Origin of the sequence: Phytopseudomonas argentinensis, from assembly GCF_900113905.1 — a bacterium.
Classification (GTDB): domain Bacteria; phylum Pseudomonadota; class Gammaproteobacteria; order Pseudomonadales; family Pseudomonadaceae; genus Aquipseudomonas; species Aquipseudomonas argentinensis.
The window spans coordinates 286,684-508,475 of the sequence record NZ_FORC01000001.1 but is presented as its reverse complement, the minus strand read 5'-3'; the positions used below and the strand labels follow the sequence as shown (position 1 = coordinate 508,475).

The window sequence follows — 221,792 nt, the reverse complement described above, 5'->3', positions numbered from 1 at the left end:
GATCTGGTGATCAACTTCGACATGCCGCGCTCCGGTGACGAATACGTGCACCGCGTCGGGCGTACCGGTCGGGCCGGCGCCGAAGGCCTGGCCATCTCGCTGATCACCCACAGCGACTGGAACCTGATGTCGAGCATCGAGCGCTACCTCAAGCAGCGTTTCGAGAAACGTACCGTCAAGGAGCTCAAGGGCAGCTACCAGGGGCCGAAGAACCTCAAGGCGTCCGGCAAGGCTGCCGGCACCAAGAAGAAAAAGGTCGACCCGAAAACCGGCAAGAAGATCGCCAAGAAGCCCGCGGCGAAAACCCCGGCCAAGCGCAACACGGTGAACAAGCCGAAGGGCGATGCAGGCCTGGTCAGCCAGGACGGCCTGGCGCCGCTCAAGCGCAAGGCACCGTCGACCGACGCCTAGGGTCTGTACGAAAAGTCTCCGAGCGAAGGCCAGGCGAGGCAAAAATCGATGAGGAACGGACTGGGCTCGCATCCGAGTTTACGAGCTGTAAATGGGCATTACTCGCTTCACTCGCCCTTCGGGTCGCGCTAAAGCGCGTTAGCCCCAAGCGGCTTGCCGAAGCGATTTTTAACGAAGCACCGCCGAGCGCAGGTACTTTTATACAGAGCCTAGTGCCTGCTCCGGTCACCGGCAGCAACTGCCGGTGACCATTACTGCACCTATTCCTCGACCTCGCCGCCGATTTCTTCAAGCTCCTGCAGACGCTGGTCATAAGCGTCGCAATCGGTGGCGTGCTGGCCGCTACTTTCGGGCTGCGCCTGCTTGAGCTCCTGGCGCAGCACCGCGGCCCGCTCTGGATCGCGCTGGGTAATTTCTTCGATCTTGGCCGCCAGCTCCTGGGCCTTGGCGGTCGCCTCGTCGGCCGTGCAGGCCTGCGCCTGGCCCATGCCGTAGAGCATGAGGGCCAGGCCGCAAAGCGGTGCGATATGTTTGATCATGCTCCAATCCTCACGCCGTCCCGTACGAACGGTTGAGTGCCCACCAGCCGTCAAGGTTCAGGGTTACTGCTTGTTGTTCAGGCTTCTAACGGTCAGATCCAGGGCCTTCTGCATGTCCAGCCGGGCGGAGCGACCGATGTCCTTGTCGTTCAGGTCGAAGCCGCGCTCCGAGGGCAGGATCGGCGCGGTCAGGTCGTCGGCATCGGTGGGCTCGAAGTCGAATTCCTCGCCTATGGTCATGGCGCTGCGGCGTAGCAGCATGCGCAACTGATCGGGGTGCAGCTCCGGGTTGATCGACATCAGCGCGGCCACCACGCCGGCTACCAGCGGCGTGGCGTAGGAGGTGCCGCAATGCACGCTGCCCTGCTGGTTCTCTTCGGCGGTGGAGGCGCGTACGCAGGCCGCCGCGGTGATGTCCACGCGAGTGTCGACGTTGGAAGAACTGCGCCGTTTGACGTAGGCCGGATCGTCCACGGCGACGTCCTGGCGCTCGCTGCGCTGATGGCCGCCGACCACGAACAGCTGCTCGGTGACGAACGAGGAGGGCAGGCGGTAATCGTCGGCGCCGGAGAACGAAGCGCCGTTGCCGGCGGAGTTGACGACCACCACATCCGGGTGCTCGCGGCGCAGCCACAGGAAGAACTCCTCCAGCAGCTCTTCGTAGCCGCTCATGGCCACGCCCGAGCGCACCAGCGAGTCGATCTCGTCGCCGTGAATGTTCTTCGCGCCGATGCGGTGAATGCCCCAGCTCCAGTTCAGCACCCGCACGCCGTCCTCGACCAGATTGACCGAGGCGGCGATGTTGGCGGTGATGCCGGCGTCGGAGTTGCGGTCGACGATTACCTCAAAGCCCGGGCCGGCGCCGTCCAGGCCGCGCAGGAACCCGGTGTTGCCGCCGTCGTCCCAGCGTGCGGCGAGGATGCCGGCCACGGTCGAGCCGTGGCCGTCCGGTTTGTCGGCGTCGCGGCTGTACAGGCGGGTATGCGGCGTGTGGCCCTGGCGTTCGGCGGCGCCCAGGTAGTCCTTGAAGTCCGGCGCGTCGAAATCCACGTTGCGCTCGATCAGACCGATGCGCACCGGCTTGGTGTCGATGGGCGAGCGTTTGGAGGTGATCCGTCGCTGGTAATAGTTAACCGCATCGACGAAGCGGTTGGCGGCCCATTCCTCTTCGCCCAGCTGCTCGTCCCTGGAGGCGCCTGCTGGCGCTTCCTGTTCCTCGGCGGAGGACTCCTCGATCACCACGGCATCGACGCTCAACTCGCTGCCCAGGCGCAGCACCATGGCGTCGCGCTGGACCAGATCCTTGGCCGGCAGGCGCAACTGATAGGTGTTGAGCGGGGCAATCGCGCCGACCACCTCGGCGCCGTATTTCTTGGCCAGTGCCCGGGCGGTGTCCAGGCCCTCGGCATCTTCCTCGATCACCACGCTGACCAGATCGACGTAGGTGTTCAGGCCATCCATGTTCTTTGCTACTTCACCCGGCCTGGCGGCCACCACGTGGCTGCCGGCCATCGACAGCCACACGGGGTTACTTTCCTGCTCGCCCTGTTTCAGCCATAGCGGGCCGCTCTTGTAGCCCTTGCTGTCGAGGGTGATGCGCAGCCCGTCCTCACGTTTCACGGCGTTGGCTGGCAGCGGCTTGCCATCGAGCAGTACCTGCAACTGGCCGTCGGACACCCCGCTGGCCGTGAGGCAGAAGGTCTGGCGCTGGGTGTCGAGCACGTCTTCGCAGCGATACAGGTGCTTGAGCCGCAGCGGATCGGCTGCCAGTGCCGTGGGCACGATGCTCGCCACGAGCAGAGCGCTGAAGACGGGGCGCAGCAGAGGCCGGCGGAGCATGGCAGAGATCCTTTGTGCAGGGGGATGCGCCTCAGACTGGTGGCGCAGACCTTGGTTCAGGCTGCGTTCGGCAGATAGCCCGAACCTTGCTCAGGGTACAGACGTCACAGCTTCACAGGCGCGCGAAGCGCCGAAAATAAGAGGAAATCAGGCTATGACGACTTACCAGCAAACCCATAACTGGGATCTTGTCGAGCGCATGCTGCACGAGGTGCAGAACGGTGCAGGCCAGCCATTCGTGCCGCGCCGCTGTGCCGAGGAGCTTGCAGAGGCCCTGCAGCAGGCCGGCAAGCCGGTGGCCAACCTCGATTCGCTCAAGGCGCAGGCCGATGACTACGAGGCCACCTTGCTCAAGGGCGGCTTTATTGCGCCGCGCCCCGAAGATGAAGGCGGTAATGGCGAAAACTTCGTGCTCACCCCGCGCGGCGCACAGCTGTTGAGCATGATCGACAGCACCTTCCCGGGCGAGGAACATCCCCGTGAAGTGCTCGACCGCCATGGCCAGGCAGCGCTGACCCCCGAGGTATTCGACGGGCTGGCGCCACGGGCGACGCTGGTCTGATCGCCAGCCAGGCGGCCGCGGCCGAGCTTGCCCATGACCGGCCAAGGCATGCAGCGAGGCGGCCGGTCATTGGGTCAGCTCTTCGCTTTCTTCTTCCTGAACCGCCAGCATTTCGGTTTCGATCGGCCGGGTCTCGACACTGAAGTCGGTGATCTCGATGGATCCCTTGCCTTCGCCCATCAGGTGGAAGGAAAACGCCTTGCGGGTATCCAGGTTGTCGAAAGCAAAGTTCAGCTCAACCGGCTGGTCCTTCTTCAGGCGCGGTATTTCAGGCACGTTGATCAGAACGTCGCGATCGAACTCCTTGGTCTTCAGGCGTAGCGTAGCGCCGGCCTCATCCACGTTCAGCGCATTGACCTTCAGAGTGACGCGGGTCTGAGTGCCCTTGGGCAGCTCCAGATACTGGGCGCCGATCAGGTTGTCCGCCCAGTCGTCGCCGGGAGTGGGGCGCAGGCGAATACGCTCGTTGCTGGCGAACTGCAGCAGCTGATTGCCCTGGCCATCGCTCAGCGAACGATCCAGTAGTTCGGCGCGCAGGCTCACCTGGCGCGCCGGCTTGCCGCTGACCCGGCCCAGGTACTCGGCGTGCTCGGCGATGAACCCTGGACTGGCGTAGCGCCGGCAGACCTGCTGGAAGTTGCATTCGGTCAACGTACCCTGGCCGTCGTGCTCGCGTAGCAGGCCATTGGTATAGGAGATGATCTGGCGGCCATGGGCGTAGTCACGCAGCATGGAGCGCCCGGCGATGTGCGCCGGCAACGGCAGGGCCAGGTAGTCGAGAATCGAGGCGGTCAGGTCGACGTGCCCGTAGACGCCGCGCTTGAGCGCCGGCAGCTGCGCCTGCTCCGGCGCCAGTATCAGGTTGAAGCCCCAGGCCGAAGCCAGGCGCAGGTTCTCGATACCGTGGGATTCGTCCGAGGTGACCACCACCAGGGTGTCGTCGAGCACGCCGCGTTTGTGCAGGCCATCGAGGAAGTCGCCCACCGCGTCGTCCAGGTAGGCGATGGCCGCCTGCTTGGCACTGGCATGACGCTCCAGGTAGTCGGCTGGCGCGGAGTAGGGCTGGTGGGTACCGACGGTCAGCAGGGTCAGCATCCACGGCGTCTTCTGTTTGCGCAGGCCGTCGACGTAGGTCAGTGCCCCTTCGAAGTAGGCCTTGTCGTCCATGCCCCAGGCGAAGTCCAGGTACGGCGTATTGCGAAACCAGTCGCGGCCCAGGGTCTTGTCGAAACCCATGCGCGGCATGATCTGGTCCTTGGCCATGAAACGCAGCCCCGCGCCCTGCAGGAAGTGGGTGCTGAAACCGTTGTCGCGCAGCTGGGCCGGCAGGCACTGCGCGGCGCGCTCGGCATTGCCCAGCAGCTCGATGCCCTTGGGCGTACCCGAGGCCAGCTTGTCATAGTCGCCACAGAGCATCGCATACAGGCCGCGGATGGTCTGGTGGGCGTGCAGCACGTAATCGCTGGTGAGCATGCTGCGCTCGGCCCAGGCGCTCAGACGTGGCATCGGCTCATCGCGGTAGCTGCTGCCGATGGCCCGCTGGCTGGCGCCGATGTAGGCACCGGGAATGCCTTCCAGGGTAATGATCAACACGTTACGCGCGCGACCGGGTTCGTTCAGCAGCGGTGTGCCGTCCATGTCCAGGCGGGTCAGCCCGGTGACATCCGGCGGGCTGCTGGGTTGGCCGCGGGTCATCCAGTCCTCGACCTCCAGCTGAGCAAGGCTGATGCCTTCGGCCAACCATTTGTGCGGCAGGTTGAACTGCACCCACTGGTCGGCTTCGCTGGGGTTGCGGTATTGGTAAATGGCGTGGGTGGCGAGCAGAGCGGCGGGCACCAGCAACCAAGCCACCGGCGCCTTGCGCGGAGCGCCGGCGGCCAGCAGCATCAGAGACGCCAGGGCAGCGAGGATGGCTGCGCTCGCCAACCCCGGATGGGTAAGGCCGCCACCTTGGGTCGAGTGGCTGAGAAACTGTGTGTCGGTCAGGTAATGCAGGTCAGCGGGCTCGGGCATGCGGCCGACGGCGCTGACCAGCTCGACGGTACCCAGGCTGAGCACCACCCAGGCCAGGGCCAGCGGGATGCCCAGCAGCAAGCGGTGACGCAGGGAGAGCCAGAGTGCCAGGCTGCCGATGGCCAGGTCAGACAGATAGCCGAAGGCATGCGACCACCCCAGCCAATAGCGGCTGATCATTGGCAGGAAGATAAACAGGACGACCAGTACCAAGGTGGTGCAGGCAGGGCGTTGCAGCCAGGGGCCGAGAAAACGCACGTATTTTCCTTAACGATGAGCGACAGACGATGGCTTCGGCAGGCAGGCGGACGAACAGTGCCAGTGCGGAAAAGCCCATGTCATCATTTTGAAATATGCGTGTGCTCACCGCTAGCGACAAGCGATCAAGACAGCAAATAAGTCATTCAAATCATTGCCCGGGCGGGCGGGGAGAGGGTACAGGCTGCCGACCTGGCGCCCGGCATCAGGCGCTGCAGGTCGATACAGACAGAAATTACTTCTTGGCGATGGTGATATGGCGGCTGGCGGGACCATTGGTCTGGCCACTCACGCCTTTGGCGATTTCCTGAATCTTACCGCCAGATTTGAGAAACGCCGCTACCTGGGCGTCGATCGATTCGCTGGTTTCCACTGCGGGGGCGGGCTTGGCTTTGCTCTGGGATGCTTTAACGCGCATGACGGCCATGTTACCTACTCGAGTCATCAAGATGGCCGCCTATTGTAACACCGACCGGGCCTTCGCTGTTCGTTCAATGACCAATGGGCGAGACCCGCTGCTGCCCGGCGGAGCGCAGGCGAGTTTCGCCGCGCAGTCGGGTACACTGCCGGCCTGAAAACGAGGGTAGGTACCATGGCTGTTATCGGACGTATGAATTCCTTGCAGGTCGTCAAGCACACCGACTTCGGTCTGTATCTGGACGGCGGGGCGGATGGCGAAATCCTCCTGCCCAAGCGTTACATTCCCAAGGATACGCCGAGCGAGGTGGACGACTGGCTCAACGTGTTCGTCTACCTGGACAGTGAAGACAAGCTGATCGCCACCACCGAGAAACCCAAGGTTCAGGTCGGCGAGTTCGCCAGCCTCAAGGTCGTCGACATCAACCGGGTTGGCTTGTTTCTGGACTGGGGCCTGCCCAAGGACCTGCTGCTGCCGCACTCGGAGGAAAAGCGCCCGTTGCAGATCGGCGACTACTGCGTGGTGCACGTGTTCGTCGACAAGCGCAGCCGACGCATCACCGCCACTGCACGGCTGGACCGCTACCTGGACAAGGTACCGGCCACCTACAGGGCCGGTGAAGAGGTCGACCTGCTGGTCGTCGAGCCGACCGACATGGGCTTCAAGGCAATCATCAACGGCAAGCACTGGGGGCTGATCCACAAGAACGAAGTGATCGGTTTCATGCGCGGCGGTATCCGTCAGCCAGGCTTCATCAAGGAAATGCGCAGCGACGGCAAGATCAGCCTCAGCCTGCAGCCAGTCGGCCAGCAAGCCGCCGATGGCCTCGGCGAGCAGATCCTGCAATGCCTGCGTGACAACGGTGGGGTACTGGAACTGAGCGACAAGAGCACGCCGGAGCGCATCAGTGCGATGTTCCGGGTCAGCAAGGGCAACTTCAAGAAAGCCATCGGCGGCCTGTACAAGCAGGGGCTGATCCATATCCATGAAGAGCGTATCGAGCTGGTGGAGCAAGCCCGCACCGGCAGCCGGTAGAAAGCACTTGAGCGACTTGCCGTAGTTGCCAATAATGCGCGCACCCGCCGGTGTAGCTCAGTCGGTAGAGCAGCGCACTCGTAACGCGAAGGTCGCAGGTTCGATTCCTGTCTCCGGCACCATTTTCGACACAAGCATGTCGCCTCAAGAAAACCGCCCAAGGGCGGTTTTTTTCGTTGGTGTATGCGGCATGCCAGTAGCCGTGAGGGGGGCGTGGGTCAGGCCAGTTGCCTCACCAGGGCGGCAGCCACTATGCCCGCAGTGATGGCGACCAGCGGCTTTTTCACCAGCAGCATGACGATGGCCGTGCTCAGCAGTGCCAGCCTGGCGCCGTTGTCGCCTTCGAGCGCCAGGGGGGCCAGCAGTGCTACCAGGACCGACCCGGACATGGCGCTGATGAATTGCTGGGTTCTGGCGTTGATCGGCACGAAGGACATGACGAATACGCCGCCCCAGCGGGTCGCCAGGGTTACCACCGCCATGACCAGGACGATGACCAGGGCACCTGAGCCCGCGGTTTCCAGCATCATGCCTTTTTCTCCAGCCACAGCGCGCCGAGCAGGCCGCCGGCCAACGCGCCGACCACCACATGGCTGTTGCTGGGCAGGTACCAGTAGGCGACCAGCGAAGCCGCGGCGGCGAGTGCCCAGATGACCAGCATGCGTAGGTTTTTCTGCCCGCCAACGACCATGGCCAGCAGGAAGCAGCCCATCACCATGTCGAGGCCGAAGCTCACCGGGTCCTCGATGGCGCTGCCGAAGTAGATGCCCAGCCAGGTACCCAGCACCCAGGCCAGCCACAGCGCCAGGCCACCGCCAAGCATCAGCCCGAGGCCTGGCTTGCCGCTATCGAAGGCCTGCATCGCCATGGCCCAGTTGGCGTCGGAGGCCACGAACATCACGCCATAGCGTTTGGCGGGCGGCAGGGTACTGAGCCAGGGGTAGAGCGTGGCGCCCATCAGCAGGTGGCGGGCGTTGATGGCGAATACCGTCAGCGCCAGAGGCAGCAGCGGCACCTGGGTGCCCCACAGATCCAGGGCGGCGAACTGCGACGCGCCCGCGAAGACCAGTGCGCTCATGGCCAGGCTGGTTTCGGTACTCAGCCCGGTTTGCGTGGCTGCAAGGCCAAACGCCAGGCCGAACAACACCACGAAGGCCGAGATCGGCAGAAACTGCCGGAAGCCCTCCCAGGTAAGTGCGGCGTCGAGCCTTTGCAGAGGTTGGTTTTGGACGGGCATGGGGTTCCTGATGGTTGCGTGCGAACGGCGCTGTTCAGCGCGTCGAAGTTGCCGAGAACGATCGGGAGCGGCCGATTTGGCACGCCGCTCCCGTCTCGCTGTTACCGGCCTTGCAGTGGCGGCGTGCGCGGCGGAATCTGCCGTTTGTTGCCGGTCGCCTCGAAGGCCGAGGCCAGGCGCAGCAGGGCGTTGTCGTCGTAGGCGCGGCCAGCGAAGGTCAGGCCGACCGGCATGCCGATATCGGCCATCACGCCCATGGGTACGGTAACCGTGGGTACGCCCAGGTGGCGGATGGCGAGGTTGCCATTGGCGACCCAGACGCCATTGCTCCAGGCGATATCCGCAGACTCGGGATTGACGTCGGCATCCGCCGGGCCCACATCGGCGACGGTAGGGAACAGCACGGCGTCGAGTTTCTGTTCGTCCATCCACTGCTCGAGGTCGAGTCGGCGGGTCTTTTCCAGGCCGCGCAGGCCATCCGGCAGGCTGGCGATATCGTTCCAGGGCGTGATGCCGCGCTGGGCCATGCGCACGTATTCGTCCATGCCGGCGGCCAGGTCGTCCTCACGGTTGGGCAGGGTGCCGGGGTCGTGGGGGAAGATCTGCGGGCCGTCAACATCGGCCAGGCGATTGAGCTTGGGGTCATCATTGGCGCGCAGGAAATCATCGAAGGCCCAGCCCGACAGCTCCCACAGCTCGTCATGCAAAAACTGCCGGGAGACCAGGCCGCGGTTGTACACCGTCGGTGCACCGGGACGGTCGCCCTCGCAGTTGGAAACCAGTGGAAAATCCACCTCGACCACCGTGGCGCCCGCATTTTCGAGTGCCGCTCGGGCCTGCTCCCACAGTTCGATCACCGAGGCACGGGTATGGATGCGTTGCCCGGTCGGGCCGCCGATGCCGGGTTTTTCGCTGGTGCCGGCCAGCTCGTCCTTGTTGATGTACATGCGTGGCACGCCAAAGCGCTTGCCCTTGAGCGCATCGGCCTGTGCGGCTAGCTCGAGGTAGGAGGCGGGGCGTACGTCGGACGCTTTCGGGATTGGCACCCAGGGCTGCAGGCGCCACAGGTCGCCACGGGTATCTGGATCGTCGGCGACCACCGTTTCGAGAATTTCCAGCAGATCCGCCATGGTGCGGGCGAAGGGCACCACTACGTCCATGGTCGGGGTCAGCGGCCAGTTGCCACGCACCGAGATCACCCCGCGCGATGGCGTGTAGGCGCACAGGCCGTTGTTGGACGCCGGGCCACGGCCGCTCGACCAGGTTTCCTCGGCCAGGCCAAAGGCGCAGAAGCTTGCCGCCGTCGCCGTGCCGGCGCCATTGGAAGAGCCCGAGGCGAATGGTGCGGTGAGGTAATCAGCGTTGTAGGGGCTCTCCGCGCGCCCGTAGACACCGCGCTGCATGCCGCCATTGGCCATGGGCGGCATATTGGTCTTGCCCAGGCAGATGGCACCGGCGGCGCGCAGGCGCTCGATGGTGAAGGCATCACGCTGGGCGACCAGATCTTTGAACGCTGGGCTGCCCGAGGCGGCCGTCAGACCTTTGACCAGGTAGCTGTCCTTGGCGGTATAGGGAATGCCGTCCAGTGGGCTCAGGGTCTCGCCCCGGCCGCGGCGGGCATCGGAGGCTCTGGCCTCCTCCAGGGCATCGGGGTTGCGCACCACCACGGCGTTGAGTTGGGTGGCTGTATCGGCGCCATCGTAGGCCTCGATCCGCGCAAGATAAGCCTCGACCAGTTCGACCGCCGTAGTGCGGCCGGCCTCGAGCGCAGCGCGCAGCTCGGCGATGGAGACTTCGGTTACCTCGAACATGCTGTCACCCCTGATGGCTCGCGGGCCGGCGACGTTCTTCGCGCGCCTGTTGCCCGGTGGAATGGCGGCTCATGCGGAGCCGGTCGAGCTTCGATTCTAGTGCCACCGGTGCATAAGAAGCAGCCCCAGGCGTTCAATTTTTTGCACAGTACTTGGCTGCCAACGCGATGCTGTACATTGACGCTTGGATTCTAGGGAGGTGTCGCCGTGCACGATTCGATCAAACCCGTGAGCCTGGACAAGGCCTACCGATTGCTCAGCCACGGCCCGACCGTGCTGGTTTCCGCGCGCCATGAGGGTGTCGATGGGGTGATGGCTGCAGCCTGGGCCTGTGCGCTGGATTTCGACCCACCCAAACTCACCGTGGTGCTGGATAAAATCACCGCTACACGCGTGCTGGTCGAAGGCAGCGGGCAATTCGTCATTCAGGTGCCCACCGCCGCGCAGCTGGAGCTGACCTATCAGGTCGGCTCGCGCAGCCTTAATGATGAACCCGGCAAACTGGCCAGTAGTGGTGTCGAGCTACTTACCCTTGGAGACCTGGACCTGCCGTTCGTTGCCGGCTGCTCGGCGTGGCTGGCCTGCCGCCTGATCGAGGAGCTGCACAACCAGCAGGCATACGATCTATTCATCGGCGAAGTCATCGCGGCCTGGGCCGATGAGCGGGTGTTTCGCGACGGGCGCTGGCACTTCGAGGATGCCGACCCAAGCTGGCGCAGCCTTCATCATGTAGCCGGCGGTCACTTCTATGGTATCGGCGAGGCGCTAACCCGCAAATGATCCGCGCCTGGCGTTGTCTCAGTCAGACAGGCAACCCAGGCGCATTGGCGCCGTGACCGGAGCTCGCGATGAAAGCATTGATCAGTCTTACCCTGACGCTGGCCGTTCTGGCGGGCACCGCGGTGGTTGCCGACGAACGTGCGCCGCAGACCATCCGTGTGATTCCCAAGGCCTACGTCAGCCCGGGGGCCAGCGGTAGCGTCGACACTTATGAGCGTCAGGAACGCTACAACCTTTATGGCGGTCAGCGCATACCGCAAGGCATCGATTCGCGCCGCTATGAGAGTGGCCAGCGCAGCTCGACCTTCGAGACCCGTGGCGGCATTCGCCAGAGCACCGAGTACCCCAATGGCTACGAAGTGCAGCGTTATCCGGAGCAGGGCACCCAGCAGTACCAACAGCGTCGCTAAGTCGCATTAGACTTTGGTCTAAAAATCAGAGGGCTTCGACTAAGGTCGTCTGTCGCAAGTCGAATGCTGGCATACAGTTATCCGTACCAGCATCCTGCTGTGGAGGATAACAATAAAATGAACGACAGCATCTACCGGCGGATCGAGCAGAGTCCGCGCTTCAGGGAGCTAGTAGCCAAGCGCGAGCGATTCGCCTGGATACTCTCCGCCATCATGCTCGGCATTTATGTCGGCTTCATTCTGCTCATCGCTTTCGTGCCTGGCTGGCTGGGTACCCGCATCACTGCCGACTCGCCGATTACCTGGGGCATCCCCGTCGGTGTCGGGGTGATCCTCTCGGCCTTCGTGCTGACCGGTATCTACGTGCGCCGCGCCAACAACGAATTCGACAACCTGAACCAGTCGATTCTGGACGAGGTGGGCAAATGATCGGTCGTATTCTCTACACCCTGGTCCTGATGGCCGTGGCACCAGCCCTCTGGGCTGACGCGCTGACCGGTGACGTACAGCGCCAAGCGGTCAACACGCCGGCCATCGTGATGTTCCTGGCCTTTGTCGGTGGCACCCTGTGCATCACCTACTGGGCGTCCAAGCGCAGCAAGTCGACCTCGGACTTCTATACCGCGGGGGGCGGTATCACGGGCTTTCAGAACGGCCTGGCGATCGCCGGTGACTACATGTCGGCGGCCTCCTTCCTGGGTATTTCCGCGCTGGTGTTCACCTCTGGCTACGACGGGCTGATCTACTCCATCGGCTTTCTGGTCGGCTGGCCGGTAATCCTGTTCCTGATCGCCGAGCGCCTGCGCAACTTGGGCAAATACACCTTTGCCGACGTCGCCTCCTATCGCCTCAAGCAAAAGGAAATCCGCACCCTGTCGGCCAGCGGCTCGCTGGTGGTGGTGGCCTTCTACCTGATCGCGCAGATGGTCGGCGCCGGCAAGCTGATCCAGCTGTTGTTTGGCCTCGATTACCATGTCGCGGTGGTGCTGGTCGGTATCCTGATGGTGCTGTACGTGCTGTTCGGCGGCATGCTGGCCACCACTTGGGTACAGATCATCAAGGCGGTATTGCTGCTATCCGGTGCCTCGTTCATGGCGCTGATGGTCATGAAACACGTTGGCTTCAACTTCAACACCCTGTTCACCGAAGCCATCAAGGTGCATGCCAACGGTGAGGCGATCATGAGCCCGGGCGGCCTGGTGAAGGATCCGATTTCGGCGATCTCCCTTGGCCTGGCACTGATGTTCGGCACCGCCGGTCTGCCACATATCCTGATGCGCTTCTTCACCGTCGGCGATGCCAAGGAAGCCCGTAAATCGGTGTTCTATGCTACCGGTTTCATCGGCTACTTCTACATCCTGACCTTTATCATCGGCTTTGGCGCGATCCTGCTGGTCAGCACCAACCCGGCATTCAAGGACGCCGCTGGCGCGCTGCTGGGCGGCAACAACATGGCAGCGGTGCACCTGGCCAACGCCGTGGGCGGCAGTATCTTCCTGGGCTTCATCTCGGCGGTGGCCTTCGCCACCATCCTCGCGGTAGTTGCCGGCCTGACCCTGGCAGGCGCCTCGGCGGTGTCCCACGACCTGTACGCCAGCGTGATCAAGAAGGGCAACGTCAACGAGAAGGATGAACTGCGCGTCTCGAAAATCACCACCGTGTGCCTGGGGGTCCTGGCCATCGGCCTGGGCATCCTGTTCGAGAAGCAGAACATCGCCTTCATGGTGGGCCTGGCGTTCTCCATTGCAGCGAGCTGCAACTTCCCGGTGCTGTTCCTCAGCATGTACTGGAAGAACCTGACCACCCGCGGCGCGATGATCGGCGGCTGGCTGGGCCTGATCACCGCGGTGGTGCTGATGGTGCTCGGCCCGACCATCTGGGTCTCGGTACTCGGCCACGCGAAGGCGATCTTCCCGTACGAATACCCGGCGCTGTTCTCCATCATCGTCGCCTTCGTCGGCATCTGGTTCTTCTCGATTACCGACAAGTCGGAATCGGCTGCAGAGGAACGCGCGCTGTTCCTGCCGCAGTTCGTGCGTTCGCACACCGGTCTGGGGGCCAGTGGCGCTTCGGCTCACTGATCGAGCAGCGGGTAAACAAAGGGGCGGCCTGCGGGCCGCCCCTTTTGTTTTGCGCCATGGCTGCGGCCCATGTTTGAAGGTCGGCACGAGGGCGTTCGCTCTTGCCTGGCTACATGGGCTTATGGCGCGGCAGAGCTGGGTTCGGGGGCTTATGAAGTGGCCGCATAGGCGGACGCAGCTTGTGGCCGGCGTGACGGCCGGCGAGAGGAGCGCATGCAGGTCTGCAGTGCACTCGGCGCAGCACGGCGTGAAGAACCTGGTGCGGTGGCCGTCAGGCCATTTCTACAACCTGATAAGTGTCGATATGGATGCGGTTGCGCCCGGCGCGCTTGGCTTCATAAAGCTGGTGGTCGGCGCGCTGCAGCCAGTCCTGCCAGCGTTCGTTGCCGTACAGCACGGCGCCGCCCATCGAGACCGTTACCGGCCCGCCAGGGCTCTTCAGATGCTCGGCGATTTGCGCCTGCAACTGCAGGGCAGCCGCGCGCAGCCCCTTTTCGCTGGTATTGCACAGCAATAGCAGAAACTCTTCACCGCCAAAGCGGAACAGCCGGTCTTCATGGCGGAAACAACGATTGGTCAGCTCGACGAAACTCACCAGCACCTGGTCGCCCACCGCATGGCCGAAGCGGTCGTTGACCTGCTTGAAGTGGTCCATGTCGATGACCAGCACCGCGCTACTGATATGGTGGCGACGCTTGTTGGCCACGGCAATCTTCAGCTCCTGATCCATCACCCGGCGGTTGCGGGCGCCGGTGAGCGCGTCGCGAGTCGCCCAGGACTGCAGCTGCTTGCGCTGGTAGCTGGCGCGCTGGGCGAAGATGAAGCTGAGGGTGCTGGACAGCATCGCGGTGACGATGAACGACAGCATCTGGTAATCGCTTTCGAATACCGTGCCCGGTATCAGCCTCGAATAGGCTACCAGCGCAACCAGCACCGCCACGGTGGCCAACAGCGCCAGCAGCGGCGGCACCATGAAGAAGTTGAGCAGGATCAGCGGGTAGATCCAGAATAGGCCGTTGATGCCCAGCTTGATGACGATCAGGGTGGCGCACAGGGAGGCGACGACCATCAGGCAGAGCCCAGGCTTGCGGGTGTCGCCGGTGCGCCAGGCATAGCCCATGGCGAAGAGGGTCGAGAGCACGATGATGGCGTCGGCGATTCCCACCGCGTAGTTGCCTTGCGACAGGCGATAGACGGCGTAAGGCGAGATACCGAGTACCCCGAAGAACCCCATCAGGCAGATGATGGAGAGTTGGAAATCCTTGCGCAGCCGCGCCAGTACACGATTGAAACGTCTGCCCATGGCTTGTTGTTCTCATTGGTCGCGCGTTCGCCGGCAGCAGTGCCCATCTTGTCGCTAGCGCTTTGCTGCATGGCGGCAGAGCGGGTAACCGGCAAGGTTGGCCAGGGGACCGGCGTCACGTCAGCTCTTATGAGATATCAACGTGCCATGACGTTCAATGTCTTTTTCATTTGGTAACGCCGCAGGCGCTCTGCTAGCGGCTCGGGTGGTCGATCACAGGATTCGAAACCCAGGCGCTGGTAGAAAGGCTGCAGATCCGGATGGCAGAACAGCCAGACCGGCGTGTCGACGGCTTGCAGGGCGCGCTCGATCAACGCGCTGGCCACGCCTTGCTGGCGATGGGCGGCGTCGACCAGAAGACTGGTCAGCCACTGCCCATGGGCCATCGGCTGCAGGCACAGGGCGGCGATGATCCCGTGATGCTCGGCTACCCACACCTGATGGGCAGCCCGGGTGCGCATGGCCGACTGCTGGCCGCGATAGAACTTGTCGGCCAGGGGGCGCAGGTGGTCGGGCAGGCAGCGAAACGAGGGCATTGATGTGGGTGGCGGTCGCGGGCGGGGCCGCCAGTCTACGTTCCGGTCACTCGCGCCACCAGTGCGGCGCTTCAGCCGCTGCGTTGCAACTGGCGCACGGCGGCGATTTCCGGCAGGTCTTCACGGCGCAGGTAGACACGCAAGGGCTCGCTGATGGCCAGGCGCTCGTCGATACGCAGCTCGACCAGCATGCGCAGGCGGTCGCGCTTGAGGGTCATCAGCTCGGCGCTGGCAGCTTCCCAGACGAATTCACTGGTAGGGGTGATGCTGTCTTCGGTGATGTCCAGGCCGAACGAATCCTCGCTGAAGCGAACGATATGCTGGCCGGTCTTGAGGTTGAAACCGACGAAGCCTTGTAATTGGTCGGCTGCGGCGCAGATACCGGCAGAGGTGATGGCCATGGTGAACCCTCGTGATCGCTGAGTAGGATCCCCTAGGCTAGGTTGCGCATCCTGTCAGGCGTTGCCGTGGATCAACGAATCGGCGTGAGGAGCACGGCGTCGGCGTGGACGCTTTGCCGCAGGCGCTCGAGGCTGCCAGGTTGCCGGTCGTGCATCGGATCGAGGACGTCCGCTGCCAGGCATTCAGCCTTCGGGCTGCACCCGCGGCTGCGGGCCGATATCGCGGATCGAGTTCGACACCCGGTAGCTGGGCGCCTGCAGGGCGCTGCGGATCTTTTCATAGTCCTCGTATTGCAGGCCGCTGCGGCTGAGCATTTCCAGCGCGAACTGCTTGATCTCGGCGTCGCTGTAGGGGCGTTCGGCAGCCGACTGCGGGCTCGCGCAGCCGGCAAGCAAGAGGGTAACGAGGGTGAGTACAAGAACCAGTGAGCGTTGCATGGTGGGCACCTGTGAGCGAGGCCGTTGGGATAGCGCATAGGCTATTGGCTGGCCGCTTGGTGCAGAAATCATTCACTTCGATAGTGGCTATCGGTGCCCCAGAGGCTGAGGTGTGCTCAGTCGTGGGGCCAGAGCAGCGGCAGTACGTGCAGGCGCAGCAGCGGCGCCAGGTCGTCACCCCGCGGGTCTTGAGGCGCCAGCCAGCGCAGCTCCTCGAGCTCGGCCGCCGGTGCAACCGGATGGCAAAGGGCGGCGCGAAAGATATCGGCGGCGATGCGGGTATCGGCTTCGTTGGCGGCCACTTCGTTGAAGTGGCCCAGCAGCGTGAATGCCGGGTCAGGCAACTGCAGGTTCAGCTCTTCGTCGAGTTCGCGAACCAGGGCCTGCAGGGCGCTTTCAGTGCTTTCGCGCTTGCCGCCTGGCAGCATGAACATACGCGTGCCCCGTTTGCGCACCAGCAGCAGCCGGCCGGCGTCATCGATCAGGCAGGCGGCTGCGATATGCAGGGTGCGTGGCGGCATGCTCAGCGCAGGTGGCGAGGCGTGGTTTCGAGCTGGCCGACCTTGACCGCCATCAGTGGGGAGTTGTTGATCCACACGTCGTCGATGACGATGGTGCGGCCAATGTCTTCCCCGTCGGCGGCGACCAGCAGGTAGTAGGTGCCGTCTTCCGGCGCTTCACCGTCCCAGCCCATGCTGGTCATGCCGATCACCGTGGAGGGGCGGGTCGGCTGGTTGGGAATCACCGTACCGTAGGCGTCCATCAGCACGGCGCGCGGCTTCAGGGCAAACTTGTTGATGCCCATGCAGGTGTGGTCGCACAGCGAGTTGACGTTCAGGCGGTAGCGCTCGCCCTGCTTGAGCTTCAGGGAGTAGACGCGGTAGTTGGACAGCGAGCTGCCGAACTGCATGCTGGCATCGCTTGCCAGGCCATGAGGCACCTTGCTGTTCGGGTCGAGGGGCAGTGGCACGACCTGGGCGTTGTGGATCGCCTCCAGGTTGCTGCGCACGATGCTGTCCTGGCCGACCGCGGCGGGCGCCACGGACGAATGAGGCGCGCTGCTGCAAGCTCCGAGCATAAGGCAGGCGGCGAGAATGAGGGATTTGTGCACGATGAAGCTCCTGTAAGGCTGCGTTCCGCTGGGCCCGAAATCGGCGCAGAAGGAAGCCGGACAGTATACCGGGTTATTGCGGCAATACCGTGATGGATTGCCGCAATTCGCCGCTTCGGCTCAATCAGCCGGCAAGGCCCACATAGACGTTCTGCACGTCATCGTGGTTGTCGATGGCCTCCAGGAACGCCTCGACTTCTTCGCGCTGCTCGGGCGTCAGGCTAGTCACCGGGTTCTTCGGGCGGTAGCCCAGGTTGGCCGAGTTGACGGTAAAACCCTGCTCGGGCAGGGCGCGGCTGACCATGTCGAGGTCGGTCGGCTCGGTGATGAACAGGGTGTTGCCTTCGTCGGCCTCGTCGAAATCCTGGGCACCGGCTTCGATGGCGGCCAGCTCCGGGTCGGCGCCGCTGTCACTGGAGGCTTCGATCAGCCCGACATGGTCGAAATCCCAGGCCACCGAGCCGCTACCGCCCAGTTGCCCCTTGCGAAACAGCACGCGGATCTCCGCCACCGTGCGGTTGACGTTGTCGGTCAGGCATTCGACGATCAGGGGGACCTGGTGAGGCGCGAAGCCTTCGTAGGTGGTGCGTTCGAAGTTGACCGTCTCGCCGCTCAGGCCGGCACCCTTCTTGATCGCGCGGTCAAGGGTGTCCTTGGGCATCGAGGCTTTCTTGGCCTGATGGATAGCCAGCCGCAGCTTGGGGTTCATGTCCGGGTCGGCGCCATTGCGCGCGGCGACCATGATCTCCTTGACCAGTCGGCCGAAGATCTTGCCCCTGGCGTTGGCGGCGGCTTCTTTAGGTTTGGCTTTCCACTGGGCGCCCATGTCTGTTCTCTCGGCTATGCGGGTGATGGCGTAGCGCAGCCTCGAATGACCGGAAAAGGCTGTGCGACGAATTTGGGTGGCAGATTTTAATCGCTCGGCGTCGCTCTGGCACCCGGCAAATCGCATTTAGGTGACCGGGAGCCGGCTGGCACGGCAAGGGCACCCGCCCCGCTGCCTTGCTGCTCAGGGCGTGCGCACCAGTTGGTCGACCAGCTGCAGGGCTTTCTCGAAGGACGGATAGCCACTCTTGGCGACATCCAGCTCGGCGTAGTCGGCGCGGTATTCCTCGGCACGGATAGGGTCGGCCTCATCGACCAGGTAGGGCTGCGACCAGATCCGGTACAGCAGGGCCACGGCATAAGGCTGCTGCTTATCGGCGGCAGCCTCCAGCTTGCTGAGCACTTCCTCGGTCTGCGGGCCCTCGCGGATCATCAGGATCGCCTGATAGAACTCCACCTCGCCACGCTCATCCTCGCTCGCGGCGCGGCGCAGCAGGGCGTTGGCCAGCTCATGGCTTTCCATGTCGCCGGACATCACCAGCATCTTGGCCTGCAGCATGTCGTTCTGGTAGAGCAGTTGGCGGTCCCGGCAACTGTCGCCGCTCAGCGGCTCGTCGCAGGTGGTCGGTGAGGCACAGCCCGCGAGCAGCAGGCTCAGTAGCAGGCAGCCAATGCCGTGTCGGCAGTCAATCATAGGTATCCCTCAGGCAAATCTGATGTATCGACCCGTGCGCCGCCCTCAGGTTCGGCTCGTCGATATCATTGCTGATTGAGCGCGTCGATCGCTGCGCCGATAAAGGCGTAGGTCTCCCGTTCGCGCTCATCCATCTCGGGCTTTGGCCAGGTGCTCCACACCACCGCAACGACCTTCTCCCTGGGGTTGATATACAGGAACTGGCCGAAGATGCCCTGGGCCTCGAACGCGCCGCCGTCATGGTTCGGCAGCGCCGCCGCGCCTGCGGGAAACAGCCACCACTGGTAACCATAACCCAGGGCGTACTCGCCGTCGTACAGCTTGCCGGGCTCCAGGTGCGAGCCCGGCGCGGCGCGGGTAGCACGCTGCAGCCAGCCGGCCGGCAGGATGCGTTCACCGTCGATTACCCCGTCATCGAGGATGAACTGGCCGAAACGGCCGTAATCGCGCAGCGTCGCCGACAGGCCACTGCTGCCGATCTCCTGGCCGGCACGGCTATCGAGCTGCCAGAAGGCGTCGCGCTCCATGCCCAGGCGCGCCCAGATGCGCTCGGACAGGTAATCGCTGGCGGTCATACCGGTTGCCGCGCGCACCAGTTCGCTCTGCAGGTGCGATTCGCCGGTGCTGTAGTTGAAGGCCGTGCCCGGCGCTTGTGCCTTCTTCAGGCCGGACATCTGCTTGAGCAGAGCGCCGGGATTGTTGGCCAACTGCAGCTCGAACATGCGGCGCCGGTCGGAGTGCGGGTCGCGGTAGGTTTCATCCCAGGCGACCCCGGAACTCATCTGCAGCACCTGCTCCACGCTCACACCATCGTAGGCACCGCCCTTGAGCTGCGGCAGGTAGCGGGTGACAGGGTCGTTCACGCTGGCGATCCTGCCCTGCTGCACGGCGGCGCCGATCAGGGTCGAGGAAATCGACTTGACGACACTGAAGGAGGTCCAGCGGGTGCTCGCGTCATTACCCATGGCGTACCTTTCCAGCGCCACCTTGCCGTCCTTGAGAATCAGCAGGCCGCTGACCTGGTTGCGCTGCATGAAGGCGTCGACGCCAAGGCGCTGACCGCCTGCGTTGTAGTGCACGGCCACTTCGCTGCGCGCCGGCAACGGATGGACCTTGGGGCCGCGATGCACGGTGCGCGTGTAGAACAGCTCGTCCATATGCCGGTAGGTGCCGGCTTGATAGGCCGGCGCCAGCTCGTAGAGATCCTGGGCGCGGCCAATGCGCTCGGGAGTGGCCACAGGTGGCGTCTGCGAACTGGCGCAGGCACCGAGCAGCAGGGCGATGGTCGCTGGAAGAACGGCGGCGCGGTAGCGTTGCAAGGTGGTCACGAGGCGTCCCTCAAGGCATGGTCGATGGCTCAACCATAGCCGATAACGGCCGCGAGTTGCGGGTTGTTGCATGGCCGAGAGGTTGAACTGTCTTTTGCGGGTGCGGCTCTACTCACCACATAGCCATAACCTGATGGAGACCACCATGGAACTGCCCAACAAAGACCTCGGTACCCTGTTCGAACAACTGGGGCTGCCGTCCGATCCCGCCAGTATCGATGCCTTCATCGCCAAGCATTACCCGCTGCCCGATGACATGAAGGTCTCCGAGGCACCCTTCTGGAACCAGGCCCAGGCCACCTTCCTCAAGGACGAACTGCTGGAAGATGCCGAATGGGCACCGGTGGTCGACGAACTCAACGTGCGCCTGCACGAGAACAAGCCGGCCTGATCGCGGGTCAGCCCGAACTCAGGCGCTGCAGCTCGCGCCTGACCATTGCCGCATACTCGGGCGGCGAAAGCTGGTAAAGCTCACCGGCGACCCAGGTCAGCCAGCTGGTACCCAGGCTGGCCTGCCGGGCCAGCAGACGCTGGGCTTCAGCGCTGGCCTGGGCGGCACGTTGCTGGTGGAAGTCGGCGCGGCTCATGATTGCCTCCCGTCTGGCGGATCGAAGCGCCCATTGTCCCTGGCGTCGGGCGCTTGGTAAACCGGGCGCTGCGCGTTAGGCTCGCGGCTTGAGTGCCAGATCGAGAATCGAGCGATGCCAGCAGCCGTGAATTTCAAACAGCGCATCTGCGCGTTGCGCCCCGGCGATAACGCCGGTGGCGACGTCGATCTGCTCTACGCCTTCGAAAGCGATCGCGGGCGGATCATCAATTCCGCGGCCATCCGCCGCCTGCAGCAGCGCACCCAGGTGTTTCCCCTCGAGCGCAATGCTGCGGTGCGCAGCCGCCTGACCCATTCCATGGAGGTACAACAGACCGGGCGTTTTATCGTTCGTACCTTGTACGCCCAGCTTGGTGCGCGTGCCGCGGACTATGGTCTGGATGATCTGCAGGGTGCGCTGGAAAGCCTGGTGGAAATGACCTGCCTGATGCACGACATCGGCAACCCGCCGTTCGGGCACTTTGGCGAATTCGCCATTGGCGAGTGGTTCGAGCGGGCCCTGGACGGGCTGTTTGCCGTGGCCGTGCCGCAGCACCTGAGCAACCCAGAACTGCAGGCACGCATGCGCGCCGATCTGCGCAATTTCGAAGGCAATGCCCAGGCGGTGCGCCTGGTGGTGAACCTGCAACGCCTGCGCCTGACCTATACCCAGACCGCCGGCCTGCTCAAGTACCTGCGCCCGGCCTATCAGCCCCGGCCCGGCAAGGGCGTGGCGGGCGCCTACCTGAACAAGAAGCCCGGCTTCTATCTCTCCGAAGAGCACTTCGTCACCGAGCTGCAGCAGGCCCTTGGCCAGGCACCGGGAACCCGCCATCCGGTGGCGTACATCATGGAGGCGGCCGACGACATCTCCTACTGCCTGGCCGATATCGAAGACTCGGTGGAGAAGGGCATTCTCACCGTGACCGAGCTGGCGCCGCTGCTGGTGTCGACCTTCGAGAAGCTGAAGTCCCCGGACACGCCGATTCCCGGCTCGCAGCAATCGTTTCGCGGCCTGGTCGACCAGGCGCTGCAGCGCTATGAAAACGAGGAGATCAACAAGGCGGGCGAGTTCTTCGTCAAGCTGCGCGTGAGCATGATCCACCCGCTGGTGCAGCATGCGGCGCGGCAGTTCATCGACAATATCGACGCGGTGCATGCCGGCACCCTGGATCGCGCCTTGATCGAGGACGACAGCCTGCCCCATGCCATCGTGCAGACCTTCAAGGATGTGGCCATGGCCCGGGTGTTCTGCCACCGTGAGGTGGAAACCCTGCAGCTGCAGGGCCACCGCATCATCCAGGGGCTGCTGGACAGCTACGGCGCCTTGCTACGGGTGGATGCCCAGACGTTCGTGGAACTGACCGAAGGCAACTGCCGCCGTGAAGCCTACCTGCAGATGCTGGTACGCCGCCTGCCGGGCCAGTTGATCAAGGCCTATCGCCAGGCCGTGCGTGAGTGCGGCGAAGCGGATCGTGCCGCCTGGGAGTTCTATCACCGTTGCCGGCTGGTGCAGGATTTCATCAGCGGCATGACCGATCAGCATGCCCACGATGAGTACCGCACGCTGTTCGCGCTGTAGGTGCGTCAGAGGTTCTTCCAGATCAGTTGTAGCCCAGCCAGCAGCATGCCCAGCCGGGCGATGCGGTAGAACCAGGTGTGGTTGATCCGCGACTGCAGCCACAGGCCCGTCCAGACGCCCAGTGGCACGATGGGAGCGAGCATCAGGCTGAGCAGCAGGTTTTCCCGGCTGAACTGGCCAAGCCAGGTATAGGGAATCAGCTTCATGGCATTGGTCAGCAGAAAGAACAGATTGATGGTCGCCACGTAACGCAGCTTGTCCAGTTGCTGGGGCAGCAGGTGCATCATCACTGGCGGCCCGCCGGCGTGGGCGACGAAGCTGGTGAAGCCCGCCACCGAGGAGAGCGCCAGGCCGCGCCCGGGCCGCAAGGGGCGAGGCGCCGGGTCGCTCCTGAGCAGGCCCAGCAGTACGAAGGCAATGGCGATAAGGCCGATCAGCAGGCCGATCAGCTTTTCGTTGAGTAGTTCGAAGGTCAGCGAGCCGATGACGATGCCGATCAGCGCGCCGGGCAGCATGACCCTGAGGTTGGCGATGTCCCATTTGCCCCAGTAGGCCTTGAGCCCTACCACATCGGCCAGGCAGAGAATCGGCAGCATCACCGCCACCGCCTGCATCGGCGAGGTGGCCAGGGCCAGTAGCGGCACGGCGATGCCGCCCAGCGCGCCGCCGAAGCCGCCCTTGGACAGCCCGGTGAGAAACACAGCAGGAATGGCGAACAACAACAGGTCGGCGAGGGTCATTGCAGGAGAGCTCATTGCGCGAGTGCGCAGGGTAGGGGCTGTGGCCGCAGCCTCGCAAGCCAGCCGATCACCTCACCTGATTCAGGAGTAACTACCCCATGCCCGATTTCCAGCAGCCCCGTCTCGAGGGTGAGCAGCTTGAGGCCCGTTATGCATTCGCCAAACGTGTGGCGCTGGAGGCGGCGCAGCGGGCCATGGAATTCTATACGCGGCGCAGCAGCCTGATCGTCGAACACAAGGGCAGCGACCTGCAGGATGTGGTGAGCATCGCCGATCAGGAGGTGGAGGCGTTCATTCGTGGCGAGCTGGCCCGCCACTTTCCAGACGACGGTATCGTCGGCGAGGAGGGTGGAAGTGATGGCTTGCAGGCGCGTTGCATCTGGGTGATCGACCCCATCGACGGCACCGCATGTTTTCTCAATGGCCTGCACAACTGGTGCGTATCCATCGGACTGCTGGTCGATGGGGAGCCGCTGCTCGGCGCGGTCGCCGACCCCAACCACGATGAGCTGTTCCACGGCTTCATCGGCCGCGGCGCGTTCGTCAACGATACGCCGTTGCAGGCCCACGGGGCGAGCCATGTAGGTGAAGGGCTGGTCGGCGTCGGTACCACCCATCGCCCTGGCCATGAGCACTTTCTGCCCTTTCTGCACGCCTTGCTCGACGGGGGCGGGCAGTTCGTGCGCAACGGCTCGGGCGCATTGATGACCGCCTATGTCGCGGCAGGTCGCCTGATCGGCTATTACGAGACCCACCTGAAAAGCTGGGACTGCCTGGCCGGCCTGGTGCTGGTGCGGGAGGCCGGCGGGCGCGGCAATGACTTCCTGCGCGGTGACGGCCTGCTGGGCGGCAATCCCTATCTGGTCGCCGCGCCTGGGGTCTATGACCAACTGGCAGCGATGATCGGGGCATCGCTGGACGCGCCGTGAGTCAGCCCTGGTCGAATTCGGCGAATACCTGTTCCCCGGTCAGCTCGCGGGTCTGGTTGGCGAAGCAGTAGTAGGCAGGCCGGGACTCGATGAAGATCTGGCTGTCGAACTGCCAGTCATGGTCGCCGTCGAGCAGGCCGACCGGCACCGCGTGGTGGCCCGTGCTTTTCAGGCGATAGAACAGGTGGCTGCCGCACTGGCTGCAGAAGCCGCGTTCGGCCCAGTCCGATGAATCGTGGATGCGTACCTGCTGCTCGCCCCCGAGTTGCACCAATTCGCCTTCCGCCACCAGCAGCGGGCCGCCGCCCCATTTGCGGCACGTCGCGCAGTGGCAGGCGCTGATGCTGGGGTTGGCGATGCGCAAGGTCAGGGTGACCGCGCCACACAGGCAACTGCCGTGTCTGTCGAGTTGAGTCATGGAAAAACTCCTTCAGCTCGGCCGGCGCTGACCTGCCAGCCCTAATTGACGGGAGAGGCCGCCTCGACGACCCGGTGGATGAATTGCAGCTTGCCGACCACGGCGGCCGAGAGCACGAAGGGGTAGAGATCCTTGTGGCCCATGCTGCGCGCCAACTCGTTGAGCATAGCGGCCAGTTCGATCCAGGCATTGATGAATTGCAGGAAGTGCTCGGCCTGGGGATCGTCGGGGTCGTACAGTGCGGCCCGAGTGAAGGGCCGGAACTCCAGTTCCACATCGCCTGCGCGCATGCCAAAGCTCAATGCGGTATCCAGGGTGTCCATCATGTGCAGGTAGTGGGCCCAGGTCTCCGCCCAGTCCTCCCACGGGTGCATGGTGGCGTAGGCACTGACGAAGCCGTTCTGCCAGTCTGCCGGTGGGCCCTGTTCATAGTGGCGCTGCAGCGCGGCGCCGTAGTCGATGCGCTCGTCACCGAACAGGCGACGGTAGTCGTCCAGCCAGGGGCTGCCGGCGATCAGCCGATCCCAGTAGTAGTGGCCGACTTCATGGCGGAAATGACCCAGGAGGGTGCGATAGGGTTCGCGCAACTGGATGCGCGTCTGCTCGCGCACGTCATCGTCGGCTTCGGCTATGTTCAGGGTGATCAGGCCGCTGGCATGTCCGGTCACCGGCGCCTGGCCATCGAGGTCGGGGCCGAGGAAGTCGAAGGCCAGGCCGCGGCTGGCATCCTCGTACTTGCTGAGCAGCGGCAGGCCCAGGTTGAGCAGTTGCGCGACCAGCCGGCGCTTGGCTATCTCCAGACGCGACCAGCGTTGTGGGTTGCCGGGTATCGACAGGTCGGGAATGGTGCGGTTCAGCTGGCAGGCAATGCAGCGCTGCGCTTCGCTGGCATGTGGCAGCAGCCAATTGCAGCCGGCTGCGGTATGCAGGTTGGCACAGCGCCGATAACGCTGCGCCTCGCCGTCGATCCGCCAGGTGTGTGCATCTTCACCGGCAATCAGGGTGATCACCTGGCCCCGTTCGGGCTCGTAGCCCAGCGGCGACTGGCATGCCAGGCACTGGCTGTTGCGAAAGAAGATGGGCTGGCCACAGGTGCATTTACCCAGGGCTTTCTGGCTGGGCATGCGAGTTTGCTTGGCCGAGTCGCCAATACGCAGGCCAAGGGCCTGGAAGAACCGGTTCATGTGATGGCCTCGCCCACGCTGACTACCGCAGCGATAGAGTGGTGCGCAGGGGCGGCGGTTCAGGGCTTTTCGGCGGGCGGGGAAAGCAGCGGGCGTAGCGGGCACAACGCCCGGCGCCGTTGCGGCACCGGGCATCCCATGAATCAGTCCTGGCGGCTGGTCACTTCGAGCAGGTGATAACCGAACTGGGTCTTCACCGGACCCTGCACCACGTTGACCGGGGCGCTGAACACCACGGTGTCGAACTCCTTGACCATCTGGCCAGGGCCGAACGAGCCCAGGTTGCCGCCGTCACGGCTGGACGGGCAGCTGGAGTTGTCTTTGGCGACCTGGGCGAAATCGGCACCGCCTTCGATGGCAGCTTTCAGTTCGTTGCACTTCTCTTCGGTGGCAACCAGGATGTGGCGGGCAGTGGCTTTGGCCATGGGGAAACACTCCATTCAAATGAGCTGCCGAGCCTACCGGATTCGCCCCATGAGTCAAATTGCTTGAGCGCCTGCTCAAGCCTCGCGAGCCGAGTGCAGGCGACGCGCAGTAGATCCTAAAGGCGCTAAGGCCGCCAGTCGTCGCGAAGACTCTGGGTTACGTGGTCGATGAAGGCGCGTACCTTGGGCGTCAGCTCGTGGCGGTCGCGCACGCACAGGTAGTAGTCGAGTGGCTCGATAATCGCCTGGTTGGCGGCCCCCTGCGAGGGCGCGAACAGCTGCTGCAGCTGCCCGCTCTCGAGCAGTGGTTCGGCGACGAAAGCGGCCAGGCGGGTGATGCCGCCACCGCTTACGGCTGCCCTGGCCAGCACGTCGATATCGTCGCTGACCAGGGCAACGCGAATCGGCGCCTCGAAGCGGACGCCATCGCGCACGAAGCGCCAGGGCATCAGGCGGCCATCCACGGCGACCTTGAAGGCCAGGCAGTCATGCTCGCGCAGTGCTTCGGGTGTATCCGGCACGCCGGCTTTGTGCAGGTAGGCGGGCGAGGCGCAGTACAGCGACGGCACTCTGGCGATATGCCGCGCCACCAGGCCGTCCTCGAGCTGCTGGGGAATGCGGATGCTGACGTCCACCGATTCCTGAATGTGGTTGACGCTGCGGTCCGTGGTGCTGAGTTCGCAGGCGATGCGCGGGTAACGGGCGCTGAAGGCGGGCAGCATCGGCGCCAGCACATAGCGGCCGAAGGCGGCACTAGAGGCGATGCGCAGCCGGCCCTGGGGATGGTCGTGCTGCAGGGTGGCGTTGCTGCGCGCCAGCTCGAGGTCACGCAGCACGGTGCGAACCTGGGCGAAGTAGCGCTCGCCGCTTTCGGTCAGCGCCAGGCTACGGGTGGTACGGGTGAGCAGGCGGATGCCCAGGGATGCTTCCAGGCGGGCGATATTCTGGCTCGCCGCTGCGGCGCTGATGCCCAGCAGGCGCGCACCTGAGGCGATGCTGCCGCTTTCCACCGCCTTCACAAAGCTCTCGATGCCGCGCAGGGTATCCATAGCCAAGCTTTCTACTGTCTGTCTGATTGATAAGGTTTGCTTGGTACTGACCTTACCTGTGGTGCGCTACACGGGACAATGGGCGATAACCATAATGGCCCCGCCTGCTGCAGGCAGAACCCCTCAACCATCAAGGATCCGCTATGCCTGATTCCGTACTGAACCCCGTCCGCTCCACCTGGAAACTGCCCGCCAAGTTGTCGCCGGTGGCCTTCGCCTTCTTCATGTCCGGCATCATGGCGTTTCTCATGTGCTTGGTGATCACCGCCACCAACCGCGGGCTGGCCGAAGGTTATCTAGGGGCAGTGCTGGAAGCCTATCGGCTGGCCATGCCGGTGGCGTTCGTCTGCGTGATGGGCGTGCGGCCGGTGGTGATACGCCTGGTCAGGCTGACGGTCAGAAGCTAATGTGAGATGTATCCAAAAATGACAAGATATTACCAAATGATTCCTTGATCGATGGTAGGCTGGCGTCCGAAATTCAGTCGATCCCATGGAGTTGCAGATGTTCTACAAGGAGTTGTTGTTCGCCGGCCTGCTGGCGGCCGTTCCATTGACCTGGGCAGACCAGGCGCCGACCCAGGAAGGGCAGGAGACCACGGCCACGCAAGCGGCTGAAGGCGAGTACCTCAGCGAGGAGCAGTTTCTCGACAGCCTCAACTTCCGCTCCGGCAAGGTAGTGGTGGGCAGCAACCTGGCGACCCTGAATCTGCCGGACAACATGGTGTTTCTCGATGGAGACGACGCCGAGCGCGTGCTGGTCGAAGCCTGGGGCAACCCGCCGGACGAAAAGCCGCCGTTGGGCATGATCCTGCCCAAGGGCGTTTCGCCCCTGGCTGACGAATCCTGGGCAGTGACCGTCGAGTACGAGGAAAGCGGCTATGTGTCCGACGAGGACGCCGCTGATATCGACTACGACGACATGCTCAAGGACCTGCAGGACGGTGCCAAGGCCGACAACAAGTGGCGCGCGGAAAACGGTTACGAGCCCATCGCCATCGTCGGCTGGGCCTCGGCGCCACACTACGATGCGCAGGGCAAGAAGCTGCACTGGGCCAAGGAAGTTAAATTTGGCGACAGTGACGAGCACATCCTCAACTACAACATCCGCGTACTGGGCCGCAAAGGCGTGCTGGTGCTGAACTTCATCGCCGGCATGCACCAGCTGCCGCAGATCGAGGAGAACCTGCCAGCGGTACTGGCCATGACCGACTTCAACGATGGCAATCGCTACGCCGACTTCAATCCCGACCTCGACGAAGTGGCCGCCTACGGCCTCGGTGCGCTGATTGCCGGCAAGGCAGCCGCCAAGGTCGGTCTGTTCGCCGCCGCTCTGGTGCTGCTGAAAAAGCTGTGGATTTTGCCCGTGCTGCTGATCGGCTGGGTATGGCGGCGCGTTACCGGCAAGAAGCAGGAACCGCAGCCGGCGCCGGTCGAGCCGCACATGCAGCCTGAAGCCAAGCCAGAACCTGCCCCCAGTGAAGCGCCGCCGCGGGTGTCCAGCGTGATGGATCTGAACAACCCGCCTGACGACAAGCGCTAGTCTTGACTGCAAGGAAAAAGCCCCGGCATCGACCGGGGTTTTTTTATGTCACTCGGGTAGGAACATCGCGATGACGATAAACAGCCAGAGCAGCAAGCCGGGCAGCATGCACAGCCAGTTGGCCAGGCTGAGCCGACTGTTCTGCTCGCCTGCCGGGTCGCCGCTGGCCAGGTTGGCCTGCTGCTGGATGGTTGCCAGCGGCCAGGCGGTCACCAGGGTTGTTGCTACCAGCAGGAGGATCTCCAGCAGCGGGTTGCCGAAGCTTTCGACGCGCGAAAGACCATTGCCGACAAAGACCAGTGCGATATACGCCCAGGCGATGGCGCTGTATTTCCACGCGCCGAGCCCCTTGGCCTGCAGCCGGCCTTGAATCAGTCGGCACAGCGAGTGAATGAAGAAGATATGAAAGATCGAGCGCGCGGCCGGGCTGATCTTCTTCGGCAGCATGCTGGTTCGCTGGCGATCCCAGTGCTTGTAGGCCCAGTAGATCGAATAGAAGCCGAGCGTGAAGAAGTACACGAGATACAGCTTGCGGGTGGAGGTGACGAAGAAGGAACCGTCGGCGCGTTCCTGTGGCAGGAGATCGGCGCTTGGGGTCTGATAGATATTGTCCATTCTGGTGTCTCGCAGGCACTTTCTGAGTGCTATGGCTAGGCGTTCGCCAGGCGAACGGCTCCTCCAGGAGCGCGAGAGATTTTACCGGCTATTTCCAGAATATGGCGCGAGCGTTCAGGAAGGTGGGCCATGGCGGCCCACCGGTGAGGGGCTCAACAGTAGGTGTCGAGCAGTTCCTGCTTCTGGGCGCGAGGGCGTGCCCAGTCGTGTTGCAGGGTGCGCAGCACGTTGCCGATGAAATCCCGGTCGGCAGCGGCGCGGCGGCCAACGTAGCCCTGGCCGCGACGGTAGGTGCGCAGGCGGGTGCGCATGTTCGGTCGCTGGCTGACGAACTCCTGTTCCGGCTGGTCCGCCGGCAGGCGGTCGAGGCGTACTTCACCCGACTCGCAAACCCACAGGATGTGGTTGTGCAGGCTGTCCTTGTGCTGGGAGAACAGCTGGGCGAGGTCTTCGATGGTCGGTTGCTTGTTCAGGTTCATGGCGTTACCCCTTCATTCTCTGATCTGTCTAGGGCGACCGCTGCAGTGCGGCCGTCATTGCCCGTGGCGTTTGAGTGCTGCCAGCTGCTGTGTAGTGATGCGTCAATATCGCTACGCAACAGCGGCCAACCGAGGTCGAGGTTGCCGGAAAGAGATCAGCGAAAAGGGTGCCGGATGCAGGTGATCCGCAGGATCAGCCACAGGCATCATGACAATGTCTCGCTAACGCTCTCGTCCTCGCAGGACGCTCGACTTCATCAATCTGCCTTGTGGGCAGTACATATCGTGGAACGCTCGGCTGGTATTACCGAGCTTGCCCAAGTGCCCTTGTCAGGGCTCCCGTCAGGGGAGGCGAGTCCATCATGCAAAAGCGCAAAGGGGTCGTCAACAGTTTTGTAGTGATTTTTTATAGGCGCTACATAGATTTTTCCGGGCCTTGCGAAAGCGTCTGGCGCGCCGAAAAATGACCGCAAAGTCAGCTGGCGAAGCTGCGCCCGTCACGCTCGCGCTGGGCATCGCGCTGCATCGACTCGAGGTTCTTTTCGATGGTTTCGCACAGCGCGTCCATCTGGATCTGGTGCTCGCTGGCCTGGAACGGGCTCTGCAGGTCACTGCCCACCCGCTCGATCGCCAGCAGCATGAAGCCGACCACCGTCGAGGCCAGCGGCGTGAACCACTCCAGGGTCTCCACCAGGCCGATGGGTACGATCACGCAGAACAGGGTGATGAACAGGCGTGGGAAATATACGTAGGGGTAGGGCAGCGGCGTATTGGCGATACGTTCCAGGCCGCCCTGACAGTTGGACACGTCGACCAGGGTACTTTCCAATCGGGCCAGGCGAATGCTGTCCAGGCGGCCCGCCTTGTATTCGCTGGCCAGCATGGCCGCGGAGCCGTTGAGAATGTCATTGGGAAAATTGTTGGTGGTATGGCGCCGCTCGAACTCATCGGCCGCCACGAAGGCGCGAACTTCCTCGTCGCAGGGCTCGTTACGCAGGCTCGCCGAGAGGCTTCTGATGTAGGCGACATGGCGGCGCAACAGCACCACCTTCACGGGGTTGCCGCCGTCATGGTCATCGATGAGCGTCAGCACCTGGCGGGCGAGGCTGCGCGAGCTGTTGATCAGCGCCCCCCAGATGGTGCGCGCCTCCCACCAGCGGTTATAGGCGCTGCTGTTGCGAAAGCTGATCAGCACCACCAGCGCCGAGCCGAGCAGGGTCAGCGGCATGGAGGGCAGGCTGATCTTGCGTTCCAGAAACAGCATGTAGTCGACGGTGACGACGATGTCCCATATCAGCAGCCAGAACAGCGACCAGCCGACATAGCCGAAGGTCTTCAGAAGATAGCGATAACCACTGGTGAAGGATCGCGTCACGTGGAGTTCTCCGCGAGCAAGGAAGGCGAAAGCGCAGAGATTGGGACGTGGGGGCGGATGAAAGGTTCGCCAGGGCGCGCGATTCAGCGCTGCCGGCGCGCCTTGGCCGGTGCCTCGAAGAACTCGACTTACGGGCGTGGCCCGCCGGCGAAGATGAGGTTCAGCCGCGCGATCATCGGCCCGGCCGCAGTGCTCAGGGTATCGCCTATCCCCACCAGGGGCGACATGTGCCGTGGCTCGAAGCATTAGACCGCCAGCTGCAGCAGCACCTCCAGCGATTGGCTGAGGCGCTGGTGTCGCGGCGAGGCTGTCGAGCAGAGCGACGGGGGTCGAGCGAGCAGGCGGTTTGGGTCACAATCATGGGCCAGGTCTTACGCGGTTTCAGCCGCTGGGGCGATTGGCTGAAGCATTTGGCCCAAGTGGTTGTCCATCATCAGATTGGCAGAGTGGATTGAGAGGAAGCACGGATGAGTGATTCACCCAAGCGGGTTCGGCAGATCGTTACGGCAGCTTTGCTGCTTTGCGCGAGTGCCGCAGGTACTGCAAGGGGCGATGAAGCCGCGCAATTGACCAAGCTGATCAACAGCTATCGCGAGGCCGGGCAGGGCTGTGGCGGGCAATCCAGCCCGGCGGCCGGCCCCTTGGCGCCTGACCGGCGCCTGGCCGGGCAACAGGTCAGTTCCTCTGAACAACTACAGCAGGCCCTGCAGCAGGCCGGCTACCAAGCTGAAGCCGTGCAGCTGATCCGTGTCACCGGTCCGAATACGCCGGAAGCGGCCATGGCCATGCTGCAGCAGTCGTACTGCAAGCAGCTGCAGGATGCGCAGTTCGCCGATATTGGCGTGCGCCACGAGGGAAATAGCTGGCAGGTGGTACTCGGGCGGGCGCTGTTGCCGGCGCGCCTGGGCGATTGGCAGGAAGAGGGCAAGGCGATTCTGGCCGCGGTCAACAAGGCCCGTGGCACGGCCCGCCAATGTGGTGATCAGCCTTTCGACGCTGCCGAGCCATTGACCTGGAGCGACGCGCTGGGTCAGGCCGCTCTAGCCCATAGCCGCGATATGGCGATGAACAGCCTGTTCAGCCATCAGGGCAGCGATCGCAGCCTGGTCGGCGCCCGTGCAACCGCCGCAGGCTACACCTGGACGGTGATCGGCGAAAACATTGCTGCCGGCCAGGGGCGTGCCGAGCAGGTGGTCGAGGGCTGGCTGGCCAGCCCCTCGCACTGCTACAACCTGATGAACCCGGACTTCCATGAAATGGGCGCGGCCTATGCCAGCAACCCGCAAAGCCAGGCGACCATCTATTGGACCCAGGTATTCGGCGCGGCGGGGCGTTCGGGGCTCTAGGCGGGTTTTATTTTGTGGTGTTGATGGAGGCTGGCGTAGATATCCGCCCAGCCACATCAGCTTTGGAAGCGCGCCATGCGCGCGAATCGCGGGCATGGACTAGGCGTCCCGCCCGCTCCCACAGAAGCAAAAGTTGCTGCAAATAGCAGAGTCTTCCTGAGTCTCAGGCCTGCCGATCACTCAATAGCGGCGGCATCGGGCAGTCCAGTGTATCGGCGACGGCGCGCATCAACTCTGCTTCACCGGCGCTGATGCGCCCGTCGTGCTCGATGCAGCGGGCCATGGCCTTGAGCAACTGGGGCTTTTGCAGCGGGCGCATCTGATTGAGGCGATTGAGCGCATCGTTCAGTTCGCTGATCCCGGCGCGGCGCTGGTCGGCGAACTCCCTGGCGGTGAACGGCAAGGTGCTCCAGGCCGCCTGGAACGCCTGATCGGCTGCCTGCTCGCTGGGGTTGCCGGCGCGCGCCAGGGCCACCAGCAGCACGCAGCTTTCATTGCCCAGCGCCGCCAGCGGCAGGCGGCCTTGCACCGGGCGCTGCATGCCCAGGTTGCGTTCGACGATGCGCAGCAGCGCCCACTCCATGAAACCCAGTTGCCCGGTGCTGATCAGCAGGGTGCCGATATCGCGCTTGAGGCTGACGAAATCCTGGGGCTCGAGTTGCTTGAGTGCGGGAATGGCCAGTTCCAGCAGCGGCAGGCGGCGCCCGGCCGGCAACTGCTGTAGCGGCGCGGCAAGCTCCAGCAGGCGGTCGGCCAGCAGGGGTGGCAGGTTGGCCTGCATCCAGGTCATGCGCTGCTGGCGAGTGGCGTCGTCGGGGCCCAGCAGCAGACCATAGAGAATCGTCAGTGCGCCGTGTGGGTCGTGAGCGGCGTCACGCAGGGGCTCGTCGATCTGCGCCAGGCTCTCGCGGGCTTCCTCCAGATGCAGCGGTTGTGGCTCGCCGATGCTGGCAATGGCGGCACTCGCCGCGGCAGCGCTGAAGCCTGCGGTAGCCGCCTGTTGCGGCGCGGCGGGCTGCGCCGGTGATTCGAACACCTCGTCACCGAGCACCACGCCTTTCCAGTCTGGGTCGATGCGGCGGATGCGCTCTTCCAGCGGCGGGTGAGTGGCCATCATCTTGCTCAGTGCCAGGCCCTGGCCGAAGTACATATGGCTGTACTCGGCGGCATGGCTGGCTTCCAGGCGAGAGCCGGCGCCCAGCTTCTTCAGCGCGCCGGCGATGCCAGCGGGGTTGCGGGTGTACTGCACGGCCGAGGCGTCGGCGAGAAATTCGCGCTGGCGGCTGACCGCGGCCTTGATCAGGTTGCCGAAGAAGGTGCCGGCGTAGCCGATCACCAGCAACGCCAGGCCGACCACCATCACCAGCGCGACGGCATTGCCACGGCCCTTGTCATCCGAGCGGCTGGACGAGCGGCCCGCACCGCCGTGGCCGACGCCGCGCATCAGCAGCTCGCCGATCAGACCGAGCAGCAGGATGCCGTGCAGCACCGCCACCAGGCGGGTATTGAGGCGCATGTCGCCATGCAGGATATGGCTGAATTCGTGGGCGATCACGCCCTGCAGCTCGTCGCGACTGAGCTTTTCGATGGCACCGCGGGTTACCCCAATCACCGCGTTCTGTGGACGCAAGCCCGCTGCGAAGGCGTTGATCGCGGGCTCTTCGAGCAGGTAAACCGGCGGCACCGGCACGCCCGCAGCCAGGGCCATTTCTTCCACCACATTGAGCAGCCGTTGCTCGTGCAGGCCTTCGGGCTTGAGGTTGAGCAGGCGCCCGCCAAGGCGCTCGGCCACCACCTTGCCGCCGCCGCGCAGTTGCGAGGTCTTGAACGCCCAGCCGAGAAACACCACGCCGACCACCACGGTTGCCACGCTGAGCAACAGTTCCTGGCTCAGCGACTGCAGGCTGTAGTTACCGTATTGGTATACCTGCCAGGCGACGGCGATCACCAGGGTGGTACTGACCACCAGGGTCACCACTGCCAGAATCAGCAGGATCACCAGGCGTGAGGTATTACGCCGGGCCCGGTCCTGATGCTCGAAGAAATCCATCTAAATACGCCCCGTGCTCAGAAGGAGACTTTGGGTGCGTCCTGAATCGCCGCGCTGTCGGCGAATTCCAGCAGGGCCGCGTCGGTACCATGGCCGAAGGCACCTGCCAGCACTACCGGCGGGAAGCTCTGGCGGTAGGCGTTGTAGGCGGTGACCGCGTCGTTGTAGGCCTGGCGGGCAAAGGCCACCTTGTTCTCGGTGCTGGAAAGCTCTTCGCTGAGCTGCTGCATGTTCTGCGAGGCCTTCAGATCCGGGTAGGCCTCGACGGTCACGTTGAGGCGGCCCATGGCATTCTTCAGCATGCCCTCGGCGTTGGCCAGCAGGTTCATGCTCTGGGCATCGCCCGGATTCTGCGAGGCCTGCTTGAGACCCTCGACCGCACCGTTACGAGCGGCAATCACCGCCTCGAGGGTTTCCCGCTCGTGGGCCAGGTAGGCCTTGGCGATTTCCACCAGGTTGGGAATCAGGTCGTAGCGGCGCTTGAGCTGCACCTCGATCTGCGCGAAGCCGTTCTGGTAGCGGTTGCGCAGGCTGACCAGGCGGTTGTAGACACTGATCACGTAGAAGACCACCACGACCAGTACGGCGATGATGATAAGGGTGGAGATATCCATGAGATGTCCCTATCGGTTGTGTAGAAGTGGCCGCATGGTAGCGGAAACTGCAGGCTATCGGGCACGCCATGGCCGTGCAGTCGGCGTGGATGTGCGGTGGTTCCTGTTACTGCTCGTCTGGCTTGTTCGGGCTTAGCGCGGTCATCTGCACGGTCAGGCGCGGCGTCGCCAGGCTCAGGCCGGACTCGTCCAGGTGGCGCTTGAGCCCCAGGTTGAAGGCGCGCGACACCTCCCACTGCTTGATCGGCGCAGTCTTGAAGCGCGCACGCAGCACCGCGTTGCCTGACTCGAAACTTTCCACGCCCTGGATCTCCAGGGGAGACCAGATGTTGCGGCGCATCAGCACGTCGTTGCGCAACTCGGTGGCCACCTCGCGCAGCAGTTTGATGGCTTCGTCGATGTTCATGTCATGGGGCACCGCGACGCGAAAGATGGCGTAGCCGAATTCGCGCGAGTAGTTCTTGATGCTCTTGATTTCGCTGAACGGGATGGTGTGCACGATGCCGTCGATGTCGCGCAGGCGCACGGTGCGGATGGTCAGGCCTTCGACGGTACCGAGGTGGCCGCCGACGTCGACGTAGTCGTCGATGGCCAGGGAGTCTTCGATGATGATGAACAGGCCGGTGATCAGGTCCGCCACCAGCGATTGGGCGCCAAAGCCGATGGCCAGGCCGATTACCCCGGCACCGGCGAGCAGCGGGGTGACGTTCATGCCCATGTTGGCCAGGGCGACGATGGCCGCGATGATGAAGATGCTGATGAACAGCACGTTGCGGATCAGCGGCATCATGGTCTGTGCGCGGGCGTTGGTCTGGCCCTTGCGTGAGCGCGTCAGGGCGTGGTGCACCGCGGTGTCGGCGAGAATCCACACCAGCCAGCCGCAGGCCAGGGTCGCACCCAGGCCGATCAGCTTGAGGCTGATCTCGTGGCCGTCGCCCTGGGCGAAGCGGATCAGCGACAGCCCCCACACGCGCAGGCCCAGCTCGATGAACAGCAGCCAGACGGCGAGGCTGAGCATGGTGTGGAAGAAGTTCTGGAAGCGCTCGAAATAGGCGGCATGGCGGCGGTGGCGCGAGCGGCTGCGGAACAGCCGCCGCCTGATCAGGCCGTTGATGACCATGCAGGTGACCAGCAGCACGGTGCACACCAGCGACTGGCGGAAGGCGGTGCTGGTGTCGCCGGCCGACACGAAGGTGGCCGACAGGGAAATCGCCACCAGGGCCAGGGCCGGCAGGTACCAGAAGCTGCCCAGCAGCTCTACGGTCTCGCTGATGCCGCGCTGGCGCAGACGCCGCGCCAGGGGCTGGTTGCGGATCAGGTGGGCGATCGGGCGACGGAAACGCAGGATGAACAGGCCGGTGCACAGCGCCGCCAGCACGTTGGTCAGGGTGGCGGTGGTGTGCGCCAGGTTGCCACCCAGGCTGGCGACCAGGCGTGGGTCGTTGAGGGCCTCGCCAAAGGCGGCGAAACTGCCGATCAGCCACAGCGGGCGAAAGGCGCGGCGGCGCAGGATGTTCAGGGCGGTACGCCGGTGCGGGCCGTCGAGCAGCGAGAAGGCGATCACGCAGATCGCCGAGAAGCAGGTGCCGACCACCAGCGCGTAGGCCAGCACCATGGCCAGGTCGCGGCCCAGGGAGGCGGGCAGTACATAGCTCAGGTAGCCGGTGATCAGCAGGGCGGCGAACCAGGGGCCGAGTTTGCGCAGGGCGAAGCGCAGCAGGTCGGTGGGGCGCGGGTTCTGGGGCAGCTCCTCGGCGAGGCCGAAACGCAGGCGCACCTGGTGGCTGAGCGCGCGCAGCCCGAAGGCCAGCAGGCTCCAGATGCCGATGATCAAGGCGAAATTACTGACCAGCGCCAGGCGCTCGCCGGCCTCGGGCAGCAGCGCCGCCAGTTCGCTGCGGCTGCGCGACAGCTCCAGCTGCCAGCGCGCCAGGGGGCTGTGCTCGCCGGAGAACTGGCTTTCGATCTCGGTCAGCGTGCTGCCGATCAAGCCCAGCACGCCATCGCGGCTCTCGGGCTGGGCTTGCTGGGTGGTATCGCGCAGGGTTTTCAGGTCATTGAGCAACTGTGCCCGTTGCTTGTCGTTCTCCAGCGACTGGATCACTTCGTCGAGGGAGCGATCCAGCGGTTGGTCCGCCTGGGGCTGGGCGCTGGACTCACCGCTGCTGCCGAACAGGGTCGGGATGCCCGCTGCCTGTGCCAGCGGACAGGCAAGGATCAACAACGTCAGCAACAGCAGGCGGCGTAGCAGGGCGTTGAAGCGGATCACGCGCGAACTCTCCATCACGCGGGTGAGTGTCGTGGCGGCACCAGCCGACGCCGCCCCGGGCTCAGGCGTAGTTTTCCGGGCTGAGACGGCGCTCGACCAGTTCGATAAGGATATGGATGACCTTGATATGCAGCTCCTGGGTACGGTCGGCGAAGTCGCCGCCCGGCGCGCAGATGCACACGTCGGCCAGGCTCTCCAGCAACGAGCCGGGCTTGCCGGTCAGGGCAATGACCTTGATTCCCAGTGCCTTGGCAGCTTCGGCGGCCTTGACCACGTTGGGGCTCTTGCCACTGGTGCTGATGGCCAGCAGCACATCGCCTTCGCGGCCGTGGGATTCCACGTAGCGCGAGAAGATGTGGTCGTAACCGAAGTCGTTGGCCACGCAGCTGATATGGCTGGCGTCGCTGATCGACACCGCGGCGATGCCTGGGCGGTTCTTGCGATAGCGCCCGGTCAGTTCCTCGGCGAAGTGCATGGCATCGCACATCGAGCCGCCGTTGCCGCAGGAAAACACCTTGCCCCTGGCTTCGAAGCTGCTCACCAGCAGGTCGCCGGCGCGTTCGATATTGGCCAGCGTCTGCTCGCTGCCGATAAAGGCTTCGAGGGCGCGTTGGGCTTCGAGCAGGCTGTTGCGGATATGTTCGATCATGGTCGCCTCAGGGCAGGTCATGGCTGTTGTAGAAGGCGCCCAGCACTTTCACCAAGTGCGCCAGATCCTGGCTGCCGGCCAGTTCGCGAATCGAGTGCATGGCGAAGGTCGGCAGGCCGATGTCCACGGTGCGCACGCCGAGCTGGCTGGCGGTGATCGGGCCGATGGTCGAGCCGCAACCCATGTCGCTGCGGGTCACGAAGCTCTGTACCGGCACCTCGTTTTCCAGGCACAGGTGGCGGAAGAAACCGGCGGTTTCGCTGTTGGTGGCGTAGCGCTGGTTGCTGTTGATCTTGATCACCGGGCCGGCGTTGAGCTTGGGCCCGTGGTTGCCGTCGTGCTTGGCTTCGTAGTTGGGGTGCACGCCGTGGGCGTTGTCCGCCGAGACCAGCAGCGAGCGCTGGATGGTGCGCACGAAGTCGTCACCCTGGGGCAGCACGCGGCGCAGCACCTGCTCGAGCATCGGGCCATCGGCGCCGCACGCCGAGCTGGAGCCGACCTCTTCGTGGTCGGTGCAGACCAGCACGCAGGTTTCCTCGTCGCCGGCATCGAGCAGCGCCTGCAGGCCGGCGTAGCAGGACAGCAGGTTGTCCAGGCGCGCACTGGCGATGAAGTCCTGATTCAGGCCCACCACCGCGGCGCTTTGGGTGTCGTAGAAACTCAGCTCGTAGTCGAGCACCGCATCGGCGTTGAAATCGTGCTCCATGGCCAACTGCTCGCTGAGCAGGGCGCGGAAGTCGGCACCTTCTGCGCCAGCTAGCTGGGCGAGGATCGGCGGCAACTCGTTCTGGGCGTTGATTGCCCAGCCCTGGTTGGCTTCACGGTTGAGGTGGATGGCCAGGCTGGGGATCACGGCGATGGGCTGGTAGAAGTCGATCAGCGCGCTTTCCACCTTGCCGTCGCGGCGGTAGGTCACCCGGCCGGCCAGGGACAGGTCGCGGTCGAACCAGGGGGCCAGCAGCGCGCCACCGTAAACCTCGACGCCGAGCTGGAAGTAACCCTGACGCTCCAGCTCGGGGTTGGGCTTGACGCGCAGGCACGGGCTGTCGGTATGGGCACCGACCAGGCGCACGCCACCTTCGACCGGCGAGCGAGTGCCGAGCTTGAAGGCGATGATCGAGGAATCGTTACGGGTCACGTAATAGCGGCCACCGGCTTCTGTGTACCAGGGCGCGCGCTCGTCGAGCTGGCGATAGCCGGCGGCTTCGAGGCGCATGGCCAGGCTGCTGGTGGCATGGAAGGGGGTAGGGGAGGCGTTGAGAAAGTCGAGCAGGCCTTGATTCAATTCTTCGCGCATGGGGCACTCCGGACGGCAATGTGCCGAGTTTATCGGATTTGCCGGCGGCGCTGTTGGCGTTTCCTTGTGGGGCGGCATCCGCCCTGCGGCCGCTGTGCGTGATCTCGCGCGCATGGAGCGTTCCCACAGGCGCGCGCGGGTGGCCTTTCTCGGTATTCGTTTGATCAGTCCCGTAGGGTGGGCGTAGCCCACCATCGACTACGCGGCGATGGCCACCAGGCTGAGTATCTGTTCGTCCAGTTCGGCGTAATGGCCGTTCAGTTCGCTGCCGGCTGGCCAGGCGTCGCTCAAATCGACAAGCAGGCGCAGGCGCGCGGTTTGCTGCGCCGGGTCGATGCTGAGCAGTTCGGCCTCCTGAAAATAGAAGCGCGTCAGCACCAGCGGGTAGAGCGCCTTGAACAGGCTTTCCTTGAGGGAAAAGGTCAGGCTGATCCGCCAGGCACGTTGCGCGGGGCTCAGATCGGCAATCAGCGCCAGTTCGTCGTTGGTGAGAATCTCGCCCACCAGCCGTTCGGCGCGTTCGCTCGACAGAATGCCCTCGACATCCAGACCCAGGCCGCGCCACTGGCGAGCAGGCGCGACGATGGCGGCAGCCCAGCCCTGGCCGTGGGTGATCGAGCCGCTGACCTGCGCCGGCCACTGCGGCGCGCGATCTTCGCCGACCGCCGGCACGCTGGCCACCCCGGTTACCCGGCGCAGTGCTTCTCGCGCACACAGGCGCCCGGCCAGATGCTCGGCCTGGCGCTTGGCCACACCGCGAACCGCCGGGACGCCTGCGGCCCTGTAGTCATCATCAGCTAGCCGGGTCGGGTCGAAGTGGGTGCTGATCAGCTGCGCGCCGGCCAATGGCCGGGCGAACGGCCAATGATCGTCGAGAGGCGTGCAGCAGCGGGGCAGAGGGGGTATGGTCATGGCCGGCATTCTGCCGCGCCGGCCGGCTGCTTACCAGCCAGGCACGCCGTGCATGTCCGGCAACTTGTGGGCAATGCCCTTGTGGCAGTCGATGCAGGTGGCCTCACCATTGGCCAAGGCGGTGGAGTGCATCTGCGCCGCACGCTTGCTCTGGCGGGTGAAGTCCATGAAGTCGAAGTTGTGGCAGTTGCGGCATTCCAGTGAGTCGTTGGCCTTGAGGCGTGCCCATTCGTGTTCGGCCAGTTCGCGGCGCTTGTCGAGAAACTTCTCGCGGGTGTTGATGGTGCCGAAGATCTTGCCCCACACCTCCTTGGAAGCCTGCATCTTGCGGGCGATCTTGTCCGTCCACTGGTGCGGCACGTGACAATCCGGGCAGGTGGCGCGCACCCCGGAACGGTTGTTGTAGTGGATGGTGTCCTGCAGCTCGACGAATACGTTGTCGTGCATCTCGTGGCAGGAGGTGCAGAACTGTTCGGTATTGGTGGCCTCCAGCGCGGTGTTGAAACCACCCCAGAAGATGATCCCGGCGATGAAACCGCCCAGGGTCAGAAAGCCCAGGCTGTAATGCACGCTAGGGCGGCGCAGGACCTTCCAGTAGGTGCCGAGCAGGGCGAGCAGCGATTTCATGGTGCCTCCTCAGGGGTGCCCGGCAGGTTGGTTTTCTTCCTGCAGAATCTGGTCGATAGTCTTGAAGCCGTTGTCCACCAGCGGCTTCACCTCGGCCTGGGTAACGTGGCACTGGGTACAGAAGTAGCGGCGCGGCGACATGGCCGCCAGGGCCTGGCCGTCACGGTCCATGTAATGGCTGATGCTGATCATCGGCGCCTGGCTACGCGCGCTGTTGGCTCGGCTGTGGCAGGCCAGGCAGCGATTGCCGAAGCGATCCACCTGGTAGCCGACGATGGTGTGCGGGATGGTCGGTGGCTGCTCGGGGTAGTTGCGCTCGCGGCGCATGTCCTTGTTCTCTTCGGGGGCGATGCGCGGCGCCGGGAATTCCTGGGTCAGGGTGCCGCCAGGGCGCCGCCCGTCCGGAGCCGGCGCATCGAGTGGGTAGCCGAGGTCGGCGGCCACCGCCACGCCGAACACGGCGAGCAGCAGCAGGGGCAGATAACGCAGTTTCATCGTTGTTCTCCTCAGGCTGCGCTGATCAGCTGGATCTTCACCGCGCACTTCTTGTAGTCGGTCTGCTTGGAGATCGGGTCGGTGGCGTCCAGGGTCACCTTGTTGACCAGCTTGTTGGCGTCGAAGAAGGGCACGAACACCAGGCCGCGGGGCGGCTTGTTGCGCCCGCGGGTCTCGATGCGCGCGCGGATCTCGCCGCGCCGGCTGATCACCTTCACCTCGCTGCCACGGCGGGCGTTGAGCGCGCGGGCGTCATCGGGGTGCATGTACACCAGGGCATCGGGCACGGCGCGGTGCAGCTCGTCGACGCGCTGGGTCATGCTGCCGGTGTGCCAGTGTTCGAGCACGCGGCCGGTGCTGAGCCAGAACGGGTAGTCGTCGTCCGGCGCCTCGGCTGGCGGCTCGTAGGGCAGGGCGAATATGATCGCGCGGTTGTCCGGGTAGCCGTAGAATTGCACCTCGCTGCCCTTGGCCACGTAGGGGTCGTGGCCCTCGCGGTAGCGCCAGCGGGTTTCCGCGCCTTCGACCACCGGCCAGCGCAGACCGCGTTCGCTGTGGTAGCGGTCGAACGGCGCCAGGTCGTGCCCGTGGCCGCGGCCGAACTGTGCATACTCCTCGAACAGGCCCTTCTGCAGGTAGTAGCCGAAGGCCTTGGCCTCGTCGTTGCGAAAGCCCTTTTCCAGCTGTTCGGCCGGGAAGGCATCGACCTGACCGTTCTTGTACAGCACCTCATAGAGCGTCTTGCCCTTGAGCTCTGGCGCCTTGGCGAGCAGCTCGGCCGGCCAGACCTCATCGGTGGTAAAGCGCTTGGAGAACTCCACCAGCTGCCACAGGTCGGATTTCGCCTCGCCCGGTGCGCCGACCAGCTGATGCCAGAACTGCGTGCGGCGCTCGGCGTTGCCGTAGGCCCCTTCCTTCTCGACCCACATGGCACTGGGCAGAATCAGGTCGGCGGCCTGGGCCGAGACGGTCGGGTACACATCGGAGACGATCACGAAGTTGTCCGGCTTGCGCCAACCGGGCAGCACCTCCTGCATGATGTTGGGGCCGGCCTGCATGTTGTTGCTGACCTGGGTCCAGTACACCTTGAGCACGCCATCCTTGAGCATGCGGCTCTGCTCCACGGCGTGGAAGCCGGGTTTTTCCTGGATGGTGCCGGCGGGCAGCTTCCAGATCTTCTCGGCGGTGGCGCGGTGTTTCGGGTTGGTCACCACCAGGTCGGCGGGCAGGCGATGGGAGAAGGTGCCGACTTCGCGGGCGGTGCCGCAGGCCGACGGCTGGCCGGTCAGGGAGAAGGGGCTGTTGCCCGGCTCACTGATCTTGCCGGTCAGCAAGTGGATGTTGTAGATCAGGTTATTGGCCCACACGCCTCGGGTGTGCTGGTTGAAGCCCATGGTCCAGAACGACACTACCTTGCGCTGCGGGTCGGCGTACAGCTCGGCCAGCGCCTTGAGGCGCTCGGCGGGCACGCCCGACTCCTTGGCGGCGCGCTCCAGGGTGTAGGGTTTGACGAAGGCGGCGAACTGCTCGAAGGACATGTCGCTCCAGGTGTTGGCATTCTTCGCGTTCCTGGCCTTCACCTCCAGCGGGTTGTCCGGACGCAGGCCGTAGCCGATGTCGTCGGCGCCAAGGGCGAAGCGGGTGTGGCGTTTGACGAAATCCTGGTTCACCGCGCCGCTCTGGATGATGTGGTTGGCGATGTAGTTGAGGATCAGCAGGTCGGTCTGCGGTTTGAACACCATGGGGATGTCGGCCAGGTCGAAGCTGCGGTGCTCGAAGGTCGACAGCACGGCGACCTTGACGCCCGGCTTGCTCAGGCGCCGGTCGGTGACCCGGCTCCACAACACCGGGTGCATCTCGGCCATGTTCGAGCCCCACAGCACGAAGCTGTCGGTGGCCTCGATGTCGTCGTAGCAGCCCATCGGCTCGTCCATGCCGAAAGTGCGCATGAAGCCCATCACCGCCGAGGCCATGCAGTGGCGCGCGTTGGGGTCGATGTTGTTGCTGCGAAAGCCGGCCTTCATCAGCTTGTTGGCGGCGTAGCCTTCCCAGATCGTCCACTGCCCCGAACCGAACATGCCCACGGCCTGGGGGCCGTGCTCGCGCAGGGCAGCCTTGAATTTCTCCTCCATGATGTCGAAGGCCTGCTGCCAGCTGATCGGCTGGAATTCGCCCTGCTTGTCGTAGTTGCCGTCTTTCATGCGCAGCAGCGGCGTGGTCAGGCGGTCGACGCCGTACATGATCTTCGACAAGAAGTAGCCCTTGACGCAGTTCAGGCCGCGGTTGACCTCGGCCTTGATGTCGCCGTGGGTGGCCACCACGCGGTTGTCGCGGGTGGCGACCATCACACTGCAGCCGGTGCCGCAGAAGCTGCAGGGCGCCTTGTTCCAGTCCAGGCGGGTGTTCTCCGCATCGGCAATCAGGTTGCTGGCGGTTGAGGCGAGCGGCAGGCCGGCCGCCGCGGCAGCGATGGCTGCGGCCTGGGCCTTGGTGAATTCGCGGCGGGTCATGGTCATTGAGTGGCTCCTTGCGGGCTGAGGCATTCGTGGTAGATCAGCGCGGCATTGAGCACCCCGGGCAGGGCGTTGACCTGCTCGATGCGCTGCATGATCAGGCGTTCGTCGACCGCCTCGATCACCACCACGGCCTTGCCTTCCGGGCTGTGCTGGTGCACTTCCAGATCATCGAGCAGGCGCAGGTTGGCGAGCACCGCGTCGAGCTGCTCGGGGCGGGCATGCACGACGAAGCTGGCAATGTGCAGGGGGGCGTCCATGACGGGCTCCTGTAAGCCGAGGGGTCAGTTGAGCGGGCCGGGCGGGCCGAAGAGCATCTGCAGGAACCACACCGCGAAGCCGTAGGCGCCGACGAGGGCCACGGAAAGCAGCGGGAAGAGAAATATCACCAGGAACACAAACAACCGGCGTTCGCGGCGTTTGCCCTCGGTGTCTTCGGATGGGCTGGGCATGGGCAGTTCTTCATCGGTCAGGCTGATTGGACATGCCGTCATTGACGAAGGCGGCGCCTTTGGCGCTCGCAATCTGACGGTCTATGGTCGTTAAGCCGACCTTAGTCGTACTGGCTAGCGGGGTATTGATCCGGGTCAATGACTGGGCCGTTACCCCATGGCAGCCGGTGAATGGCTGTTCGGCCCGTCGTTCAGGTGAGGTTCAGCGAGGGTTCAGGAGGGGTTCAGTCGCCAGCGGGCAAGATGACTCTCGAGTTTTTCATTAACCCACTGCCATTCGAGAGGCATCTCCATGAAAGCGACTCTGACCAAACTGGCTCTGGCGACTTCCCTGGTATTCGGCGCTGCGACCAGCGCCCATGCCGACAACAACTTTGCCGGCTTCACCTGGGGCCAGACCAGCAACAACATCCAGAAGTCCTCGGCGCTGAACGCCAACCAGGGCAACCCCAACTTCGACAGCGTGATCAATAACGAAGGTACCTGGGGCGTGCGCGCCGGTCAGCAGAACGAGGTCGGCCGTTACTACGCCACCTACGAATACATCTCCGGCAGCAACGACGGCCTCAAGCTGCGCCAGCAGAACCTGCTCGGCAGCTACGACGCCTTCCTGCCGCTGAACGAGAACGGCACCAAGCTGTTCGGCGGTGGCACCCTGGGCCTGGTCAAGCTGGAGCAGAACAGCCCGGGTGTCTCGCGTGACACCAATGTCGGGTATGCTGCCGGCTTGCAGGCAGGCCTGCTGCAGGAAGTCAACGAGAACGCCTCCATCGAAGGCGGCTACCGTTACCTGCGCACCAACGCCAGCACCGAGTTCGCGCCGCACGGCGAAGGCAAGGTCGGCTCCCTGGATCTGCATAGCAGCGGTCAGTGGTACCTGGGTGCCAACTACAAGTTCTAAATCACCATAATCAGCTGCGCGTCGGCCCTGCGACGTTAAAGAACAGGCGTGAAGTGCTCGGGTACGCAAGTACAGTCGCCCGCGACGCCGGCCGCTTTTCGCCTGTTTTTGCGGAGCCGCCCAGGCCTTGCGAGGCTCTAGCTCGCAAGATCATTGAATTGATGGCTCGAGCTTGTTGCCGTTTCATAACGAAGAGGGCATGCAACGATGAAATTGCTGGTCGTGGAGGATGAGGCGCTGCTGCGTCACCATCTGTATACCCGACTCGGCGAACAAGGCCACGTGGTGGACGCGGTCGCCAATGCCGAGGAGGCGCTGTATCGCGTCGATGAATACCACCATGACCTGGCGGTGATCGATCTCGGTCTTCCCGGTATCAGCGGGCTTGACCTGATCCGCCAGCTGCGCAGTCGCGACAAGACCTTTCCCATCCTGATTCTCACCGCCCGTGGCAACTGGCAGGACAAGGTCGAAGGCCTGGCCTCCGGTGCCGATGACTATGTGGTCAAACCCTTTCAGTTCGAAGAGCTGGAGGCGCGCCTCAATGCCCTGCTGCGACGTTCTTCCGGGTTCATCCAGTCGACCATCGAGGCCGGCCCGCTGCTGTTGGACATGAACCGCAAACAGGCACTGATCGATGGTGCGGGCATGGGCCTGACCGCCTACGAATACCGCATCCTCGAATACCTGATGCGCCATCACCAGCAGGTGGTGCCCAAGGAGCGGTTGATCGAGCAGCTGTATCCCGATGACGAGGAACGCGACCCCAACGTGATCGAAGTGCTGGTCGGCCGTCTGCGCCGCAAGCTGGAAAGCTGCAACGGCTTCAAACCGATCGAAACGGTGCGCGGCCAGGGCTATCTGTTCACCGAGCGCTGCCGGTGACCTCAGGACTGGCACGCTTGAAAGTGCACTGGGTGTCCTCCCTGCGCCTGCGCCTGATGCTCGGCAGCACGGTGATCGCCGTGCTGTTCATGCTGGCGCTGTTGCCGGCCTTGCAGGGCGCCTTTCTGATCGCCCTGGAAAAATCCGTCGAGAAACGCCTGGCCGCCGATGCCGGTGCGTTGATATCCGCAGCCCGTACCGACGACGGCAAGCTGCGCATGCCCAGCAAGCTGCCTGACGAGGAATTCGACCTGCCCGACGCCCAGTTGCTGGGCTTCATCTACGACCGCGACGGGCAGCTGGTGTGGCGCTCGCCGTCGACCCGGGATATGTCCGTGTCCTACCAGCCGCGTTACGACGGGCGTGGCGACGAACTGCTGCGCACCACCGACCGTCAAGGCCGCGAATTCTACATCTATGACGTGGAGATCAAGCTGCTGCGCGGGCAGAGCGCGGCGTTCAGCATCGTCACCATGCAGCCGGCCAGCGACACCCAGGCGCTGTACAACGATTTCACCAAGCAGCTGTACCTGTGGCTCGGTGGTGCGCTGCTGCTGCTCCTGGGGCTGTTGTGGTTCGGCCTGACCTGGGGCTTTCGCAGCCTGCGCGGGTTGCGCGAGGAACTCGATGAGGTGGAGAGCGGCACCCGCGAACGGCTGAGCGATGACCATCCCCGTGAGTTGCTGCGCCTGACCGGCTCGCTGAACCGCCTGCTGGACAGCGAGCGCCAGCAGCGCGAGCGCTATCGGAACTCCCTCGATGACCTGGCGCACAGCCTGAAGACCCCGCTGTCGGTGCTGCAGGGCGCGGCCGAGGTGATCGCCGCCAAACCGGAAAACCGCGAGCAGGCACAGATTCTCCAGGGGCAGATCGAGCGCATGAGCCAGCAGATCGGCTATCAGCTGCAACGCGCCAGCCTGCGCAAGAGCGGCCTGGTCCGTCACCGGGTGCCGCTGGCCACCGTGGTCGACAACCTCTGCGAGGCGCTCGACAAGGTCTACCGGGACAAGCAGGTCAGTGTACAGCGCCAGTTCGATGCTTGGCTGGAGATCCCCATGGAGCGCGCGGCGCTACTCGAACTGCTGGGTAACCTGCTGGAAAACGCGTACCGATTATGCCTGGGCCAGGTACGCATCAGCGCCGCTGTCGACAATGGCACCTGCCAGCTCTGCGTCGAGGACGACGGCCCAGGCGTGCCGGTGGATCAGCGCGAGCGGATCCTGCGCCGTGGCGAGCGGCTGGATGCCCAGCATCCAGGGCAGGGGATCGGTACCGCGGTGGTCAAGGACATCATCGAGAGCTATGACGGCGAGCTGTTTCTCGAGGAGTCCGCGTTGGGCGGGGCGGCGTTTCGGGTGCGTATCTGATTGATCTCGCCAGTCGTGGTGGGAATCCGCCACGCCTGCCGGAGCCACGTGCGGAAAACCGCCATCGGCCATCGAAAGGGGCACGAAATCTTTTCTCAAACACCGCTATAACAAAGGTTTATCCGAATTTTTCTTGTATGGCATGGGGCTTGCTTTTGCTGCCTCAAGGTCGCGTCGAGCGTACCTACTAACAAATCCCTCCAGGTCAGGAGGGTTGGCGCCTAAACAAGAAAGGTGGTGCGGACGTCGCTGGATGTCATTGCCGCACCCATGAGGATTCACCATGACTGCCACAACGAACGAAGTTGTCCGTCAACCGTTCTACAAGATGCTCTATGTCCAGGTGTTGTTCGCCATCACCATCGGCATTCTCCTCGGTCACTTCTATCCTGAGACGGGCGTCGCCCTCAAGCCACTTGGCGATGGTTTCGTCAAGCTGATCAAGATGGTCATCGCACCCATCATCTTCTGTACCGTGGTCAGCGGCATCGCCGGCATGCAGGACATGAAGGCCGTCGGCAAGACCGGCGGCTACGCGCTGATGTATTTCGAGATCGTTTCCACCATCGCCCTGATCATCGGTCTGGTCGTGGTCAACGTGGTGCAGCCAGGCGTTGGCATGCACGTCGATCCGAGCACCCTGGATGCCAGCAAGATCGCTGCCTATGCCCAGGCGGGCGAGGCGCAGACCACCATCGGCTTCCTGCTCAACGTGATTCCGTCCACCGTGGTCGGGGCGTTCGCCAATGGCGACATCCTGCAGGTGCTGTTCTTCTCGGTGATCTTCGCCTTTGCCCTGCAGCGCATGGGTGAGTTCGGTCGCCCGGTGCTCGAGTTCATCGATCGCATCGCCCATGTCATGTTCGGCATCATCAACATGATCATGAAGCTCGCGCCCATCGGTGCCTTCGGTGCCATGGCCTTCACCATCGGTCAGTACGGTGTCGGCTCGCTGGTGCAGCTGGGCCAGCTGATGCTGTGCTTCTACATCACCTGCTTCTTCTTCGTGCTCATCGTGCTGGGTGGCATCTGCCGTGCCCACGGCTTCAGCGTGCTGCGCCTGATCCGCTACATCCGTGAAGAGCTGATGATCGTGCTGGGTACCTCGTCGTCCGAGTCGGCACTGCCGCGCATGCTGACCAAGATGGAGAAGCTCGGTGCCAACAAGTCGGTGGTCGGCCTGGTGATTCCTACCGGTTACTCGTTCAACCTCGACGGTACCTCGATCTACCTGACCATGGCCGCGGTGTTCATCGCCCAGGCCACCGACACGCCGATGGACATCACCCACCAGATCACCCTGCTGCTGGTGCTGCTGGTTGCCTCCAAAGGTGCTGCGGGCGTCACCGGTAGCGGTTTCATCGTTCTGGCTGCCACCCTGTCCGCCGTCGGCCACCTGCCGGTTGCCGGCCTGGCGCTGATCCTCGGTATCGACCGCTTCATGTCCGAAGCCCGTGCACTGACCAACCTGGTCGGTAACGGCGTGGCCACCATCGTGGTCGCCAAGTGGTGCAAGGAGCTGGACGAAGACACCCTGCAGCGCGAGCTGGCTTCCGGTGGTCGTCCGGACGTGGTGGCCGTGCCCGCCGACAGCGCTGGCAAGGTTTCCTGATACCCGATGTCGTCGACCTTCCCGTACCGGGAAGGTCATCTGGCCCGCCCTTGTGGCGGGCTTTTTTTATGGGCGGGTGAAAACCGCTGGGCAGAGGCTGGCACCTCGCCTTTAGCCCACCTGTTCTATTGAGCCGGGCTCGGTTAGGTAGGAGCATTTCCAGGCGGGTGGCGTTTCGCAAGATCGACAGCTGTAGTGCGCGGCGCTGCTCATCAATCCTGATCAATGGCGAGGTTTCCATGAAACGCATGAAGAAAGCGCACTCACGCAGTTTGGGGCTGGCCGCTGCGCTTGTGGCGGGCATTGCATTCAGTGGCACTGCCAGTGCCTGGACGTTCGAGCACGGCTGGAGTTGCCAGAACAAGTGGTACCAGATGGGCCTGATCGAGCTCATCGCCTGCGGTGGTGGGGGCGAAGGCTGATCGATTCGAGAGTGGCCGCCATCGCCGGTTGCCAAGGCATCACCAATAGCCCGCCCATGAGCGGGCTTTTTCATGCCTGCGGGTTGGCCGGTGCCTGCTGGTTTGAGGGCTGGTGCAGCGCGGATAGCTTTGCGCCTGAAGGCGCAAAACGAAAAAAAACCGGCCACGAGGGCCGGTTTTTTTGGGGATTTGGTCGGAGAGACAGGATTCGAACCTGCGACCTTCTCGTCCCGAACGAGACGCGCTACCAAGCTGCGCTACACTCCGAATTCGCCAAATTCTACTCAAAAACTTTTGCAGCACAAGGGGTTAGCAAAAATTTTTAATCGGGCGCCGCGCCTGGCGTACGCCCGCAAGCCTGGCGTGCGCTTACAGCTCCTTGACGGTGCGGACCTGATCCTTGTTGACCTTGGTGCGCTTGCCATCGAGCTGTTCGAACTCGTAGAAGCCGGTGTCGTCGTCGAAATCGGGACGATCGACAGTCTGGATCTCACGGCCATCGTTGAGGGTGATCACCGATGGCGTGGAACAGCCTGCCAGGGTAACCAGGCCGAGGGCGAGTAGGAATGCAGCGGTAGTCCGTTGCTTCATGGCATGTCTCCTTAAGTCGAGGCAGAGTGATTACCTTGGCTCAGACGGGTAGGCCGAGCCCAAGTTCCACCCTATTTATCCACCCGAGGCTGCTATGCCGCAAGCGTTCAGCCGAGCAGGTCGGGGGAATTGAGGTTGCTCAGGCGCGGATCTTCGCTTGCGCAGCGCAACGCAACGGGATCGTGCGCACGCAGCCAGCGCTGGGTGCTGCGCTCACCAGCCTGCCAGGCCTGTTCCAGTGATGGCAGCAGGCGGCGGGGGATGACCGCGAACAGCGGCTCCCAATAGCCGGCGCGCTGGGCCATGACCGGACGATCCTCGGCCAGGGCCAGCAAACGCTCGACCAGCGCGCGGTCGACCCGCGGCGCGTCGCAGGGCAACACCAGCAGCAGGGGATGACGGGCGACCTGCAGGGCCGCGCGAATTCCCGCCAGAGGGCCGGGATAGTCGGCGCTCTCGTCACCGACCAGGCGGTCGGCATAGGGCGCATAGGCCTGCTGATTGCGGTTGCAGGAAATGATCAGGTCATCGGTCAACGGCCGCACCACCTGGTGCAGCCATGCGATCATCGGTCGCGCCCGCCAGAGCACCAGGCCCTTGTCCTGGCCGCCCATGCGCTGGCCGCGCCCGCCTGCGAGGAGTACCACCGAAAACGCTTGGGGCGTAGCTGACGCGGGCATGACAGGGTCTCCGGAGGTGGCGCTGTGGTATAACACCGGCCATTGTTAACGACAACTGGAAGCCTGCCATGAGCCACAAGGCCGATGCCCCATTCGTGCCCCTGAACATCGCGGTACTGACGGTCAGCGATACCCGAACGCTGGAAACCGATACCTCCGGGCAACTGTTCGTCGACCGCCTGAAAGCGGCGGGTCATAACCTTGCCGAGCGGGTCCTGCTCAAGGACGACCTCTACAAGATCCGCGCCCAGGTCGCCACCTGGATCGCCGAGGACGTGGTGCAGGTGGTGCTGATTACCGGTGGGACTGGCTTTACCGGGCGTGACAGCACGCCGGAAGCGGTGGCCTGCCTGCTGGACAAGCAGGTCGATGGTTTTGGCGAGCTGTTCCGGCAGATTTCCACCGCCGATATCGGCACCTCGACCATCCAGTCCCGGGCGCTGGCCGGTCTGGCCAATGGCACCCTGGTGTGCTGCCTGCCGGGTTCGACCAACGCCTGTCGCACCGGTTGGGACGGCATTCTGGCCGAGCAGCTCGATGCCCGTCACCGCCCCTGCAATTTCGTGCCGCATCTGAAACGTGCCGCCCCCTGCGAGAGCCGCGGATGAGCGACGCGCATTCGCCGCTGATGCCGGTTGAGCAGGCGCTGGAGCGTCTTCTGGCGCTGGCCGAGAGCACACCGATCCGCGAGCACGAACTGGTCGACCTGGCTGCCGCCGATGGCCGGGTGCTGGCCGAGCCGATGGTTGCCGGCCTGGACCTGCCGCCCTGGCCGAACAGTGCCATGGACGGTTATGCGCTGCGCCTGGCCGATTGGCAGGGCCAGGCCCTGCCGGTCAGCCAGCGTATCTTCGCCGGCATGGCCCCCGAGGCGCTGCAGCCTGGTACCTGCGCGCGCATCTTCACCGGCGCGCCCATTCCGCAGGGCGCCGATACGGTGGAGATGCAGGAGAACGTCAGTGTCGGTGACGACGGCCGCGTGCACTTCAACCAGGCGTTGAAGGTGGCGCAGAACATCCGCCCCCAGGGCCAGGAAAATCGCCAAGGGGAAACCTTGCTGGCGGCCGGTACGCAGCTAGGGCCGATCGAACTGGGCCTGGCTGCCTCCATCGGCCTGGCGCAGTTGCCGGTCAGGCGTAGGCCTCTGGTGGCAGTGCTGTCCACCGGCGACGAACTGGTCGAGCCTGGGCAGGCGCTTGGCGCCGGGCAGATCTACAACAGCAACCGCTATCTGCTGGTCGCCTGGCTGCAGCGCCTGGGTTGCCAGGTCATCGACGCCGGCATCCTGCCCGATGATCTCGAGCGCACGCGCCAGGCGCTCGCCGAACTGCAGGATGTCGACCTGATCCTCTCCACCGGCGGGGTGTCGGTGGGCGAGGCGGACTTTCTCGGCATCGCCCTGCGGGAAGCCGGCGACCTGGCGTTGTGGAAGTTGGCCATCAAGCCGGGCAAGCCGCTGACCGTCGGTGAGTTCCGCGGTCGCCCGGTCATCGGCCTGCCGGGTAACCCCGCCTCGACGCTGGTGACCTTCGGCCTGCTGGCGCGCCCCTATCTGCTGCGTCGCCTTGGCGTAGAGAAGGTCGAACCGCTGGGTTTCCAGGTGCCGGCGGGCTTCACCTGGGGCAAACCGGGCAAGCGCCGCGAGTTCCTGCGCGCGCGCCTGGAAAGCGGCCGCGTGGTGCCTTACGCGAACCAGAGTTCTGGCGTGCTGCGCAGCGCTGCCTGGGCCGAAGGGTTGGCCCAGGTGCCTGAAGGCACCACCCTCGCCGAAGGCGACCTGGTGCAGTTCATCCCAATGAGCGAACTGCTTGGCTGAGGCTCGGCGCCGGCAGTCTGCGAACAGATGACGGCGAGCGTGATTATTTCGCTCGCCCGTTGTCTGGATAAGCAGCACTGTCTTCAATCCCGTTTCCGGAGCCGTTATGCAAGAGCGTAAAGCGCTGTTGATCCTTCATGGTAAGCAGTCCCTCAACGAAGAGGTACGCGCTGCGGTCAGCAGCCAGCGTGAGCGTGGCTGGGATCTTGCGGTGCGGCTGACCTGGGAGGCGGGCGATGCTCAGCGTCTGGTGGACGAAGCGCTGCAAGCGGGCTACCCGACGTTGATTGCCGGCGGCGGTGACGGCACCTTGCGCGATGTCGCCGAAGCCATGGCCAAGTCCGACACCGACGCCAGCCTGGTATTGCTGCCGCTGGGAACCGCCAATGATTTTGCCCATGCCGCGGCTATACCGCTGACCCCGGCCGACGCGCTGGCGCTGCTCGATACCCCCGCGCGGGCGATCGACCTGGGCGAGGTGGATGGCGAATTGTTCCTCAACATGGCCACCGGGGGCTTTGGCTCCAACATCACCGCCAATACCTCCGAAGACCTCAAGCGCGTCCTTGGTGGTGCGGCCTACATGCTTACCGGCCTGACCCGCTTTGCCGAGGTGCGCTCGGCCTTCGGGCGCTTCAAGGGCCAGGATTTCGAGTGGGAAGGCGAGTTCCTCGCCCTGGGTATCGGCAATGGTCGCCAGGCCGGTGGCGGTCATGTCCTGTGCCCCCATGCGCGAGTGGACGACGGCCTGTTGGACGTATGCATCGTGCCGGCCGCGCACGATGTGGTCGGCACGCTGGGTACGCTGCTTTCGGGAGGGTTGAAAGGCATCGAGGGGGTGTCGATCAGCGCCCGACTGCCATGGCTGGAGATCGACGCCCCCGAAGGGCTGGATCTGAACCTCGATGGCGAGCCGCGTGGCGGGCATCGTCTACGCTTCGCAGCAAGGCCCCAGGCGTTGCGCCTGCATTTGCCGGAACACTCGCCTTTGCTGCACGACTGATCGGCTGGTACTGGTACGGCGCCGCGCGCTGGTGCAAGATGGCGTTACGCCATGCCGCCTACAGTTATTGCACGTCTGGCCGATAGCTTCATACCAACACCCACGCCTCAGGAGCGAATAATGGCCGGTATTCTCGACACCGTTGATCAACGGACGCAGCTGGTAGGCGAGAACCGCCTGGAAATATTGATGTTCCGTCTTGCGGGCCGCCAGCTGTTCGCCATCAACGTGTTCAAGGTGCAGGAAGTTCTGCACATGCCCAAGCTGACGCTGATGCCCCATCGTCACCGCTTCGTCTGCGGGGTGATCCACCTGCGCGGCCAGACCCTGCCGGTCATCGATCTGTCCCAGGCCATCGGTATGCGCCCGATCGTGCCCGATGAGCGCAGCACCATCATCGTCACCGAGTACAACCGCTCCATCCAGGCCTTCCTGGTCGGCGGTGTCGACCGCATCATGAACCTCAACTGGGAATCCATCCTGCCACCGCCAGGTGGTGCAGGGCGCCAGCATTACCTGACGGCGATCACCAAGGTCGATGACCAGTTGGTGGAAATCATCGACGTGGAGAAGGTGCTGGCCGAGATCGTGCCCTACGACACGCGCATTTCCGGTGACCGCCTGGCCGACCCGCTGCTCGAGAAGGCGCGCGGCCGCGAGGTGCTGCTGGTCGATGATTCCAGCGTGGCCCTGGCACAGTTGCGCGATACCCTGTCGCAGCTGGGCATGAAAATGCACGTCGCCACCGACGGCCTCAAGGGCCTGCAGATGCTCAAGGCCTGGGCGGATTCCGGTGTGGTCATCACCGACAAGCTGCTGATGATGTTCACCGACGCCGAAATGCCGGAAATGGACGGCTACCGGCTGACCACCGAGATTCGCCAGGACCCGCGCCTGCGCGACCTCTACGTGGTGCTGCACACCTCGCTGTCCGGCAGCTTCAACGATGCCATGGTCAAGAAGGTGGGCTGTGACAACTTCCTGTCCAAGTTCCAGCCTGACAAGCTGGTGGATGTGATTCGCCAACGTCTTGCTCTAGACGAAAAGTAGAGCTGTGCCGGCTTGAGCCCTGGCGGCGGTTTGCGTATAACCGCCGTTTCGCTCATGTCAGGACGCCGCGCCATGCACCTCTCCGCGCTGTATCGCTTCCCCCTCAAATCCGCCATGGGCGAATCCCTGCCAAGCCTGCAGCTCGATGGTCTGGGTGTGGCCGGTGATCGCCGCTGGATGTTCGCGGACGCGGAAACCGGGCGGTTCATGACGCAGCGCACTTTCCCTCATATGAGCCAGCTGCAGGCTCGCTGGAACGCGGCTGGCGGCCTCGACCTGGAAGCGCCTGGCATGCCGGCGTTGCAGGTGGCGCTGCCGGACCCCGACCAGGCCCTGCGTGGCGTGATCATCTGGCACGATACTCTGCGGGTACCGGATGCCGGTGATGAAGCCGCGGCCTGGGGTAGCCAGTTTCTCGGCAAGGCCTGCCGCCTGGTTCATGTGCCGGCAGAACGGGCGCGCTATATCGAAGGCAACCTGAATGATGACGAGAAGGTCGGCTTCGCTGACGGCTTCCCGTTGCTATTGATCGGCCAGGCCTCACTGGATGATCTGGTCGCCCGTGTCGGCAGACCGTTGGAGATGCTGCGCTTTCGTCCCAATCTGGTGGTGCAGGGCAGCGACCCCTATGCCGAGGACAACTGGACGCGCATTCGTATCGGCGGGGTCGAGTTCACCCTCGCCAAACGCTGCTCGCGCTGCGTGATCACCACCATCGACCCGCAGACAGGTGAACGCAGTGCCGACCGCGAGCCGCTGATCACCCTGCGCAGCTATCGCCAGGGCGAAGGGGGCATCTTGTTCGGGCAAAACCTCATCAACCACGGCAGCGGCGAGCTGCAGGTCGGCATGCCGGTCGAAGTGCTGGCGTAGGTAGGGGAGTCAACTCGCCGCGACAGGGTGTAAGGCGGTGCCTGGTTAAGCGAAGCGATCCCCGGGGCAAGCTCGCTCCGGGGATCGCCTGCCGGGCTCACTGATCGAAATAACGCTCGTGCCAGCCCACCAGCGGCTGTGGCGCGTTTAGCTTGTCGCCGTAGATCACTGCGTAGGACAGCACGTTCTGCACGTACTGGCGGGTCTCGTTGAAGGGAATGTTCTCTACCCACACGTCGTAAGACAGGTGATTGGCGTCACGCAGCCACTGGCGAACGCGCCCCGGGCCGGCGTTGTAGGCCGCCGAAGCGAGCACCCGGTTGCCGTTGAACTGGCCGTAGATCTGGCTCAGGTAGGCGGCGCCCAGCTGGATGTTGACGCTGGGCAGCAGCGCGTTGTTCGGGTTGCTCAAGGGAATGCCGAACTTGCGCGCGGTCTCCTTGGCCGTGGCGGGCATCACCTGCATCAGGCCCATGGCGCCGACGGGGGACTTGGCATCGGCCATGAAGCCGCTTTCCTGGCGGGTGATAGCGAATACCCAACTGGAATGCAGGCCGCGTTTTTTGGCCTCGCTGGTCAGGGAATCGCGGTGGGCCATGGGGAAGCGGATATCCAGGTCATCCCAGTATTTCGCCTGGCTGATGGTGCGGATCGCCGGGAAGTACCACTGCATGTCGTAGGCCAGGCGCGCTTGGGCGACCAGCTCGTCACGATCGAAATGGCGGCTGGCGTGGTACCACTCGCGGCGCCCTTCGACGATCTGGCCGCGGTCTTGGAATTCCATGGCACGGCGGATGCCGGGGGCATTACGCACCTTCTTCATGACCGCCGGACTCAACTGCAGTGGCGCGTTCTTCAGGTAGTAGGGCTCCTTGACCTGATCGGCGGCCATGAAGCCATAGAAGTCGCGTTCCTTGGCCAGCTCGTGGAACAGCGGCTGGGCGGCCTTGCTGTTCGGTTGCGCCAGTTGCAGGCTGCGCGCCTGCCAGTAGCGCCAGCGGTTGGTGCTGGCCAGCGACTCGGGCATGCGGCTGATCAGCTTGTAGGCATCGTCCCAGCGGCCCAGGCGCAGCAGCAGGCGGGCGCGCCATTCGCTGACGGTGTCGTCGCGCAGGTTGGGGTCGTATTTGGCCATCACATCGAGCGCGCGCGGGTCGAAGCGGCGCGCCAGGGTCAGGCCGATCTCGTTGGCGATGGCGACTTTTTCCTGCTCGGAAAAGCGCATGCGCTGCGAGTAGCCCTCGAGCAGGCTCAGGGCCTGTTCCGGGTCCTGGCGGGCGAGGCGGCGCAGGCCGAGGCTGACCACATCGCCCATGGCATCGTCGGCCGGCGTGAAACGGCCGGTCTGGGTGAGGATCTGCGGTTTCTGGGCGACTTCGACGAGCAGCTTGCCGTGGTTGCTCAGGGTTGGCAGATCCTTGCTCAGAAAGGTCGCCAGGCTGTAGTTGCGCGCTTCAGCGGCCAGTTTGGCGCGTTGCCAGCGGCGTTGTTCGGTCAGTTGGCCTTCAGCCGCCCAGCGGTCGAACAGGCGGTCACAGGCTTCGGGCTGGGACTTGCCGACCAGCCAGAGTTTTTCGGCCGTGGCATAACCTTCGGTGGTCTGGCCCTGGGCCAGCTGGCGCTGGCCATTGAGGCAGTCCAGTTCCGTGAAGTTCAGCCCAGGGTCGTAGTATTTGGCGAAGGTCTGCCATTCGCCGCGCTCGGCAAGCCAGCGCAGCCAACGTAACTTCATCCAGCTGGCCTGGGGCAGGTCGCCATGGGCGGCAAGGAAGCCTTCGATTTCCTGGTTGCTGGCCGACTTCAGGCGCGCGGTCAGCTCGTCATAGGTCAGGTAGGGCGTCAGCGGGTAATCGCGCAGCGCGCTGGCGTAGCGCTCATAAGGGCCCTTGTCGCCCTTGGCCAGGGCGGCCTTGGCTTCGTCGTAGTACTGGCGCTGCTGCTGCAGGCTCGCAGCCTGGCTCAGCGTGGAAGTAGCGGCGCAAATGATCAGGCAGGACAGCAGACGGGGCAAACGACAGCGCATGGCACTTCCGGGGTCATCTCGTGAGCGGGCGCGGCCTGGCTGGATGCAGGTCGCCTGATGTGCCCTTGGGGCGGTGACGGTCTGGGCCGCCGCGAGGCGCGACGGCGACAATGGGCGCTAGCTTAGCCTTTTGCCCGCGTGCCGCGAAAGGGCCGCTGGTGCCCTGCGCATGTCTGTTTATGTCACGTCGATGGCCGGCAGTTGCGCTGACAGACGCCAGCGGCCTTCTCGGTTAGAATATGCGCCCGTTTTTGGCAGACGCCTGTTTCTGCCGGATCAGTTTCCTGGTCGACCCCCGCGCGCGCCGAGTCGCGCTTGCCGGGGTACTTGCCGACCACTCCTGCGTATTGTCGAGGCAACCCTGATGACCCTGCTCAAGTTCACCGATGTTTCCCTGGCCTTTGGCGCCATGCCGCTGCTGGACAAGGTGTCTTGGCAGATCGCCCGCGGCGAGCGGGTGTGCATCATCGGTCGTAACGGCACCGGCAAGTCGAGCATGCTCAAGCTGGTCAATGACCAGCAGAAGCCCGATGACGGCGCGATCTGGCGGGCGCCGGGCCTGAAGATCGGCGAGCTGCCCCAGGAGTTGCCGGTGGCCGATGGCCGCACGGTATTCGACGTGGTTGCCCAGGGTCTCGATGGCGTCGGCGAGCTGCTTGCCCAGTACCACCACCTGGCGCAGAACTGCGTCACCGAGGACGACCTCAACAAGCTCATGCATGTGCAGCAGGAGTTGGAAGCAAAGGACGGCTGGCGCCTGCAGCAACTGGTGGACAGCACCCTGAGCCGCCTGCAGTTGCCGGCCGACAAGACCCTGGCCGAGCTTTCCGGCGGCTGGCGTCGACGCGTGCTGCTGGCCCAGGCGCTGGTCAGCGAGCCTGATCTGCTGCTGCTCGACGAGCCGACCAACCACCTGGACATTGGCGCCATCGCCTGGCTCGAAGAGGCCATCAAGGACTTCCAGGGCGCCGTACTGTTCATCACCCACGACCGGGCCTTCCTGCAGAGCCTGGCCACGCGCATTCTCGAACTGGATCGCGGTGGGCTGATCGACTGGAACGGTGATTACGCCAGCTTCCTGGTACACAAGGAGGCTGCGCTGGCCGCCGAAGAGACCGCCAATGCGCTGTTCGACAAGAAGCTCGCCCAGGAAGAAGTGTGGATCCGCCAGGGCATCAAGGCCCGTCGTACCCGTAACGAAGGCCGTGTGCGTGCCCTGAAAGCCTTGCGGGTGGAACGCAGCGAGCGCCGCGAGCGCACCGGCAAGGCCAATATCCAGCTGGATGTGGCAGACAAGTCCGGCAAGCAGGTGATGGTGCTGGAGAATGTCAGCTTTGCTCACCCTGACGGCCCGCTGCTGATCAAGGACTTTTCCATGGTGCTGCAGCGCGGCGACCGCATCGGTTTGCTCGGCGCCAACGGCACCGGCAAGACCACGCTGCTCAAGCTGATGCTCGACGGCCTGCAGCCCACCGCCGGCAAGGTGGAGCAGGGCACCAAGATCGAAGTGGCCTATTTCGATCAGCTGCGTCACCAGCTCGATGTGGAAAAGACCGTCATCGACAATATTTCCGAGGGCCGCGATTTCATCGAGATCGATGGCCAGAACCGTCACGTGCTGAGCTACCTGGGCGATTTCCTGTTCAGCCCGCAACGCGCCCGCACGCCGGTCAAGGCATTGTCCGGTGGTGAGCGTGCCCGCCTGCTGTTGGCCAAACTGTTCAGCAAACCGGCCAACCTGCTGGTGCTCGACGAACCAACCAACGACCTCGACGTGGAAACCCTGGAGCTGCTCGAGGAAGTGCTGTCGAACTTCAAGGGCACCGTGCTGATGGTCAGCCACGACCGGGAATTTCTCGACAACGTGGTGACCAGCACCCTGGTCTTCGAAGGCGAGGGCAAGGTGCGCGAATACGTTGGTGGCTACCAGGACTGGTTGCGCCAGGGTGGCTCGCCGCGCCTGCTGGGGGTGGGCGAAAGCAAGTCGGGCAAGGCCGAGCTGGGTTCGGCCGTCGTCGAGGCGCCGGTCGCGGCCCCCGTAGCCGAGCCGGCGGCAGAAGCCGCGCCGGCCGCCAAGAAGAAACTCAGCTACAAACACCAGCGCGAGCTGGATGCCATGCCCGAGCAGATCGATGCTACCGAGCAGGCGATTGCTGACCTGGAAGCGAAGATCGCCGACCCTGCGTTCTATCAGCAGTCCGGCGAGCAGACGGCGGCGGTGCTGGCGCAGTTGCAGGCCAAGCAGGAGGAGCTGGACCGCCTGGTCGAGCGTTGGGCTGAGCTGGAAGGCTGACGCCGGCGGCGTCCGCAAGCGATCGCTGATATGAAAACGCCGGGCTTTTGCCCGGCGTTGATCGCTGTAGCGCGGGGTGATCAGGCGGTTGGCTTCTTCAGGCTCACCGCCAGTACGTCGCATGGCGCGCCATGCAGCACGTCGTTGGCGGTGGAGCCCAGCAGCAGGGCCAGGCCGTGGCGGCCGTGGCTGCCGACGATGATCAGGTCGCAATGCTGTTCGGCGGCCAGGCGATGGATTTCCTGGCGCGGCTGGCCGTAGGCCAGGTGACGGCTTTCGGCGCTGAGCTGCGGGTATTTGATGGCAAAGGCGTCGAGGCGCTCCTTGGCCTGTTCGAACTGCTGCTGTTGCAGCATTGACAGGTCCATCGGCACGTCGCCGCCGAAGGCCATGGCCATCGGTTCGACGATGTGTACCACGGACAGTTTGGCCTGGGTGCTGCCGGCCAGAGCCTGAGCGCGCTTCATTACCGGGTCGCACTCCTCGGTCAGATCGACGGCGACCAGAATGTGCTGGTAGGACATGGGGTTGTCTCCTTCAAGGGTGACCAGTGATTTCAAGTATGGCTGGTTTGAGCATTTACCACAGGTTGCGCAGTCGAGATAGAAATTATGACGGGATGGATCATTCTGGCCCTACTGGTTTTCGCCCTTAGCCCGCTGGTCTGGCTGGTGCCGTCGCGTCGCCAGCGTGGCCAGATGGACGTACGTATGCAGGCCCGGCGCCTGGGCCTGGCGATGCAGCTGGCCCGCGAAGAGTGGCCGTACTGGCTGAACAAGACGCCGCCCAACCCCTGCCCGCAATACCATCACCCCCGTCCCCGCGGGAGGCAGGACAGCTGGTGCTACTGGCAGAGCGAGCCGGGCAAGTGGCTGAACAAGTGGCAGGAGCCCTGCGCCGATACGTCGCTGGCCGAACAGCTCGGCACGCTGCCGGCCGACGTCTACAAGGCCGAGGCCACGCCCCAGATGATCGCGCTGTTGTGGGGGGAGCGGGCCCAACCCGAAGCCTTGCCAGCGATCGCCAGCTTTCTCAAGGCTCGTGCCTGATTCAACTGTCGAGCCGACGCCGCACCCACTCAAGAGGCGCTGCCCGGCTGCGCGTACAGCGTGTCGACGTCCGCCAGGCTGCGGATGATGCTGTCCGAGTACTTGTTGACCAGGAAGGGCACGCTCTTTTCGTTGTAATTGCGCAGCGAGCCTTCGATATAGCGCCATTTGGTCGCCACGCCGTCGAGCGTGGTGTTGACCGCCGTGCCATTGCCCGGCTGCTTGCGCAATGCGCTCAGGCGCGCGGAAAAGTCAGCCACCAGTTCTTCAATGGGCCGCTCGCTGCTGTCGCCCGAGAAGCTGGCCCCCACCGAAGCGCTGCGCGCCGCGTAGTTCACCGCGATGCTCTGCATCAGTACGCTGAGTTCGCGGGTGGTCGCCATCTGCTCGCTGATGGCGTTGCCATCCATGCGTTGCAACGCCTCGTAAAGCGCCTGGGCTATTTCCAGTACCTGACGATTGCGGGCAGCCAGGTCCGCGACCGGCTGCAGGTCCGTGTAGCCCTGCTTCTGCAGTGCTGCAATCAAGGCCGTTAGTTCTCCATCGTAACGCTGCCATTGCTGCTGCAATTGTGTCTGCAGGCCGGCCGCGCCCACGTCGGCCAGGTTGGCCAGCTTGCCTAGCTGCTCGCGTGCCTGCTGGCGTGAGGCGTCGATCATCCGCGCATAACGCTGGTCGCCTTCCATGCTGTTGTACATGTAGAAGTCGCCCAGGCTTTTCTGGGTGGCAAGATGGAAGGTCTGCAGGTGCTTGAGGTCGCTGGCGGTATTGGCAAATGCCGCTGTGGGTATCAGCAGGGCAGCAAGCAGAAGGGCATGCAGAGAGACGGCACGCAGGTGAGTTGGCATGCGGGAACCTCGGTGTAATCGCTCGTTCTTGTTGTTTTGGGTCATTCGGTGGCAGCCGAATGGGCGCGACTCTACCCCTGGTCCGGGGTTTTGGCCAGCGCTCACGAATGGGCCAGACGCGCCTGCCGAATGACGGGATATCGACGCGGATAATCGACTTTTCGCTACCAGGTCATGTGACTGTATGGTCTGCGTAGTGGCCGCCGCACTTGGCTACATAACGCCAATTGACAATCTTCGGGTTTTCCGTGAAGGTGTGCTCACCCAAATCAAACGGGCGTATGAATTGAGCGTTTGCCTGACAGGCAATGCCCAATCCAGTCCGAATACTGCATCGGTGGGTAGCAGATTTTCGTCTAAGTTGTTTGGTGGCGAAGTCGGCCGGTTGGCTCCGGTGTGTACTGTTCAGATTCCCTTAGCGTGGAGATCAGTTGATGATTTACGAAGGTAAAGCCATCACGGTTAAGGCTCTTGAAAGCGGCATCGTCGAACTCAAGTTCGACCTCAAGGGTGAGTCCGTCAACAAGTTCAACCGTCTGACCCTGAGCGAGCTGCGCCAGAGTGTCGATGCGATCAAGGCCGACGCCTCGATCAAGGGCGTGATCGTCAGCAGCGGCAAGGACGTGTTCATCGTCGGTGCCGACATCACCGAGTTCGTCGAAAATTTCAAGCTGCCTGAAGAGCAACTGGTGTCCAGCGGCCTGGAAGCCAACAGGATCTTCAGCGATTTCGAAGATCTGAACGTACCCACCGTGGTCGCCATCAACGGCATCGCCCTGGGTGGCGGTCTGGAAATGTGCCTGGCCGCCGACTACCGGGTCATGGCCGAGGGCGCCAAGATCGGCCTGCCCGAGGTCAAGCTGGGTATCTACCCGGGCTTCGGCGGCACCGTGCGCCTGCCGCGCCTGATCGGTACCGACAACGCCGTCGAGTGGATCGCCTCCGGCAAGGAAAACCGTGCCGAGGAAGCCCTCAAGGTCGGCGCAGTGGATGCCGTGGTCAGCGCCGACAAGCTGCAGGCCGCCGCCCTGGACCTGATCAAGCGCGCCATCTCCGGCGAGTTGGACTACAAGGCCAAGCGCCAGCCCAAACTGGAGAAGCTCAAGCTAAACGCCATCGAACAGATGATGGCTTTCGAGACTGCCAAGGGGTTCGTGGCTGGCCAGGCTGGCCCGAACTACCCGGCTCCGGTCGAAGCCATCAAGACCATTCAGAAGGCCGCCAACTTCGGCCGTGACAAGGCCCTGGAAGTCGAGGCCGCCGGCTTCGCCAAACTGGCCAAGACCTCGGTCGCGGAGAGCCTGATCGGCCTGTTCCTCAACGATCAGGAACTGAAGAAGAAGGCCAAGGCGCACGACGCCATCGCCCAGGACGTGAAACTGGCCGCCGTGCTCGGTGCCGGCATCATGGGCGGCGGTATCGCCTACCAGTCGGCCTCCAAAGGCACGCCGATCCTGATGAAGGATATCCGCGAAGAGGGTATCAAGATGGGCCTGGGCGAGGCCTCCAAGCTGCTCGGCAAGCGCGTCGAGAAAGGCCGCATGACCACCGCGCAGATGGCCGAATCGCTCAGTGCCATTCGCCCGACCATGTCCTACGGCGACTTCGGTCACGTCGACATCGTCGTCGAGGCCGTGGTCGAGAACCCCAAGGTCAAGCAGGCCGTGCTGGCCGAGGTCGAGGCGGCGGTCAAGGAGGGCACCATTCTGGCCTCCAACACCTCGACCATTTCCATCAGCCTGCTGGCCAAGGCCCTCAAGCGCCCGGAAAACTTCGTCGGCATGCACTTCTTCAACCCGGTGCACATGATGCCGCTGGTTGAAGTGATCCGCGGCGAGAAGTCCAGCGACGAGGCGGTGGCCACCACCGTGGCCTACGCCAAGAAAATGGGCAAGAACCCGATCGTGGTCAACGATTGCCCGGGCTTCCTGGTCAACCGCGTGCTGTTCCCATATTTCGGCGGCTTCTCCAAGCTGCTCAGCTTCGGTGTCGACTTCGCGCGTATCGACAAGGTCATGGAGAAGTTCGGCTGGCCCATGGGCCCGGCCTACCTGTCCGATGTGGTCGGTATCGACACCGGTCACCATGGCCGTGACGTGATGGCTGAAGGCTTCCCGGATCGCATGGCGGTGGAAGGTCGCACCGCGGTAGACGTGATGTACGAAGCCAACCGCCTGGGCCAGAAGAACGGCAAGGGCTTCTACGCCTACGAGACCGACAAGCGCGGCAAGCCGAAGAAGGTCAGCGACCCCGAGGCCTACGAGCTGCTCAAGTCGATCGTTGCCGAGCAGCGTGAGCTGAGCGACGAGGATATCGTCAACATCATGATGATTCCGCTGTGCCTGGAAACCGTGCGCTGCCTGGAAGACGGTATCGTCGAGACCGCCGCCGAGGCCGACATGGGCCTGATCTACGGTATCGGTTTCCCTCCTTTCCGTGGGGGTGCGCTGCGTTACATCGACAGCGTCGGGGTTGCCGAATTCGTGGCCCTGGCCGACAAGTACGCCGATCTGGGTGCGCTGTATCAGCCGACCGAGAAACTGCGTGAAATGGCCAAAAACGGCCAGACCTTCTTTGGTTAATCGCGCAACGATTGGAGCGAGAGTGAATTTATGAGCCTGAATCCAAGAGATGCAGTCATCGTCGACTTCGGCCGTACCCCGATGGGACGTTCCAAGGGCGGCATGCACCGTAATACCCGCGCCGAAACCATGTCGGCGCAGCTGATCAGCAAACTGCTGGAGCGCAATGACAAGGTCGACCCCAAGGAAGTCGAAGACGTCATCTGGGGTTGCGTCAACCAGACCCTGGAGCAGGGCTGGAACATCGCGCGCATGGCCTCGCTGATGACCCAGATCCCGCACACCAGTGCCGGGCAGACCGTCAGCCGCCTGTGCGGCTCGTCGATGAGCGCGCTGCACACCGCCGTGCAGGCGATCCAGACCGGCAACGGCGATGTATTCGTGGTCGGCGGCGTCGAGCACATGGGCCACGTCGGCATGATGCATGGCGTCGATCCCAATCCGCACCTGTCGCTGTATGCCGCCAAGGCGTCCGGCATGATGGGCCTGACCGCCGAGATGCTGGGCAAGATGCACGGCATCACCCGCGAAGCCCAGGACAAGTTCGGCGTGCGCTCGCACCAGCTGGCCCACAAGGCCACGGTGGAAGGCAAGTTCAAGGACGAGATCATCCCGATGCAGGGTTATGACGAGAACGGCTTCCTCAAGGTCTTCGACTATGACGAGACCATTCGCCCGGAAACCACCCTGGAAAGCCTGGCGAACCTCAAGCCGGCCTTCAACCCCAAAGGTGGCACCGTAACGGCGGGTACTTCCTCGCAGATTACCGATGGCGCCTCCTGCATGATCGTCATGAGCGCCCAGCGTGCTCAGGATCTGGGCATCCAGCCGATGGCCGTGGTGCGCGCCATGGCCGTGGCGGGTGTGGATCCGGCGATCATGGGTTACGGCCCGGTGCCGTCCACCCAGAAGGCGCTCAAACGCGCCGGCCTGACCATCGACGACATCGATTTCGTCGAGCTCAACGAAGCCTTCGCCGCCCAGGCTCTGCCTGTGCTCAAGGACCTCAAGCTGCTCGACAAGATGGAAGAGAAGGTCAACCTGCACGGCGGCGCCATTGCCCTGGGTCACCCGTTCGGTTGTTCCGGGGCGCGTATCTCCGGTACCCTGCTCAACGTGATGAAGCAGAACAACGGCACCTTTGGCGTGGCGACCATGTGCGTCGGCCTGGGTCAGGGGATTACCACCGTGTTCGAACGCATCTGACGTTTGGGTGGTTGCACAACCGGGGCCAGTGCCCCGGTTTTTGTTTTTTGGGTCTCGCCGTCGACAGGCGCCAGGAGGTGCCGTCAGACGGGCGGTCGGCTATTTGTATCGTACGAAAAATATTTCCAGGAAATTGAATGATGTCGCTGCAACCCGGTCTCTACCGTCACTACAAAGGCCCCGAGTACCGCGTGCTGGGTGTCGCCAAACATTCCGAGAGCGAGGAAGAGTTGGTCGTCTACCAGGCGTTGTACGGCGAATACGGTCTCTGGGTGCGGCCGCTTGGGATGTTCACCAGTGAGGTCGAGGTGGACGGCGAGCGGGTTCCGCGCTTTGCTTTTGTCGAGGCCGAAGCGAGCGTGTTGCGTCGGCCTTGAGGTCGACTGAGAAAACACTCGCCCTTGACCTCGGCTTGACCGCCACTATATATAGCGGGGCCAAAGCAGGTCGCAGGGCATTTCCGGTCGGTTGGATGACCAGCCGAACGATGATACAAGCGGCAAGCGCCACGTTCTCTGGCGTTCGCTCTGTCGAGCGAGCGCTTTCATCGCCGACGCGAAAGGCGTCGAGCCGATACGCCCAACAGTGTTCAGGCATTCGCTGCCTTTTCAATTATCGAATTTCAGGAATTTTCCAATCCATGGGTAAATCGCTGGTCATCGTGGAATCCCCGGCCAAGGCCAAGACCATCAACAAGTACCTGGGCAGCCAGTACGTGGTGAAGTCGAGCATCGGCCATATCCGCGACCTCCCTACCAGCGGCGGGGCGGCTACCAAGGAGCCTGCCAAGCGTGGCAAGGCTGCGGCTGGCGAAGCTCCGGCGCTGTCGCCGAAGGAAAAGGCCAAGCGTCAGCTGTTCGCGCGCATGGGTGTCGATCCCGAGCACGGCTGGAAAGCCAAGTACGAGATCCTGCCTGGCAAGGAAAAGGTGGTCGAGGAGCTGCGCCGCCTGGCCAAGGAAGCCGACACCATCTATCTCGCGACCGACTTGGATAGAGAGGGGGAGGCCATTGCCTGGCACCTGCGCGAGTCGATTGGCGGCGATGACAGCCGCTACAAGCGCGTGGTGTTCAACGAAATCACCAAGAAGGCTATCCAGGAGGCGTTTTCCGCCCCGGGCGAGCTGGACATCAACCGGGTCAATGCTCAGCAGGCGCGCCGCTTCCTCGATCGCGTGGTCGGCTACATGGTCTCGCCGCTGCTGTGGGCAAAGATCGCCCGGGGCCTGTCCGCCGGTCGCGTGCAGTCGGTTGCGGTGAAGCTGGTGGTCGAGCGCGAGAAGGAAATCCGCGCCTTCGTGCCGGAAGAATACTGGGAAGTGCACGCCGATCTCGGCACCGCCAAGGACGCCCAGGTGCGTTTCGAAGTGGCGCGCGAAAATGGCGCGGCCTTCAAACCGCTGAACGAAGCCCAGGCCATGGCTGCGCTGGCGACCCTCAAGGCGTCGAGCTACAGCGTTGCCAAGCGTGAAGACAAACCGACCAGCAGCAAGCCAACGGCGCCATTCATCACCTCCACCCTGCAGCAGGCGGCCAGCACGCGTCTGGGCTTCGGGGTGAAGAAGACCATGATGATGGCCCAGCGTCTCTACGAGGCCGGCTACATCACCTATATGCGTACCGACTCGACCAACCTGTCGGCCGACGCCATCGAGATGGTGCGGGGTTTCATCGACAGCGAGTACGGCAAGAAGTACCTGCCCGAGAAGCCCAACTACTACTCCAGCAAGGAGGGCGCCCAGGAGGCGCACGAGGCGATTCGCCCGTCTGACGTCAACCTGCGGCCTACCCAGCTGTCCGGCATGGAGCGCGATGCCGAGCGTCTCTACGAGCTGATCTGGCGCCAGTTTGTGGCTTGCCAGATGCCGCCGGCCGAATACCTGTCGACCACCGTGACCGTCGCCGCTGCGCAGTTCGAGCTGCGCGCCAAGGGTCGTATCCTCAAGTTCGACGGCTACACCCGTGCCCAGCCACAGCTGAGCAAACCGGGTGACGATGCCGTGCTGCCGGAAATGAGCCAGGGTGAGGCGCTGAAGCTGATCAAGCTCGACCCGAGCCAGCACTTCACCAAGCCGCCGGCGCGCTATTCGGAAGCCAGCTTGGTCAAGGAAATGGAAAAGCGTGGCATCGGTCGTCCGTCCACCTACGCGGCGATCATTTCCACCATTCAGGATCGTGGCTACGTGGCGCTGCATAACCGCCGCTTCTACTCGGAGAAGATGGGCGACATCGTCACCGAGCGCCTGTCCGAGAGCTTCTCCGACCTGATGGACTACGGCTTCACCGCCGGCATGGAAGAGAACCTCGACGATGTGGCCCAGGGCGAGCGCGAGTGGAAGCACCTGCTCGACGAGTTCTACGGCGACTTCAAGAAGAAACTGGAAGTGGCTGCCGACGGAGACAATGGCATGCGTGCCAATACTCCGACCCTGACCGATATTCCTTGTCGCGAGTGCGGTCGACCGATGATGATCCGTACCGCGTCGACTGGCGTGTTCCTCGGCTGCTCGGGCTATGCCCTGCCACCTAAGGAGCGTTGCAAGGCCACGGTCAACCTGGTGCCCGGCGACGAGATTGCCGCCGATGACGAGGGCGAGTCGGAGTCCCGCGTGCTGCTCGGCAAGCATCGCTGCCCGATCTGCGCCACGGCCATGGATGCCTACCTGCTCGATGAAACCCGCAAGCTGCACATCTGTGGCAACAACCCCGATTGTGCCGGCTACGAGATCGAGCAGGGCCAGTTCCGTATCAAGGGCTACGAAGGGCCGAGCCTGGAGTGCGACAAGTGCGGCAGCCAGATGCAGCTCAAGACCGGCCGTTTCGGCAAGTTCTTCGGCTGCACCAACAGCGAGTGCAAGAACACCCGCAAGTTGCTGCGCAACGGCGAGCCCGCGCCACCCAAGATGGACGCGGTGAAGATGCCGGAGCTCAAGTGCGAAAAGGTCGACGACACCTACGTGCTGCGCGATGGCGCCTCGGGCCTGTTCCTGGCCGCCAGCCAATTCCCGAAGAACCGCGAAACCCGTGCGCCGCTGGTGCTCGAACTGATTCCGCACAAGGACGAGATCGATCCGAAATACCACTTCCTGATCGATGCGCCGGCCAGGGATCCGGAAGGTCGCGCGGCGGTGATCCGTTATAGCCGCAAGACCAAGGAGCAATACGTGCAGACCGAGGTGGACGGTAAGCCCACCGGCTGGAAGGCGTTCTTCGACGGCGGCAAGTGGAAGGTCGAAGACAAGCGTTGACCCGTACCAGGCATGCTCGAGCGAGCGTGCCTGGGGCTATCTGGAGAGTGCATATGGCTGGCGAACTCTATACCCGCACCAATCAGAAGATCTTCTATGCCGGGCTGTCCCTGGAGTCCTGGCGCAAGGCCGAAGAGGGGCGGGCGATGAATGCCCAGGCGCTGGTACAGGCCGAGCGCGAGGCCACGCTGTTTCATCTGTACGGCGCCTTGCTCGGGCTTTGCCACGAGATCGCCGGCTTCTATCGCCTGCCGAACAGCAGCGCCCCGCGCGCCGAGGCGCTGCTCGAGCGCCAGAGCCTGGCTGACGCGCCGAGCCCGGAACTGGCGGAGTTGGTCGAGCTTGCCGAGAATCGCCATACCTGGCTGGGCCAGCTGCTGGCTGCCCATGCCGAGCTGTTCAAGCCACCACGCCCGCCGCGTGTAGCCAAGGGCGAATCTGGCAATTCTGCGCTGATCGAGGCGGTCAGTGTGGTGGAGGAGGAGCCGCCCCTGGCCCATGAGACCCTGGAAAGCTGGCGGCAGGAACTCAAGTCGCTGGCTCAGCGTTTTCGTGTTGGCCTCAGCGAGTGGTAAGCGCGGCAGGTGCCGCCGATTGAAAGCCGTTCGGCAATTGGCCGTTTTTTCGCCAAGCGATCAGGCGGCCTCGCTGTTACACTGGGCAGCCGTTAGTGGAGAGCCAGAGTTATGCCTACTTCCTTCCTAGAAATCGTCGAATTGCCCGATGGGCGTATCGCCCTGCGTCGAGCTGACGATGAGGAAGCACTGGTGGTGCTGGACTTCTCGGAAGATGCCAAGGCATTTTTGCAGGGCCAACACGTGGAGGTCGCCAAGGCGATGCTCAATGTTGGTGTGCAGATGGCCGGCAGAATGGCTGAAGGCGATTTCGAGCAGGAAGACGAGCAACCGCGCGTACTGCACTGACAGGCATTCGCCTGGATCGATCAGGCGAACGCAGATACACAAAAGGCCAGCATAATCGCTGGCCTTTGTTTTTCTGCTCGACTGTTAGCCGCCGCCAGTTCTCAACCCAGGCTGATATTCAGGCTTTGTGCCTTGCCGGTGCGCGCCGCCGCTTCCAGTTGCCCACGTGCCTGCTGGGGTAGGGGGTGCAGCCAGCTGACCACGGTATGGCTGCGGCCAAGCTTGAGCGCTTCCTGGGCCAGTTGCAGCGGGCTCTGATTGCTACGGGGCTGCAGCAGCAGAATACGCTCGCGGTTCAGCCCGGCGTCACGCAGCCAGCTTTGGGTCAGGCTGGCGGGCGGGGCGATCAGGGTCAGCCAGCGTTCGTCATCCTTCTCACTCAGTTCCCGCAGCATGGGCGCCAGTAGCGTCAGGCAATGCCCGGCGGCACCACGCAGCGACACCTCGCTGAAGGTGTCTTCCTGGCTAGCTGGATCCTCTACGACTGCGATGGTCGATGCCAGAAAAGCATCGAACAGGGGCAGTTGGTTACGGCTCAACGACTGGGGGAACTGCATGACGCCTCCAATTAGCGGCGGATGACGCCGACACTCAAACCTTCGATGACCAGATCCTGTTCTTCCAGATTCACTTCGATCGGGGCGAACTCGGGGTTTTCCGCCAGCAGCCATACCCTGTTGCCTTCACGCTTGAAGCGCTTGACCGTGACCTCATCATCGATGCGCGCGACCACAACCTGGCCGTTGCGGGCTTCACTGGTGGTGTGCACGGCGAGCAAATCACCGTCGATGATGCCGATGTCCTTCATGCTCATGCCGCGCACACGCAACAGATAGTCGGCCTTGGGGCGGAAGAAGTCCGGGTTTATCCGGCAGGCTTCCTCGATGTGCTGCTGTGCCAGGATCGGCGCACCGGCGGCGACGCGGCCAATCACCGGCAGCCCTTCCTCTTCATCCTGGTTGGGCTCGAAGCCCGGAATGCGAATGCCACGCGAGGCGCCTGGGGTCATCTCGATGGCGCCCTTGCGTGCCAAGGCCTTGAGGTGCTCCTCGGCGGCGTTTGGCGACTTGAAGCCAAGGGCCTGAGCGATCTCGGCGCGGGTTGGTGGGTAGCCGTTGTCTTCCAGGCACTGCTTGATGAAGGCGAGAATCTCACCTTGGCGGGGCGTCAGCTTGATCATGTGAGGCGCTCTGGCTTTTTATACAGTGACTGGAATTATATACAGTAAGTGGCGCTTGGCAATCCGTTGGTGGCTGCTCTCCATGGGTTGCGCTTGGGCCAGGGGACGAACGGCAGGCTTGGGGGCATTGCTGCCAACTCCCTCAGCGCCTGGAAGGCAGCGCGACGCTATCGCCAAATCATGACTGAGCATCCAGAATACGCCCTGCGCGGCTTGACAGCGGTACGCGCTGAAACGTATGTTTCAAACACTTGTTTGTCTGGTGGATGTCATGGCGCAATCGGAAACCGTTGAACGCATTCTCGATGCTGCGGAGCAGTTATTCGCGGAAAAGGGCTTTGCCGAAACGTCGCTGCGTCTGATCACCAGCAAGGCGGGGGTCAATCTGGCGGCCGTCAACTACCATTTCGGCTCCAAGAAAGCCCTGATCCAGGCGGTGTTCTCGCGCTTTCTCGGGCCCTTCTGCAGCAGCCTCGAGCGCGAGCTGGACAAGCGCCAGAGCAAGCCCGGGGTGACCTTCAGTCTCGAGGAATTGCTCGAGTTGCTGGTCGAGCAGGCCCTGGCGGTCAAGCCGCGCAGCGGCAACGATCTGTCGATCTTCATGCGCCTGCTGGGCCTGGCGTTCAGCCAGAGCCAGGGGCACCTGCGCAAATACCTGGAAGAAGTCTACGGCAAGGTGTTTCGTCGTTACATGTACCTGGTGCACGAAGCGGCGCCCGGCATTCCGCCCCTGGAATTGTTCTGGCGCGTGCATTTCATGCTTGGCGCGGCGGCGTTCAGCATGTCCGGTATCAAGGCGCTGCGCGCCATGGCCGAGAGCGACTTTGGCGTCGACACCTCGATCGAGCAGGTGATGCGCCTGATGGTGCCGTTCCTGGCGGCGGGAATGCGCTCGGAAAGCGCGGTGACCGATCCGCGTCTTGCCACCGCCCAGCTCATTCCTCGCCACAAAAGCCCTGCCGTCAGCAAGCCTTGAGCCAGGCGCAGCGCTTGCCCACGGCTCCTTGCTGCCCCTAAGCTAGCGGCTTTGCCCTAGCCGCTCCATGCGTGCCACGGCGCGGCAGCCGGGAACTCTGACCGGCGCCACGCGCCCATGGCCGTTGGGCGCGAAGCTCTATTCAAGGAATATCCGTTGTGACCACACCCCTGTATGGCTCTCTGATGGTGGACATCGGCGGTACCTGGCTGACCGCCGAGGATCGCCAGCTGTTGCGCCAGCCCGAAGTCGGCGGCCTGATCATCTTTGCTCGCAATATCGAGAACCCGCGGCAGGTGCGCGAATTGTCCGAGTCCATCCGCGCGGTACGTCCCGACCTGCTCCTGGCGGTGGATCAGGAGGGCGGTCGTGTACAGCGTCTGCGCCAGGGGTTCGTGAAGTTGCCAGCCATGCGGGCGATTGCCGCTTGCGCCGATGCCGAGCAGCTGGCGCGCCAGTGCGGCTGGCTGATGGCCACTGAAGTGTTGGCCGTGGGCCTGGACCTGAGCTTCGCGCCGGTGCTGGATCTGGACCACGGGCGCAGTGCGGTGGTCGGCCACCGCGCGTTCGAGGGCGACGCCGAGCGCGCCACGCAACTGGCCGGTGCCTTTATCCGCGGCATGGCGGAGGCGGGCATGGCCGCCACCGGCAAGCATTTCCCCGGCCATGGCTGGGCCGAGGCCGACTCCCATGTGGCGATCCCCCTTGATGAGCGCAGCCTGGATGAAATCCGCCAGAAGGATCTGCGCCCGTTCGCGGCGCTGAGCCGCGAGCTGGCGGCGGTGATGCCGGCCCACGTCATCTACCCGCAGGTCGACAGCCAGCCGGCCGGCTTCTCGCGCCGCTGGCTGCAGGACATTCTGCGTGGCGAGCTGGGTTTCGCGGGGGTGATTTTCAGCGACGACCTGTCGATGGCCGGTGCCCATGTGGTCGGCGATGCGGCCAGCCGTATCGAGGCGGCGCTGAGCGCCGGCTGCGATATGGGGCTGGTATGCAATGACCGGGCAGCGGCAGAGCTGGCGTTGTCGGCGGCCCAGCGCCTCAAGGTCGTGGCGCCCAAGGGGCTGGCGCGTATGCGTCGGCGGGCTTTTCCGGGCGTCGACTACCGCCAGGATCCGCGTTGGGCGCAGGCGCTCTCGGCGTTGCGCGCGGCGCAGTTGGTGGAGTAAGGGAGGGCGGCCGCACAGTGGCGGGAGCTGCAGTCTGTGGGAGCGCGCCATGCGCGCGAATCGCGGGCATGGCCCGCTCCCACAAAAGGCCTGTGTACTTAGATGCAATCAGGGCCGCATAAGCGGCCCTGATGGTTTTCAGCTCTTCACTGTCGCCAGCAACCGCTCCAGCAGTGCTTCAAGAGTATTGAAGCGTTCCTCCGGGCGTTCCATCGGCACCGAGAAGCGGAACAGCGTGGCGCCTTCGAACTTGTAGCGGTTCGGCGCGCTCTGGATCAGCTTGATCAGCGTCAGCGGATCGACCGGGGTTTCCGCGGCGAACTCGATGCGTCCGCCCTGCGGCCCGGCATCGATCTTCTTGATGCCCAGGCGTTCGGCCTGCAGCTTGAGCAGGGTGATGCGCACCAGATTCTTGGTCGGCTCGGGGAGCAGGCCGAAGCGGTCGATCATCTCCACCTGCAGCTCCTTGAGGCCGTCCTCGTCGCTGGCGTTGGCGATGCGTTTGTAGAGGATCAGGCGGGCGTGCACGTCCGGCAGGTAATCCTCGGGAATCAGCGCCGGTACCCGCAGGTTGATCTCCGGTCCGCCGCCCAGGGGCTGGTCGAGGTTGGGCTGCTCGCCCTTGCGGATCGACTTGACCGCCCGTTCGAGCATTTCCATGTACAGGGTGAAACCGACCGCCTGAATCTGCCCGCTCTGGCCGTCGCCGAGCAGTTCGCCGGCGCCGCGGATTTCCAGGTCATGGGTGGCGAGCACGAAGCCGGCGCCGAGGTCCTGGGCGTTGGCGATGGCCTCCAGGCGCTTCTGCGCGTCGTCGGTCATCTGCTTGCGTGGTGGTGTAAGCAGGTAGGCGTAGGCCTGGTGGTGGCTACGGCCGACACGCCCGCGCAGCTGGTGCAGCTGGGCCAGGCCGAACTTGTCGGCGCGCTCGATGATGATGGTGTTGGCGCTCGGCACGTCGATGCCGGTCTCGATGATGGTCGAAGCGATCAGCACGTTGAAGCGCTTGTGATAGAAGTCGCCCATCACCTGTTCCAGCTCACGCTCGTGCATCTGCCCGTGGCCGATGCCGATGCGCGCCTCGGGCACCAGTTCGGCCAGGTCGGCGGCGCACTTCTCGATGGTCTTCACGTCGTTGTGCAGGTAGTACACCTGGCCGCCGCGCAACAGTTCGCGTAGCAGTGCTTCCTTGATCGTCGGCTTGTTCTGCTCCATGACGAAGGTGCGCACCGACAGACGCCGCGCCGGCGGCGTGGCGATGATCGACAGGTCGCGCATGCCCGACACCGCCATGTTCAGGGTGCGCGGAATCGGCGTGGCGGTCAGGGTGAGAATGTCCACTTCGCTGCGCAGGGCCTTGAGGGCTTCCTTCTGGCGCACGCCGAAGCGGTGCTCCTCGTCGATGATCACCAGGCCCAGGTTTTTGATCTTGACGTCATCCTGCAGCAGCTTGTGGGTGCCGATGATGATGTCGATCTTGCCCTCGGCCAGTTGCTCGATGGCAGCGCTGACTTCCTTGGCACTCTTGAAACGGCTCATCACCTCCACGGTTACCGGCCAGTCGGCGAAGCGGTCGCGGAAGCTGTTGTAGTGCTGCTGGGCGAGCAGGGTGGTGGGCACCAGGATTGCCACCTGCTTGCCGCCGTGCACGGCGATGAAGGCGGCGCGCATGGCCACTTCGGTCTTGCCGAAGCCGACGTCGCCGCACACCAGGCGATCCATTGGCTTGGCGGCGAGCATGTCGTCGCGCACCGCTTCGATGGCGCTCTGCTGATCCGGGGTTTCCTCGAACGGGAAGCCGGCACTGAAGGTCTCGTAATCGGCTTTTGGGTCATTGAAGGCGTAGCCTTCACGGGCGGCACGGCGCGCATAGATGTCGAGCAGTTCGGCGGCCACGTCGCGCACCTGTTCGGCGGCCTTGCGCTTGGCCTTCTGCCAGGCTTCCGAGCCGAGGCGGTGCAGCGGCGCCAGGGCGTCGTCGCTTCCGGTGTAGCGGGCGATCAGGTGCAGGCTGGCGACCGGCACGTAGAGCTTGGCTTCCTCGGCGTACATCAGGGCGAGGAATTCGGCGGCCTGGCCGTCGAACTCCATGGTCACCAGGCCCAGGTAGCGACCGACGCCATGGTCGATATGCACCACCGGCGCGCCTTCGCGCAGTTCGGTAAGGTTCTTGATCACGTTGTCGCCAGCGTCGCGGGTCTTCTCGCGGCGCCGGCGTTGCATGACGCGCTGGCCGAACAGCGGGCTCTCGGCGATCAGCGCGATCTCTTCGAGCTGCAAGCCTTCATCGAGCGGTGCGATGGTGATGCCCAGGCGCTCCTTGCCTGCGCAGAATTGCGACCAGCCGTCGACTTCCCTGGGCTTGAGCTTGAGGCGCGCGAGCAGTTCCAGCAGCACCTCGCGGCGCCCGGCGGATTCGGCGCAGAACAGTACGCGGCCGGGATAGTCCTCGATAAAGCGGCGCAGCGCGGCCAGCGGCTCGCTGGTCTTGGCCTGGATCGCCAGGTCGGGCAGGGCGCTGGCCTCGAAACGCGTGCGGCCGATGCCCGGCTCGACATCGTCGGCGCTGACCACCACCCGTGGCCAGTCCTTGAGACGGCCGAAGCAGTCCTCGACCGGCAGGAAGATGTCGGCCGGCGGCAGTAGCGGACGTTCGGGGTCGACCCGGCGCTCGTCATAGCGGTTGCGCGCGTCCGTCCAGAACTGCTCGGCGGCTTTTTCGATACCCGGTAGCGAGAACACCTGGGTGTCCTGGGGCAAGTAGTCGAAGAGGGTGGCGGTTTCCTCGAAGAACAGCGGCAGGTAGTACTCGATACCCGCAGGGGTGATGCCGGTGGAGAGGTCCTGGTAGATCGGGCAGCGCCGGAAGTCGACGTCGAAGCGCTCGCGAAAGCGGCCACGGAAGTCGGTAACGGCCTTTTTCTCCAGGGGGAACTCGCGGGCCGGCAGCAGCTTGATCGACTCGACCTTGTCGATCGAGCGCTGGCTCTCCGGGTCGAAGGTGCGCAGGGTCTCGATCTCGTCGTCGAACAGGTCGATGCGAAACGGCAGCTTGCTGCCCATGGGAAACAGGTCGATCAGTGCGCCGCGCACGGTGAATTCACCGTGTTCGTAAACGGTGTCGACGTAGCGGTAGCCAGCGGCCTCAAGGCGTGCGCGCATGTCATCGACATTGATGCGCTGGCCCACGTCCAGCACCAGGCTGCTGCCCAGCAGAAAGCGCTTCGGCGGCAAGCGGTGCAGTGCGGTGGTGATCGGCACCACCAGCACGCCATGGCTCAGCGACGGCAGCCGATAGAGTGCCGAGATGCGCTGGGAGATGATGTCCTGGTGCGGCGAGAACAGATCGTAGGGCAGGGTTTCCCAGTCCGGGAAGTGCAGCACCGGCAATTCGGGGGCGAAGAAACTCAGCTCCTGTTCCAGGCGCTCGGCGCTCTGGCTGTCGGCGGTGAGCAGCAGAGTGAAGCGTTTGGCAGCGCTGGCCGCTTCGGCGATAGCCAGGCTCAGTGCGGCACCGGGCAGGTTGCCCCAGTGTTGTTTACCGGCGGTGGCCGGCAAGGACGGCAGACGCAGTACAGGCACGGGTGGCTCGCGATTGGTAACGATTTGGCCCCCGATTGTAACTATCCGCGAGGATGACTGTCAGTGTTTCGACCGCTGCAGATTGCCGACCCCTAGCTGGCTCGTCATAATGTAGCCCCTTTTTTCAGCCCCTACATGTGGAAGGTAATGCCGTGACTCAGAAGCCCGACCAGTGTCTTGGTGAATGGATTGACCGTGAAGCTCTCGCCGAGGCGATGATTCCGCTGATCGGTCAGCTGTACCGCAACAACAACGTGGTGCTGTCGATCCATGGCCGCAGCCTGATCAACCGCTCGGTCATCGAGATTCTCAAGGCGCATCGCTTCGCCCGTCACCGTCAGGCTGATCAGAACGGCCTGGCTGTTCACGACTCCTACGCCGTGCTCAAGGCCATGAGCGAGCTCAAGCTGGGCGCGGCGTCCGTCGACCTGGGCAAGATGGTCGGCAAGTTCAAGGCTGAAGGTAACGGCCGCAGCATCGAGCAGTTCGTCAAGGACGAGCTGGCCGACGTCGCCAACCAGCAGAACGCCTCGCCACGCAAGGGCACTGACGTGGTGCTCTACGGTTTCGGCCGTATCGGTCGCCTGCTGGCGCGCATCCTGATCGAGCACACCGGTGGTGGCGATGGCCTGCGCCTGCGCGCCATCGTCGTGCGCAAGGGCGCCGAGAACGATCTGGTCAAGCGCGCCAGCCTGCTGCGCCGCGACTCGGTGCATGGCAAGTTCGATGGCACCATCACCATCGACGAAGAGAACAGCACCCTGACCGCCAACGGCAACCTGATCCAGGTGATCTACGCCAAGGATCCGTCGGCCATCGACTACACCCAGTACGGCATCAAGGATGCGCTGCTGGTCGACAACACCGGCGTATGGCGTGACGCCGACGGCCTGGGTCAGCACCTCAAGTGCCCGGGCATCGACCGTGTGATCCTCACCGCACCGGGCAAGGGCGCGCTGAAGAACATCGTGCATGGCATCAACCATGGCGAAATCACCGCCGACGACAAGATCATCTCGGCCGCTTCCTGTACCACCAACGCCATCGTGCCGGTGCTCAAGGCGGTCAATGACCAGTACGGCATCGTCAACGGCCACGTCGAAACCGTTCACTCGTACACCAACGACCAGAACCTGATCGACAACTTCCACAAGGGCAGTCGTCGTGGCCGTAGCGCCGCGCTGAACATGGTGATCACCGAAACCGGTGCGGCCACTGCCGCGGCCAAGGCGCTGCCGGTGCTCAAGGGCAAGCTGACCGGCAACGCCATTCGCGTACCGACGCCGAACGTGTCCATGGCCATTCTCAACCTGAACCTTGAGAAGGCTTGCAGCCGCGAAGAGATCAACGAGTACCTGCGCCAGATGGCCATGCACTCCGACCTGCAGAAGCAGATCGATTTCGTCAGCTCCCAGGAGGTGGTGTCCACCGACTTCGTAGGCTCGCGTCACGCCGGTGTGGTCGATGCCGAAGCCACCATCGCCAACGACAACCGCGTCGTGCTGTACGTCTGGTACGACAACGAGTTCGGCTACAGCTGCCAGGTGATTCGCGTGATGGAAGAAATGGCCGGGGTCAACCCGCCCGCCTTCCCGCGCTGATCGCAGCGCGCTGCGCAACACCAGATGGGAGCCTTCGGGCTCCCATTTTTTTGCCTGCCGTTTTCGTTGCAGCTACCGGGTTCTGATCCGAAGGGCAGGGTGGTGCGGCGTTATGTCGCCGCCCGGCGCGCCTGTCGTCGTTAAATTTCTGTTGCGTTCTGTAACGGAAATCCGAAAAAAGCCGGCCGCCCGGGTGGCGTCCCGTTGTCGCACAATTCTATAATCCCGGCGATTTCTTACCTGCGTTCGACATTGATCCACGCCAATAGCGATATTGGGGTGCGTCTTGCTTTGTGACTGACGGTTTGTCGAGCGTCATTCAAAAACTTATAAGCTCAGTGGTTAGGCAAACCTATGATCAAAATAAAACGAGGGCTCGATTTGCCCATAGCGGGCGCGCCGGCTCAGCAGATCGATACCTCGAGACCGGTGCGCAGCGTGGCCGTCATAGGCTTCGATTATCACGGGATGAAGCCCACCATGGCGGTGCAGGTGGGCGACCGGGTCAAGCTGGGCCAGGTTCTGTTCTCCGACAAGCGCTCGGAGGGCATCCACTACACCGCGCCAGGCGCCGGTGTGGTCAGCGCGATTCACCGCGGTGAAAAACGCGTGCTGCAATCGGTGGTCATCGATCTCGATGGCGACGAGCAGGAGACCTTCGCGCAGTATCCGACCGCCCAGCTGGGCAGCCTCGACGCCGGCCAGGTTCGCGACAACCTGCAGCAGTCCGGCCTGTGGACGGCGCTGCGTACACGGCCGTTCAGCAAGGTGCCGGCCGTCGATGCCGTGCCCAGCTCGATCTTCGTCACTGCCATCGATACCCACCCGCTGGCCGCGGACCCCGCCCCGATCATCGCCGAGCATGCCGAGGATTTCGAAAACGGCCTCAAGGTGCTGACGCGCCTGAGCCCGGTGTTCCTGTGCAAGGCGCCGGGTGTGAGCCTGCCGGGCGAGCAGGTGGACGGTTTGCGCAGCCAGGCCTTCGCCGGGCCCCACCCGGCTGGCTTGCCGGGTACCCACATTCATTACCTGGACCCGGTCAGCGCCAGCAAGAGCGTTTGGACCATCAACTATCAGGACCTGATCGCCGTCGGCAAGCTGTTCACCAGCGGCCGTTTGTGGGTCGAGCGCGTGGTCGCGCTGGCCGGGCCGGTGGTCGAGCGCCCGCGTCTGCTGCGCACCCGTCTGGGGGCCAACCTCAGCGAGCTGACTGCCGGCGAACTGGCGCCCGGCGACAATCGGGTGATTTCCGGCTCCGTGCTCGGCGGCCGCACCTCCCGTGGCGCCTGCGACTACCTGGGCCGCTATCATCTGCAGGTGTCTTGCCTGGCCGAAGGCAACGAGCGCGAAATGCTCCACTACCTGCGCGCCGGGGTGAACAAGCACTCGATCCTCAATATCTTCGTGTCCAAGCTCAACGCCGCCAAGCGCTTCGCGTTCTCCACCAGCACCAATGGCAGCCCACGCGCCATGGTGCCGGTCGGCAACTATGAAGAGGTGATGCCGCTGGACATCCTGCCGACGCAGCTGCTGCGTTCGCTGATCGTCAGCGACACCGAGATGGCCCAGCAGTTGGGTTGCCTGGAGCTCGACGAGGAAGACCTGGCGCTGTGCACCTACGTGTGTGCCGGCAAATACGAATACGGTCCGATCCTGCGTGATTGTCTGACCCTCATCGAGAAGGAGGGTTGAACATGGGCGTTCGTCAGTTCCTCGACAAGATCGAACACAACTTCGAAAAAGGTGGCAAGTACGAGAAGTGGTACGCGCTCTACGAAGCCGTGGACACCTTCTTCTATCGCCCCGGCAGCGTGACCAGGACCACCGCTCACGTGCGCGACGGCATCGACCTCAAGCGCATGATGATCACCGTCTGGGCCTGCACCTTCCCGGCGATGTTCTTCGGCATGTGGAACACCGGTTACCAGGCCAACCTGGTCTACGCGCAGAGCCCCGATCTGCTGGCCGCCCAGGAGGGCTGGCGCTTCGCGCTGATCGGTGCGCTGGGCGGTTTCGACCCGAGCAGCCTGTGGGACAACTTTATCCAGGGCGCGGCTTACTTCCTGCCCATCTACCTCACGGCGTTCATCGTCGGTGGCTTCTGGGAAGTGCTGTTCGCCTCCATCCGCCGTCACGAGGTCAACGAAGGCTTCTTCGTCACCTCCGTGCTGTTCGCCCTGATCCTGCCGCCGAGCATTCCGCTCTGGCAGGTCGCGCTGGGCATCAGCTTCGGCGTGGTGATCGGCAAGGAAGTGTTCGGTGGTACCGGCAAGAACTTCCTCAATCCGGCCCTGGTCGGTCGCGCCTTCCTGTTCTTCGCCTACCCGGCGCAGATTTCCGGTGACGGCGTGTGGACGGCCGTGGACGGCTATGCGGGCGCCACGGCGCTGGCCACCATCGGCGGTAGCGGGGTTGATGGCCTGATCAATGACGGCCTGACCTGGACCCAGGCTTTCATCGGCCTGATGCCGGGCTCCATTGGCGAGACCGGCACCCTGGCGATCCTGCTCGGCGGTGCGGTGCTGCTGATCACCAAGATCGCTTCCTGGCGCATCGTCAGCGGGGTGATGATCGGCATGATCGCCACCGCCACGCTGTTCAACGCCCTCGCCTCGGACAACAACCCGCTGTTCGCCATGCCCTGGTACTGGCACCTGGTCACCGGGGGCTTCGCCTTCGGCATGATCTTTATGGCCACCGACCCGGTGTCGGCCTCCATGACCAATACCGGCAAGTGGATCTTCGGCATCCTTATCGGCCTGCTGGTGACCATCATTCGTGTGGTCAACCCGGCGTTCCCGGAAGGCGTGATGCTGGCGATCCTGTTCGGCAATCTGTGTGCGCCCCTGATCGACCACTACGTGGTACGGGCCAACATCAAGCGGAGGCTGGCGCGTAATGTCTAAGCTCAAAGAAACCCCGACACGCACGCTGGTCGTGACCCTGGTGCTGTGCCTGGTGTGCTCCATCGCCGTTTCGGCCGCCGCGCTGATCCTGCGCCCGACCCAGCAGGAAAACGCCCTGGTCGACCGCCAGCGCGCGGTGCTGGTGATCGCCGAGTTGTGGCAGCCGGGCATGTCCAGCGACGAAGTGCGCGAAGTGTTCTCCTCGCGTGTCACGCCGCGCCTGGTCGACCTGCGCACCGGCGACTACAGCGACGCCTTCGATCCGCATACCTTCGACCAGAACAAGGCCGTCGCCGATTCGGCGTTGTCCAGCATGATCCCCGAAGACCGCGACATCGCCTCGATCCGTCGCCTGGAACACTACGCGGTGGTCTACCAGATCGAGCAGAACGGCGAACTCGAGCGCCTGGTGCTGCCGGTGCGTGGCTACGGCCTGTGGTCGACCATGTACGGGTTCGTGGCCTTGCAGAGCGACCTGGAGACCGTTGCCGGTATCGGCTTCTACCAGCACGGTGAAACGCCGGGGCTGGGGGGCGAGATCGACAATCCCAACTGGCAGGCCAAGTGGGTCGGCAAGAAGGTTTACCAGGATGGCGAACCGGTATTGCGTGTGATCAAGGGCAGCGTCAACCCGCAGAGCCCGCAGGCCGATTACCAGGTCGACGCCATCGCCGGCGCGACCCTGACCGCCAACGGCGTGACCCACATGATTCACTTCTGGCTCGGTGAGGACGGCTTCGCGCCGTTCCTCAAGAAGCTGTCCGCAGGGGAGGCTTGATCCATGTCCAAACCCACCATGAAAGAGCTGCTGCTCGATCCGATTCTCAACAAGAACCCGATCGGCCTGCAGATTCTCGGCATCTGTTCGGCGCTGGCGGTCACCTCGGCGTTGAGCACCGCGCTGGTGCTGTCCATCGCGCTGACCCTGACCACGGCGTTTTCGAGTTTCTTCATCTCGACGGTGCGCCATCAGATCCCGGGCTCGATCCGCATGATCGCCCAGGTGGTGATCATCGCCTCCCTGGTGATCGTCATCGATCAGTTCCTCAAGGCCTATGCCTACAGCCTGAGTCAGCGGCTGTCGGTATTCGTCGGCCTGATCATCACCAACTGCATCGTCATGGGGCGCGCCGAAGCCTTCGCCATGTCCAACCCGCCGGTAGCATCGTTCGTCGATGGCCTGGGCAACGGTCTGGGCTACAGCGCCATGCTGGTGGCGCTGGGTATCGTGCGCGAGCTGTTCGGTGCCGGCTCGTTGCTGGGCATCGAGATCCTGCACACCGTCAACAATGGTGGCTGGTATCAGCCCAATGGCCTGCTGTTGCTGCCGCCGTCGGCGTTCTTCCTGATCGGCCTGTTCATCTGGGCCCTGCGTAGCTACAAGAAGGAGCAGGTGGAGAAGGTCGAGTACCGCATGGCGCCCCAGGTGAAGAACGAGGAGGCTTACTGATATGGAACATTACATCAGCCTGTTCGTCCGTGCGGTGTTCATCGAGAACATGGCGCTGGCGTTCTTCCTGGGCATGTGCACCTTCCTGGCGATTTCCAAGAAGGTCGAAACCTCCCTGATGCTCGGCTTGACGGTAATCGTGGTGATGGTCATCACCGTGCCGTTGAACAACCTGCTCTACGTCTACCTGCTCAAGGAAGGCGCGCTGAGCTGGGCCGGCCTGCCGGAAGTCGACCTGAGCTTTCTCGGCCTGATCTGCTACATCGGCCTGATCGCCGCGGTGGTGCAGATCATGGAGATGGTGCTCGACAAGTACCTGCCGTCGCTCTACAACGCGCTGGGCATCTTCCTGCCGCTGATCACCGTGCACTGCGCCATCTTCGGCGGCACCTTGTTCATGGTCGAGCGCGACTACAACTTCACCGAGAGCGTGGTCTACGGCGCCGGCGCGGGCGTGTCCTGGGCGCTGGCCATCGTGCTGCTGGCCGCCATCCGCGAGAAGCTCAAGTACAGCGACCCACCCGCCGGTCTGCGCGGCCTGGGCCTGACCTTCATCACCGTTGGCCTGATGTCGCTGGGCTTCATGTCGTTCTCCGGCGTACAGCTGTAAGGGGTTGCCAATGGCTTTTGAAATTCTGGTAGCAGTCTCCATGTTCACCGTGGTGATCATCCTCCTCGTGGCGGTGATCCTCATGGCCCGCGCGCGCCTGGTTTCCGCCGGCGACGTGAACATCGAGATCAACGGTGAGCGCACCATCACCGTTCCGGCTGGCGGCAAGTTGCTGCAGACCCTGGCCGAGAACGAGATCTTCCTGTCGTCGGCCTGTGGCGGCGGCGGTACCTGTGCGCAGTGCAAGTGCATCGTGGAGAGCGGTGGCGGCGAGATGCTGTCCACCGAGGAGTCGCACTTCAACAAGCGCGAGGCCCGCGAGGGCTGGCGCCTGTCCTGCCAGACCCCGGTCAAGCAGGACATGAAGATCGAGGTGCCCGAGGAAGTCTTTGGCGTGAAGAAGTGGGAGTGCACGGTCGAGTCCAACCCGAACGTGGCCACCTTCATCAAGGAGCTGACCCTCAAATTGCCGGAAGGCGAGAAGGTCGATTTCCGCGCCGGTGGTTACGTGCAGCTGGAGTGCCCGCCGCACACCGTGCACTACAAGGACTTCGACATCCAGGAGGAGTACCGCGGCGACTGGGACAAATTCAACCAGTGGAAGTACGTGTCCAAGGTCGACGAGACGGTGATCCGCGCCTACTCCATGGCCAACTATCCCGAAGAAGTCGGCCTGGTGAAATTCAACATCCGCATCGCCTCGCCACCGCCGGGCAAGGATCATTTGCCACCGGGCAAAATGTCGTCCTGGGTGTTCAGCCTCAAGCCGGGTGACAAGGTCACGGTGTACGGGCCGTTCGGCGAGTTCTTCGCCAAGGATACCGATGCCGAGATGGTCTTCATCGGTGGTGGTGCCGGCATGGCGCCGATGCGCTCGCATATCTTCGACCAGCTCAAGCGCCTGAAATCCACCCGCAAGATCAGCTTCTGGTACGGCGCGCGCTCCATGCGCGAGGCGTTCTACACCGAGGAGTACGATCAGCTGCAGGCGGAGAATCCGAACTTCGAATGGCACCTGGCGCTGTCCGACCCGCAGCCGGAAGACAACTGGACCGGCCTGACCGGCTTCATCCACAACGTGCTCTACGAGAACTACCTCAAGGATCACCCGGCGCCCGAGGATTGCGAGTTCTACATGTGCGGCCCGCCGATGATGAACGCCGCGGTGATCAAGATGCTCACCGACCTGGGTGTCGAACAGGACAACATCCTGCTCGACGACTTCGGCGGATGATTGCAGCCGCTCTGAAACAGCCCGCCCTTGTCGCTGCCCTGGCCGCGACATTGGCTGCTACGCTCGTGAGCTGCGGTTTTTCCGAAACGGTCGAGGAGTTCGGTGGCCCGGCGCAAGGCAGCACCTATTCGGTGAAGTACGTCAGCGCCAAGGGCGTACCCGACAAAGCGGCGCTCAAGGCCGATGTGGAGGCGATCTTCGCCGAGGTCGACGAGCAGATGTCCACCTACCGTGACGACTCGCTGATCGAGCAGTTCAATCGCTCCCCGGCCGGCAGCTGCATGAGCATGCCCGCCGGGGTTCTGCAACTGATCGAAACTGGCAACACCCTGCATCGTGACAGCGGCGGGGCGTTCGATCTCACCTTAGAACCTCTGCTCGACCTGTGGGGCTTCGGCCCGCGCGGCAACGGTGAGCGTCGGGTGCCAAGCGAGCACGCGCTGCAAGAGGTACGTGGGCGCATCGGCCAGGAGCGCCTGCATATCGACGGCGACCGCCTGTGCAAAGATGTCGATCTGCAGGTCGACTTCAACAGCATCGCCGCCGGTTATACGGTTGATCGAATCATCGCGCGGCTGGTCGAACAGGGGGTGAGCAGTTATCTGGTCGAAGCCACCGGCGAACTCAAGGCAGTTGGCCGCAAGCCCGACGGTCAGCCCTGGCGCATCGCGCTCGAAGCGCCCCGGGATGACCAGCGGGCCATCCAGCGGGTGATCGAACTGGACGGCTACGGCATCTCCACCTCGGGTGACTACCGCAATTATTTCGAGGAGCAGGGCGTACGCTATTCCCACACCCTTGATCCGCAGACCGCCGCGCCGATCCAGCACACCCTGGCGGCGGTCACCGTGGCCGCGCCCTCGACGCTGATGGCCGACGGCCTGTCCACCGTGCTGCTGGTGCTCGGTCCCGACAAGGGTTTCGAGTACGCCGAGCGCAAAGGTATCGCGGCGTTCTTCGTGACCCGAGAGGGTGACGGATTCGTCACACGCAGTACCGCCACTTTCGAGCAGCTGTTCGCTGCGGGAGGCAAGCAATGACATTCGTGATGGTTTTTCTGATCATGCTCACGGTCGTCGGCCTGATGGCCGTCGGCGTGATGATGGGCCGCAAGCCCATCGCCGGCTCCTGCGGCGGCATCGCCAACCTGGGCATCGAGAAGAAGTGCTCGATTTGTGGTGACGACCGCGAGAAATGCCCGGAAGTGACGGGCCAGGGCAACGGCGAAGCCGGCGTGCAAAGCTACGACGCCAGCAAGCGCTGATCGCCATTTGCCGCCTGGCCCGGTAGGCTATGCGTTATTGCGAAATGTTGCGTACCAGGCCGCACGTCCGGTCTGGTTCTGCCGATAGCGCGCGATAAGCGTTGCGGCGTGATCTGAGGAGTGAACATGGCGGTCTACAACTACGATGTCGTGGTATTGGGCTCCGGCCCTGCAGGTGAAGGGGCGGCGATGAACGCGGCCAAGGCCGGTCGCAAGGTGGCGGTGGTCGACGACCGCCGCGAGGTGGGCGGCAACTGCACCCACCTGGGTACCATCCCTTCGAAAGCGCTGCGCCATTCGGTGCGGCAGATCATGCAGTTCAACACCAACCCCATGTTCCGTCAGATCGGCGAGCCGCGCTGGTTCTCCTTTCCTGACGTACTGAAAAGCGCCGAGCGGGTGATCGCCAAACAGGTCACCTCGCGCACCGGTTATTACGCGCGCAACCGCATCGACGTGTTCTTCGGTACCGGCAGCTTCGCCGACGAGCAGACCATCGAAGTGGTCTGCCCCAACGGCGTATTGGAAACCCTGTCGGCCAAGCAGGTGATCATCGCCACCGGCTCGCGCCCCTACCGCCCGGCGGACGTCGACTTCAACCATCCGCGGGTCTACGACAGCGATACCATCCTGACCCTCAGCCACACGCCGCGCCGTCTGATCATCTACGGCGCCGGGGTGATCGGCAGCGAGTACGCCTCGATCTTCAGCGGCCTGGGCGTGCTTGTCGACCTGATCGACAACCGCGATCAGTTGCTGAGCTTCCTCGACTCGGAAATCTCCGACGCACTGAGCTATCACCTGCGCACCAACAACGTGTTGATTCGTCACAATGAAGAGTACGAGCGCATCGAAGGCCTGGACAACGGCGTGATCCTGCACCTGAAGTCCGGCAAGAAGATCAAGGCCGATGCGCTCTTGTGGTGTAACGGCCGTACCGGCAACACCGACAAGCTGGGCCTGGAAAACATCGGCATCCACGTCAACAGCCGTGGCCAGGTACAGGTCGACGAGCATTATCGAACCGAAGTCGAGAACATCTACGCCGCCGGTGACGTGATCGGCTGGCCGAGCCTGGCCAGTGCCGCGGCCGACCAGGGCCGTTCGGCGGCCGGCAGCATCGTCGACAACGGCAGCTGGCGGATCGTCGATGACATCCCCACCGGCATCTACACCATTCCCGAGATCAGCTCGATCGGCAAGAACGAGCACGAGCTGACCAAGGCCAAGATCCCCTATGAAGTGGGCAAGGCGTTCTTCAAGAGCATGGCGCGGGCGCAGATTTCCCATGAGCCGGTCGGCATGCTGAAGATCCTCTTCCACCGCGAGACCCTGGAAGTGCTCGGCGTGCACTGCTTCGGCTACCAGGCCTCGGAGATCGTGCACATCGGCCAGGCGATCATGAACCAGAAGGGCGAGGCCAATACCCTGAAGTATTTCGTCAACACCACCTTCAACTACCCGACCATGGCCGAAGCCTATCGGGTCGCCGCGTTCGACGGGCTCAACCGGCTTTTTTGAGCGGCTCCGGCCGGTGGCCTGAGCCGGCCGGGGATCCGTTCGCCGACTCCCGCGACTGGCGCTGGCCAAACCGCGAGAGCGTCTGAGCAGGCCGGAAAACCGATCCCTTGTGGATCGGTTTTTTTATGGACGGCGCCTTTCGGTTTTCAGGTGCGCACTTGCGGATAGGCCGCTACATGCGCGACGAGCAGCGCCAGCGCCGCGTCCACCGATAGCCGAGCGGTGTCGAGGGTCAATGGCGCCTGCGGCCAGGGCTCGTACTCATGGGCCATAACCGATTGCCAGTCGGGCATCACCAACCCGGGCACCTCGCTGATTCTCGATTCCACGCGCTGGCGATGTTGCTCTGGGTCAGAACAGATGATCTGCACGTCCAGCAAGGGGCACCAGGCCTGTGCAGCGCTGTCAGCCCAGGCCTGGCGGCTTTCCGCGACCGGGTTGACGCAGTCGGCGATCACAATGCGCGCGGCCTTGAGATTGTCCCGCGCGATGGCATTGGCCACCCTGTAGCCGCTGCTGCCGACCGCTTGCCCCGGCGCGGCGTTGCGCAGCGCCTGCTCGATGCTGTCGATGCGCAGGTACACGGCCTGTAGATGAGTAGCCAGGGCTTTGGCGAGCGTGCTCTTGCCGGTGCCGGGCAGGCCACTGAAGACGATCAGCATGCATCGGTCCTTCTCTGCCAGCGCCGTTCTCTTGAAGCAGGATGTGGGAACGGGCCATGCCCGTGATTTAGCGCGCATGGCCCGTTCCCACATTAGAAGCGCCGTGCTGTTGTACTTAACCGCGCAGCGTACTGACGGCGATGCCGGGGAAATCGGTGATGATGCTGTCGGCGCCGAAGTCAGCGAGGCGGCGCATCAGGGCGGGCTCGTTGACCGTCCACACCGACACGTGCAGGCCCGCTTTCTGCGCCTTTAGCAGGCGCTCCGGGGTGCACAGCGTCCAGTTCAGGGCCAGCAGGTCGCAGCCGTAGTTGCGCGCCACCTTGATCGGATCCAGCCAGGCGTATTCGGCGACCAGGCCGCGGCCCAGGTGTGGCGTCAGGCGCTGGGCGGCGCTCAGCACTTCGCGGGAGCTGGAGGTGATGGTGATCCTGTCGTCCAGGCCGAAGCGGCGGCTGAGCAGGGCGATGGCTTCCACGGTACGCGCGGCGCGATCCCTGGATGCGCTCTTGACCTCCAGCTGCCAGTGCTCGAAGTCACACTGCTCGAACAGTTCGCTCAGCCGCGGAATGGGGCAGGGGTGGCGCCAGCCTGGGCCGCCGCGGCGGGCGTCATAGTGCACCAGTTCGGCGGCGTCGTGCTCGACCACCTTGCCGCGCTGGCCGGTGGTGCGCTTGAGCGTCGGGTCATGGATGACCATCAGTTCGCCGTCGCGCGACAGGTGCAGATCCAGTTCGCAGCGGCGTACGCCGTGCTCCAGGCACTGCTGAAAGCTGACCAGGGTATTTTCCGGGGCTTCGCCCTTGGCGCCGCGATGGCCGTAGATCAGGGTCACGGTTGCTCCTTACTCGGTGGCGGTGGTGCGCGGTTGCAGATGGCGCACGCTGTTGATCACATGGTCGTATTCGAAATAGACGCTGAATTCGCGGTAGTCCCAGCGGGTGATCGGTGGCTTGCCGACAGCAGGGTGCTCTTCATCGGCAAGGCCGAAGCGCTCCAGCACCGAGCGCTTGGACTGGCCCTTTTGCGGCACCTCGGTGAGGTCGGCGCCTTGCTGACCGATGGGAATCGTCAGGGTGTCGGCCTGGGCCGTCAGCGGCAACAGCAGGAGCAGCGAAAGCAGCAGTGGCGATGGTGTCACGTGAGTTCCTCGCGGGCCTGGCGGCGCTCCTGCGCCTGACGCTGCAGGATATGCCGGGCGAGCAGCTGGCGCTGTGCGTCAGTCAGCGCTTCGAACTCGGCGCCGATCTCGAACTGGCCGTCACGCTCGTTGCAGTGCAGCACCCGCACGCGCAGCAAAAGGCCCAACGCCTGCGGCATCAGCACCATCTTCAGGGCCATGTGGCTGTCGACCGTCAGCGCTTGCGTGTGCAGGAAACTGATGCCGCCCTCGGACAAGGTCACCCGCTTGGGCGGGCCGATATCGCGCAGCAGGCTCTGGGCCATGGCCTGGCCGAGCAGGTCGATGCGTTTGTTGACCACCTTGAGGTAGTTGGCCAGGGTACGGTCGCGCTCGCTGATATTGCGCAGCAGGTGCTGGGATTCGAAATCCATCACATGCAGTTCGCTGAGCAGGTTGAACAGCGGTGAGGCGTCGTGAAGCTCGTCAGTGGCCAGGGCGTCGGCACCTGCCAGGGGGGGGAAATCCAGTGCGATCGTGTCCTCGATACGATAGTATTCGCGGCGATCGTTTTCGTCTTGAGTCGGCATGGCGAACCCATGGCAGCAGTGGTGGTCAGAGTGTAAGGCCGCTCGCCAGGCCCCGCCACAAGGACGTTTCTCTTTCCCTCGAACAAGCGCCCCACATGTTCAGACCCCTGTCCGTTTTTCTCGGTACGCGCTACACGCGGGCCAAGCGTCGCAACCACTTCGTTTCGTTCATTTCCCTGACCTCGATGATCGGGCTGGCACTGGGTGTGCTGGTGATGATCCTGGTGTTGTCGGTGATGAACGGCTTCGACCATGAAATGCGCACCCGGGTGCTGGGCATGGTGCCCCACGCGACCATCGAGAGCGCCACGCCGATCACCGACTGGCAGCGCCTGGCCGACCGCGCGCTGAAGAACCCGCAGGTGCTGGCGGTGGCGCCGTTCAGCCAGATGCAGGGCCTGCTGACCAACGATGGCAAGGTGCAGAAGGTGCTGATCAACGCCGTGGACCCGGTCGAGGAGCCCAAGGTGTCGATCATCGGCGACTTCTTCCGCGAGGGCCGTCTCGAGGATCTGCAACCCGGCAGTTTTGGCATCGTCATAGGCGACAAGGCCGCCGACAAGCTCGGCGTCGGCCTGGGTGACAAGATCACCTTCGTGGCGCCTGAGGTGACCGTCACCCCGGGCGGCGTGTTCCCGCGCCTGAAGCGCTTCACCGTGGTCGGCATCTTCCATGTCGGCGCCGGTGAAATCGATGGCTTCATGGCGATGACCCATGTCCAGGATCTGGCCCGCCTGCAGCGCCACAAGGCCGACCAGGTGCAGGGCATCCGCCTCAAGTTCGCCGACCTGTTCCAGGCGCCGCGGACCGCCTGGCAACTGGCCCAGAGCTTTGGTCAGGATGATTACCTGGCCCGCGACTGGACGCGCACCCACGGCAATCTCTACCAGGCCATCCGCATGGAAAAGGCCATGATCGGCCTGCTGCTGTTGCTGATCGTTGCGGTGGCGGCCTTTAACATCATTTCCACCCTGGTGATGGTGGTCACCGACAAGAAGGGCGACATCGCCATCCTGCGTACCCTGGGCGCCACACCGATGCAGATCATGGCCACCTTCATGGTGCAGGGCACGGTGATCGGCGTGATCGGCACCCTGATCGGCGCCGTGCTGGGCATTCTCGCGGCGCTGAACATCAGTTCGATCATCGCGGGCGTCGAGCGCCTGCTCGGCTTCAAGTTTCTCAATGCCGACGTGTACTTCATCGACTACCTGCCGTCGCAGCTGATGCTCGCCGACGTGCTGCAGGTGTGCGGTGCGGCATTGGTGTTGAGTTTCCTCGCTACTCTTTATCCGGCCTGGCGCGCGGCGCGCACCCAGCCCGCGGAGGCATTACGTTATGAGTGATCCGGTCGTGCAGGCGCAAGGCGCCGTGCTCAGCTGCCGTAACCTGAGCAAGCGCTACGAAGAAGGCCCGCAGTCGGTGGTGGTGCTCGACGACCTGCAGCTGGAGCTTCACCCGGGCGAGCGGGTGGCCATCGTCGGTAGCTCCGGTTCCGGCAAGAGCACGCTGCTCAACATGCTTGGCGGCCTGGATACGCCGAGCAGCGGCAGCGTATGGCTAGCCGGTGAGGAACTGTCGGCGCTCAACGAGAAGCAACGTGGCCTGCTGCGCAACCGCGCCCTGGGCTTTGTCTACCAGTTCCACCACCTGTTGGCCGAGTTCACCGCCCTGGAGAACGCCTGCATGCCGCTGCTGATCGGCAAGACGCCGATTGCCGAGGCGCGCCAGCGTGCCAGCGAACTGCTCGAACGCGTCGGCCTTGGCCATCGCCTGAGTCACAAACCGGCCGAGCTGTCCGGCGGCGAGCGTCAGCGGGTGGCCATCGCCCGGGCGCTGATCAACCGCCCTGGCCTGGTGCTGCTCGACGAGCCCACGGGCAACCTCGACAACCACACCGCCCAGGGCATTCAGGAACTGATGCGTGAGCTCAGCAGCCAGTCGCAGACGGCGTTTCTGATCGTCACCCACGACCTCCAGCTGGCGCGGCAGATGGACCGGGTGCTGAGCCTGGAAGACGGCAAGCTGGTGCACGCCTGATGTTTCGCCCGCTGAGTGTCTTCATCGGCCTGCGCTACACCCGCGCCAAGCGCCGCAACCACTTTATCTCGTTCATCTCCCTGACTTCGATGATTGGCCTGTCCCTGGGCGTGCTGGCGATGATCGTGGTGCTGTCGGTGATGAACGGTTTTCATCGGGAAATGAGTTCGCGCATCCTCGGCATGGTGCCCCACGCAACCATCGCCGGCTCGCCGGCCCTGGCTGACTGGCAGGCGCCGGCCAAGGTGGCGATGGAGAACCCGCAGGTCGAGGCAGCGGTGCCTTTCGCCGAGCTGGAGGGCATGCTGTCGTACCGTGGTGTGATGCAGCCGATTCAGCTGCATGGCATCGACCCGGCGCTGGAGCCGAAGGTCTCGATCATCGGTGACCACATGGTACAGGGCCGTCTCAGTGATCTGCGCGAGGGCGAGTATGGGGTGGTCATCGGCGAAATCACCGCGCGGCGCTTCCAGCTGCAGATCGGTGATCGTCTGGCCCTGATCGTGCCGGAGGTCAGCTCGGTGCCCGGCGGCATCACACCGCGCATGCAGCGTCTCAACGTGGTCGGTATCTTCAGGGTCGGCGCCGACCTGGACAGCTCCCTGGCGCTGATCAACGTCGCCGATGCGGCGCAGATCCAGCGCCTTGACCCGGGTTCGGTACAGAGTATTCGCCTCAAGCTCAAGGACCTCTACCAGTCACCCCAGGTGGCTGCGGCGCTCGCAGCGCAGTTGGGCGAGGGCTACCGCGCCAGCGACTGGACGCAGACCCAGGGCAGCCTGTTCAGCGCCATGAAGATGGAAAAGACCATGATCGGCCTGCTGCTGCTGTTGATCGTCGCGGTGGCGGCCTTCAACATCATCGCCACGCTGATCATGGTGGTCGCCGACAAAGGTGCGGACATCGCCATCCTGCGTACCCTGGGCGCCACGCCACGGCAGATCATGGGCATCTTCATGGTCCAGGGTACGGTAATCGGGGTGATCGGTACCCTGATCGGCGGCGTGCTGGGGGTATTGGCGGCGCTCAACGTCAGCGAGCTGGTAGGCTGGCTGGAGCGGGTCAGCGGCCAGCACGTGTTCAGCTCCGACGTATACTTCATCAGCACCTTGCCGTCGGAGCTGCAGGTCGCCGACGTGGTGCTGATCTGCAGCGCTGCGCTGACCCTGAGCTTTCTCGCCACCCTCTATCCATCCTGGCGCGCGTCGCGTACCCAGCCGGCTGAGGCATTGCGTTACGAGTGACGACCGCCGCTCTGTCATCCGCCTGCTAGGCTCGAAGGGCCGCTATGTTCATAGCGGCCTTTTGGTTTTTGCACTCTGGCTCGACAAGCGGGACGCCCATGGACGGGACACGAACAGCAGACCTGCGCAGCGTTTTGCTGGCCCTGGCCGCCGGCCTGCTGTTGCTGCGCTGGCTGCCGCAATTGCCGCCCAGCTCCCTGATATGGGGGGCAGCGCTAATGGGATTGATCCTGTTGCCTTCGCGCGGCTGCCTGATCGGCCTGTTCCTGCTCGGTTTCAGCTGGGCATGCCTGTCGGCGCAATCGGCACTGGATGATCGCCTGGCCCCCGAACTGGACGGCCGCACGCTGTGGCTGCAGGGCAGGGTAGTCGACCTGCCGGATGTGCGTGAAGGGGTGGTGCGTTTTCACCTGGCCGAGGCGCAGTCACGGCGTGCCGAGCTGCCGCAACTGCTGCGTTTGTCCTGGTATGGCGGGTCACAGATTCGCGCCGGTGAGGTCTGGCGGCTGGCGGTGAACCTCAAGCGGCCCCATGGGCTGGTCAACCCACAATCCTTCGACTACGAGGCCTGGCTGCTGGCCCAGCGCATTGGTGGGGTGGGCACCATCAAGTCCGGCCAGCGCCTGAGCGAAGCGGACGGCGGCGCGGCGTGGCGCGACGGGCTGCGCCAGCACCTGCTCGCCAAGGATCCCCACGGCCGCGCCGGCGGGCTGGCCGCCCTGGTGCTGGGCGACAGCTCTGGCCTGTCCGTAGCCGACTGGCGCGTGCTGCAGGACACCGGCACGGTGCACCTGCTGGTGATCTCTGGCCAGCACGTGACGCTGGTGGCGGGGATGTTCTACGGCCTGGTGTTCTGGTTGGCCCGGCTCGGCTGGTGGCCCCGTGCGCTGCCCTGGCTGCCGACGGCCTGCCTGCTGGGCTTTATCTCGGCGTTGGGCTACAGCCTGCTGGCCGGCTTCGAAGTGCCGGTGCAGCGCGCCTGCGCGATGATCGGCCTGGTGCTGCTGTGGCGCTGGCGCTTTCGTCACCTGGGCATCACCTTGCCGTTACTGATGGCGCTGGTCGCGGTACTGATCCTGGAGCCCCTGGCGGTACTGCAACCGGGCTTCTGGCTGTCGTTCGGCGCGGTGGGGCTGCTGATTCTGATCTTCGCGGCGCGCCTGGGCGCCTGGGCCTGGTGGCGGACGCTGGGGCGCGCGCAGTGGGCGATGACCGTGGGCTTGTTGCCGATGCTGCTGGCCCTCGGCCTGCCGATCAGCGCCAGCAGCCCCTTGGCCAACCTGATCGCCGTGCCTTGGGTCGGCTTCGCCGTGGTGCCGCCGGCATTGCTCGGCACCTTGCTGCTGCCGGTGCCCTGGCTCGGCGAGGGCCTGCTGTGGCTGGCCGGCTTCTCCCTGGAGTGGCTGTTCCGTCTACTCGGCTTGATGGCTGAGTGGCTGCCGGCCTGGCTGCCCAGCGCCTTGCCGTTATGGGGCTGGCTGCTGGTGGCACTGGGAGCGCTGTTCATTCTATTGCCGGGAGGTGTGCCATTGCGCGGCCTGGGCCTGATCCTGCTGCTGCCGTTGCTGTTCACGCCTGTAGAGCGGCCTGCCGAGCAGCGCGCCGAGGTGTGGATGCTGGATGTCGGCCAGGGGCTGTCGATGCTGGTGCTGACCCGCAATCACGCGCTGCTGTATGACGCCGGCCCCAGCTTCGGCGATTTCGACCTGGGCGAGCGGGTGGTGCTGCCCTCGTTGCGGGCGCTGGATGTGCGCGCACTGGACATGCTGCTGATCAGCCATTCGGACAACGATCACTCCGGCGGTGCCGAGGCGGTCGCGCGGGGCATGCCGGTGAAACGCGTGGTCAGTGGCGAGGCACCCGCGCTACCCGCCGGCTTCGGCGCAGAGGCGTGCGGGCAAGCGATCTGGGCATGGGATGGCGTGCAGTTCAGCACCTGGCGCTGGGCCGAGGCGGCGGACAGCAACCAGTCTTCCTGCGTGTTGATGATCGAGGCGGCTGGCGAGCGCATCCTGCTGACCGGGGATATCGATGCGCGGGCCGAGCGCGCGCTGATCGACAGTGGTCACGAGCTGCAGGCCCGCTGGCTGCTAGCGCCGCACCACGGCAGCCGCAGTTCGTCGTCCTGGGCCTTGCTCAAGGCGGTGCAGCCGCAGGCGGTGCTGTATTCGCGGGGCAAGCACAACGCCTATGGGCATCCGCATCCGATGGTGGTCTCTCGTTATGCCGCCTTCGGGGCGCGGGCCTACGACAGCGTCGAGACCGGCGCGCTGCGTATCGAACTCGGCACCTTTGGCGAGCCGCAGGCGCTGCGTGAAATACCGCGTTTCTGGCGGGAAAAATGAGAACCGCAGCCGTCGGCGACATCACGACCCTATGCTAGAGTGGCGCCACTTTTGCGAAGGGGATCTGCCACCGTGTGGGAACTGGTTAAATCTGGCGGCTGGGTAATGCTGCCGATCATTTTGTGTTCAATCGCCGCCCTGGGCATCATTGCCGAGCGCCTGTGGACGCTGCGCGTCAGCCGCGTGACGCCGCCCCATCTGCTCGGGCAGGTGTGGCGCTGGATCCAGGACAAGCAGCTCAACAGCCAGAAGCTCAAGGAGCTGCGCGCCGACTCGCCGCTGGGTGAGATCCTCGCCGCCGGCCTGGCCAATTCCAAGCATGGTCGCGAGATCATGAAGGAGTGCATCGAAGAGGCAGCGGCCCGTGTGGTGCACGAAATGGAGCGCTACCTCAATGCGCTGGGCACCATCGCCGGTATCGCGCCGCTGCTCGGTCTGCTCGGCACGGTGATCGCCATGATCGATATCTTCGGCTCGTTCATGGGCGGCAGCACCGCCAACCCGGCACTGCTCGCAGGCGGTATCGCCAAAGCGCTGATCACCACTGCCTCGGGCCTCACCGTGGCGATTCCGGCACTGTTCTTCCACCGCTTCCTGCAGCGCCGCGTCGATGAACTGGTCATCGGCATGGAGCAGGAAGCCATCAAACTGGTGGAAATGGTGCAGGGCGAACGTGACGTCGACCTTGCCGAGGAGCCCAAGCCGGCCAAGGGGAGCAAGAAAGCGTGAAGTTCAGACGTAGACGGCGCGAGCAGGTCGAGATCAATCTCGCCTCGCTGATCGACGTGGTGTTCATCCTGCTGCTGTTCTTCGTGGTAAGCACCACCTTCACCCGGGAGACCCGCATGCAGGTCGACCTGCCCGAGGCGGCCAGCGGCACGCCGCCGGAGCAGAGCGAGCTCAAGCAGCTGGAAGTGGTGATCTCGGCAGATGGCACCTTCTCGCTCAATGGCCAGGCCCTGATCAAGAACGATCTGGACAACCTGATGGCGGCCCTGCAGAAGGAGTCGGGCGGTGACAACAGCCTGCCGCTGACCATCAGCGCCGACGCCAAGACCAGCCATCAATCGGTGATCACCGCCATGGACGCCGCCGGCAAGCTGGGCTTCGCCCACTTGCGCATCACCACGGTCGAGACCCAGGCCGCGCCCTGATGGCGAGCCTTGCCGACCGCTTGGTCAAAGCCTGGTACGAAGGGCATCCGGCATTGGCGCTGTTGCGCCCGCTGGAGGCCTTGTACCGCAGCGTGGTGGCGCGCAAGCGGGCGCGCTTCCTCGCTGGCGAGGGCGATATCTACCGCGCGCCGGTGCCGCTGATCGTGGTGGGCAACGTCACCATTGGCGGCACCGGCAAAACGCCGTTGATTCTCTGGCTGGTCGAACAGTGCCAGGCCCGGGGCCTGCGCGTTGGCGTGATCAGCCGCGGTTATGGCGCCAAGCCGCCGAGCCTGCCCTGGCGTGTTCGCGCCGAACACAGCGCTGAGCAGGCGGGCGATGAGCCACTGCTGATCGTCCAGCGCAGCGGCGTGCCGCTGATGATCGACCCGGATCGCGGTCGAGCGGCGAGGGCGCTGCTCGCAGAGGAGCCGTTGGACCTGCTGCTCAGCGATGATGGCCTGCAGCACTATCGCCTGGCCCGCGATGTGGAACTGGTGCTGATCGACGCTGCCCGCGGTCTAGGCAACGCCCGCTGCCTGCCCGCCGGGCCGCTGCGCGAGCCGGCCGAGCGGCTGGATAGTGTGGATGCCTGTCTTTACAACGGCGCAGCCGAGGATCCACCCGGCGGCTATGCCTTTACTCTGCTGCCCAGCGCGCTGATCAACCTGCGCAGCGGCGAGCGTCGCGCGCTCGACCATTTCCCGCCGGGCCAGGCCGTGCACGCAGTGGCCGGTATCGGCAACCCACAGCGTTTCTTCACGACCCTCGAGGCGCTACACTGGCGGCCTGTCGCGCATGCCTTCGCCGACCACGCCGCCTACAGCGCCGAGCTGCTGAATTTCTCGCCGGCGCTGCCGTTGCTGATGACCGAGAAGGATGCGGTGAAGTGCCGGGCCTTCGCGGCCGACGATTGGTGGTACCTGGCCGTCGACGCTCAGCCCTCTGCGGCATTCCGCGCCTGGTTCGACGCCCGGCTGGAACGTCTGCTCGGCGAGCGGCACTAAGCGTTCACGCTCTACCTCTTTTGTTCTCAAGGATTTCCCATGGACCCGAAACTGCTCGATATCCTGGCCTGCCCGATCACCAAGGGCCCGCTCAAGCTCAGCCAGGACAAGACCGAACTGATCAGCAAGGGCGCCGGTGTGGCCTATCCGGTTCGCGATGGCATTCCGGTGATGCTGGAAAGCGAAGCCCGTACCCTCACCGACGACGAACGCCTGGACAAGTAAGATGAGTAACGCCTTTACCGTGGTGATCCCGGCCCGCTATGCGTCCACCCGCCTGCCGGGCAAACCGCTGCAGGATATCGCCGGCAAGCCGATGGTTCAGCACGTCTGGGAGCAGGCCTGCAAAAGCAGCGCGACCCAGGTGGTGATCGCCACCGACGATGCGCGCATCGTCGAGGCCTGCCAGGCTTTCGGTGCCAAGGTGTTGCTGACCCGCGTCGACCACAACTCCGGCACCGACCGCCTGGCTGAAGTGGCTGCTGCCCTGGGCCTGGAAGCCGATGCCATCGTGGTCAACGTGCAGGGCGATGAGCCGCTGGTACCCCCAGCGATCATCGACCAGGTAGCGGCCAATCTGGCCGGCAATCCCCAGGCTGCCATCGCCACCCTGGCCGAGCCCATCGAGGATGTCGCCGCGCTGTTCAACCCCAATGTGGTCAAGGTCGCCAGCGATCTGAATGGCCTGGCGCTGACCTTCAGCCGCGCGCCGCTGCCCTGGGCGCGTGATGCCTTCGCCGCTGATCGCGACAGCTTGCCGTCGGGCGTTCCCTATCGCCGGCATATCGGTATCTACGCTTATCGCGCCGGCTTTTTGCAGGACTTCGTCGCCTGGGGCCCATGCTGGCTGGAAAACACCGAGTGCCTGGAGCAGCTGCGTGCGCTCTGGCATGGTGTGCGCATTCATGTCGCCGACGCACAGGAGGCGCCGCCTGCTGGTGTCGACACCCAGGAAGACCTCGACCGTGTACGCCGGTTGCTGGGTGTTTGATGCGCGTTCTGTTCGTGTGCCTGGGTAATATCTGCCGTTCCCCCACTGCCGAGGCGGTATTGCGCCAACGGCTGCAGCAGACCGGGCTGGCCGAGCGCATCGAAGTCGACTCTGCCGGTACCGGCGACTGGCACATCGGCAAGGCGCCGGACTCGCGTACTCAGGAAGCTGCCAAGCGTCGTGGTTATGACCTGTCCAGCCTGCGCGGTCGCCAGGTCTCGGCTGACGACTTCGCGCGTTTCGACCTGATCCTGGCCATGGACAGCGCCAACCTGCGCGACCTGCAGCGGCTGCGCCCGGCCCAGGCACGGGGCGAGCTGGATCTGTACCTGCGCCGTTTCGGCCTCGCCGAGAGCGAAGTGCCGGATCCGTACTACGGCGGCAGCGAAGGTTTCGAGCAGGTGTTGGATCTGCTCGAGCAGGCCAGCGATGCCCTGCTGATCGAACTCAAGGGACGTTTATGAGCCTGCTGGTGCAGTCGGGCGTATCGCTCAAGGCCTATAACACTTTTGGCGTGGATGTGGCAGCGCGCTACTTTGCCGAGGCGGATGACGATCAGCAGGTGCGCCAGGCGCTCGCCGCTGCTCGCGAGCGACAGGTGCCATTGCTGGTGCTTGGCGGTGGTAGCAACCTGCTGTTGACCGCCGATGTCGAGGCGCTGGTGCTGCACATGGTCGGCCGCGGCATTCGCGTGCTGGCCGACGATGGCCAGCGCGTGGAGATCGAAGCCGAGGCCGGCGAACCCTGGCACCCGTTCGTGCTGTGGACGCTGGCTCACGGCCTGGTCGGCCTGGAAAACCTCAGCCTGATTCCCGGCTCGGTCGGCGCTTCGCCGGTGCAGAACATTGGTGCCTATGGTGTCGAGCTGAAGGATTGCTTTCTCGGCCTGACGGCCCTGGATCGGCAGACTGGCGAGGTCCGTCAGTTCGATCTGCAGGATTGTGCCTTCGCCTATCGCGACAGTCTGTTCAAGCGTGAAAGCGGGCGCTGGATCATCCTGCGCGTGCGGTTCGCCCTGAGCCGTAATGCAGCCCTGCATCTGGATTACGGCCCGGTGCGTCAGCGCCTGGCGGAGCAGGGCATCGAGTCACCGAACGCCAGTGATGTCAGCCGGGCCATTTGCGCCATCCGCAGTGAGAAACTGCCGGACCCTGCGGTGCTCGGCAATGCCGGCAGCTTCTTCAAGAATCCGCTGGTACCCGCCGAGCTGGCGCAGCGTCTGCAAGCCGAATACCTCGATCTGGTGGCCTATCCCCAGCCCGATGGCCAGGTGAAGCTGGCGGCCGGCTGGCTGATCGACAAGGCCGGTTGGAAGGGCTTTCGCGACGGCGACGCCGGCGTGCACCGGCTGCAGGCCCTGGTGCTGGTCAATTACGGCAACGCCACTGGGCAGCAATTGCTCGACCTGGCCCGGCGCATTCAGGCGGATATCGCCGAGCGCTTTGGTGTAAGCCTGGAAATAGAGCCGAACGTGCTCTGATTACGCTGCGCGGCCTCGCCGGTTTGGCGGGGCTGCGCAGACTTCATCTCATCATTGCTCTCCAGGCCCAAGCAGGGCTGCGTTCAAACGCGTGCTACAGAACCCGGCTTTCCTTAGCTGAGGCGAGCGCAGCGATATCAGGGCGATCCACGGCCGGCCCGAGATCCCGGCGCGCATACGACCGAGCAGCGGATTCCAGGCAATAAAAAAGGGATGCCGAAGCATCCCTTTTCATTACGCGTCAGCTATCAGGCTTGCGGTTTGGGCGCATCCTGATCGCGCTGGGCGCTTTCGTCGACCGGCGTGACGATCACCTCAGCCTGTTCGGCTTGCTCGACCGGCTCGCTGGCTGGTTGGGCCTCGACCACGGCTTCGCCTTGCGCCACCGGAGCCGCTTCAACGGCCGGAGCGGCCTCGACCACGGCAGGGGCCGCAGCGGCAGCCTTGGCAGCTTCTTCGGCTTCGCGAGCCAGACGCTCTTCTTCACGCTTGCGACGGCGTACTTCGCGAGGGTCGTTCGGCGCACGGCCGTTGCTGCTGACCGGTGCCGACGTGGCTACCTGCTCGATGGCTGCCGCAGGTGCTTGCTCTGCTTCAGGAGCAGCCTCGACTACCGGAGCAGCTTCTGGAGCCTGGGTCACCACGGTGGTTTCGGCGACTGGCGCCTCGGCCAGCGGCTTCTCGACTGCCGGGGCTTCAACAATGGCCGGGGTCTCGGCAACAACCGCTTCGCTCACCGGCTCGGCAGCTACTGCTGCCGGCTCGACCGGCGCTTCGAAAACCGGCGCCTGTTCGCGCGGCTGCTCGACTTCCGGCAGCGCCTCGATCACCACGTCGGCGCGCTCGGCGACCACCGGGGTGGCAGTGGCTTCGGCGGCCTGGGCAGGTTGCTCGGCTTCGGCAGCGGGGGCTGCCTCGACCGCTGCAACTGGAGCGCTCACTTCGCGCTCACCGGCCGCTTGCTGTTCCGCAGGCTGCTCGGTGTCGGCGATCACGGCGGCCACGGTGGCGGCGGCTGCGATGCTGGCACCATCTACCGGCTGCTCGGCGTTGTCTTCGCTGCCTTCGATCGGGTTGCCATCGGCATCACGCTGACGTTCACGACGATTGCTGCGGCGACGCTGGCCACGGGAGCGGCGACGTGGGCGGTCACCACCTTCGTTACCGTCCTGATCGTCGTCTTGCTGCTCTTCGCTGTTCAGCACTTCTTCTTCGGCGCTGTCGGCCTGCGCCTGCTCGGCACGTGGCTGACGCTCTTCACGCGGCTGGCGTGGCTGACGCGGTTCGCGTTGCGGGCGTTCGGCGCGGGTTTCTTCAGCTGCGACCGCTACGTTTTCGCTCTGCGGCTCGGCATCCAGCGGGGCACGCAGCTCGCGCGGTTGACGCTCTTCGCGCGGACGGCGCTCGCGACGGTTTTCCTGGCCTTCACGCGGCTCGCGTGGCGGACGGGATTGACGCACTTCCTGAGGCTCGCGCACTTCCACGTTCTCGCGGGGCTGGCGATCTTCACGTGGAGCACGCGGTTGGCGCTCCTCGCGGGGCGCACGCTCTTCACGCGGTGCACGCTCTTCGCGAGCAGCGCGATCTTCACGTGGTGCGCGTTCTTCGCGTGGCTTGCGATCGTCGTCGCGGCGGTTGCCACGGTTGCGGTTCTGCTGGCGACCGTTGCGGCGCTCGTCACCGCGCGGCTGGCGCTCGCCCGGCTTCTTCTCGACCACGGTCGGCTTCTGCTCTTCGGCGCCGGCGAACAGACCTACCAGGGATTTCACCAGGCCCTTGAACAGGCCACCGGCTGGTGCTGCTGCGGTAACCGGTGCGGCCGGCGCGGCTGCTTCGCTCACGGGCGCCGGTGCGCTGCGCGGCGGGGCGGCCTTGATGGCGGCTTCCTGGCGCACCAGGGTGCGGGTGGCGGCTGCCGGTTTCTCTTCCTCGGCTTCGACCGTGGCCATCTCGTAGCTGGTCTGGGCGCTCTGGGCTTCCGGGCTGTCGTCACGGATGCGCTGCACTTCGAAGTGCGGGGTTTCCAGGTGATCGTTCGGCAGGATGACGATACGCGCACGGGTACGCAGTTCGATCTTGGTGATCGAGTTGCGCTTCTCGTTGAGCAGGAAGGCGGCGACCGGGATCGGCACCTGGGCGCGTACTTCAGCGGTACGGTCTTTCAGGGCCTCTTCTTCGATCAGGCGCAGAATCGCCAGGGACAGCGACTCGACGTCACGGATGATGCCTTGGCCGTTGCAGCGCGGGCAGACGATGCCGCTGCTTTCGCCCAGGGAGGGGCGCAGGCGTTGACGGGACATTTCCAGCAGGCCGAAGCGCGAGATGCGGCCGACTTGTACACGGGCACGGTCGGCTTCCAGGGCTTCGCGAACTTTCTCTTCGACGGCGCGCTGGTTCTTGGCCGGCGTCATGTCGATGAAGTCGATGACGATCAGGCCGCCGATGTCGCGCAGGCGCAGTTGGCGGGCGATCTCTTCGGCCGCTTCCAGGTTGGTCTGCAGCGCAGTTTCCTCGATGTCGCTGCCTTTGGTGGCGCGCGCCGAGTTGATGTCGATGGACACCAGGGCTTCGGTCGGGTCGATGTAGATCGAGCCACCGGACGGCAGCTTAACTTCACGCTGGAAGGCGGTTTCGATCTGGCTTTCGATCTGGAAGCGGTTGAACAGCGGCACGCTGTCTTCGTACAGCTTGATCTTGCTGGCGTACTGCGGCATCACCTGGCGGATGAAGGTCAGGGCTTCTTCCTGGGCTTCGACGCTGTCGACCAGCACTTCGCCGATGTCCTGGCGCAGGTAGTCGCGGATGGCGCGGATGATGACGTTGCTTTCCTGATAGATCAGGAACGGGGCAGGGCGGTCCTGGGAGGCTTCCTTGATGGCGCTCCACAGTTGCAGCAGGTAGTCGAGGTCCCACTGCATTTCTTCGCTGCTGCGGCCCAGGCCGGCGGTGCGCACGATCAGGCCCATGTCGCCCGGGATGTCCAGGCCGTTGAGGGCTTCGCGCAGTTCGTTGCGCTCTTCACCTTCGATGCGGCGGCTGATGCCACCGGCACGCGGGTTGTTGGGCATCAGTACCAGATAACGACCGGCGAGGCTGATGAAGGTGGTCAGGGCCGCGCCCTTGTTGCCACGCTCTTCTTTCTCGACCTGAACGATGACTTCCTGGCCTTCCTTGAGCACGTCCTTGATGTTGACGCGGCCTTCAGGGGCTTTGGAGAAGTATTCGCGGGAGATTTCTTTGAGGGGGAGGAAGCCGTGACGCTCGGAGCCGAAATCGACGAATGCCGCTTCGAGGCTGGGTTCTACGCGGGTAATGCGGCCTTTGTAGATATTGGATTTCTTCTGTACACGGGCGCCTGACTCGATGTCCAGGTCGTACAGGCGCTGGCCATCTACCAGCGCAACACGCAACTCTTCGGGTTGAGTTGCGTTAATCAGCATTCTTTTCATGTGGTACCAGTGGTTTCCGGTGCTGCCGGAAGCCGCGTTAGGCACACACGACGCTCAGGGTCGGTGTCAGGTGCGTCAGAAACGGGCGTAAATCGTTTCATTGTCTAGCGGCAGCAGCCAGTTGTGCTGGGCCGCGACGGACGTCTCCTGCTTGCTGTATGTGACAGAAAGCACTCAAAGCTTGCTTGTGATCCGGCTAAGCATCGGCCTTGCTGCGTTAAAACCGGTTTGGAAGGCCCGCTTACTGCACGAGTAAGCCTCGTTCCTTGCCTGCCTCGCGTTGGAGGCTGTTACTAACGTAGCGTCTTGCCTGGCGCTAGCTCGCGAGATCCTAAACAGGCTCTCAGTCAGGAGGAGGAATCAAGGGTCGGTAGCGGACGATATGACGCGTCTCTGATAAAGCTCTTTGCTACGCAGGCCGACCGTTGTGCATCTCCACCCTACACGTATCGCTGAAAATCGGGTGCCGCTCACGAAAATCCGCAGCGGGTTGGCATTACCGTGACCCGTCCAAGTGGGCAGGTCACGCATCTGTGTCTCAGGCCTTGTTTCCGAGTTTCTCGAGCAGCCATGCTGGCCTATCGCTCTATGAGGAGCCCGTCGGACAGCCTTATGTCCTGAATGGGTTGCTCGATTCGCGATGGCGGTTTGGCAACATCCGCGAATCAGGCCGCTTTTGACGGCATTCGCGACTATAGCAGCAATGATTAAGTGCTTCAAATCCATAAAAATTGTATGATCGCGGCCATGACGACACCCACTACTCCAACCTCCGGCGTTCAGCTGCTCGAGGTCGCGCCTGAACTCGCGGGTCAGCGCATCGACAACTTCCTCCGCAATCAGCTCAAGGGCGTGCCCAAGACCTTGATCTACCGCATCCTGCGCAAGGGTGAGGTACGGGTCAACAAGGGGCGCATCAAGCCCGAGTACAAACTGCAGGCCGGTGACGTCGTGCGGGTTCCGCCGCTGCGCCTGGCCGAACGCGACGAGCCCGAGCCGCTGGCCCAGGGCCTTTTGCAGCGTCTGGAAGCCGCCATCGTCTATGAAGACAAGGCGCTGATCGTGCTCAACAAGCCGGCCGGCATCGCCGTGCATGGCGGCAGTGGCCTCAACTATGGGGTGATCGAGGCGTTTCGCCAGTTGCGCCCGGACGCCAAGGACCTGGAGCTGGTGCATCGCCTCGACCGCGACACATCCGGCCTGTTGATGATCGCCAAGAAGCGCAGCATGCTGCGCCACCTGCACGAGCAACTGCGCGGCGACGGCGTCGACAAACGCTACATGGCGCTGGTGCGCGGCCATTGGGCGACTGCCAAGAAGCAGATCAACGCGCCGCTGCTCAAGAGCAACCTGCGTTCCGGCGAGCGCATGGTCGAGGTCAATCCGGAAGGCAAGGAAGCGCTGACCCTGTTCCGTGTGCTGCGCCGTTTCGGCGAGTTCGCCACCCTGGTCGAAGCCAGGCCGGTCACTGGCCGTACCCACCAGATTCGCGTGCACGCCCAGTACGGCGGGCACTGCATCGCCGGTGACAGCAAGTACGGCGATGACGACTTCACTCGCGAGATCCGCGAACTGGGCGGCAAACGCCTGTTCCTGCACGCCTACGAGCTGAACATCCCGCTGCCCGAAGGCGGTGTGCTGAAACTCGAAGCGCCGGTCGACGAGATGTGGGCTCGCACCGTGGAGCGCCTGAGTGCCTGACTACAAGCTGCTGATCTTCGACTGGGACGGCACCCTGGTCGACTCCATCGCCCGCATCGTCACGGCCATGCACCAGGCTGCCGATCTGTGCGGCGTGCCACGGCGCAGCGACGAGGCGGTCAAGGGCATCATCGGCCTGGCGCTGCCCCAAGCGATCACCACGCTTTATCCGGAACTCGGCGAAGCGGCGCACGTCGAACGCTTCCATGGCCATTACAGTGCCTGTTACGTGGCAATGGATCAGACGCCGTCCGGGTTCTTTCCGGGCGTCGAGCAGAGCCTGGCGAGGTTTCGCGAGCAGGGTTATCAGCTGGCGGTCGCCACCGGCAAGAGTCGCCGCGGCCTGCAGCGGATTCTCGACACACTCGGCTGGCAGGATTATTTCGATATCACGCGCTGCGCCGATGAAACCGCCAGCAAGCCGGACCCGTTGATGTTGCAGGAGATCCTGCAGCACTGTGGGGTAACGGCCGAACAGGCGTTGATGGTCGGCGATTCTTCGTTCGACCTGCTGATGGCGCAACGCGCGGGTATGGATTCGGTGGCGGTGGGCTATGGTGCCCAGACGCTGGAGGCGCTGAGCCTCTACCAACCGAAGTTGTCGATCGACCATTTCATGCAATTGAGTACCTGGCTGAGCAGCAGGGTAGCCGAGACCCGAACCGAGGAGATTGAGCATGTGGGGTGAGAGAAAGACGTCGTCGGTCTCCGAGAGCGACCCGAAGAGCTGGAAGCTCCTCGAAAAGACGTTGCTGGCCAGTGTCCAGGAGCAGCGCCGGTCGCGGCGCTGGGGCATCTTCTTCAAGTTGCTGACCTTCATTTACCTGTTTGGCGCCCTTGCCTTGTTCTCGCCGCTGATCAGCACCCAGAGTGGCAGCAGCACGGCCCACACCGCAGTGATCGAAGTGCGCGGCATGATTGCCGACAAGGAAGCGGCCAGTGCCGACAACATCGTCGGTAGCCTGCGCGCCGCGTTCAAGGACCCCAACACCAAGGGCGTGATCCTGCGTATCAACAGCCCGGGCGGCAGCCCGGTGCAGTCGGGCTACGTGTATGACGAAATCCGCCGTCTGCGTGGCGAGCACCCGGACATCAAGGTCTATGCGGTGATCTCCGACCTCGGCGCATCCGGTGCCTATTACATCGCCAGCGCCGCGGACCAGATCTACGCCGACAAGGCCAGCCTGGTGGGCTCGATCGGCGTCACGGCGGCCAGCTTCGGTTTCGTCGAGACCATGGAGAAGCTTGGCGTCGAGCGTCGCGTCTACACTTCGGGTGAACACAAGGCGTTTCTCGACCCGTTCCAGCCGCAGAAGCCGGAAGAAGCGGCCTTCTGGAAGACCGTGCTGGAAACCACCCACAAGCAGTTCATCGATAGCGTGAAAAAGGGCCGTGGCGATCGCCTCAAGGATGCCGAGCATCCCGAGCTGTTCTCCGGGCTGGTGTGGTCCGGCGAGCAGGCGCTGCAATTGGGCTTGATTGACGCCCTGGGCAGCACCAGCTATGTGGCTCGCGAAGTGATCGGCCAGGAAGAAATGGTCGACTTCACCGTGCAGGAGAGCCCACTGGATCGCTTCACCAAGCGGCTGGGCGCCAGCGTGGCCGAACACCTGGCGCTGTGGATGGGCTTCCAGGGGCCTACTCTGCGCTGATTACCCGCGTTGCCATAAAAAAGCCCCGGCCAGTGCCGGGGCTTTTTATTTAGGCGACCGCCTGGCTATCAACGCTCGTCGAGGGCGAAGGCGGTCAGGCTGTAGGTGGGAATGCCCATATCCTGGAGGCGGCGGGAGCCACCGAGTTCGGGCAGATCGATGATCGCCGCCGCCTCGTGAATGCCGGCGCCCATGCGCTTGATCAGCTGTACGGCGGCCAGCAGGGTGCCACCGGTGGCGATCAGGTCGTCGACGATCAGCACCTTGTCACCTTCGCACAGGCTGTCGGCGTGGGCTTCCAGGAAGGCTTCGCCGTATTCGGTCTGGTAGCCCTGGCTGAGCACGTCGGCGGGCAGCTTGCCCTGTTTGCGAAACAGCACCAGCGGCTTGTTCAGCTCGTAGGCGAGAATCGAGCCGATCAGAAAGCCGCGGGCATCCATGGCACCGACATGGCTGAAATCGGCCTCGACATAGCGCTGGATCAGGCTGTCGATGACCATGCGCAGGGCGCGCGGGGACTGGAACAGCGGGGTGATGTCGCGAAACACCACGCCCGGCTTGGGGAAGTCATTGACCGGGCGGATAAGGGTCTTGATGGTGAAATCATCAAAGATCATGGCAGCGTGAATCCTTAACGGGAGTATCAGCCGCTAAGGTTACCACCGGCCAGCGCACACAGCTCGATCGGGTCGAGAATATGCACTTCCTTGCCTTCGGCTTCGATCAGGTTGCTCTGCTGGAAACGGGTGAACACCCGCGACACGGTTTCCACGGCCAGGCCCAAGTGGTTGCCGATTTCATTGCGCGACATTGCCAGGCGGAACTGGTTGGCCGAGAAACCGCGGGCGCTGAAGCGCGCGGACAGGTTGACCAGGAAGGTGGCGATGCGCTCATCGGCGGTCTTTTTCGAAAGCAGCAGCATCATCTGCTGGTCGTCGCGAATCTCGCGGCTCATCACACGCATCAGCTGACGACGCAACTGGGGCAGGCTCACCGACAGCTCGTCGAGGCGCTCGAAGGGAATCTCGCAGACCGAGGTGGTTTCCAGGGCCTGGGCGGACACCGGGTACAGCTCGGTGTCCATGCCGGAGAGGCCGACCAGCTCGCTGGGCAGGTGGAAACCGGTGATCTGTTCCTCGCCGGCATCGCTCAGGCTGAAGGTCTTCAGCGCGCCGGAGCGCACAGCGAACACTGACGTGAAAGTGTCACCCTGGCGGAACAGGAACTCGCCTTTCTTCAGCGGACGGCCGCGTTTGACGATGTCGTCGAGGGCGTCCATGTCCTTGAGATCCAGCGACAGGGGCAGGCAGAGGCTGGCGAGGCTGCAATCCTTGCAGTGTGCCTGATGAGTAGTGCGCAGCTTGATGCTTTCGGACATCGCCCTTATCCCTAGGTAATCACTCAGAAGTCGTAAGGGTAACGCACCAGAGGGGTGCGCGGCCACCTGCCGCAGGGTGCTCAAGTGTCGCACGCGCCTGCCGATAGAACTGTATCGATGAATTCAAGCCATGGAAGATTGTGATGCAGGTGGATACATCTATCTTGGGTCAGCGCGCCTACGTACCCGCTCTCGCGCCTGCGCCCGCTGCAGTGCCAGCCGAGCCTGGCGAGCAAAGCCAGGCTGGCGCGCTTACCGCGGAATCGGACAGCGCGCCGGGTGTCACGGTGACGCTTTCCGCCGAAGGCCTGAAGCGCTCCCAGCAGACGGCAGCCAAGAATGCCGATATCGAAGAAAGCGATCTGCCCGACGAAGTGAAGCAGTTATTGAAGATGATCCGTGAGCTGAAGAACCAGCTTGACGAGAAAATGGCCGAGTTGCAGGCACAGATGGCCCAGGGCGATATGGACGACGATGAACAGCAGGCCGCAGTGCGCGCCTTGCAGCTCGAGGTCGGTACGCTTAACAGCGCGCTGAGCACGGCCAATGCGCAGCTGGTGAAAGTGATGCGCGATCAGAACCTGAGCAGCGAACAGAGCTCGACCGCCGCCTCGCTGATGGCCAGGTGACAGGGTGGTGCCGCGCGGCCCTGCCGGCCGCGATGCTCAGATAACCCGCGAAAAGCGCTGCTGGTTGGTCTCACCCAGGTAGCGGTCGAACAGCATGCACAGCGAGCGCACCAGCAGCCGCCCCGCCGGCAATACCTGGATGCCGCGCTCCGCCAATTCGATCAGCCCGTCACGGTGCATCTGCTGCAGTGCTGGCCAGGCATCGGCGAAGTAGCTGCGAAAGCTCATGGCGAAGCGCTGCTCGATGTCCGCGAACTCCAACTGGAAGTGACAGATCAGCTGCTGGATCACCGCCCGACGAATCCGATCGTCGTCGTTGCAGCCCAGGCCGCGTAGGGTGGCCAGTTGTCCGTTGTTCAGGCTGCCCTGGTAGGCGGCCAAATCCGAGCTGTTCTGGCAGTACAGGTCGCCAATCTGGCTGATCGACGACACGCCAAGGCCGATCAGATCGCAGTGGCCGTGGGTGGTATAGCCCTGGAAGTTGCGCTGCAGGCTGCCGTCTTCCTGGGCGCTGGCCAGCTCATCGTCGGGCAGGGCGAAATGGTCCATGCCGATGTAGCGATAACCGGCGCCCGCCAGTTGCTCGATGCTGCCTTGCAGCATGGCCAGCTTGGCTGCCGCGCTGGGCAGTTGCCCGCTGTCGATGCGCCGCTGCGGCAGGAAGCGCTCCGGCAGGTGGGCATAGTTGAACAGCGACAGTCGATCGGGCTGCAGGGCGATGACCTGCTGCACGGTGTGGGCGAAGTTCTCCGGTGTTTGCTGCGGCAGGCCGTAGATCAGGTCGATGTTCACCGAGCGAAATTGCAGGGTGCGCGCGGCTTCGACGATGGCGCGGGTTTCTTCCAGGCTCTGCAGGCGGTTGATGGCGCGCTGCACGTTGGGGTCGAGGTCCTGTACGCCGAGGCTGACCCGATTGAAGCCCAGCTCGCGTAGCAGGCCCATGGTCGACCAGTCCGCCTCACGGGGGTCGATCTCGATGCTGTAGTCACCGCTGTCGTCATCGAGCAGGGTGAAATGCTCGCGCAGCTTGCTCATCAGCTGACGCAGTTCGTCATGGCTAAGAAAGGTCGGGGTGCCGCCGCCCAGGTGCAGCTGCTCGATGCGTTGACGCTTGTCGACATGGTGACCGATCAACGTCATTTCCCGCTCGAGCGCTTGCAGGTAGGGCTGAGTGCGGCCGCGATCCTTGGTGATGACCTTGTTGCAGGCGCAGTAGTAGCAGATGTTGGCGCAGAACGGCAGATGCAGGTACAGCGACAGTGGGCGCAGCGCGCGGCGGCTGTCACGCAGGGCGTGGAGCAGGTCGAAGGAGCCGACGCCGTCATGAAACTGCACGGCGGTGGGATAAGAGGTGTAGCGCGGGCCGGCTTGATCGTAGCGGCGGATCAGGTCGGAATCCCACTGGATGGCGTCGAGCATGGCGAGTTCCGCTTTAGCATTGAATGCTCAGCAGTCTAGGGAACGCAGTGGCGGGGCTTTTTGATCTGAGTCATGGGGTCGCAGCGGTGGCGTAACCGTTGGTGCTATTAGCTCCGTAGCCTGGGTGAGCGAAGCGCAATCCTGGAAAGGGCGCCTGGCTTCAGTGCCCCATCAGCCAGTGCTGGTGCGGGCCGGGCAGGGTCCACAGGCCGAACAACATTACCAGCAGACCGCCGGCCACGCGCACGCCGCGCCAGCGCAACAGGCCGGCCAGGCGCTCGGCCGCCAGCCCGGTAGCCAGCAGCACCGGCAGGGTGCCGAGGCCGAAGGCGAACATAAGGGCGGCGCTGCGCAGGGCATCACCCTGGCTCGCCGCCCACAGCAGTGTGCTGTACACCAGGCCGCAGGGCAGCCAGCCCCACAGGCCGCCGAGCAGCAGAGCACGCGGCAGGCTGGTGATTGGCATAAAGCGTCGGGTGATCGGTTGCAGCCGGCGCCAGAGCCCGCGGCCCAGCGCTTCGATGCGCGTCAGTCCGCTCCACCAGCCGGCCAGGTACAGGCCCATGGCGATCAGCAGTAGCCCGGCGAGGCCACGCATTACGGTGGCAAGCGGACCGCTGGCTATTACCCAGCCGGCCAGGCCGAGCAGCAAACCGGCTGCGGTGTAGCTGAGAATCCGCCCGGCGTTATAGGCGACCAGAAGCTGCAGGCGCTGATGGCGCCGCTCGGCGGGGATGGCCAGACTCAGCGCACCCATCAGACCGCCGCACATGCCCAGGCAATGGCCGCCGCCGAGCAGGCCGAGGATCAGCGCGGAGATCAGTTGCGGCAGCAGGTCAGTCATGGTCTTTGACAGTGGGCTCGTGTTTGGCCTGTTTCACCGCCGCCTGGTGGCGTGGGTCATCGTCGTCGAAGAGGATGCGGTGCGCCGGGCTGTCGAGGTCGTCGTACTGGCCGCTGTCCACGGCCCAGAAGAACAGCCACACGGCGAAGATCACCAGCAGCAGGGCGACGGGAATCAGGATATACAGTGCGGTCATGGTGCTTTCCCCAGGCGCAGTGCGTTGAGTACCACCAGCAAAGAGCTGGCCGACATGCCCAGGGCGGCCCAGATCGGCGTGATCCAGCCGAGGGCGGCGAAGGGCAGCACCAGGCCATTGTACAGCCCGGCCCAGGCCAGGTTCTCGATGATGATGGTGCGGGTGCGGCGCGCCAGGCGCAGGGCATCGACCAGGCTGGTCAGCCGATTGGAGAGCAGCACGGCGTCGGCGCTGGTCTTGGCCAGATCCGAGGCCGAACCCATGGCCACGCTGATATCGGCGCCGGCGAGTACCGGCACGTCGTTGACGCCGTCACCGAGCATCAGCACACGGCGGCCTCTGGCCTGCAGGTCGCGCAGGATGGCCAGCTTGGCGTCCGGTGTCAGCCCGCCGCGGGCCTGGTCGATACCCAGCTGGCGGGCCACTTCGCCGACCATGGGCGAGCTGTCGCCGCTGAGCAGCAGGATCTGCCAACCACGCCCACATGCCGCCTCGACCAGGGCGGGGGCATCCTCGCGCAAGCGGTCGTCGAGTACGAACCAGGCCAGCGGCCCTTGCTCGTCGCCGAGCAGCAGCCACTGGCCCTGTCCACCGGCGATGGCCGGTGCGGTACAGCCGCTCAGCGCGCTGACGAACTCGGCCCCGCCTATGCGCAGGCGCCGCCCCTCGACGATGCCTTGCAGACCCAGGCCGGGAATGTTTTCTAGCGCCTCAACGCGCGCCGTGGCGCGGCCGAAGGCGCGGGCGATCGGATGTTCCGATTGGCTTTCCAGCGCCGCGGCCAGGGCCAGGCAGGTATCGCCATCCAGCGAGCCGAGCGGGTGCACGGCACGCAGGGTCAGGCGGCCTTCGGTGAGGGTGCCGGTCTTGTCGACGATCAGCGTGTCGATCTGCTCAAGGCCTTCCAGCACGTGGCCGCGGGTCAGCAGCATGCCGAGTTTGTGCAGGGTGCCGGTGGCCGTGGTCAGCGCTGTCGGCGTCGCCAGGGCGAGGGCGCAGGGGCAGGTGGCGACAAGCAGGGCGAGCACCACCCAAAATGCCTGCGATGCATCGAGCTGCCACCAGACAACCCCGACGATGGCCGCCACCACCAGCACGATCAACAGGAACCACTGCGCCACCCGGTCGGCGATCTCAGCCAGGCGCGGCTTCTCGCTTTGTGCCCGCTCCAGCAGGCGGACGATGGCCGACAGCCGGGTGGCGTCGCCCAGTGCCTGCACCTCGACGGTCAGCGGCCCCTCGACATTGAGGGTGCCAGCGGTCACGCCATCGCCGACGCTGCGCGCCTGTGGCAGGTACTCGCCGGTGAGCAGCGATTCATCGACGCTGGACTGCCCGGCCAGCACCTGGCCGTCGGCCGGGATCAGCGCACCCGGTGGCACCAGCACCTGGTCGCCGGGTTGCAGCTCGCTGAGCAGGATGCGCTGGCCCTGGCCCTGTTCATCCAGGCGCAGGCACGAGGCCGGCAGCAGCTTGACCAGTTGCGCGGTAGCCGCCGCGGTACGCTCCCGGGCGCGGCGTTCCAGGTAGCGACCGCTGAGCAGGAACAGGGCGAACATGCCCACGGCATCGAAATACAACTCGCCATGGCCCATGACCGTGGACCAGATGCCCGCCGCGTAGGCGCCGCCGATGGCCAGCGACACGGAGACGTCCATGCTCAGGTGACGGGTGCGCAGGTCGCGCAGCGCGCCGCGAAAGAACTGGCCGCAGCAGTAGAAGACGATGGGCGTGGTGAGGAACAGGCTGACCCAGCGCAGGATGCTGTCCAGCTCCGGGCTCAGGTCGACGTTGAACTCCGGCCAGGTGGCCATGCTGGCCATCATCACCTGCATCCACAGCAGCCCGGCGACGCCCAGCTGGCGCATGGCGCGGCGGTTCTCGCGGGTCAGCTGCTCGGCGGCGGCGTCGGCCTGCCAGGGGTGGGCGGCATAGCCGATGCGCCGCACTTCGCCGAGCAGCCCGCTCAAGGGCAGGGCGCTGGCGCTCCAGCGTACCCGCAGGCGATGGTTGGACAGGTTCAGGTGCGCCTCGGCCACGCCGGGCAGGGCATTGAGGTGCTTTTCGATCAGCCAGCCACAGGCTGCGCAGCTGATGCCCTCGATCAGCAGGCTGGTTTCGCTCCATTCGCCGCTTTGTTCGACGAAGGGCTGCTGCACGTCGCGGCGGTCATAAAGGGCCAGTTCGTCGGGCAGCGCCTGGGGCAATTGCTGGGGATTGTTGGCCGCCTCGCTGCGGTGGCTGTAGTAGTGCTCCAGGCCGTTCTGCACGATGGTTTCGGCCACCGCCTGGCAGCCCGGGCAGCACAGCGCGCGCGATTGGCCCAGTACCACCGCCGAAAAACGGCTGCCCGCCGGCGCCGGCAGGCCGCAGTGGTAGCAGGGCGCCGGGCTGCTGCGCTCGAGCGGCGCGCTGGTTGCAAGCGAGGTGTCGATCAGCGTTCATCCCCGAGCCTGATGCTCTTGCCGGTTTCCAGGGTTTCTTCCTCGAACAGGCGCCAGTCCTGGCTGCCTTCCTGGCCGATCAGCTCGACGAAGCGCCGGCCCTGCACGCTGTCCTGCAGGTTGCCGCGGTACAGGCCCTGGCCCTGATGCTGCAGCACCACGCGGCGATCGCGCTCCGGCTGGGTCGGCGACACCAGGTTGAGCACCAGTTGCGCGGGCGCGCTGGCGCCGTGTAGTTGCAATTCGGCGATGCCACGTTCGTCGTCCAGGTCTAGCGTCGCCTGCAGTTTCAGGCTCACTGCCAGGTTTTCGCGCTCCAGGGACTGGTTGATGCCCTTGCCGACGTCGTAGTAGTCGTCGGAGATCAACCCCGGCGGATTGCGGGTGGCGACGGTCAGCAGGGTCAACCCCTGGATCACCGAGTAGCCGAGCAGGGCGATCAGGAACCAGGGCCAGAACTGCTTGTACCAGGGGGCGGGTTGGAGCTCTTCGTTCATCGCTGGATGGATCCTTCACATTTGCGGTTTGTGACAATTACCGTGTTGTCAGTGCATTCATTTCCGCTCTGACGAGCGGGTTTCTTTTGGCATTGCCCCAAAAGAAACCAAAAGGTCTAGCCCCGCCATCCGGCCCCAGCTTCGCTGGGGTTCCCTCGCTCCATCATTGCTCCAGGGGCCGGCCTGGAAGGGCCATCCCTGGCCCATCAGGCCTCTCGCCGCATCCATGCGGCTCGTCCCCCTGCACAATGATTCCACTCGGCCTTCTGAAGGGGCAATTGTTTGTCGCCTGGACATCTTGTGTGAGGGCACACCAAAAAGCTCAAGCCGACGTTCACCTTCGCTATCTCATGCTCGGGCCGATAAAGCGGCTGCTGGCGTCGTTGTGGATGCTGTCGTCGTCGGTGGCACGGATGTGGAAGGTGATCTCGTTGGTGCTCGACGGCAGTTTCTCGGCGTCGATGGACAGCTCCACCGGGATCGCCAGCACTTCGCCGGCCAGGGCGCGCACTTCGCGGCGGCCTTCGTAGACCAGGCCGTCCAGGCCGTCGGCCTCGATACGGTAGACGACGTCCTGCTGGGCCTTGTTCATGATCTTCAGGGTGTAGACGTTCTCGATTCGGCCCAGCTCGTTCTCGCGGTAGAGTACCCGATCCTTGAGCACGTCCAGCTCGACCAGCGGGCGGTTGCTCACTGCCCAGGCGAATACCGCCAGCATGGCCAGGAGGGCGATGGCGTAGCCGATCAGCCGTGGGCGCAGCAGACGCGTCTTCTGCCCCGAGAGGTTGTGTTCGGTGGTGTAGCTGATCAGCCCGCGCGGGTAGTTCATCTTGTCCATGACGGCGTCGCAGGCGTCGATGCACGCGGCGCAACCGATGCACTCGATCTGCAGGCCGTCGCGAATATCGATGCCGGTCGGGCACACCTGCACGCACAGGGTGCAGTCGATGCAGTCGCCCAGGCCCTGGGCCTTGTGGTCGGCGGTCTTCTTGCGCGGGCCGCGGGTTTCGCCACGGCGCGGGTCGTAGGAGACGATCAGCGTGTCCTGGTCGAACATCACGCTCTGGAAGCGCGCATAGGGGCACATGTGAATGCACACCTGCTCGCGTAGCCAGCCGGCATTGCCGTAGGTGGCGAGGGTGAAGAAGGCAATCCAGAACAGCGCCCAGCCGCTGGCCTCGAAGGTGACCAGTTCGGCGAGCAGTTCGCGGATCGGCGAGAAGTAGCCGACGAAGGTCAGTGCGGTGACCAGGGAAACGCCCAGCCAGATGCTGTGCTTGGCGAAGCGGCGAGCGAATTTGTTGGCACTCATCGGCGCCTTTTCCAGCTTCATGCGCTGGTTGCGGTCGCCCTCGGTGACCTTTTCCGCCCACATGAAAATCCAGGTGAACACGCTCTGCGGGCAGGTGTAGCCGCACCACACCCGGCCGGCGAACACGGTGATGAAGAACAGCCCGAAGGCGGCGATGATCAGCAGTGCCGAGAGCAGCACAAAATCCTGGGGCCAGTATGTGGCGCCGAAGATGTGGAACTTGCGCTCCGGCAGGTTCCACCACACCGCCTGGTGGCCGTTCCAGTTCAGCCATACGGTGCCGAAGTAGAGGATGAACAACAGAGCGCCGCCAGCGCGTCGCAGGTTGCGGTAGAAGCCGCTGAACGCGCGGGTGTGGATCTTCTCGCGACTGGCATAGAGGTCGATGGTCTCGCCGGCGGGCGGCGTGACGTTCTTGACGGGGATCTGTTGGCTCATCGAGGGCTACCACAACGGTTGGTCGGGCCTGTCGCGACCGATACGTGCCGGTCGCGATCGTTCGCTGCGCCGATGGTACGCCGCAACGCCGGATCGGACTTGCGGCTACCCGTCGCAGGGTAGGTGCAGGGCCATGCTAGGGTCAGCAGGCCGGAGCCGTCCTGACCTAGATCAGTGCACCTAATCTTTCTCCCGGTTTTGCGCTTCTGCCGGCGCCTTTTCGCGCTGCGACAGGCTGTACACGTAGGCGGCCAACAGGTGCACCTTGTCGTTGCCGAGAAACTCCGCCTGCGCCGGCATCTTGCCGCTGCGCCCATAGCGAATGGTCTGCTGCACCTGGGCGAAGCTGGAACCGTACAGCCACACCTTGTCCGTGAGGTCTGGTGCGCCGAGCACCTGCAGGCCCTTGCCGTCGGGGCCGTGGCACATGGCGCAATTGGTGGCGTAGAGCTGTCTGCCCGCGTCCAGGTCGACGGCGATGTGCGCCGGGTTTTCCAGGTTCGAGAGGCTGCGCACGTAGGCGGTCACGTCGCGCACGCCGTTGTCGCCGAGAATCTCTTGCCAGGCCGGCATCACGCCCTGGCGGCCCTGCATGATGGAGGTCTTGATGGTTTCCGGGTCGCCGCCGTACAGCCAGTCGTCATCGGTCAGGTTGGGAAAACCGAAGGCGCCTTTGGCATCGGCGCCGTGGCACACCGCGCAGTTGTTGGCGAACAACCGGCCACCGATTCTCAGCGCCTTCTCGTCCCTGGCCAGTTCGCTGATGGGTGTGGCCGCGTACCCGGCGAACAGCGGGCTGTAGCGTGCGTCGGCGGCGGCCATCTCGCGCTGCCACTGGCCGACCTGGGTCCAGCCCTCGTCATAGCCGGGCAGCAGGCCCTTGAAGTTGCCCAGCCCGGGGTAGAGCAGCAGGTAGCCGAAGGCGAATGCCAGGGTGCCGAGAAACAGCAGGAACCACCAGCGCGGCAGCGGGTTGTCGTATTCCTCGATGCCGTCGAAGCTGTGCCCCGTGGTCTGCTCGCTGTCGCCCGGCCGCTGGCCCGTACGGGTGGCGATAAGCAGCCAGGCCAGGCCCAGCAGCGTGCCGAGGGTGGCCAGCGCGATGAACAGGCTCCAGAAGGTGCTCAAGGTTTGTCGTCCTCGAGCTTGTGGTTCTGCTGGCTGGCGCTCGGCGGCTGCTCGTCGGCGAAGGGCAGGTTGGCCGCTTCGTCGAAGCTGGACTTGCGCTTGCTGCTGTAGGCCCAGAGCATCACGGCGACGAAGGCGATGAACACCACGGCGGTGCCGATGCCGCGGATGGTGCCGATGTCGGTCAGAAAGGCTGGCATGGCGTCACCGCTTGTTGGCAATCGAGGTGCCGAGCACCTGCAGGTAGGCGATCAGTGCGTCCAGCTCGCTCTTGCCGGCCACCGCCTCGCGGGCCTTGGCGATATCCTCGTCGCTGTAGGGAATGCCGAAGCCCTGCATGACCTTGAGCTTTTCGGCGCTCAGGGCGCCATCGAGCCTGCGCTCGGCCAGCCAGGGATAGGCGGGCATCTTCGATTCCGGCACCAGGTCGCGGGGGTTGATCAGGTGGGCGCGGTGCCACTCGTCCGAGTAGCGCCCGCCGATCCGCGCCAGGTCCGGGCCGGTGCGCTTGGAGCCCCACAGGAAGGGGTGATCCCAGACGCTTTCGCCAGCCACCGAATAATGGCCGTAGCGCTCGGTTTCGGCGCGGAACGGGCGGATCATCTGCGAATGGCAGCCTACGCAGCCCTCGCGGATGTAGATGTCGCGGCCTTCGAGCTGCAGCGCGGTGTAGGGCCGCATGCCGGCCACCGGCTCGTTGACCACGTCCTGGAAGAACAGCGGCACGATCTGGGTGAGGCCGCCGATGCTCACGGCGATGACCATCAGCAGGGTCATCAGGCCCAGATTCTTTTCGATCAGGTCGTGCTTCATCGGCCGGTCTCCCCGTTTTGCGCCAGGGGAATCCGCGCGCTGGCGTCGTAGTCGGCCGGTTGAGCGCCGCGAATGGTGCGCCAGGTGTTCCAGGCCATCAGCAGCATGCCGGCGAAGAAGATCACCCCGCCGAGCATGCGCACCACGTAGCCCCAGTGGCTGGCCGCGACCGACTCGATGAACGAGTAGGTCAGCGTGCCGTCTTCCTGCACCGCGCGCCACATCAGGCCCTGGGTGATGCCGTTGACCCACATGGCGACGATGTACAGCACGGTGCCGATGGTCGCCAGCCAGAAGTGCAGGTGGATCGCCGCCAGGCTGTGCATCTGCTCGCGGCCGAACACCCGGGGGATCAGGTGATACAGCGAGCCGAAGGTGATCATCGCCACCCAGCCCAGGGCGCCGGCGTGCACATGGCCGATGGTCCAGTCGGTGTAGTGCGACAGTGCGTTGACCGTCTTGATGGCCATCATCGGCCCTTCGAAGGTGCTCATGCCGTAGAACGCCAGGGAGACGACCAAGAAGCGCAGGATCGGGTCGGTACGCAACTTATGCCAGGCACCCGACAGGGTCATCATGCCGTTGATCATGCCGCCCCAGCTTGGCGCCAGGAGGATGATCGACATCACCATGCCCAGGCTCTGGGCCCAGTCCGGCAGGGCAGTGTAGTGCAGGTGGTGCGGGCCGGCCCAGATGTACAGGGTGATCAGCGCCCAGAAGTGCACGATGGACAGCCGGTACGAGTAGATCGGCCGGTTGGCCTGCTTGGGCACGAAGTAGTACATCATCCCCAGAAAGCCGGTGGTCAGGAAGAAGCCTACGGCGTTGTGGCCGTACCACCACTGGATCATCGCGTCCGTGGCGCCGGCATACACCGAATAGGACTTGAACAGGCTGACCGGCACGGCGGCGCTGTTGACCAGGTGCAGCATGCCGGTGACCAGGATGAAGGCGCCGAAGAACCAGTTGGCCACGTAGATATGCCGGGTGCGGCGCTTGAACAGGGTGCCGAAGAACACGCTGATATAGGCGAACCAGACGATACCCAGGAGGATATCGATCGGCCATTCCAGCTCGGCGTATTCCTTGCTGCTGGTGTAGCCCATTGGCAGGCTGATCACCGCGCCGACTATCACCGCTTGCCAGCCCCAGAAGGTAAAGGCTGCCAGGCGGTCGCAGACCAGCCGCACCTGGCAGGTGCGCTGCACCACGTAATAGCTGGTGGCGAATAGTGCGCAGCCGCCGAAGGCGAAGATCACCGCATTGGTGTGCAGCGGGCGCAGGCGGCCGAAACTGGTCCAGGGTAGGTCTAGATTCAGTTGCGGCCACACCAGCTGCGCGGCGATGAACACCCCCAGCGCCATACCGACCACGCCCCAGACCACGGTCATCACCGCGAACTGGCGCACCACCTTGTAGTTGTAGGCAGCCGGACTGCTTGCTGGGCTCATGCTGGGTTCCACGCTGGGCTGGGCGCTGCCGCGGGGCGACAGGCATTTCAGGCGGCGCGAGTATCCCCGACCGGCAGGGGCGGTGCAATGCGTTGGAAATATGCGGAAAGCGCTCTGTTATGAGCCTTGCAGTGTTTCGAGGGGCTAGCCTGTTTTGCTGGGAGCCTGCATATGTGGGAGGGGCTTTAGCCCCGAGTTCTTTGTTCCAGAATAAAAGCTCGGGGCTAAAGCCCCTCCCACGATTGCGTGCATTGAGATTCTGTAGTCAGGCTGAAGCTATTGAGCAGATCTTCAGAGCCACATTGCATCCCAAAAAGGGTAGTCACCGACACGCTTTACCAAGCCTGCCCGTAAAGGATTGGCAACGATGTATCGGGCAGTTGGCAGTATGTCCTCCTCACGGCGTAGCGCTCGGTCATGGAAACCCTCTTGCCAGAGTCTGCCTCGGCGACCGAGGCGGCTATTCACCTGCAAGGCGCTGCGTCCCTTGACGCGATGCATCAATTCGCTGAGCGAGCCTTGTCGCAGTGATACCAGCCAGTGCAGGTGATCGGGCATGACTACCCAGGCGAGCGACTCTGCCAGTCCTGATGCTTGAGCGTTATACAGTTCGCGAATGAGGAGGCGAGCGGGCGTCAGGTCGGCAAAGATCGCCTGGCGATTCTCGACAGTGGCCGTGAGCAGATAGATGTGGTTGGTTAAAGAGATCCGGCCTTTGCGCAAACTGACTGAGTGGGGCATTCCGTTGCCTCCTGAGTAGGTAAAGCAACGGTAGCTGAAAGATGGCGACCTGCGTAGGAGCGGCTTCAGCCGCGAGCTTTAGCGCCCGACCAGGCAACAAAGAACTCGCGGCTAAAGCGGATCGCCGCCCGGCCTCTCCTACACGTGGGCATTATTTGCCCGGTTGCGGCTTGCGGCTCAAACTCAGCACATAGGCCGCCAGCAGGTGCACCTTGTCGTTGCCCAGGTAGTGCTCCTGCGCGGGCATCTGGCCGTTGCGGCCGTAGCGGATGGTCTGCTGCAGTTGCGCCAGGCTCGAGCCGTAGATCCAGCCGCTGGGGTGGGTCAGGTCCGGCGCGCCCAGGGCTGCCATGCCGGTGCCTGCCGGGCCGTGGCAGGCCACGCAGGTGGTGGAGAACAGCTGCTTGCCCTGTTCCAGATCGACGTTGCTGCCCTCGGCCAGCGGCAGGCCCGCCAGTTCATGGCGCACGTAGCCGGCCACGTTGCGCACGCCGTCATCACCGAGCACCTGGCCCCAGGCCGGCATCACGCCGATGCGCCCATTGAGGATGGTGGTCTTGATGGTTTCGGCGTCGCCGCCCCAGCGCCAGTTTTCGTCGGTCAGGTTGGGAAAGCCCACCGCGCCCTTGGCGTCCGAGCCGTGGCAGATGGCGCAGTAGGTGGCGAACAGCCGGCCGCCCATCTTCAGCGCCTGCTCGTCCTGGGCCACTTGCTCCAGCGGCATGGCCGAGTACTTGGCGAAGATCGGCCCGTACTGGGCGTCGGCCTTGGCCACTTCCCGTTCCCACTGCGCCACTTGCGTCCAGCCATCCTCATAGCCCGGCAGCAGGCCCTTGAAGTTGCCCAGGCCCGGGTACAACGCCAGGTAACCGGCGGCGAAGATCAGCGTGCCGAGGAACAGCATGAACCACCAGCGCGGCAGCGGGTTGTCGTACTCCTCGATACCGTCGAAGGAATGGCCCATGGTCTGGTCGGTGGTGTTCTTGCGTTCCCCCTTGCGTGTGGCGAACAGCAGCCAGAACAACGCGACCAGGCTGCCGAGGGTCAGCAGCGTGATGTACCAGCTCCAGAAAGTGCTCATGGGGTGTCTTTCCTTACTGCAGCTTTGTTGGGTTCATCGGCGAAGGGCAGGTTTGCCGCATCCTCGAAGGCCTTGGCGCGCTTGCCGCTGTAGGCCCACAGCGTCACGCAGGTGAAGGCGATCAGTACCAGGGCGGTGCCGATGCCGCGCACCATGCCGATGTCGATCAGGTCGGTAAGCATGGGATCACCTCTTGTTTTTCAGCGCAGTGCCGAGCACTTGCAGATAGGCGACCAGGGCGTCCATCTCGGTCTTGCCTTTCACCGCAGCGCTGGCGCCGGCGATGTCGTCATCCGTGTAGGGCACGCCGAGAAACTGCATGGCCTTGAGCTTGGCGGGGGTGTCCTTGCCATCCAGCACGTTCTCGACCAGCCAGGGGTAGGACGGCATCTTCGACTCCGGTACCACGTTGCGCGGGTTGTAGAGGTGCGCACGGTGCCACTCGTCCGAGTAGCGGCCGCCGACCCGCGCCAGGTCCGGCCCGGTGCGCTTGGAGCCCCACAGGAAGGGGTGATCCCACACGCTCTCGCCAGCCACCGAGTAATGGCCGTAGCGCTCGGTCTCGGCGCGGAACGGGCGGATCATCTGCGAGTGGCAGCCTACACAGCCTTCCTTGATGTAAACGTCGCGGCCTTCGAGCTGCAGCGCGGTGTAGGGCTTCATGCCGGCGACCGGCTCGTTGACCACGTCCTGGAAGAACAGCGGAACAATCTGCGTCAGCCCGCCGATGCTGACGGCGAACACCATCAGCAGGGCCATCAGGCCAACGTTCTTTTCGACGATTTCGTGTTTCATCAGTGGGCTCCCTCAACCGAATACAGGGCGGCAGCTTCGATTTCTTCCGGCTTGCTGGCGCGCACGGTCTGCCAGGTGTTCCAGGCCATCAGCAACATGCCGGTGAAGAAGATCGCGCCGCCGATCACCCGCACCACGAAGCCGGGGTGGCTGGCTTCCAGCGCCTCGACGAAGGAGTAGGTGAGCGTGCCGTCGCTGTTCACCGCGCGCCACATCAGGCCCTGGGCGATGCCGTTGACCCACATCGAGGCTATGTACAGCACGGTTCCGATGGTGGCGAGCCAGAAGTGCGCGTTGATCAGGCCGATGCTGTGCATCTGCTCGCGACCGAACACTTTGGGAATCATGTGGTACAGCGAGCCGATCGACACCATGGCGACCCAGCCCAGGGCGCCGGCGTGCACGTGGCCGATGGTCCAGTCGGTGTAGTGGGAGAGGGCGTTGACGGTCTTGATGGCCATCATCGGGCCTTCGAAGGTGCTCATGCCGTAGAACGCCAGGGAGACCACCAGAAAGCGCAGGATCGGGTCGGTGCGCAACTTATGCCAGGCGCCCGACAGCGTCATCATGCCGTTGATCATGCCGCCCCAGCTCGGTGCCAGCAGCACCAGGGACATCACCATGCCGAGCGACTGCGCCCAGTCCGGCAGCGCGGTGTAGTGCAGGTGGTGCGGGCCGGCCCAAATATACAGGGTGATCAGTGCCCAGAAGTGCACGATCGACAGGCGATACGAATACACCGGGCGCCCGGCCTGCTTGGGCACGAAATAGTACATCATCCCCAGGAAGCCCGCGGTCAGGAAGAAACCCACCGCGTTGTGGCCGTACCACCACTGGATCATCGCGTCGGTGGCGCCGGCGTACAGCGAGTAGGACTTGGTCAGGGTGACCGGCACTTCCAGGTTGTTGACCACATGCAGCAGCGCCACGGTGAGAATGAACCCGCCGAAGAACCAGTTGCCCACATAGATGTGGCTGACATTGCGCTTGATGATGGTGCCGAAGAACACGATCGCGTAGCTGACCCAGACGATGGTGATCAGGATGTCGATCGGCCATTCCAGCTCGGCGTATTCCTTGCTGCTGGTGTAGCCCAGCGGCAGGGTGATGGCCGCCAGCAGGATCACCAGTTGCCAGCCCCAGAAGGTGAACGCCGCCAGCTTGGGCGCGAACAGCGTGGCCTGGGAGGTGCGCTGTACGGCATAGTAGCTGGTGGCGAACAGGGCGCAGCCGCCGAAGGCGAAGATCACCGCGTTGGTGTGCAGGGGCCGCAGGCGACCGAAACTGGTCCACGGCAGGTCGAAATTGAGCCACGGCCAGGCGAGCTGCGCTGCGATAAGCACGCCGAGCCCCATCCCGACTATGCCCCACACCACCGTCATGATGGCGAATTGGCGAACCACCTTGTAGTTATAGGCGGAACTGGTTGTTGTGTTCATGTCTGGGTTTCCATCCACGGTTATGGGCAGATCATCTGCAGCCCTCACGCACGGGAAAATCCGTACACGAAAAAGGGCTTTTTTATGAGCGAGGCAAGCATGCGAGAAGGGCAGCGAAGCGGTATTGACGCCGGTCAACAGGCACAGGAAAGCCAGGCGCCAGCGCTGCTCTGGGATCGGCCGACGGGTGTCAGCCAGGCCACGCTGATCCTCGCCCACGGCGCCGGTGCGCCGATGGACAGCGACTTCATGAACCTGATGGCCGAGAAGCTCGCCGCCCGCGGGCTGACGGTGGTGCGCTTCGAGTTCGACTACATGGCCGCGCGCCGCCAGGACGGCAAGAAACGCCCACCCAACCCCCAGGCCAAACTGCTCGACTTCTGGCGAGCCGCTTACACCGCCGTGCGACACCAGGTCACGGGGCCGTTAGCCATCGGCGGCAAATCCATGGGCGGGCGCATGGCCAGTCTGCTGGCCGACGAACTGGATGCTGACGGCCTGGTCTGCCTGGGCTACCCCTTTCACGCCATCGGCAAGGCCGACAAACCGCGCACCGCACACCTGGCCGACCTGAAAACGCCGACCCTGATCGTGCAGGGCGAACGCGACGCTATGGGCGACCGCCACACCGTGGCCAGTTACCAGCTCTCGGCGGCAATCGAGTTGTGCTGGCTGACGGCGGGCGACCACGACCTCAAACCGCTGAAGGTCTCCGGCTACAGCCACGAGCAGCATCTTGAGTCGGCGGCGGATGCGGTGGTGGGCTTTCTGCGCGAGCACGCCAAGAAGCGCTGAAAGCAGGCCTGCGTCGCAGCTCTGATGCACCTCGCTGGTTAACATCGGCAGTTGGGATTGGGAGGCAGGAAATCAGGGATGCATTACCGCGACGTGCTGCAGATTCACCGAAGCGCCAGGCGCTTCAAGCGCCTGGCGCTCTGGGCGGCCATCCTGCTGTGCCTGATCATGCTGCTGGGCAAGAACAGGTGGTACCTGGCGGGCGTGCCGGCGAACCCGGAATCCGTGGAGATGATGAGGGACTACGTGCGCCGCGCTGGCGCCGACCCCGAGACGCTGATTCTCAGCGACCACCACGGCACCTGCGGCAGGTTCAGCTATATCGACCGTGACGGGAAACGTACTTCGCCCATGGGGTTCGTGGCCATTCCAGGCCAGGGCGTGGCGCCAAGCGTGCTGGCAGAAGAGTGGAACAAGAGCCGCTGCGCCGGGCCGCGTTCGGCGCCCTGATCCTGTAAAGGCAGCCCGTTTTCTGTCATGCGAAGCACCTGTCGGATCTTTCAAATGGTTTGGTATTACATGGCAAGGTTGTGGACCTGCATCTGGGTGATCGCGCTGGTGGTTTGCGCGTCATTTTTCTATTCGAACTTCACGGCGATGCATGAGCAGGAGCGGCCATTCGATGCCGTGCAGTGGCGCAGCCTGAGTCAGGAAGCGAGGCTTAATGACCCCGGATGCGTACGCGGAGGTATGGCTCTATTTCTCTTGGATAACGATAGTTTGGACGGTCTTTCGGTCGCGTCGGTGAAAGAGTTGCTGGGCGAAGCTGACACCGTTCTTGCCAACCAGTTGCACTACGCCCGCACTACGCCCTAGGCCAGTGTCATTGGGATTGGCGGCACAGTTCGCTGGTCGTGATCTTCAATGATGGAAAGGTAAGCCAGGTTTCCATCGCGTATCCCGCCAGCGACTTCTAATGGGATTCGCTCACTCCATCAGCCGCTGCCCGCAATGCAAACAGCTGGCTGTGCCGGGGTCGTGGTGCTCACCCGTGCGGTCGTCGACCTTGTGGTGGGGCGACTCGCCACACTTGGTGCAGCGGTAGCGCAGCAGAATCCGATGCTGGCGATAGAGGTTCAGCAGGCCGCCGACGATCACCACTGCCAGCGCAATCACCAGTGCGTCATCGAGCCCAAACAGCGCCAGCACGAACAGCGCCACCGCCAGTACGGCGAGCAGTGATTTCACGAAATCCATCTGCTTGCGCAGGCGGTTGTAAGCGTTCTGGTCCATGGCAAGGCATCCTTGTTATCGGGTGGCCATTGCCAGTGTGGCTTCAGTTACACAGTCATGTGCCTGATGGAAAACAAATGAAGCAGTTTGCGTTACTCGGCTACGCTGGTCGGGCTTTCGGCCGCATCGGCTTCCAGCTTCGCCCTGTCAGCCTTGCTGATGTACTTGGGCTTGTTGCTCTTGGGCGCCAGCTTGGCGTTAGCCTTCTTGGCGTGGGCCTCCAGCAACTGCTTGATCTTCTTGCGGCGATTCATGGTGCTACCTGCGTCTCGATCGGTGGTTTGGTGTTCAGCCTGCAGCCTTCTTCAGCCCCATGCCCTGGCTTGCCGGTGCCGTCAGCGCAAAGCCGAACTGCTGATAGAGGCGATAGGCCTCACCATCGGCGATCAGGCTGATATATGCGGATTCCGGCACTTCGCGGGTGATGTAATCGCTGATCGCGGCCATGATCTGCTTGCCCAGCCCACGGCCCTGATGGGCTGGCAGCACGGCGATATCCACCACCTGATAGAACGCGCCGCCATCACCGATCACCCGGCCCATGCCGACCGGCTCCCCGGCACAGAGCACCTGTACGGCGAATAGACTGTTGGGCAGGCCACGGGTCGCCGCCTCGACGGTCTTGGCGCTTAGTCCAGCTGCGGTACGCAGATGGCGGTAGGTTTCCACCGACGGGATGGCGTGCGCAAGGGAGTAGGCGGGAGCATTTTCGGTCATTCCATTATCCTTTACTGGCAACGATGGGGTTGGTTTTTACCGGCCATTGGGGACTTGCCTGTAAAAAAGCAGCTTGCCGGTAACCGGGCTAATAGCTGACTAGACCAGACTTTGGTATTCGTGATTAACGTTGCATTCAGTGTTTGGTACGCTTTGATGCGCTATTAGGTATTAGACTATTCATCGAATGCTTCTATTTTTTCATTATCCAAGTCATGCACCGCTTCGTGGTATTCATACTTAAACCAGCAGCGAAACAGTTCTAAACTGATTGCAGGTGATTCTTCATCGTGGCGAATGTAATCAGCAATTTCGTTCTCGAAAATAGTCTTGTAGTGCGTTTCGAAGCAATCTCCCCAGCAGTTTTGATCCTCGACCTCAACGAGGTACACGTTTGGGTGATGATTCAGTGAGTTTAGGTTCCATCTGTGCAGTTCGGGGCAAACTTTTTTCACCCACTCGAGAAAAACCTCAGTCCCGAATACGGTGATTGCGCTTCTATTGAGCAATTTCATTAGGCTGCCTAACGTTTGTTGAGGATCGGCTCTAGCCCGCCCAAAGTTATAAGGCACGGCGCTTTATCCGTCTGATTTGAGGTCGCTAGGATGGATGAAAAGCTTAGTTCACGCTATTGGCTCAAATCACTGCATTGCGACAGCTGGCGGATGGCAGCTCATCAGCAGGCTCTGGCTGCCGTCATCTTCGGCCCGCGTGTCGATAAGCGTCATACCGGCCTTGCTCAGTACGCGCCGCGAGGCGGCGTTGTCCGGCGCGACGGTGGCGATGATCTGTGCCAGGCCCAACTGGCGGGCCGCGTAGGGTAGCAGGGCGCATACCACTTCGCTGGCATAGCCATGGCCCCAGTGCTCGCGGGCGAAAGCGTACTTCAACTCGGGTTTTTCCTGGTCATCGGGATGCACCAGCCCGCAGAAGCCGATCACCGAACCGCCGTCGCGCAGGGTCACGGTGTACATGCCGTAGCCGCGCTGCCGGTAGTTGTTCGCCGTCACTTCGAGCCAGTTGGCCGCCTGTTGCGGCGTCAGCGCCACGCCGTCGCCGACCCAACGCATGGCCTCGACATCACCATAGATCCGCAGCAGCGGCTCCAGGTCATCCGGCATCCAGCGCCGCACCAGCAGGCGCTCGGTCATCAGTACGAGCTTGCCATCGAGCTCCTTCATGGCTTATCGCCCTGTGCCGTGCGGTAGCGCGCCAGCAACAACGGCAAGGCTGTCTCGCGCCAGAACTTCAGGCTGATATGGCCCGACGACATGCCGCCATGGGCGTGCCGCTCGATGAAAACCGATGACTCTTCCGCGCTTGTCGGCAGGCCAACCAAGCGCTCGAAGGTGGCCTCGAGGATTTTGGCCAGTTGCGCCTCGCTTGGCGGAAGCGGCTGCGTGGCCAGCACCTCGCTCATCTCCTGCCACAGATAGGGATCACCCCGACAGCCCCAAGAGATGGGCTCAGGTTGGAAGAGGTCGGATAGGGTGGTGATGGACATTGATTCAGGTTGCCTCTGCTGTGGTGTACGCGGGAAGTCAATCTGCGTCGGTGGCGCTGCGCAGCCTTATCGCCCGGGCTGCCATGTAGACGCGATTCGAGGCCTCATCCAGCGTCTCCATGCCGGCAATGATGCGGCCATTCTGCCACGGCGCGTAATCATTGAAGCTGCCCGTGCCGCCGTAAACGGACATCACCGAACACGCCAGGCTGGTCAGCTCATCCCCATCGTAACGGCTGCTAGCCAGCGCTCGGGCTGTTGCCAGGCAATTGCGGAAATGAGCGCCCCAGTGGCTATCGGCGTCGAGGGCGAGAATGTCTGTGAGCGCCGTGAGGTGAGCGATCAGTTCATTCAGTTGGCTTTGCGGATTGGTCATGATGCGCCGAGTGTTTAGTCAGCATTAAACGGAAAGTGTGTCTAAATAGGAAAGTGGATTTATTTTTGAATACTCCGCAGGTCAATAATGAATCTATCCACTTTCCTACACGTTTTCGCGAAGCACCACCGAGGCTGGTTGCGATTCAATCAAGTCATGGTCTACTAGGTCAATGTAGTAACTGTTGTTGCCGATATCTACGAACCAGCCGTCTTCTCCATAGTAGCCCCTATCTACTTGATCGGAAGTCTCTTTTATAAGAGCGTCCAGTTGTGGTTGAGAAGGTTTTGTTTTGCATGTGAACAACGCGATGCAGTAGAGCTTGTCTAGATTAGGGTCGTACTTAAAGTGTATTCCATTATCCTCGATGACGAGTCCGAGCAAACTGCCTTCGAAGAATTTAGATATCTCTGCGCTGGGGTCATTAAGTCTACCTATTGCAAATTTGTCTTCGATCTTTTTTGGCTCGGCTATGTGTGAGTCTTTTATGGTTGATTCATACCAGATCTCAATTTGCATGCTTTTGACTCTATTGATTTATAATGATCAAACTAAGTGCGGAGGTGGTAGATTTATTTTTGGCTTATTTAGCTGTTCAATAAATAAATCTGTCCCCTTTTTAGGCACTTTCTAGGGCGGCTTTGAAGTATTCTTCATTAAGTTGGCGTTTTCTCGGTTGGCCCAGACGCCAATTTCAGTTTCGTAGGGTGGACGACGCTTTATTCGTCCACCTGTTTCAGCGTTCAATGGTGGATGAAAAGGGCGTCATCCGCCCTGCGTGCAACTTCTATATCTATTCTATCGGCCTAGAATAATCGTATTCAAGGTCAAATTTACCATCTGGAAACAGCGAGAAGGTTAGCCCCCAGATACGTTGCCACCTTGTGGCAAAAATGTTGTCCCTAATAAAAAGTGCAGCCTGACCAATATTAATCGAGGAGTCAGGCCAACCAAGCGCGTCCCAGTCAATATTACCAGAGCCTTCAAGCCAGTACGTAGCGCTCGCCATCTTTTCATAGATCTCACAATTGCAGCACGCCCGCTCCCATGAACGGCCAGCGGCAAAGTCGATAATACCGCTAGCCAACTCTCTGTATGCATCTTCAACAGTATTCAGATCAAAACCTCACTGTACAAAGTCAAATCCATGGGGTCAGAGTCATTGATTCTGGCATGTGGCTAAATCAATGACTCTGACCCCATCGGTTGCATGTGATACCTAACGCCGCCAGCACACGCGGCTTTGTAGTGGAGGCGAAGCCGCAACGAAAAAGCCGTCGCTGTGCCTGGTTTGTTAAATGTTTTGCTCATTGCCGCATGTAGCCTTTAAATTCTTGCAGGCTATTGGCAATTTTTATTGCAGCATCAGCTGCCATACCGATTGCAGGCAGGTAGAACACCTCGCCCTGCTCATTAACCACTAAAAGCTCTCCAGCTCCATTGCCGCCAAAGGTCACGAAACCGGGTGCATACTCGGATAGCTGATAGTCTCGGTTGGACTCCTCAACCTCTTCAGGCTGCCAAAGCACGTACCACTCAGGCTGCACAAGCAACTCGCCCTCGATATAACCTTCGCCGATCCATGAATGCAGAATTTTCTTAAGTTCTTCGATGTTCATATAGACCATTTAACGTTTGGTTAAGGGCGGGCTTTAGCCCGTCCCAGTGAGCGAAGCGAACGGTTTGAACCACTAGTTAGGTGAGCGACTCAACCTGAACGCTGAAGCCGATGAAATGCAAGATAATACCTTTTCCTGGTTCGTTCCTGTCAGACCACCATTGCTCGCTATATCTGAAATTTTTATCACCCGAGTATTCGTAGCGGCCAAATGACCATTTATTTTTATTCAGTTCGTTAACTAAGCTTTCCACATAATAAATCAAGAAGCCAGCTAAATGCTCTTCGCTCTTGGCGATCTCGCATTCATACGCGTTATTTGTTTTAGATTTAGCTCTTCCTGTAAATTGAGAAGTGCCATGTAATCTGGTGCCATCTTAGCATGGCTTCACCTAAGGATTAAGCTAAGGGGCCGGCTTTAGCCGGTCCCAGTGAGCGAAGCGAACGATTTGAGCGCATTGTTAGCTACTAGCCAATGCCGCTTTCTATTTTTTCAATTTCTACTCTGCTTAGAGGGCGCCAATCGATCTCCCGAATTCCATAGTCTCTAAAAGCATATTCATATGCCTCTTCAAGCGACCACATTAGATGGTCGCCTTCTATAATGTTTCTTTCAAAATCTATATACCTTATTTCAAGGTAGAAGATCTGCCCATCTGTGCTTGCAAGGCCAAATAGGACAATCGACGTCACTTCCGGCCTGAAATCATCGGGATGCCTTAAATGGGCGAATAGATACTTGGGTGATTCAATCATGGCGGCTAACGTTTGGTTAAGGGGCGGGCTTTAGCCCGTCCCAGTGAGCGAAGCGAACGGCTTGAACCACTTGTTAGCCGAGATCTCATGTTTCGCTGGAAATAACATGGATGATTAATTCAAGCGAGCTGTCTGCCAGCAATGGTGGATTGTCTCGGCTTAAGTGAGTAAGTGAAAACAGAGCGCCCGGTTGTGTGCCAGATGGCATTGAGAAGTAGGTGTAGAGGTGATTTTTTACGGAATCGGAATAAGTTATATAAATGTCCAATTCTTTAATTTCTATGGTGGCGAGCTTGCCATGACACTTGGTATGTAGTGTGGAAAACAAGGAGGTTGAGCTGCAAAGATCAAAGGATGCTGACATGCCGTGCCTGCCTTTATGAATTGATCTAGCGACTGCATTGAGCTCAGCTGCCTTACCGTGAAGATGCAGTTCCTTGTTTTTTAACTCAGCAAACATGATTGCTCTCTGGCTTTGGATCTTAAGGTCTTTGGCGGCTACCGTTTGGTAAGGGGCGGGCTAAAGCCCGTTCCGAGTGAGCGAAGCGAACCTAACGAGTAAACTAAGGGGCCGGCTTCGCCGGTCCCAGCGAGTGAAACGAGCGACTTCAGCGCCTTGTTAGGCTATACGTGAGCGGTAAGTCGAACGCCATGTTTATTTTGTACGATATATGCGTTTAAAGATAACGCGCTTCTCGAATTTCTTGGCAAGGAATAAACAACCGGCAACAAACCCACCAATGCCAACAACCCAGCCCATGAAGGACAAAGCTTCTGGAAGAATTGTAGAGAGTTTATAACCAATGAATGCAAGGAAAATAGCAAGCGCAACAATTGCTGCTGGCGGGGCACCATACTCAACTTCAGCTTGGCAGCCGCGACACACTTTTGCGCCGTGTGGAACAGAGCCGTGGCAATGCGGACATGTAACTTCACTCATTATTCTCTCCTTGAAGAGCGGTTTTAGAATTGGGCCTAACGTTTGGTTAAGGGGCGGGCTTTAGCCCGTCCCAGTGAGCGAAGCGAACGGTTTGAACCACTAGTTAGGCTCACGAATCACTGACATTACTAGATTTCAGCGCATCGATAACAAGGGGCATTGTATACACCAGCCATGGAATGGTGCTTGCAGTATCTCCTGACCTTACGTATTCGCCAGCATCGAAAGCTAAGTATATCTTCAGTGCAAAACCAGAGAGAGGCTCGCTAGGTAGCGTTGATAGTCGATTCATAGCAAGATCGCCTTCGGCATACGAGAGCTCGCCCATTACAAACTCGCTGGCAACAAGACGTGAATAAGTGTCGCAGAACTCACTTTCCGAGAGCCCAGATTTGGTAAGAACAAGCTCTACCGTGCTAGCCCACTGCTCATCGCTGATTTGGGCTTCAGCACATACTGTTATGAGGGGAAGTAAGTCTTTTTCCATAAGCCTAACGTTTGGTTAAGGGGCGGGCTTTAGCCCGTCCCAGTGAGCGCAGCGAACGGTTTGAACCACTAGTTAGAGCCGTTAACCCAAGGTTGCTTTGCATGACGGACATGACCATTTTCCGAATGTTCTAAATGCCCCGGATAGTGGTGAAACTCTTACCTTTAGACTCTTGGTGTCAAAGCATGCTGTGCAAAATAGGCCATCTTCTCCGTCGAATGCATAAGCACCGTCTGACAGCTTTGGAGCTTGGCTCGATCGTTGATTGATAATTTTCTTTTGCGATTCGTTTTCTTCAAGAGCCTCTGCAAGAGCAATTTTTAAGTTGGCTGTTTCAAGCTTTGCATCTGCTAGCTCTACAGAAAGATCAGCTACAAGCATTTTGAAATCCGCATCTTCTATCTTTTTAGATAAGGCACGAAGCTTGCCAACGATTTCAATTGCGCTTTGAAGTGAGGCGATGACATCCATGATTCTTCCTCTAGGCTTTAACGCCAACCTCAGAGGCGTTTGGTGGAGCGGAGCTATTGTGCAATAGTGAGCGACAGCGAGCGCACAATTGAGCCGCGGAACCAAACGTCCTTCTGCAGGTTTTTGTTATGTTTAATCACCCACCAACTCATCATAACTTTCTTTAAAATCTTCGATATCCAATAACTCATCAAAAACCGCTCTAAGACTAGAATTACCTTGCAATTTAGGGATTAGTGGCTGTATTGCGTACAGCTGTGCTTCGTATCTTATCACAGGGTAATTTCTCTTGATTTCAGCTATTATCTCTTTTCTTTGAACCCCATTTGCAGCAAATCTTATTAAAAGTTCTATAGCGTTACCCTGAGTCCAGTCATATTCGCCCCACGCAATTTCACGTATAAATGGAATTGCCTTCGCGCCCATATTAAACAGTATTTCAAAAATCACGAACTGACAGGTTGAAAGCTACCCACCCAACCCATGCTTATGCGCATCATAATGCACCGATTCTTTAGGTGGATTATGAAACAAATCCCTAAATCGCTCTAAATCTGAAACAGAAAACTCTTTGCTTTTCTCTTGCGCTAAAGAAGCAGCCTCTTCGATATAAGCGTTATTCTTGAATATCGATTCAGCGATCTCAAAAACCAAAGTTTCAGCTTTATCCGATTTACTTTTCTTTTTCCAGAACATATCTCTCACTTAAACATAACGTTTGGTTAAGGGGGCGGGCTTTAGCCCGTCCCAGTGAGCGAAGCGAACGGCTTGAACCGCTAGTTAGGCTTCCAGCATGGGCCGGGCCGGTAAAGAGAGTCGAATATATATTAGCTGTGCTTAAGGTCGTATTCATTCATGCAGTCGTCAAGATCAACAAGCACCACATCCCGAATCCAGCGAGTAAACGACATTTCTATTTGTTCGTACGTCAATGGTGAATTGACTTCGCGATTTTTTGAGAAAGAGAGATGAGCGGTAATTACTTTGTCCTCAATTTTTCCGTCGTGGATAACAAAGAAAGCAAAGTCATCGCGATCCTGGCGTCGGGCAAATAGATACACATCAAAGTCAGCCCCAAGCTCTAGATTGAAGGCATTGGAAGCAAACTCATTGCTCGAAAGATTCGGTGGGAGCAGTATGGATTGCTTGTCATCAATGAGGTACCAAGGCTCCCAGTTTTCAAGGCCTTTCGCGATAAACCAACGATAGGCGAGCGGAAAGTGTTCATTCATTGAGATAGGCCTAACGTTTGGTTAAGGGGCGGGCTTTAGCCCGTCCCAATGAGCGAAGCGAACGGTTTGAACCAGTTGTTAGGCATTGGCTTGCACTGCCTGTATTCGAATTCTTTCCAATGTTTCGAACGCGGCTATCAAATGGACTGCCGACTCAGGACTGTGCAGGCTAACGCCTGTTTCCTTAGCTACTAACTCAATTACGGCATCCCGCTCTAGGCCGAGAGCGTTAGCCACGTGCAATGCACACGAGCGTGCATGTGATGCACGATGCTCAAGTGGTTCACTCTCGCCTAACACCTTACGCTTATGTGAGTTAAACGACATTTCCTTTGCCTAACTATAAATAGACACCAACTGGCGCATAACTCCCCGGACGGGCGTGGTGTATAACATTCCAGGACCTTTGGGCTGAACCCGTCTAGCCCGAGGCATACGGCGAGGCACCGGGGCGTTTGGCATGTTATACACCACACTCATTGCACCTTCGCAAGGGTACAAAAGGTCTCCTTGCCTCGTGTGCGTAGCCAAGCCCAAAGCGCAACACCCAGCAAACGCACTTACCGATTAAACCGCGCCACCAACGAATACTGCCCCTGCGCCGTACTGGTCAGTTCTTCACTCAACAACGCCGTGCTCTGCGCCTCGCCAGCAGTCTGATCGGACAGTTGCGCGATGGTGGTGATATTGCGGCTGATTTCGTCGGCCACGGCGCTTTGTTCTTCGGCGGCAGCGGCGATCTGGTCGGCCATTTCGTTGATATTGGCCACCGCGTCGCTGATGCCGGCCAGGGCCTGGTCGGCCTGTTGTACGCGTTCGACGCCTTCGTCGGCCTGTTTGCGGCCGATGTCCATGGTCAGTACGGCTTCGTCGGCGGTGCGTTGCAGCTTGGCGATCAGGGCGTGGATCTGGCCGGTGGATTCGGCGGTGCGTTGCGCCAGGGAGCGGACTTCGTCGGCGACCACGGCGAAGCCGCGGCCCATTTCGCCGGCGCGGGCGGCTTCGATGGCGGCGTTGAGGGCCAGCAGGTTGGTCTGGTCAGCGATGCCCTTGATCACGTCGACCACACCGCCGATTTCGTTGCTGTCCTGGGCGAGACGGGTGACGGCTTCGCCGGTTTCCCCTACCGACAGGGACAGGCGCTGGATCGCTTCGCGGGTTTCGCTGGCGATGGTGCGGCCTTCCTGGGTCAGGCGGTTGGCTTCCTGGGTGGCGATGGCGGTGCGCGCTACGTTGTTGGCCACTTCCAGGGTGGTGGCGGCCATTTCATTGACGGCGGTGGCCACCTGATCGGTCTCCTCGCGCTGGCGCTGCAACCCGGCGGAGCTGTTATGGGCCAATACGTCGGCCTGCTTGGCCTGATTGGCCAGGTTTTCGGCGCTGTCCTGCAGGCGGGTGAGGCAGGTTTTCAGGCGTGCTTCCTGGCTGAGGATGGACAGTTCCAGGCGGCCTTCGACGCCGCGGTTATCGGTGTACATCTGCGCGATCAACGGGTCGGACGTGGTCTGTTCGGCGAGTTGCAGCAGGCGCTTGGTACCGCGGCTCTGCCAGGCCAGGCCAAGCAGGCCGAGGGGGATCGACAGCGCGGCGGCGGCGGCGAAGCCCCAAGTGCTGTCCAGCCAGGCGCCAACCAGGAAGCCTACCTGGCTGACCAGAATGAACGGCAGCCAGTTCTGCAGCACCGGCAGCCAGCGGTCACGGTTCGGTATCGCTGCCTTGCCGCCATTGATACGCAAGTAGAGGGCCTGGGCGCGCTGCACCTGCTCGGCGGTGGGCTTGCTGCGCACCGACTCGTAGCCGGTGACCTTGCCGTCATCCAGCACCGGCACCACGTAGGCGTTGACCCAGTAGTGGTCACCGCTCTTGCAGCGGTTCTTGACAATGCCCATCCACGGGCGGCCGGCTTTCAAGGTTTCCCACATATGGGCGAACACGGCCGGCGGCACGTCCGGGTGGCGCACCAGGTTGTGCGGTGCGCGGATCAGCTCGTCGCGGGAAAAGCCGCTGATTTCGATGAAGGCATCGTTGCAGTAGGTGATCTGGCCCTTGAGATCGGTGGTCGAGATCAGGCGTTGCTGCGCCGGGAAAGTCCGCTCGTTACCGGTAATGGGCTGGTTGTTACGCATGGCATCTACCCTGATGTCAGTGCGATGCCTGGGGAGAGTAGGGTAGGCGAGTGACGAATATAAATGCCTACAGACTACAGCTATGGGCCTGGACCCAAATGCGGCCGGGTCGGCCGATCCTACAGGCAACGCTTTTATGGTTATCGCTTACGCGTGGCAGGCCTGCAGTGTAACCAATATTCCAGGCTCGTCACCTTTGACGCCGGTAAAGCGGCAGTCTATTGGTCGAGGGTGGACAGGGCTCGTTCGAGCGCGCAAAAGAAACCCGGGTGTCGCTGCGCTCGACCCGGGCTAGGAGAGTTTCATGCAGCGCTGCGATTAGCGGCGCTGCACGGATGAGCATCAACCGGCGATCAGTTGGCGCAGCACGTAGTGCAGGATGCCGCCGGCCTTGAAGTACTCGACCTCGTTGAGCGTGTCGATACGGCAGAGCAGCTCGACGCTTTCCAGCTTGCCGTCTTCGCGGGTGATTTCCAGCGTCAGCGGCATGTGCGGGCGTACCTCGACGCCGTCCAGGCCCTTGATCGCCAGGGTTTCCTTGCCGGTCAGGCCCAGGCTCTTGCGATCCGCGCCGGCGGTGAACTGCAGCGGCAACACCCCCATGCCGACCAGGTTGGAGCGGTGGATGCGCTCGAAGCTCTCGGCGATCACCGCCTTGACGCCCAGCAGGTTGGTGCCCTTCGCCGCCCAGTCGCGGCTGGAGCCGGTGCCGTATTCCTTGCCGGCGATCACCACCAGTGGCGTGCCCTCCTGCTGGTAGCGCATGGAGGCGTCATAGATCGCCAGCTTCTCGCCGCTTGGCACGTGCAGGGTGATGCCACCTTCCTCGCCGTCGAGCATCTCGTTGCGGATGCGGATGTTGGCGAAGGTGCCGCGCATCATCACTTCATGGTTGCCACGGCGCGAGCCGTAGGAGTTGAAGTCACGCGGCTCGACGCCTTGCTCGCGCAGGTAGCGACCGGCCGGGCTGTCGGCCTTGATGTTGCCGGCCGGGGAGATGTGGTCGGTGGTCACCGAGTCCCCTAGCAGCGCCAGGATGCGCGCATTGGCAATGTCGGTGATCGCCGGTGGTGCCTGGTCGATGGCCTCGAAGAATGGCGGGTGCTGGATATAGGTGGAGTCGTTCTGCCAGGTATAGGTGTCGGCTTCCGGCACCTGGATGGCCTGCCACTGCTCGTCGCCTTCGAACACCTCGGCGTATTCCTTGCGGAACATGGCGGTGTCGACTTTTTGCACCGCCTCGGCGATTTCCTTCTGGCTCGGCCAGATATCGCGCAGGTACACCGGCTTGCCGTCGCGGTCTTCGCCCAGCGGCTCTTCGGCGATATTGACCCGAACGCTGCCCGCCAGGGCATAAGCGACCACCAGGGGCGGCGAGGCCAGCCAGTTGGTTTTCACCAGCGGGTGCACGCGGCCTTCGAAGTTGCGATTGCCGGACAGCACCGAGGCGACGGTCAGGTCGTTATCCTGGATGGCTTTTTCGATGGGATCCGGCAGCGGGCCGGAGTTGCCGATGCAGGTGGTGCAGCCGTAGCCGACCAGGTCGAAGCCCAATTTGTCGAGGTATTCGGTCAGCCCGGCGGCGGCGAAGTATTCGGTCACCACCTTGGAGCCCGGCGCCAGTGAACTCTTCACCCACGGCTTGCGTTGCAGGCCTTTCTCCACCGCCTTCTTGGCCAGCAGGCCGGCGGCCATCATCACGCTCGGGTTGGAGGTGTTGGTGCAGGAGGTGATCGCTGCGATCACCACGGCGCCGTCGCTGATCGGATGACGGTGGCCGTCCAATTCATAGTGGATTTCGTTCTGCGCGGCATTGCCGACGGCCACGCCACCGCCGCCTTCGCTTTCCAGGCGACCTTCCTCTTTACGTGGCGGCTTGAGCTGCAGGCCGAGGAAGTCTTCGAAGGCCTGGCCGACCTGGGGCAGGGCGACGCGGTCCTGCGGGCGTTTCGGGCCAGCCAGGCTGGCTTCGACCTGGCCCATGTCCAGCTCCAGGGTATCGGTGAACAGCGGCTCGCTGCCAGCCTGGCGCCACATGCCCTGGGCCTTGGAATAGGCCTCGACCAGCTTGACTGTCTCATCCGGGCGGCCGGACAGGCGCAGGTAATCCAGGGTGATTTCGTCGACCGGGAAGAAGCCGCAGGTGGCGCCATATTCCGGCGCCATATTGGCGATGGTGGCGCGATCCGCCAGGGGCAGCTCGGCCAGGCCGTCGCCATAGAACTCGACGAATTTGCCGACCACGCCTTTCTTGCGCAGCATCTGGGTGACGGTCAGCACCAGGTCAGTGGCGGTGATGCCTTCTTTGAGCTTGCCGGTCAGCTTGAAACCGATCACTTCGGGAATCAGCATCGACACCGGCTGGCCGAGCATCGCCGCTTCCGCCTCGATGCCGCCGACGCCCCAGCCCAGCACGCCCAGGCCATTGATCATGGTGGTGTGCGAGTCGGTGCCGACCAGGGTGTCGGGGTAGGCGTAGGTCACGCCGTCTTCTTCCTTGGTCCACACGGTGCGGCCCAGGTATTCCAGGTTGACCTGGTGGCAGATGCCGGTGCCCGGCGGTACCACGCTGAAGTTGTCGAAGGCGCTCTGGCCCCAGCGCAGGAACGCGTAGCGCTCGCCGTTGCGCTGCATCTCGATCTCGACGTTCTCGCCAAAGGCCTCGGGGCTGGCGAACTTGTCGACCATCACCGAGTGGTCGATCACCAGGTCCACCGGCGACAGCGGGTTGATCTTCTGCGGGTCGCCGCCGGCCTTGGCCATGGCGTCGCGCATGGCGGCCAGGTCGACCACGGCGGGTACGCCGGTGAAGTCCTGCATCAGCACGCGGGCAGGGCGGTACTGGATCTCGCGTTCGGAGCTGCGCTTGTGCAGCCAGTCGCTGATGGCTTGCAAATCGTCCTGGGTCACGGTCTTGTCGTCCTGCCAACGCAGCAGGTTTTCCAGTAGCACTTTCAGCGACACCGGCAGCTTGTCGATGTCGCCCAACCTTTTGGCGGCATCCGGCAGGCTGAAGTAATCGTAGGATTTGCCGTCCACCTCGAGGGTGCGGCGGCAGTTCAGGCTATCGATGGAAGGCATCGTGCATCTCCTTATGGCTTGCACGGTACAAGCCGTTCTGGTTTGGCAGAGCTTCTGTGACTCTGCGCGAGTGTTCCCTGGGCCGGCTCGCGTGGCGTGCGGTGAGCCGTCGCCTGATCATGCGCCCGTCGAGCATAGTCCGTCGGCGCAGCCGGCGATGCCGGGATGCTGTTCTCTGGACAGGGAACTGAGGCCCTGGGTTCCGGTTTTCGCTATCATGCGCGCCCCAAGGAGAGTGTCGATGAATACGTTGTTACTGCACTGCCGCCCCGGTTTCGAGAACGAGGTGTGTTCGGAGATATCCGAGCATGCGGCGCGTCTCGATGTGCCCGGTTACGCCAAGGCCAAGCCGGACACGGCCTGCGCCGAATTCATCTGCAGTGATGAGGCGGGTGCCGAGCGGCTGATGGCCGGGCTGCGCTTCAGCCAGTTGATCTTCATCCGCCAGTGGGCGCTCGGGCGTTTCATCGAGCTGCCCGAGAAGGACCGTATCAGCGTGTTGCTCGAGCACCTGGCGCCGCTGCCAACCTTCGGCAGCCTGTGGCTGGAGGTGTTCGACACCAACGACGGCAAGGAGCTGTCCGGCTTCTGCAAGAAGTTCGAAGGCCCGCTGCGCAAGGCCCTGACCGGCGCCGGCAAGCTGGCGGAAGACGCCCGCGCGCCGCGCCTGCTGCTGACCTTCAAGAGTGGCCGCGAGGTGTTTCTCGGCATGGCCGCGCCCGACAATTCGGCGATCTGGCCAATGGGCATCCCGCGCCTCAAGTTCCCTCGCGAGGCGCCCAGCCGCTCGACCCTGAAACTTGAAGAGGCCTGGCACACCTTCATTCCCCGTGAGCAGTGGGACGAGCGCCTGTCGGACGAGATGACCGGCGTCGACCTGGGCGCCGCACCGGGTGGCTGGACTTACCAACTGGTACGCCGCGGCATGCTGGTGACCGCCATCGACAACGGTCCGATGGCCGAGAGCCTGATGGACACCGGCCTGGTCAAGCACCTGATGGTCGACGGCTTCACCTGGAAGCCCAAGCAGCCGGTGGACTGGATGGTCTGCGACATCGTCGAGAAGCCCGCGCGCAGTGCTGCGTTGCTGGAAACCTGGATCGGCGAGGGACATTGCCGGGAGGCGGTGGTCAATCTCAAGTTGCCGATGAAGCAGCGCTACGCCGAGGTGCAGCGTTTGCTCGAACGCATCGCTGAAGGCCTGGCGGCGCGCAAGGTCAAGGCGACCATCGCCTGCAAGCAGCTGTACCACGACCGTGAGGAAGTGACCTGCCACCTGCGCCGACTGAGCAAGTAAACAGGTTGGACAAGTGCGCCATCGCTGCCGATGGCCACTCCATAAATAGTGCAAGATTGATGACGCGGAGCCCGTGATGCTCGATTCGACCCCTGACGACACCCTCGACGCCACCGGCCTGTTCTGCCCCGAGCCGGTGATGATGCTGCACAACAAGGTGCGCGACCTGCCGGCCGGTGGCCTGCTCAAGGTGATCGCCACCGACCCCTCCACCCAGCGCGATATCCCCAAGTTCTGCGTGTTTCTCGGCCACGAGCTGGTGGAGCAGGCGCAGGATGCCGAGACTTACCTGTACTGGATTCGCAAGAAGGTTGATTGAGCGGGTGAGGTAAAGGCGGGTATTCGGTGACCCATGTGGGAGCGCTGACTTCTGCCCACCATTGATATCGCAAAGCGGAGAGCGGCTGCATTCGCAGCCCGTAGGGCGGACTCAGGAGCGTCAGCGAACAGTCCGCCGATTCACTCGGTTCGGTAGTACGACACGCGCCCAGCACTGCAAAGGCGTACTGCTTCGCGAGTACGCCCTACCTATCTAGACAGCTGCCTTCATACGAATCCACCGCCTGGCACTGCTCTTCAGCCGTAGCGTGAGCATCAGCGCCGCACAGGTCAGCCCGACGATCAGCCCCTGCCACAGTCCGGCCGGGCCGCTGGCGGCGCCGAACAGTTCGCTCAGGCCCAACAGGTAGCCGACCGGCAGGCCGATGCCCCAGTAGGCGAACAGGGTCAGGATCATCGTCGCCCGGGTGTCCTGATAGCCGCGCAGCGCGCCGGCAGCGGTAACCTGGATGGCATCGGAAAACTGGAACAGCGCGGCGTAGAGGATCAGCGCCACGGCCACTTCGATCACCTCCGGCGCCGACGAGTAAATCCGCGCGATGGGTTCGAGCATCAGCAGCATGCAGGTCGCCGATACGCAGGCGTAGGCCAATGCGGTGGCAATGCTCACCCCGGCGGCGAAACGCGCCTCGCGTGGCTGCTCGCGGCCGAGTGCCTGGCCGACGCGCACGGTGGCGGCCATGCCGAGGGAGTAGGGGATCATGAACACCAGTGAGGCGAAGTTGAGGGCGATCTGGTGCCCGGCGACCACGGTGGCGCCCAGGCCGCCGATCAGCAGGGCGATGACCGCAAAGATGCTCGACTCGGCGAATACCGCGATGCCAATCGGCAGGCCGATGCCCAGCAGACGCTTGATCGGCAGCCACTGCGGCCAGTCGAAATGCCGCAGCGGCGTGGTCTCGGTATAAGCCGGTGCGCGGCGAATCCACCAGAGCATGCCCAGCAGCATGAACAGCATCACCAGCGCCGTGGCCCAGCCACAGCCGACGCTGCCCAGCGGCGGCAGGCCGAGCTTGCCGTAGATCAGCACATAGTTCAGCGGGATATTCACCAGCAGGCCTAGCAGGCCTACCACCATGGCCGGGCGGGTGCGGCCCAGGCCGTCGCTGTAGCAGCGCAGCACATGAAACAGCGCCACGCAGGGAAAGCCGAACGCCACACCATGCAGGTAGCCCATGGCCGGCTCGATCAGGTCTGCGTCCACCTTCATCAGGCGCAACACGAACTCGGCGTTCCATAGCAGCGTGCCTGCCAGGCAGCCCACCGCCAATGCCAGCCACAGGGCCTGGCGCACCAGCGGGCCGATCTCGCCATGCTGGCCGGCGCCGAAGCGCTGGGCAACCTTGGGCGTGGTGGCCAGCAGGATGCCGGTCATCAGCAGGAACACCGGTACCCAGATCGAGTTACCAAGGGCCACGGCGGCCAGATCTCGGGCACTGAAGCGCCCGGACATCACGGTGTCGACGAAGCCGATCGAGGTATAGGCCAACTGCGCGACGATGATCGGCAAGGCAAGGGCCAGCAGCGTGCGCAATTCGGCGCGCACCCGTTGCAGGCGGGACTGAGCAGACATGACAGGTTTCACTGGGCAGAGAAAACCGCACAGTCTACGCGCTGACGGATCGGTCAGGAAAGGCGAGGTGCCGCGCTTGCAGGTAGAATGCTCACCAGTTTGTGGAGAGCTGCCATGCGCATAGTTGCCGACGAAAATATCCCCCTGCTCGACGAGTTCTTCGCTGGTTTCGGCGAAATTCGTCGGTTGCCTGGGCGCGCCATCGACCGCGCGGCCTTGGCCGACGCCGAGCTGCTGCTGGTGCGCTCGGTTACGCCGGTCGACCGCACCCTGCTGCAGGGCAGCCCGGTACGCTTCGTCGGCACCTGCACCATCGGCACCGATCACCTGGATCTTGATTATTTCAGCGCAGCCGGCATCGCCTGGAGCAGCGCACCGGGTTGCAATGCGCGTGGAGTGGTCGACTACGTGCTCGGCAGCCTGCTGGTGCTCGGCGAGCGCCTGGGCGCCGATCTGACGCAGCGCACCTATGGCGTGGTCGGCGCCGGGCAGGTCGGCGAGCGGCTGATCAAGGTGCTGCGCGCCCTGGGCTGGCGGGTGCTGGTCTGCGATCCGCCCCGGCAGCTCGCCGAGGGTGGCGATTACGTGAGCCTGCAGCAGATCGTCGAGCAGTGCGACGTGATCAGCCTGCACACCCCGCTGACAGGGGACGGCGAGTTCGCCACCCGGCACCTGCTCGACGCCGAGCTGCTGGAGCAACTGCGCCCCGGCACCTGGCTGCTCAATGCCAGCCGAGGCGCCGTGCTCGATACCGGGGCGCTACGCGCGCACCTGCAGCGCGGCGCCGATCTGCATGTGGTGCTGGACGTATGGGAGGGCGAGCCGCTGGTCGATCTGGAGCTGGCCGCGCTGTGCCATATCGCTACACCGCACATTGCCGGCTACAGCCTCGATGGCAAGCTGCGCGGCACGGCGCAGATCTACCAGGCGTTCTGCAGGCACCAGGGTATCGAGCCGGCTATCTCGCTGGACGCACTGACTCCGGCCCGCTGGCTGCAGCGCTTGAGCATCGCCGCGGGTAGCGATCCGGCCTGGGCATTGGCCACGGTATGCAACGTCGTGTATGACCCACGGCGTGACGATGCGGATTTGCGGCGCAGTCTGGTTACCGACGAGCAGGCACGCAAGACCGGCTTCGACCTGCTGCGCAAGCGCTATCCCATGCGGCGTGAAATAGAAGGGCTGGAGGTCGAGCTGCTCGGCATCGACGAGTCCCTGGAGGCGCTGATCAGCGCGCTGGGCGCGCGCGTGATCAATGTGAGATGACGGAGAGTCTGATGGCTCGTCAGCGGGAGGCGTCCTGCTGGTTGGCTGTCGCGTCCTTGTCGAGCTCGCTGCATGCTTGCTGGATCATGCTTTCGGTAATCGGGATTTCCCGGCCGTTAGGGTCGATCAGCGCGCCGTGGGCGAGCTCACAGTCGCTGTCTGGTTGCGATGCCTGTTGCTTGTCGGGACTACTCATCTTGGTCTCCTCATCAGGTGGTATGCGCTTTGTCGACGGGCATCCTGCATGACGACGTTATGTAGTGATGGGGGCATTCCAATATGGCTTCAACCGTGCCCAGTCATACTGTCGCAAAAAATTACCCTATAAAGAAGAGCGTCCGTCGAATGGTGTTGGCTAGGGAGGGAGGTGTGCGATGTTGAGGGCATCATGGTTGCTGCTCGGTTGCCTGCTGAGTCTGCAGGTATTTGCCATCGAGCCGGGCCGGTTGGTGAGTGGGGCCCGTGAGCAGGTGGGCGTGACCCTGGGCTACGATCCCGCCTACCGGCGCATTGCCTATCCTGGCGGCGACGTGCCGGCGGCAACCGGGGTATGCACCGACGTGGTGATCCGCGCCCTGCGCCTGCAGGGCCTGGATCTGCAGAAGGCAGTGCACGAGGACATGGCGGCTAACTTCTCGGCGTACCCAAGGCAGTGGGGGCTCAAGCGCCCGGACCGCAATATCGACCACCGCCGCGTGCCCAATCTGATGACCTGGTTCCGGCGCCAGGGCATGGCGCTGGCGCTCAGCCGTGACACCGGGGAGTATCTCCCGGGCGATATTGTCACCTGGGATCTGGGCCGCGGGCAGACCCATATCGGCATCGTCTCCGATCGTTTGTCTGCGGCGGGCGAGCCATTGATCCTGCATAACATCGGTGCCGGTACCCGGGAGGAGGCCATCCTGTGGCGTTTCCCGATCATCGGGCATTACCGCTTTGCGCCGGGCTAGGCGCACAAACGACGAAGCCCCGCGCCTTGTCGGCAGCGGGGCTTCGGCTGATCCAGAACGGTCAGGCGTGATGGTAGCTGATCACGCTGTCCTGCTCCTTGAGTACCTTGCGCATCTCGGCCGGGATGTTGCCGGCCCTGACGGCCAGTTCCAGGCGGATGTCTTCGAGGCTCTGGGCGAAAGCGTTCGAGTCATCGATCTGCAGTCTCTGCAGGACTCGGCTGTAGGCGGTGGTGTCCGCTTCATCGATCAGGGAGAGAACGATGCTACCGTCCGGGCGAGGCCGACTGAAGGTGGCGCGTAGCGGGGCGAATAGCTGCTCGACAAGCTGTCGATGACTACTTTCCATTGACGAACTCCAGTTGAAGTAGGAACACCTAAGAGTAACTGGAAATCATTTAGTTCGACGATGGCCGCTATTTCGCTCCCTGATAGTGATGAAATTCGCAGTTCTTGCCTGTTTAGCGAAGCAGGGCCTGGCGAGTGCGTTCGATAACCTTGGGCAGCGAGTCGGCGCTGTACTGGCCAGGGTAGAGGCGCTGGGTGTGCTGCGCGACACCGGTGTGGTCCACCACGGTGAAGCTGAAGCTGCCCTTGCGAGGCGCCAGAATATGGCAGGCCAGCGGTGCGAAAGCGTTGGACAGGGTGTGGATAGCGTTTTGGATTTGTTGACTGGTATTCATAATCGGGTGTTTCCTGATACTGCAGGCGCATGATCGCGCCATAAATAAAGGGCTCCGGTCGCGGGCTTATGCCAACGGGATTGGTTATCGGAGCGAGCTGCGCGCTTTTAAGTTCCACCTATATGTAGGTGGAACCAGCGGCTGTTGAGCGCCTGGGCGAGGTAGCCAATGCAAGGCGAAGACAGGCGAGAGGCGCAATTTACGAGCTGTAAATGAGCATTCGAAGCTGGCTTCAACGCAGCAATGGCAACGCAGCTAGTTGTTCAACGGCTTGCTGGAGCGGGTCTGTACTTCGGAAGACTGGCGAGTTCAGCGCGTGAGCGAGACGGCCAGATCAGTCAGCGGAGGGGGTCTTGGCAGGGATGCGTGCATCGATTGGATGCCGATTGCCAGGAAACCATCAAGAAGGCCATACGGCCGGATGACTTGCAGCGTGGTACGAACAGGGCGAACTATACGCGGCTGTATAAAAATTAGCCAGCCCCGATTTCATCTTTTTATAGCCGCCGATCGGCGTCGCACTGGGTGGCCGATTTGAGCTAGCATTAGCGCTCTTTTGCTTTCCTCTGGCGACGGTTTTCAATGAGTTATCAGGTTCTTGCACGCAAATGGCGCCCGCGTTCGTTTCGCGAGATGGTTGGGCAGACCCATGTGCTGAAAGCGCTGATCAACGCACTCGACAGCCAGCGCCTGCACCATGCCTACCTGTTTACCGGTACTCGCGGGGTGGGCAAGACCACAATCGCGCGGATCATCGCCAAGTGCCTGAACTGCGAGACCGGTATCAGCTCCACGCCCTGCGGCACCTGCTCGGTGTGCCGGGAGATCGATGAAGGCCGTTTCGTCGACCTCATCGAAGTCGATGCCGCCAGCCGTACCAAGGTCGAAGACACCCGCGAACTGCTCGACAACGTGCAGTACTCGCCGAGCCGTGGACGCTTCAAGGTCTACCTGATCGACGAAGTGCACATGCTCTCCACCAGTTCCTTCAACGCCCTGTTGAAGACCCTGGAAGAGCCGCCGCCCCATGTGAAATTCCTGCTCGCCACCACCGACCCGCAGAAGCTGCCGGTCACCGTGCTGTCGCGCTGCCTGCAGTTCTCCCTGAAGAACATGCCGCCGGAGCGGGTGGTCGAGCACCTGAGCCACGTGCTGGGCGCCGAGAACATCCCCTTCGAGGACGATGCCCTGTGGCTGCTCGGCCGCGCTGCCGATGGTTCGATGCGCGATGCCATGAGCCTGACCGATCAGGCCATCGCCTTTGGTGAAGGCAAGGTGCTGGCTGCCGACGTGCGCTCCATGCTTGGCACCCTTGACCATGGCCAGGTGTATGGCGTGTTGCACGCGCTGATCGAAGGCGATGCCCGTGGCGTGATCGAGGCGGTACGCCAGCTCGCCGAGCAGGGCCCGGACTGGAGCGGCGTGCTGGCCGAAATGCTCAACGTGCTGCACCGCGTGGCCATCGCCCAGGCGCTGCCGGATGCGGTGGACAACGGCCAGGGCGACCGCGAGCGGGTGCTCGGTCTGGCCCAGGCGCTGCCGGCCGAAGACGTGCAGTTCTATTACCAGATGGGCCTGATCGGCCGTCGCGACCTGCCGTTGGCGCCGGATCCGCGCAGCGGTTTCGAGATGGTGCTGCTGCGCATGCTGGCGTTCCGGCCGGCCGGCGAGGGCGATGCCCCGAAGGTGGCGCTAAAGCCACTGGGGATCAGCCAGGCCAAGGCTGATCCCCGGCCAACACCGGTGGCCGACGCAGCGCCGGCTGCGTCAGCGCCCGTCATCAATACCGCGCCCCAGGCGCCTGTCAGTCCGAGCCAGCCGGCCGCCGTCGTGGCGCCTGCCGAGCAGCCGGCATCTGCGCCCGTTGCCGCGGTGCCGGCGGTTACCCCGCCCTGGGAAGAGGCGCCAGTCGAAGCCGCCGCGCCCGCCCCATCGGTCAGCGAGGCAGCTGCGCCAGCCCCAGAGCCGGTTGCCGCGCAGCCAGCGCCGCAAACGCCGGCCGCTGTGGAAGCACAGCCCGAGCATTCCACCGAGCTGCCGGTTCCCGAGTTGGCCGACGTGCCGGTGATCGATACCAGCGACCTGAATCCACCTGACAGCGATGACGAGCCGCCACCCGGCGACTACGACTACGTGACCATGGATGCCGACAACCTGGATTACGATTTCGCCGATGTGCTCGGAGGCGATCAGCCGCAGGCCGAACCCGAACCCGAGCCGGCGGCGATGCCGGCCACCGGCCTGGCCGCCGAGTGGCTCGAGCTGTTTCCCAAACTGGGCCTGAGCGGCATGACCGGCAGCATCGCAGCCAACTGCACGCTGATCGCTGCCGAAGGCGATAAGTGGCTCTTGCACCTGGATCCCGGGCACAGTGCACTGTTCAACGCGACCCAGCAGCGGCGCCTGAACGATGCGCTCAATGCCTACCACGGCCGCGAGATGCAGCTGGACATCGAACTGATCAAGCCAGAGCAGGAAACGCCAGCCCAGGCCGCCGCTCGCAAGCGTGCCAATCGCCAGCGCGAAGCCGAGGCGTCGATCCACAACGATCCGCTGGTGCAGCAATTGATTTCCCAGTTCGCCGCCTCCGTGCGCGCGGGCAGTATCGAACCTGTCGATAACATCGTTAATCCCTGACTACCGAGGACAACATCATGATGAAAGGTGGCATGGCCGGCCTGATGAAGCAGGCGCAGCAGATGCAGGAAAAAATGCAGAAGATGCAGGAAGAGTTGGCCAACGCCGAGGTGACCGGGCAATCCGGTGCCGGGCTGGTCAGCGTGGTGATGACCGGTCGCCATGACGTCAAGCGCGTCAGCCTCGACGACAGCCTGATGCAGGAAGACAAGGAAATCCTCGAAGACCTGATCGCTGCCGCCGTCAACGACGCCGTGCGCAAGATCGAAGCCAACAGCCAGGACAAGATGTCCGGCATGACCGCCGGCATGCAATTGCCCCCCGGCTTCAAGATGCCGTTCTAAGGTCGCTTCCATGTGGGAGTGGGCCATGCCCGCGATAGGGGTATGGTCCGCCCCGTAGGATGCGTCGGGCCGTAGGATGGGTGCAACCCATCGTTGGTTGATCGGGTATCACCCTCGGTTCGATTCATCCTACGGCCTGTATCGGCGTTTCACCGTACACTTTCCGCTTTACCCTCTTCGAGCACTCGCACCATGAGCTTCAGCCCCTTGATCCGCCAACTGATCGATTCGCTGCGCATCCTGCCCGGTGTCGGCCAGAAGACCGCCCAGCGCATGGCGCTGCAACTGCTCGAGCGCGACCGCAATGGTGCTCAACGGCTGGCCCAGGCGTTGAGCCAGGCCATGGAGGGGGTGGGCTACTGCAAATCATGTCGCAGCCTGAGCGAAAGCGAGCTTTGCCAGATTTGCGAAGACCCGCGCCGCGACGACAGCCTGCTCTGTGTGGTGGAAGGTCCGATGGATGTGTACGCCGTGGAACACACCGGCTTTCGCGGCCGCTATTTCGTGCTCAAGGGTCACCTGTCGCCCCTCGATGGCCTGGGGCCGGAGGCCATCGGCATTCCCGAACTGCTGGCGCGCATCGAGGCCGGGCAGTTCAGTGAGGTGATCCTGGCCACCAACCCGACCGTGGAGGGCGAAGCCACTGCCCACTACATCGCCCAGTTGCTGGCCAACAAGGGCATGATCGCCTCGCGTATCGCCCATGGCATGCCGCTTGGTGGCGAACTGGAGCTGGTGGATGGCGGCACCCTGGCCCATGCCCTGGCCGGTCGGCGGCCGATCAACCTGTAGGCCGATTGGCGGCCTGCACCGCAAGATCCGCAAAGGCGTCCTGGTTTCTTTGGGCACATCGTTGTCGGTAACCCACAGGCTACGAATCTCTATAATTTGCTTTTGAGAAGCATTACCATTACTGCCTTTCCCAGGTGCGGTGATGGTGCGCTCGATGTCGCTTGTTTCCTCCCAGCAGTCCCTGCAGCAGCTGTACCGTGAGCACAGCGGTTGGCTGAACGGCTGGCTGCGCAAGCGCCTGGGTTGTGCCGAGAATGCTGCCGATCTGGCCCAGGACACCTTTGTTCGGCTCCTGAGCAAACAGCGCGAGCTGCCTTCGTTGCGCGAGCCACGTGCCTACCTGTCGACCATCGCCCATTCGCTGCTGGTCAATCACTGGCGCCGCCAGGCGATCGAGCGTGCCTATCTCGAAGCCCTGGCCCTGCAACCGGAGCCCTGTGCGGCGTCACCGGAAACCACCGAGCTGATCATCGAAACCCTGCTGGCCATCGATGCCATGCTGCTGCGCCTACCGGCCAAGGTGCGCGAGGCGTTTCTGCTGTCGCAGCTAGATGGCCTGACCTACGCGGCGATTGCCACACGCCTGCAGGTGTCCGAGCGCATGGTCAAGAAGTACATGGCCCAGGCCATGCTGCAATGCCTGCTGCTGGCCGAGGGTTGAGCCATGGCGCCTGAGCATGCTCACCTGCAACAGGCTGCCGAGTGGTTTGCGGTGCTCGCCGATCCGCCGGTCAGCGACCAGCAGCGCCAGGCCTGGCAGCAGTGGCTGGCGGCGCGCCCCGAGCATGCGGCGGCCTGGCAGCGGGTCGAGGCGATCAGCAGCCAGTTCGCCAGGCTGCCGGCCGCTACCCATCGCCGCGCCGCGGCGCAGGCCTTGCGCCATTCAGGGCGCAGCCGGCGCCAGGTGCTCGGGCTGTTCGCCGTGCTGGGAGGGGCAGGGTTGCTGGCCGCCGCCGGGCAGGGCAGGCCGTTGCGGGCATGGCTGGCCAGTGAACGCACCGGTACCGGGCAAATCCGCGATGTGCGCCTGGCTGATGGCAGCCATCTCTGGCTAGGCAGCCGCACTGCAGTGGATATCGACTACAGCGCTTCGACGCGATTGCTGCGGCTGCTGCAGGGCGAGGTATTGATCGACACGGCAGCTGATCCGCGGCCCCTGCTGCTCGATACCCGGCACGGGCGGCTGCAGGCCCTGGGCACGCGGTTCAGCGTGCGCGAGGGCGATGGCTCCAGCCAGCTCAGCGTCTTCGCGGGGGCGGTGCGTATCGAGCCCTCGAGCGGGCGCGCCGGTCAGGTGTTGCAGGCCGGCCATCAGGTGCGCTTCGGTACTGACGGCATCTCCGCCAGCGCGCCGGCGGATCCGGCGCGCCAGGCCTGGAGTCGCGGCGTATTGTTGGCCAATGACCGGCCCCTGGGGGATTTCATCGCGGAGCTAGCCGATTACCTGCCGGGTTACCTGGGCTGCGATCCGCGGGTGGCCGACCTGCGTCTGGTCGGCGCCTATCCGTTGGGCGACCCCGAGCGCATTCTCCAGGCCCTGGCAGGCAGCCTGCCGATCCGCATCAACCGACGCCTGCCGTGGTGGGTGACGGTGGAGCCACTGGCAGGCTGACAGCCTGCCGGTGAAATATTCTTGCGCAGGCGGTTCCCCTTTTACGATCTCGCCTGGCCTCCATGCATCCGGCCCTTGCGCACCCTGCGCGGGCGATGTCTCGAGGACTTCTGCATGTCGTCACCGCTCCGCTTCTCGCCCCTTGATCTGCGCCGCTCGATCCGCCTGGCCACCCTGGCCCTGGCCGCCTGCTCACCGCTTCTGGCACAGGCCCAGGCTATTGATACCGGTAGCCACCAGCAGGCGGCGCGCAGCTATCAGATTCCGGCAGGCTCGCTGTCGGACGCGCTGAGCCGTTTCGCGGCGGAGGCGGGCGTGCTGCTGTCGGTCGATGGACGATTGACCGCCGGCAAGCAGAGCCCGGGTCTGCAGGGCGAGGCGGGGGTCGACGAAGGCTTCGCACGGCTGCTGCAGGGCAGCGGCCTGCAGGCCGTTGCCGATGGCCACGGCGGCTACTCGCTGCAGGCCGCCGCGCAGGCCGGCAGCGCGTCGCTGGAGCTGGAGAGCACCGACGTGCGCGCCCTGGGTAACGCACTGGGCAGCATGGACGGTTACAACGCCACCCACAGCAGCGTGTCGACCAAGACCAGCAAGGCGCTGGCGAAAACCGCGCAGAGCGTTTCGGTGGTAACCCGTGAGCAGATCGAGCGCCAGGGGGCGCTCAGCGCTGCCGATGCCATGCGCTACAGCCCGGGCGTGCTGAGCAACCCCTACGGCAACACCCACCGCTACGACTACCTGGCGATTCGCGGCATCAACGACGGCTCGGTGGACAACATCACCATCGACGGCCTGAAGTCCATGGGTGATCCCGGCTCCTACAGCAGCCTGCAGATCGACCCGTACTTCATCGAGCGCATCGACATCCTCAAAGGGCCGTCTTCGGTGCTGTACGGTCGCAGCAACCCCGGCGGCCTGGCGGCCATCAGCACCAAGCGACCGGAATTCACCCCGTCCGGCCGGGTGGACCTGTCCTATGGCAACAACGCCCGCAAGTCATTGGGGTTCGATGTCACCGGCCCTTTGAACGAGAACATCGCCTACCGCCTCGTCGGCCTGGCCAAGGATGCCGATGCCCAGGCCGATCACGTCACCGAGACGCGCTATGCGCTGATGCCCAGCCTGGCGCTGAACCTCAGTGAAGACACCTTCATGACCCTCTACGCCTACCTGCAGGACGATCCCAACGGCGGCTATCACGGCAGCCTGCCGGCCTCCGGCACCGTGCACAAGCGTGATGGGCGGCGTATCGCGAAGGATTTTTTCGAGGGTGATCCCGGCGTGGAGGAATTCACCCGCACCCAGCAGATGGCCGGCTACGAGGTCGAGCACCGCTTCAACGACACCTGGAGTGCGCGGCAGAACTTCCGCTACGTGGACGCGCGGGTGTCGAACAGCCAGATCTGGGCCTCGGGCTACGTGAGCGACACCAGCAACGAGCTGTATCGCGGCTACAGCGGCGGCCAGGAGCGTTTGCACGCCTGGATCGTCGACAACATGCTGCAGGCCGACTTCGCCACCGGCGCTGCCCAGCATACCCTGGTGCTGGGCCTGGACTACCAGTATTCGAAGAACAAGATCGCCGACCAGCGTGACAACTCGATCCTGCAGCCGCCCGGCTCGGTGACCCCGATCGACGTGTTCGATCCGGTCTACGGCAACAATCCCCTGACCTCCATCGCTCCGGTGAGCGACGCCCTGCGCCGGCAGAAGCAGACTGGCCTGTACCTGCAGGATCTGGTCGAGATCGACAACTGGAATCTGTCGTTCGGCGTGCGCCAGGACTGGTACGACGTGTCCATCGATGACGAGATCAGCGGCAAGGACGACAACCAGGGCGAGAAGCTCAGTGGCCATGTCGGCGTGCTGTATGCGTTCGACAACGGCATTTCGCCCTACGTCAGCTACTCGACCTCGTTCAACCCGACCTCCAACTACTCCAGCGGTGCGCAGATCCTCGACCCGACCACCGGCGAACAATGGGAGGCCGGCCTCAAGTTCCAGCCGCCGGGCACCGACGACCTCTACACCCTGTCGTTCTTCAACCTGGAGATGGAGAACCTGTTCGCCAAGGAAAACAGCCTGGTCACCGACAGCTTCTACAAGGGCGTCGGCGGCATCCGCTCCCGTGGCGTCGAGCTGGAGGCACGTTTCAAACCGGTCGACAACCTGCAGGTGATCGCCGGCTACACCTATGCCGACGTGTCCTACAGCAAGTCCTACTTCGTCAACGCTGGCAGTGCCGTGGTGGACGCCAAGGGCAATACCCCTCCGCAGACGCCCGAGCGCATGGCCAGCCTGTGGGCCGACTACCGCTTCAGCGATGGCGCATTGGCCGGCCTGACCGTCGGTGCCGGTGCGCGCTATGTCGGCCACAGCGAGGGCAGCGAGCTGAACGACTTCAACGTGCCGTCCTACACGCTGTTCGATGCGTCGGTTGGTTATGACCTGAGCCAGGTTGGCTTGAAGGGAACGTCGCTGCAACTCACCGCCAACAACCTCACCGACGAGTACTACGTGGCGTCCTGCTACTCGGCTGTGGCGTGCTATCTGGGCGAGGAACGTACAGTGACGGCGACCGTCACTCAGCGTTTCTGAGAGACGGCTTCGTCGCTGCGTTCGGCTTCATCGACGGGGGCTGCAAAGTAGCGGTAGCAGCCGGTGAACGGAGTACTTGTAGGAGGGGCTTCAGCCCCGAGCTCTTTTGTTCGCCCTGATAAAAAGCTCGGGGCTGAAGCCCCTCCTACGCGTTATGCGAACGGCAGCTATTGCCTTGCAGCAGCCCTTTTACGCTCAACCCGCGTTGCGCAGGCGGTGCATATCACGCAGCGGCGGGGCGCCGAACAGGCGGCTGTACTCGCGGCTGAACTGCGAGGGGCTTTCGTAACCGACGCGGAAACTCGCCGACGCCGCTTCCAGGCCCTCGCTGAACATCAGCCGGCGCGCTTCCTGCAGGCGCAGCTGCTTCTGGTACTGCAACGGGCTCAGGGCGGTAACGGCCTTGAAGCGGTGGTGCAGGGTCGAGGCGCTGAGGTTGACCTCGCGGGCCAGCTCCTCGATGCGAAGTGGCTTGTCATAGTGCCGGTTGATCCACTCGATGGCGCGGGCGATACGGTGGCTCTGGCTGTCGGCCATGACGATCTCGCGCAGGCGCTGACCCTGGGGGCTGCGCAGCAGGCGATAGAAAATCTCGCGCAGCGCCAGCGGTGCCAGCATGGCGGCGTCCCGAGGCGTGTCGAGCAGGCGCAGCAGGCGAATCACCGCGTCGAGCATGGAGGCGTCCAGGCGGTCGACGAACAGTGCACGTTTGGCGCCAGGCGCCGGCAGGCCGATCGGTCCGGCGGCGGACAGCAGTTCGCTGATCACCGCCGGGTCGATGTCCAGGCGCACGCTCAGGTAAGGCTGTTCCGGGGTCGCCTCGATCACCTGGCCGGTGACCGGCAGGGTCACCGAGGCCACCAGGTAGTTGAGCGGGTCGTAGAAGTATTGCTCGGCGCCGAGGCGAACCTCCTTGCGGCCCTGGGCGATGATGCACAGGCAGGGCCGGTAGAGGGTCGGCATGGGCAGGCTGGGCGCCGTGGTATAGGCCAGCCCGAGACCATCGATAAGGGTCTCGTGCATGCCCTCGGTCGGTGTCTTCTGCTGAATCAGGTGGGCCAGTTCGCGTTGGCGAAGGGCCAGTTCGTCAGGCTGCTCGGGTTGCATCGTGTACTCACTCGCAGGTTTGTGCGAAGCCTATCGGGGAATTGCTCAGACGTCCTGTGCGGCAACGGAAGTTCGGAGTATTGGGCAATCTTGGGACAGCAATAGGCAATGTCATTTCCTGCAGGCCTCGCCAAGCGGCGATGATGGCGTCGGGTTGAAGAAGATCTGCACGATCAGGCAAGAATGTTCCAGTATCCGGCTAACGCGAAACGGGGCTCGGCCTTTACCTTTGGTTCATCGCGGCGCAGTGAGCCGCACTGACCAGAGGATCGCACCATGAACAATATCCAAGAAAAAGTGGTACTCATCACCGGCGCCAGCAGCGGCATTGGCGAAGGTTGCGCACGCTTGCTGGCCGAGAAGGGCGCGCGGGTCGTGCTCGGCGCCCGCCGGGTCGAACGCCTCGAGCAACTGGTGGCGGACATCCGCGCCGCCGGTGGCCAGGCCATCGCCCGCCGTCTGGACGTGACCGATGCCAGCGATGTGCAGGCCTTCGTCGACACGGCGATGGCCGAGTATGGCCGCGTCGATGTGTTGCTCAACAATGCCGGGGTGATGCCGCTGTCGATGATCGAGGCGCTCAAGATGGACGAGTGGAACCGCATGATCGACGTCAACATCCGTGGCGTGCTGCACGGCATCGCTGCCGCCTTGCCGGTCATGCAGGCCCAGCGCAGCGGGCAGATCATCAACGTGGCATCGATCGGCGCCTACCGGGTGTCACCGACCGCCGCAGTGTACTGCGCCACCAAATATGCGGTACGGGCGATCAGCGATGGCCTGCGCCAGGAAGTCGGTGGCGATATCCGCGTGACCCTGGTATCGCCAGGGGTGGTGGAGTCCGAACTGGCCGAGAGCATTTCCGATGAAGGCGCCCGCGACGCCATGCGCGAATTTCGCAAGGTGGCCATCAGCCCGTCTGCCATAGCCCGAGCCGTGGCTTACGCCATCGAGCAACCGGCAGACGTCGACGTCAGCGAACTGGTGGTGCGGCCGACGGCGAGCATCCACTGACAGTTCGGCTGCCACGGTGCTCATTGCCGTGGCAGCCGCCACTTGGGAGAGAGTCATGTCCATGCAGACCCACATCACCGTACTTGAAGCGGCGCCAGGGCGCTGTGAGGAACTGGGCGGCTACCTGCGTGACCTGTTGGAGCCGACGCGGCGCCTGGACGGTTGCCTGGCATTCGAACTGCAATGTGATCGCCAGCGCTGGCAACTGCTCAGCCGCTGGCGCAGCAGCAACGACCTGGAGCGCTATTTCGCCCAGCCGCTGTTGCAGCAGGTGCTCGCCAGCGCCTGGCATAGCGGAGCTATACAGCAACTGCAAAGCCGCGCCGCCTGACGGCACAAACGCAAACGCCCCGGTCGATGCCGGGGCGTTTGCGTTGGTGAGGCGGGCGTTTACTCGACCAGGGTCAGGGTTACGTCGATGTTGCCCTGGGTGGCATTGGAGTAGGGGCAGACGATGTGCGCCTTGTCGATCAGTGCCTTGGCTTCTTCACGATCCAGGCCCGGCAGGGTGATCTTCAGTTCCACTTCGATGGCGAAACCGGTGGGCACGGCGCCAATGCCGACGATGCCTTCGATCCAGCTGTCCGGCGAAACCTTGTGCTTGTCACGGGCAGCGACGAACTTGATCGCTCCCAGGAAGCACGCCGAGTAGCCGGCAGCGAACAATTGCTCGGGGTTGGTGCCCTGGCCGCCGGCGCCGCCCAGTTCCTTTGGCGTGGTCAGCGCGACATCCAGCACGCCGTCGGAGGAAATGGCACGGCCTTCACGGCCACCAGTGGCTTCGGCATAGGCGCGGTAGGCAACGGTTTCGATAGACATGGTGAAATCCTCGTATTTAGTTTGTGCAATGTTTGTTAGTGCGCAACTTAACTGCTCAGGGCGAACTCTAGTCGTGGTTTAGTTAGTGCGCAAGGTATTTTTGATGAAAATTGCACCTGGTCGACCTGGCATCCCTCGGATGAGGCTCAGTGTAGACCCGGGTTACCAGCTGTCGATCACGCCGGTCGGGTTCAGAGGCTGTTCTGCAGCTGCTTGCGCAGGGCAGTGAGTTCCGCGGTAAGGCTGGCCAGGCGCTTGGCCGTCTGGGCGCTGGCATCGAGGATGCAGCCGGGGATCTGCCGCGCCTCGGTGTGCAGGGCGCGGCCCTTGTTGGTGAGGTGCAGATGGACCACGCGCTCGTCGCTGCTGCTGCGCTTGCGGTCGATCAGCCCCTCGGCCTCCAGGCGCTTGAGCAGCGGCGTCAGCGAGCCGGGGTCGGTCAGCAGGCGTGCGCTGATCTCGCTGACGGTAATCCCGTCACCTTCCCACAACACCAGCATCGCCAGGTACTGGGGATAGGTCAGGCCGAGCTTCTTGAGCAGCGGCTTGTAGACCTTGGTCATCATCAGCGAGGTCGAGTGCAGGGCGAAGCACACCTGGTTGTCGAGCAGCAGATCGGCGCAGGTGTCGTCGGTGGTCATGGAGGCTCCGGGGCAGGGCAGGGCAATGGCGCAATTTAGCGCGCTGGCCGACTCTGTGCCAGTCAAGCCGGCCAGATGCCCGCGGCGATCCGCCACGCATCGCTGTCAGGTGCGAGCGCGGTGCCCGGCGCCTATCTGGCATACACTGCGGCGCCGCCGGCGATTGTCTGCAGTACAAGCCGGGCGGTGCCGATCCGATGCTATGGAGTAGATGCATGAAAATCCTGATGGCCGGTTGCGCCGCGCTGTTAATGTTGGCGGGCTGCGCCAGCCCCGGCACAGCGCCCGCGCTGCAGGTGCCAGTGACTGGCAAGATTAACCCGACCCGGGTGCAGGTCACACCGCCCAAGGCGGCTATCCAGGCCGCCAAGGCCAGCCTGCTCACCGCTATCGATGCCCAAGGCGTCGAGTTCGATACGCTGTTCGGCACGGCAGCCAATGCCGCCGGCGATGACTTAGCCGTGTGTGGCTTTGCCAGGCGTGACGAGCAGCAAGGCGCGCTGTACTTCGCCCACTACAACGGCGAATTGCTGCTCTGGGACGAGGCGGCGCCCCACGGAACCAGCACCGAAAACCAGTTTCTAGCGATGATCTGCTCCTACCGCTAGCCGCGCGCCGTTACCGGTTGTAAGCGTTCGCAGGAGCTAATCGAGCAGCCGTCGTGGCGGCGGCAGGCGCTTGAGCGTGGCGGCTTTGGCGCGCCCTGCCATGTGCCGCTTGGCCGGGCAGATGCCGGTTACGCCGCGAAATATGCCCAGGGCGCCGGCAGCGATATCGGTCAGGCCGATCACGCCGCGAATGGCCAGCCCCTTGCGGATCAACAGCACGCCGCCGGCGATGGAAATCACCCGTTCCATGGGCGCCAGGTCGACCGCAGGTTGTTTGCCAGGCTGTTCAGGCATGGGAACTCCGCTCAAGAGGCCTTTTTCAAGGCGCTGATCAATTGCGCCTTGCGCATGGTCGAACGGCCGCTGATCTGTCGGGCGCGGGCCAGGTGCAACAGCTCCTGTTTGCTGTGCTCTTCCAGAGGCCGATCCGGGTGCGCTTCGCCACGACGGCTCGCCGCTGCCTGGCGGGCGGAGTCCTTGCGGGCACCAGCCTTCTGTGCCTGGCTGGTCTGCCGCCCCGAGCCGCCGGCACGCTCGCCTCCTCCGGATTGCTTGTTGACGGTCGCCCAGGCCCGCGCGCGTGCTTGCTCCTCGGAGACGCCGCGTTCTTCGTAACTGGATTCGATGGCCGCGGCCTTGCGTTTCTGGGCCTCGGTGTACTTGTCTTTGCTTCCACGTGGCATATCAGCTCTCCCGCTCAACGATGCAGCATTGGATACCGTTGTGGCAGGCCTGAAATCGCCCGGTTCAAGGTGGTGGATGAGTGGTCGTCGGCAATTCGGCAGACGGGTTGAACTCTGCCGCAGGTGGTGCACTCATTGCTAAGTGCTTTCGCGGCAGGGTGCCGAAGGCTCTGGCTTGCGCTCACCGCCGCGCTGAACTTTCATGAGGAGATTGACGATGAAACGTGATTGGGAACTGATCCGTGAACTGCTGCTGCAAATCGAAGCGCTGGAAACTGGCCACCATTTCTACCCGCAGCAGGTCGCCGGGCATACCGCCGAATCGGTCAGCTACCATATTCATCTGATGTGCCAGGCCAATCTGATCGAGTGCTCCCAACACCATCCATGGAATGGCGCGCCGGTGTCCATTGCCAATGGTCTGACCCTGACCGGCCATGACCTCCTGGACGGTATCCGCGAGGATTCGCTGTGGGAAGCCAAGAAAGCCTATCTGCAGGCCCGTGCTGGCGGTATCACCTACGAAGGGCTGAAAAACGCTCCGACCGCCGACTCCATGTTGTACGCCGCTGGTCGCGGTGCCGATGAGGGCCTCAACGGTCACGTCTATAACTGAATTCAGGGAGTGAACCCGCAATGGCCGAGGAAGCAGTGAAAGCAACAGACACCGTCAATACTTTCAAACAACTGATCCTGGCCAAGCTCAGGTACTCGGTGGGCAAGGATCCAGGCAACGCCTTTGCCCACGACTGGTTCGAAGCGGTCGCCCTGGCGGCCCGTGACCATCTGATCGATCACTGGGAAGATGCTTCCCTGCAGGTCGACCGCCAAGAGCAGAAGCGTGTCTATTACCTCTCGCTGGAGTTCCTGATCGGCCGCCTGCTGGTCGACAACCTCAGCAACCTCGGGCTGCTGGATACCGCACGCGAGGCCCTCGCCCAGCTGGACGTCGATTTCGAACAGATCCGCAACCTGGAGCCGGACGCCGCCCTTGGCAACGGTGGCCTGGGCCGCCTGGCTGCCTGCTTCATGGAAAGCATGGCGACCCTGAACATCGCCGCCCACGGCTACGGCATTCGCTACGAACACGGTCTGTTCCGCCAGGTGGTGGTCGACGGCTGGCAGCAGGAGCACACCGAGACCTGGCTGGATTTCGGCAACCCCTGGGAATTCGAGCGCCCGGAGGTCAGTTACCGCGTCGGCTTCGGTGGCAGCGTGGTCAACCTAGCGGAGTCCGGCGAGGTATCGCGCTACGAGTGGCAGCCCAACGAACAGGTGCGCGCCATCGCCTATGACACGCCGGTGGTCGGCTGGCGTCATTCCAGCGTCAATACCCTGCGCCTGTGGCGCGCCCGCGCCGAGGAAGACCTGCAGCTGGAGCGCTTCAACGCCGGTGACCATTTCGGCGCCGTGGCCGACGTGGTCAAGGCCGAGAGCATCTCCCGGGTACTCTATCCGGCGGACAGCACCGAAGCCGGCCAGGAGCTGCGCCTGCGCCAGGAGTTCTTCTTCGTTTCCGCTTCGCTGCAGGATCTGATCGCCCGGCACCTGGAGTTGAACCTCGACATTCACTCGCTTCCCGACCGCGTCGCCATCCAGCTCAATGACACCCACCCGGCGATCGCCGTGGCCGAGCTGATGCGCCTGCTGGTCGACGTGTACCGCCTGGAATGGTTCGAGGCCTGGAAGCTGACCACGGCGACGCTGTCCTATACCAACCACACCCTGTTGCCCGAGGCGCTGGAGTCCTGGCCGGTGTCGTTGATGGAGCGCCTGCTGCCGCGGCACATGCAGATCATCTACCTGATCAACGCCTATCATATCGATTCGCTGCGGGCCAAGGAGATCCACGACTTCGACCTACTGCGTTCGGTTTCGCTGATCGACGAGGATCATGGCCGCCGCGTGCGCATGGGCAACCTGGCGTTCCTCGGCTCGCACAGCATCAACGGCGTCTCGGCGCTGCACACCAACCTGATGCGCAAGAGCGTGTTCAGCGACTTCCATCGCCTGTACCCGGAACGCATCAACAACAAGACCAACGGCGTGACCTTCCGCCGCTGGCTGTATCAGTCCAACCCGCAGCTGACCGAGCTGCTGGTCGGCGCACTTGGCGAAGGGGTGCTCGACACGCCGGAAACCACCCTGCGCTCGCTGGAACCCTTCGCTGCCAAATCCTCGTTCCGCAAGCAGTTCGCGTCGCAGCGCCAGCACGCCAAGCGTGCCCTGGCAGAGTTGGTGCGCGAGCGCATGGGCATCAGCCTGGACACCCAGGCGATCTTCGACGTGCAGGTCAAGCGCATCCACGAGTACAAGCGCCAACTGCTCAACCTGCTGCACACCGTGGCGCTGTACCAGGCGATGCGCAACGACCCGGCCACCGACTGGGCGCCGCGGGTGAAGATCTTCGCCGGCAAGGCTGCGGCCAGCTATCACCAGGCCAAGCTGATCATCAAGCTGGCCAACGACATCAGCCGCACCGTGAATGCCGACCCGACCCTGCGCGGGCTGCTCAAGGTGGTGTTCATCCCCAACTACAACGTCAGTCTGGCCGAGGTGATCATCCCCGCCGCCGATCTCTCCGAGCAGATTTCCACGGCGGGGCTGGAGGCGTCCGGCACCAGCAACATGAAGTTCGCCCTCAACGGCGCACTGACCATCGGCACCCTGGACGGCGCCAACGTGGAGATGTCCGAGCAGATCGGCCGCGAGAACATGTTCATCTTCGGCATGACCGCACAGCAGGTGGCGGCGCGCTCGCGCCGTGACCTGAACATGAACGCCGAAGTGGCGTCCTCCGAACGGCTGGCCGGCGCGCTGGAAGCGATTCGCTCCGGGGTGTTCTCGCCGGACGATCCTGGCCGCTATGTCGGTCTCATCGATGGCTTGCTGGCCCATGACCGCTTCCTGGTATGTGCCGACTTCCAGGCTTACTGGGATGCCCAGCGCAAGGTCGACATGCTGTGGCGCACGCCGGATCGCTGGTGGCAGGCGGCGGTGCTCAACACCGCGCGTACCGGCTGGTTCTCCTCGGATCGCACCATTCGCGAATACGCCAAGGAAATCTGGAACGTGGCCGGCATCGACGGTTGACCGATGGGGGAGTGACAGAAGCCCGGCATGCCTCGCGTATGCCGGGCTTTTTTACATGGCCTCGCCAGGCGTGCATGCCCGTCCGTCCCGTTGCCGGGCGCCGCTTCGCTAAATAACCCGAACATCCCCACCCGCATGGCCTCACATTCCTGAGGCGTCCACACGTCCAAACCGCGCCTGCCTGAGCGCGGAGGGCGCTGTTGCCCCCGATCAGCCGATCTGGCGGGCGATACCACTGCGAGGAGATGACTGATGGAATCCAGAGACAAAGGCCGCACCAGCGAATTGGCGGGAACCGACACCGTGGATCGCGGCAACAGCAACAAGAAGCTCGAGCAACTGGAGCGCTTTCGCGAAGATGCCACCGGCCAGGCGCTGACCACCGACCACGGCACCCGTATCGCCGACAACCAGAACAGCCTGCGCGCTGGCGAGCGCGGCCCGTCGCTGCTCGAAGACTTCCTGCTGCGCGAGAAACTCACCCACTTCGACCACGAGCGCATCCCGGAGCGCGTGGTGCATGCCCGCGGTGCGGCGGCCCATGGCTACTTCCAGGTCTATGAAGACCTGAGTGAGCTGACCAAGGCAGACTTTCTCACCGACCCGAGCAAGCAGACTCCGGTGTTCGTGCGCTTCTCCACCGTGCAGGGCCCGCGCGGCTCGGCCGATACGGTGCGGGATGTGCGTGGCTTTGCCACCAAGTTCTATACCGACGAAGGCAACTTCGACCTGATCGGCAACAACATGCCGGTGTTCTTCATCCAGGACGCCATCAAGTTTCCCGACTTCGTGCATGCGGTAAAGCCCGAGCCCCACAACGAGATTCCCACCGGCGCCTCGGCCCATGACACCTTCTGGGATTTCGTTTCCCTGACTCCCGAGTCGGCGCACATGGTGCTCTGGACCATGTCCGACCGTGCTATTCCGGTGGGCTTTCGTGGCATGCAGGGTTTTGGCGTGCACACCTATCGGCTGGTCAACGCCGAAGGCCGCGCGCACTTCGTCAAGTTCCACTGGCGGCCGGTGGCCGGGGTCTTCTCGCTGGTCTGGGACGAGGCGCAGAAGCTTGCCGGCAAGGACCCGGACTTCCATCGCCGCACCCTGTGGGACGACATCGAGAACGGTGACCCGCTGGAGTGGGAACTGGGCCTGCAGGTGATCCCCGAGGAAGACGAGCACAAATTCGACTTCGACCTGCTCGACGCCACCAAGCTGGTGCCCGAGGAGCAGGTGCCGGTGCGCGTTGTCGGCAAGTTGGTGCTCAACCGCAACCCGGACAACTTCTTCGCCGAGACCGAGCAGGTGGCCTTTCAGATGGCCAACATCGTACCCGGCATCGACTTCACCAATGACCCGCTGCTGCAGGGCCGGCTGTTCTCCTACACCGACACCCAGCTGCTGCGTCTCGGTGGCCCGAACTTCAACGAGATCCCGATCAACCGCCCGGTGTGTCCGTTCCACAACAACAACCGCGACTCCTTCCATCGCCAGACCATCAACAAGGGTCGTGCCTCCTACGAGCCGAACTCCATCGATGGCGGCTGGCCGAAGGAAACCCCGGAAGCGCCGAAGGGCGGCGGTTACGTCAGCTATCCCGAAGAAGTATCGGGGCCTAAGATCCGCAAGCGCGCCGAGTCGTTCGGCGATCACTTCTCCCAGGCCCGGCTGTTCTTCAACAGCATGAGCGCGGCCGAGAAGGCGCATATCGTCGCCGCCTACAGCTTCGAGCTGGGCAAGGTCGAGCGCATGCATATCCGCAAGCGCCAGGTGCACGAGATTCTCGCCAACATCGATCTGGAACTGGCCCGGCAGGTGGCGGCCAACATCGGCGTGGATGTGCCGAACGGGCCGACCGTGCAGGTGCCGGAGATTTCCCTGAAGGAATCGCCGGCGTTGAGCCAGATGAACCTGCTGCCGGGCAACATCAAGTCGCGCAAGGTGGCGATCCTGATCGGCGAGGGCGTCAAGCAGGCTGATATCGATGCGCTTACCGCCGAGTTGGACAAGCAGGGCGCGCATTTCAAACTGCTGGCACCAAGTGCGGCGCCGGTGAACAGCGATGCCGGTAAGCAGCTGGTGCCCAACGACTCGATGCAGGGCCTGCCGTCGGTGGCCTTCGATGCCGTATGGGTACCCGGTGGCGCAAGCTTCGCCAAAGCCCTGGAGGGCGATGGCGTGGCGCTGCATTACCTGCTAGAGGCCTACAAGCACCTCAAGGCCATCGCCCTGTGCGGTGAGTCCGCTGACCTGCTGCAGTTGCTGCGCCTCCAGAAGGATGACGGCCTGCTCACCGGGCAGACCGGTAGCGCCCTGGTTCAGCCGTTCACCACAGCAATCGCCAAGCACCGCGTGTGGGCGCGCGAGCCGCTGACCAAGGCGATTCCAGCCTGACGTGAAAAAGCCCCTGCACTGGAGGTGCAGGGGCTTTCAATCGATTAAAGAATTGAGTATCAGAACCTTTTTCACGATCTTTCGGCTGGGTTTCAGCGACCTGTCTGCAAAAGGCGGAAGAGGGCGGTGAGCTGAGCTTCTGTGGGAGAGGCTTTAGCCTCGATTTTGCCTGGCTAGGCGTAAAGAGCTCGCGGCTAAAGCCCCTCCCATGAGTCGCCGGCCGTTCGCTCCTGCCTTGTAACAGCTCATCATGTCGCCAAAAAATCGAGGACCATGTTCCTAGCTGGTCAGCATATGCGCATGTTGTTGGCAGGTGCGCTGGGCACGGGCCCGCAGTTTGGCGCGACGTGGTGCATGCTGACGGCGCCAGGCCGGATCACGCGGGGCGGCGGGCAAGGGTGGAAACTCCTCGGCCAGCTGGGCCTCGAGCTGGTAGCGATTGAGCAGGCGCAGCATGCCCCAGAGCATGGCCGCCGAAACCAGCAGCCAACCGGATATCATCAACAGGATATAGCTTTCAGGACTCATGGTGCCTCCTCGGCCTGCGGGCGAGAGTCGACGTGCAAACGTTGTTTGACGCTCGTCCCCACCAGGCATTGGTCTATCACGCTGCAGGCATAATGTTGCAGGGTGATGATTGCAGTAGGCTCGGTAGCGGGCGCGTCGATCAGCGTCCAGGCCACCGGTGATTTGTGCAGGCTGTGTTGCAAATGCTCGAGCTTGTCGGCGGGCGCCGCCGGTTCCTCATCCAGCCAGTGGTGATCGCCGATCAGCAGCAAACGCTCCACCCCGGCCGTGGGCAGGCCTTCGAGCAGCGCGATGATGGCGTCATTGGCGCGTTCGAATCCGTCGGCGCGCAACTGACGGCTGCCAAGCACCACCAGCACCGCATCCATACCGGCTACGCTGCGCGCCACGCTGTCGGCCTGGAACGGCGTGCCGCTCTTGGCCGCCAGCCCCGGGCGGGCGGCGATGTCGGTAGGGTCGTCGACGATCACCACTACCTGCAGGCCGCGCTCCAGCAACGTTTCCTGCAGGGCATCGGCTATGCGGTCCGGCGCACCGTAGAGGGCAATCTTTTCGATGGGGCGTAGCTCGCTCATGATTTCACTCAGGTCTGCCGTTGTTGCCCGGGTTCCTGCTCGCTCGAGTCGCCCAGCGGCTGCACATCGATATCGGTGATTTCGCTGGGCAGCTCGCTGCTGTGCAGCGATTCGACGTGGTAGCGGGCCTGCTCGGGCGTCAGCACCGAGGCCGCGGCCTGCACCTCGGTGGCTTTCTTCTGTTTGCCAAGCCGGTAGCTGACGAGGAAGTAGTGATTTCTGGCCATCCGAACCTCTAATCGTCGGGCGCTCTGGGCGCGTGGCGGCATGCTTGCCTGTCATCACAGCAGACTGGCCGGCGTTGCGCCTCGTTCAGGTTTTTCGCCCAGCGGTCAGCCACAAAAAAAGCCAAACCTCTGCCTGTCTACGGGGTCGATTACAGCAGCGCGGCGGGAGCGCTGCGCTTACTTCCTGATCGAGCAGGCTGGAGCAATCGACTTGAGTTTCTGGGACGCAGTATTGGCCACGCTGGCCAACGAATTTTCCGATCTGAGCAGCCCCGAGCAATTCACCCAGGTCACCCTTCGCCTTTTGCTGGCAGCGCTGCTGGGCGGCCTCCTGGGGCTCGAGCGCGAGACCAGCGGCAAGGCAGCCGGGGTGCGCACCCATATGCTGGTGGCGATCGGCTCGGCGATGTTCGTGCTGGTGCCGGCGCAGATGGGCGCCGAGCACGATGCCATGAGCCGGGTCATTCAAGGTCTGGTTGCCGGCATCGGGTTTCTCTGCGCCGGCACCATCATCAAGGGCGACTCGATGACCGAGGTGAAGGGCCTGACCACTGCGGCCGGTATCTGGCTGACCGCCGCAATCGGCATCACCATCGGCATGGGCCGTGAGGCCACGGCGGTATTGGCCACGCTGATGGCGCTGTTCATTTTCAATACCGTGCCGCATCTGATCGCCTGGCTGGAAAAGCGCGCGCGCTGAAGACGGGAACGTCCGCGGCCCGCTTGCGTTCCTATGCAGTACCTCGTGAGAACTGGAGCCTGGTATGTTCCGAAATTTCAAGCAATGCATCGCCTGGACGGACGCCATGAAGGACGGCCAGCACTACGTTGGCCTGATCGAGTACCAGCCCAAGTATGCCGGCGCGGCCGTGCAGCTGCTTTGGGTTCCAGCCCTGGGCTCGGTGTGCGAGAGCGAGGCAGAAACCGCCGCCGACAACCTGCTGCGACAGATTCGTGACATCACCATCGACGGCGACGTGATCTACCGCGACGGCGTCGCCCTCTAGGCCGTCCCTCGCTGCCGGCGCGATCCGGCGCCGCTGCTGCCGGGCCCTCCGGCGGATCATTGAAACTTTTGTTTTCGCCGTCCGGTCACCCGTACAGATGCTTATCACGGGAGACGGCGGTATGGCGCGTGCAATCTGGAAAGGGGCGATCAGTTTCGGGCTGGTTCATATTCCCGTATCACTGGTCTCGGCGACCGAGTCCAAGGGCATCGACTTCGACTGGCTCGACTCGCGCAGCATGGAACCGGTGGGTTACAAGCGCGTCAACAAGGCCACCGGCAAGGAAGTCGACAAGGAACACATCGCCAAGGGCGTGCAGGTGGAGAAGGGCCGCTACGTGATCATCAGCGAGGACGAAATCCGCGCCGCCCACCCGGAATCTACCCAGACCATCGACATCTTCGGCTTCATCGACGCCAAGGCCATTCCCCTGCAGAACATCGAGCGCCCTTACTACCTGGCCCCAGACAAGCGCGGCGAGAAGGTCTATGCGCTGCTGCAGCAGACCCTCAAGGACTCCGGCAAGGTGGCGCTCGCCAACGTGGTGCTGCACGTCAAGCAGCACCTGGCGGCGGTGATGGTCGATGGCGACGCGCTGTTGCTGGTGATGCTGCGCTGGCCCGATGAGGTACGCGGGCTCGATACCCTGGAACTGAGCACCGCGGTGACCGGCGCCAAGCTCAGCAAGGGCGAGCGCGACATGGCCAAGCGCCTGGTGCGCGATATGGCCGTCGAGTGGGAACCGGACGAATACCAGGACACCTTCCGCGACAAGATCATGAAGCTGGTCGAGAAAAAGGCCAAGGCCGGCAAGATCGAGGATGTGGAAAGCGGCGAGCGCAAGCCGCCGAGCAAGAGCGCCGACGTCATCGACCTTACCGATCTGCTCAAGCGCAGCCTGGAAGGCAATTCCAGCAAGCCGGCGCGCAAACGCTCGTCCAAGTGAGGTGAGCGGCCATGGCCAAGGCAACCAGCGATTACAACCGCAAGCGCAATTTCGAATCCACCAGCGAGCCCCGTGAGACCGGCCGGCGCAGCCGCGCCAAGGCCGGGGCGCTGCGTTTCGTGGTGCAGAAGCACGATGCACGGCACCTGCACTACGATTTTCGCCTGGAGCTGGAGGGTACTCTGAAAAGCTGGGCAGTGCCCAAGGGGCCGAGCCTGGATCCCAGCCAGAAACGCCTCGCCGTGCACGTCGAGGACCACCCGCTGGCCTATGCCAGTTTCGAGGGCAGCATCGCCGAGGGCAACTACGGTGCAGGCGACGTGATCGTCTGGGACCACGGCATCTGGCAGCCCGAGGGTGACCCTGTGGCGGCCTACGAGGCAGGTAAGCTCAAGTTCAGCCTGGTCGGCGAAAAGCTCAGCGGCGCCTGGACACTGGTGCGCACGCGCCTGAAGGGCAGTGGCGACAAGCAGCAATGGTTGCTGATCAAGGAGCAGGACGACGTGGCCAGGCCGGCCGACGAGTACGACATCGTCAGCGAACTGCCAGCCAGCGTGATCAGCGGTGAACTGGTCGGCGGCATGGCAAAGCCGGCTGCCAACCAGGCGAGCAAGGCCAAGCCGCGCGGCAAGACGCCAGCCAAGGCGGCCAAGGCCGCGACAAAGGCCAAGGCCGGCAAAACCGCCCGATCGGTCATGCCGGATACCCTGTCGCCGCAGCTGGCGACCCTGGTCGAGGCGCCGCCGGCCGGCGACTGGATCTACGAGATCAAGTACGACGGCTACCGCATCATGGCGCGTATCGAAGCGCGCGAGGTTACGCTGTTCAGCCGCAACGGCCATGACTGGACGGCGCGCATGGTGCCCCAGGCCAAGGCCCTGGCCAAGCTGGGGCTCGGCGACAGCTGGCTGGATGGCGAGGCGGTGGTGCTCGATGAGCAGGGCATGCCCGATTTCCAGGCCCTGCAGAACGCCTTCGACGAGGCGCGCAGTGGCGACATCCTGTATTTCCTGTTCGACGCACCCTGGCTCGACGGTGTCGACCAGCGTGAATTGCCGGTCGAGCAGCGCCGCGCCGCGTTGCTCGATAGGTTGCCCAAGCGGCGCGGGCCGCTGCGTTTCTCCGAGGCCTTCGAGGTCGATCATCAGAGCGTGCTGGGCAGTGCCTGCGCGTTGGGCCTGGAAGGGGTGATCGGCAAGCGTGCCGGCAGCCCTTATCGCTCCTCGCGCAGCGCTGACTGGATCAAGCTCAAGTGCCGGCAACGCCAGGAGTTCGTGGTGGTCGGTTTTACCAAGCCCCAGGGCAGCCGCTCGGGTTTCGGCGCGCTGCTGCTGGCAGTCAACGAAGACAAGGGCCTGCGCTATGCGGGGCGGGTCGGCACCGGTTTCAACGAGGCGCTGCTCGGCAGCCTGCACAAGCGCATGAAGGCCCTGGCCCGTGATGATTCGCCGCTGCACAAGCAGCCCAGCGCGGCGCAGCGCCGTGGCGTGCAGTGGATCGAGCCGCAGCTGGTGGTCGAAGTGGCATTCGCCGGCTGGACCGGGGAAGGTCTGGTGCGTCAGGGCGCTTTCGTCGGCGAGCGCAGCGACAAGCCGGCCGAGCAGATCGTCGAGGAGCAGGCTGCGCCGGCGCAGGCCGTGGAAGAACACGCCGCGCGCGACAAGCCCTCCGCCAAGGCATCCGGCCGCAAGGGGCGTGAGCAGATTGGCGAGGTGTCGGTCAGCCATCCCGAGCGGGTCGTCGACGAGCAGAGCGGCACGACCAAGGCGCAGCTGGCGCGCTTCTATGCCGAGATCGCCGAGTGGTTGCTGCCCGAGGTGCGCAATCGGCCGGTTTCGCTGCTGCGGGCCCCAAGCGGCGTCGGCGGCGAGCAATTCTTCCAGAAGCATGCCGAGCGCCTGGACATTCCCAACATCCGCCATCTGGATGCCGCCCTGGATCCCGGCCACGATCGGCTGATGACCATCGACAGCGTGCCGGCCCTGGTCGGCGCCGTGCAGATGGGCACCCTCGAATTGCACACCTGGAACGCCGCCTACGCCAGCATCGAAAAGCCTGATCGGCTGATCCTCGATCTCGACCCGGATCCGGCATTGCCCTGGCGTGCGGTGCTCGAAGCCACGCGCCTGAGCCTGGCGGTGCTCGATGAACTGGGCCTGGAGGCTTTTCTGAAAACCAGCGGTGGCAGTGGCATGCACCTGGTGGTGCCGCTGGCCCGGCACATCGACTGGGACACTCTGAAAGCCTTTGGCAAGGCATTCTCGCAATTCATGGCCAGCGAGCTGCCGGATCGCTTCAGTGCCCGCATGGGGCCGAAGAACCGCATCGGCAAGGTCTATGTGGATTACCTGCGCAACGGGCGCGGCGCCAGTACCGTCGCCGCCTATTCGGTGCGTGCGCGGCCTGGTTTGCCGGTGTCGGTACCGATCGGGCGCGAGGAGCTGGCGCAGTTGCGCGACTCCAAGCAGTGGCATATCGGCAACCTGCAGCAACGCCTGGCTGCACTGTCGGACGATCCCTGGGCCGGCTATGCCAACCGTCAACGCATCAGCCAGGCGATGTGGAAAAAGCTCGGCGCCGAGGCGCCATGAGCAGGCGCGCCGGGGCAGGCATGCCTGCGCTCGGAAACTCTGAACTTTGCCGAACGCGCCAGGTTCGGAGATAGACAGGTCGCGGCGCCCGCAGCCCCTGTCACACCGCACTCCGAAGCCGGTCGGTGCGGTGGCGTAGGGCATGGGTGTCGCGGCGAATCCGCATTCAGGTACGCCTGTCGCGTACGGTCCCAGGGCATCTGCCTTGGGGCGAACAGCTTATACGCCTGTCAGGCGTGAGGAGCCCGTTTCGATGCCATCTGCTTATCTGCAAGAGCCCGATCGTTTGAACCATGGCGAATTGTCTTTGGAAAGGGCGCTGGAGTTACCGCGCCTGGCCATCGAAGAGGTCGAGCCGCAGGTCGAGCAGGGGCGCTTCGCCGCCAAGGCGATTGCCGGCGATCGAGTGACGGTCAGTGCGCTGATCTTTGCCGATGGCCACGACAAACTGGCCGGCGAAGTGCTGTGGCGCGATCTGGGCGCTGGCGACTGGCACCGCCAGCCGCTGGAGGAGCTGGGCCATGATCGCTGGCAGGCCGAGATCACGCCGCAGCGCGTTGGCGAGGTGGAATTTCTGATCGAAGCCTGGTGGGACATCTACGCCAGCTATTGCTACGAGCTCTCGAAGAAGTTCGCTGCCGGGGTGACCATCAACCTGGAACTGCAGGAAGGTCAGGCCTTGCTGCGCGAAGCCGCCGAACGCGCCGAAGGGGATCTGGCCGTTGCGCTGCAGGCCTTGTGTGACGAGCTGCCGGAGCTGCAGAGCCTCGACGAGCGTGTCGCACTGTTGCTGGCCCCCGAGACCGTGGCGCTGGTGCGTCGTGCCGAGGGCCACCCGCATCGCACGCGCAGTGCCACCTACCTGCTCGATGTGGAGCGGCCGCTGGCGCGCTTTGCCAGTTGGTACGAGCTGTTCCCGCGCTCGGAAACCGAAGACCCGGCGCGTCATGGTACCTTCCGGGACGTGATCAAGCGCCTGCCGGCCATCCAGGCCATGGGCTTCGACGTGCTGTATTTCCCGCCGATCCATCCCATCGGTACCACGCACCGCAAGGGCCGCAACAATTCGCTGACAGCAGGGCCGGATGATCCTGGCAGCCCCTATGCCATCGGCAGCCCCGAGGGCGGCCATGAGGCCATTCACCCGCAGCTTGGCACTCGCGAGGATTTCGTGGCGCTGGTCGAAGCGGCCCGTGAGCACGACCTGGAGATCGCCCTGGATTTCGCCATCCAGTGCTCGCCCGATCACCCCTGGCTGCAACAGCATCCCGGCTGGTTCAGCTGGCGCCCGGATGGCACCATCCGCCATGCGGAAAACCCGCCGAAGAAGTACGAAGACATCGTCAACGTCGACTTCTACGCCAAGGACGCGGTGCCCGATCTGTGGCTGGCGCTGCGTGACGTGGTGCGCGGCTGGGTCGACCTGGGGGTCTACCAGTTCCGGGTCGACAACCCGCACACCAAGCCGCTGCCGTTCTGGGAATGGCTGATCGCCGACATCCGCAAGAGCCACCCGCAGGTGATGTTCCTCGCCGAGGCCTTTACCCGCCCGGCGATGATGGCGCGCCTGGGCAAGCTGGGCTTTACCCAGAGCTACACCTATTTCACCTGGCGCAATACCAAGGCCGAACTGGAAAGTTACCTCACCGAGCTCAACGAAGCGCCGTGGCGCGATTGCTACCGGCCGAACTTCTTCGTCAACACCCCGGACATCAATCCCCATTTCCTGCATCACAGCGGCCGTGCCGGTTTTCTGATCCGCGCAGCCCTGGCGACCATGGGGTCCGGGCTGTGGGGCATGTATTCGGGCTTCGAGATCTGCGAGTCCCTGCCGGTGCCAGGCAAGGAGGAATACCTGGATTCGGAGAAGTACGAGATCCGCGTTCGCGACTATCAGGCGCCGGGCAACATCGTCGCCGAGATCGCCCAGCTCAACCGCATCCGCCGCCAGAACCCGGCGCTGCAGACGCACCTCGGCTTCAAGGCCTACACCTGCTGGAACGACAACATCCTGTATTTCGGCAAGCGCACCGCCGATCGCGAGAATTTCATCCTGGTGGCGGTCAGCCTCGACCCGCACAACGCCCAGGAGGCGCACTTCGAATTGCCGCTGTGGGAGCTGGGCGTCGATGACCACGCCACCACCCATGGCGAAGACCTGATGACCGGCCACACCTGGCAGTGGTACGGCAAGACCCAGTGGATGCGCATCGAGCCGTGGCATCAGCCATTCGGCATCTGGCGCATCCGCGTGGCGAGCTGAGGAACCGGTCGATGGCACGCAAAGCCCGGCGCGGCACCTTCCTCAACGACCCGCAGTGGTACAAGGACGCGATCATCTATCAGGTGCACGTGAAGTCGTTCTTCGACGCCAACAACGATGGCATCGGCGACTTTGCGGGACTGATCGACAAGCTCGATTACATCGCCGACCTGGGCGTCAATACCCTGTGGCTGCTGCCGTTCTACCCATCCCCGCGCCGCGACGATGGCTATGACATTTCCGAGTACCGCGGCGTGCACCCGGACTACGGCACCATGGCCGACGCCAAGCGCTTTATCGCCGAGGCGCACGCACGCGGCCTGCGGGTGATCACCGAGCTGGTCATCAACCATACCTCGGACCAGCACCCCTGGTTCAAGCGGGCGCGGGCGGCCAAACGCGGCAGCAAGGCGCGCGACTATTACGTGTGGTCCGATGATGACCAGAAGTACGACGGCACGCGGATCATCTTTCTGGATACCGAGAAGTCCAACTGGAGCTGGGACGCCGAGGCCGGCCAGTACTACTGGCACCGTTTCTATTCGCACCAGCCGGATCTGAATTTCGACAACCCCCAGGTGCTCAAGGAAGTGCTCGGCGTGATGCGCTTCTGGCTGGACATGGGCGTCGACGGCCTGCGCCTGGACGCCATTCCGTATCTGATCGAACGCGACGGCACCAACAACGAGAACCTGCCCGAAACCCACGGGGTGCTGAAGAAGATTCGCGCCGAACTGGACGCCAAGTATCCCGACCGCATGCTGCTCGCCGAGGCCAACCAGTGGCCGGAAGACACCCAGCTGTATTTTGGCGGTGACGCCAGCGGCCAGGGCGACGAATGCCACATGGCCTTTCACTTCCCGCTGATGCCACGCATGTACATGGCCATCGCCCAGGAAGACCGCTTTCCGATCACCGACATCCTGCGCCAGACCCCGGAGATCCCGGACAATTGCCAATGGGCGATCTTTCTGCGCAACCATGATGAGCTGACCCTGGAAATGGTCACCGATCACGAGCGCGACTACCTGTGGAATTACTACGCTTCCGACCGCCGGGCGCGTATCAACCTGGGTATTCGCCGGCGCCTGGCGCCACTGGTCGAGCGCGATCGCCGGCGCATCGAGTTGCTCAACAGTCTGCTGCTGTCGATGCCGGGCACCCCGACCCTGTATTACGGCGACGAAATCGGCATGGGCGACAACATCTTTCTCGGTGACCGCGATGGTGTGCGCACGCCGATGCAATGGTCACCCGACCGCAACGGTGGTTTCTCCCGTGCCGACCCGGCCGGCCTGGTGCTGCCGCCGGTGATGGACCCGCTGTACGGCTACCAGAGCGTCAACGTCGAAACCCAGTCGCGCGACCCCCATTCGTTGCTCAACTGGACGCGGCGCATGCTGAGCATCCGCAAGCAGCACCGCGCCTTCGGCCGTGGTGCGCTGAAAATGCTCAAGCCCAGCAACCGCCGCGTGCTGGCCTACCTGCGTGAGGGCAGCGATGCCCAGGGCAACCCGGAGCTGATCCTCTGCGTCGCCAACCTGTCCCGTGCGGCCCAGGCCGTGGAACTTGAACTGTCCGCCCACGACGGCAAGGTGCCGGTGGAGATGATCGGCGGCTCGTCGTTCCCGCCCATCGGCCAGCTCAATTACCTGCTGACCCTGCCGCCTTATGGCTTTTACTGGTTTCTGCTCGCCGAGGAGGCGCAAATGCCCAGCTGGCACGTACCACCGGTCGACCGCATGCCGGAGCTGACCACCCTGGTGATCAAGAACGAACTCGGCGAGCTGCTGCAGCTGCCGGCCCGCGCGACCCTGGAACAGGAGTCGTTGCCCGCTTACCTGCCCAAGCGTCGCTGGTTCTCCGGGGGCGAGAATCCCGGCAAGGTCAAGCTGCTCTACGCCATTCCCTTCGGCACCGCCGAGGAGCCCTATGTGCTCAGCGAGGTGCAGGTCGATCGCGCGTCGGGAGCCAGCGAGCACTATCAGGTGCCACTGGGTTTCGTCGGCGAGCACGAGGCGGGCAGCAGCGTACCGCAGCAACTCGCCCTGGCCCGGCTGCGCCGCGGCCGTCAGGTGGGGCTGCTGACCGATGGCTTCACCCTGCCGGGCTTCGTGCGCCATGTGATGCGCCAGTTGAACGAGCGCAGCGTAGTGGGCTGGCAGGGCAGCGAAATCCAGTTCGTACCCACGGCGCGCCTGCAGGAGCTGGGCGACCTGAGCAATGCCGAGATCAAGCTGATCTCCGCGGAGCAGTCCAACAGCTCGGCGATCATCAACGAGCAGGCGGTACTCAAGCTGGTGCGCCGGGTGCTGCCGGGCATTCACCCGGAGGCGGAAATCGGCGGTTACCTGACCGCCGCCGGCTTCGAGCACATCGCGCCGCTGCTTGGCGAAGTGCGCCGGGTGGACGAGCAGGGCGTGCCCCATACGCTGATGATCCTGCAGGGCTACCTGAACAATCAGGGTGATGCCTGGCAGTGGACGCAGAACAACCTGGAGCGCGCCATCCGCGACCAGCTGGCCGGCGGGCACTCCGAGCAGGAGAACCAGTACACCGCCATGGCGGAGCTGGAAACCTTCGCCGGGCTACTGGGCAAGCGTCTGGGCGAGATGCACGTGGCGCTCGGCCAGGCCAGCGACAACCCGGATTTCGGCTATCACGAAACGGCCGAGGCCGAGGTGGCCGAGTGGGCGCAGAACATCGCTGCCCAGGTGCGCGAAGCACTCAAGGTGGTGGCCGAAGGGCGCGGGCACCTGCCCGGCGAGGCGGCCAACCAGGCGGATTGGCTGGCGGCGCGCCATGACCAGATACTCGAGCTGGTTGCTGACCTGGCTCGACGCTCGGCAGGGGGTATCCGCATGCGTGTGCATGGCGATCTGCACCTGGGTCAGGTGCTGGTGGTGCAAGGCGATGCCTACCTGATCGACTTCGAGGGCGAGCCCACCCGCACGCTGGAAGAGCGCCGGATGTTCTACAGCCCGCTCAAGGATGTCGCCGGCATGCTGCGCTCCTTCGATTATGCGGCCGCCATGGCCATGCGCAGCGCGCAGAGCGCCGATGTCACCGCCGAGGCCGAACAGGCCCGCCAGCATATCGCCGGGCTGTATCGCAGCCAGGCGAGAACGGCATTCAACGAAGCCTACCGGCTGGCGGCAGCGGACCTGCCCCATGCCTGGCACGACCGCGAAGGTGAAGTGGCAGCCCTGGCGCTGTTCTGCATCGAAAAGGCGGCCTACGAAATTCTTTATGAAGCGCGCTATCGTCCCGATTGGCTGGAAGTTCCGGTGCAAGGGTTGATAGAGCTGACCAAATATCTGTTGGGGAGCGGTAAAAGATGAGCACTGCAGAAACCGAGCGCCAGGTGGCGGGACTGGAACGCGCCGCCGTCGAGGCCTTGATCAGAGGCGAGCATGGCGACCCGTTCTCGATTCTGGGCCCCCATGCATTCGCCCACGGGCTTACCATTCGCGCCTATCTGCCAGGGGCACTGAGTGTCGAGCTGATTCACGCGGTGAGCGGCGAGGTGCTCGGCACCCTGGAGCAGTCCAGCGTGCCTGGGCTGTTCAGTATCCGCATCGAGCAGCAGGTGCCGTATCGGTATCGCATCCAGTGGGGAACGGGCGTACAGGAAACCGAGGACCCCTATGCCTTCGGCCAGCTGCTCGGCGAGATGGATCTGTACCTGTTCGCCGAGGGCAACCATCGCGAATTGGGCAAGAGCCTGGGGGCCCAGTTCACCACTCACGAAGGCGTACAGGGCGTACGTTTCTCGGTATGGGCACCCAACGCCCGGCGGGTGTCGGTGGTCGGCAACTTCAATGGCTGGGACGGCCGTCGCCACCCGATGCGCCTGCGCCAGCCCAGCGGCGTGTGGGAGCTGTTCATTCCGCGCCTGACCCCGGGTGAGGTCTACAAGTACGAAATTCTTGGCCGTGACGGCCTGCTGCCGCTCAAGGCCGACCCCATGGCCCTGGCTACCGAATTGCCGCCGGCCACCGGCTCGGTGGTATCCGCGCCGCTGCAGTTCGAGTGGCACGACCAGCAGTGGCTCGAGCAGCGCCAGGCGCAGCAGGGCTATCAGGCTCCGATGTCGATCTACGAGCTGCACGCCGGTTCCTGGCGTCGCGAGGGTGGTGAAGAAGGGCGTCTGCTGAGCTGGAAGGAACTCAGTGAACAGCTGATTCCCTACGTGCAGCAGCTGGGTTTCACCCATATCGAGCTGATGCCGATTATGGAGCATCCGTTCGGCGGCTCCTGGGGCTACCAGCTGCTGTCGCAGTTCGCGCCCACGGCGCGCCATGGCAGCCCGGCGGATTTCGCCGCCTTCGTCGACGCCTGTCACCAGGCCGGTATCGGCGTGATCCTCGACTGGGTGCCGGCGCATTTTCCTACCGACGCCCACGGCCTTGGTCAGTTCGATGGCACCGCCCTGTACGAGTACGCGCACCCGTTCGAAGGCTTCCACCAGGATTGGGACACCTACATCTACAACCTGGGGCGCACCGAGGTACACGGCTTCATGCTGGCTTCGGCGCTGCACTGGCTGCGCGCGTACCATATCGACGGCCTGCGCGTGGATGCGGTGGCGTCGATGCTCTACCGGGACTATTCGCGCAAGGACGGCGAGTGGATTCCCAACCGTTTCGGCGGCCGCGAGAACCTGGAAAGCATCGACTTCCTGCGCCACCTCAACGATGTAGTCGCTCAGGAAGTACCTGGCGCCCTGGTGATCGCCGAGGAATCGACCGCCTGGCCTGGCGTCAGCCGACCCACCCAGGAAGGCGGTCTGGGGTTCGCCTACAAGTGGAACATGGGCTGGATGCACGACAGCCTCAAGTACGTGGCCGAAGACCCGCTGCACCGCCGGCATCATCACCACCAGCTGACCTTTGGCCTGCTGTACGCCTTCTCCGAGCATTTCGTGTTGCCGATCTCCCATGACGAGGTGGTGCACGGCAAGCGCTCGCTGCTCGACAAGATGCCCGGTGATCGCTGGCAGAAGTTTGCCAACCTGCGCCTGTACCTGAGCTTCATGTGGAGTCATCCGGGCAAGAAGCTGCTGTTCATGGGCTGCGAATTCGGCCAGTGGCGCGAGTGGAACCACGACCACGAACTGGACTGGTACCTGCTGCGCTACGGCGAGCACAAGGGCGTGCAGCAGCTGGTCAGCGACCTCAATGGCCTGTACCGCCACGAGCCGGCCTTGTACCAGCTCGACGGCAGCGCTGAGGGCTTCGCCTGGCTGATCGGTGACGATGCCGCCAACAGCGTGTTCGCTTGGCTGCGCCATGACCAGAGTGGCGCGCCCGTGCTGGTGGTGCACAACTTCACCCCGGAGCCGCGCAACGGCTATCGCATCGGCGTGCCGAGAGAGGGCGCCTGGCACGTGCTGCTCAACAGCGACGCGGAGCGCTACGCCGGCTCCAATGCCGGCAGCCAGGGCGGTCTGGTCAGCGAGGCGGTGGCCAGCCACGGTCAGCCACAGTCACTCAGCCTGGATCTGCCGCCCCTCGGCACCCTGGTGATCAAGCCGCAGTGAGGCGAGAAGGGGGCGCCGATACCGTCGGCGCGCCCCTTCAGCATTGCAACGTCCCTGTTGATCTCGCCCATCGGGCACTTTCACCCACCTCCCTGTGCGTCATCTACGCCGCGGCGTGCGGGCCCCATGTCAGGCGGCTGCCGCCTGGCAGGCCCCATTGCCAGTTACTGCGCGACCCTGAATCCGAGCGTTGCCTGCCATTGGTGGCGCAGCCAAGCGGCCGGGTGGTGGAAATAATCGCGGACGGCTCCGCGCCCCTGTTGTCAGAGGCTCGAGCCCGTCCAACCCGAGGAGCCCCTGGTGAGGTCTTTCTTCCCGCATTCATCCGCTGCGCTGCTGGTTCTGCTGCTGGTCGGCTGCGCCAGCCAGCCACAGGAGCCAGCGCCGAAGCCGGCCGAGGTGCGCGCCCAGATAGTGCGCCTGATGCCGATCAACACGCCCGACCGCGAAGGCTGGGCCGCCGATATCTACGCGGCGTTCGCTGCCCAGCAAATCCCGCCGACCACCGAGAACCTCTGCGCGGTACTGGCGGTGACCGAACAGGAGTCGACCTTCAACGCCGACCCGCCAGTTCCGGGACTGGCCAAGATCGCCCGGGCGGAAATCGATAGGCGCGCCGCCAGCCTGCACATTCCGCGGCTGCTGGTGAATGCCGCGTTGCGCATCGAGTCACCGACCGGCAAGAGCTACCAGCAACGCCTGGACAGCGTGCGCACGGAAAAGCAGCTGAGTGCCATCTTCGATGACTTCACCGGCATGGTGCCCCTCGGCCGTCAGCTGTTCGGCACCCTCAACCCGGTGCGTACCGGCGGGCCGATGCAGGTCAGCATCGCCTTCGCCCAGGCCAATGCCGAGGGCTATCCCTATCCGCCGGATGGCTCGATTCGCCGCGAAGTGTTCAGCCGCCGTGGCGGCATGTATTTCGGCATCGCCCACCTGCTGGGCTACCCGGCCAATTACCCGAAACCACTGTACCGCTTCGCCGATTTCAATGCCGGCTGGTACGCTAGCCGCAACGCCGCTTTCCAGAACGCCGTCACCAGCGCCTCGGGCATTCCCCTGGCCCTCGATGGCGACCTGATCATTCACGGCAGCAGCAAGGCGGGCGCCACGGAGCTTGCCGTGCGCTCGCTGGGCAAGCGCCTGGACATGAGCGAGCGGGCGATTCGCCGGGATCTGGAGCAGGGCGATAGCCTGGACTTCGAGAACAGCCGCCTCTATGAACGGGTGTTCGCCCTGGCCGATGAGGCCGAGGGCAGGGCGGCGCCGCGCGAGCTGCTGCCGGGCATCGTGCTGAAAAGCCCGAAGATCACCCGCCGCCTGACCACCGCCTGGTTCGCCGAGCGCGTGGATACGCGTCACCAGCGCTGCATGGCGCGGGCCAGATGAACGGTTGCTCAAAACTTCCAGAATAGGCGCCGCAGGTCGGTTAGCATGACCCGTCCACACACCGCGGCGCTGGAGCAGGCATGAGCGCGCAGAGTTGGGTCGACCTGGCCCATGATGCAGACACCGGTATCGAGACCATCCGCGCGCATTTTCGCGGCCACGCCTACGATCCGCACTGGCACGACGCCTATCTGGTCGGCTTCACCGAGCAGGGCGTGCAGCAGTTCAATTGCCGCAAGCAGTTGAACAGCAGCCTGGCGGGCCAGGTGTTTCTGCTCGAACCTGGCGAGCTGCACGACGGCCATGCGCCGGAGCCGGAAGGCTTCACCTATTCGATGCTGTACCTGGATTGCCAGTGGTTGGAACGCGAGCTGCGCAGCCTGTTCGAGCAGGCGCCGGCCGACTGCCTGCCGGGCTTTGGCGCCACCCTGGCCAATGACCCGCGGCTGCTGGCCTCGGTGGTCGAGGCGTTTGCCGCCCTGCATCGCCAGGAGCTGCGCATGGTCAGGCAGTCGGCCCTGGACGGGCTGCTGGCGCGGCTCACCGAGCGCCTGCACTGGCGTCGCCGCCTCGCTGTCGACCCGCGGCTGCCGCTGGTAGCGCAGCGGGCGCGAGATTTCCTGCACGATCAGCACACCCGCGATATCGGCCTGGACGACCTGGCCGCCGCCTGCGGGGTCGATCGCTTTCGCCTCAGTCGCGCCTTCAAGGCCGCCTTCGGCCTGGCGCCCCACGCCTACCTGGTGCAGCTGCGCCTGGCCCGGGCTCGGCACCTGCTGGCCCGCGGCGAGCCGCCGGTGCAGGTGGCGGCGATTCTCGGCTTCGCCGACCAGAGTCACCTGGGGCGCTGGTTCCGCCGTGCCTACGGCATCACCCCGGCGAACTACCAGCGCCGCTGCTCAAAGCTTCCAGACTGCTGAGGCGCCGGCACCGATGATCAGGGCTCGGTTTGTTCAGGAGCCCGTCATGACTCAGTTGTTGCCCTTTATGCTGTTCGCTTTCGTCGCCTCCATCACCCCGGGGCCTACCAATGTGCTGGTGCTGGGCAGCAGTGCCCGTCATGGCGTGGCGGCGACCTTGCCGCTGGTGATCGGCGCCTGTGTAGGCGCGGCGGCCATCGTGGTGGCGGTCGGCCTTGGCCTGGGCGAGTTGCTGCAACAGCACCCACGCCTGCAATGGGCGATGGCCTGGTTCGGCGTGTTGTGGCTGAGCTATCTGGCCTGGCGGATCTTCAGCAGCCCGGCGGCGGCGCTGGATGGCTCGGCGGTGGCGGCGGACGAGAAGCGCCTCGGCCTGTTCGCCGGTGCGGCGCTGCAGCTGGTCAACCCCAAGACCTGGATGATGGCCCTGGCGGTGGTCAGCGTATTCGCCACGCCGGGGCCTGGGCAGGGGCTGCGGGTGGCGTTGCTGGCGGCGATCTTCCTGGCCATCTCGCTGCCGTGCCTGGGCTGCTGGGCGCTGCTGGGGCGCGGCGCGGCACGCCTGTTCACCTCTGCACGGGCGATGACCCGTTTCAACCAGACCATGGCAGTGCTGCTGCTGGCGTCGGCCTGGCTCGGCGCACCGCTTCAAGGTGCATGACCGCCAGGGCTGGAGCGAAGGTGAGTCCCTGTGGGAGCGGCTTTAGTCGCGAGGTCCTAGGGCGAGTCCATGCGCGCGAAATAGCGGACGCGGCGCGCCAGTTCATAAGAAGGCTCGTGCCGCGTAGGTGAAGCCCATGAACGCGAGATGGGTTTCACCCATCCTACGAGCTTGGTACACCGCTTTAAGGGCCATGACCACTACTGCTGTGGCAACGGCATACCCATGTGGGAGCGAGCCGTGCGCGCGAAAAGATCGCGGGCATCGCCCGCTCCCACAGGTATGGTGCACGCGGCTGCATCAGCTCCATGGGGCGGGGCGTAGTTGAAACCCAGCTAGCGTTGATGGGTTTCACCCATCGTACGGGCCTTACCCCAGCAGGAACCTTCAATTACCGGCTGCGCAATTCTTCCAGGCGCTGACGCTGCTTCCCTTGCTTATCGAAATTATCGGGTGACAACCAGCGCACAAAGGCCTCGCGGCGCTGCGGCCATTCGCTGTCGATGATCGAGAACCAGGCGGTGTCGCGGTTCTGGCCCTTGATCACCGCGTGCTGGCGGAACAGACCCTCCTGGGTGAAACCCAGCCGTTCGGCCGCGCGCCTCGACCGGGCGTTACGCGCATTGCACTTCCATTCCAGGCGCCGGTTGCCGAGGCCGTCCATGGCGAGACGCATCAGCAGCCAGATCGCCTCGGTGGAGGCGGGTGAGCGCTGCATGGCGCGGCCAAAGGCGATATGGCCGATCTCGATGCAGCCATCGGCCGGGGCGATGCGCAGAAAGCTGAGCAGCCCCACGGCCCGCGCCGTGGCCTTGTCGATCACCGTGAAGAACAGCGGGTCATCGGTCGCCTGCTTGCCCGCGAGCCAGGTCTCGAAGGCGTCGCGGTCGGCGAACGGGCCGTAGGGCAGATAATCCCAGAGGGCCGGATCGCTTTCCGGGCCTTGCAGGGCATGCCATAAATCCTCGCCGTGGTGCTGTGCGTCGAGCGGTTCCAGGCGCACGTAGCACCCGTCCAGTAGCGCGCGGGGCGGTGGCGAGACGGGCTTCCAGTCGAGCAGACTGTTCTTGGTCATGGTCGGGCTCCTGTTCACAGCTTTTTGCGGTATTGCACGAGGCCGGGGCGCTCGGCGATGCGGTCGTACAGCTGCATGGCGGTGCTATTGCTCTCGTGGGTCAGCCAGTGCACCCGTGACGCGCCGGCAAGACGAGCCTGGGCGCAGACATGTTCGATCAGCCTGCGGCCAATGCCGCCGCCGCGCAGCTGCTCGTCGACGAACAGGTCCTGCAGGTAGCAGTAGTCGCCGCTGGTCCAGCAGGAGCGGTGGAAGATCCAATGCACCATTGCGACAGCATGGCCATCTTGCCAGGCCAGGGCCGCGTGCATCGGCTCACCGGCGGCGAGAAAGCGCTGCCAGGTCAATCTGCTGGTGGCCTCGGGGATTTCGGTGGCGTAGAAGCGCTGGTAGCCCTGCCAGAGGGGCATCCACGCGGCGTGATCGTCAGCGGTTACGGGGCGTATTTCCATGGTTCGGTCTCCTGTTATCGATCGGTCATGCGCTGCGCCAGGGCGCGGTCGCGAGGATCGAGGCTGGCGGCCAGGCCGCTGCGCACGCCGTGCTGATCAGCCGCGCTGCGGTTCTGGCCAAGTTTCCATTTGCCTTCCAGGCGCTCGATGGGCAGGGCGAAGCCGACGATGGCGCGCAGCATGCCGTCGATGTAATCCGGCGGCGCGTCGGCGATGGCCCAGGGCTGCGGGCGCGGTTGCTCGTGGCGGTCGGTCAGCTCGCGAAGCAGGGCCAGCAGGCGCTCGGCATCGTCGAATACTTCGGCGCGACCATGGGCATGTACGGCAATGTAGTTCCAGGTCGGCACCACCTTGCCGTGCTCGGCCTTGGCCGGGTACCAGGACGGGCTGACATAGGCATCGGCGCCGCTGAACATCACCAGGGCTTCACCGCCTTCGGCCAGCAGGCGGGCATGGGGGTTGGCCCGCGCCAGATGGCCGTACAGCGTGCCGTACTCGCCCTGCTCGGGGCGCAGCAGCAGCGGCAGGTGGCTGGCCTGCAGGCCGTTTTCGCCATGGCTGACCAGGGTCGCCAGGCGGCAGGCGCGGATCTCGCGGTGCAGGGTGGCGAGGTCGTTCTGGCGAAAGGCGGAGGGCGTGTACATGGCGCGTTCCTTCTGTGGACGCGGTTATCCTAGGCCTGCCATTGGTCTGTTGTAAGATCCATTCCTCGTGACTTTCATGGAGCCAATTGATGGCCGCCTCAGCATCGCTGCCCGTCGATCTCTCGGGCTTGTGCCTGCAGTCCGGCGCGGGCCTCTCGCGTCAGCTGTACCAGGCGTTGCGTGAACGCATGCTCGATGGCCGCCTGCCGGGTGGCACGCGCCTGCCGGCCAGCCGCCAGCTGGCGGAGCTGCTGGGGGTTTCGCGCAATACCGTCAACCGGGCGCTGGATCAGCTCCACGCCGAAGGCTACCTGCAGGGCCGGGTTGGCGACGGCACCTATGTCGCCGCCATCGCCGCGCTGGCGACGCCGCCTGCCGTCGCGCCCGAAGGCCGTGTCAGCGGCGCCGCCTTGCAGCTGCTCGATGCCCATCACCTGCCGCCGCCGCTACCGGGGCCGCCGCGGGCATTTCGGGTCGGTATACCGGCCTTCGATCTGTTTCCCTTCGATATTTGGGCCCGCCTGTCCGCGCGCTTCTGGCGCCGGCCCTCGGCCGCTCGCCTGGGCTACGGCGACCCGGCCGGCGACTGGCAACTGCGTGAACTGATCGCCGTCTACCTGCGCAGCAGCCGCGGCCTGCAGTGCGACCCGGCGCAGATCGTCATCACCTGTGGCGCCCAGCAGGCGATCAGCCTGTGCACCCAGCTGTTGCTGCAGCCTGGTGACCGGGTCGCCATGGAGGACCCTGGTTACCGTGCTGCCGCCCATGCCTTCAGCGTTGCCGGGGCGCGGCTGGCGGGTATCGGCATCGACGCCGAGGGTCTGGATGTCGCTGCACTGGAGCGGGCAGGGCAGTGCCGGCTGGCCTACGTCACGCCGTCGCACCAATACCCGACCGGGGTGACGCTGTCGCTGCCCAGACGCCTGGCCCTGCTCGACTGGGCCGAGCGCAACGACGCCTGGATCATCGAGGACGACTACGACGGCGAGTACCGCTACAGCGGTACGCCCCTGGCGCCCCTGGCGGCGCTGGATCGCGGCCAGCGGGTGCTGTACGTCGGCACCTTCAGCAAGATCGTCTTTCCGGCACTGCGCCTGGGCTACCTGGTATTGCCGCCGCGTCTGGCCCAGGCTTTCGCCAGGCGCCGCGCGGTGGACATGCGCCATTCGGAAATCGGCACCCAGGCGGTGATGGCCGAATTCATCGCTGCCGGGCATTTTCAACGGCATATCCGCCGCATGCGCAATGCCGCCCGAGCCCGGCGCGACGCCCTGCTTGCCGGCTGGCCGGAGTCCGTGCCCGGCTGCGCGCCGCTGCCAGAGGTGCATGCCGGCCTGCACCTGAGCGTGCGCTGTGACAGCCTGGCCCGCGAGCAGGCGCTGATCGCCGCGGCGGCTAGGGTTGGCGTGGAGATCAATCCGCTCAGCGTGCAGTGGCTGCCCGAGGGCAATACAGCGCCGGATCAGCGCGGCGGGTTGGTGATGGGCTTTGCGGCGGTGCCGGAACAGGCCATCTTTGAGGCGCTGCAGGCCCTGCGCAGGGCCTGGAGATTACCGGGTTGAATTCAGATCTGCCGTTGCTTGGGCTTCTGATCGTCGCCTGGCGGCTCGATGCCCCAACTGCCGTCCAGGTACCAGTCCTCGCCGAACAGTTCGATGGGGTGCTGGGTGCGACTGGCACCATTGCCGCACTCCAGATCGGTGGCGCTGCAATAGCGGTCGCAGCCCCAGCAGATGCGCTCGGGGTTGACGGGTTGCAGGGGAAATTTCTTGGCCATGGCGCGCGCTCCTCAGGGCTTTGCCTGCAGCCTAGCGCGGTACGGCAAAGACCCTTTGACCGGGATCAAGGCTGATCCCGATCAAAGGGCCGCTGGTCAGGCGGGGCGTGGCTCTTCGCTGTTTTCCTGGCCGGCGTTCTGGCGCAGCTTCTTGGCGCGTTTTTCCAGCACCAGGTAGACCACGCAGGCCACTACCAGGGGTAGCAGGAAGTAGATCGCCCGGTAGCCGATCAATGCGGCGACGATGCTGCCCTTGGACATCTCGTGCTGCAGCATGGCGATGAACACCGCCTCGATCACCCCCAGGCCGGCCGGGATATGGGTGATCACGCCGGCGATGCTGCTGATCATCAGGATGCCCAGGATGGTCGGGTAGAAGGCGTCCTCAGGCAGCAGCAGGTAGATGATCAGCGCCATCAACGACCAGTTCAGGGCACCGAGGCCTGCTTGCAGCAAGGCCATGGGCAGGGCCGGCAAGGTCAGTTCGTGGCCGCGAATAGTCCAGCTGCGGCGGCTGGAAAACTGGCAGGCCAGCAGGTAGCCGATACCGACCACGAGCAGGGCCAGGCCGATGATGCGTAGCCCGGTGGCGCCGATCGCCCAGCCTTCGGGCAACTTCAGCAGGCCAAAGGTGAACAGCACGCCGGCCAGCAGGATATAGCCCAGCCAGTTGGTGATCAGGCTCATGCTGAGCACTCGGGTGATGGTCGATACCTTCAGGCCGAGGCGCGAATAAAGGCGATAGCGCAGGGCCACGCCGCCGACCCACGAACTCAGGTTGAGGGTGAAGGCGTAGCACACGAAGGTCAGTGGCAGCACCTGGCGCGCGGGCAGGCCGTGCTGGGTGTAGGCGCGGCCGATCAGGTCGAAGCTCGAGTACACGGCGTAGCTCAGCACGGTGACGCCGACCGCGGCGAGCAGGATGCTGGTGCTGTAGCCGCGCAGTGCCTGGCTGACCTCCTGCCAGTCGAGATTCTTGACCAGCATGAACAGCAGCACCGGTACCAAGATGAAGAAACACAGGGTCAGCAGGCGCTTGGCCCAGCGCCATGCAGGTTTGCCCTGCTTGTCATCGGCATTGCTCACGAGGCTTTCTCCTGGTCGACCTGCAGGGTGCCGCATTGCGGCGCTTCAACATCGGGTTTGAGCAGCTTGAGCCGCGGGGAATGCGCCGGGAACCAGCCCGCGATGGCCGGGAAATGGCGCAGGAAGTGGAAGCACAGGAAGATCAGCGGCGCGCGCCACCAGTAGCCGCGCATCACCCGCTGCAGGGGTACCGACTTGCAGCTCGACGCGGCGAGTTGCGACAGGTGCTCGTACAGGCGCCGATTGAGCGCCGGGTCGCGGATGATCACGTTGGCTTCCAGGTTGAGCGACAGGCTCAGGGGGTCGAGGTTGCTCGAACCCACGGTGCACCACTCATGGTCGGCCAGGGCGACCTTGCCATGCAGCGGGCGTTGGCAGTATTCGTAGATGGTCACGCCATCGCGCAGCAGGTAGTTGTAGGTCAGCCGCGAGCACAGGCGCACCAGGGGCATGTCCGGCTGGCCCTGCAGGATCAGCGTCACCTTCACGCCCCGGCGCGCGGCGTTGCGCAACTCGCGCAGCAGGCGATAGCCGGGGAAGAAGTAGGCGTTGGCGACGATCAGCCGATGCTGGGCGTTGCGTATGGCGTCCAGGTAATGCTGTTCGATGGTGTTGGTGTCGTCGCCATTATCCCGGATGGTCATCAACAGGCGGCTGTTGCCGGCATGCCGGTGCTGGCCCGGCTGGTTGACCCGGCGCTTGGCCACCTCGCGGTCGTCACGCGCTTCGAGCAGGCGTTCGGCGGCGGTGTGCAGGTCGGCGACGATCGGGCCGCGCACCCGCACTGCATAGTCCTGCTTGGCCATCGGGCCATAGTCGCCGAGGTGATCGGCACCAAAGTTGATGCCGCCGATGTAGGCGATTTCACTGTCGACCACCACGATCTTGCGGTGCAGGCGGCGGAACAGATTGGTGCGCATGCCCAGCAGGCGCTTGCCGGGGTCGAACATGTGAACGCGCACCCCGGCGGCGGTCAGCGCGGCAACGTATTCGGTGGACAGGTCGGCGGTGCCGTAGCCATCCACGGTGATCTCCACGCTGGCGCCATTGCGGGCCGCGGCGATCAACGCCTGCTGCAGCTCCATGCCCACCTTGTCTTCGAAGATGATGAAGGTTTCCAGCAGCACTTCCTGCCGGGCGTTGCGGATAGATTCGAACACGGCGGGGTAGAATTCCTCGCCGTTGATCAGCAAATCGACCTGGTTGCCATCACGCCAGTCGTACTTCATAGCCGTATCTCCACAGCCAACGGTGCATGATCCGACAGGTGCGTCCAGGGTCGGGTCGACAGCACCTGCGGGTTGTGAGTGGTCGCGTTGCGTACATAGATGCGGTCCAGGCGCAGCAGTGGCCAGCGCGCTGGGAAGCTCTTGGCCGGCTTGCCATGTTCGCTGACGAAGGCCTCTTTCAGGCCGCTGGCGGCCAGCAGCCCATCGGCGCGCTGGCGCCAGTCATTGAAGTCGCCGGCGACGATCACCGGCGCATCGCTGGGCAGCCGATCCAGTATCTTGCAGAGCAGGCCGAGCTGCTGCTTGCGGTGGATCTCGCGCAGGCCCAGGTGCACGCAGATGGCATGCACTTCGGCATGCCCCGGCACATCGAGTACCGAATGCAGCAGGCCGCGTTGCTCCTGGGTACCGATTGAGATATCGAGGTTCTCGTGACGCAGGATGGGAAACTTGGAGAGCAGCGCATTGCCGTGGTCGCCGTGGGGATAAACGGCGTTGCGGCCATAGGCGAACTGCGGCCACATGCTGTCGGCGAGAAACTCGTATTGGGGAGTGGGTGGCCAGTTCTCGTAGCGTTTGGCGTGGTGCTCGTGCGTGCCATGCACCTCCTGCAGGAACACCATGTCGGCCGACAGCGTGCGCACCGCATCGCGCAGCTCGGGGAGGATGAAGCGGCGGTTCAGGGCAGTGAAGCCCTTGTGGGTGTTGACGGTGAGAATCTTCAACGTATGCACCGCGCTGGCCAGCTCCGTGGGTGCCGGTTGGTGGGTGGTCATGAACTTACTCCTGGCGACCGGCCGGGCGCGTTGGGCAACTCCCCGGCCAGGTCGAACTTCTGTAAAAGCGCATAGGCGTCGTAAGGCGCGCGTACCTTGAGGTCGTTATCGAAGTAGCAATAGACATCGCGTGAAGCGCGGGCGCGGGGCTTGCGGGCATCGATCAGCTCGGCGTCGTCCGGTTGCTGGCCGCGGCTCCAGGTGGCGATGCGCTGGTGCCAGTGATCGATGGCCTGCTCGTCGTAGCCGCTTTCGTAGAGTTTCTTGTTGCCGTGCAGGCGCAGGTACACGAAGTCGCTGGTCAGGTCTTCGGCATACGGCCATTTACCGGCGCTGTCGGCGAATACCAATGCCACCTTGTGCTTGCGCAGCAGCTTGATGAAGGCCGGGTCGCGAAAGCTGGGGTGGCGGATTTCCACGGCGTGGCGCAACGCCTGGTGGTGGGGCACCTGCAGGCTGCCGTCGTGGTGGCGATCGGCGCGACGCGCGCAGCGCACCGCATGCTCGGTGTCCTTTGGCAACAGGGCCAGGAAATCGGCGAAACGCTGCTCGTCGAAGGCCATGCTCGGCGGGAATTGCCAGAGGAACGGCCCCAGCTTGTCACCCAGCTGCAAAGGCCCAGAGGCGAAGAAGTTGGCGATGGGCGTGGCCACGTCATCGAGGCGTCGGATATGGCTGATGTAGCGCGGCGCCTTGACCGCGAAGCAGAAACCGTCCGGGGTCTCGGCGGCCCAGCCGGCGTAGCGCTCGGGGGTCTGCAGGGCATAGAACGAGCCATTGATCTCGATGCTGCTCACCGCCCGTGAGGCGAACGCCAGCTCCTCGCGCTGCTTCAACCCCTCGGGGTAGAAGTCGCCGCGCCAGGGCGCATAGCGCCAGCCGGAAATGCCGATATGAATGCGCTTCACTGCAGATCACCCCTAGCCAGCAGGCCAACGCGCAAATGCCGGTGCGCGTCTTGTTTCCGCGTTGGCCTGGTCATCGCTCAGTGTGCGCCAGTGACGCGGCGCAACAGATCGACGCTGGCCTGCGGATCGTCGCTCAGGGCCAGGTTGCCCAGTGACACCACGCCAACCAGGCGCTTGTCGCGGTTGAGCACCGGCAGGCGGCGCAGCTGGTTATCCCCCATGTTGCGGGCCACCTCGCGCACATCTTCGTCCTCGAAGCAGTAGCGGATCTCGCCGCTCATCACTTCGGAAATCGGCGTTTCGCCAGGCATGCCGGTGGCCACGGCGCGAATGGTGATGTCACGATCGGTGATCATGCCAACCAGGCGGTCGTCCTGGTTGACCAGCAGGGCGCCACAATCGATGCGCGCCATCATCGCGGCGGCTTCGTGGATGGTCTGGCTCGGCGTGATGGTCTGCACGCCGCGGGTCATGATATCGCTGACTTTCATACTGTCCTCCTGGCGGTGGTCGAGGAGCGAGTGCCCGGGCGCAGCAAGCGCACGGGCGTCGTTAAATTTCCGACTGGAGCGGCCAGGAGGCGGTTCAAGGTTTTTGCCGCAGGTGCGGCGGGGCTAGGGCCCGTGGCGGCTGCCGCGCGAGCGCTGACAGCGCCTAGCGCAACGAACGCAGGTAATCACCGAAACCGCCGCGGGCTCGGCAATCCAGGCGCGCGCTGGTGTAGACCCGGGGCAGGGCGCTCCAGGCGATGCTGGCGCCGACGCGCTCGAAGTCGGCGACCAACTGCACGTCTTCGTTGACGACGATCTCCTGGAAACCACCGGCACGGCGATAGGCCTCGGCACTGAACGACAGGTTGGCGCCGTGGATATGGCGATGGCCGTCGTGATCCTGGTAGGCGCTCAGGTAGCGGCGTTGCACGCCGTCATCGAGCTCGCCCCACTCGACGACCTCCACGGTGCCGCATATCACGTCGGCTTCGAGCTGCTGCTGGCGCAGCAGCCAGTCGGCAGCCACCTGACTGTCGGCATCGGAGCAGGCGATCCAGCTGGCGCCGCGGGACAACTGCCAGGCCACGCCTGCGGCGCGTGCCCGACCGACATTGCGCGCCTGCAGGGCCAGGGTCTCGACCGGGTAGCTGGCCGCCACGCTGGCCGAGCCGTCGTCGCAACTGTCGAGCACCACCAGGATGCGTACCGCTACATCCAGTTCCGGATGGGCGGCGGCTTCGAGCAGGGCGTCGAGGCAGGCGTTCAGGTGCTGTTCTTCGTTGTGCGCGGGAATGACGATGCCGATCAAGCGGGCGGCTCCAGGCTGGTATCCGGTGCCAGACCTTCGCGCTGGGCAACCGAGGTGGCGTCGGTCGCCCAGACCTCGAGCAGCAGATCGGCATCTTCGTGGCGCAGCAGGCGCGGCAAGCCGAGCCGTTCGTGCAGGCGCCGATGGACTTCATCACCGCTCAGCGGGCACTCGTCGATCGGCCAGCGCCAGTGGCAGGCGAGCAGGTTGCCGCCAGGGTTCAAGGCGGCCCTGGCGGACTCGATCAGGCGATCGAGGTCCTGCTCGTCGAGGTAGTAGCACAGTTCGCTGAGCACGATCAGGTCGAAGCGCCCCTGTGGCCACTGTTGCGGCAGACGGGTCTGCAGCAGGCGCACGTTACTGCGGTGGGCCAGGCGATTGCGCGCCAGTTCCAGGGCGATGGCCGAGGTGTCGCTGCACAGCAGCTGGGTGCAGCGTTCGGCCAGGCGCGCGCTCAGTTCGCCGTTGGCGCAACCCGGCTCGAAGATGCTGCCGTAGTGGCTGCGCGGCAACACGGCGAGGGTCAGGTTGCGCTTGCGTTGCTCGTACCAGCGTTCGCGGAACGACCAGGGATCTTCGCTGCTGCGGTAGAGCTTCTCGAAGTAATTGTCGGCGACGCTCATAGAAACACCACCTCGAACGGCTGCTGCAGGCGTTCCACCGCCGTGCTGGAAAGCACCGGCTCATGACCGGTGTCGGGATCCTCGTAGAGCTGGCTGGCAAAGGCCTGGATGGCATGACGCTTGCGCGCCTGCATCCATTTGTCCAACTGCAGCTTGCGCGCGCGCTCCCAGGGAATGCGCGGATCCTCGGGGCTCGCCCAGTGCCAGGCCCAGATCGGTATCTCGTGGGCCCGCGCGCCGCATTCCAGAGCTGCGCTCAGGGCGGCACGGCCAACCGCCTCGTGGTCGGCATGGCCATCCTCGCGCCAGGTGGCGAACACCACGTCGCTGGGTTGCAGGTAGGTTTTCAGGAACTCGCGCAACGCTACTTCCGCTGCCGCGACACCGGTGTCCGGAAAGCCGCCATGCACCCATTGCACCTGGCTGGGCGGTAGGCCAAGACGCTTGAGGGCGTCGGCGCTTTCCTGGGGACGCACGATACTCAGGCGCTGCGGTGTCCAGTAGCCGGAGCCCGGATGGCTGGCGGCGCCATCGGTCACCGAGATCAGCAGGATCTGTCGCTGCGCCCGGGCCAGCAGCTGCAACAGGCCGCCGCTGCCAAGCACCTCGTCATCGGGGTGGGGGGCGATGATCACCGCGCGGCTGCCCTCGGGCACCAGTTGCGTGCAGTCGACATCGGCGACCTGGGCCAGGCGCTGAGAAGCTTTCCAGGCCTGTGGCGAGGTGCCCTGGCCCTGGATGGGGTTGGCGTTCATAGCGTCCAGCTCTCTTGTGGTTGGTGTGCAGCGAGCTGGCCGAGGGCCGCCAGGTCGCGTTCGGCGTGGCTCTGGCGCAGGAACACCGGCAGGTCGGCGAGCAGCCTCGCCAACCGTGCATCGCGGCAGTACGGGGTCGCGCCCAGAGCGCGGCCGACATGTTCGATCACCGCCGTGGCGCTGTACTCGACGACGGCGCGCACGCGGCGCACCGGAAGTTCGGCATCGGCCGCAGGGTTGGCGTCGATCCAGCCGGCGCAGTCGCGCAGGGCACTGGCGGCGGCCACGAGGGCGCTGTCCAGGTGGCCGAGATGGGCGAGGGCATGGGGCTCGTCGCGCTCGGCGCAATGCCTGCGCAGCGCTTCACCCAGGACGGCCGCCGCGCCGTACCAACAGGCCGCGATACCCGCGCCGCCTTGCCAGAACCCGGGGCGGGCGAGGTAGCCATGGGGTGGGCCGATCAGCTGGCCGTAGGCAGCTTCGAAGCCGATCTCGACGCTCTGGGTGGCGGCCATGCCCACGGCCTGCCAGCCTTCTCCGGTAATCCGTACGCCAGGCTGCCCCAGGGCCACGGCTACCAGCTGCTGTTCGCCGCGGGCGTTCCAGGCGGTGAGCAGGCCGTGGCTAAGTACCGTGGCGCCCGAGCACCAGGCCTTGCGACCGTGCAGGCGCACGCTGCCATCACGCTGCTCGGCTTCCAGCGTCACCCGGGCCTCGGATGGTTCGGCAGCCCACATGCCCCAGGTCGACCGCGCCGGCACTGGCGCACCGTAATGCCGGAGGATCGCCAGGGCGTCGGTATGGCCTTCGTAGAGTTTGCACAGGCTCAGGTCCCGTGCGGCGACCGTGGCCAGCGCCTGCCAGCGTTGCAGGGTCTGACCACCGCCGGGTTGGGGTAATTGGTCGAGGCCCTCGTCGCACAGCTGTTGCAGTGCTTGTACGAGTGCCTCGGGGTGTTGCAGGGCAGGGTGCGGCAACTCGTTCAGCAGGGCCTGGAGGCGTTCTACAGAACGAGTACCGCTCCCGATCATGCCACTTTTTCCTTCTGCAGCTCGAAGAGCACCAGCGAACGATGGGTGACGGTGAACTCGTCGCCGAACTGGAAGGTTTCGTCTTCCGGTTCATCGCTACGGTTGGTATCGAGCATGCACGTCCAGTGGCTGCCCTGGGCGACTTCCGGCAGGCGGAAATTGACCACGTCATGGTGCGAGTTGACCACCATCAGCAGGGTCGCGTCGGCGCCGCTACGGCGGATGCCGGTCGGCTGGGCACGGCCATCGAGCAGCATGCCCATGCAGCGTGCATGCGGGTCGTGCCAGTTTTCCTCGCTCATCTCCTCGCCGTTGGGGGCCAGCCAGGTGACGTCCTTGACGCCCAGCTCCTCGTTGTAGGCGCCGACGAAGAAGCGCCCGCGACGCAGGATCGGATAGCTCATGCGCAGCTTGATGACCCGGGTGACGAAGGCCTGCAATTGCTTGCCATGCTCGCTCAGATCCCAGTTGATCCAGCCGATTTCGCTGTCCTGGCAGTAGGCGTTGTTGTTGCCGTGCTGGGTACGTGCGAACTCGTCACCGGCCACCAGCATGGGCGTGCCCTGGGCGAGAATCAGGGTGGCCATGAAGTTGCGCATCTGACGGAAACGCAGGTCGTTGATGGCCTCGTCATCGGTTGGCCCTTCGACGCCGTGGTTCCAGGACATGTTGTTGTTGCTGCCGTCCTGGTTGTTCTCGTCGTTGTCCTCGTTGTGCTTGTCGTTGTAGGAGACAAGGTCATTGAGGGTGAAACCGTCGTGGGCGGTGATGAAGTTCACCGAGGAGAACGGCCGGCGACCACGCTGGTTGTACAGGTCGCCCGAGGCGGTCAGGCGGCTGGCCAGCTCGGCCAGTTGGCCTTCGTCGCCTTTCCAGAAGCTGCGCACGTTGTCGCGGAACTTGTCGTTCCACTCCGCCCAGCCTGGTGGGAAACCGCCGACCTGGTAACCGCCGGGGCCGCAGTCCCAGGGTTCGGCGATCAGCTTGACCTTGCTCAGCACCGGATCCTGGCGACAGGCGACCAGGAAGCTGTGACGCTCGTCGTAACCGTCGTGGTGGCGGGCGAGAATGGTCGCCAGGTCGAAGCGGAAGCCGTCCACACCCATCTCGGTAGCCCAGTAACGCAGCGAGTCGGTGACCATCTGCAGCACGCAGGGGTGGCTCAGGTCCAGGGTGTTGCCGGTGCCCGAGTCGTTGATGTAGTAACGCTTGTCGTCGGGCATCAGCCGGTAGTAGCTGGCGTTGTCGATACCGCGCATCGACAGGGTCGGGCCCAGCTCGTTGCCTTCGGCGGTGTGGTTGTAGACCACGTCGAGAATCAGCTCGAGGCCGGCGTCGTGCATGTGCGCGGCCATCTCCTTGAACTCGTTGATGTGGCCGCTGGCCAGGTAGCGCGGGTGTGGCGCGAAGAAGCCGATGCTGTTGTAGCCCCAGTAGTTGTTCATGCCCTTTTCCAGCAGGTGCTGGTCATTGACGAAGGCATGGATGGGCAACAGCTCCACCGACGAGACGCCGAGCTTGCGGATGTGCTTGATCACGTCGGCGTTCATCAGGCCGGCGAAGGTGCCGCGCTTGTCCTCGGCTACCGACGGGTGACGCATGGTCAGGCCGCGCAGGTGGGCTTCGTAGAACACCGTCTTGTCCCAGTCGACGCGGTGGCTGCGGTGCTTGCCCCAGGTGTAGGCCGGGTCGATGACCTTGCACTTGGGCACGAAGGGCGCGCTGTCACGCTCGTCGAAGCTGAGGTCGCCATCGGGATGGCCGATCTCGTAGCCGAACAGCGCTTCGGACCATTTCAATTCACCGACCAGCTGCTTGGCGTAAGGGTCGATCAGCAGCTTGTTGGGGTTGAAGCGGTGGCCGGCTTCCGGCTCGTACGGGCCGTACACACGGTAGCCATAGATCAGCCCCGGGTGTGCATCGGGCAGATAGCCGTGCCAGATCTCGTCGGTGTACTCCGGCAATTCGATGCGCTCGAGTTCTTCAAGACCATCGGGATCGAAGATGCACAGCTCGACCTTGGTGGCATGGGCCGAGAAGAGCGCGAAGTTGACGCCCAAACCATCCCAGGTCGACCCCAACGGAAAGGGTTGACCTTCGGTTATACGCGAGCGTGGTTGACTCATTCTGGGTGGCTCCTGGTATCAGGCCTTGGGCTTCTTGGCGGCAGGCTTGGCGGTAGTGCTGGGCTTGGCCTTGGCGGGTGCCTTGGCCGGTTTGAGCAGGGCAGGCTTCTCGGCTTCAGCCTTGGGCGCTGCCTTGCTGGCGCGTGATTTGATCGGTGCGGCAGTCGCTGCCTCGCCGGCAGCGGCCTTGGGCTTGCTCACGCGCTTGGCTGGAGTCTTGCCGGGTGTCTGCTCGGCTTCGACCAGCTTGGTGGCCATTTCCCAATGACGCTTGGCCTGGCCATGGGGTTTCCCTTCGGATTCCCAGATCTGGTAGGCGAATTCACGGATGCGGTCTTCTTTTTTTGCGCTCATGGGTGTGACTCCTGAGAAGGGCTATGGGCGATCAGCAAATTGACGGGGACATCGCGCAGCACGTCGCGCAAGGCGATGTGAGTGCTGGTTGGCAGTGGTGGGGCAGCAGAATCGAATGCGCTGTGCAGGGCCATGCCGGCCAAGGTGGCGGGCAGGGCGATACGGGTGTCGCCCCACTGGTCGGCATCGATCAGCGGCATCGGGCTGTCGCCCAGCAGCGCAGCGCTCAGGCGCGGCACCACGACGACGACATGCTGCTCGCCCAGGCTGCGCAGGAAGGCGACGACCCTGTCGGCCTGCTCGCCCTCGACCTTCAGCGGCTGATAACCGCCCTCGGCGAACAGTTGCTGGTGCGCCTTGCGCAGGTTCAAGGTGGCGGCGATCAGCGCCTGTTTGACCTGACCGTCGTGCCAGTGCCCGAGGGCCTGGGAGAGCGGTTGAGCAGTATTTACGGCCTGCTGGCGGGCGGCAAAATCCACCGGGCGACGGTTATCCGGATCGACCAGAGAGAAGTCCCAGAACTCACAACCCTGATACAGATCGGGGACGCCCGGCACGCTCATGCGCAGCAGGCTCTGGGCCAGGCTGTTCAACGCGCCGGCCGGGGCGAGCTGGGCAGCTGCGGTACGGATCTCGGTGCGCAGCGTGGCACCCTGCGCGGTGCCCAGCAGGGTCTGCAGGTAGCTTCGGCAGGCCTGCTCGTAACGCTCGTTGGGGTTGCTCCAGGTGCTGCGCAACTTGGCTTCGCGCACGGCCTTTTCCTGCCAGGCAACCAAGCGCTCGGTGAGGCGCTGCAGGCCATCGCTGTCATCGGCCTGCAAGTCCAGTGGCCAGCAGGCGAGCAGGATCTGCAGCAGCATCAGCTCGTCCCCCGGCGACGGCGCCAGGCCATCCTCGAGTTCTTCGCGCAGCGGCGCGGCCATGTCACGCCAGCGGCGGCAGCGTTCGGCAAACCACTCGGCGCGTTCGCTGAGCACGGCGAGGCGGGCGCGGGTGTCTTCGCCGCGCTTGTGGTCATGGGTCGCGGTGGTCAGCAGGTTGGCCGGAAAATGCCGGGCGCGCTCCACGCAACCCTCATGGAAAGCCTCGATGGGCGCGCTGAATTGCTGCGGGTCGAAGCCCACGTCGTTGCGCGACAGCAGCACCGCGCTGCGGTAGCAGGCGGTGTCTTCCACAGCCTTGGCAGCTGCCGGCGAAGTGAGTTGCTGGAAGCGCTCGATCATCTTTGTCCAGAGCTTGCGCTGCGGGCTAGGCGCCAGGGTGGAAAGCGCCTTGCCGCCCAGCCAGTTGTCGAGATGGTCGAGCAAGGGCCAGTCGGCCTCTGCCAGGGTGCCGCGGGCACCTTCCAGGGCCTGATCGAACACCGCCTGGTCACTGGCACTGCGGCCGGCTGCCGACACGTAGGTGCGGTACACCGGGAAGTGCACGATCAGCTCCAGCAGGGCGCGACGAATGGCGCCCAGGGTCAGGTCGCGGGTGGCGATGTCGTCGCGGGCGATCAACAGCAGCCCCTGGGCCAGTGCTTCGAGGTCTCCTGCCAGGGAGGTGGTCAGCACCAGCTGACGCGCCTCGCGTACCTCGGCCATGAAGTCGGCATCGCGGCCGCTGGTTTCGCTCCACAGCTGCGCGAGAACCGACTCGCCATCGGGCGCATGTTGCAGCAGCGACACCTGGTTCATGAATTCGTAGCCAGTGGTACCGTCCACGCCCCAGTCGCGCGGCAGCTGCTCACCCTCGCCGAGGATCTTCTCGACGTAGATCGGGAAACGGCCGGTCCGAAGCTCTGCCGGGCGTCGGGGCAGCAGGCGCTCGACCCGGCGGCGCAACTTGCGGCAGTAGGCGCGGGGGTTGGCCAGGCCGTCGACGTGATCGATACGCAGGCCATCGACCAGGCCGGTTTCGATCAGCTCGAAGATTTTCGCGTGAGTCGCTTCGAACACGTCGTGGCGCTCGACCTTGAGGCCGCCCAGTTCGTTGATGTCGAAGAAACGCCGCCAGTTGATGTCGTCCGCCGCAGTGCGCCAGCTGGCCAGGCGATAGTGCTGGCGTTCGAGCAACTGGTGCAGGGCTTCGAAGTGCTGTCCGTCGACAGGGCGCAGGCTGGCCAGCGCACATTCGATGGCGTCCCCGGCCTTGCTGGCCAGGGCGACCAGTTCGCGAAACAGCACGCGAGCCTGGCGCTGGCTTTCGGGGCTGTCGTCCAGCGCTGCGAAGCGCTTGCCCAGGGCCTGCAACTCCGGATGACCACTGTGCTGCAGCACATCGCCGTAGGTCGGCGGGTTGAGCGGGAAGCGGTGGTCGTAATGCTTGGCATAGAGCAGGCCGCGCTGGGCGTCGAAGTGCAGTTCGATCTCCCCGGCTGCCAGCACCTCGCCGTAATCGCTGCGCAGGAAGGGCACCAGCAGCTGGCCGCGCAGCAGCGGGTCGTGGGACTCCCAGTGGATGTCGAAGAACTTCGCGTGGGCGCTGCTGGCGCCCCATTCCAGCACGTCCAGCCACCAGGGGTTGGCGTCGCCACCCACCGCCATGTGGTTGGAGACGATATCCAGGATCAGCCCCATGCCCTTGCCGCGCAGGGCGGCAACCAGGCGCTGCAGGGCCGCTTCGCCACCCAGCTCCGGGTTGACGCGGGTCGGGTCGACCACGTCATAGCCGTGCATGGAGCCTGGCCGCGCGGTCAGCAGGGGCGAGGCGTAGATATGGCTGATGCCCAGGCGCGCGAAATAGTCGACCAGTGGCACCGCGTCATCGAGGGTGAAGCCCTTGTGGAACTGCAAGCGAACGCTGGCGCGCAACTCAGTCATGGCCGATGCCCTCGACCAGGTTGCGGGCCCACTGCAGACGTTGCAGGCGGTGGGCCACTGCCGGCGCATCGAGCATGCTGTCGGCATGCTCGGCCCAGCGCCGGCGCCAGTTCGGGTGTTCGTCGCCGGGGCCTGGCAGGTTGGGTTGTTCGCTGGCGGCCATGGCGTCTTCCAGGGGCAGCAGTACCAGCGGTGCGGGTGTGCTGCCGATAAAGGCGATGCTGGCGTCCAGTTGCTGGTCGTCATCCATCTGTTCTGCTGTGGCGTGGCCATGCTCGTGCAGGGCCTGGTGCAGTGCTCGGGTTTCTTGGGCGCGCAATTGGTGATCCTGCTTGGTGTAGTCGTCGCTGCGGTGGCCCGCAGCCTGGCGCCAATGAATGTCGCGGGAGGCGAGCCAGCCGCGAATGCTCGGCAAATCATGGGTGGTGGTGGTGGCCAGGGCGTCGCGCGGCCAGTTGGCCGGGGCGTTGAAGTGGCCATCGCTCTGTTCGAACAGCAGTACGCGCATGCCAAGGATGTTGCGCGCGGCCAACTCTTCGCGCAGGCCATCGGGCACCGTGCCCAGGTCTTCGCCGACGATCAGCGCGCGGTGGCGCTCGGCCTCCAGGCACAGCAGGCGCAGCAGATCCTCGGAGGGATAATTGAGGTAGGCGCCGGCGGAAGAGTCTTCACCCGCGGGGATGACCCACAGGCGGCGCAGAGTCATCACATGGTCGATGCGCATGCCGCCGGCGTGGGCCAGGTTGGCGCGCAACATCTCGATGTAGGCGCGATAACCGTTCTGCTGCAGCCCCTGGGGCGAGAATGCCGATACGCCCCAGTTCTGCCCGGAACGATTGAGAATGTCCGGCGGGGCGCCAACGCTGACCGATTGCAGCAACTCCGCCTGCCGGCCCCAGGCCTGGCTGCCGGAGGCATCTGCGCCGACGGCCAGGTCGGCGATCAGCCCGATGCTCATGCCGGCCTCTCGCGCGGTGCGCTGGGCGCCATGCAGACAGCGGGCGATCAGCCATTGGGCGAAGGCATGGAATTCGATTTCGTGCTGATGGCCGTCGCAGAACTGCTCGACCGCATCGCTGGCCGGGTCACGGTACTGCTCGGGCCAGGCACGCCAGTCCACCGGCAGCCCGTTGAGGTCCATGAAGCTGCGCAGCGCCTCGAAGCGGCAGTGCTGGCGCAGGGCATCGCCGCCGGCCTCGCGGAAGGCTTCGAAATCGGCCTGCAAGGGATGAATGCTGGCGGCAAAGTCGGCATGCAACTGACGCAGAATCTGCATCCGCGCACTGGCGACCCCTGGCCAGTCGATCAGCTCCAGGCTTTCCAGGCGTGCCAGTTCTTCACCCAGGCCGCAGGTGCGAATCGCCTGCTGCAGCGCTGCTTCGCCCAGCACCGTGGCAGGCGCGGCATGCAGCACGTTGAAGAACAGGCGGCTGGAAGGCGAGTAGGGGCTGAAGGTGTGCAGGTTGGCACTGAACATGGCGTGCATCGGGCTGATCGCCATGGCGTCGGCACCACGCTGCGCAGCGCTGCGCAGCAGGGCCTCGAGGGCCTGGGTATCACCCAGGCCGCCATCACCCGGGCGGCGCAGCGAATACAGTTGGGCGCTGAGGCCCCAGATCTTGGCATCTGCCCGGCCCGCCAGCTCGGCGACGCTGGGGCAGGCAGCAGGCGCCACGGCGAGGGTCACTTCGCCGCCGGCGATGCGCAGCGAGTGGTAGCCGGTGGTGCCTATCACCGGCAGGCGGCCACTGTCGTCCAGCCGCCCTTCGAGGCACTCGCCCTGTTCCAGTTGCAGCTCGAACGGCGTACCGGGCGGAAAATAGCGGGTCAGATCCAGCGCCTGCTGCTGGTCGAGGGTGACCAGCGGGCCGAGAGCCAGGCTGTCGTGACGCTGTTGCAACTGCGCCAGGCTGGCTTCGATCTGCTCATCGTCTGCGGCTGGGTAGCCAAGGGCCTCGAGCAGGCGACGCTGGTGTTCGGGTTTGACCGATTGCGTATTGCCGTCGGCGTCTACCCAGTCGACGCTCAGGCCCGCGGCTTTACTCAGTTCTGCCAGGCGTGCATCGCTCATTGGGCGGCCTCCAGCAAGACGCGGACGCTGTGCGCCGGCAAGTGATTGCCCGCGGCACGGTAGCTGAACAATGTCTGCGCGCTCTGCGGCGCCGCCGCTTCGACCGGCTCGCTCCCCAGGTTGAGGGCGATATGCAGCACCTGCCCATCGCCGAGCTGCCAGCTGGCGGCGACGGCTGCTTCGCCCAGTACCTGGCTTTCCAGGGCCTGGCTGCCTTGCAGGCGCGGCACGATATGCTGGTGGCGCAGGCTCAGCAGCTGGCGGTAGAACGCCAGCCAGGCTTGCCCGTCCGCCGCTTCGCGGCTGTGGTGGTCAGGGGTGGAGGTTTCGAAGGTGCTGACGTCGTTGGGCGCTGGAATGGCCTGGCCGGAAAACTTGGAGAAGTCCTTGAATTCGTTCTGGCGGCCCTTGCGTACCGCTTCGCCGAGCTCGTCATTGTGCGAGGTGAAGAACTGGAACGGCTGCTCGCTACCCCATTCCTCGCCCATGAACAGCAGCGGAATCATCGGGCTGAGCAGCAGCAGGGCGGTGGCGCTCTTCAGCGCGTCATCATCGGCCAGGCTGCGCAGACGCTCACCGACCGCGCGGTTGCCCACTTGGTCGTGGTTCTGCAGAAACAGCACAAAGGCGCTGGGCGGCAAGTGGCCGCTGCTGCTGCCGCGTGGCGTGCCGTGGCGGGTGGTCTCGCCCTGATAGATGAAACCTTCGCGCAGGCAGCGCGCCAGCTTGTGGGTGGCATCGCCGGCGAAGTCGGCGTAGTAGCCTTCGTGTTCACCGGTCAGCAGGTGGTGCAGCACGTTGTGGCCGTCATCGTTCCACTGCGCCACGAAGCCCTGCTGCAGCAGTTCGGCGTCGTTGTGTTCGTTCTCCAGCACCAGGTGCAGGTGCCGCGAGGTGGGGATGGAAGCATGCAGCCGTTCGGCCAGCTCCAGGAGGAAGTCGCGCTCACCGATGGCGTGCACGGCGTCGAAGCGCAGCCCGTCGACCCGATAGTCCTGCACCCACATCAGGGCGTTATCGATGAAATAGTCGCGCACCTGGCGGCGGCGGAAATCGATGGCCGGGCCCCAGGGGGTGTGCACGTCTTCGCGAAAGAAGTCACTGGCGTACTGGCCCAGGTAATTGCCATCGGGGCCGAAGTGGTTGTACACCACATCGATGAATACCATCAGGCCCAGCTCGTGGGCGCGGTCGATCAGCGCGCGCAGCTGATCCGGGGTACCGTAGGAGGAATCCGGCGCGAACGGCAGCACACCGTCATAGCCCCAGTTGCGTCCACCCGGGAACTCGCCCAGTGGCATCAGTTCGATGGCGGTGACGCCCAATTCGGCAAGCTCTGGCAGCTTCTCCTGCACGGCCTGGTAACCGCCCAGGGTGCCGACGTGCAGCTCGTAGAGCACCGTTTGCGCCCAAGGGCGGCCCTGCCAGTCGTTGCTGCGCCAGCTGTACTGGTGCGCATCGGCAACCCGGCTGGGGCCGTGCACGTCATTGGCTTGCCAGCGCGATGCCGGATCCGGCACCAGCAGATCGCCGTCGATCAGGTAGTGATAGTCGGTACCTGCCGCCACCGGCAGGCTGGCGGTAAACCAGCCATCGCCGGCTGCCGTCATGTCGTGCTGCGTGTCCTGCAGTTTGATCGCCACACTGCCGGCATCTGGAGCCCACAGCGAAAAGTGGGTATGGCCATTAGCGTCCGGCCACGCACCGTGTCTTCGTTTTGTTTCAACCATCACACCAGTTTCCCACCCGATTTTTGTGCAGCGAGCAACTTGCGATACAGCGCCGCATAGGGCTCCACCGACTGCTTCCAGTACAGCGGCGCGGCCATGGCATGGGCGCGCATGGCGTTGAGCAGCTCCGGATTGCGGTGGATCGCCATGGCGCGACGTACTGCTGCCAGGTAGCTTTCAGTGCTGGATTCGTTGAACAGGAAGCCGTTGACGCCGTCTTCGATGGTGTCCTTCAGGCCGCCAGTGGCACGGGCGATCGGCAGCGAGCCGAAGCGCTGGGCGTACATCTGGCTGAGGCCGCACGGCTCGAAGCGCGAGGGCATCAGCAGGAAATCGCTACCGGCGAACATGCAACGCGCATCGGCCTCGTTGAAGCCGACGTTGGCGCCAACCTTGCCGGGGTGACGGCGTGCCAGTTCGCGAACGGCTTCCTCGAGATGTTCCTCGCCCCGCCCGATGATAGCGATGCGACCGCCCTCGGCGACGATGGCGTCGGCGATCTCCAGGGTCATGTCGATGCCTTTCTGCTGCACCAGGCGCGAAACCACGGCGAACAACGGGCCGTCGCTCTGCTCGAGGCCAAACATCTGTTCCACGTGACGGGTGTTGGCGCGCTTGCCTTCCCAGTCATGCACGTCGAAGCCCTGTACCAGGTGCGGGTCATTGACCGAGTCCCAGCTGTCGTCGATGCCGTTGGGAATGCCGCTGAGCTGGTTGAGGCGTACCTTGAACTGCAGCATGCCTTCCAGGCCGCAGCCGAATTCCTGGGTGGTGATCTCGCGGGCGTAGTTGGCACTCACGGTGGTGACGTGATCGGAGTACACCAGGCCGGCCTTGAGAAACGACAGGCGACCATAGAACTCCATGCCCTGATGGCCGCAGGCCGAGGAGGGCAGGCCCAGTTCCGGGCTGCATTCCAGGCTGCACAGGCCCTGGTAGGCGAGGTTGTGGATGGTGAACACGGTCGGTGTCTGCAGGCCGCGCCAGCTCATGTAGGCCGGGGCGAGGGCGGCAGGCCAGTCATTGGCGTGCACGACTTCCGGGCACCAGCTCAGGCAGGCGGTGCCCGCGGCGATTTCGGCGGCTGCCAAGCCCAGGCTGGCGAAGCGGATGTGATTGTCCTGCCAGTCGCGGCCATGGGCATCGGCATAGGGCGTGCCGTCACGGTCGAACAGTTCGGGGCAGATCAGTACGTAAACGATCAGTCCATCGGGTAGGGTCATGCAGCCAATGCGCGCCGGCGGCAGGGCGGCATGGCCGGGCACGCTGCCGACGTCACGGATCGCGTGGCCGCTCTGCAGCACCTGGCGGTAGCCAGGGATCAGTACACGCACGTCGTGGTCGGCATTCATCGCACGCGGCAGCGAGGCGGAGACATCGCCCAGGCCGCCAACCTTGATCAGATCGGCCAGTTCGGGGCTGACGAAGAGAATCTTTTTCTTGATCGCGTGCAGATTGGTAATCGTGTTATGTGGTTTCAGAGGTGTTTCTACCGAGACCGACTGGTCAAATCGTGTTGCCGCAACAGCATTTCCCATACCATCCTCCGCTCGATTCTGTCCTTGACTCGTAAATAATTCGTTCGCTTGCTCGCCGACGGGAATATGCCGCCCTGTCTTTCCATTTGGTTGCCGTGTCGGGGCAGGAGGAAAAGCTGCTTGCTGGTGATTAATTCCCACGTAGTTGATGACCCAGCACGCGAATAAGAAGTTTCGACTATTTTTGCGACCGCGCCCGGTTCCCGGGGAACTAATGGGCAGCAGCAGATTTCGCTGCCATTGGCGGGTAAGTCGTGGGGTTTCGGCTGCGATGGACGGTTTAGGGCAACACTTCGAAGGGTTGATGCCCCGCTCTATGAGGGGCTTTTCAGCGTATAGGTGGCAGTCGGGCGACGAGCGGTCGTACCGGGCTCTGGAGAGTGGCTTGTACAAGAGCTGGACAATTCCTGGACAACTAAGCGAGCAACTAAGCGTGGCGAGAAGTTGCGGTTATTTTGAATGATCGAACAATTAACTATGTTGGAGGTTTTATTGTGAAGTGAATGTTCGATATTTCATGTCGAGAGTGAAAGTGCCATCACTGGGTACGCGTGGTGAGTAATTCGTAAAAACCTACGGTAAAGCCTTTGAATACGGCCTTTTCAGCAGGTGTGCAGTTTGTGGTGAAGAGCGGCCGCTGTCCGGCGAGCAACTCTGGGTGTTGCAGATCACGAACGCTTCCAGGCGAGCCGACGCCCGTGACAAGGTTCTGGTACTGTTGGCACGCCACTTTCGGTACCTTCCGGCCATGAACCTCGACACGCGCATCAAATTCCGCCATCTGACCTGCTTTCTCGAGATCGCCCGCCAGCGCAGCTTTGCCAAGGCCGCCGATGCCCTGGCGGTCAGTCAGCCGGCCATCTCCAAGACACTCAAGGAGCTGGAAGGGATTCTCGATGCATCGCTGTTCGAGCGCGGCAAGGCCGGGGTCAGCCTGACCTCGGCAGGGCTGGCTTTCATGCGCTATGCCGGCCCCTGCGTGCAGGCGTTGCGCGATGGCATGGCCAGCCTGCGCAGTGGCGAGCACGACGCCGGGCAGGTACGCGTCGGTGTATTGTCGACCGTGGAAAGCCTGTTGATCCCCGAGGTGGTGCGCCGCCTGCACGAACGGCACGCGGCCCTGGTGATAAGCGTCGCCACCGGGCCGGGCGCCTACCTGCTGGCGCAACTGCGGGTCGGCGAACTCGATCTGGTGGTCGGGCGCATGACCGACAGCCCGGATATCCAGGGCCTGACCTTCGAGCACCTGTACAGCGAGTCAATGAGCCTGGTGGTACGCCCCAAGCACCCGCTGCTGGCGTTGGGGGATGCCGGCCTCGCCCAGCTGGGTGATTACCCCGTGGTGCTGCCGCTGGCCGGCACCACCATCCGTCGCTACGCGGACAGCCTGTTCGTCCAGTGTGGCGTGCCCCAGCCGCGCCAGCGCCTGGAAACCCTCTCACCAGCGCTCAGCCGCCGCTACGTGCAGCAGAGCGATGCGGTGTGGGTAGCCCCGCTGGATGCCGTGCGTCTCGACCTGCACAGCGGCGAACTGGCCGAGCTGACCATCGGCATCCGCGAACCTGGTGGCTCGGTGGGCATCTGCAGTAATGCAGCGCTGCCCCTGTCGCTCGCCGCGCAGTGGTGCTGCGAGACGTTGCGCGAGCTGGCGGCAGAGCGAAACGGTTCAGGGCGGCCCTGACCGCTGTTTCCCACGCCGAAACTCGCCGTGCGCTCCGTTCGCGCAGCGCTGCGAATAACTGAACTCCAGGCGCCGCCTCGCTTTCCACTTTGAACATCCATGCCGCTGTCGACCGCTCCATGGGCCGAGCCGCCGCTTGCGTTCGCTCGGCGTATCGCTGCTGGAATTTCTAGAGGAGAACTTGATGGACTTGGGCTTGAGAGACCGTGTGGCATTGATCACCGGCGCGGCGGGCGGTATCGGTCTGGCGACCGCGCGCCTGCTGGCAGAGGAGGGCGTGATGCTGGTGCTGACCGACCGCGAGCAGGGCGCCTTGCAACAGTGCGCCGCGAACCTGGCCGGTGAGCCGCTGCTGATCGCCGCGGACATGACCCGGCAAGCCGAGGTCGATGACCTGGTTCGCCAGGCCATGGCACGCTTCGGTCAGGTCGATATCGTGGTGCATAGCGCAGGTGTCACCGGCGCCAAGGGCGACCCGCTGGAACTGTCGGACGCCGACTACCAGGAAGCCTGGGACACCGACTTCTTCACCGCCGTGCGCATCGCCCGGGCGACCGTACCGGCCATGCGCAAGCGCGGCTGGGGCCGGCTGGTCTGCATCACCTCGGAAAACGCCGTGCAGCCTTACTGGGACGAGGCCGTGTACAACGTGGCCAAGGCTGCGCTGGCGGCTTTCATCAAGAACCTGTCCTACAAGGAGGCCGCCCACGGCGTGCTGTGCAACACGGTCTCGCCAGCCTTTATCGAAACCGGCATGACCGACGGCATGATGAAAAAGCGCGCCGAAGAGATGGGCGTGAGCTTCGAGGAAGCGGTGCAGAGCTTCCTGAAAGAAGAGCGCCCGGGCATCGTCCAGCAGCGTCGTGGCCAACCCGAGGAAGTTGCAGCAGCCATCGCCTTGCTGGTATCGGCGCGCGCCTCATTCATCAATGGCAGCAACCTGCGCGTCGATGGTGGCTCGGTGCAAAGCGTGCAGAACTGAAGCCTAACCCGAAGCGCTTACACCTTGAGCTTTAAGCCCTACTTCGTGGACTTTGCAGCTAAGTGGCGGGAGCGGCCGTCCGGCCGCTTTCGCTTTTGATGTTCCTCACGCTACAAAATTAGCAGGCGACACCAATTCGCCCCTTCAGAAGGCCGAGCGCAATCGTTGCGGAGAGGGCCGGGCGGGCAGCCTTGAGCGACATGTATGTCGCGAGAGCCGCGATGGGCCATGGATGGCCCTTCGTGGGGGGGCGCCTAGGTCGGGCCCTCGGAGCAACGATGTAGCGAGGGAACCCCGGCGAAGCCGGGGCCGTATGCCGGGGCTAGACCTTTTGGTTTTTTTTGGCGCGGCCGGCCATCCGGGCGATGCCAAAAGAAACCCGCTCGACAGAGCGGAACCGAACGTCTCCACAACGCGATAACGCTGGCAAACCGCAGCTCACGCACGTATCTCGTGGAACGTAAAGAGCTCGCGGCTAAAGCCCCTCCCACGAGTTTCGCGAACGGCCGCTTCTGCCTTTTAGCTGCCGATCATCAAGCCTTGGTCGGCGGTTTGGCCGCCCGGCGATGTCATCTCGAATACCGGCCATCAATAACCTTCTGGTTATGTATGGCCGATGTTTTTTCAATAGGCGCCTTGCCCCCTCTATCTGATCATGGTCCGCAGAGCCTGCATCGGCGCACCCGTGCCATATGACTGGCGACTCCACAATTTCAATAATCAGGAGCGTCCCATGTCCGAGGACAGCCGTTTCATCATCCGTGATCGCAACTGGCACCCCAAAGCCTTCACCCCCGACTACAAGACTTCCATCGCCCGTTCGCCACGCCAGGCGCTGGTGAGCATTCCGCAATCGATTTCGGAAACCAGCGGGCCGGACTTCAGCCACCTGAAGATGGGCCAGCACGACAACGACCTGCTGCTCAATTTCAACAACGGCGGCCTGCCCATCGGCGAGCGCATCCTGGTGTGCGGGCGGGTGATGGATCAGTACGGCAAGCCAATCCCGCATACCTTCGTGGAAATGTGGCAGGCCAACGCTGGCGGCCGCTACCGCCACAAGAACGACCGCTATCTGGCGCCACTGGACCCGAACTTCGGCGGCGTAGGCCGTACGCTGACCGACAGTGAAGGCCATTACAGCTTTCGCACCGTCAAGCCCGGCCCTTACCCGTGGCGCAACGGCCCCAATGACTGGCGCCCGGCGCACATTCACTTCTCCATCAGTGGCCCGTCGATCTCGACCAAACTGATCACCCAGCTGTATTTCGAAGGGGATCCGCTGATCCCGCTGTGCCCGATCGTCAAGGCCATCGCCAACCCGGACGCGGTACAGACGCTGATCGCCAAACTCGACATGAGCATGGCCAACCCCATGGACTGCCTGGCCTATCGCTTCGATATCGTGCTGCGCGGCCAGCGCAAGACCCACTTCGAGAATTGCTGAGGAGCCCGCCATGCCTGTCGAACTCTTGCCCGAAACCGCTTCGCAAACCGCCGGCCCCTACGTGCACATCGGCCTGGCCCTGGCCGCCGCCGGCAACCCGACCCGTGACCAGGAAATCTGGAACCAGATGGCCAAGCCCGGTGCGCCGGGCGAGCACATCACCCTGGCCGGTCATGTCTACGACGGCAACGGCCACCTGGTGCGCGATGCCTTCCTGGAACTCTGGCAGGCCGATCACCAGGGCCGTTACGACGCCGACTACGACCTCGACAAACCCTTCAATGGCTTCGGCCGTACCGCCACCACTTTCGATGCCGGCAGCGAGTGGACGGTACAGACGATCAAACCGGGTGTGGTGAACAACGCCGCCGGTGTGCCGATGGCACCGCACATCAACGTCGCGCTATTCGCCCGTGGCATCAACATCCACCTGCACACGCGCCTGTATTTCGAGGATGAAGCCGAGGCCAACGGCAAGGATCCGGTGCTCGCCCTGATCGAGCAGCCGTCGCGCCGCGAGACCCTGATCGCCAGGCGCTGCGAGGTTGACGGCAAGCCGGCCTACCGATTTGATATCCGCATTCAGGGGGACGGCGAAACGGTGTTTTTTGATTTCTGACAGAGCACTGGATGCGCCCGTCGAGCAGATCGCCGCGCGCATCCAGCAAGGTTTCACCGCGGCGCTCGAGGCCCGTGGCTTTCGCGCCGACAGTCAGCAACAGCAAGCAATCGATACCCTGGCGCAGTGGCTGCAAGGCTGGTGCGCCGGGCGTCGTGGCTGGCTGCGCAAGCCGCTGGCTGGCGTCTACCTGTGGGGCGGGGTGGGGCGCGGCAAGAGTTTCGTGATGGACGCCTTCTTCGCGGCGACGCCATTGAGCGCCAAACGCCGTGTGCATTTCCACGCCTTTCTGCAGGAGCTGCAGCAGCGCATGCAGGCGTTCGCCGGCCAGCCCGACCCGCTGGTGCTGGCGATCCGCGCGTTGGCGAAGGATATCCGCCTGCTGTGCTTCGATGAATTCCACGTGCATGACATCGGTGATGCCATGCTCTTGCGCCGGTTGCTCGACGTGCTGGTCGAGGAGGGCGTCGGCCTGGTGATGACCTCCAATTACCCGCCAGCCGGGCTGTGCCCCAATCCGCTGTACCGCGAGCGCTTCACCCCGGCCATCGAGATGCTCGAAAAGCGTTTCACCGTGCTGGCCCTGGATGCCGGCACCGACTACCGCGAGTCGCCGGGCAATGCGCAGCAGTGGGGCGAGTACCTCTGGCCGCAGTCGGCGGGCGGCCAGGCTTATCTGGAAAACTGGTTGGCGCTGGATGAGCAGGCCCAGCGCGATCAGCTGCTGACCGTCAACCATCATCCGCTGCAGGTGCGCGCCCTGGCGCCCGGGCGCGCCTGGCTGGAGTTCGCCGAGCTATGCGGCAACGCCCACTCCACGGCGGACTTTCTCTGGCTGCTGCAGCGTTATCCGCGCCTGGCCCTGAGCGGCGTGCCGACCCTGGATTCGCAGCCCACCGATGCCTGCCAGCGGTTCATCAACCTGGTGGATATCTCGTACGATGCCGGCGCCACGCTGCTGTTGTGCAGCGAATTCAGTCTCGAACGCCTGTGCCGCGGCTCCGCCCATCAGGATTTCGTGCGAACCCGCAGCCGTCTCGGTCAATTGCACAGGCAAGAATTGCCTATGACCGAAGGCACCGGCCCAGAGGCCCGCGCCACCTGCGACAAGGAATGCTGAACCCGTGCTGCAAATCCTCCAGATCACCGCGCCGATCTTCCTGCTGATCGGCCTCGGCTACCTCGCGGCCATGGGCGGCCTGCTCAATCGCGAGCAGGTGCGCGGCATCGGCACCTTCGTGATCACCTTCGCCATGCCGGCACTGCTGATCAAGACCCTGGGCACCTCGCCGATCCAGCAGACCCTGGTGCCCGGCTACCTGCTCGCCTATGCATGCGGATCCCTGGCGGCCTTTATCGCGGCCTTCAGCGTGTCGCGCTGGGTGCGTGGTGACAACCTGTCGGGCTCGGCCATCAACGCCATGGGCATGTCGGTCTCCAACAGCGGCTTCGTTGGCTACCCCCTGGTGGCCGCCGCCATTGGCTCGCCAGCGGTATTGGGCATGGCGATGGGCATGCTGGTCGAGAACCTGCTGATGATCCCCCTGGCCCTGGTGCTGGCCGAGGCGGGCAAGCAGCAGGGGAGTGGCAGTGGCCTAGAGGTGCTGGGCGTGACCTTCGGGCGGCTGCTGAAGAACCCGGTGATCATCGGCATCGTCATTGGCCTGTGCGTTTCGCTACTGGACATCGAAATCCCGCCGCTGCTGTTCAAGCCCATCGACATGCTCGCCGGGGTATCGGCGCCGCTGGCGCTGTTCGTGATCGGCGCCAGCCTTTTCGGCATGAAAGCGCGTGGCGTGTGGCTCGATGCTGCGTGGATTGCCAGCGGCAAGCTGATCGTTCATCCGCTGGCGGTACTGTGCGCATTCATGCTGGTGCCGGATGTCGACCCGGTGATGAAGGCGGTAGGCGTGCTGTTCGCCTGCTCACCGATGATGAGCATCTTTCCGATCCTCGGCCAGCGCTTCGGCCTCGAGGACCGCTGCAGCGCGACCCTGCTGGTGGCCACCGTGCTGTCGTTCTTCACCATCAGCATGGCGTTGGTGTTTATCGGGGCGGGGCAGAGCTGAGGACGCCGACTTGCTTTTCCGTGGGAGCGGGCGGGGGGCCTGGTTCATGCCCGCGAATGCGTGCGTACGAACCAGCGGTAGGATGGGTCGGGCCGCCTAGGTGATACCCATCGGCCATTGAAGGGTTTCACCCATCCTACGGTCTACTTGCTGCAAGGTAGCGGAAGCGGCCAATTGCATAATTTGTGGGAGAGGCTTTAGCCTCGATTGTGCCCATCTAGGCGTGAAGGGCTCGGGGCTAAAGCCCCTCCTACTGGTTAAGCGCGGCTACCCAGCAGCTCCGCGCGACGTATCCAGTTCTGTCGCTGATTCTCCGAGGACGGGCGCACCGGTGAGAAGGTCTCGAGGCGGCGTGTCCTGATGCCGCAGAAGCCGAGAATGGTGCGTTTCATCTGACGGTGAGCCGGCGCGCCGTATATCCAGTGAAAGTACCAGCGCGGCGTGTCGAGGGTGACCAGCAGATCGGCTGTGCGGCCGCTGAGCAGCTTGTCCCACAGCTGGGAATCGCTGCGGTACTTGAAGGCGAAGCCGGGCAGCAGCACGCGGTCGAAAAAGCCCTTGAGCTGCGCCGGCAGACCGCCCCACCAGACCGGGTAGACGAACACCAGGTGCTGGGCCCAGTGGATCTGGCGCTGTGCCTCGAGCAGATCCGGCTCCAGCGTCTGGCTTTGGCTGTAACCCTCGTGCAGCACCGGGTCGAAGCTCATTTCGCTGAGGCGCATCTGCCGCACCACATGGCCCTCGGTGCGTGCGCCCAGGGCGTAGGCCTCGGCCAGGGAATGGCAGAGGCTGTCGCTTTTCGGCGAGCCGATGATCATCAGGATCCGCTTGCCATCCCCCTCCAGCGGGGTGGCGCCGCTTTTGGCGCTGTCAGTCATGTTGCCCGGCCTCGAGCATGGTTTCCGGGCGGACCCAGGCGTCGAACTGCTCCTCGGTCAGGTGGCCCAGCGTCAGCGCCGCTTCACGCAGAGTGGTGCCCTCGTTGTAGGCCTTCTTGGCGATTTCCGCGGCCTTGTCGTAGCCGATATGTGGGTTCAGCGCGGTAACCAGCATCAGGCCGCGTTCCAGGTGCTCGGCCATGCGCTCGGCGTCCGGTTCGAGGCCAAGTACGCAGTGCTCGCGGAAGTTGCGGCAGCCATCGGCCAGCAGGCGGATCGACTGCAGCACGTTATGGATGATCACCGGTTTGTAGACGTTCAGCTGCAGGTGCCCCTGGCTGGCGGCAAAGCCGATGGTCACGTCGTTGCCCATCACCTGGCAGGCGAGCATCGACAGCGCCTCGCACTGGGTCGGGTTGACCTTGCCGGGCATGATCGAGCTGCCCGGCTCGTTGGCCGGCAGGCGCACCTCGGCCAGGCCGCCGCGTGGGCCGGAACCGAGCAGGCGCAGGTCGTTGGCGATCTTCATCAGCGCCACGGCCAGGGTCTTCAGCGCGCCTGACAGCGCCGTGAGGGGTTCGTGGCCGGCCAGGGCGGCGAACTTGTTCGGTGCGCTCTTCAGCGGCAGGCCACTGAGGGCCGCCAGCTCCGCGGCGATCGCCTCACCGAAGCCGGGTGGCGAATTCAGGCCGGTGCCCACCGCCGTGCCGCCCTGGGCCAACTCGCAGACCCCAGGCAGCGTGGCGCGGATGGCCTGCCCGGCCATCTCCAGTTGCGCGACGAACGCCGACAGTTCCTGACCAAAGGTGATGGGCGTGGCATCCATCATGTGGGTGCGGCCGGTCTTCACCAGGCGGTTGTGGCGCGCTGCCTGGTCGGCCAGGGCTTCGGAAAGCTCGCCAATGGCCGGCAGCAGCTCGCGCTGCACGGTGCCGGCAGCGGCGATGTGCATGGCGGTGGGGAAACAGTCGTTGGAACTCTGCGCACGGTTGACGTGATCGTTGGGGTGTACCGGGCTCTTGCCGCCCCGTGGGTTGCCGGCCAGCTCGTTGGCGCGCCCGGCGATCACCTCGTTGACGTTCATGTTGCTCTGGGTGCCGCTGCCCGTCTGCCAGACCACCAGGGGGAACTGCTCGTCGTGCTGGCCGGCGATCACTTCGTCGGCGGCCTGCTCGATCAGCCGGGCAATGTCCTGGGGCAGGTCGCCGATACGGTCATTGATGCGCGCGGCGGCTTTCTTGATCAGCGCCAGGGAATGCACCACCGCCAGCGGCATGCGTTCTTCGCCGATGGCGAAGTTGATCCGCGAACGCTGGGTCTGGGCGCCCCAATAGGCGTCTGCAGGGACTTCGATGGGGCCGATGCTGTCGGTTTCGGTGCGGCTCATTGCGGGACTCTCCGTCGCTGTTCAAGCTCGTTAGGCTCTGTCGGCGGCGACATGTTCCAACTACCAGCGCGTTCTGGTCGCGCCTATCCAGCCCTGTGCGGCCTGTACCGGTACCCGTTCGCCGAGTGCATTGCGCAGCAGGCCGTGGTACTGGCCGAACCACTCCTGGGTGTCGGCATACAGCAGGCCCAGGCCCAGGCGCGGCTTGGCGATATGGGCCTGGCGTGGCGTGAAGATCAGGTCGACCTGGCCGTCGTCGGTGCCCAGCTGCCAGGGTGCCAGTGGTTCGTCCCGGCTCTGGCGGATCTGCACGGTCTGCTCGAGATGCAGCAGCGTGCCGCCGAACCACAGGGCGTTTTCGGTCAGAGCGCTGTGATCGGTCCAGCCACTGCCGAAGTTGCCGCCGATACCGCCGGGCGCAGCGAATACGGCGCGCTTCCACTGGCTGCAAAGGGGCCAGACCCCGCGGCCGAAATCCATCGAGGCGAAGCTGTGGCCATTGCTGCAGGCGTATTCCCGGTCGCCCAGGTGCACGCTCCCGGTCACTGGCAGGCCCACCTGGCGGCAGGTGGCATGAAACCCCCGGTTGCCGAATGGGACCACCAGATTTACCGACTCCAGGTGAGGCGGACGCTGGATATCCAGGGCCAGATGCAGGGGCTGGCCGCCGATATTCGGCGAGGTGGCAGTCAGCCGCACACGGCCGGGGTACTCGTTGAAGTGCAGCTGCAGGCGCGGGTGCTCGAAGGCATGGCTGCCCAGCGGGGTATCCGGCAGGTCGCAGCCGCGGGCGAGCAGGCTCAGCTGATTGAGGGTCACGTGCTGGCCAGTGCCCAGGTCGAGAAAGTACAGGGCGCCGTAGCCGACGTAGTCTAGATCGGCCTGGACCAGGGACAGCGTCCACTGCGGTGTGCTGATGCTCCAGTGGTTCCAGCGCTTGCGACGCCCCCGGTTGCCCGGCAACGAGCAGTCTACCCGCGGGTGCGATGACCAGCCGACGGCCTCGGGGTTGAGCCGCCCTTGCGCCGTGCACAGGGGAGTCGGCGGTAGTGGAACGACGGGGCTGTCCATCGGGCACGTCCATGTGTGCGTGAGAGCCGCCGAGCATGCAACTGTCCGGCGCGGGGGGCAAGTACTGGCAGTTTGGACTGCGTCGCAAAGGTGCGCCAGTAGGCATTTGCTGGCAGTGCGGCGGCCTCAGCGGCAGACTCCGAGCCTGCCTGGCCCATGCGAAAAGGCTTGAGAGGTGCGGCACGGCGGCACAAAATGCACAGCTGTCGGTCAAAGCACCTCACCCTAGTGTTCAGGAGTACCCCGATGTCCCGTATCCCCGCGCTCTGCATTGCCGCTCTGATGGCCGTCGGCAGCACCCAGGTGCTGGCCGATGCCCGCAGCCACGCAGCCGATGCCGAGCGCTTCCTGCAGCTCGCCAACGCCGACAAGCTGGCGGTTCCGGTTTACGCCCAGGTGCAACAGATGTTCGCCCAGCGTTTTGCCGAGACCAAGGCGCCAGAGAGCAAGAAGGCCGTGCTGGAAAGCTACCAGGCCAAGGCCAACGCCGAACTGGACAAGGCCGTCGGCTGGGACAAGCTCAAGCCCGACATGGTCAAGCTCTACACCAGCAACTTCAGCGAGCAGGAGCTCAAGGACCTGATCGCCTTCTATCAGTCGCCACTGGGCCAGAAAGTGCTCAAGCAGATGCCGGCGCTAACCGCGCAATCCGCGCAGATCACCCAGGCCAAACTGGAAAGTGCGGTACCTGCGGTCAACAAGTTGCTCACCGACATGGGCAGCGAACTGGGCGCCAAGAAGCCCTGATAACCAACGTGGCCGGCAGCTAGCCGGCCACGGTCCCTGCCCTGGAGCCACCGATGCCCAAGATCGACCACCTGCGTAGCGCTTTCGCCGCCCTGCAACCCGAGCACCTTGAGGTGCTGGATGAAAGCCACATGCACAGCCGTGGCCTGGAAACCCATTACAAGGCAGTGATCGTCAGCCCGCAGTTCGACGGACTCAATGCCGTCAAGCGCCATCAGAAGGTCTATGGGGCACTGGGCGAGCTGATGGGCCAGGTGCATGCGCTCGCCTTGCACACCTACACGCCCCAGGAGTGGGCCCTGCAGGGTGTGGCACCGGATTCGCCAACCTGCCGCGGTGGCAGTAAGCACGACCTTTGATTTCTGCGTGCCCCGCCTTCTGCGCAGGGGCACTCATCTGTAAACGTCCCTGGTCAGGCAGTCCCGGGTATCGCTTCGCTCAACCCAGGCTAGGTTGCAGCATCTACCACTCGACCACGATCTTGCCGAAATGGCTGCCGTTTTCCTGCAGGCGGAAGGCGTCTGCCAGCTTTTCCAGCGGGAAGCGCTGATCGAGGATCGGGCGTACGCCGGATTGCTCCAGTGCGCGGATGTAGTCCTGCTGATGGCGGCGGCTGCCGACGATCAGCCCCTGCAGGCGCACCTGCTTGGCCATCAGCACTGAGGTCGGTACCTCGCCCTGGCGCCCGGTGAGCACGCCGATCAGGGCGATATGACCGCCGACGCGCACCGCCGTGATCGATTGCGCCAGGGTGCCAGGGCCACCGACTTCGACCACCTGATCGACGCCACGGCCGTCGGTCAGCTCCAGCACCCGCTGGCCCCAATCCGGCGTCTGCCGGTAGTTGATGGTGTGCGCGGCGCCTAGTTGGCGCAGGCGCTCGAGTTTCTCGTCGGACGACGAGGTGGCGATCACCGAGGCGCCCATCATCCGGGCGATCTGCAGGGCGGCGATGGAGACGCCGCCGCTGCCCAGTACCAGTACGCTGTCACCGGCCTTGAGCCCGCCATCGACCACCAGCGCCCGCCAGGCGGTCAGCCCTGCGGTGGTGATGGTCGCCGCCTCGGCATGGCTCCAGCCGCGCGGCGCATGGGTGAAGGCGCTGGCCGCACGCACCGCGTACTGCGCCGCGAAGCCGTCGATGCCATCGCCCGGGGTGCCGGCGAAATTGCTGACCGGCGCACCGGCATCGCCGTCCGGCCACTGCGGAAAGAAGCCCGACACCACCCTGTCGCCGACCTGGAACTCTTCAACGCCTTCGCCCACAGCCTCGACCACCCCGGCACCGTCGGCCATCAGCACGCGACCATCAGCGGTTGGAATGCTGCCGTTGGCCACCAGCAGGTCATGGAAGTTCAGCGAGCTGGCGTGCAGGGCTACGCGGATCTGCCCCGGCCCGGGTTGGCCGGGGTCGGCGAGGTCGACCACCTCGATCCTGTCCAGGCTTGCGGGGGTACGAACGACAACGGCTTTCATGGGCAACTCCTCTGTGGTGTCGGCGATGTTCGATGGCGGGCAGATGCCAGCACTTCTGTTCTCGACCACCCTCGCGGTCGGGTGTTCCGGCTCCGCGCACTACACCTGGGCGGCCAAGACCAGTAAACTGCACGGCCCATTTCTCCACTGCACCGCACACCATGCCCAGGCGACGCCGTCGGGCAGTGCGATGCGTTGCCGAAGCGGCCTACATTTCGTACCCAGTCCGCCCTTTGCGAGGGCGACTACTGAAGGACATCTGCAATGACCGACAACACCATCGTCGTCGCGGCACTCTACAAATTCGTTTCCCTGCCCGATTACGAAGCGCTGCGCCAACCCCTGCTCGACACCCTGGTCGCCAACGGCATCAAGGGCACTCTTTTGCTGGCCGAAGAAGGCATCAATGGCACTGTGTCCGGCAGCCGTGAGGGCATCGACGGGCTGTTCGCCTGGTTCGCCCTCGACCCGCGCCTGGCCGACGTCGACCACAAGGAGTCCTACTGCGCCGAGCAGCCGTTCTATCGCACCAAGGTCAAGCTCAAGAAGGAGATCGTCACCCTTGGCGTGCCGGGCGTCGACCCCAACCAGCGGGTCGGCACCTACGTGGAGCCGCGGGACTGGAACGCGCTGATCAGCGACCCCGAGGTGCTGCTGATCGACACGCGCAACGATTACGAAGTGTCGATCGGCACCTTCGAAGGCGCCATCGACCCCAAGACCAAGTCCTTCCGCGAGTTTCCGGATTACATTCGCGAGCACTTCGACCCCAGCAAGCACAAGAAGGTGGCGATGTTCTGCACCGGTGGCATCCGCTGCGAAAAGGCCTCCAGCTACATGCTCACCGAAGGCTTCGAAGAGGTCTATCACCTCAAGGGCGGCATTCTCAAATACCTGGAGGAAGTGCCGCAGGAGCAGACCAAGTGGCAGGGCGACTGCTTCGTCTTCGACAACCGGGTGACCGTGCGCCACGACCTCAGTGAGGGCGACTACGACCAGTGTCACGCTTGCCGCACGCCGGTTTCGGTCGAGGATCGCGCGTCGGAATTCTTCAGCCCCGGGGTGAGCTGCCCGCATTGCTGGGACTCGCTGCCGGAGAAGACCCGCGAGGGCGCCCGCGAGCGTCAACGGCAGATCGAACTGGCGAAAGCGCGCAATCAGCCCCATCCTCTGGGTAACAATCCCCGTCAGAAAAACGAGGCCTGAGCCATGGATGCGCGCCTGCTCTACGTGATGGACCCGATGTGTTCCTGGTGCTGGGGCTTCGCGCCAGTGGTCGAGGCGCTGGCCGCCCAGGCTGCCGAGCGTGGCGTGCCCATGCAGCTGGTGCTTGGTGGTCTGCGCCGTGATCAGGTGGCCATCGACGCGGCGGCGCGAGTGCGCTACCTGGGCTACTGGCAGGCGGTCAACGCCAGCACCGGCCAGCTGTTCAATTTCGACGCCGGCATTCCCCTGGGCATGCGCTACGACACCGAGGCGGCGTGCCGTGCGGTGGTCACGGTGCGCAACCTCGATACGGCAAGCGCCTGGCCGATGGCGCAGCGCATCCAGCGGGCGTTCTACCAGCAGGGCGCCGACGTGACCCTGGCCGCCACCCTGGTGCAGCTGGCCGAGGAGGTTGGCATCCCGCGGATCGAATTCGCCGAGGCCTTCGACAGCGAGGCCCAGCACCGCGCCACCGCCGCCGACTTCACCTGGGTGCAGGACCTCGGTATCGCCGGCTTCCCGACCTTGCTGGCCGAGAAAGGCGGGCGCCTGGCGCTGCTCACCAACGGCTACCAGCCGCTCGAAGCCTTGTCGCCACTGCTCGCGCGCTGGCTGGAGCAGGCCGTCGATGGTTGATCGCCTGAGCTGGGCGGAAATCCGACGCCTGGCCCTGTGCCACAAGCGTGCGTTGATCCTCGCCAACCTGGTCGCCGTGCTGGCCACCCTGTGCAGCGTGCCGATTCCCTTGTTGCTGCCGCTGTTGGTCGACGAGGTGCTGCTCGGCGACGGCAACACCGCGCTGCGGGTGATGGACAACTTCCTGCCCGCGGCCTGGCAGGGTGCGGTCGGCTACATCCTGCTGATGCTGGGGCTGACTTTTCTGCTGCGCGGCGGCGCGTTGCTGTTCAACGTGGTGCAGGCGCGATTGTTCGCGCGGCTCTCCAAGGACATCGTCTACCGCATTCGCATCCGCCTGATCGAGCGCCTCAAGCGCATCTCCCTGGCCGAGTACGAAAGCCTCGGTGGCGGCACGGTGACCACCCACCTGGTCACCGACCTGGATACCCTGGACAAATTCATCGGCGAAACCCTCAGCCGTTTTCTCGTCGGCGTGCTGACCCTGGTCGGCACCTCGGGCATTCTGCTGTGGATGCACTGGAAGCTGGCGCTGCTGATCCTGCTGTTCAACCCGCTGGTGATCTACGCCACGGTGCAGCTGGGCAAGCGCGTCAAACACCTGAAGAAGCTCGAGAACGACAGCACCTCGCGCTTCACCCAGGCGCTGACCGAAACCCTGGACTCGATCCAGGAAGTGCGTGCCGGCAATCGCCAGGGCTATTTTCTCGGTCGCCTCGGTGGGCGCGCCAAGGAAGTGCGCGATTACGCCGTGGCCTCGCAATGGAAGACCGACGCCTCGAACCGCGCCAGCGGCCTGTTGTTCCAGTTCGGCATCGACGTGTTCCGCGCTGCGGCGATGCTCACCGTGCTGTTCTCCGACCTGTCCATCGGGCAGATGCTCGCCGTGTTCAGCTATCTGTGGTTCATGATCGGCCCGGTGGAGCAACTGCTCAACCTGCAGTACGCCTTCTATGCCGCTGGCGGCGCGCTGACCCGCATCAACGAACTATTGGCGCGACGTGACGAGCCGGACTACGTGGGCGGCGCCGACCCGTTCAAGGGCCATGAAACCGTCGGCATCGAGATTCGCGACCTGAGCTTCTCCTATGATGAGGAACCGGTGCTGACGGGGCTCAACCTGTCCATCGCGCCGGGCGAGAAGGTCGCCATCGTCGGCGCCAGCGGCGGTGGCAAGAGTACCCTGGTGCAACTGCTGCTGGGCCTCTATACGCCCCAGGCCGGGGAGATCCGCTTTGGTGGCAGCAGCCAGGAAGAGATCGGCCTGCCGGCCATTCGCGAACACGTGGCGGTGGTGCTGCAGCATCCGGCGCTGTTCAACGACACCGTGCGCGCCAACCTGTGCATGGGCCGCGAGCGCAGTGACGAGGCCTGCTGGCAGGCGCTGAGCATCGCCCAGCTGGCGCAGACCGTGCGCCAGCTGCCGCAGGGGCTGGATACCATAGTGGGACGCTCCGGCGTGCGCTTGTCCGGCGGCCAGCGTCAGCGCCTGGCCATTGCCCGCATGGTGTTAGCCGAGCCCAAGGTGGTGATCCTCGACGAGGCCACCTCGGCCCTGGACGCCGCCACCGAATACGCCCTGCACAAGGCGCTGGCGCAGTTCCTCGACGGCCGCACCACGCTGATCATCGCCCACCGCCTGAGTGCGGTGAAGCAGGCCAACCGGGTGCTGGTCTTCGATGGCGGCAGCGTTGCCGAAGACGGAGACCACCGCCAGCTGATCGCCGAGGGCGGGCTGTACGCCAAGCTCTACGGCAATCTGCAGCATTAGGCCAGGCGAGTTAGCCGCACTTGTCGGTGGCATGCGGTTGAGCGCAGCGATACCCACGATTGGCCCTGGGTATCGCTGCGCTCAACGCCGGGTTACAAAAACCTACTCGTGCGGCAGCTTGCTGCCCCATTGCTGGATCGCCTTGGTGCGCTGCACGCTGGCATTGACCGCCTTGTCGATCTCCTCGTTGTAATCATCCAGCCAGCTGCGTGAGCCGGGGATCATGTCCGCCAGGTCGCGCATGCCATTCTTCAGCGTCTGCAGGCTCTGTTGGTAACTCTGTTCCTGGCCGAGCAGGGTGCGGCCCATCAGTTTCAGGGCGGCAATATCCTGGGCGGGCGGCGCCGCCGGTGCAGCAGCAGCGGCAGGGGGCGGTGGTGGTGGCGTAGCGGCGAGTTTCAGCAGGGCGTCCTGGCGCTTCTGGTCTTCCTTGAGGGCGTTTACCTGTTTCTCCAGTTCCTCGGCATGGTGCTGCAGCGCCGCGAAGGCTTCGGGGTCGAAGGGCGGCGGCTCGTCGGCGAGCATCTTCACCACCGCAGAGGTGGCCAGGCTGGAGAGAACGATGAACAGCAGCAGGGCAAGGGCGAAGATCAGGATGCGATTGAGACGATTGGCCTTTTCCAGCTTGGCCAGGCGCTCCTCGTCGCTGCCCGGGGCCAGGTCATAGGCAGCGGGGCTTTCGGCTTCTGAAGGCGTTTCACTGCTCATGGCGGCCTCGTTCATGGGGTTTGTTGAGATGCTGTCATTCTGGCAGCGTTTTCACCGATCTGCCTGGGCATTGCCCGCATCCTGTCGGCAGATTAATCGACCGCCTCGTAAAGAAATGTTTACGGATTCGGTCGATTCAGGGGCCGCTGGTGGCGATTGGTGGCCCATCGTCCCGCCATGTATCGAAGCCTTGCCAGCGTCCGGCTGCGTAGGCGTTGCCGACGGGCAGGGCGGCCTTGTTCGCGTTCGCCACCTCGATTGTCATGGAGGCATAACGACAACGAGGACGACCCCCATGAACGCCGTGTCCAGAATCGAACAGCACAACCCCATCGGTACCGACGGTTTCGAATTCGTCGAATTCACCGCACCGACGCCCGAGGGCATCGAACAGCTGCGCCAGCTGTTCACCGCCATGGGCTTTACCGAAACCGCCAGGCACCGCAGCAAGCAGGTGTGGCTGTTCCAGCAGCACGACGTGAACTTCGTGCTCAACGGCAGCCCGACCTGGCATGTACATGCCTTCGCCGAAAAACATGGGCCCAGCGCCTGCGCCATGGCGTTCCGGGTCAAGAACGCCGCCCAGGCCGCTGCCTACGTGAAAGAGCAGGGCGCCACCCTGGTCGGCAGCCACGCCAACTTCGGCGAGCTGAACATTCCCTGCGTCGAAGGCATCGGCGGATCGTTGTTGTACCTGGTCGACCGTTATCCCAATGAGAGCGGCGAGCAGAGCATCTATGACGTGGACTTCGAATTCATCAAGGGGCGTTCGGCGGACGACAACGCCGTCGGCTTGCAATGCATCGACCACCTGACCCATAACGTCAAACGCGGGCACATGGATGTCTGGTCCGGCTTCTACGAACGCATCGCCGGCTTTCGCGAAATCCGCTATTTCGATATCGAAGGCAAGCTTACCGGCCTGGTCTCGCGGGCCATGACTGCGCCGTGCGGGAAGATCCGCATCCCCATCAACGAGTCGGCCGACGACAAGTCGCAGATCGAGGAATTCATCCGCGAGTACCACGGCGAGGGCATTCAGCACATTGCTCTGGCCACCGACGACATCTACGCCACGGTGCGCCAGCTGCAGGCCAACGGCGTGGCTTTCATGAGCACCCCGGACACCTACTACGAGAAGGTCGACCAGCGCGTGGCCGGCCACGGCGAGCCCTTGGAAGTGCTGCGTGAGCTGAACCTGCTGATCGACGGAGCGCCGGGCGACGACGGCATCCTGCTGCAGATCTTCACCAACACGGTAATCGGCCCGATCTTCTTCGAGATCATCCAGCGCAAGGGCAACCAGGGCTTTGGCGAGGGCAATTTCAAGGCGCTGTTCGAGTCCATCGAAGAAGACCAGGTGCGCCGCGGTGTGATCAGCGAGGAGTGAGGCCATGAGCCGCAAATGGATCAGCTTTCCCCTGCGTGAAGGCGAGCACTCGCGCCAGGCCCATTGCGATCTACCTGCCGACACCTACGAGCGGGAGATGGGCCGCGAGGGCTTCTTCGGCCCGGTGACGCACCTGCACCACAAGCACCCGCCTACCGGCTGGATCGACTGGCAGGGGCCGCTGCGCCCCCACGCCTTCAACTTCAACCATATTCCCAGCGAGCACGACTGCCCGCTGGAGGCGCCGCTGACTCTGCACAACGCCGATATTCGCCTGCGCGTGTGGAAGACCGCCAGCGCCATGACCCACCTAGTGCGCAACAGCGACGGCGATGAGTTGTTGTTCGTGCACGACGGCGCCGGGCACTTCCATTGCGACTTCGGCCACCTCGAATACCGCGATGGCGATTACCTGGTGATTCCCCGCGGCACCGCCTGGCGAATCGAGCCGACGGCGCCCAGCCATTTCCTGCTGGTCGAGAACACCGATGGCGCCTACCAGCTGCCGGACAAGGGCCTGCTCGGCGGCCAGGCGATCTTCGACCCGGCGGTGCTCGACCACCCCCATATCGATGACGCCTTCAAGGCCCAGCAGGATGAAAACACCTGGCAGATCCGCATCAAGCGGCAGGGCCGGATCAGCACCGTGACCTATCCCTACAACCCGCTCGATGCCGTCGGCTGGCACGGCGACAACACCGTGGTGCGGGTGAACTGGCGCGACATCCGCCCGCTGATGAGCCACCGCTACCACCTCCCGCCCTCGGTGCACACCACCTTCGTGGCCAAGGGCTTCGTGGTCTGCACCTTCACGCCACGGCCGGTTGAATCCGACCCCGGCGCGCTCAAGGTGCCGTTCTTCCACAACAACGATGACTATGACGAAGTGCTGTTCTACCACCGTGGCAACTTCTTCAGCCGCGACAACATCGAGGCCGGCATGGTCACCCTGCACCCCTGCGGCTTTCCCCATGGCCCGCACCCCAAAGCCCTGAAAAAGGCGCAGACCGACCCGGCGACCTTTGCCGAGGAAGTGGCGGTGATGATCGACACCCGCCGTGCTCTTGAGGTGACCGAGGCCGCCGCCGCGGTGGATGTCGCCGAATACGTGAACTCCTGGCGTGCGCCAGGCAAGGAGTCCTGATGAAACTGGCATCGCTGAACCAGGGCCGTGATGGCGCCCTGGTGGTGGTATCCCGCGACCTGACCCGCGCCGTGCGCGTGGCGCAGATCGCTCCCACGCTGCAGGCCGCGCTGGACGACTGGACGAGCAAGTGCCGGCAGCTGGAGGCGGTGTACCAGCGCCTCAACGACGGCCTGGAAGCGGCAGCTTTCGACTTCGATCAGCACGCCTGTCACAGCCCATTGCCGCGGGCCTATCACTGGGCCGATGGCAGTGCCTACGTCAACCATGTCGAACTGGTGCGCAAGGCGCGTGGCGCCGAGATGCCGGAGTCCTTTTGGCACGACCCGCTGATGTATCAGGGCGGCTCGGACACCTTTATCGCGCCCCATGCACCGATCCGCATGGGCGATGAAGCCTGGGGCATCGACCTGGAAGCCGAGTTGGCGGTGATCACCGACGACGTGCCCATGGGCGCCACGCCAGCCCAGGCCGCCGGACATATCCAGCTCTTGATGCTGGTCAACGACGTGTCGCTGCGCAACCTGATTCCCGGCGAGCTGGCCAAGGGCTTCGGTTTCTACCAGAGCAAGCCCTCGTCGAGCTTCTCGCCAGTGGCGGTCACCCCGGACGAGCTGGGCGACAGCTGGCGCGACGGGCGCGTGCACCGGCCGCTGGTGTCGCACATCAACGGTTCGCTGTTCGGCCAGCCGGATGCCGGCACCGACATGACCTTCGACTTCCCGACCCTGGTCGCCCATGCCGCCCGCACGCGGCCGTTGGGCAGCGGCAGCATCATCGGCTCGGGC

General features: G+C 63.8%; 223 protein-coding genes and 2 tRNA genes (2 of these 225 only partly in view). 103 read left to right on the top strand and 122 right to left on the bottom strand.

Going from position 1 to position 221,792, the window contains the following annotated elements; genetic code table 11:
- Positions 1-411: the end of a DEAD/DEAH box helicase gene (locus BM154_RS02325; RefSeq protein WP_074880498.1), read on the top strand. The gene continues 939 nt to the left of window position 1, outside the view; 411 of the gene's 1,350 nt are visible here — the last part of the coding sequence; its start codon lies off the left edge, out of view; it ends in the stop codon at positions 409-411.
- 260 nt (positions 412-671) lie between these two features.
- Here BM154_RS02325 and BM154_RS02320 read toward each other — a convergent pair whose 3' ends face one another.
- Positions 672-950 (bottom strand): hypothetical protein, encoded by a 279-nt coding sequence (locus BM154_RS02320; protein ID WP_083414436.1) that lies wholly within the window; start codon positions 948-950, stop codon positions 672-674.
- A 63-nt stretch (positions 951-1,013) separates the two neighbouring features.
- The gene (locus tag BM154_RS02315) at positions 1,014-2,789 is read right to left on the bottom strand and encodes a S8/S53 family peptidase (RefSeq protein ID WP_074880496.1); all 1,776 of its coding nucleotides are present in this window, start codon (positions 2,787-2,789) and stop codon (positions 1,014-1,016) included.
- A 154-nt stretch (positions 2,790-2,943) separates the two neighbouring features.
- Here BM154_RS02315 and BM154_RS02310 point away from each other — a divergent pair, with 154 nt between their 5' ends.
- Positions 2,944-3,351 carry a transcriptional regulator gene (locus tag BM154_RS02310; protein ID WP_074880494.1) on the top strand — a complete coding sequence of 136 codons (408 nt, stop codon included), beginning with the start codon at positions 2,944-2,946 and terminating at the stop codon, positions 3,349-3,351.
- A gap of 66 nt (positions 3,352-3,417) precedes the next feature.
- Here the strand turns inward: BM154_RS02310 and BM154_RS02305 are convergent, their stop codons facing one another.
- Both BM154_RS02305 and BM154_RS02300 read right to left on the bottom strand, forming a co-directional pair.
- Entirely contained in the window at positions 3,418-5,622 is a 2,205-nt protein-coding gene (locus BM154_RS02305; protein ID WP_074880491.1) for an LTA synthase family protein, read from the bottom strand.
- Positions 5,623-5,857: 235 nt separating this feature from the next.
- Positions 5,858-6,049 carry a hypothetical protein gene (locus tag BM154_RS02300; RefSeq protein WP_208605756.1) on the bottom strand — a complete coding sequence of 64 codons (192 nt, stop codon included), beginning with the start codon at positions 6,047-6,049 and terminating at the stop codon, positions 5,858-5,860.
- Positions 6,050-6,214: 165 nt separating this feature from the next.
- On the opposite strand from BM154_RS02300, the gene BM154_RS02295 reads away from it, so the two are divergent.
- Both BM154_RS02295 and BM154_RS02290 read left to right on the top strand, forming a co-directional pair.
- Complete coding sequence (locus tag BM154_RS02295; RefSeq protein ID WP_074880488.1) at positions 6,215-7,075, top strand: CvfB family protein; 861 nt, start codon at positions 6,215-6,217, stop codon at positions 7,073-7,075.
- Positions 7,076-7,121: 46 nt separating this feature from the next.
- Positions 7,122-7,197 (top strand) — tRNA-Thr (locus BM154_RS02290).
- 96 nt (positions 7,198-7,293) lie between these two features.
- On the opposite strand, the gene BM154_RS02285 is transcribed toward BM154_RS02290, so the two are convergent.
- From BM154_RS02285 to BM154_RS02275, 3 genes are all read right to left on the bottom strand, one after another.
- Positions 7,294-7,605, bottom strand: a complete 312-nt coding sequence (locus BM154_RS02285; protein ID WP_074880486.1) for an AzlD family protein — start codon at positions 7,603-7,605, stop codon at positions 7,294-7,296.
- A complete protein-coding gene (locus BM154_RS02280) occupies positions 7,602-8,312 on the bottom strand; it encodes an AzlC family ABC transporter permease (protein ID WP_074880483.1) in 711 nt (236 codons plus the stop codon). The genes BM154_RS02285 and BM154_RS02280 overlap by 4 nt, the downstream gene beginning before the upstream one ends.
- Before the next feature lie 101 nt (positions 8,313-8,413).
- The gene (locus BM154_RS02275) at positions 8,414-10,123 is read right to left on the bottom strand and encodes an amidase (protein ID WP_074880479.1); all 1,710 of its coding nucleotides are present in this window, start codon (positions 10,121-10,123) and stop codon (positions 8,414-8,416) included.
- A 207-nt stretch (positions 10,124-10,330) separates the two neighbouring features.
- Between BM154_RS02275 and BM154_RS02270 the strand changes: the two genes are divergently transcribed.
- The 4 genes from BM154_RS02270 (at position 10,331) to BM154_RS02255 (ending at position 13,394) form a co-directional block, all read left to right on the top strand.
- The gene (locus BM154_RS02270) at positions 10,331-10,903 is read left to right on the top strand and encodes a flavin reductase family protein (protein ID WP_074880476.1); all 573 of its coding nucleotides are present in this window, start codon (positions 10,331-10,333) and stop codon (positions 10,901-10,903) included.
- A 68-nt stretch (positions 10,904-10,971) separates the two neighbouring features.
- Positions 10,972-11,313 (top strand): hypothetical protein, encoded by a 342-nt coding sequence (locus BM154_RS02265; protein WP_074880473.1) that lies wholly within the window; start codon positions 10,972-10,974, stop codon positions 11,311-11,313.
- Positions 11,314-11,430: 117 nt separating this feature from the next.
- Positions 11,431-11,742, top strand: coding sequence for a DUF485 domain-containing protein (locus tag BM154_RS02260; RefSeq protein WP_074880470.1), 312 nt, complete (start codon positions 11,431-11,433; stop codon positions 11,740-11,742).
- The gene (locus BM154_RS02255; RefSeq protein ID WP_074880466.1) at positions 11,739-13,394 is read left to right on the top strand and encodes a cation acetate symporter; all 1,656 of its coding nucleotides are present in this window, start codon (positions 11,739-11,741) and stop codon (positions 13,392-13,394) included. The genes BM154_RS02260 and BM154_RS02255 overlap by 4 nt, the downstream gene beginning before the upstream one ends.
- Before the next feature lie 271 nt (positions 13,395-13,665).
- On the opposite strand, the gene BM154_RS02250 is transcribed toward BM154_RS02255, so the two are convergent.
- The 9 genes from BM154_RS02250 to BM154_RS02210 all read right to left on the bottom strand — a co-directional run bounded on the left by BM154_RS02250 (position 13,666) and on the right by BM154_RS02210 (position 20,030).
- Positions 13,666-14,697, bottom strand: a complete 1,032-nt coding sequence (locus tag BM154_RS02250) for a GGDEF domain-containing protein (protein WP_074880463.1) — start codon at positions 14,695-14,697, stop codon at positions 13,666-13,668.
- A 137-nt stretch (positions 14,698-14,834) separates the two neighbouring features.
- Positions 14,835-15,233 (bottom strand): GNAT family N-acetyltransferase, encoded by a 399-nt coding sequence (locus BM154_RS02245; protein WP_074880461.1) that lies wholly within the window; start codon positions 15,231-15,233, stop codon positions 14,835-14,837.
- A 71-nt stretch (positions 15,234-15,304) separates the two neighbouring features.
- Positions 15,305-15,634, bottom strand: coding sequence for a DUF2025 family protein (locus tag BM154_RS02240; protein WP_074880458.1), 330 nt, complete (start codon positions 15,632-15,634; stop codon positions 15,305-15,307).
- Between the two features lie 183 nt (positions 15,635-15,817).
- On the bottom strand, positions 15,818-16,072 hold the full coding sequence (locus BM154_RS02235) for a hypothetical protein (RefSeq protein WP_074880455.1): 255 nt from the start codon (positions 16,070-16,072) through the stop codon (positions 15,818-15,820).
- A gap of 116 nt (positions 16,073-16,188) precedes the next feature.
- Positions 16,189-16,593: an NUDIX hydrolase gene (locus tag BM154_RS02230; RefSeq protein WP_074880453.1), complete on the bottom strand. Its 405-nt coding sequence runs from the start codon at positions 16,591-16,593 to the stop codon at positions 16,189-16,191.
- 2 nt (positions 16,594-16,595) lie between these two features.
- Positions 16,596-17,183 carry a hypothetical protein gene (locus BM154_RS02225; RefSeq protein ID WP_074880450.1) on the bottom strand — a complete coding sequence of 196 codons (588 nt, stop codon included), beginning with the start codon at positions 17,181-17,183 and terminating at the stop codon, positions 16,596-16,598.
- A 124-nt stretch (positions 17,184-17,307) separates the two neighbouring features.
- Positions 17,308-18,009, bottom strand: a complete 702-nt coding sequence (locus tag BM154_RS02220; RefSeq protein WP_074880447.1) for a YebC/PmpR family DNA-binding transcriptional regulator — start codon at positions 18,007-18,009, stop codon at positions 17,308-17,310.
- Positions 18,010-18,192: 183 nt separating this feature from the next.
- Positions 18,193-18,702, bottom strand: coding sequence for a hypothetical protein (locus BM154_RS02215; RefSeq protein ID WP_074880444.1), 510 nt, complete (start codon positions 18,700-18,702; stop codon positions 18,193-18,195).
- A 65-nt stretch (positions 18,703-18,767) separates the two neighbouring features.
- Positions 18,768-20,030 carry a serine hydrolase domain-containing protein gene (locus BM154_RS02210; RefSeq protein WP_083414435.1) on the bottom strand — a complete coding sequence of 421 codons (1,263 nt, stop codon included), beginning with the start codon at positions 20,028-20,030 and terminating at the stop codon, positions 18,768-18,770.
- 145 nt (positions 20,031-20,175) lie between these two features.
- Between BM154_RS02210 and BM154_RS02205 the strand changes: the two genes are divergently transcribed.
- The gene (locus BM154_RS02205; RefSeq protein WP_074880441.1) at positions 20,176-20,421 is read left to right on the top strand and encodes a DUF2789 domain-containing protein; all 246 of its coding nucleotides are present in this window, start codon (positions 20,176-20,178) and stop codon (positions 20,419-20,421) included.
- Between the two features lie 7 nt (positions 20,422-20,428).
- Here the strand turns inward: BM154_RS02205 and BM154_RS02200 are convergent, their stop codons facing one another.
- The gene (locus BM154_RS02200; RefSeq protein ID WP_074880438.1) at positions 20,429-20,617 is read right to left on the bottom strand and encodes a hypothetical protein; all 189 of its coding nucleotides are present in this window, start codon (positions 20,615-20,617) and stop codon (positions 20,429-20,431) included.
- Positions 20,618-20,731: 114 nt separating this feature from the next.
- Here BM154_RS02200 and dgt point away from each other — a divergent pair, with 114 nt between their 5' ends.
- On the top strand, positions 20,732-22,198 hold the full coding sequence (gene dgt / locus BM154_RS02195; protein ID WP_074880436.1) for a dGTPase: 1,467 nt from the start codon (positions 20,732-20,734) through the stop codon (positions 22,196-22,198).
- Positions 22,199-22,203: 5 nt separating this feature from the next.
- On the opposite strand, the gene BM154_RS02190 is transcribed toward dgt, so the two are convergent.
- Complete coding sequence (locus BM154_RS02190) at positions 22,204-22,938, bottom strand: sulfite exporter TauE/SafE family protein (RefSeq protein ID WP_074880434.1); 735 nt, start codon at positions 22,936-22,938, stop codon at positions 22,204-22,206.
- Between the two features lie 98 nt (positions 22,939-23,036).
- On the opposite strand from BM154_RS02190, the gene BM154_RS02185 reads away from it, so the two are divergent.
- Complete coding sequence (locus BM154_RS02185) at positions 23,037-23,867, top strand: inositol monophosphatase family protein (protein ID WP_074880430.1); 831 nt, start codon at positions 23,037-23,039, stop codon at positions 23,865-23,867.
- A 1-nt stretch (position 23,868) separates the two neighbouring features.
- Here BM154_RS02185 and BM154_RS02180 read toward each other — a convergent pair whose 3' ends face one another.
- The 4 genes from BM154_RS02180 to BM154_RS02165 form a co-directional block, all read right to left on the bottom strand.
- Positions 23,869-24,285, bottom strand: a complete 417-nt coding sequence (locus tag BM154_RS02180; RefSeq protein WP_074880427.1) for a GFA family protein — start codon at positions 24,283-24,285, stop codon at positions 23,869-23,871.
- 41 nt (positions 24,286-24,326) lie between these two features.
- Positions 24,327-25,469, bottom strand: coding sequence for a zinc-binding metallopeptidase family protein (locus BM154_RS02175; protein WP_074880425.1), 1,143 nt, complete (start codon positions 25,467-25,469; stop codon positions 24,327-24,329).
- 143 nt (positions 25,470-25,612) lie between these two features.
- A complete protein-coding gene (locus BM154_RS02170; protein WP_070886824.1) occupies positions 25,613-25,894 on the bottom strand; it encodes a peptidylprolyl isomerase in 282 nt (93 codons plus the stop codon).
- A gap of 125 nt (positions 25,895-26,019) precedes the next feature.
- Complete coding sequence (locus BM154_RS02165) at positions 26,020-26,943, bottom strand: LysR family transcriptional regulator (protein WP_074880422.1); 924 nt, start codon at positions 26,941-26,943, stop codon at positions 26,020-26,022.
- Between the two features lie 143 nt (positions 26,944-27,086).
- Between BM154_RS02165 and BM154_RS02160 the strand changes: the two genes are divergently transcribed.
- Positions 27,087-27,350, top strand: a complete 264-nt coding sequence (locus tag BM154_RS02160) for a DUF2798 domain-containing protein (RefSeq protein ID WP_074880418.1) — start codon at positions 27,087-27,089, stop codon at positions 27,348-27,350.
- 97 nt (positions 27,351-27,447) lie between these two features.
- On the top strand, positions 27,448-28,485 hold the full coding sequence (locus BM154_RS02155) for a DUF2167 domain-containing protein (protein ID WP_074880415.1): 1,038 nt from the start codon (positions 27,448-27,450) through the stop codon (positions 28,483-28,485).
- Positions 28,486-28,533: 48 nt separating this feature from the next.
- Here the strand turns inward: BM154_RS02155 and BM154_RS02150 are convergent, their stop codons facing one another.
- From BM154_RS02150 to BM154_RS02140, 3 genes are all read right to left on the bottom strand, one after another.
- Positions 28,534-29,100 carry an MFS transporter permease gene (locus BM154_RS02150; RefSeq protein ID WP_074880412.1) on the bottom strand — a complete coding sequence of 189 codons (567 nt, stop codon included), beginning with the start codon at positions 29,098-29,100 and terminating at the stop codon, positions 28,534-28,536.
- A gap of 152 nt (positions 29,101-29,252) precedes the next feature.
- On the bottom strand, positions 29,253-29,579 hold the full coding sequence (locus tag BM154_RS02145) for a hypothetical protein (RefSeq protein ID WP_074880409.1): 327 nt from the start codon (positions 29,577-29,579) through the stop codon (positions 29,253-29,255).
- A gap of 475 nt (positions 29,580-30,054) precedes the next feature.
- Positions 30,055-30,954: a bestrophin family protein gene (locus BM154_RS02140; protein WP_074880407.1), complete on the bottom strand. Its 900-nt coding sequence runs from the start codon at positions 30,952-30,954 to the stop codon at positions 30,055-30,057.
- A gap of 467 nt (positions 30,955-31,421) precedes the next feature.
- Here BM154_RS02140 and BM154_RS02130 point away from each other — a divergent pair, with 467 nt between their 5' ends.
- On the top strand, positions 31,422-32,300 hold the full coding sequence (locus BM154_RS02130; RefSeq protein ID WP_074880401.1) for a CAP domain-containing protein: 879 nt from the start codon (positions 31,422-31,424) through the stop codon (positions 32,298-32,300).
- A 163-nt stretch (positions 32,301-32,463) separates the two neighbouring features.
- On the opposite strand, the gene BM154_RS02125 is transcribed toward BM154_RS02130, so the two are convergent.
- The 11 genes from BM154_RS02125 to napE form a co-directional block, all read right to left on the bottom strand.
- Complete coding sequence (locus BM154_RS02125) at positions 32,464-34,350, bottom strand: M48 family metallopeptidase (RefSeq protein WP_074880399.1); 1,887 nt, start codon at positions 34,348-34,350, stop codon at positions 32,464-32,466.
- Positions 34,351-34,367: 17 nt separating this feature from the next.
- On the bottom strand, positions 34,368-34,964 hold the full coding sequence (locus BM154_RS02120) for a LemA family protein (protein ID WP_074880396.1): 597 nt from the start codon (positions 34,962-34,964) through the stop codon (positions 34,368-34,370).
- 106 nt (positions 34,965-35,070) lie between these two features.
- A complete protein-coding gene (locus BM154_RS02115) occupies positions 35,071-37,248 on the bottom strand; it encodes a mechanosensitive ion channel family protein (RefSeq protein WP_425272793.1) in 2,178 nt (725 codons plus the stop codon).
- Between the two features lie 46 nt (positions 37,249-37,294).
- Complete coding sequence (lpcA, locus tag BM154_RS02110) at positions 37,295-37,882, bottom strand: D-sedoheptulose 7-phosphate isomerase (RefSeq protein WP_074880393.1); 588 nt, start codon at positions 37,880-37,882, stop codon at positions 37,295-37,297.
- Positions 37,883-37,889: 7 nt separating this feature from the next.
- Complete coding sequence (locus BM154_RS02105; protein WP_027906284.1) at positions 37,890-39,179, bottom strand: M18 family aminopeptidase; 1,290 nt, start codon at positions 39,177-39,179, stop codon at positions 37,890-37,892.
- Between the two features lie 198 nt (positions 39,180-39,377).
- Positions 39,378-40,100 carry a 4'-phosphopantetheinyl transferase family protein gene (locus BM154_RS02100; protein WP_074880388.1) on the bottom strand — a complete coding sequence of 241 codons (723 nt, stop codon included), beginning with the start codon at positions 40,098-40,100 and terminating at the stop codon, positions 39,378-39,380.
- 21 nt (positions 40,101-40,121) lie between these two features.
- Positions 40,122-40,718 carry a cytochrome c3 family protein gene (locus BM154_RS02095; RefSeq protein ID WP_074880385.1) on the bottom strand — a complete coding sequence of 199 codons (597 nt, stop codon included), beginning with the start codon at positions 40,716-40,718 and terminating at the stop codon, positions 40,122-40,124.
- Between the two features lie 9 nt (positions 40,719-40,727).
- Positions 40,728-41,213: a nitrate reductase cytochrome c-type subunit gene (locus tag BM154_RS02090; protein ID WP_074880381.1), complete on the bottom strand. Its 486-nt coding sequence runs from the start codon at positions 41,211-41,213 to the stop codon at positions 40,728-40,730.
- A gap of 11 nt (positions 41,214-41,224) precedes the next feature.
- Positions 41,225-43,729 (bottom strand): nitrate reductase catalytic subunit NapA, encoded by a 2,505-nt coding sequence (gene napA / locus BM154_RS02085; protein ID WP_074880378.1) that lies wholly within the window; start codon positions 43,727-43,729, stop codon positions 41,225-41,227.
- A complete protein-coding gene (locus BM154_RS02080) occupies positions 43,726-43,986 on the bottom strand; it encodes a chaperone NapD (RefSeq protein WP_074880376.1) in 261 nt (86 codons plus the stop codon). The genes napA and BM154_RS02080 overlap by 4 nt, the downstream gene beginning before the upstream one ends.
- Before the next feature lie 24 nt (positions 43,987-44,010).
- The gene (gene napE, locus BM154_RS02075; RefSeq protein WP_074882313.1) at positions 44,011-44,178 is read right to left on the bottom strand and encodes a periplasmic nitrate reductase, NapE protein; all 168 of its coding nucleotides are present in this window, start codon (positions 44,176-44,178) and stop codon (positions 44,011-44,013) included.
- Between the two features lie 292 nt (positions 44,179-44,470).
- On the opposite strand from napE, the gene BM154_RS02070 reads away from it, so the two are divergent.
- The 5 genes from BM154_RS02070 (at position 44,471) to BM154_RS02050 (ending at position 49,365) form a co-directional block, all read left to right on the top strand.
- Entirely contained in the window at positions 44,471-45,079 is a 609-nt protein-coding gene (locus BM154_RS02070; RefSeq protein WP_074880373.1) for an outer membrane protein, read from the top strand.
- Between the two features lie 207 nt (positions 45,080-45,286).
- Positions 45,287-45,964: a response regulator gene (locus tag BM154_RS02065; protein WP_013792025.1), complete on the top strand. Its 678-nt coding sequence runs from the start codon at positions 45,287-45,289 to the stop codon at positions 45,962-45,964.
- A 56-nt stretch (positions 45,965-46,020) separates the two neighbouring features.
- On the top strand, positions 46,021-47,331 hold the full coding sequence (locus BM154_RS02060) for an ATP-binding protein (protein ID WP_208609418.1): 1,311 nt from the start codon (positions 46,021-46,023) through the stop codon (positions 47,329-47,331).
- A 283-nt stretch (positions 47,332-47,614) separates the two neighbouring features.
- Positions 47,615-48,943 carry a dicarboxylate/amino acid:cation symporter gene (locus BM154_RS02055; protein ID WP_074880366.1) on the top strand — a complete coding sequence of 443 codons (1,329 nt, stop codon included), beginning with the start codon at positions 47,615-47,617 and terminating at the stop codon, positions 48,941-48,943.
- A gap of 239 nt (positions 48,944-49,182) precedes the next feature.
- Complete coding sequence (locus BM154_RS02050) at positions 49,183-49,365, top strand: hypothetical protein (RefSeq protein ID WP_074880363.1); 183 nt, start codon at positions 49,183-49,185, stop codon at positions 49,363-49,365.
- Between the two features lie 190 nt (positions 49,366-49,555).
- Here the strand turns inward: BM154_RS02050 and BM154_RS02045 are convergent.
- The 3 genes from BM154_RS02045 to mobA form a co-directional block, all read right to left on the bottom strand.
- Positions 49,556-49,632 (bottom strand) — tRNA-Pro (locus tag BM154_RS02045).
- Between the two features lie 102 nt (positions 49,633-49,734).
- On the bottom strand, positions 49,735-49,956 hold the full coding sequence (locus BM154_RS02040) for a YgdI/YgdR family lipoprotein (RefSeq protein WP_070886848.1): 222 nt from the start codon (positions 49,954-49,956) through the stop codon (positions 49,735-49,737).
- Between the two features lie 107 nt (positions 49,957-50,063).
- Complete coding sequence (mobA, locus tag BM154_RS02035; RefSeq protein ID WP_074880360.1) at positions 50,064-50,636, bottom strand: molybdenum cofactor guanylyltransferase MobA; 573 nt, start codon at positions 50,634-50,636, stop codon at positions 50,064-50,066.
- Between the two features lie 68 nt (positions 50,637-50,704).
- Here mobA and moaB point away from each other — a divergent pair, with 68 nt between their 5' ends.
- From moaB to BM154_RS02010, 5 genes are all read left to right on the top strand, one after another.
- A complete protein-coding gene (gene moaB, locus BM154_RS02030) occupies positions 50,705-51,244 on the top strand; it encodes a molybdenum cofactor biosynthesis protein B (protein WP_074880357.1) in 540 nt (179 codons plus the stop codon).
- Positions 51,241-52,452 carry a molybdopterin molybdotransferase MoeA gene (locus BM154_RS02025; protein WP_074880355.1) on the top strand — a complete coding sequence of 404 codons (1,212 nt, stop codon included), beginning with the start codon at positions 51,241-51,243 and terminating at the stop codon, positions 52,450-52,452. The genes moaB and BM154_RS02025 overlap by 4 nt, the downstream gene beginning before the upstream one ends.
- 106 nt (positions 52,453-52,558) lie before the next feature.
- On the top strand, positions 52,559-53,455 hold the full coding sequence (gene yegS, locus BM154_RS02020) for a lipid kinase YegS (RefSeq protein ID WP_074880352.1): 897 nt from the start codon (positions 52,559-52,561) through the stop codon (positions 53,453-53,455).
- A gap of 120 nt (positions 53,456-53,575) precedes the next feature.
- Positions 53,576-54,505, top strand: a complete 930-nt coding sequence (locus tag BM154_RS02015; protein WP_074880349.1) for a chemotaxis protein CheV — start codon at positions 53,576-53,578, stop codon at positions 54,503-54,505.
- A gap of 72 nt (positions 54,506-54,577) precedes the next feature.
- On the top strand, positions 54,578-55,378 hold the full coding sequence (locus BM154_RS02010; RefSeq protein WP_074880346.1) for an MOSC domain-containing protein: 801 nt from the start codon (positions 54,578-54,580) through the stop codon (positions 55,376-55,378).
- Positions 55,379-55,475: 97 nt separating this feature from the next.
- Here the strand turns inward: BM154_RS02010 and BM154_RS02005 are convergent, their stop codons facing one another.
- Positions 55,476-57,401: a transglycosylase SLT domain-containing protein gene (locus BM154_RS02005; protein ID WP_074880343.1), complete on the bottom strand. Its 1,926-nt coding sequence runs from the start codon at positions 57,399-57,401 to the stop codon at positions 55,476-55,478.
- Positions 57,402-57,765: 364 nt separating this feature from the next.
- On the opposite strand from BM154_RS02005, the gene BM154_RS02000 reads away from it, so the two are divergent.
- Complete coding sequence (locus BM154_RS02000; RefSeq protein WP_074880338.1) at positions 57,766-59,694, top strand: ATP-binding cassette domain-containing protein; 1,929 nt, start codon at positions 57,766-57,768, stop codon at positions 59,692-59,694.
- An 80-nt stretch (positions 59,695-59,774) separates the two neighbouring features.
- On the opposite strand, the gene BM154_RS01995 is transcribed toward BM154_RS02000, so the two are convergent.
- The gene (locus BM154_RS01995) at positions 59,775-60,218 is read right to left on the bottom strand and encodes a universal stress protein (protein ID WP_074880336.1); all 444 of its coding nucleotides are present in this window, start codon (positions 60,216-60,218) and stop codon (positions 59,775-59,777) included.
- Positions 60,219-60,305: 87 nt separating this feature from the next.
- Here BM154_RS01995 and BM154_RS01990 point away from each other — a divergent pair, with 87 nt between their 5' ends.
- The gene (locus BM154_RS01990; RefSeq protein WP_074880333.1) at positions 60,306-60,743 is read left to right on the top strand and encodes a hypothetical protein; all 438 of its coding nucleotides are present in this window, start codon (positions 60,306-60,308) and stop codon (positions 60,741-60,743) included.
- A gap of 29 nt (positions 60,744-60,772) precedes the next feature.
- Here the strand turns inward: BM154_RS01990 and BM154_RS01985 are convergent, their stop codons facing one another.
- The gene (locus tag BM154_RS01985; RefSeq protein WP_074880330.1) at positions 60,773-61,591 is read right to left on the bottom strand and encodes a hypothetical protein; all 819 of its coding nucleotides are present in this window, start codon (positions 61,589-61,591) and stop codon (positions 60,773-60,775) included.
- Positions 61,592-62,025: 434 nt separating this feature from the next.
- Here BM154_RS01985 and fadB point away from each other — a divergent pair, with 434 nt between their 5' ends.
- From fadB to BM154_RS01955, 6 genes are all read left to right on the top strand, one after another.
- Positions 62,026-64,173 (top strand): fatty acid oxidation complex subunit alpha FadB, encoded by a 2,148-nt coding sequence (gene fadB / locus BM154_RS01980; protein ID WP_074880328.1) that lies wholly within the window; start codon positions 62,026-62,028, stop codon positions 64,171-64,173.
- A gap of 30 nt (positions 64,174-64,203) precedes the next feature.
- Positions 64,204-65,379 carry an acetyl-CoA C-acyltransferase FadA gene (fadA, locus tag BM154_RS01975; RefSeq protein WP_074880325.1) on the top strand — a complete coding sequence of 392 codons (1,176 nt, stop codon included), beginning with the start codon at positions 64,204-64,206 and terminating at the stop codon, positions 65,377-65,379.
- A 140-nt stretch (positions 65,380-65,519) separates the two neighbouring features.
- Complete coding sequence (locus BM154_RS01970) at positions 65,520-65,756, top strand: DUF1653 domain-containing protein (RefSeq protein WP_074882312.1); 237 nt, start codon at positions 65,520-65,522, stop codon at positions 65,754-65,756.
- Positions 65,757-66,019: 263 nt separating this feature from the next.
- Positions 66,020-68,626 (top strand): type I DNA topoisomerase, encoded by a 2,607-nt coding sequence (topA, locus tag BM154_RS01965; RefSeq protein WP_074880323.1) that lies wholly within the window; start codon positions 66,020-66,022, stop codon positions 68,624-68,626.
- A gap of 53 nt (positions 68,627-68,679) precedes the next feature.
- Positions 68,680-69,201: a DUF6586 family protein gene (locus tag BM154_RS01960; protein ID WP_074880320.1), complete on the top strand. Its 522-nt coding sequence runs from the start codon at positions 68,680-68,682 to the stop codon at positions 69,199-69,201.
- 111 nt (positions 69,202-69,312) lie between these two features.
- Entirely contained in the window at positions 69,313-69,549 is a 237-nt protein-coding gene (locus BM154_RS01955; RefSeq protein WP_042555598.1) for a hypothetical protein, read from the top strand.
- 101 nt (positions 69,550-69,650) lie between these two features.
- Here the strand turns inward: BM154_RS01955 and sulA are convergent, their stop codons facing one another.
- Together sulA and lexA are read right to left on the bottom strand one after the other, a co-directional pair.
- Positions 69,651-70,106, bottom strand: coding sequence for an SOS-induced cell division inhibitor SulA (gene sulA / locus BM154_RS01950; protein WP_074880317.1), 456 nt, complete (start codon positions 70,104-70,106; stop codon positions 69,651-69,653).
- Between the two features lie 11 nt (positions 70,107-70,117).
- Positions 70,118-70,729, bottom strand: coding sequence for a transcriptional repressor LexA (gene lexA, locus BM154_RS01945; RefSeq protein WP_074880314.1), 612 nt, complete (start codon positions 70,727-70,729; stop codon positions 70,118-70,120).
- A gap of 271 nt (positions 70,730-71,000) precedes the next feature.
- Here lexA and BM154_RS01940 point away from each other — a divergent pair, with 271 nt between their 5' ends.
- Together BM154_RS01940 and nagZ are read left to right on the top strand one after the other, a co-directional pair.
- Entirely contained in the window at positions 71,001-71,705 is a 705-nt protein-coding gene (locus BM154_RS01940; protein ID WP_074880311.1) for a TetR/AcrR family transcriptional regulator, read from the top strand.
- Positions 71,706-71,863: 158 nt separating this feature from the next.
- Entirely contained in the window at positions 71,864-72,874 is a 1,011-nt protein-coding gene (gene nagZ, locus BM154_RS01935) for a beta-N-acetylhexosaminidase (protein ID WP_074880309.1), read from the top strand.
- A 138-nt stretch (positions 72,875-73,012) separates the two neighbouring features.
- On the opposite strand, the gene mfd is transcribed toward nagZ, so the two are convergent.
- Positions 73,013-76,456, bottom strand: a complete 3,444-nt coding sequence (mfd, locus tag BM154_RS01930; RefSeq protein WP_074880306.1) for a transcription-repair coupling factor — start codon at positions 76,454-76,456, stop codon at positions 73,013-73,015.
- Positions 76,457-76,608: 152 nt separating this feature from the next.
- Between mfd and BM154_RS01925 the strand changes: the two genes are divergently transcribed.
- From BM154_RS01925 to sthA, 10 genes are all read left to right on the top strand, one after another.
- Complete coding sequence (locus BM154_RS01925) at positions 76,609-78,057, top strand: glyceraldehyde-3-phosphate dehydrogenase (RefSeq protein ID WP_074880303.1); 1,449 nt, start codon at positions 76,609-76,611, stop codon at positions 78,055-78,057.
- A 354-nt stretch (positions 78,058-78,411) separates the two neighbouring features.
- Positions 78,412-79,749, top strand: coding sequence for a Na(+)-translocating NADH-quinone reductase subunit A (locus BM154_RS01920; protein ID WP_074880300.1), 1,338 nt, complete (start codon positions 78,412-78,414; stop codon positions 79,747-79,749).
- A gap of 2 nt (positions 79,750-79,751) precedes the next feature.
- Positions 79,752-80,963 carry an NADH:ubiquinone reductase (Na(+)-transporting) subunit B gene (locus BM154_RS01915; protein ID WP_074880298.1) on the top strand — a complete coding sequence of 404 codons (1,212 nt, stop codon included), beginning with the start codon at positions 79,752-79,754 and terminating at the stop codon, positions 80,961-80,963.
- Positions 80,956-81,741: a Na(+)-translocating NADH-quinone reductase subunit C gene (locus BM154_RS01910; RefSeq protein ID WP_074880296.1), complete on the top strand. Its 786-nt coding sequence runs from the start codon at positions 80,956-80,958 to the stop codon at positions 81,739-81,741. The genes BM154_RS01915 and BM154_RS01910 overlap by 8 nt, the downstream gene beginning before the upstream one ends.
- A 3-nt stretch (positions 81,742-81,744) precedes the next feature.
- Positions 81,745-82,413, top strand: coding sequence for an NADH:ubiquinone reductase (Na(+)-transporting) subunit D (locus tag BM154_RS01905; RefSeq protein WP_074880293.1), 669 nt, complete (start codon positions 81,745-81,747; stop codon positions 82,411-82,413).
- A gap of 1 nt (position 82,414) precedes the next feature.
- Positions 82,415-83,023, top strand: coding sequence for an NADH:ubiquinone reductase (Na(+)-transporting) subunit E (gene nqrE / locus BM154_RS01900; protein WP_074880290.1), 609 nt, complete (start codon positions 82,415-82,417; stop codon positions 83,021-83,023).
- A 10-nt stretch (positions 83,024-83,033) separates the two neighbouring features.
- Complete coding sequence (gene nqrF, locus BM154_RS01895; protein ID WP_074880289.1) at positions 83,034-84,257, top strand: NADH:ubiquinone reductase (Na(+)-transporting) subunit F; 1,224 nt, start codon at positions 83,034-83,036, stop codon at positions 84,255-84,257.
- Positions 84,254-85,297 carry an FAD:protein FMN transferase gene (locus BM154_RS01890; RefSeq protein WP_083414433.1) on the top strand — a complete coding sequence of 348 codons (1,044 nt, stop codon included), beginning with the start codon at positions 84,254-84,256 and terminating at the stop codon, positions 85,295-85,297. The genes nqrF and BM154_RS01890 overlap by 4 nt, the downstream gene beginning before the upstream one ends.
- Complete coding sequence (gene nqrM / locus BM154_RS01885) at positions 85,294-85,521, top strand: (Na+)-NQR maturation NqrM (RefSeq protein WP_074880286.1); 228 nt, start codon at positions 85,294-85,296, stop codon at positions 85,519-85,521. Before BM154_RS01890 ends, nqrM begins: the two co-directional genes overlap by 4 nt.
- 126 nt (positions 85,522-85,647) lie before the next feature.
- Positions 85,648-87,042: a Si-specific NAD(P)(+) transhydrogenase gene (gene sthA, locus BM154_RS01880; protein ID WP_074880284.1), complete on the top strand. Its 1,395-nt coding sequence runs from the start codon at positions 85,648-85,650 to the stop codon at positions 87,040-87,042.
- Positions 87,043-87,188: 146 nt separating this feature from the next.
- On the opposite strand, the gene BM154_RS01875 is transcribed toward sthA, so the two are convergent.
- The 4 genes from BM154_RS01875 to BM154_RS01860 all read right to left on the bottom strand — a co-directional run bounded on the left by BM154_RS01875 (position 87,189) and on the right by BM154_RS01860 (position 89,414).
- Positions 87,189-87,704 carry a P-loop nucleotide/nucleoside kinase family protein gene (locus BM154_RS01875; RefSeq protein WP_074880281.1) on the bottom strand — a complete coding sequence of 172 codons (516 nt, stop codon included), beginning with the start codon at positions 87,702-87,704 and terminating at the stop codon, positions 87,189-87,191.
- A gap of 115 nt (positions 87,705-87,819) precedes the next feature.
- The gene (locus BM154_RS01870) at positions 87,820-88,539 is read right to left on the bottom strand and encodes a glycerophosphodiester phosphodiesterase (RefSeq protein WP_074880278.1); all 720 of its coding nucleotides are present in this window, start codon (positions 88,537-88,539) and stop codon (positions 87,820-87,822) included.
- A 9-nt stretch (positions 88,540-88,548) separates the two neighbouring features.
- Positions 88,549-88,845 (bottom strand): phosphodiesterase, encoded by a 297-nt coding sequence (locus tag BM154_RS01865; RefSeq protein ID WP_074880275.1) that lies wholly within the window; start codon positions 88,843-88,845, stop codon positions 88,549-88,551.
- Positions 88,842-89,414, bottom strand: coding sequence for a PilZ domain-containing protein (locus BM154_RS01860; RefSeq protein WP_074880272.1), 573 nt, complete (start codon positions 89,412-89,414; stop codon positions 88,842-88,844). Before BM154_RS01860 ends, BM154_RS01865 begins: the two co-directional genes overlap by 4 nt.
- A gap of 95 nt (positions 89,415-89,509) precedes the next feature.
- On the opposite strand from BM154_RS01860, the gene BM154_RS01855 reads away from it, so the two are divergent.
- The 11 genes from BM154_RS01855 (at position 89,510) to murB (ending at position 99,675) form a co-directional block, all read left to right on the top strand.
- Positions 89,510-90,760, top strand: a complete 1,251-nt coding sequence (locus tag BM154_RS01855; RefSeq protein ID WP_074880271.1) for a lipoprotein-releasing ABC transporter permease subunit — start codon at positions 89,510-89,512, stop codon at positions 90,758-90,760.
- Complete coding sequence (gene lolD / locus BM154_RS01850; protein ID WP_074880268.1) at positions 90,753-91,454, top strand: lipoprotein-releasing ABC transporter ATP-binding protein LolD; 702 nt, start codon at positions 90,753-90,755, stop codon at positions 91,452-91,454. Before BM154_RS01855 ends, lolD begins: the two co-directional genes overlap by 8 nt.
- A complete protein-coding gene (locus BM154_RS01845; protein WP_074880265.1) occupies positions 91,454-92,698 on the top strand; it encodes a lipoprotein-releasing ABC transporter permease subunit in 1,245 nt (414 codons plus the stop codon). The genes lolD and BM154_RS01845 overlap by 1 nt, the downstream gene beginning before the upstream one ends.
- A 98-nt stretch (positions 92,699-92,796) precedes the next feature.
- Positions 92,797-95,043, top strand: a complete 2,247-nt coding sequence (locus tag BM154_RS01840; protein WP_244157043.1) for a DNA internalization-related competence protein ComEC/Rec2 — start codon at positions 92,797-92,799, stop codon at positions 95,041-95,043.
- Between the two features lie 72 nt (positions 95,044-95,115).
- Positions 95,116-95,772, top strand: coding sequence for a MotA/TolQ/ExbB proton channel family protein (locus tag BM154_RS01835; RefSeq protein ID WP_074880260.1), 657 nt, complete (start codon positions 95,116-95,118; stop codon positions 95,770-95,772).
- A complete protein-coding gene (locus BM154_RS01830) occupies positions 95,769-96,197 on the top strand; it encodes an ExbD/TolR family protein (RefSeq protein WP_074880257.1) in 429 nt (142 codons plus the stop codon). The genes BM154_RS01835 and BM154_RS01830 overlap by 4 nt, the downstream gene beginning before the upstream one ends.
- Positions 96,197-97,204 carry a tetraacyldisaccharide 4'-kinase gene (lpxK, locus tag BM154_RS01825; protein WP_074880255.1) on the top strand — a complete coding sequence of 336 codons (1,008 nt, stop codon included), beginning with the start codon at positions 96,197-96,199 and terminating at the stop codon, positions 97,202-97,204. The genes BM154_RS01830 and lpxK overlap by 1 nt, the downstream gene beginning before the upstream one ends.
- 39 nt (positions 97,205-97,243) lie before the next feature.
- On the top strand, positions 97,244-97,429 hold the full coding sequence (locus BM154_RS01820; protein WP_073264637.1) for a Trm112 family protein: 186 nt from the start codon (positions 97,244-97,246) through the stop codon (positions 97,427-97,429).
- Position 97,430: 1 nt separating this feature from the next.
- Positions 97,431-98,195, top strand: a complete 765-nt coding sequence (gene kdsB / locus BM154_RS01815) for a 3-deoxy-manno-octulosonate cytidylyltransferase (protein ID WP_074880252.1) — start codon at positions 97,431-97,433, stop codon at positions 98,193-98,195.
- Complete coding sequence (locus BM154_RS01810; protein WP_074882308.1) at positions 98,195-98,659, top strand: low molecular weight protein-tyrosine-phosphatase; 465 nt, start codon at positions 98,195-98,197, stop codon at positions 98,657-98,659. Before kdsB ends, BM154_RS01810 begins: the two co-directional genes overlap by 1 nt.
- A complete protein-coding gene (murB, locus tag BM154_RS01805) occupies positions 98,656-99,675 on the top strand; it encodes a UDP-N-acetylmuramate dehydrogenase (protein WP_074880249.1) in 1,020 nt (339 codons plus the stop codon). Before BM154_RS01810 ends, murB begins: the two co-directional genes overlap by 4 nt.
- Before the next feature lie 248 nt (positions 99,676-99,923).
- Here murB and rne read toward each other — a convergent pair whose 3' ends face one another.
- Positions 99,924-103,124: a ribonuclease E gene (gene rne, locus BM154_RS01800; protein WP_074880246.1), complete on the bottom strand. Its 3,201-nt coding sequence runs from the start codon at positions 103,122-103,124 to the stop codon at positions 99,924-99,926.
- Positions 103,125-103,871: 747 nt separating this feature from the next.
- Between rne and rluC the strand changes: the two genes are divergently transcribed.
- The 3 genes from rluC to sppA are packed head-to-tail and all read left to right on the top strand — an operon-like array spanning position 103,872 to position 106,477.
- Positions 103,872-104,825: a 23S rRNA pseudouridine(955/2504/2580) synthase RluC gene (rluC, locus tag BM154_RS01795; protein WP_074882307.1), complete on the top strand. Its 954-nt coding sequence runs from the start codon at positions 103,872-103,874 to the stop codon at positions 104,823-104,825.
- Positions 104,818-105,513, top strand: a complete 696-nt coding sequence (locus BM154_RS01790; protein WP_074880243.1) for an HAD-IA family hydrolase — start codon at positions 104,818-104,820, stop codon at positions 105,511-105,513. The genes rluC and BM154_RS01790 overlap by 8 nt, the downstream gene beginning before the upstream one ends.
- Positions 105,503-106,477: a signal peptide peptidase SppA gene (sppA, locus tag BM154_RS01785; RefSeq protein WP_074880240.1), complete on the top strand. Its 975-nt coding sequence runs from the start codon at positions 105,503-105,505 to the stop codon at positions 106,475-106,477. The genes BM154_RS01790 and sppA overlap by 11 nt, the downstream gene beginning before the upstream one ends.
- Before the next feature lie 68 nt (positions 106,478-106,545).
- Here the strand turns inward: sppA and BM154_RS01780 are convergent, their stop codons facing one another.
- Together BM154_RS01780 and fnr are read right to left on the bottom strand one after the other, a co-directional pair.
- Entirely contained in the window at positions 106,546-107,094 is a 549-nt protein-coding gene (locus tag BM154_RS01780; protein ID WP_074880237.1) for an adenine phosphoribosyltransferase, read from the bottom strand.
- A gap of 26 nt (positions 107,095-107,120) precedes the next feature.
- A complete protein-coding gene (gene fnr / locus BM154_RS01775; RefSeq protein WP_074880234.1) occupies positions 107,121-107,855 on the bottom strand; it encodes a fumarate/nitrate reduction transcriptional regulator Fnr in 735 nt (244 codons plus the stop codon).
- Between the two features lie 149 nt (positions 107,856-108,004).
- Here fnr and BM154_RS01770 point away from each other — a divergent pair, with 149 nt between their 5' ends.
- A complete protein-coding gene (locus BM154_RS01770) occupies positions 108,005-108,484 on the top strand; it encodes a hypothetical protein (protein WP_139225371.1) in 480 nt (159 codons plus the stop codon).
- A 36-nt stretch (positions 108,485-108,520) separates the two neighbouring features.
- Here the strand turns inward: BM154_RS01770 and hemN are convergent, their stop codons facing one another.
- The 15 genes from hemN to ccoN (BM154_RS01695) form a co-directional block, all read right to left on the bottom strand.
- The gene (hemN, locus tag BM154_RS01765) at positions 108,521-109,903 is read right to left on the bottom strand and encodes an oxygen-independent coproporphyrinogen III oxidase (RefSeq protein ID WP_074880227.1); all 1,383 of its coding nucleotides are present in this window, start codon (positions 109,901-109,903) and stop codon (positions 108,521-108,523) included.
- A 160-nt stretch (positions 109,904-110,063) separates the two neighbouring features.
- Complete coding sequence (locus BM154_RS01760) at positions 110,064-110,747, bottom strand: sulfite exporter TauE/SafE family protein (protein WP_074880226.1); 684 nt, start codon at positions 110,745-110,747, stop codon at positions 110,064-110,066.
- Positions 110,740-110,943 carry a cbb3-type cytochrome oxidase assembly protein CcoS gene (gene ccoS / locus BM154_RS01755; RefSeq protein ID WP_074880222.1) on the bottom strand — a complete coding sequence of 68 codons (204 nt, stop codon included), beginning with the start codon at positions 110,941-110,943 and terminating at the stop codon, positions 110,740-110,742. Before ccoS ends, BM154_RS01760 begins: the two co-directional genes overlap by 8 nt.
- Complete coding sequence (locus tag BM154_RS01750) at positions 110,940-113,378, bottom strand: heavy metal translocating P-type ATPase (protein ID WP_167364657.1); 2,439 nt, start codon at positions 113,376-113,378, stop codon at positions 110,940-110,942. The genes ccoS and BM154_RS01750 overlap by 4 nt, the downstream gene beginning before the upstream one ends.
- Entirely contained in the window at positions 113,378-113,884 is a 507-nt protein-coding gene (locus BM154_RS01745) for a FixH family protein (protein WP_074880217.1), read from the bottom strand. The genes BM154_RS01750 and BM154_RS01745 overlap by 1 nt, the downstream gene beginning before the upstream one ends.
- A 343-nt stretch (positions 113,885-114,227) precedes the next feature.
- Positions 114,228-115,634 (bottom strand): cytochrome c oxidase accessory protein CcoG, encoded by a 1,407-nt coding sequence (ccoG, locus tag BM154_RS01740; RefSeq protein ID WP_074880215.1) that lies wholly within the window; start codon positions 115,632-115,634, stop codon positions 114,228-114,230.
- A gap of 180 nt (positions 115,635-115,814) precedes the next feature.
- Positions 115,815-116,762 carry a cytochrome-c oxidase, cbb3-type subunit III gene (ccoP, locus tag BM154_RS01735; RefSeq protein ID WP_074880212.1) on the bottom strand — a complete coding sequence of 316 codons (948 nt, stop codon included), beginning with the start codon at positions 116,760-116,762 and terminating at the stop codon, positions 115,815-115,817.
- Positions 116,759-116,962, bottom strand: a complete 204-nt coding sequence (locus tag BM154_RS01730; RefSeq protein WP_074880209.1) for a CcoQ/FixQ family Cbb3-type cytochrome c oxidase assembly chaperone — start codon at positions 116,960-116,962, stop codon at positions 116,759-116,761. The genes ccoP (BM154_RS01735) and BM154_RS01730 overlap by 4 nt, the downstream gene beginning before the upstream one ends.
- 4 nt (positions 116,963-116,966) lie before the next feature.
- Positions 116,967-117,575: a cytochrome-c oxidase, cbb3-type subunit II gene (gene ccoO / locus BM154_RS01725; RefSeq protein WP_074880206.1), complete on the bottom strand. Its 609-nt coding sequence runs from the start codon at positions 117,573-117,575 to the stop codon at positions 116,967-116,969.
- Entirely contained in the window at positions 117,572-119,026 is a 1,455-nt protein-coding gene (gene ccoN / locus BM154_RS01720) for a cytochrome-c oxidase, cbb3-type subunit I (protein WP_074880203.1), read from the bottom strand. The genes ccoO (BM154_RS01725) and ccoN (BM154_RS01720) overlap by 4 nt, the downstream gene beginning before the upstream one ends.
- 291 nt (positions 119,027-119,317) lie before the next feature.
- The gene (locus tag BM154_RS01715; protein WP_074880201.1) at positions 119,318-119,767 is read right to left on the bottom strand and encodes an REP-associated tyrosine transposase; all 450 of its coding nucleotides are present in this window, start codon (positions 119,765-119,767) and stop codon (positions 119,318-119,320) included.
- A gap of 151 nt (positions 119,768-119,918) precedes the next feature.
- Positions 119,919-120,848, bottom strand: a complete 930-nt coding sequence (gene ccoP, locus BM154_RS01710) for a cytochrome-c oxidase, cbb3-type subunit III (RefSeq protein WP_074880198.1) — start codon at positions 120,846-120,848, stop codon at positions 119,919-119,921.
- Positions 120,845-121,030 (bottom strand): CcoQ/FixQ family Cbb3-type cytochrome c oxidase assembly chaperone, encoded by a 186-nt coding sequence (locus BM154_RS01705; protein ID WP_013791955.1) that lies wholly within the window; start codon positions 121,028-121,030, stop codon positions 120,845-120,847. Before BM154_RS01705 ends, ccoP (BM154_RS01710) begins: the two co-directional genes overlap by 4 nt.
- Positions 121,031-121,034: 4 nt before the next feature.
- On the bottom strand, positions 121,035-121,643 hold the full coding sequence (gene ccoO / locus BM154_RS01700) for a cytochrome-c oxidase, cbb3-type subunit II (protein WP_073264723.1): 609 nt from the start codon (positions 121,641-121,643) through the stop codon (positions 121,035-121,037).
- The gene (gene ccoN, locus BM154_RS01695; protein ID WP_074880196.1) at positions 121,643-123,082 is read right to left on the bottom strand and encodes a cytochrome-c oxidase, cbb3-type subunit I; all 1,440 of its coding nucleotides are present in this window, start codon (positions 123,080-123,082) and stop codon (positions 121,643-121,645) included. Before ccoN (BM154_RS01695) ends, ccoO (BM154_RS01700) begins: the two co-directional genes overlap by 1 nt.
- A 99-nt stretch (positions 123,083-123,181) precedes the next feature.
- Here ccoN (BM154_RS01695) and BM154_RS01690 point away from each other — a divergent pair, with 99 nt between their 5' ends.
- The 3 genes from BM154_RS01690 to BM154_RS01680 all read left to right on the top strand — a co-directional run bounded on the left by BM154_RS01690 (position 123,182) and on the right by BM154_RS01680 (position 124,693).
- Positions 123,182-123,877, top strand: coding sequence for an alpha/beta family hydrolase (locus BM154_RS01690; protein ID WP_074882305.1), 696 nt, complete (start codon positions 123,182-123,184; stop codon positions 123,875-123,877).
- Positions 123,878-123,955: 78 nt separating this feature from the next.
- Positions 123,956-124,327 (top strand): hypothetical protein, encoded by a 372-nt coding sequence (locus tag BM154_RS01685; RefSeq protein ID WP_074880193.1) that lies wholly within the window; start codon positions 123,956-123,958, stop codon positions 124,325-124,327.
- A 54-nt stretch (positions 124,328-124,381) separates the two neighbouring features.
- On the top strand, positions 124,382-124,693 hold the full coding sequence (locus BM154_RS01680; RefSeq protein WP_074880190.1) for a hypothetical protein: 312 nt from the start codon (positions 124,382-124,384) through the stop codon (positions 124,691-124,693).
- A gap of 111 nt (positions 124,694-124,804) precedes the next feature.
- Here BM154_RS01680 and BM154_RS01675 read toward each other — a convergent pair whose 3' ends face one another.
- From BM154_RS01675 to acnA, 19 genes are all read right to left on the bottom strand, one after another.
- Positions 124,805-125,110, bottom strand: a complete 306-nt coding sequence (locus BM154_RS01675) for a hypothetical protein (RefSeq protein WP_074880187.1) — start codon at positions 125,108-125,110, stop codon at positions 124,805-124,807.
- A gap of 92 nt (positions 125,111-125,202) precedes the next feature.
- Complete coding sequence (locus BM154_RS01670) at positions 125,203-125,364, bottom strand: DUF2986 domain-containing protein (RefSeq protein ID WP_074880184.1); 162 nt, start codon at positions 125,362-125,364, stop codon at positions 125,203-125,205.
- Positions 125,365-125,398: 34 nt separating this feature from the next.
- Positions 125,399-125,827, bottom strand: a complete 429-nt coding sequence (locus tag BM154_RS01665; RefSeq protein WP_074880180.1) for a GNAT family N-acetyltransferase — start codon at positions 125,825-125,827, stop codon at positions 125,399-125,401.
- 176 nt (positions 125,828-126,003) lie between these two features.
- The gene (locus BM154_RS01660) at positions 126,004-126,342 is read right to left on the bottom strand and encodes a hypothetical protein (RefSeq protein WP_074880176.1); all 339 of its coding nucleotides are present in this window, start codon (positions 126,340-126,342) and stop codon (positions 126,004-126,006) included.
- Between the two features lie 126 nt (positions 126,343-126,468).
- A complete protein-coding gene (locus BM154_RS01655) occupies positions 126,469-127,008 on the bottom strand; it encodes a GNAT family N-acetyltransferase (protein WP_074880173.1) in 540 nt (179 codons plus the stop codon).
- On the bottom strand, positions 127,005-127,331 hold the full coding sequence (locus BM154_RS01650) for a hypothetical protein (protein WP_074880170.1): 327 nt from the start codon (positions 127,329-127,331) through the stop codon (positions 127,005-127,007). Before BM154_RS01650 ends, BM154_RS01655 begins: the two co-directional genes overlap by 4 nt.
- A gap of 37 nt (positions 127,332-127,368) precedes the next feature.
- On the bottom strand, positions 127,369-127,707 hold the full coding sequence (locus tag BM154_RS01645; RefSeq protein WP_074880167.1) for a DUF6966 domain-containing protein: 339 nt from the start codon (positions 127,705-127,707) through the stop codon (positions 127,369-127,371).
- 105 nt (positions 127,708-127,812) lie between these two features.
- A complete protein-coding gene (locus BM154_RS01640; protein ID WP_074880164.1) occupies positions 127,813-128,226 on the bottom strand; it encodes a hypothetical protein in 414 nt (137 codons plus the stop codon).
- Positions 128,227-129,014: 788 nt separating this feature from the next.
- Complete coding sequence (locus tag BM154_RS01635) at positions 129,015-129,326, bottom strand: hypothetical protein (RefSeq protein ID WP_208609410.1); 312 nt, start codon at positions 129,324-129,326, stop codon at positions 129,015-129,017.
- Between the two features lie 467 nt (positions 129,327-129,793).
- Positions 129,794-130,081: a hypothetical protein gene (locus tag BM154_RS01630; RefSeq protein ID WP_074880159.1), complete on the bottom strand. Its 288-nt coding sequence runs from the start codon at positions 130,079-130,081 to the stop codon at positions 129,794-129,796.
- An 85-nt stretch (positions 130,082-130,166) separates the two neighbouring features.
- Positions 130,167-130,541 (bottom strand): hypothetical protein, encoded by a 375-nt coding sequence (locus tag BM154_RS23670; protein ID WP_074880156.1) that lies wholly within the window; start codon positions 130,539-130,541, stop codon positions 130,167-130,169.
- Between the two features lie 195 nt (positions 130,542-130,736).
- Positions 130,737-131,021 (bottom strand): hypothetical protein, encoded by a 285-nt coding sequence (locus BM154_RS01620; protein ID WP_074880153.1) that lies wholly within the window; start codon positions 131,019-131,021, stop codon positions 130,737-130,739.
- A 109-nt stretch (positions 131,022-131,130) separates the two neighbouring features.
- On the bottom strand, positions 131,131-131,508 hold the full coding sequence (locus tag BM154_RS23665) for a hypothetical protein (protein ID WP_139225369.1): 378 nt from the start codon (positions 131,506-131,508) through the stop codon (positions 131,131-131,133).
- Between the two features lie 81 nt (positions 131,509-131,589).
- Positions 131,590-131,979, bottom strand: a complete 390-nt coding sequence (locus BM154_RS01615; protein ID WP_074880152.1) for a hypothetical protein — start codon at positions 131,977-131,979, stop codon at positions 131,590-131,592.
- A gap of 132 nt (positions 131,980-132,111) precedes the next feature.
- Positions 132,112-132,429, bottom strand: a complete 318-nt coding sequence (locus BM154_RS23660; protein ID WP_139225368.1) for a hypothetical protein — start codon at positions 132,427-132,429, stop codon at positions 132,112-132,114.
- Positions 132,430-132,447: 18 nt separating this feature from the next.
- A complete protein-coding gene (locus tag BM154_RS23655) occupies positions 132,448-132,675 on the bottom strand; it encodes a hypothetical protein (protein ID WP_139225367.1) in 228 nt (75 codons plus the stop codon).
- Between the two features lie 131 nt (positions 132,676-132,806).
- A complete protein-coding gene (locus BM154_RS01610; protein WP_074880149.1) occupies positions 132,807-133,211 on the bottom strand; it encodes a hypothetical protein in 405 nt (134 codons plus the stop codon).
- 560 nt (positions 133,212-133,771) lie between these two features.
- Positions 133,772-135,337, bottom strand: coding sequence for a methyl-accepting chemotaxis protein (locus BM154_RS01600; RefSeq protein WP_074880143.1), 1,566 nt, complete (start codon positions 135,335-135,337; stop codon positions 133,772-133,774).
- Positions 135,338-135,679: 342 nt separating this feature from the next.
- On the bottom strand, positions 135,680-138,418 hold the full coding sequence (gene acnA / locus BM154_RS01595; protein WP_074880139.1) for an aconitate hydratase AcnA: 2,739 nt from the start codon (positions 138,416-138,418) through the stop codon (positions 135,680-135,682).
- Positions 138,419-138,659: 241 nt separating this feature from the next.
- Between acnA and rlmM the strand changes: the two genes are divergently transcribed.
- A complete protein-coding gene (gene rlmM, locus BM154_RS01590) occupies positions 138,660-139,715 on the top strand; it encodes a 23S rRNA (cytidine(2498)-2'-O)-methyltransferase RlmM (RefSeq protein ID WP_074880136.1) in 1,056 nt (351 codons plus the stop codon).
- A 76-nt stretch (positions 139,716-139,791) separates the two neighbouring features.
- Positions 139,792-140,034: a sulfurtransferase TusA gene (tusA, locus tag BM154_RS01585; RefSeq protein WP_070887113.1), complete on the top strand. Its 243-nt coding sequence runs from the start codon at positions 139,792-139,794 to the stop codon at positions 140,032-140,034.
- Positions 140,035-140,247: 213 nt separating this feature from the next.
- Here tusA and BM154_RS01580 read toward each other — a convergent pair whose 3' ends face one another.
- Complete coding sequence (locus BM154_RS01580; protein WP_074880130.1) at positions 140,248-141,627, bottom strand: MATE family efflux transporter; 1,380 nt, start codon at positions 141,625-141,627, stop codon at positions 140,248-140,250.
- A 114-nt stretch (positions 141,628-141,741) separates the two neighbouring features.
- Here BM154_RS01580 and pdxB point away from each other — a divergent pair, with 114 nt between their 5' ends.
- Complete coding sequence (gene pdxB, locus BM154_RS01575) at positions 141,742-142,893, top strand: 4-phosphoerythronate dehydrogenase PdxB (protein WP_074880128.1); 1,152 nt, start codon at positions 141,742-141,744, stop codon at positions 142,891-142,893.
- A gap of 19 nt (positions 142,894-142,912) precedes the next feature.
- Here pdxB and BM154_RS24095 read toward each other — a convergent pair whose 3' ends face one another.
- Positions 142,913-143,089: a PA1571 family protein gene (locus BM154_RS24095; protein WP_167364644.1), complete on the bottom strand. Its 177-nt coding sequence runs from the start codon at positions 143,087-143,089 to the stop codon at positions 142,913-142,915.
- A gap of 178 nt (positions 143,090-143,267) precedes the next feature.
- Between BM154_RS24095 and BM154_RS01570 the strand changes: the two genes are divergently transcribed.
- Entirely contained in the window at positions 143,268-143,843 is a 576-nt protein-coding gene (locus tag BM154_RS01570) for a DUF1287 domain-containing protein (RefSeq protein WP_074880125.1), read from the top strand.
- A 61-nt stretch (positions 143,844-143,904) separates the two neighbouring features.
- On the opposite strand, the gene BM154_RS01565 is transcribed toward BM154_RS01570, so the two are convergent.
- Positions 143,905-144,192, bottom strand: coding sequence for a DUF3509 domain-containing protein (locus BM154_RS01565; protein WP_074880122.1), 288 nt, complete (start codon positions 144,190-144,192; stop codon positions 143,905-143,907).
- Between the two features lie 112 nt (positions 144,193-144,304).
- Positions 144,305-144,526, bottom strand: coding sequence for a hypothetical protein (locus tag BM154_RS01560; RefSeq protein WP_074880120.1), 222 nt, complete (start codon positions 144,524-144,526; stop codon positions 144,305-144,307).
- Positions 144,527-145,108: 582 nt separating this feature from the next.
- Between BM154_RS01560 and dnaX the strand changes: the two genes are divergently transcribed.
- From dnaX to BM154_RS01530, 6 genes are all read left to right on the top strand, one after another.
- Positions 145,109-147,163 (top strand): DNA polymerase III subunit gamma/tau, encoded by a 2,055-nt coding sequence (gene dnaX / locus BM154_RS01555; protein ID WP_074880114.1) that lies wholly within the window; start codon positions 145,109-145,111, stop codon positions 147,161-147,163.
- A 17-nt stretch (positions 147,164-147,180) separates the two neighbouring features.
- The gene (locus BM154_RS01550) at positions 147,181-147,507 is read left to right on the top strand and encodes a YbaB/EbfC family nucleoid-associated protein (RefSeq protein WP_013791929.1); all 327 of its coding nucleotides are present in this window, start codon (positions 147,181-147,183) and stop codon (positions 147,505-147,507) included.
- A 192-nt stretch (positions 147,508-147,699) separates the two neighbouring features.
- Positions 147,700-148,299, top strand: coding sequence for a recombination mediator RecR (recR, locus tag BM154_RS01545; RefSeq protein WP_074880109.1), 600 nt, complete (start codon positions 147,700-147,702; stop codon positions 148,297-148,299).
- 154 nt (positions 148,300-148,453) lie between these two features.
- Complete coding sequence (locus tag BM154_RS01540) at positions 148,454-148,960, top strand: sigma-70 family RNA polymerase sigma factor (RefSeq protein ID WP_208609409.1); 507 nt, start codon at positions 148,454-148,456, stop codon at positions 148,958-148,960.
- A 3-nt stretch (positions 148,961-148,963) separates the two neighbouring features.
- Positions 148,964-149,911: a FecR domain-containing protein gene (locus BM154_RS01535; protein WP_074880106.1), complete on the top strand. Its 948-nt coding sequence runs from the start codon at positions 148,964-148,966 to the stop codon at positions 149,909-149,911.
- 114 nt (positions 149,912-150,025) lie between these two features.
- Positions 150,026-152,509, top strand: coding sequence for a TonB-dependent siderophore receptor (locus BM154_RS01530; RefSeq protein ID WP_074880103.1), 2,484 nt, complete (start codon positions 150,026-150,028; stop codon positions 152,507-152,509).
- Positions 152,510-152,704: 195 nt separating this feature from the next.
- Here the strand turns inward: BM154_RS01530 and BM154_RS01525 are convergent, their stop codons facing one another.
- Entirely contained in the window at positions 152,705-153,616 is a 912-nt protein-coding gene (locus BM154_RS01525) for an AraC family transcriptional regulator (protein WP_074880101.1), read from the bottom strand.
- A gap of 276 nt (positions 153,617-153,892) precedes the next feature.
- Here BM154_RS01525 and BM154_RS01520 point away from each other — a divergent pair, with 276 nt between their 5' ends.
- Positions 153,893-154,630, top strand: a complete 738-nt coding sequence (locus tag BM154_RS01520) for an SDR family oxidoreductase (protein ID WP_074880098.1) — start codon at positions 153,893-153,895, stop codon at positions 154,628-154,630.
- A gap of 55 nt (positions 154,631-154,685) precedes the next feature.
- Complete coding sequence (locus BM154_RS01515) at positions 154,686-154,961, top strand: putative quinol monooxygenase (RefSeq protein ID WP_074880095.1); 276 nt, start codon at positions 154,686-154,688, stop codon at positions 154,959-154,961.
- Between the two features lie 59 nt (positions 154,962-155,020).
- On the opposite strand, the gene BM154_RS01510 is transcribed toward BM154_RS01515, so the two are convergent.
- Complete coding sequence (locus BM154_RS01510; RefSeq protein ID WP_073264773.1) at positions 155,021-155,449, bottom strand: organic hydroperoxide resistance protein; 429 nt, start codon at positions 155,447-155,449, stop codon at positions 155,021-155,023.
- Between the two features lie 191 nt (positions 155,450-155,640).
- A complete protein-coding gene (locus tag BM154_RS01505; protein ID WP_074880093.1) occupies positions 155,641-156,090 on the bottom strand; it encodes a MarR family winged helix-turn-helix transcriptional regulator in 450 nt (149 codons plus the stop codon).
- Between the two features lie 215 nt (positions 156,091-156,305).
- Here BM154_RS01505 and BM154_RS01500 point away from each other — a divergent pair, with 215 nt between their 5' ends.
- A complete protein-coding gene (locus tag BM154_RS01500; RefSeq protein WP_074880090.1) occupies positions 156,306-156,698 on the top strand; it encodes a flagellar basal body L-ring protein FlgH in 393 nt (130 codons plus the stop codon).
- A 36-nt stretch (positions 156,699-156,734) separates the two neighbouring features.
- Here BM154_RS01500 and BM154_RS01495 read toward each other — a convergent pair whose 3' ends face one another.
- A complete protein-coding gene (locus BM154_RS01495) occupies positions 156,735-156,992 on the bottom strand; it encodes a DUF2892 domain-containing protein (protein ID WP_074880087.1) in 258 nt (85 codons plus the stop codon).
- Positions 156,993-157,003: 11 nt separating this feature from the next.
- Positions 157,004-157,381 (bottom strand): Rho termination factor N-terminal domain-containing protein, encoded by a 378-nt coding sequence (locus tag BM154_RS01490; protein ID WP_074880083.1) that lies wholly within the window; start codon positions 157,379-157,381, stop codon positions 157,004-157,006.
- A 217-nt stretch (positions 157,382-157,598) separates the two neighbouring features.
- Here BM154_RS01490 and BM154_RS01485 point away from each other — a divergent pair, with 217 nt between their 5' ends.
- The 3 genes from BM154_RS01485 to katE all read left to right on the top strand — a co-directional run bounded on the left by BM154_RS01485 (position 157,599) and on the right by katE (position 162,865).
- Positions 157,599-157,997, top strand: coding sequence for a DUF2513 domain-containing protein (locus BM154_RS01485; RefSeq protein ID WP_074880080.1), 399 nt, complete (start codon positions 157,599-157,601; stop codon positions 157,995-157,997).
- Positions 157,998-158,017: 20 nt separating this feature from the next.
- A complete protein-coding gene (locus BM154_RS01480) occupies positions 158,018-160,474 on the top strand; it encodes a glycogen/starch/alpha-glucan phosphorylase (protein WP_074880077.1) in 2,457 nt (818 codons plus the stop codon).
- A gap of 252 nt (positions 160,475-160,726) precedes the next feature.
- Positions 160,727-162,865, top strand: a complete 2,139-nt coding sequence (katE, locus tag BM154_RS01475) for a catalase HPII (protein WP_074880074.1) — start codon at positions 160,727-160,729, stop codon at positions 162,863-162,865.
- A gap of 279 nt (positions 162,866-163,144) precedes the next feature.
- Here katE and BM154_RS01470 read toward each other — a convergent pair whose 3' ends face one another.
- The 3 genes from BM154_RS01470 to BM154_RS24090 are packed head-to-tail and all read right to left on the bottom strand — an operon-like array spanning position 163,145 to position 164,195.
- The gene (locus BM154_RS01470; RefSeq protein ID WP_074880072.1) at positions 163,145-163,393 is read right to left on the bottom strand and encodes a hypothetical protein; all 249 of its coding nucleotides are present in this window, start codon (positions 163,391-163,393) and stop codon (positions 163,145-163,147) included.
- The gene (locus tag BM154_RS01465; protein ID WP_074880069.1) at positions 163,390-163,968 is read right to left on the bottom strand and encodes an NAD(P)H-binding protein; all 579 of its coding nucleotides are present in this window, start codon (positions 163,966-163,968) and stop codon (positions 163,390-163,392) included. Before BM154_RS01465 ends, BM154_RS01470 begins: the two co-directional genes overlap by 4 nt.
- Positions 163,969-163,976: 8 nt before the next feature.
- Positions 163,977-164,195 carry a hypothetical protein gene (locus BM154_RS24090; protein ID WP_074880066.1) on the bottom strand — a complete coding sequence of 73 codons (219 nt, stop codon included), beginning with the start codon at positions 164,193-164,195 and terminating at the stop codon, positions 163,977-163,979.
- A 211-nt stretch (positions 164,196-164,406) separates the two neighbouring features.
- Here BM154_RS24090 and BM154_RS01455 point away from each other — a divergent pair, with 211 nt between their 5' ends.
- The 10 genes from BM154_RS01455 to BM154_RS01410 all read left to right on the top strand — a co-directional run bounded on the left by BM154_RS01455 (position 164,407) and on the right by BM154_RS01410 (position 179,514).
- Positions 164,407-164,895 (top strand): MgtC/SapB family protein, encoded by a 489-nt coding sequence (locus tag BM154_RS01455; RefSeq protein ID WP_111464740.1) that lies wholly within the window; start codon positions 164,407-164,409, stop codon positions 164,893-164,895.
- Positions 164,896-164,959: 64 nt separating this feature from the next.
- Positions 164,960-165,202: a hypothetical protein gene (locus BM154_RS01450; protein WP_074880063.1), complete on the top strand. Its 243-nt coding sequence runs from the start codon at positions 164,960-164,962 to the stop codon at positions 165,200-165,202.
- A gap of 121 nt (positions 165,203-165,323) precedes the next feature.
- Positions 165,324-166,148: a non-homologous end joining protein Ku gene (gene ku / locus BM154_RS01445; protein ID WP_074880061.1), complete on the top strand. Its 825-nt coding sequence runs from the start codon at positions 165,324-165,326 to the stop codon at positions 166,146-166,148.
- A gap of 11 nt (positions 166,149-166,159) precedes the next feature.
- On the top strand, positions 166,160-168,739 hold the full coding sequence (gene ligD / locus BM154_RS01440) for a DNA ligase D (protein WP_074880058.1): 2,580 nt from the start codon (positions 166,160-166,162) through the stop codon (positions 168,737-168,739).
- Positions 168,740-168,992: 253 nt separating this feature from the next.
- Positions 168,993-171,002, top strand: coding sequence for an alpha-1,4-glucan--maltose-1-phosphate maltosyltransferase (locus tag BM154_RS01435; protein WP_074880055.1), 2,010 nt, complete (start codon positions 168,993-168,995; stop codon positions 171,000-171,002).
- Positions 171,003-171,013: 11 nt separating this feature from the next.
- Positions 171,014-174,343 carry a maltose alpha-D-glucosyltransferase gene (gene treS, locus BM154_RS01430; protein ID WP_074880052.1) on the top strand — a complete coding sequence of 1,110 codons (3,330 nt, stop codon included), beginning with the start codon at positions 171,014-171,016 and terminating at the stop codon, positions 174,341-174,343.
- Positions 174,340-176,544, top strand: coding sequence for a 1,4-alpha-glucan branching protein GlgB (gene glgB, locus BM154_RS01425; protein WP_074880050.1), 2,205 nt, complete (start codon positions 174,340-174,342; stop codon positions 176,542-176,544). The genes treS and glgB overlap by 4 nt, the downstream gene beginning before the upstream one ends.
- Before the next feature lie 300 nt (positions 176,545-176,844).
- Positions 176,845-177,933: a DUF1615 domain-containing protein gene (locus BM154_RS01420; protein WP_074880047.1), complete on the top strand. Its 1,089-nt coding sequence runs from the start codon at positions 176,845-176,847 to the stop codon at positions 177,931-177,933.
- Positions 177,934-178,013: 80 nt separating this feature from the next.
- Entirely contained in the window at positions 178,014-178,853 is an 840-nt protein-coding gene (locus BM154_RS01415; RefSeq protein ID WP_074880044.1) for an AraC family transcriptional regulator, read from the top strand.
- A 46-nt stretch (positions 178,854-178,899) separates the two neighbouring features.
- A complete protein-coding gene (locus BM154_RS01410) occupies positions 178,900-179,514 on the top strand; it encodes a LysE family translocator (protein WP_074880041.1) in 615 nt (204 codons plus the stop codon).
- 391 nt (positions 179,515-179,905) lie between these two features.
- On the opposite strand, the gene BM154_RS01405 is transcribed toward BM154_RS01410, so the two are convergent.
- The 3 genes from BM154_RS01405 to BM154_RS01395 are packed head-to-tail and all read right to left on the bottom strand — an operon-like array spanning position 179,906 to position 181,685.
- Positions 179,906-180,589 (bottom strand): GNAT family N-acetyltransferase, encoded by a 684-nt coding sequence (locus BM154_RS01405; RefSeq protein ID WP_074880039.1) that lies wholly within the window; start codon positions 180,587-180,589, stop codon positions 179,906-179,908.
- Between the two features lie 14 nt (positions 180,590-180,603).
- Entirely contained in the window at positions 180,604-181,041 is a 438-nt protein-coding gene (locus BM154_RS01400; RefSeq protein WP_074880036.1) for a GNAT family N-acetyltransferase, read from the bottom strand.
- Positions 181,042-181,055: 14 nt separating this feature from the next.
- A complete protein-coding gene (locus tag BM154_RS01395) occupies positions 181,056-181,685 on the bottom strand; it encodes an FMN-binding negative transcriptional regulator (protein WP_074880033.1) in 630 nt (209 codons plus the stop codon).
- Positions 181,686-181,774: 89 nt separating this feature from the next.
- Here BM154_RS01395 and pdxR point away from each other — a divergent pair, with 89 nt between their 5' ends.
- Complete coding sequence (pdxR, locus tag BM154_RS01390) at positions 181,775-183,247, top strand: MocR-like pyridoxine biosynthesis transcription factor PdxR (RefSeq protein ID WP_074880030.1); 1,473 nt, start codon at positions 181,775-181,777, stop codon at positions 183,245-183,247.
- 2 nt (positions 183,248-183,249) lie between these two features.
- Here pdxR and BM154_RS01385 read toward each other — a convergent pair whose 3' ends face one another.
- From BM154_RS01385 to glgA, 16 genes are all read right to left on the bottom strand, one after another.
- Positions 183,250-183,462, bottom strand: coding sequence for a DUF3079 domain-containing protein (locus BM154_RS01385; protein ID WP_074880026.1), 213 nt, complete (start codon positions 183,460-183,462; stop codon positions 183,250-183,252).
- 96 nt (positions 183,463-183,558) lie between these two features.
- Entirely contained in the window at positions 183,559-184,584 is a 1,026-nt protein-coding gene (locus BM154_RS01380) for a lysylphosphatidylglycerol synthase domain-containing protein (RefSeq protein ID WP_425272791.1), read from the bottom strand.
- On the bottom strand, positions 184,545-185,777 hold the full coding sequence (clsB, locus tag BM154_RS01375; RefSeq protein ID WP_074880020.1) for a cardiolipin synthase ClsB: 1,233 nt from the start codon (positions 185,775-185,777) through the stop codon (positions 184,545-184,547). Before clsB ends, BM154_RS01380 begins: the two co-directional genes overlap by 40 nt.
- The gene (locus tag BM154_RS01370; RefSeq protein ID WP_074880018.1) at positions 185,774-186,553 is read right to left on the bottom strand and encodes an endonuclease/exonuclease/phosphatase family protein; all 780 of its coding nucleotides are present in this window, start codon (positions 186,551-186,553) and stop codon (positions 185,774-185,776) included. Before BM154_RS01370 ends, clsB begins: the two co-directional genes overlap by 4 nt.
- Complete coding sequence (locus BM154_RS01365) at positions 186,550-187,461, bottom strand: DUF72 domain-containing protein (RefSeq protein WP_074880015.1); 912 nt, start codon at positions 187,459-187,461, stop codon at positions 186,550-186,552. The genes BM154_RS01370 and BM154_RS01365 overlap by 4 nt, the downstream gene beginning before the upstream one ends.
- 77 nt (positions 187,462-187,538) lie before the next feature.
- Positions 187,539-187,952 carry a CBS domain-containing protein gene (locus tag BM154_RS01360; RefSeq protein ID WP_074880012.1) on the bottom strand — a complete coding sequence of 138 codons (414 nt, stop codon included), beginning with the start codon at positions 187,950-187,952 and terminating at the stop codon, positions 187,539-187,541.
- 163 nt (positions 187,953-188,115) lie between these two features.
- On the bottom strand, positions 188,116-188,760 hold the full coding sequence (locus tag BM154_RS01355; protein WP_074880009.1) for a glycosyltransferase family 2 protein: 645 nt from the start codon (positions 188,758-188,760) through the stop codon (positions 188,116-188,118).
- Positions 188,757-189,383 carry a class I SAM-dependent DNA methyltransferase gene (locus tag BM154_RS01350; RefSeq protein WP_074880006.1) on the bottom strand — a complete coding sequence of 209 codons (627 nt, stop codon included), beginning with the start codon at positions 189,381-189,383 and terminating at the stop codon, positions 188,757-188,759. The genes BM154_RS01355 and BM154_RS01350 overlap by 4 nt, the downstream gene beginning before the upstream one ends.
- Positions 189,380-190,138 carry a PIG-L deacetylase family protein gene (locus tag BM154_RS01345; protein WP_074880003.1) on the bottom strand — a complete coding sequence of 253 codons (759 nt, stop codon included), beginning with the start codon at positions 190,136-190,138 and terminating at the stop codon, positions 189,380-189,382. Before BM154_RS01345 ends, BM154_RS01350 begins: the two co-directional genes overlap by 4 nt.
- A complete protein-coding gene (locus tag BM154_RS01340) occupies positions 190,135-191,169 on the bottom strand; it encodes an acyl-CoA dehydrogenase family protein (protein ID WP_139225366.1) in 1,035 nt (344 codons plus the stop codon). The genes BM154_RS01345 and BM154_RS01340 overlap by 4 nt, the downstream gene beginning before the upstream one ends.
- Entirely contained in the window at positions 191,166-193,295 is a 2,130-nt protein-coding gene (gene glgX, locus BM154_RS01335) for a glycogen debranching protein GlgX (RefSeq protein ID WP_074880000.1), read from the bottom strand. The genes BM154_RS01340 and glgX overlap by 4 nt, the downstream gene beginning before the upstream one ends.
- A gap of 18 nt (positions 193,296-193,313) precedes the next feature.
- Positions 193,314-193,649 (bottom strand): DUF2934 domain-containing protein, encoded by a 336-nt coding sequence (locus BM154_RS01330; RefSeq protein ID WP_074879997.1) that lies wholly within the window; start codon positions 193,647-193,649, stop codon positions 193,314-193,316.
- Positions 193,646-196,453: a malto-oligosyltrehalose synthase gene (locus BM154_RS01325; protein ID WP_074879994.1), complete on the bottom strand. Its 2,808-nt coding sequence runs from the start codon at positions 196,451-196,453 to the stop codon at positions 193,646-193,648. Before BM154_RS01325 ends, BM154_RS01330 begins: the two co-directional genes overlap by 4 nt.
- Complete coding sequence (malQ, locus tag BM154_RS01320) at positions 196,446-198,524, bottom strand: 4-alpha-glucanotransferase (RefSeq protein WP_074879987.1); 2,079 nt, start codon at positions 198,522-198,524, stop codon at positions 196,446-196,448. The genes BM154_RS01325 and malQ overlap by 8 nt, the downstream gene beginning before the upstream one ends.
- The gene (treZ, locus tag BM154_RS01315) at positions 198,521-200,254 is read right to left on the bottom strand and encodes a malto-oligosyltrehalose trehalohydrolase (RefSeq protein WP_074879984.1); all 1,734 of its coding nucleotides are present in this window, start codon (positions 200,252-200,254) and stop codon (positions 198,521-198,523) included. Before treZ ends, malQ begins: the two co-directional genes overlap by 4 nt.
- Positions 200,254-201,792 carry a glycogen synthase GlgA gene (gene glgA, locus BM154_RS01310; protein ID WP_074879981.1) on the bottom strand — a complete coding sequence of 513 codons (1,539 nt, stop codon included), beginning with the start codon at positions 201,790-201,792 and terminating at the stop codon, positions 200,254-200,256. The genes treZ and glgA overlap by 1 nt, the downstream gene beginning before the upstream one ends.
- Positions 201,793-202,540: 748 nt before the next feature.
- Here glgA and pcaQ point away from each other — a divergent pair.
- The 6 genes from pcaQ (at position 202,541) to BM154_RS01280 (ending at position 208,590) form a co-directional block, all read left to right on the top strand.
- Positions 202,541-203,473 carry a pca operon transcription factor PcaQ gene (gene pcaQ / locus BM154_RS01305; protein ID WP_074882295.1) on the top strand — a complete coding sequence of 311 codons (933 nt, stop codon included), beginning with the start codon at positions 202,541-202,543 and terminating at the stop codon, positions 203,471-203,473.
- 184 nt (positions 203,474-203,657) lie between these two features.
- Positions 203,658-204,455: an SDR family NAD(P)-dependent oxidoreductase gene (locus tag BM154_RS01300; protein ID WP_074879978.1), complete on the top strand. Its 798-nt coding sequence runs from the start codon at positions 203,658-203,660 to the stop codon at positions 204,453-204,455.
- Between the two features lie 733 nt (positions 204,456-205,188).
- Complete coding sequence (gene pcaH, locus BM154_RS01295; protein ID WP_074879975.1) at positions 205,189-205,902, top strand: protocatechuate 3,4-dioxygenase subunit beta; 714 nt, start codon at positions 205,189-205,191, stop codon at positions 205,900-205,902.
- A 10-nt stretch (positions 205,903-205,912) separates the two neighbouring features.
- Entirely contained in the window at positions 205,913-206,521 is a 609-nt protein-coding gene (gene pcaG / locus BM154_RS01290; protein ID WP_074879973.1) for a protocatechuate 3,4-dioxygenase subunit alpha, read from the top strand.
- Positions 206,511-207,641, top strand: a complete 1,131-nt coding sequence (zapE, locus tag BM154_RS01285; protein WP_083414427.1) for a cell division protein ZapE — start codon at positions 206,511-206,513, stop codon at positions 207,639-207,641. The genes pcaG and zapE overlap by 11 nt, the downstream gene beginning before the upstream one ends.
- Before the next feature lie 4 nt (positions 207,642-207,645).
- The gene (locus tag BM154_RS01280; RefSeq protein WP_074879970.1) at positions 207,646-208,590 is read left to right on the top strand and encodes an AEC family transporter; all 945 of its coding nucleotides are present in this window, start codon (positions 207,646-207,648) and stop codon (positions 208,588-208,590) included.
- Between the two features lie 257 nt (positions 208,591-208,847).
- Here BM154_RS01280 and BM154_RS01275 read toward each other — a convergent pair whose 3' ends face one another.
- From BM154_RS01275 to BM154_RS01265, 3 genes are read right to left on the bottom strand one after another with little or no spacing between them, the layout of a single operon-like run.
- A complete protein-coding gene (locus BM154_RS01275) occupies positions 208,848-209,468 on the bottom strand; it encodes an NAD(P)H-dependent oxidoreductase (protein WP_074879967.1) in 621 nt (206 codons plus the stop codon).
- Positions 209,461-210,855: a class II fumarate hydratase gene (locus BM154_RS01270; RefSeq protein WP_074879963.1), complete on the bottom strand. Its 1,395-nt coding sequence runs from the start codon at positions 210,853-210,855 to the stop codon at positions 209,461-209,463. Before BM154_RS01270 ends, BM154_RS01275 begins: the two co-directional genes overlap by 8 nt.
- A gap of 60 nt (positions 210,856-210,915) precedes the next feature.
- The gene (locus tag BM154_RS01265) at positions 210,916-211,926 is read right to left on the bottom strand and encodes a DUF2804 domain-containing protein (protein ID WP_074879960.1); all 1,011 of its coding nucleotides are present in this window, start codon (positions 211,924-211,926) and stop codon (positions 210,916-210,918) included.
- A 246-nt stretch (positions 211,927-212,172) separates the two neighbouring features.
- Here BM154_RS01265 and BM154_RS01260 point away from each other — a divergent pair, with 246 nt between their 5' ends.
- Together BM154_RS01260 and BM154_RS01255 are read left to right on the top strand one after the other, a co-directional pair.
- Positions 212,173-212,673, top strand: coding sequence for a DUF2059 domain-containing protein (locus BM154_RS01260; RefSeq protein ID WP_074879958.1), 501 nt, complete (start codon positions 212,173-212,175; stop codon positions 212,671-212,673).
- Positions 212,674-212,726: 53 nt separating this feature from the next.
- Positions 212,727-213,032: a BolA family protein gene (locus BM154_RS01255; protein ID WP_074879955.1), complete on the top strand. Its 306-nt coding sequence runs from the start codon at positions 212,727-212,729 to the stop codon at positions 213,030-213,032.
- A 103-nt stretch (positions 213,033-213,135) separates the two neighbouring features.
- Here BM154_RS01255 and BM154_RS01250 read toward each other — a convergent pair whose 3' ends face one another.
- The gene (locus tag BM154_RS01250; protein ID WP_074879953.1) at positions 213,136-214,149 is read right to left on the bottom strand and encodes a zinc-dependent alcohol dehydrogenase family protein; all 1,014 of its coding nucleotides are present in this window, start codon (positions 214,147-214,149) and stop codon (positions 213,136-213,138) included.
- 264 nt (positions 214,150-214,413) lie between these two features.
- Between BM154_RS01250 and trhO the strand changes: the two genes are divergently transcribed.
- The 3 genes from trhO to BM154_RS01235 are packed head-to-tail and all read left to right on the top strand — an operon-like array spanning position 214,414 to position 217,762.
- On the top strand, positions 214,414-215,355 hold the full coding sequence (trhO, locus tag BM154_RS01245) for an oxygen-dependent tRNA uridine(34) hydroxylase TrhO (protein WP_074879950.1): 942 nt from the start codon (positions 214,414-214,416) through the stop codon (positions 215,353-215,355).
- Between the two features lie 3 nt (positions 215,356-215,358).
- The gene (locus tag BM154_RS01240) at positions 215,359-215,991 is read left to right on the top strand and encodes a DsbA family protein (protein WP_074879947.1); all 633 of its coding nucleotides are present in this window, start codon (positions 215,359-215,361) and stop codon (positions 215,989-215,991) included.
- Complete coding sequence (locus tag BM154_RS01235; RefSeq protein ID WP_074879944.1) at positions 215,984-217,762, top strand: ABC transporter ATP-binding protein; 1,779 nt, start codon at positions 215,984-215,986, stop codon at positions 217,760-217,762. Before BM154_RS01240 ends, BM154_RS01235 begins: the two co-directional genes overlap by 8 nt.
- Positions 217,763-217,864: 102 nt before the next feature.
- On the opposite strand, the gene BM154_RS01230 is transcribed toward BM154_RS01235, so the two are convergent.
- Positions 217,865-218,470, bottom strand: a complete 606-nt coding sequence (locus tag BM154_RS01230) for a hypothetical protein (protein ID WP_074879940.1) — start codon at positions 218,468-218,470, stop codon at positions 217,865-217,867.
- Positions 218,471-218,765: 295 nt separating this feature from the next.
- Here BM154_RS01230 and hppD point away from each other — a divergent pair, with 295 nt between their 5' ends.
- The 3 genes in view from hppD to BM154_RS01215 are tightly spaced (at most 4 nt apart) and all read left to right on the top strand, a layout consistent with a single transcriptional unit that may run on beyond the window.
- On the top strand, positions 218,766-219,860 hold the full coding sequence (gene hppD, locus BM154_RS01225) for a 4-hydroxyphenylpyruvate dioxygenase (protein ID WP_074879936.1): 1,095 nt from the start codon (positions 218,766-218,768) through the stop codon (positions 219,858-219,860).
- Positions 219,861-219,864: 4 nt separating this feature from the next.
- On the top strand, positions 219,865-221,004 hold the full coding sequence (locus BM154_RS01220; RefSeq protein ID WP_074879934.1) for a homogentisate 1,2-dioxygenase: 1,140 nt from the start codon (positions 219,865-219,867) through the stop codon (positions 221,002-221,004).
- Positions 221,004-221,792, top strand: the 5' portion of a protein-coding gene (locus BM154_RS01215) for a fumarylacetoacetate hydrolase family protein (protein WP_074879931.1). It continues 198 nt past the right edge of the window; the window shows 789 of its 987 coding nt (coding positions 1-789); the start codon lies at positions 221,004-221,006; its stop codon lies beyond the right edge, outside the window. The genes BM154_RS01220 and BM154_RS01215 overlap by 1 nt, the downstream gene beginning before the upstream one ends.

Excerpts from the sequence above, each read along its gene's own strand:
- BM154_RS02320 (WP_083414436.1), bottom strand. The coding sequence starts at position 950 with ATGATCAAACATATCGCACCGCTTTGCGGCCTGGCCCTCATGCTCTAC.
- BM154_RS02315 (WP_074880496.1), bottom strand. The coding sequence starts at position 2,789 with ATGCTCCGCCGGCCTCTGCTGCGCCCCGTCTTCAGCGCTCTGCTCGTG.
- BM154_RS02310 (WP_074880494.1), top strand. The coding sequence starts at position 2,944 with ATGACGACTTACCAGCAAACCCATAACTGGGATCTTGTCGAGCGCATG.
- BM154_RS02300 (WP_208605756.1), bottom strand. The coding sequence starts at position 6,049 with ATGGCCGTCATGCGCGTTAAAGCATCCCAGAGCAAAGCCAAGCCCGCC.
- BM154_RS02295 (WP_074880488.1), top strand. The coding sequence starts at position 6,215 with ATGGCTGTTATCGGACGTATGAATTCCTTGCAGGTCGTCAAGCACACC.
- BM154_RS02285 (WP_074880486.1), bottom strand. The coding sequence starts at position 7,605 with ATGATGCTGGAAACCGCGGGCTCAGGTGCCCTGGTCATCGTCCTGGTC.
- BM154_RS02280 (WP_074880483.1), bottom strand. The coding sequence starts at position 8,312 with ATGCCCGTCCAAAACCAACCTCTGCAAAGGCTCGACGCCGCACTTACC.
- BM154_RS02275 (WP_074880479.1), bottom strand. The coding sequence starts at position 10,123 with ATGTTCGAGGTAACCGAAGTCTCCATCGCCGAGCTGCGCGCTGCGCTC.
- BM154_RS02265 (WP_074880473.1), top strand. The coding sequence starts at position 10,972 with ATGAAAGCATTGATCAGTCTTACCCTGACGCTGGCCGTTCTGGCGGGC.
- BM154_RS02260 (WP_074880470.1), top strand. The coding sequence starts at position 11,431 with ATGAACGACAGCATCTACCGGCGGATCGAGCAGAGTCCGCGCTTCAGG.
- BM154_RS02255 (WP_074880466.1), top strand. The coding sequence starts at position 11,739 with ATGATCGGTCGTATTCTCTACACCCTGGTCCTGATGGCCGTGGCACCA.
- BM154_RS02250 (WP_074880463.1), bottom strand. The coding sequence starts at position 14,697 with ATGGGCAGACGTTTCAATCGTGTACTGGCGCGGCTGCGCAAGGATTTC.
- BM154_RS02245 (WP_074880461.1), bottom strand. The coding sequence starts at position 15,233 with ATGCCCTCGTTTCGCTGCCTGCCCGACCACCTGCGCCCCCTGGCCGAC.
- BM154_RS02240 (WP_074880458.1), bottom strand. The coding sequence starts at position 15,634 with ATGGCCATCACCTCTGCCGGTATCTGCGCCGCAGCCGACCAATTACAA.
- BM154_RS02235 (WP_074880455.1), bottom strand. The coding sequence starts at position 16,072 with ATGCAACGCTCACTGGTTCTTGTACTCACCCTCGTTACCCTCTTGCTT.
- BM154_RS02230 (WP_074880453.1), bottom strand. The coding sequence starts at position 16,593 with ATGCCGCCACGCACCCTGCATATCGCAGCCGCCTGCCTGATCGATGAC.
- BM154_RS02220 (WP_074880447.1), bottom strand. The coding sequence starts at position 18,009 with ATGGGCGCCCAGTGGAAAGCCAAACCTAAAGAAGCCGCCGCCAACGCC.
- BM154_RS02215 (WP_074880444.1), bottom strand. The coding sequence starts at position 18,702 with ATGATTGACTGCCGACACGGCATTGGCTGCCTGCTACTGAGCCTGCTG.
- BM154_RS02205 (WP_074880441.1), top strand. The coding sequence starts at position 20,176 with ATGGAACTGCCCAACAAAGACCTCGGTACCCTGTTCGAACAACTGGGG.
- BM154_RS02200 (WP_074880438.1), bottom strand. The coding sequence starts at position 20,617 with ATGAGCCGCGCCGACTTCCACCAGCAACGTGCCGCCCAGGCCAGCGCT.
- dgt (WP_074880436.1), top strand. The coding sequence starts at position 20,732 with ATGCCAGCAGCCGTGAATTTCAAACAGCGCATCTGCGCGTTGCGCCCC.
- BM154_RS02190 (WP_074880434.1), bottom strand. The coding sequence starts at position 22,938 with ATGACCCTCGCCGACCTGTTGTTGTTCGCCATTCCTGCTGTGTTTCTC.
- BM154_RS02185 (WP_074880430.1), top strand. The coding sequence starts at position 23,037 with ATGCCCGATTTCCAGCAGCCCCGTCTCGAGGGTGAGCAGCTTGAGGCC.
- BM154_RS02180 (WP_074880427.1), bottom strand. The coding sequence starts at position 24,285 with ATGACTCAACTCGACAGACACGGCAGTTGCCTGTGTGGCGCGGTCACC.
- BM154_RS02175 (WP_074880425.1), bottom strand. The coding sequence starts at position 25,469 with ATGAACCGGTTCTTCCAGGCCCTTGGCCTGCGTATTGGCGACTCGGCC.
- BM154_RS02170 (WP_070886824.1), bottom strand. The coding sequence starts at position 25,894 with ATGGCCAAAGCCACTGCCCGCCACATCCTGGTTGCCACCGAAGAGAAG.
- BM154_RS02165 (WP_074880422.1), bottom strand. The coding sequence starts at position 26,943 with ATGGATACCCTGCGCGGCATCGAGAGCTTTGTGAAGGCGGTGGAAAGC.
- BM154_RS02160 (WP_074880418.1), top strand. The coding sequence starts at position 27,087 with ATGCCTGATTCCGTACTGAACCCCGTCCGCTCCACCTGGAAACTGCCC.
- BM154_RS02155 (WP_074880415.1), top strand. The coding sequence starts at position 27,448 with ATGTTCTACAAGGAGTTGTTGTTCGCCGGCCTGCTGGCGGCCGTTCCA.
- BM154_RS02150 (WP_074880412.1), bottom strand. The coding sequence starts at position 29,100 with ATGGACAATATCTATCAGACCCCAAGCGCCGATCTCCTGCCACAGGAA.
- BM154_RS02145 (WP_074880409.1), bottom strand. The coding sequence starts at position 29,579 with ATGAACCTGAACAAGCAACCGACCATCGAAGACCTCGCCCAGCTGTTC.
- BM154_RS02130 (WP_074880401.1), top strand. The coding sequence starts at position 31,422 with ATGAGTGATTCACCCAAGCGGGTTCGGCAGATCGTTACGGCAGCTTTG.
- BM154_RS02125 (WP_074880399.1), bottom strand. The coding sequence starts at position 34,350 with ATGGATTTCTTCGAGCATCAGGACCGGGCCCGGCGTAATACCTCACGC.
- BM154_RS02120 (WP_074880396.1), bottom strand. The coding sequence starts at position 34,964 with ATGGATATCTCCACCCTTATCATCATCGCCGTACTGGTCGTGGTGGTC.
- BM154_RS02115 (WP_425272793.1), bottom strand. The coding sequence starts at position 37,248 with ATGGAGAGTTCGCGCGTGATCCGCTTCAACGCCCTGCTACGCCGCCTG.
- lpcA (WP_074880393.1), bottom strand. The coding sequence starts at position 37,882 with ATGATCGAACATATCCGCAACAGCCTGCTCGAAGCCCAACGCGCCCTC.
- BM154_RS02105 (WP_027906284.1), bottom strand. The coding sequence starts at position 39,179 with ATGCGCGAAGAATTGAATCAAGGCCTGCTCGACTTTCTCAACGCCTCC.
- BM154_RS02100 (WP_074880388.1), bottom strand. The coding sequence starts at position 40,100 with ATGCCGGCCATGACCATACCCCCTCTGCCCCGCTGCTGCACGCCTCTC.
- BM154_RS02095 (WP_074880385.1), bottom strand. The coding sequence starts at position 40,718 with ATGAAATCGCTGCTCGCCCTGCTCGGCACCTACTGGAAGGTCCTGCGC.
- BM154_RS02090 (WP_074880381.1), bottom strand. The coding sequence starts at position 41,213 with ATGAAACTGCGTTATCTGCCCCTGCTGCTGCTCGCCGTGTTCGGCGTG.
- napA (WP_074880378.1), bottom strand. The coding sequence starts at position 43,729 with ATGACCATGACCCGCCGCGAATTCACCAAGGCCCAGGCCGCAGCCATC.
- BM154_RS02080 (WP_074880376.1), bottom strand. The coding sequence starts at position 43,986 with ATGGACGCCCCCCTGCACATTGCCAGCTTCGTCGTGCATGCCCGCCCC.
- napE (WP_074882313.1), bottom strand. The coding sequence starts at position 44,178 with ATGCCCAGCCCATCCGAAGACACCGAGGGCAAACGCCGCGAACGCCGG.
- BM154_RS02070 (WP_074880373.1), top strand. The coding sequence starts at position 44,471 with ATGAAAGCGACTCTGACCAAACTGGCTCTGGCGACTTCCCTGGTATTC.
- BM154_RS02065 (WP_013792025.1), top strand. The coding sequence starts at position 45,287 with ATGAAATTGCTGGTCGTGGAGGATGAGGCGCTGCTGCGTCACCATCTG.
- BM154_RS02060 (WP_208609418.1), top strand. The coding sequence starts at position 46,021 with ATGCTCGGCAGCACGGTGATCGCCGTGCTGTTCATGCTGGCGCTGTTG.
- BM154_RS02055 (WP_074880366.1), top strand. The coding sequence starts at position 47,615 with ATGACTGCCACAACGAACGAAGTTGTCCGTCAACCGTTCTACAAGATG.
- BM154_RS02050 (WP_074880363.1), top strand. The coding sequence starts at position 49,183 with ATGAAACGCATGAAGAAAGCGCACTCACGCAGTTTGGGGCTGGCCGCT.
- BM154_RS02040 (WP_070886848.1), bottom strand. The coding sequence starts at position 49,956 with ATGAAGCAACGGACTACCGCTGCATTCCTACTCGCCCTCGGCCTGGTT.
- mobA (WP_074880360.1), bottom strand. The coding sequence starts at position 50,636 with ATGCCCGCGTCAGCTACGCCCCAAGCGTTTTCGGTGGTACTCCTCGCA.
- moaB (WP_074880357.1), top strand. The coding sequence starts at position 50,705 with ATGAGCCACAAGGCCGATGCCCCATTCGTGCCCCTGAACATCGCGGTA.
- BM154_RS02025 (WP_074880355.1), top strand. The coding sequence starts at position 51,241 with ATGAGCGACGCGCATTCGCCGCTGATGCCGGTTGAGCAGGCGCTGGAG.
- yegS (WP_074880352.1), top strand. The coding sequence starts at position 52,559 with ATGCAAGAGCGTAAAGCGCTGTTGATCCTTCATGGTAAGCAGTCCCTC.
- BM154_RS02015 (WP_074880349.1), top strand. The coding sequence starts at position 53,576 with ATGGCCGGTATTCTCGACACCGTTGATCAACGGACGCAGCTGGTAGGC.
- BM154_RS02010 (WP_074880346.1), top strand. The coding sequence starts at position 54,578 with ATGCACCTCTCCGCGCTGTATCGCTTCCCCCTCAAATCCGCCATGGGC.
- BM154_RS02005 (WP_074880343.1), bottom strand. The coding sequence starts at position 57,401 with ATGCGCTGTCGTTTGCCCCGTCTGCTGTCCTGCCTGATCATTTGCGCC.
- BM154_RS02000 (WP_074880338.1), top strand. The coding sequence starts at position 57,766 with ATGACCCTGCTCAAGTTCACCGATGTTTCCCTGGCCTTTGGCGCCATG.
- BM154_RS01995 (WP_074880336.1), bottom strand. The coding sequence starts at position 60,218 with ATGTCCTACCAGCACATTCTGGTCGCCGTCGATCTGACCGAGGAGTGC.
- BM154_RS01990 (WP_074880333.1), top strand. The coding sequence starts at position 60,306 with ATGACGGGATGGATCATTCTGGCCCTACTGGTTTTCGCCCTTAGCCCG.
- BM154_RS01985 (WP_074880330.1), bottom strand. The coding sequence starts at position 61,591 with ATGCCAACTCACCTGCGTGCCGTCTCTCTGCATGCCCTTCTGCTTGCT.
- fadB (WP_074880328.1), top strand. The coding sequence starts at position 62,026 with ATGATTTACGAAGGTAAAGCCATCACGGTTAAGGCTCTTGAAAGCGGC.
- fadA (WP_074880325.1), top strand. The coding sequence starts at position 64,204 with ATGAGCCTGAATCCAAGAGATGCAGTCATCGTCGACTTCGGCCGTACC.
- BM154_RS01970 (WP_074882312.1), top strand. The coding sequence starts at position 65,520 with ATGTCGCTGCAACCCGGTCTCTACCGTCACTACAAAGGCCCCGAGTAC.
- topA (WP_074880323.1), top strand. The coding sequence starts at position 66,020 with ATGGGTAAATCGCTGGTCATCGTGGAATCCCCGGCCAAGGCCAAGACC.
- BM154_RS01960 (WP_074880320.1), top strand. The coding sequence starts at position 68,680 with ATGGCTGGCGAACTCTATACCCGCACCAATCAGAAGATCTTCTATGCC.
- BM154_RS01955 (WP_042555598.1), top strand. The coding sequence starts at position 69,313 with ATGCCTACTTCCTTCCTAGAAATCGTCGAATTGCCCGATGGGCGTATC.
- sulA (WP_074880317.1), bottom strand. The coding sequence starts at position 70,106 with ATGCAGTTCCCCCAGTCGTTGAGCCGTAACCAACTGCCCCTGTTCGAT.
- lexA (WP_074880314.1), bottom strand. The coding sequence starts at position 70,729 with ATGATCAAGCTGACGCCCCGCCAAGGTGAGATTCTCGCCTTCATCAAG.
- BM154_RS01940 (WP_074880311.1), top strand. The coding sequence starts at position 71,001 with ATGGCGCAATCGGAAACCGTTGAACGCATTCTCGATGCTGCGGAGCAG.
- BM154_RS01920 (WP_074880300.1), top strand. The coding sequence starts at position 78,412 with ATGATCAAAATAAAACGAGGGCTCGATTTGCCCATAGCGGGCGCGCCG.
- BM154_RS01915 (WP_074880298.1), top strand. The coding sequence starts at position 79,752 with ATGGGCGTTCGTCAGTTCCTCGACAAGATCGAACACAACTTCGAAAAA.
- BM154_RS01910 (WP_074880296.1), top strand. The coding sequence starts at position 80,956 with ATGTCTAAGCTCAAAGAAACCCCGACACGCACGCTGGTCGTGACCCTG.
- BM154_RS01905 (WP_074880293.1), top strand. The coding sequence starts at position 81,745 with ATGTCCAAACCCACCATGAAAGAGCTGCTGCTCGATCCGATTCTCAAC.
- nqrE (WP_074880290.1), top strand. The coding sequence starts at position 82,415 with ATGGAACATTACATCAGCCTGTTCGTCCGTGCGGTGTTCATCGAGAAC.
- nqrF (WP_074880289.1), top strand. The coding sequence starts at position 83,034 with ATGGCTTTTGAAATTCTGGTAGCAGTCTCCATGTTCACCGTGGTGATC.
- BM154_RS01890 (WP_083414433.1), top strand. The coding sequence starts at position 84,254 with ATGATTGCAGCCGCTCTGAAACAGCCCGCCCTTGTCGCTGCCCTGGCC.
- nqrM (WP_074880286.1), top strand. The coding sequence starts at position 85,294 with ATGACATTCGTGATGGTTTTTCTGATCATGCTCACGGTCGTCGGCCTG.
- sthA (WP_074880284.1), top strand. The coding sequence starts at position 85,648 with ATGGCGGTCTACAACTACGATGTCGTGGTATTGGGCTCCGGCCCTGCA.
- BM154_RS01875 (WP_074880281.1), bottom strand. The coding sequence starts at position 87,704 with ATGCTGATCGTCTTCAGTGGCCTGCCCGGCACCGGCAAGAGCACGCTC.
- BM154_RS01860 (WP_074880272.1), bottom strand. The coding sequence starts at position 89,414 with ATGCCGACTCAAGACGAAAACGATCGCCGCGAATACTATCGTATCGAG.
- BM154_RS01855 (WP_074880271.1), top strand. The coding sequence starts at position 89,510 with ATGTTCAGACCCCTGTCCGTTTTTCTCGGTACGCGCTACACGCGGGCC.
- lolD (WP_074880268.1), top strand. The coding sequence starts at position 90,753 with ATGAGTGATCCGGTCGTGCAGGCGCAAGGCGCCGTGCTCAGCTGCCGT.
- BM154_RS01845 (WP_074880265.1), top strand. The coding sequence starts at position 91,454 with ATGTTTCGCCCGCTGAGTGTCTTCATCGGCCTGCGCTACACCCGCGCC.
- BM154_RS01840 (WP_244157043.1), top strand. The coding sequence starts at position 92,797 with ATGGACGGGACACGAACAGCAGACCTGCGCAGCGTTTTGCTGGCCCTG.
- lpxK (WP_074880255.1), top strand. The coding sequence starts at position 96,197 with ATGGCGAGCCTTGCCGACCGCTTGGTCAAAGCCTGGTACGAAGGGCAT.
- BM154_RS01820 (WP_073264637.1), top strand. The coding sequence starts at position 97,244 with ATGGACCCGAAACTGCTCGATATCCTGGCCTGCCCGATCACCAAGGGC.
- kdsB (WP_074880252.1), top strand. The coding sequence starts at position 97,431 with ATGAGTAACGCCTTTACCGTGGTGATCCCGGCCCGCTATGCGTCCACC.
- BM154_RS01810 (WP_074882308.1), top strand. The coding sequence starts at position 98,195 with ATGCGCGTTCTGTTCGTGTGCCTGGGTAATATCTGCCGTTCCCCCACT.
- murB (WP_074880249.1), top strand. The coding sequence starts at position 98,656 with ATGAGCCTGCTGGTGCAGTCGGGCGTATCGCTCAAGGCCTATAACACT.
- rne (WP_074880246.1), bottom strand. The coding sequence starts at position 103,124 with ATGAAAAGAATGCTGATTAACGCAACTCAACCCGAAGAGTTGCGTGTT.
- rluC (WP_074882307.1), top strand. The coding sequence starts at position 103,872 with ATGACGACACCCACTACTCCAACCTCCGGCGTTCAGCTGCTCGAGGTC.
- sppA (WP_074880240.1), top strand. The coding sequence starts at position 105,503 with ATGTGGGGTGAGAGAAAGACGTCGTCGGTCTCCGAGAGCGACCCGAAG.
- BM154_RS01780 (WP_074880237.1), bottom strand. The coding sequence starts at position 107,094 with ATGATCTTTGATGATTTCACCATCAAGACCCTTATCCGCCCGGTCAAT.
- fnr (WP_074880234.1), bottom strand. The coding sequence starts at position 107,855 with ATGTCCGAAAGCATCAAGCTGCGCACTACTCATCAGGCACACTGCAAG.
- hemN (WP_074880227.1), bottom strand. The coding sequence starts at position 109,903 with ATGCTCGACGCCATCCAGTGGGATTCCGACCTGATCCGCCGCTACGAT.
- BM154_RS01760 (WP_074880226.1), bottom strand. The coding sequence starts at position 110,747 with ATGACTGACCTGCTGCCGCAACTGATCTCCGCGCTGATCCTCGGCCTG.
- ccoS (WP_074880222.1), bottom strand. The coding sequence starts at position 110,943 with ATGACCGCACTGTATATCCTGATTCCCGTCGCCCTGCTGCTGGTGATC.
- BM154_RS01745 (WP_074880217.1), bottom strand. The coding sequence starts at position 113,884 with ATGAACGAAGAGCTCCAACCCGCCCCCTGGTACAAGCAGTTCTGGCCC.
- ccoG (WP_074880215.1), bottom strand. The coding sequence starts at position 115,634 with ATGAGCCAACAGATCCCCGTCAAGAACGTCACGCCGCCCGCCGGCGAG.
- BM154_RS01730 (WP_074880209.1), bottom strand. The coding sequence starts at position 116,962 with ATGCCAGCCTTTCTGACCGACATCGGCACCATCCGCGGCATCGGCACC.
- ccoO (WP_074880206.1), bottom strand. The coding sequence starts at position 117,575 with ATGAAGCACGACCTGATCGAAAAGAATCTGGGCCTGATGACCCTGCTG.
- ccoN (WP_074880203.1), bottom strand. The coding sequence starts at position 119,026 with ATGAGCCCAGCAAGCAGTCCGGCTGCCTACAACTACAAGGTGGTGCGC.
- BM154_RS01715 (WP_074880201.1), bottom strand. The coding sequence starts at position 119,767 with ATGCCCCACTCAGTCAGTTTGCGCAAAGGCCGGATCTCTTTAACCAAC.
- ccoP (WP_074880198.1), bottom strand. The coding sequence starts at position 120,848 with ATGAGCACTTTCTGGAGCTGGTACATCACGCTGCTGACCCTCGGCAGC.
- BM154_RS01705 (WP_013791955.1), bottom strand. The coding sequence starts at position 121,030 with ATGCTTACCGACCTGATCGACATCGGCATGGTGCGCGGCATCGGCACC.
- ccoO (WP_073264723.1), bottom strand. The coding sequence starts at position 121,643 with ATGAAACACGAAATCGTCGAAAAGAACGTTGGCCTGATGGCCCTGCTG.
- ccoN (WP_074880196.1), bottom strand. The coding sequence starts at position 123,082 with ATGAACACAACAACCAGTTCCGCCTATAACTACAAGGTGGTTCGCCAA.
- BM154_RS01690 (WP_074882305.1), top strand. The coding sequence starts at position 123,182 with ATGCGAGAAGGGCAGCGAAGCGGTATTGACGCCGGTCAACAGGCACAG.
- BM154_RS01685 (WP_074880193.1), top strand. The coding sequence starts at position 123,956 with ATGCATTACCGCGACGTGCTGCAGATTCACCGAAGCGCCAGGCGCTTC.
- BM154_RS01680 (WP_074880190.1), top strand. The coding sequence starts at position 124,382 with ATGGTTTGGTATTACATGGCAAGGTTGTGGACCTGCATCTGGGTGATC.
- BM154_RS01675 (WP_074880187.1), bottom strand. The coding sequence starts at position 125,110 with ATGGACCAGAACGCTTACAACCGCCTGCGCAAGCAGATGGATTTCGTG.
- BM154_RS01670 (WP_074880184.1), bottom strand. The coding sequence starts at position 125,364 with ATGAATCGCCGCAAGAAGATCAAGCAGTTGCTGGAGGCCCACGCCAAG.
- BM154_RS01665 (WP_074880180.1), bottom strand. The coding sequence starts at position 125,827 with ATGACCGAAAATGCTCCCGCCTACTCCCTTGCGCACGCCATCCCGTCG.
- BM154_RS01660 (WP_074880176.1), bottom strand. The coding sequence starts at position 126,342 with ATGAAATTGCTCAATAGAAGCGCAATCACCGTATTCGGGACTGAGGTT.
- BM154_RS01655 (WP_074880173.1), bottom strand. The coding sequence starts at position 127,008 with ATGAAGGAGCTCGATGGCAAGCTCGTACTGATGACCGAGCGCCTGCTG.
- BM154_RS01650 (WP_074880170.1), bottom strand. The coding sequence starts at position 127,331 with ATGTCCATCACCACCCTATCCGACCTCTTCCAACCTGAGCCCATCTCT.
- BM154_RS01645 (WP_074880167.1), bottom strand. The coding sequence starts at position 127,707 with ATGACCAATCCGCAAAGCCAACTGAATGAACTGATCGCTCACCTCACG.
- BM154_RS01640 (WP_074880164.1), bottom strand. The coding sequence starts at position 128,226 with ATGCAAATTGAGATCTGGTATGAATCAACCATAAAAGACTCACACATA.
- BM154_RS01635 (WP_208609410.1), bottom strand. The coding sequence starts at position 129,326 with ATGAACATCGAAGAACTTAAGAAAATTCTGCATTCATGGATCGGCGAA.
- BM154_RS01630 (WP_074880159.1), bottom strand. The coding sequence starts at position 130,081 with ATGATTGAATCACCCAAGTATCTATTCGCCCATTTAAGGCATCCCGAT.
- BM154_RS23670 (WP_074880156.1), bottom strand. The coding sequence starts at position 130,541 with ATGTTTGCTGAGTTAAAAAACAAGGAACTGCATCTTCACGGTAAGGCA.
- BM154_RS01620 (WP_074880153.1), bottom strand. The coding sequence starts at position 131,021 with ATGAGTGAAGTTACATGTCCGCATTGCCACGGCTCTGTTCCACACGGC.
- BM154_RS23665 (WP_139225369.1), bottom strand. The coding sequence starts at position 131,508 with ATGGAAAAAGACTTACTTCCCCTCATAACAGTATGTGCTGAAGCCCAA.
- BM154_RS01615 (WP_074880152.1), bottom strand. The coding sequence starts at position 131,979 with ATGGATGTCATCGCCTCACTTCAAAGCGCAATTGAAATCGTTGGCAAG.
- BM154_RS23655 (WP_139225367.1), bottom strand. The coding sequence starts at position 132,675 with ATGTTCTGGAAAAAGAAAAGTAAATCGGATAAAGCTGAAACTTTGGTT.
- BM154_RS01610 (WP_074880149.1), bottom strand. The coding sequence starts at position 133,211 with ATGAATGAACACTTTCCGCTCGCCTATCGTTGGTTTATCGCGAAAGGC.
- BM154_RS01600 (WP_074880143.1), bottom strand. The coding sequence starts at position 135,337 with ATGCGTAACAACCAGCCCATTACCGGTAACGAGCGGACTTTCCCGGCG.
- acnA (WP_074880139.1), bottom strand. The coding sequence starts at position 138,418 with ATGCCTTCCATCGATAGCCTGAACTGCCGCCGCACCCTCGAGGTGGAC.
- rlmM (WP_074880136.1), top strand. The coding sequence starts at position 138,660 with ATGAATACGTTGTTACTGCACTGCCGCCCCGGTTTCGAGAACGAGGTG.
- tusA (WP_070887113.1), top strand. The coding sequence starts at position 139,792 with ATGCTCGATTCGACCCCTGACGACACCCTCGACGCCACCGGCCTGTTC.
- BM154_RS01580 (WP_074880130.1), bottom strand. The coding sequence starts at position 141,627 with ATGTCTGCTCAGTCCCGCCTGCAACGGGTGCGCGCCGAATTGCGCACG.
- pdxB (WP_074880128.1), top strand. The coding sequence starts at position 141,742 with ATGCGCATAGTTGCCGACGAAAATATCCCCCTGCTCGACGAGTTCTTC.
- BM154_RS24095 (WP_167364644.1), bottom strand. The coding sequence starts at position 143,089 with ATGAGTAGTCCCGACAAGCAACAGGCATCGCAACCAGACAGCGACTGT.
- BM154_RS01570 (WP_074880125.1), top strand. The coding sequence starts at position 143,268 with ATGTTGAGGGCATCATGGTTGCTGCTCGGTTGCCTGCTGAGTCTGCAG.
- BM154_RS01565 (WP_074880122.1), bottom strand. The coding sequence starts at position 144,192 with ATGGAAAGTAGTCATCGACAGCTTGTCGAGCAGCTATTCGCCCCGCTA.
- BM154_RS01560 (WP_074880120.1), bottom strand. The coding sequence starts at position 144,526 with ATGAATACCAGTCAACAAATCCAAAACGCTATCCACACCCTGTCCAAC.
- dnaX (WP_074880114.1), top strand. The coding sequence starts at position 145,109 with ATGAGTTATCAGGTTCTTGCACGCAAATGGCGCCCGCGTTCGTTTCGC.
- BM154_RS01550 (WP_013791929.1), top strand. The coding sequence starts at position 147,181 with ATGATGAAAGGTGGCATGGCCGGCCTGATGAAGCAGGCGCAGCAGATG.
- recR (WP_074880109.1), top strand. The coding sequence starts at position 147,700 with ATGAGCTTCAGCCCCTTGATCCGCCAACTGATCGATTCGCTGCGCATC.
- BM154_RS01540 (WP_208609409.1), top strand. The coding sequence starts at position 148,454 with ATGTCGCTTGTTTCCTCCCAGCAGTCCCTGCAGCAGCTGTACCGTGAG.
- BM154_RS01535 (WP_074880106.1), top strand. The coding sequence starts at position 148,964 with ATGGCGCCTGAGCATGCTCACCTGCAACAGGCTGCCGAGTGGTTTGCG.
- BM154_RS01530 (WP_074880103.1), top strand. The coding sequence starts at position 150,026 with ATGTCGTCACCGCTCCGCTTCTCGCCCCTTGATCTGCGCCGCTCGATC.
- BM154_RS01525 (WP_074880101.1), bottom strand. The coding sequence starts at position 153,616 with ATGCAACCCGAGCAGCCTGACGAACTGGCCCTTCGCCAACGCGAACTG.
- BM154_RS01520 (WP_074880098.1), top strand. The coding sequence starts at position 153,893 with ATGAACAATATCCAAGAAAAAGTGGTACTCATCACCGGCGCCAGCAGC.
- BM154_RS01515 (WP_074880095.1), top strand. The coding sequence starts at position 154,686 with ATGTCCATGCAGACCCACATCACCGTACTTGAAGCGGCGCCAGGGCGC.
- BM154_RS01510 (WP_073264773.1), bottom strand. The coding sequence starts at position 155,449 with ATGTCTATCGAAACCGTTGCCTACCGCGCCTATGCCGAAGCCACTGGT.
- BM154_RS01505 (WP_074880093.1), bottom strand. The coding sequence starts at position 156,090 with ATGACCACCGACGACACCTGCGCCGATCTGCTGCTCGACAACCAGGTG.
- BM154_RS01500 (WP_074880090.1), top strand. The coding sequence starts at position 156,306 with ATGAAAATCCTGATGGCCGGTTGCGCCGCGCTGTTAATGTTGGCGGGC.
- BM154_RS01495 (WP_074880087.1), bottom strand. The coding sequence starts at position 156,992 with ATGCCTGAACAGCCTGGCAAACAACCTGCGGTCGACCTGGCGCCCATG.
- BM154_RS01490 (WP_074880083.1), bottom strand. The coding sequence starts at position 157,381 with ATGCCACGTGGAAGCAAAGACAAGTACACCGAGGCCCAGAAACGCAAG.
- BM154_RS01485 (WP_074880080.1), top strand. The coding sequence starts at position 157,599 with ATGAAACGTGATTGGGAACTGATCCGTGAACTGCTGCTGCAAATCGAA.
- BM154_RS01480 (WP_074880077.1), top strand. The coding sequence starts at position 158,018 with ATGGCCGAGGAAGCAGTGAAAGCAACAGACACCGTCAATACTTTCAAA.
- katE (WP_074880074.1), top strand. The coding sequence starts at position 160,727 with ATGGAATCCAGAGACAAAGGCCGCACCAGCGAATTGGCGGGAACCGAC.
- BM154_RS01470 (WP_074880072.1), bottom strand. The coding sequence starts at position 163,393 with ATGAGTCCTGAAAGCTATATCCTGTTGATGATATCCGGTTGGCTGCTG.
- BM154_RS01465 (WP_074880069.1), bottom strand. The coding sequence starts at position 163,968 with ATGAGCGAGCTACGCCCCATCGAAAAGATTGCCCTCTACGGTGCGCCG.
- BM154_RS24090 (WP_074880066.1), bottom strand. The coding sequence starts at position 164,195 with ATGGCCAGAAATCACTACTTCCTCGTCAGCTACCGGCTTGGCAAACAG.
- BM154_RS01450 (WP_074880063.1), top strand. The coding sequence starts at position 164,960 with ATGTTCCGAAATTTCAAGCAATGCATCGCCTGGACGGACGCCATGAAG.
- ku (WP_074880061.1), top strand. The coding sequence starts at position 165,324 with ATGGCGCGTGCAATCTGGAAAGGGGCGATCAGTTTCGGGCTGGTTCAT.
- ligD (WP_074880058.1), top strand. The coding sequence starts at position 166,160 with ATGGCCAAGGCAACCAGCGATTACAACCGCAAGCGCAATTTCGAATCC.
- BM154_RS01435 (WP_074880055.1), top strand. The coding sequence starts at position 168,993 with ATGCCATCTGCTTATCTGCAAGAGCCCGATCGTTTGAACCATGGCGAA.
- treS (WP_074880052.1), top strand. The coding sequence starts at position 171,014 with ATGGCACGCAAAGCCCGGCGCGGCACCTTCCTCAACGACCCGCAGTGG.
- glgB (WP_074880050.1), top strand. The coding sequence starts at position 174,340 with ATGAGCACTGCAGAAACCGAGCGCCAGGTGGCGGGACTGGAACGCGCC.
- BM154_RS01415 (WP_074880044.1), top strand. The coding sequence starts at position 178,014 with ATGAGCGCGCAGAGTTGGGTCGACCTGGCCCATGATGCAGACACCGGT.
- BM154_RS01410 (WP_074880041.1), top strand. The coding sequence starts at position 178,900 with ATGACTCAGTTGTTGCCCTTTATGCTGTTCGCTTTCGTCGCCTCCATC.
- BM154_RS01405 (WP_074880039.1), bottom strand. The coding sequence starts at position 180,589 with ATGACCAAGAACAGTCTGCTCGACTGGAAGCCCGTCTCGCCACCGCCC.
- BM154_RS01400 (WP_074880036.1), bottom strand. The coding sequence starts at position 181,041 with ATGGAAATACGCCCCGTAACCGCTGACGATCACGCCGCGTGGATGCCC.
- BM154_RS01395 (WP_074880033.1), bottom strand. The coding sequence starts at position 181,685 with ATGTACACGCCCTCCGCCTTTCGCCAGAACGACCTCGCCACCCTGCAC.
- pdxR (WP_074880030.1), top strand. The coding sequence starts at position 181,775 with ATGGCCGCCTCAGCATCGCTGCCCGTCGATCTCTCGGGCTTGTGCCTG.
- BM154_RS01385 (WP_074880026.1), bottom strand. The coding sequence starts at position 183,462 with ATGGCCAAGAAATTTCCCCTGCAACCCGTCAACCCCGAGCGCATCTGC.
- BM154_RS01380 (WP_425272791.1), bottom strand. The coding sequence starts at position 184,584 with ATGCGGCACCCTGCAGGTCGACCAGGAGAAAGCCTCGTGAGCAATGCC.
- clsB (WP_074880020.1), bottom strand. The coding sequence starts at position 185,777 with ATGAAGTACGACTGGCGTGATGGCAACCAGGTCGATTTGCTGATCAAC.
- BM154_RS01370 (WP_074880018.1), bottom strand. The coding sequence starts at position 186,553 with ATGACCACCCACCAACCGGCACCCACGGAGCTGGCCAGCGCGGTGCAT.
- BM154_RS01360 (WP_074880012.1), bottom strand. The coding sequence starts at position 187,952 with ATGAAAGTCAGCGATATCATGACCCGCGGCGTGCAGACCATCACGCCG.
- BM154_RS01350 (WP_074880006.1), bottom strand. The coding sequence starts at position 189,383 with ATGAGCGTCGCCGACAATTACTTCGAGAAGCTCTACCGCAGCAGCGAA.
- BM154_RS01345 (WP_074880003.1), bottom strand. The coding sequence starts at position 190,138 with ATGAACGCCAACCCCATCCAGGGCCAGGGCACCTCGCCACAGGCCTGG.
- BM154_RS01340 (WP_139225366.1), bottom strand. The coding sequence starts at position 191,169 with ATGATCGGGAGCGGTACTCGTTCTGTAGAACGCCTCCAGGCCCTGCTG.
- glgX (WP_074880000.1), bottom strand. The coding sequence starts at position 193,295 with ATGAGTCAACCACGCTCGCGTATAACCGAAGGTCAACCCTTTCCGTTG.
- BM154_RS01330 (WP_074879997.1), bottom strand. The coding sequence starts at position 193,649 with ATGAGCGCAAAAAAAGAAGACCGCATCCGTGAATTCGCCTACCAGATC.
- BM154_RS01325 (WP_074879994.1), bottom strand. The coding sequence starts at position 196,453 with ATGACTGAGTTGCGCGCCAGCGTTCGCTTGCAGTTCCACAAGGGCTTC.
- malQ (WP_074879987.1), bottom strand. The coding sequence starts at position 198,524 with ATGAGCGATGCACGCCTGGCAGAACTGAGTAAAGCCGCGGGCCTGAGC.
- treZ (WP_074879984.1), bottom strand. The coding sequence starts at position 200,254 with ATGGTTGAAACAAAACGAAGACACGGTGCGTGGCCGGACGCTAATGGC.
- glgA (WP_074879981.1), bottom strand. The coding sequence starts at position 201,792 with ATGGGAAATGCTGTTGCGGCAACACGATTTGACCAGTCGGTCTCGGTA.
- pcaQ (WP_074882295.1), top strand. The coding sequence starts at position 202,541 with ATGAACCTCGACACGCGCATCAAATTCCGCCATCTGACCTGCTTTCTC.
- BM154_RS01300 (WP_074879978.1), top strand. The coding sequence starts at position 203,658 with ATGGACTTGGGCTTGAGAGACCGTGTGGCATTGATCACCGGCGCGGCG.
- pcaH (WP_074879975.1), top strand. The coding sequence starts at position 205,189 with ATGTCCGAGGACAGCCGTTTCATCATCCGTGATCGCAACTGGCACCCC.
- pcaG (WP_074879973.1), top strand. The coding sequence starts at position 205,913 with ATGCCTGTCGAACTCTTGCCCGAAACCGCTTCGCAAACCGCCGGCCCC.
- BM154_RS01275 (WP_074879967.1), bottom strand. The coding sequence starts at position 209,468 with ATGACTGACAGCGCCAAAAGCGGCGCCACCCCGCTGGAGGGGGATGGC.
- BM154_RS01270 (WP_074879963.1), bottom strand. The coding sequence starts at position 210,855 with ATGAGCCGCACCGAAACCGACAGCATCGGCCCCATCGAAGTCCCTGCA.
- BM154_RS01265 (WP_074879960.1), bottom strand. The coding sequence starts at position 211,926 with ATGGACAGCCCCGTCGTTCCACTACCGCCGACTCCCCTGTGCACGGCG.
- BM154_RS01260 (WP_074879958.1), top strand. The coding sequence starts at position 212,173 with ATGTCCCGTATCCCCGCGCTCTGCATTGCCGCTCTGATGGCCGTCGGC.
- BM154_RS01255 (WP_074879955.1), top strand. The coding sequence starts at position 212,727 with ATGCCCAAGATCGACCACCTGCGTAGCGCTTTCGCCGCCCTGCAACCC.
- BM154_RS01250 (WP_074879953.1), bottom strand. The coding sequence starts at position 214,149 with ATGAAAGCCGTTGTCGTTCGTACCCCCGCAAGCCTGGACAGGATCGAG.
- trhO (WP_074879950.1), top strand. The coding sequence starts at position 214,414 with ATGACCGACAACACCATCGTCGTCGCGGCACTCTACAAATTCGTTTCC.
- BM154_RS01240 (WP_074879947.1), top strand. The coding sequence starts at position 215,359 with ATGGATGCGCGCCTGCTCTACGTGATGGACCCGATGTGTTCCTGGTGC.
- BM154_RS01235 (WP_074879944.1), top strand. The coding sequence starts at position 215,984 with ATGGTTGATCGCCTGAGCTGGGCGGAAATCCGACGCCTGGCCCTGTGC.
- BM154_RS01230 (WP_074879940.1), bottom strand. The coding sequence starts at position 218,470 with ATGAGCAGTGAAACGCCTTCAGAAGCCGAAAGCCCCGCTGCCTATGAC.
- hppD (WP_074879936.1), top strand. The coding sequence starts at position 218,766 with ATGAACGCCGTGTCCAGAATCGAACAGCACAACCCCATCGGTACCGAC.
- BM154_RS01220 (WP_074879934.1), top strand. The coding sequence starts at position 219,865 with ATGAGCCGCAAATGGATCAGCTTTCCCCTGCGTGAAGGCGAGCACTCG.